This is a genomic window from Enterococcus sp. AZ035, from assembly GCF_050548325.1.
Lineage (GTDB): Bacteria > Bacillota > Bacilli > Lactobacillales > Enterococcaceae > Enterococcus > Enterococcus faecalis.
Window position 1 is genome coordinate 623156 of record NZ_CP172958.1, and the last position, 191845, is coordinate 815000.

Sequence of the window (191845 nt, forward strand, 5' to 3'; positions counted from 1 at the left end):
TTCAGAAGGCTGACATAGCCAGAAACAAGAAAAAGTGTTAGAATAACCAAGATAAAAACTAGTAGAAAGAGTGACGGAAATGCTAAGTACAGAAGATTTTGATTTTGATTTACCAGAAGAATTAATTGCTCAAACCCCACTAAAAGATCGCGCTAGTTCACGATTATTAGTTGTAAATAAAGAAACAGGGGACATGGAGGATAAACATTTCCATGATATTCTTGATGAATTACAGCCTGGGGATGCATTAGTCATGAATAACACACGGGTACTACCGGCCCGTTTATATGGAGAAAAACCTGAAACAGGCGGTCATTTGGAAGTTTTACTTTTAACAAATACAGAAGGCGATACATGGGAAACCTTGATTAAACCCGCGAAACGTGCAAAAGTCGGCACGGAAATTCAATTTGGCGATGGTCGCCTAAAAGCGGTGGTTAAAGAAGAGTTGGAACATGGTGGTCGAATCATTGAATTTAAATATGATGGTATTTTCTTAGAAATTTTAGAATCGTTAGGAGAAATGCCATTGCCGCCATATATCAAAGAACGTCTAGATGATCCAGATCGTTATCAAACGGTTTATGCTGAAGAAAATGGTTCAGCTGCAGCACCAACAGCGGGTTTGCATTTTACAAAAGAACTATTAGAAGAGATCAAAGCAAAAGGTGTTCATCTCGTTTATTTAACTTTACATGTCGGTTTAGGAACATTCCGTCCCGTGAGCGTTGATAATATAGAAGAACATCATATGCATAGCGAATTCTATCGTTTAACTGAAGAAGCGGCTAAGCAACTAAATGAAGTACGCCAAGCAGGCGGTCGGATTGTTGCGGTTGGAACAACTTCTATTCGTACGTTGGAAACAATTGGCACAAAATTTAATGGTGAAATCCAGGCTGACAGTGGCTGGACCGATATTTTTATCACACCAGGGTATCAATTTAAAGTCGTAGAGGCTTTTTCAACGAACTTCCATTTACCAAAATCTACGTTAGTGATGCTTGTGAGTGCCTTTGCAGGAAAAGACTTAACATTGGCTGCTTACCAACATGCAATTGAGGAAAAATATCGTTTCTTTAGTTTTGGCGATGCAATGTTTATTAAATAAGCGACACTTTGTGAGCAGAATACTTGGGATTGAAACAAAAATATATTATGATAAACACGTGATTTTTGGAATCACAGTAAAGGTGTGCTTTATTTTTTCTTCCCCTGTAAATAATAAAGTTAGAAACCAAAACGCTACTAGGACGAAAATGCTTAGTAGACAATCTTAGAATAAAAAGAACAGCGCAACCACGGTTGCGCCGTTCTTTTTTTTATGTAAGAAAAGATTAATTATTGAAACAACAATACGAAGAAGTGCTTTCTTCGTATTGCCGGTACTAAGTTGTACCTCGGCAACTCCAAGTACAATCAGAAAAATTGTCTTGTTAAGTACAGCTTATACTGTTTAGGCTTCTTGTTCTACATCGTCATTCAGTGTTTCTTTGAAGGTGAACACATCATCAATGGTTACGCCAAAGACGTTCGCGATGTCATGCGCAAGAAGTAATGAAGGATTGTACTTGTTTCGTTCCAGTTGAATAATTGTTTGTCGAGAGACACCGACTCGATTGGCCAAATCTTGCTGGGTCATACGAGCCATAGCACGATAAACATGAATTGAACTTTCAAACGAAGATTTTTTCTTTTTTCGCATAGCATTCCCTCCTTTAAAAGAAGATAAAATAGAATGTGCACCTTGAATATAACACATATGATTATTTGATACAAATATATTTTATTGCCTAAAAGAAAAAACCGAGCTTAAATTTAAGCTCGGCCTTGTTAACGGGAAGACATCAATTGGTTGAATAAGTGTTTACATTTCGCGATACATGTAAAGCAAAAGGTGAACGTGATGTGGTGAAACTAAAACCTTGTTTTCATACAGTTTCGACGCTTGGATGGTGGATAACTTGCGTTAGGTGATAACAGATAGGGTAAATGCTTTATAGAAACTCCATCCTTCTATAACCTTTCCCTATTTTCCGATACGAGTTATCACTAACAATTACTCTACACGTATTGTTTACAGGTGAATCTTGCAATTCTAACAACTTTGAGTTTACCGATTTTTATCTACTGAGAAAATCTTCAACCAATTGATTAGCATGTCCTCCTTACACTTAAAGAATAGCACTTTTTGAAAGCGTTTGCAAGTTATAGCACTTATTAATAAGATTAAATATAATATTTTTCTGGTTATTTTATAACATGTAAAATAAATAATCGTGCGAACTAAATAACATTGTATTTTTTTGTTGTTTTGTTTTGAATATATAGAAATAAACTATTTTTTTATCAGACAAAATGAAAAAAATGTCCATTGCTTTTTGGCTGAATTCGTTTCTTTTTTCATAAAATTCCCATAATCAAATAGAAACATTGCTGTAGCAACAACGAAAATACCAGTTTTTTCTGGACATATGAGAGAACGCTAAGCCAAAGATGAAAAAAGTTGCGTGTTCAAAAAAAATCATGTTATATTTAATAGAGACACTATTATATAGGAAGAAAAAATTAGAGGGGGAATAGGATGGAAGCTTACAAGCAAACTGTCGATACTGTCACAAAAGAAGTTTCAGTCAATACTGAAACTGGTTTAACACAACAAGAGGCCCAACAACGGCTGAAAGAAAATGGCCGCAATCAATTTGAAGAGGCTAAGAAGGATTCTGTGTTAAAGAAATTTATTCACAGTTTATCTGATTTTACAACGATTATTTTATTAGTTGCTGCGGCAATTTCGTTTTATACAGCAATCGTAACAGAACATGGCGAATATTTTGAAGGAATCTTAATTATTGCAATTGTGATTATCAATGCTGTTTTAGCCATTGTTCAAGAAGGAAATGCTGAAAAATCTCTGGCGGCTTTACAAGACATGAACAAGCAAAGTAGTGCAGTCTTACGAGATGGCAAGGTAATCGAAGTCGATGCTGAAGAACTAGTAGTAGGAGATGTTCTAGTTCTTGAAGCTGGTTCAATGATTACAGCCGACGCACGACTTATTCAAGCTTCTCAAATGCGCGTAGAAGAGTCAGCACTAACAGGTGAAAGTGAACCTGTTGAAAAAGATCCTACATACGTGGGGCATGACGATGATGGCTTAGGAGATCAAATAAATATGATTTTCAAAGGCTGTACCGTTGTGAATGGCCGCGGACGAGCAGTAGTAACTGCAACAGGAATGAATACAGAAATGGGTAAAATTGCTGGGTTACTGAATAACAGCGATCAGCAAAAAACACCATTACAAAAACGCTTGAATCAATTAGGCAAACGTATTAGTTTGTTAGCCTTAGGGGCTGCAGCAATTGTTTTCATTATTGGTGAACTGCAAGGAGAACCGCTTCTTGAAATGTTTATGACAGCCGTTTCCTTAGCGGTGGCAGCTGTACCAGAAACACTAACCGTGATTGTAACGTTAACCTTAGCATATGGTGTTCAAAAAATGGCTAAGAAACATGCGATTATTCGTCGATTGCCAGCAGTAGAAACGCTAGGAACTGCGAATGTTATCTGTTCTGATAAGACAGGAACACTGACACAAAATAAAATGCGCGTCCGCCGAGTATGGCATCGTGGTGATGAAGTAACGGATACGGAAGATGCCATGACCGATGAAGCCATGGAAGTATTGAAAATGGCTGCTTTATGTACAGATGTCATTGTGGAAAAAGAAGGCGATGAACTAACTGTTACAGGGAATCCGACAGAAGCGGCAATTGTTCGTGCTGTCGAAGAAAATTATCATACGAAAGAAGAACTTGAAGAAAAATATCCTCGTATTGGTGAAATTCCCTTTGATTCAGAACGAAAAATGATGACTACGGTCCATCAATGGGGGAAAAAGTACATCTCAATTACTAAAGGAGCCTTTGATGTGTTACTACCTCGTTTTGGTTTCGGAGATGTCGATCAAGCGGCTATTGTTAATGATCGTTTCGGAAAACGAGCGTTACGAGTTATTGCTGTCGGTTATGCCGTATATGATGAACCACCCAAGGAAATTACATCGGAGGCTTTAGAAAAAAATCTTCGCTTGTTAGGCTTAATTGGCATGATTGATCCACCACGTCCAGAAAGTAAGGGCGCCATTGCTCGTGCGAAAAAAGCTGGAATTAAAACAGTGATGATTACTGGTGATCACGTGGTAACAGCCAGTGCAATTGCTAAAGAATTAGGAATTTTAAAAGATAAAAGTGAAGCCTTATCTGGTTCAGAACTGAAAAAAATGAGTGATGAAGAATTAGATAAACGTGTTAAAGATTTATCCGTTTATGCACGTGTAACCCCTGAAGATAAAATTCGAATTGTTCAATCATGGCAACGTTCTGGCGCTGTTGTAGCAATGACCGGAGATGGCGTGAATGATGCGCCAGCCTTGAAAGCTAGTGATGTCGGTTGCGCAATGGGGATTACTGGAACAGATGTGGCCCAAGGCGCTTCAGATATGATTTTGACGGACGATAACTTTGCAACTATTGTTGATGCAGTGGCGCAAGGACGTGCCGTGTACCGAAATATTCGTAAAGCCATTAACTTCTTATTAAGCTGTAATATTTCTGAGATTTTTATTGTTTTAATTGCCATGTTACTTGGTTGGGGTGCGCCATTTACTGCAGTTCAACTGTTGTTTGTTAACGTTGTCGCAGATGGGTTACCTGGTTTTGCATTAGGAAAAGAACCAGCGGAAAAAGGAATTATGGATGAGGCACCAATCCCTAAAAACGAAGGGATTTTTGCACGAGGCTTATGGCAAAAGATTGGGATTAATGCAGCAGTGTTCACAGTCATTACTTTGTTTGGTTTTTACCTAGGTGCCTTTGTACCAGGTGTTTCAGCCTATGTTTCAAACAGCTATGAAGTTGGACAAACAGTGGCATTTTTAATCTTAGCTTATTCCTCTATCTTACATGTCTTTAATGTTCGTAGTGCGAACTCTGTTTTCCGTGTAAAATTATCAAGCAACAAGTCGCTCTTTGAAATGGTCGTTTTAGCATTATTAATTACCACAACCATTGCTTTATTACCATTCACACAAGAACTATTTGGATTAGTGCATATTAGTTTAAATCATTGGATGTTAGCAATTTTCCTATCCTTTGTGCCAATTTTCGTCAATGAAATGATTAAGTTCCATTTCTCTGAAGTCGAAGAGGAAGAAGAAGTAATTTAAATTTAACAGGAATAAAAGGAGCTACTTTTGTTCAGGGAATTATCTTAATAGTTAGCAAGTGGGGCAGCAGTCGTTTCGACTGCTGCCCCACTTATTTTTGATTTTCCTTTTTTCAAAATAGGTGGGTTTCTTATCTAAGATGAACATTCTCTAATAAAAAGACTTGCTAAACGATTTAAAACGTATTATAGTGAGTAGCATCGTTAGTCAAAAAGCGCTTTTTGACTAATGAAAAAGATATATAAAACGTTATATAATAAAGAGTTTTAAAAGTTTTTATGGAGCTGTTGGTTAAACTAAACGAAGTCATTTCTTTTGTAGGAGGAAAGTATTGTGTTACACAAAGCAGAGGGGTTTGATCGTCGGAAATTTACGATGGCAGGGATCTTAGTTGCCATGGGCGTTGTCTATGGAGATATTGGAACGAGCCCTTTATATGTAATGAAAGCCATTGTAGGAGATAATGGTGGCTTGGCACGGGTTTCTGAATCGTTTATTTTAGGTTCGGTCTCATTAATTTTTTGGACATTGACTATCTTAACCACGATTAAATATGTTGTTATTGCTTTAAATGCTGATAACCATGGAGAAGGTGGGATTTTCTCTCTTTATACATTGGTTCGTAAAAAAAGTAAGTATTTGATTATTCCCGCAATGATTGGCGGCGCCGCTTTACTGGCTGATGGCGTTTTGACCCCAGCTGTGACAGTGACGACAGCGATTGAAGGCTTACGGGGGATTCCAGCATTTTTTGAACGTTTTGGCAATGACCAAACGATTATAGTGGTTATTACGTTGACGATTATTTTAATTCTTTTTTCTGTTCAACGATTTGGAACAGAATTGGTCGGGAAAGCTTTTGGGCCGATTATGTTCTTGTGGTTTACTTTTTTAGGCATCATTGGTTTAATGAATTTTAGCCAAGATTGGACGGTTATTCGTGCATTAAATCCATATTATGCTTTGCAATTACTAGTCAGTCCAGAAAATAAATTAGGTCTATTTATTTTAGGGAATATTTTCTTGGCTACAACTGGTGCTGAAGCTTTATATTCTGATTTAGGGCATGTAGGAAAAATGAATATCCGCATTAGCTGGCCGTATATTAAGATTTGTTTGATTCTTAATTATTTAGGGCAAGCTGCGTGGTTGTTAACGGTCAAAGAAAACCCTGAAATGCAGGCATTAGCTGAAATTAACCCATTTTTCCAAATGATTCCACGAGGTATTCTCGTATTTGGCGTTGTTTTTGCAACAATCGCCGCAGTGATTGCTTCGCAAGCGTTAATATCAGGTTCGTATACTTTAGTTTCTGAAGCGATTAAATTGAAGTTATTACCAAGACTTAAAATTATTTATCCTGGGAGCAATATCGGTCAAATGTATATTCCAGCGGTAAATTTAATTTTATGGTTAGCTTGTTCAGCAATCGTGCTGGCTTTTAGAACATCGACACACATGGAAGCTGCGTATGGTCTATCGATTACGATTACGATGTTAATGACAACCATTTTATTGTTGTTTTATCTTTTGGATAAAATTCCAGCTTGGTCTGCGTATCTAATTTCCTTGTTCTTTGCTGCCATTGAAGTTGTCTTTTTCTTTTCAAGTGCTGCGAAGTTTTTCCATGGTGGATATGTTGCTGTGGGAATGGCAGTCTTCTTGTTATGCATCATGATTATTTGGGAACGCGGCAACGAGATTAAGGAAGCGACGGCGGAACAAGTGTCGTTGGAAAAATATGTACCACAACTTAAAGCTTTGAAAGAAGATACATCTGTACCTATGTATCAAACCAACGTGGTCTTTTTAACCTCCGATCGAGTGGATGGCGAAATTAATCGTAATATTATTTATTCGATTTTGGACAAACAGCCAAAACGAGCGAATGTTTATTGGTTTGTTAATGTTCAGGTAACAGATGAACCCTTTACTCAAGAGTATTCTGTTGATATGTTAGGGACTGATTTTATTGTGCAAGTTCAGCTATATTTAGGCTTCCATATTTCTCAAGAAGTGAATGTATATTTAAGACAAATTGTTCATGACTTGATGAAAACAGGCCGCTTGCCAAAACAGCCGCAACGTTATTCATTAACGCCAGGGAGAGAAGTTGGCGATTTCCAATTTGTATTAATTCAAGAAGAATTATCTAACGTTTCTGAACTGAAAAAATGGGATCGACAAATTATGCAGGCAAAATTAGCTATCAAAAACTTAACTACCTCTCCTGAAAGTTGGTTTGGCTTGGAATACAGTGAAGTCAAATATGAATCCGTTCCTTTAATCATTGGCCCACAACGGAAAACGCACTTAGTCGAACGAAAGAATCGTTCATAAATAGAAGAAATTTAACTAAAAGATTGAGCCTAAGTCCTTGAGATACATGGCTCAATCTTTTTTGTAGAATCAGAGTAAATACTGTAATTCCACAAAGAATTCATTTAAAAGCGTTTGGTCTTTAAAGGAATTCATCCGCTTAAAGATGGCCAGTAAGACTTCTTTTTGAGGTTCAGTTAATTGATCTACTTTTAACAAAGGAAGAAAAGCGATAATCAGAGAATAATCCAATTCTGGATTTTGAGAATGTGTAAATAATTCATGGAGTTCTGACAAAATAAACGGATGATAATAAGATTGGTCAGACTGTTCTTCTGCAGTTGTTGGTTCATAAATAGAAATACTCTCTTGGGAATGAGAGGGGGCTTCTACTGTTAAAGGAAAAGCATAAAAGGACTGCTGTAACTTTTGCGCTTGAATCATAATTTTTAAGGAATCGTGATAGGATAGCTGTTCTTCAGATAAACGTCCCATCAACTGAGTAAAAAAAGGTGGTTTTAGCAGTTGTTTATTTTGAAAATTTTCTTTTAATAGCTGGCGCACAAATCGATCGAAATCACCATAAAGTAGCCAATCTACTGTTGTGTCACAGGCTTTAGCGATTTTTTTTAAGTATCGTTTATTGGGTAAATTCAAACCTAGTTCCCAGTTACTAATTGTACTTCCACTAGATAAACCAATTTTATTGGCTAAATAACGTAAAGTGTACTTCTTCTTTTTTCGAGCTTCACGCATGCGTGCCCCGACTTGCTTTGTAGTAATTTTCATTGAAACACTCCTTTTGTAATAAATATGAGGATAAGGTGTTCTTAAAATATACATACGCAAAATTCGGCTCTTTTTTTTCTAAACTAAAAAAAGTAATTATTTCTAACAATTTTCATCTTGTGCTATGCTTAAGATGAAAATACTTAAGAAGAGAAGGGATCATATGTCAACAAAACATAATCATGAACAACACCAGGAAAAACAGCCAACAATGTCCCACGATAAAATGAATCACATGAATCATGATATGGCGCATGAACAAATGGCTATGTCACACCAACATGAAGGAATGAAGGGAATGGATCATTCAATGCATATGGGGAATTTTAAACAAAAATTCTGGCTGTCATTGATTTTAGCTATTCCGATTATTGTTCTTTCACCAATGATGGGTTTTCAATTACCTTTTCAATTTACTTTTCCAGGTTCTGATTGGTTGGTCTTAATTTTAGCAACTGTGCTATTTTTTTATGGTGGGCAACCATTTTTAAGTGGCGCTAGAATGGAATTACAGCAAAAGAGTCCAGCAATGATGACGTTAATTGCGATGGGGATTTCGGTATCATATTTTTACAGCTTATATGCGTTTTACATGAATCATTTTACGAATCAGGCCCACGTGATGGACTTTTTCTGGGAATTAGCCACTCTGATTGTTATTATGCTTTTAGGCCATTGGATTGAAATGAATGCTATTTCTAATGCTGGTGATGCCTTGAAAAAAATGGCTGAACTGTTGCCTGACACAGTCAAGCGAATGACTGAACATGGGGAAGAAGAAATTCCTTTGCAAGATGTCCAAGAAGGCGATCGCTTGATTGTTCGTTCGGGAGATAAAATTCCGACAGATGGTAAAATTTTGAAAGGAAGCACAACAGTCGACGAATCGATGGTTACAGGGGAATCAAAAACAGTAGAAAAAAACATTGGTGACTCCGTGATTGGTGGAGCTGTCAATGGCAACGGAATGATTGAAATTTCGGTAACTGGCACGGGTGAAAATAGTTACCTGTCAAAAGTTATGGAGATGGTTAAACAAGCGCAATCGGAAAAATCAAAACTAGAATCCATTTCAGACCGTGTAGCCAAGTGGTTATTCTATATTGCCTTATTCGTAGGTGTGTTAGCATTTATCGGTTGGTTAATGGCGACGAAAGATTTGTCGCTAGCATTTGAACGAATGGTTACAGTTTTTATTATTGCCTGTCCCCATGCGTTAGGCTTAGCAATTCCTTTAGTGATTGCTAGAAGTACCTCCATTGCTGCTAAAAATGGCTTACTTTTAAAAAATCGGAATGCATTAGAACAAGCCAATAAGGTTGAATATGTGTTGCTGGATAAAACTGGAACTTTAACAGAAGGACAATTTACAGTTACTGGCTTAGAATTAATGAGTAAGCAGTTTACTAGAGAAGAAGCACTTAAATATATTGGGGCATTGGAAAAAAATGCAAATCATCCGTTGGCAATTGGGATCATGAACTATTTAAATAAACAAGCCGTTCAACCTTATGAAGCCCATAATCTGCAAGCTTTATCAGGCGTAGGACTGGTTGCTACTGTTCAAAACCAAGAAGTCAAAATAGTCAATGAAAAAGAAGTTGCACGGTTACAGTTAACCTTCGATGAAACAATTAAAACAAACTATCAAGAGCAAGGAAATACCTTGAGCTATTTAATCATCGCTGGTCAATTAGTCGCACTGCTTGCTTTAGGAGATAAAGTCAAACCAGAAGCTAAAACATTTATTGCAGAGTTACAAGCGCAAGGAATTACGCCAGTCATGTTAACAGGGGATAATCAAACAGCCGCCAGTGCAGTTGCTAATTATTTAGGAATGAAGGAATACTACGCAGAGCTCTTACCAGAAGATAAAGAAAAAATTGTGCAACAATATCTTACTGAGGGACATCAGGTCATGATGGTAGGAGACGGTATTAATGATGCACCAAGTTTAGCCCGTGCTTCAATCGGCATTGCGATAGGCGCTGGTACAGATGTAGCGATTGATTCGGCAGATGTTGTACTGACGGATAGTGATCCTAAAGATATTTTAAGGTTCTTAGATTTAGCCAAACAAACACGACGTAAAATGATCCAAAATCTTTGGTGGGGAGCTGGGTACAATATTGTCGCCATTCCTTTAGCGGCTGGGGTTCTTGCACCAATTGGGATTGTTTTAAATCCAGCTGTAGGTGCTGTCTTGATGTCATTAAGTACAATTATTGTAGCAGCAAATGCTATGACACTGCATATTTCAAAAAAATAATTCGATATAATTGTAGAGAGCGGAAAGTAATCAATACTTTTTGTTCTCTATTTTTTTCTTCTTAAAAAAATTTTTGCCTTATTTGACGTATTCTTATAACAAGGGAGTGAAAGGGGACGATATATGGATTTCAAGGAATTATTGTCTTTTGAACATAAAAATATGTTGGAATTGTTGGATTTACTGCAACAAGAGCAGACATTTTCTGTTTTGATGGCTGCAGAAAAACTAAAGGTGAGCGACAAAACCATCCATTGTTACATTCAACGTTTTGAAAAAAAGCAGGAAACGTTTAAGATAGAAGGGCTTTGTAAGATTTATACAACGACCAAAGGAATTGTAAAATATCGTGAATTATGCGTTTGTGGCTTGGCTCGATTTAGACAAAAATTTTGTTATTTTATTCCCGAATTTTATATTTTACGTTGTCTAATTGAAGAGCGAATCAATTATGCACAATTGACCCAGGTATTGGAATTACAGGAATCAACTCTTCGGAAGAAACTTTCTAATATTCGACGTTGGCTAGTTAATTTTGATATTATTGTACGTCAAAAACATTACGATTTAACTGGTAATGAATGGCAAATTCGACAGTTAATCCTTTGTTTTTATTTGTTTTTCCAAGAAAGCTGTCTGGAAGAAAACAGAGAAATGACTCGGAAAATCATTACCTTTTTTGAGTTGGATTTAAATGTAGCACAACAGAATCATCTTAGTTGGCTAATTTATATTTGGGAGAAACGATATAGAGGCGGGCATGAAATTTCAGTGCCAAATGCTAATTTATTTCAACAAACAAGTGCTTTTTTTTATTTATTTCGTGTGGAAGTGTTGAGCACTTCTTTTATGTCTCTTAAAGAACAAAAAGCGTTATTTGTGATTCTTGAAGCACATTTTGGTGGTTGTTTTGGCAAGAGAGCGCGAAAGTATTTTATTCATGAGCAAATGAAAATAGAAAGTTTATGCTTAAAAACAGCTATTTTTATTATGAAAGAAATTAGGAGAAATTTTACACAACATCATTTTAATTATCAAGAAATTCATTTATGTCGATTTTTAAGTACGCATATGAATAGTTTATTAGACGGACAAGCATGGTTGCCAGCTCATAAACAGGAACAAACACTCGCTGCTCGTTATCAACAAACCTGGCACAGATTACAAAAACTTATTAGGCTTTTAAAACGCCTATATCCAGTCTTTACTTCAGTAAAAGAACGGGAATTGACGAGTTGCTATTTTTATCACATCCTAGATTTATTTAACCCGATTTTATATGAAAAAAAATATATTATTTGCCTATTGACGGACTTTCCTCCAGAAAAGGAACAAGCGTTGGGGCAATCTATAAAAAGCTATTTCAGTGAAAAAAAGAATATTACAATTATTCATGGAAAACCAACGTATCAACTTCACCAAGTACACCTCTTAATTGTCAATCATTTGTTTCAGATGAACGTAGCGCTTTCTTCTAAGACAGTGGTTTATTTGCCAGAGGAATTATCTCCTGCTTTTTTTGAAAAAGTCGAAGCGAATCTATCGTAAGAAGTCCAATTTTGTCTAAATAGTGTTAAAATGAAGAAGTAAGAGGAATGGATGAGGAGGATATTAAAATGAAACAACTGCAATTTGGTACAAGTGACGAAACAGTTTCTTCGGTTATCTTAGGATGTATGCGCTTAAATGGTGCTGAAAATCCTCAACAGGTAATTGAAACTGCTTATGATCATGGCATTACATTTTTTGATCACGCCGACATTTATGGTGGCGGCGACTGCGAAACCATTTTTGGTAAGGCCTTAAAAGAAAGTACCATTCGTCGTGAAGATATTTTTATACAAACGAAATGTGGGATTCGTCAGGGCTTTTTTGACTTTTCAAAAGCACATATTTTAGAAGCGGTCGAAGGGAGTTTACAGCGTTTAGGTGTAGATTCAGTCGATGCATTATTGTTGCATCGTCCAGATACTTTAGTGGAACCAGAAGAAGTAGCTGAAGCTTTTCATTTATTAGAAAAACAAGGGAAAGTTCGCTATTTTGGTGTAAGTAACCAAACGCCAGGACAAATTGAACTTTTAAAAACAGCTGTTAAACAACCGTTATTAGCCAATCAATTACAATTTGGCATCAAGCATACTGGTATGGTAGATCAAGGCTTACAAACAAATATGGAAATATCAGGAAGCATTGATTATGATCATGGTATTTTAGATTATTCACGGTTGAAACAAATGACTATTCAAGCATGGTCACCGTACCAATATGGTTATTTTGAAGGTGTCTTTATTGGAAATGAAAAATTCCCTGAGTTAAATCAAAAATTAAGCGAATTGGCTGAAAAATATCAAACAACGCCAACTGGTTTAGCCAGCAGCTGGATTCTGCGCCACCCTGCTAATATGCAAGTCATCGCAGGAAGTATGAATCTTGGTAGAATTGAAGAAATTGCTAAAGCAGCAGACATTGTGATTAGTCGCGAAGATTGGTACGATATTTATCGTGCAGCGGGAAATGTTTTGCCGTAAAAAGATTCTCATACTTGTGAAGATCCAGCGTGTATTGCTGATTGATTTTGGTATTTGATATAGTTGTCACTAAGGAACTATGTCAAATACCTTTTTCTTTCATTCTGCAATCGCCGTCTACTGCAAATTCTGTAGTTTTTTGTTAAAATAGAAAGGAAACTAGTTTGCTAAAGATGAGGGGAAAAAAATGACCAAAAAAAAATTATTACTCGTTGATGGAAACAGTGTAGCCTTTCGTGCATTTTTTGCGCTACATAACTCATTAGAACGATTCAAAAATAAGAACGGCTTGCATACAAATGCTATTTATGCATTTAACAATATGTTTGAAAATGTAATGCAAAAAGAAATGCCTACTCATGTTTTAGTCGCTTTTGATGCAGGGAAAACCACATTCAGAACAGAATTTTATTCAGAATATAAAGCCGGACGTTCAAAAACACCGGGGGAATTTAAAGAACAAATGCCGTATATTCGTGAACTTTTAGAAGGTTTAGGCGTAAAATATTATGAACTACCTAACTATGAAGCAGATGATATTATTGGTACATTAGCCAACAAAGTTGATAAAGATGAATTTGATGTTGTCGTGTTATCAGGGGACCGAGATTTGACACAATTAGCGACGGACACTGTCAAAGTAGATATCACTGTTAAAGGAGTTAGCGATATTGAATCATATACACCTGAGCATATTGCTGAAAAATATGATGGGTTAACGCCTAAGCAAATTATTGATATGAAAGGGTTGGCTGGCGACACGTCGGATAACATTCCAGGTGTAACGAAAATCGGTGAGAAAACCGCGATTAAGCTGTTAAAACAATATGGCTCAGTTGAAGGGGTTTATGAGAATATCGATGAAATGAAAAAAAGCAAAATGAAAGAAAACTTGATTAATGATAAAGAGCAAGCCTTCCTTTCTAAACGTTTAGCGACAATTGAAGTCAATGCACCAGTCGAAGTCAATGTGGAAGACTTGGCATATGAAGGGAAAAACTTAGAAAAATTGGTTCCTTTTTATAAAGAAATGGATTTTAAACAATTTTTAGCTAAGTTGGACATTACAGAAGAACCTGTTGAAATGGAAGATATTTTATTTGAAGTAGTCGAAGATCAGTTAACCAATGAAATGTTTACAGACGATATGGCTCTTTATGTTGAGATGATGGAAGATAACTATCATACGTCACCGATTGTCGGCCTTGCTTGGGGCAACGACAAGAAGATTTATACCACGAATAATTTAGCTGTTTTTGAAAGTCAGCCATTTATCGATTGGTTGATGGATGAGACACGTAAAAAAAATGTCTACGATGCAAAACGGACGTACGTTGCACTAAATCGCTATGTAGGAAAAATGACAGGGATTGCCTTTGATGTTTTATTGGCTGCTTATTTACTTGATACCAATGACAATAACGCTGATATTGAAGGTGTAGCACAACATTACGGATATGATGCGATTCAATCTGATGAAGCTATTTATGGAAAAGGGGCCAAAAAAGGCTTGCCAGAGGACGAAGAAGTTTTCTTTGGTCATTTAGCACGTAAGATTAAAGCAATTCAATTTTTAACAAGCAAATTAGATAGCGAATTAACAGAAAAGAATCAAGCTGATTTATTCTATAAAATGGAATTACCACTTTCTCGTATTTTAGGCGATATGGAAATAACTGGGATCCGTGTTGATGCCACGCGCTTAAAAGAAATGCAAGTAGAATTTTCAGAACGCTTGAAAGAAATCGAAGAAAAAATCTATGCAGAAGCTGGCGAAGAATTTAATTTGAATTCACCTAAACAATTAGGCGTTATTTTATTTGAAAAAATGGGCTTACCTGTGATCAAAAAGACGAAAACTGGCTATTCAACAGCGGTAGATGTTTTAGAACAACTAAAAGAACAAGCACCAATTGTGGCCGATATTTTAACTTATCGTCAAATTGCCAAAATTCAATCGACCTATGTTGAAGGACTCTTAAAAGTAATTCAGCCAGATAATAAAATTCATACTCGGTATGTACAAACACTGACCCAAACAGGACGGTTAAGCTCAGTAGATCCTAATTTACAAAACATTCCTATCCGTTTAGAAGAAGGCCGAAAAATTAGAGAAGCCTTCGTACCAAGAGAGGATAATTGGTTGATTTTCTCTTCTGATTACTCTCAAATTGAGTTACGTGTGCTCGCGCATATTTCTAATGATGAGCATTTAAAAGAAGCGTTTGTGGAAGGGCAAGATATCCATGCCAGCACTGCAATGCGAGTTTTCGGTGTTGAAAAAGCAGAAGATGTCACACCTAACATGCGTCGTCAAGCTAAAGCAGTGAATTTTGGAATTGTCTATGGTATCAGTGATTATGGCTTGTCCCAAAACTTAGGCATTACTAGGAAGCAAGCACAACAATATATTGACACCTATTTTGAAAAATATCCAGGCGTGAAGCAGTATATGGAAGAGATAGTCCGCGATGCCAAAGACAAAGGCTATGTGGAAACATTGTATCATCGCCGTCGTTATTTAAGTGATATTAATTCAAGAAACTTTAATCTACGTTCGTTCGCTGAACGTACAGCGATTAATACACCGATTCAGGGAAGTGCCGCAGATATTTTAAAAATTGCGATGATTGAAATGGCGCGTCGTTTAAAAGAAGAAAAATTACAAGCGACAATGTTATTACAAGTGCACGATGAATTAGTTTTTGAAGTACCAGAATCAGAATTAGAACAATTAAATCAACTCGTCAAAGAAGTGATGGAGCACGCAGTTTCCTTACATGTGCCACTTATCACCGATAGCAGTTGGGGAAAAACATGGTATGAAGCAAAATAATAGCTTACCCATTAAGAACGATGAATAAAATAAGGATAAGTAGGATCTGGACGTTGATATCTAAGCGTTCAGACCTCTTTATATAAAGGAGCAAAAATAATGCCAGAATTACCAGAAGTAGAAACAGTGCGAAAAGGACTTGAAAAACTTGTTGTAGGAAAAACCATTCAAGAAGTCATTGTTTTTTGGCCAAGAATTATTGAATCACCAGAAGTTGATGTATTTCAAGGTCAATTAGCTGGTCAAACGATTGAAGGGATTGAGCGAAGAGGAAAATTTCTGATTTTTAAATTGTCTGATAATGATATGATTTCTCACTTACGGATGGAAGGAAAATATGAGTTTCATCAGGCTGATGATGAAATTGCCAAACATACCCATGTAATGTTTACTTTTACAGATGGCACGCAATTACGTTATTTAGATGTACGGAAATTTGGGCGTATGACATTGGTTCCTAAGAATCAAGGTCATCAATATAAAGGGATTTTAGCTTTGGGCCCAGAGCCAACACCAGACGTTTTCCAATTAGCTACTTTTCAACAAGGCTTGAAAAAGCATCATAAAGCAATTAAGCCATTGCTGTTAGATCAAAAGCTAGTGACGGGTTTGGGGAATATTTATGTAGATGAAGCACTTTGGCAAGCGCAAATCCATCCAGAACAACCAGCAGATTCCTTAAAACCTGCGGAAGTTGCTACGTTGTATCAAGCAATCATTGACGTCTTGGCACGCGCTGTTGAAGCAGGTGGAACCACCATCCGCACCTATCTAAACGCGTTAGGAGAAGCAGGGACTTTTCAAGTAGCGTTGAATGTCTACGGGCAAACAGGCTTACCTTGCAATCGTTGTGGTACGCCAATTGTTAAAACAAAAGTGGCACAACGTGGTACGCATTATTGTCCACAATGCCAACAATTGAAAGGTCGTCGATTGAAATGACAAAAGTTTTAGGCATTACAGGAGGGATTGCGACAGGTAAAAGTACGGTTGTTGCTCTTTTTAAAAAAGCAGGTTATCCAATTGTTGACGGCGACATTATCGCCCGCGAAATTGTTGCAAAAGGGCAACCAGCCTTAGCCGCAATCGTTGAAACTTTCGGACCAGAAATAGTATTAACAACTGGTGAATTGGATCGGAAAAAATTAGGACAATTAATTTTCGCTAGTCCTCAAAAAAGAGAGTTGTTAAATGAAACGCTGAAACCTTTTTTAAGAAAAGAAATTTTACGTCAAATTGAAGAAGCTAAAAAGAAAGCCGCCCTTGTTATTGTTGATATTCCTCTGCTTTATGAAGCTCATTATGAGGCGATCATGGATCAAGTTGCTGTGGTATATGTACCAGAAAAGATTCAAAAAGAGCGTCTGATGGCCCGAAACCAATTAACAGAAGAAGAAGCGCAACAACGAATTGCTAGCCAATGGCCGATTGAAATGAAAAAAGAACGAGCAGATATCGTTTTTGATAACCAAGGAACTAGAGAAGAAACGGAACAGCAAGTGAAGAAGTGGCTAGAGGAACAAATTGGAAAGAAGTGAATATTTTTTTAATGGCGTAAAATGTTTTGAAAATTTCAGAAAAAACAGTGAAAGTCTTTGTTTTTATTAAAAAATGGCAAAGATTCAACGAAGAACCAGTTCTAAAGACCTAGTAATAGCGCAATTTCATGTTATAATATAGGCAACAAAAATTATACAGAATAGAAGAGGTGAACGTTATGCGTTGTCCAAGATGTCATCATAATAATTCCCGTGTTATTGATAGCCGTCAAGCAGATGATGGACGTGCAATTCGCCGTCGTCGTGAATGTGAAAATTGCAGTTATCGGTTCACTACATTTGAAAGAATTGAAGCGGCGCCATTACTTGTAATCAAGAAAAATGGGGATCGTGAAGAATTTAATCGTGATAAAATTTTGCGTGGGCTCATTCGCTCTGCGGAAAAAAGACCCGTTGCTATGGAACAAATGGTTCAAATTGTCGATAATGTTGAAAATCGAGTGCGTAGTTTAGGGGAAAATGAAGTCTCTACAACGCTTATCGGTGAATATGTGATGGAAGATTTAGTCAATCTAGATGAAATTGCCTACATCCGCTTTGCGAGTGTTTATCGACAATTCAAAGATATGAGCGTGTTTTTGAAAGAGTTACAGGACATTGTCGACAAAGCAAAATCTTCTTCTCCTGACTCAGAAAATTAAAAAGGAGGTCTTTCTTTGAAAGGAAATCGGCAAAGAATCCAACCAAAAAATATTTTTCAAGCGGTTATTGATTCACCGCTTTCTGATCAAGAGAAAGAGGTTTTAACCTTTTTATATCAACCAATTGTCGGCGCCAATGCGTTTAGTTTATATTGGCTTTTGTTATCTGAAACAACAGACTCAGAGGAGAATGGCTCGCTGTTTCATGCAGATTTAATTAGTTTGCTGGACTTGAGTTGCCAACAATTAGAAGAAGCTTGCTACAAATTAGAAGGCATTGGGTTGCTAGAAACGTATAAAAAAACAGATCGGGAATTAGGAGATTGTTATTTATATTATTTAAAAGCACCTGAAACAGCCGCTCGTTTTTTTAAAGATGAAGTGTTAGCTTTAGTGTTATTTAATCGGGTTGGACAACGGAAATTTGATCAATTAGTGCAAAAGTTCCAACCGCATCCTACTAAAACAGAGGGCTATCAAAATGTTTCCGCTAGCTTTCAAGAGGTTTATGCCTTTAAAGAAGAACAAATTGTTTCCGAAGCGAACCGATTGACAACGATTCAAGAAACTTTTTCTCAAAAAGAAAAATCGAAGAAAATTTCTGTATCAACGGATTCTTTTGATTGGCACTATTTTGTGGAAGGTTTGCACCGTTTAGGTTTACAACTGCCTGAAGATGAGGCTAGTTTTCAAGAAGAAGTCTATGTTTTTCATCAATTATATGGCATCAATGAGTTAGATATGGTAGACTTTGCTTCGAAATCATTTGACTATTATACAAGTCGAATTTTGCCTAAGGAATTAGTGCGAACGATTCATCAAGCGTTTGATCCTGATAAAAAACCACAATCAACAAACGTAGTGACAAACAAGCAAGCACAATTGACGGTGGAAGAGCAACAAACGTATCGATATAACGCATTAAAAATGAATGGTTTTTCTGAACTGGATATTCAAATGATTATGGATAGTGAAAAGAATCCGCCTATTCAATATTTAGAAGCTTTAAAAAATAGTCGAGGCGGCTATACGACACCACAAGAACGTTCATTAGTGAAATATTTGGTTGCCAAATCAGGCTTACCGACTAGTGTGATTAATATTTTGATTAACTATGTTTACAATATTCAACAACAACCGACTTTAAAAGCGGAGTATGTGAATCGAATTGCGAATGAATGGGGACAAAGTGGCATTCATTCACCAGAAAAAGCAATTGAACATGTCAGAGAATTGGCAAAACAAAGCCAAACCAAACAAAAACAGCGACAACAAAATTATTCAGGGAAACGCCAAACTGTTCGACAAGAGCGATTGCCAGAATGGGCAGATCAGCCAAACGATGAAACAAAACTTTCCCCAGAAGAACAAGCCGAGTTAGATCGACAAATTCAAGAATTTTTAAACCAAGGAGGTGACCAATGATGGAAGACGTAGGAAAAGAAATGTCAAAAATTATCCAGAAGCGTGACATCAATGAACGATATGAAGAGCTGGTTAACGAAGTATTGAAAGATCAAGATGTTCAAGCCTTTATACAAGCAAACCGAGAGCGTTTAACCGATGAAGATATTCGTAAAAGTTATGCTAAGCTGTATGAATTTGTTCAAGAAAAAAAGAAATTTCAAGTAAACGATCCGGCAATGATTGCCCCCGGCTATGAGCCAAGATTAATGTTGAATTTTCATTACATTGATGTAACGTATGTCCCAACGGCTGATTTAATCGCCCGTCAGAAGGAAGAAGAAATTCGTAATCGAGTAAGGGCAATGGACATGCCAAAAGATGTCCGAGAAGCAAATTTACGAGATTTCGATCCATCTTCTCAAGGTCGAGCCAAAGCGTTAGCAGAAGCAATGCAATTTTTAAGAGAATATCCTGCGACACCAAAAGAATTTCATAAAGGGCTCTATTTACAAGGCCCCTTCGGTGTAGGAAAATCTTTCTTATTAGGTGCGATGGCTAATGCTTTAGCAGAACGTGGATTTACTACGACAATTGTTCATTTTCCAACATTTACAGTAGAAATGAAGCAAGCCATTGGTCGCGATCAAGTTGGTGAAAAGCTCGATGCAGTAAAAAAATCCCCTATATTAATGATTGATGACATTGGTGCGGAATCCATGACTAGTTGGATTCGTGACGACGTTTTAAGCGTAATCTTGCAATACCGAATGCAAGAACAATTAGTTACTTTTTTCTCTTCCAATCTAGATTTAAAAGCTTTAGAAGAGCATTTAACCGTGACGCAACGAGGAGAACAAGAGCCGCTAAAAGCCAGACGAATTATGGAACGTGTGCGTTATCTGTCAAAAGAGATTACGATGACAGGAAATGATCGACGAAACGGTTAAAGCAATCCTTTTATTTTTATGGATTGCTTTTTTTCTTGCGCTTGAAGATGTAGCGTAAGTTTCGCAAAAACAAGTACTTTTGTGTACACTGACAATAAAGAAGTGAGGAAAAGAGGCGTAACAATGAAGAGAAAACTTTGGATTTTTATTGGGGTATTCGTGGTGCTTCTGGGAGGATATTTTCTTTTGTTTAGAGAAAAATCCTATAAAGTAGAGGTGGAAAAAGTGAATCCAAAAATTCAACGCTTAATGTCGACAGACAAACAACATTTTTTAACAAAACATGAATTTCACACAAAAGAAACAGCTGAACGCAAAGATTTGTTGAAGTTTTTTATTGAAACCCGGCTCAAAACAGACGGCGGCTTTTTAACCAATTATTTACCAGATGCTGAACGCAAAGATGTCGCCACAGGACATGAATTGCTAAGTGAGTCTTCGGGTCTATATTTGCGTAATTTAGCTTTTGATACGCAGGGACGTTTTGATAATTTTTACAAGCAGACGAAAGACACCTTTTACGACGGCGTCCAATTTAGTTATCGAATTGACGAACAAGGCAATAAATACAATGTCAATGCCTCGATTGATGATTTACGGATCATTCGTTCATTAATTGAAGCAGGGGGTCATTTTAAAACAGATCAGTATGATCAAGAAATTAAAAAATTAGGCAAGAGTTTTATGAAAACCTCTATGAAAGATAATATTTTAATTGATTTTTACGATAGTAAATCAAAACAACAGTCTTCAGAAACTTCTTTGTTTTATATTGACTTAATTACGCTGGGTTATCTATACAAAGAATTTGGGATTTCAGCAGACTACTTGCAGTATCATTACCAATTAATAGATGATGGCTATATTTCTGATGATTTACCTCTTTATCAAACGAAGTTTAATCATCAAACAAATAAATACGAAAACAACGGAACACTTAATATTATTGAATCTTTATTAACGATTGTCCATTTAAGTGAAGTGGGTATGGCGAAGCAGACTAGTATTGATTTTGTGCGAAAACAAGTTCAGCAAGGAACGCTTTTTAACTCGTATGATTTAAATGGATCGCCCGTGGATAAAAATCAATCTGCAGCTAGTTATGCGATAGCGGCTTTAATTGGTGTTGCCGAAAATGACAAAGAGTTGTATCGTGCGGCAATTACAGTACTTAATAATTTTCAAATTATGGATTCAAGCAGTCCGATTTATGGAGGATTTGGTGATAAAGTTACGAAACAAGTCTATTCCTATAATAACTTAATGGCTCTTTTGGCCTATGATTTCTAGATGAGGTGAAAGCATGGAAAAGATCAAAAAATACATGAACTCGGCTTTTGAATGGTTGAGTCGTTATATTTCTCCAAGTCTTTTGGCCGTTTTAGGGATTGGGTTAGTGACAAGCATTTTGTTATTCGTTTATCCGATTAATGGCTTGGGAGATAATGGCGAGTATTTTCGTGTGTTAAATTCAAATAGTCTTTATCGTGTCAATGGTGATAGCTACGACAATGTGGCCTATTTTGTTAAGGACTTTTCAATTATGCGTTATTTTAATGAAACAACGACGCACTTTGTTTCCACTCAACAATTTTTCATTACCGTTGCCATTTGGCTTAATAAACTTTTTTATAGTCAGACACTTTTCGATATTCGTTTCTTAGGTTTCGTTTATCTTAGTTGTTTTTTAGTGTCAATTTATATTCTGGTGCGAGGCTTAACCGAAGACGTATCTTTGAAAAAAAGTTATCTTATCTCCTTGTTGGTTATTTTCATCTTAGGGGATACCTCCTATACGATTTATTTTAATTCCTTTTATACAGAAGCGACGAGTTTTTTACTTTCTGTGAGTGTCTTAGCATTTTCTGTCTATTTTTATCGGGTGACGAAACCACGAACTTGGCTCAGAAGAATAGTTTTAGTTATCTTGGCACAAGCAGTAGTACTTTTAATAGGAACAACACGCCAAGAATATTTGCTGATTATTGGCGTAATTATTGCTGGATTAGGATTTTTTGTCTACTTGTCACAACGTTATCAACGATTGTCAATGACGGCCTTTTTAATTGCGTTGATTGGTTTTACAACGTTAGCGGCTTTTATCGTTCCTAACGATATCTATGAACGTGATGTCTACCACAGTATGACGCGCGGTGTAATGAAGGATAGTAAGGTTCCAGATAAACGGATGTCAGAGGGCGGAATCAACCCGCAATATGGGTTGCAAAAGGGACGTTCCTACTTTGAAGAATACAGTCCTGTGTCACCAACTTCTGAACAAATGAAAAAAGATTTTTTTGATAAAACGAGTTTTGGATGGGTGTTATTGAATTATTTAAATTATCCATCTGAATTATGGCAAGGACTGAATTCAGCGGTCCCAAATGTTTACTTAGTAAAGCCTAATAATGTGGGGAATTTTGAGAAAACGACGGGGCGTGCACCGCTGGAACAATCTAAATTTTTTATGGTGTATAACCGTATTAAAGCCAGTTTTTTTCCTAAAAACTTTGCTTTCTATCTATTATTAGGCGTGATTCTGTTTGGTTTATATGGCGTTGGTTTATACAGAGGACTCAAGAGAAACGAACCCAGATTAGTTTTTCGCTTCTTTTTAATGACAGGAATTTATCTAAATTTATTAGTTGTTTTCATTTCAACAATTATTATTGATGGGGATAGTGACTTAGTACGTCATTTGTTTTTAGTCTCAGTATTTTTAGATTTTCTCTTGTTACAAATTGTTTCTGATGTTATTGGTAAACGAATGTGGCAAGATACAACACCACAAGTCATTGGGGAGGTAGAGGGAATTGAAAAATAAACAATATCTTATTGGCTGGGTGTGTTTCTTACTCTTTTTCGTTTTTTGTGGCTTTGCCAAACCGGCGCTGGCTGCACCAAGTAAACATGTCTTACTTGTCTATGACAGCTTGAATATTGCTGGGAAAAAAGAAAATGATGTGGATGCTTTACAACGAGTGTTGACGAGTTTTGGAGTAGAAGTTCAGAGTGTGGCGGTATCAGATTATGTACCTGGCGAATTGCTAAATGATGGCTATGACAGTTTGATTTCTATGGTGAATTGGCCTGAACAAGCCGGCGTTATTGCCTCTGATTTTCTAGCAGATCGAGTTCATTTTAAAGGCAAACAATTACACATTGGTCGAAACATGCGTGACGATGAAAAACAATATTTTAGCGGTACGTGGAAAGAATTAAGTCATCGTCAATATCGGTTAGAAGATGAAAAAAACCGTTTTTCTCAAGTATTGCCTTTTCAAGATCAATCAGTTGTGCTGGAAAATACGCAAGGTCAGACGGTTGGCCGATTAAAAACACAAGAATTAGCACCAGAAGAATATCCATTTGGTGTAATTGAGAATGGGCATGCTTTTCTACCAATGTTTGAACGCAAAGGCGCTGTTTTTTTAGAAAGCTTAGACGTAATTAGTCAATGGCTGGAAAGTGAAAAAATGTCACGGCCGTTTTTGACGATTTCTGATTTTAACCCGTTAAGAGATATGTCTGTGGCAACCTATTTGCAAGAAGAATTAGTTAAAACCACGTATCCTTATATTTTATCCAGTACGAGCGTTTCACAAAACAATACGATTTTACCTTATAAACTATTTACGAATGCGTTACGTGCGTTTGCTTCGACGGGGGTCATTTTCTTAGAAACACCGGTCGTTAACAATGTTGATTTAAATGACCAACGTGCCTTGAAACAATTGATGGAGCAGCAGATTAGTTTATTGGTCGACAGACATGTCTATCCAGTAGGCATTTCTGCTCCAGGATACTGGAATCAAGACCTTCAATACCAAGAGGATGGTCTAGCAATTAGTGATACAGTGATTCTAAGAGAAAATCCGCCGATTGAACGCGTTTTTTATCGAAACCAAACGGGAGAATCAATCACTTATAAGAATGCTTTGTTTGATTTACCGTATGATTATTTATCGGGGATTGAATGGACGGATAAAGATAATCCGAATGACTATCGATTTCCAATGCCGACCACCATTAGTTTTTCATTTCCAAATTCTAAAAAAGAAGTGGATCATCTAATTCAAGAAGTCAAGGAAGCACCAATAGTGTTTAGTGTTTCAGAAGCGGATCAACATTTCACTGTTCAAACACAAACGCAGAAAATCGAATTTCGGAATAATCGGTTCTTCTTAAACAATCAAATTGTCAATGGTTTGGCTGATACAGGGGCTTCAACAGTTGAAAAACAACGATTTACAGGGTTATTTTCATTCTTTTTCAGTATTACAAACAATATTTTGATTGGCGTTGTCACGCTGACTTTAATCATCCTGATTATTTTGTTTATGATTGGACGAAAGAATTATCGGTCGAAATATATTAATAAGGAGGAAGACAAATGACCATTGCTGACATTGTAATGTTAACAGCAACTATCATTATTTGGAGTCTACTAATTGTAAATATTCTCTTAGTTATTTTTGGCTATGTTTATTATTTAAAAACAGATCCTGTCGCACCACCACCTGTAGAGGACGAAGACGCGCCGTTTGTTTCAATTATGGTGCCGGCCCATAATGAAGGAATTGTCATTGTGCGAACAGTTGAAGCGTTATTGAATTTTAATTATCCGCAAGATCGCTATGAAATTATTGTGATTAATGACAACTCAAGTGATAATAGTGCTGAGCTTTTAGCTAACGTCCAAAAAAAGGCGGTTAATCGAAATTTGCAGATTATTAATACAGACAATATAACAGGTGGGAAAGGTAAGTCTAATGCCTTAAACATTGGTTTCAAGCAAGCCAAGGGGGACGTGATTGCCATTTATGATGCGGACAATACACCTGAACCGAATGCACTCCGTTATTTAGTTGGAGAGTTAATTGCTAGTGAGGAATACGGCGCGGTTATTGGTAAATTTAGAACGAGAAATCGCAATGCAAGCCTGTTGACACGCTTTATTAATATCGAAACACTTGCCTTTCAATGGATGGCACAAGCCGGTCGTTTTCAATTATTTAAGTTATGCACGATTCCTGGCACAAATTTCATTGTTCGTCGTAGTATTATTGAAGCCATTGGCGGCTGGGATGACAAAGCGTTAGCCGAAGATACAGAAATCAGTTTCCGCATCTATATGATGGGCTATAAAATTAAGTTTCAACCAAAAGCAGTGACGTGGGAGCAAGAGCCACAAACTTTGTCAGTTTGGTTCCGACAACGGACGCGATGGGTCAAAGGCAATATTTATGTCATTGTTAAAAATGCTAAATTATTGTTTAATCCTAAAGCGAGTCGGATCCGTTTTGATATTTTATATTTCTTGTCCATTTATTTTCTCTTAATGACATCGCTCGTTTTGTCAGACATCATGTTAGTTTTATCAATGTCTGGTTACTTAACAACGACCCTGCAAGGATTTAGCAATTCCTTGTGGTTGTTAGCGATTTTGTTATTTATTTTCAGTACTTTTGTCAGTATTACAACCGAAAAAGGCGAAATGACTTTAGAGAATATCTTAATTATTGCCTTGATGTATATTACATACAGTCAGATGTGGCTAGTAGTCGCCGCTTATGGCATGGTGATGTATATTAAAGAAAATGTTTTTCATAAACAAACACAAACAAAATGGTACAAAACTGAACGATTTAAATAAGGAGGAAACGTGCAATGAAACAAAAAACAGTCACTTTAATAGGGTTGTTCTTTCTGGCAATTCTGATTGGTGTCGCAAGTCCGACCGTATATGCCGAAAACAAAGAACAAGACAACCATACCTTTACACAACCTTTTCAAAATAAAACAATCTCTTTAACAGGTACTTCTGTCCGTAGCACCATGTATTTTACAAAAATTGATTATTGGGACGTAAAAAAAGCATCATTCAATATGACCTACCAAATCACACAATTAAAAAATAATCAGACCTCAGATTTAACTGTGGCAGTTAATGGTGTGAAGTTTTATTCTTGGCGTCCTGAAAATACGACTGGTATTCAACAAAAGACGATTGAAATCCCTTTGGAACTGATTAAAGAGACAAATACATTGACTGTTGAAGGCCAAATTATTAATCAGGCAGGAAACGACATGTATAATTTAATTGAAACTCCAGCAAATTGGTTAACGATGTATGAAGGATCTAACGTAAACTTCCAATACGATTTACAATTACCAGAGAATACGATTCATTCTTTTTATAATCATTTTGTGGGAGCAGACACGATTGCGAATAAACACAGTGTTATTTTGACACCAGAAAATGCATCGGAAAAAGAATTAGCTGCAGCGACCCATGCGTTAGCTGGTGCTGCTCGTTTGATTACTACCTCAGAAGAATTGTTGCCAATGGCTTCTTTGAACAAAGAACAGTCAGCACCCTATCAGTTGATTATTGCCAGCTATGATAAATTACCAGATCAGTATAAAAGTCAAATTGATAGCAAACGCGTGGAGGACCAGGCTGTCTTAAAATTTTTCAATCAACCAGATAAGCATGTTTTAGTAGCTACTTCTAAAGATGAGGACTTACTTGTTCGTGCGGGACGTTATTTAGCAAACTATGAATTAATGACCCAAACAGATAAAGAAGAGACAACAGTTGATGAGAATACCGATACGTTTAGTTCAACTTTAGAATTTGATGGAAATTATCCATTAACCTCAACGGGGGACAAACTAGAAGGGGCTTATCACCAAGAACAAACGTACTTTGTCAATTTACCAGTGGATCGAAACAATGCCAATGGAAGTCGCGTGCATTTACATTTTAAATACGCTGAAAACTTAGATTTTGATTCTTCTTTAGTGACGGTCTATGCCAATGACAAACCAATTGGCAGCAAGAAATTAACCGCTGCTCGTGCGAACGGTGATGAATTAAATCTCGAATTTCCAAAGAACTTAGAAATTGCTGATAGTTTTGTTTTAAAAGTTGCTTTTGATTTGAATGTTAAATCACCAGAAGTTTTACGAAATGGTCAGACTCCATGGGCCTTTATTGAAAATAATTCGAATGCGTTTATTCAAACAGAAGAACTGAATGACATATTATTTAACAACTATCCGAACATTTTTATCAGAAGCCGTTCTTTTGCTGATTTAGCGATTTTATTACCAGAAAAAATGGACGATAACTATTTTAAAGTGTTGACCAATCTATTTAACTTAATTGGTAATTATGCCGAAAGTAATGTCGGTGAGATTACGTATTATAAAAAAGCGCCTAAAAATGCGGCATTAGAAAATCATAACTTGATTATTTTTGGTACGCCTAAGGATAATCCGATGATTCGTAAGTTAAACGATCAATTATATTTCCATTATGATAAGGACTTCACACGTTTTGTTTCAAACGAGAAACTGAGCATTGAAAAAGATTATGGTAAACAAATCGGTACGGCGCAGTTAATGTTTTCTCCATATAATGCGAAAGCCGCGGCGTTAATCTTAACAGGAGCTAAATCACAAGGTGTCTTTTTAGCCTCTACACAAGTGAATACAGAGAAGAATACTTCTATGTACAAAGGAGATGCCATTGTGGTCGATCCGAACTATCGTCGCTATGATTATCGTTTCAAAAAACGTGTAAGCAACGTTAGCAACGAATCATTAGGTAAACGAATTGTCAATAATCATAAATTAATGATTTATCTATTTGTCTTCTTAATTGGTATGACCATTATTGGATTAAGTGCGTTCTTCATCGTGAAGAAGAATTTGAAAGGTGGGGAATAGAGTGAATCAAAAACGAGTGACCTTACTTTTGGATTTAACTTTGTTGGTAGGAATTGTTTTGGTTGTCGGCACAACCATCTTTATGGCCTTAGGAACGAATGATTTCTTTGTGGACTTAAGTTGTCTATTAATTTCAGTTATCTTAATTATCGTTACCTATTTTGTAGGAATTACAGCGGGGTTAACATTTTCGCTTATATTTATTTTTCTACAATTGACCTATGTTGTATATCAGTATGTCTATCATGATTTGTTTAGCTATGGCTCATTATTTTGGCTAATCATGCCGCCGCTCTACTGTTTAACAATCTATGCAGTGACTTATCAAATTCGTACGATTGAAGAAGAAAATATTCGCTTACGTAAAGAAACTTCACGGTTAAATGCGTTAGATGCAGTAACTAATTTAAGAACAGCAAAAATGTACGAGGAAGGATTCGATTTATTTTCTGATATTTCTACACGTTATGAAGCGCCGTTATATTTAGTCGTGATCCGAGTGGCCTATTGGGAAAGTATTCGTAACTTATTAAGTCCTGAACAAAAAAATGAATTGCTACAAATCGTGACAGCGGCGATTAAAGAGACAACGGATGATCGCTTCTTACCATACTTTATCGACGGCACACCGCCGACTTGGGCGTTATTAATTTTCCGCGATGGGGATGACGGATACACTACTAGAAAAGAATTCAAACAACAAGCTCAAGAGAAATTTACCCATTCTGAAACCTTAAGAAATATTACTTTGACATTACAAGTTTCCTATACCAAATATGATCCTGCCGAATTTAACAACGCTTCAGAATTTTTAGGGGATGGAATTAATTCTCTTCAATATGATGTTTAAAAAGGAGGCAAACAAATGACTGAAAAACTTGCTGTTTTTACAGGGAAATTAGCAGAGGCTGGTGTGTTAAATGAGACGCAGCCATTGTCAATGCGATTACATTTAGAAAATATCCAAGCAGAAAGTGATCCAGAATCCATTGTTCCCTTATTTTCTCATGGGGTAATTTTAAACATACTTGTTGAACAGTTAGAGGAAAGTATCCCACTGTCTCACTTGAAAAAAGGGACCAAAGTCCGTTTCACAGTCGTGGGCTTGCCGCCGATGACTATGTCAATTCCACCGCATGTTGGCGGGCAAGCGATTGAATTGATAGAAGAAATCTAAAAAGCTTCTGCATTAGCTATGATTATTAGCTAATGCAGAAGCTTTTTTTATTCAAAGGTCATTCTTTCAATTCGATCGAACGCTTCCTTTAATAAATCTAAATTTTGTGTTGCGGCTAAACGAATGTACTCATCGCCTGTTGTTTCACCAAATGCTTTTCCAGGAATCACTAATACTTGTGTCTCTTTTAAAAGCTTTTCCACAAAAGGAACGGAAGTTAGTCCGGTTTTTTGAATGTTAATGAAGGCGTATATACTTCCTTTGACTGGATGAAGCGAAAGGAAAGGAATCTTTGCTACTCGTTGTGCCACATACTCTAAACGTGTTTGGAACACTTCAACGATTGGGTCTACAAATTCGTCAAAATGTTGTAACGCATAGATTCCTGCTTGCTGTGACAACGTAGGCGCAGAATACGTAACGCCTTCATTAATTAATTTGGCTACTTCGTTAATATAGTCTGGGGCAATCATATAACCAATACGCCAACCAGTCATTGCAAAGGCTTTTGAAAAGCTGCCAAAAGTGATAGTATTTTCTGGAGCAAACGTAGCCATGGGAGTAAACGTTTCTTGGAAACAAAAGGCTTCATAAACTTCATCTGAAAGAATGTATAAGTTGTGTTCAATCGCTACCTGTGCAATTTCTCTGAAAGTTTCTTCAGAGAAAACAGCGCCTGTCGGGTTATTCGGTGAATTAAGAATAATCGCTTTGGTTTTAGGCGTGATTTTTTCTTTCAAAAGAGCTACATCAATTTGGAAACCATCTTCTTCATAGGTTGGTAAAAAGACCGGAACGCCATCTGCTAAAAGGACTTGGTCTTTATAAGGAGAGAAATAAGGTTCATGAATAATCACTTCATCTCCAGGATTTAGAATCACTTGTAAGGCAAGGTACATCCCGTGTAGAGCGCCAACTGTGGCCCGGACTTGATTCGGTTGAAAAGATAATTGATAATGTGACTGATAAAACTGAATGACCGCCTCAATGAATGCCTCGCTACCATCAGAAGCGGTATATTTTGTATGCCCATTTTTGGCATCGTTAGCTGCTTGTTCGATAATCCGCTCATCGGTAATTAAGTCAGGGTCACCAATCGATAAATCGATTAAATTTGGGGTCTTTTTCGCCAATGTTGCAATATCCATGAGTAAATTTTCAGTAGGTTGTTGGTAACGTGTTGCGATATTCTTGCGATCCATACTAGGTGCTCCTTTTTATAAAACTTTTCTTAGAAAATCTTGTGTTCTTGGGTTTTGTGGCGCATCAAAAATTTCTTCAGGTGTGCCTTCTTCTTGAATGATTCCTGCATCCATAAAAATGACACGGTCCGCGACTTCTTTTGCGAAGCCCATTTCGTGGGTAACCACTACCATTGTCATCCCTTCAATAGCTAAATTTTTCATAACGGATAGCACTTCGCCCACCATTTCAGGGTCTAAGGCAGAAGTTGGTTCATCGAACAGCATCACGTCAGGGCGCATGGCTAAAGCACGAGCAATCGCTACCCGTTGTTGTTGCCCACCAGAAAGTTGAGAGGGATAATTTTCTTTTTTATCTGATAAACCAACTTGTTCCAGTAAAGAAAGAGCATGTTCTGTGGCTTCAGAAGCGGCTTCTTTTTTTACTTTAACAGGACTAATCGTTAAGTTTTCCAAGACATTTTTATGCGGGAAAAGATTGAAATTTTGGAATACCATTCCCATTTTTTGACGAAGTTGATCAATGTTGGTATTTTTATCTAATAAATTTTTTCCTTCAAATTCAACGCTGCCACCAGTTGGTGTTTCTAATAAGTTCAAGCAACGTAAAAAAGTACTTTTACCACTACCAGAAGGGCCAATAATTACGACAACTTCACCAGCTTCAATTTCTAAGTCAATTCCTTTAAGTACTTCATTTTTTCCGAATGTTTTCTGTAAGTTTTTAATGTTAATCACTAGTACTCATTCTCCTTTCAGCAACACCTAATAGACGTGAGATAGTAAAGGTTAGGACGAAATAAATTAACGATACAATTAAATAAGGTAAGAAGGGTTTAAAACTTGCTCCTTGAACGTTGCCAGCTTGGAAAATTAGTTCTGAAACACCAATGACTGAAACAACGGAAGATTCTTTAATTACTGTAACAAATTCATTGCCTAACGCTGGTAAAATATTTTTAATAGCTTGTGGGAAAATGATGTATCGCATTGCTTGGTTTTGATTCATTCCCAAAGAACGAGCAGCTTCCAATTGTCCTTTATTAACTGCCTGAATACCAGCACGAATAATTTCTGCTACATATGCACCACTGTTTAAAGAAAGGGCAATACAACCAGCTGCTACTTTTGATAAGTCTAAGCCAAGAACGCCTGTCCCGAAATAGACAATAAAAATTTGAACAAGCAAAGGAGTGCCACGAACATATTCAATATAAGCAATGGCAATGCCACGTAAAATTTTGGAATTGGCTAACTTCATTAAGGCAAGTAATGCCCCTAAAATGGCACCAAACAAAACACCAATGAAAGCTAGGAAAATGGTATAGCCTGCACCGTTAAGGTAGAACTTTCCATACTTTTGTAAAAAGCTTTGATCTTTTTGGAACATTAATTGATTGGCTTCTTTTTTATAACCGTCCATTAATTTTTGATCATTAATTTGTTTAATAGAGGCATTTACTTTCTCCGTCAAAACGGGCGCATCTTTAGGAAAAGCAACGGCAGTATCTTTTGAGCCTTTTTCAAAGGTAACATCAGCAAAAGCTAAATCCTCATTTTGAGAAACATAGGCTTCGCCAACCGGTTCTTCCATAACGACTGCATCTAATTTATTATTTTTTAGATTCATAATTAAATCTGGAATTTTTTGAAGAGAAGTAGGGACAGCACCGGTTAATTCGGTTTTAATTAATTCTTCTTGTGTCGTTTGCTTTTGGGCACCTGCACGAACGCCTTCGAAATCTTTAGTGGAATGAAATTTATCTTTGTCTTCTTTCCGAACAATGACTCTTTGTTGAACGTTCATATATGGTTGAGAAAAAGCTACTTCTTTTAATCGTTCAGGCGTTGGCGACATGCCAGAGATGACCATGTCAATCTTGCCAGTTTTTAAGGCCCCTAACAGAGCATCAAAGCCTAGTTCTTCGATTTTTAATTTAACGCCTAAATCGTCGGCAATTTTTTGAGCAATAGAAATATCAAAACCGACAATTTTATCTTCACCATCTACTTTTGCATGAAATTCATAAGGGGCATAGTCTGCGGATAAGCCGACAACTAGTTCTCCCTTTTGGATGATTTTGTCATAGACTGGATCGGTTTCGGCTGCAAAAGTTTCTTTAATAGGTAATAATGAGAGCAACAAGAATAAAATTGGTAAAATCGTCTGTAGCCATTTTTTACATTTGGTCATTTGCGTAAACTCCTTTTTGTATTATTTTTATAAATATTCAAAAAAAGCGAATAAATGTATAAAAATTTATTGTGTTATGATGTGGTTTATCATATCATAGAATATGTAAAAGGAAAAGTAGTAGAGTTGAAAAAATACAACTTTTTCAAAAAAATTTTCAAAAGTCAAAAATGAAGGGGATTTTCAAGATGGAACAATCATTAATTGTGAGAGGGACACCACAAGAGTATCTTTGCGAAATTGGTTCGTGGGAATTATTAGAAGGACAACTATTATGCAGAAATATTCATCGTGTATTCATTTTACACGGGACTGAGTCATGGCAAGCGGCAAAACCGTATTTTCCGACGTTTCAAAAAGTAACAGCTGTTTTTGAAAACTATGGAGGTGTTTGTACAGATCAACGTGTGCAAGAGTTAGAAGCGCAAGTGCTGGACAATCATTTAGAGGCCATCGTCGCTGTTGGTGGAGGAAAAGTGGCCGACTTGGGCAAAGCCTTAGCACACAAAATGGCGTTACCGGTAATTATTTTGCCCACTTTAGCAGCTACTTGTGCACCGTGCACGCCATTGAGTGTAATGTATCGAGAAGATGGAGCAATGGAACGATATGACGTTTTTCCGCAAGCAAACGCTTTGGTGTTGGTAGAACCAAGAGTGTTATTACATTCGCCTCGGTCCTTAATGGTGGCAGGTATTGGGGATACATTAGCTAAATGGTACGAAGCAGATGCGATTATTTCGCAGTTAGATGTCCAAGTGTTACCTATTCAAGTTTCTCATTTTGCCGCGGAAAAATGCCGCGATATTTTGTTAAATGAAAGTATCAATGCTTTAAAAGCGATGGAAGAGCAACAATTAAATCAATCGTTTATTGATGTCATCGAAACAAATTTAATTATTGGTGGAATGGTGGGTGGCTTTGGCGATGATTATGGTCGGACAGCAGGTGCCCATTCCATTCATGATGCACTAACTTTGCTGCCAGCTAGCCATCGACAATTGCATGGAAACAAAGTGGCGTATGGTGTGTTTGTTCAATTAGCCATTGAAGAAAAATGGCAAGAAATCGCTGAATTGATTCCTTTCTATCACCAACTAGGTTTGCCTATTTCTTTAAAAGAAATGGACATGGACTTAACTGAAGCCGAGTATCAAGAAGTAGCAGAACGTGCTTGTATAGAAGGCGAAACGATTCATTATATGAAACAAAAAATTACCCCTGAAATTGTGAAAACAGCGATGCAAGATTTAGAAAAATATACAGCGACAAAATAAGTGCCAAACAGCAACTAGTTCATTTGAATTATTTGAATTAGTTTCTGTTTTTTAAGGATCCTTTTTTGAAAAAAGAAACCTTGAGAAATCCTTGCAAATTCAATAAAAAAAAAGTATGATGATGGGAGGACAAATTATAGTAGAAAGTAGGGAAATGAATGACGGAACCAGCCATTCGTTATCGTTTAATCAAAAAAGATAAACACACAGGTGCGCGTTTAGGTGAATTAATTACTCCTCACGGCACATTTCCAACACCAATGTTTATGCCGGTAGGTACACTTGCGACAGTTAAAACAATGTCACCAGAAGAATTAAAAGAAATGGGTGCCGGTGTTATTTTAAGTAATACTTACCATTTATGGTTACGCCCAGGTGAAGATTTAGTCGAAGAAGCAGGCGGTTTACACAAATTTATGAACTGGGATCAACCTATTTTAACTGATTCAGGTGGCTTCCAAGTCTTCTCATTAAGTGATATGCGGAAAATCGAAGAAGAAGGTGTGCATTTTAGAAATCATTTAAATGGTTCAAAAATGTTCCTTTCTCCAGAAAAAGCGATCAATATTCAAAATAAATTAGGATCAGATATTATGATGAGCTTTGATGAATGTCCACCATTTGATGAAAGCTATGAGTATGTCAAACGTTCGATTGAACGGACTTCTCGTTGGGCTGAGCGTGGCTTAAAAGCCCATGCGAATCCTGATAGACAGGGATTATTCGGTATTGTTCAAGGTGCGGGATTTGAAGATTTACGTCGTCAAAGTGCTAAAGATTTAGTGAGTATGGATTTTCCTGGCTATTCGATTGGTGGCTTATCTGTTGGTGAGTCTAAGGAAGAAATGAACCGAGTCTTAGACTTTACGACACCGTTAATTCCTGAAAATAAACCACGTTACTTAATGGGTGTGGGTGCCCCTGATTCATTAATTGATGGAGTGATTCGTGGGATTGACATGTTTGATTGTGTGCTACCAACACGTATTGCGCGCAATGGTACTTGTATGACTTCACAAGGTCGCTTGGTTGTTAAAAATGCCCAATATGCAAGAGATTTTCGTCCGCTTGATGAAAAATGTGATTGTTATGTTTGTCGTAATTATACGCGGGCCTATATTCGTCATTTGATTAAATGTGATGAAACATTCGGAATCCGTTTAACATCGTATCATAATTTATACTTCTTGTTAGACTTAATGAAAAATGTCCGTCAAGCAATTATGGACGACAATTTATTAGAATTCCGACAAGCGTTTTTTGAAGAATATGGCTTTAATAAAGCGAATGCAAAAAGTTTCTAAAAATTAGAGGAAAAAACTAGTTCTTCAAGCATTTTTTTGATACAGTTAGTAGTGTGAATAATGCAGAGTGAGGTGAAACAAATGGGTGGCGGATTTACAATGATTTTTACATTAGTCCTTTTAGGAGGAATGATGTTTTTCATGACACGTTCTCAAAAGAAACAACAGCAAGAACGTCAAAAACAACTAAACGCAATGAAAACTGGCGATAGTGTTGTCACAATTGGTGGTTTACATGGTGTTTTAAGTGAAATCAATGAAAAAACAGTTTTAATCGATTGCGAAGGTATTGTCTTAGAATTTGACCGTGCAGCAATTCGAACTGTAACACCTGGAACTGCCGTTACAAATGATTCAGCAGTAACTAGTGTACCAGTCACAGAAGTTGAAGAGACAGTCACAGAAGAAGTAACTGAAGTTCCTGAAACATCAGATCCTTCAAAAGAAAAGAAAGACTAAACGAATCAACTAATTCATTTAATGGTTAGAGAGAGCGGAACAGGCTTTTCAAAGGCGAAACTGTGACCAGTAGTCACACGAGAAAGCCAATAAGAAGAGATAATTCCTATTCCGCTCGTGTCGTTTATCTTAAAATGTAGGACTAGGAAGGAGCCTGGGACAAAAATCACTTTGGATTTTTGTCCCAGGCTTAAAAATTGATAAACGGCGGGAACAGAAGCAACTCCTTCGGAAATAAGCCAAAATTCTCCCAAAATTAAAGAACAATTTTCGGAAATTTCTTCTTATTTCTCGGAGTTAAACACTTCTGTCCCGACCTTGTTCTAAGTCCTTTTTAACTATTAAGTTTACAAAAAAGGTTCCTTTTTATAGTGTTGGAAGATAGTTAAAAAGTGAGCAATCTTTCGCTTGGTTGGAAGGAGAAGAGCCCATGACAAAGGAAAAATTAAGTTGGTTACAACAAAAAATGCTCAATAAAAGTATTAAAAAGAAGTGCCAAAATTTTCGTGAACTAGGTTATTCTTCCATCAACGAAGAAGATTTATTGACTTATTTACTCACCTATCGTTGGAAAAAACAAACCCATTTATCTGTCAAAGACTGTCGCAAAGACATTCATAAGGTTAAGCCGAATGAATTTTTTGACTATCAACAATTATTGGCACAGACATCAAAAAATCCTTTAAGGGACTGGCATGATATTGAAGACTTATTCTAGAAAAAAGAATAGGTCTTTTTTTTGAGATAAAAAAAATTATAAATAGTTGTGAAAAATATCACAAAAACTATTTACAAGATTCGTTTTATGTTGTATGATGTGAATGTGAAATAGTTAACAAAGTTTTTTTAAAATGAAACTCTTAGGAGGATGAACATGGTTAAAACAGTAAAAAAAGAAAAGACAGAAACAGTTGATGTTTCATCAATGATTGATGAATTAGCAACAAAAGCGAATGTCGCTTTAAAAGCAATGGAAGATTTTACACAAGAACAAGTAGATCACATTGTCCATCAAATGGCGATGGCGGCGTTAGACCAACATATGCCTTTAGCAAAAATGGCTGTCGAAGAAACTGGCCGTGGAATCTATGAAGATAAAGCAATCAAAAATATGTATGCATCTGAATACATTTGGAATAATATTAAACATGATAAAACAGTGGGTGTAATTAACAAAGACGAACAAACCGGCTTAATGGAAATTGCTGAGCCAGTTGGCGTGGTATGTGGGGTCACACCAACAACGAACCCAACGTCAACAACTATTTTTAAATCACTAATTGCCTTAAAAACAAGAAATCCAATTGTTTTTGCTTTCCATCCTAGCGCACAAAAATGTTCGGCAGAAGCGGCACGTATTGTACGGGATGCGGCGATTGCAGCAGGTGCACCAGAAAATTGTATTCAATGGATTGAACAACCATCGATTGATGCAACATCTGCTTTGATGAATCATCCAGGGATTGCCATTGTTTTAGCAACTGGTGGCGCAGGCATGGTAAAATCTGCGTACTCAACAGGTAAACCAGCACTAGGCGTTGGTCCTGGGAACGTACCAGCTTATATTGAAAAAACAGCTAAAGTAAAACGTGCGGTTAATGATTTAATTGTTTCAAAATCATTTGATAATGGAATGATTTGTGCTTCTGAGCAAGCGGTCATTGTGGATAAAGAAATTTATGCTTCTGTCAAAGCTGAGTTTGAAGCACACAATGTTTACTTCGTGAAACCGAATGAATTACAAAAACTAGAAGATGCAGTGATGAATGAAGGCAAATACGCAGTAAATCCAGCGATTGTCGGTAACTCTGCAGAAAAAATTGCTGAATTAGCAGGAATTAGTGTACCAAAAGGCACAAAAATTTTAGTCGCTGAATTAGAAGGTGCAGGTCCAGAATATCCATTATCAAGAGAAAAATTATCGCCAGTTTTAGCAATGATGAAATCAAACAATGCAGAGCATGCTTTTGAACTATGTGAAGCGATGTTAAACTTAGGTGGTTTAGGACATACAGCAGTAATTCATACAGAAGATGAAGAGTTACAAGTTGCTTTTGGTTTACGTATGAAAGCTTGTCGTATTTTAGTGAATACTCCATCAGCAGAAGGCGGTATCGGTAACATTTATAACGAAATGATTCCATCCTTAACACTTGGTTGTGGTTCATACGGGAAAAACTCTGTTTCTAAAAACGTATCAGCCATTAACTTAATTAATATTAAAACGGTAGCGAAACGGAGAAATAATATGCAATGGTTTAAATTACCTCCAAAAATTTTCTTTGAAAAAAATTCTTTACAATATCTACAAAAAATGGAAAATGTTGAACGTGTCATGTTAGTTTGTGACCCTGGTATGGTTCAATTTGGCTATGCAGATATCGTACGTAAAGAGCTACAAAAACGTAAAAATGATGTGAAAATCGAAGTATTTTCTGATGTTGAACCAAACCCATCAACAAATACTGTTTATGCAGGTACCAAAATGATGGTTGATTTCCAACCAGATACAGTGATTGCCTTGGGTGGCGGTTCTGCAATGGATGCGGCGAAAGGAATGTGGATGTTCTATGAACACCCAGATACAGAGTTCTTTGGTGCAAAACAAAAATTCTTAGATATCCGCAAACGGACATATAAAATTGCCAAACCAGAAAAAACACAATTTGTTTGTATCCCAACTACTTCAGGAACTGGTTCAGAAGTTACACCATTTGCCGTTATTACTGATAGTGAAACACACGTGAAATATCCGTTAGCAGACTATGCGTTAACACCAGATGTAGCGATTGTTGATCCACAGTTCGTAATGTCTGTGCCAGCTTCAGTCACTGCAGATACAGGTATGGATGTTTTAACACATGCTATTGAATCTTATGTTTCCGTGATGGCTTCAGATTACACACGTGGTTTAAGTTTACAAGCAATCAAGTTAGTTTTCGATCATTTAGAAAATTCAGTGAAACGTCCAGATATGGAATCTCGCGAAAAAATGCATAATGCATCAACCATGGCAGGGATGGCATTTGCCAATGCATTCTTAGGTATTTGTCACTCTATTGCTCATAAAATTGGTGGGGAATATGGCATTCCACATGGTCGTACAAATGCGATTTTATTACCACATATTATTCGTTACAATGCGAAAGATCCATCAAAACACGCAATGTTCCCTAAATATGATTACTTCCGCGCCGATACTGATTATGCAGACATTGCAAAATTCTTAGGCTTAAAAGGAAATACTACCGCAGAATTAGTAGAAGCTTTAGCAACAGCAGTAGCAGATTTAGGTAAATCAGTCGGAATTGACATGAACTTGAAAGCCCAAGGTGTCTCACAAGAAACATTAGACACAACGGTTGATCGTATGGCAGAACTTGCATATGAAGACCAATGTACAACTGCAAATCCGAAAGAACCATTAATTAGTGAACTAAAACAAATTATCTTAGATGCTTATGTAGGATAAAAGAACTCAAATAAAGAGACCAGAACATTAATGTTCTGGTCTCTTTAACGTTTTGCGAAAACAGTGCTGTCGATACCACGGTTATGACACCAATTAACTAAAACTGGATCGAGGACAAGTGCGGTACTCGTCAATTCTTCTGTCGTCTTTTTTCCTAAAAGAGTATAAAGCATTTTCACTTCTTCTTGCCATTGCTGTACAAGGGCTAAGGTATTTTCTAAACCATTTTTACTCATAAGGGAAGCTAAGATAGTCCCAGCAACTCCCATGCTTTTGGCACCTAAAGCGAGTCCTTTGACAATATCAAGAGAGTTACGCACACCGCCAGAGCCGAGAATAGTTAGTTTCTTTTGCCAATTTTGTGATTCCAGAAGAGAGATGACCGTTGATTGCCCCCAATCATCTAAGAAAGAAAGTTCTCGTTTCTTCCGCCGGGCATTTTCAATTTGTGTAAAACTCGTTCCGCCTTGGCCGCTCACATCCGCTGCTTGAACGCCGATAGAGGTAAGTTTTTCTAAGGTTTCTTGGCTCATGCCAAAGCCAACCTCTTTGACAATGACAGGCACTTCTACGGCCTGTACGATAGCTTCAATCTTGGTTAGCCAATTAGTGAAATCACGATCTCCTTCAGGCATGACCAATTCTTGGGGCACATTTACATGGATTTGTAAGGCATTCGCTTGAAATAAATCAAGCGCTCGCTTTGCTTCTTCCACACCCAAGCCTGCACCAATATTGGCAAAAATGAGTCCATCTGGGTTTTCTTTTCGCATAATTTGATACGTATCCGCTAAACTAGCATCTTTTAACGCTGCCGAGACAGATCCTGTCGCAACTAAAAGGCCAGTTTCTTTGGCAATAATGCCTAATTGCTGATTAATTTCTTTTGCACGCTGGCTACCACCTGTCATTGCATTGACATAAAAAGGTTGGGGAAGTTGAAAAGAAAGAAACGAAGTGGAAATATCTACTTCGTTAACAGCGGATTCAGCAAACGATTGGTGAACAAAACGCACACGATCAAAGTCATTACTTTTTTCTTTGTGGAACGCTTTAGCTAATGATAGATGTTCATCTTTTCGATTCATGCTTCTCCTTACACTCCTTTTGACCATAGGTATAGACGTGAAGTGGCAGTGGGGTAATTCCGTCTTTTTCCCAAGCAGTCATTAATGGTAAAATCCCAGATTTTTGGCGGAAAATTACAATCCCACAATCGCCCCCGCCAGCGCCAGAAGATTTCGCAGCTCCTGTATAAGATTCAGCCAAATCACAAAGATTTTTCAAGGCTTCTGTTTCGATTACCACACCAGTCAGTGAAGATAATTCGGCGAGCAATTGGCGATTTTTAGTAATTTGTTTTTGAATAACAGAAATTTTTCCTGTGTTAAAGCCATTAATCATTGTTTCGACACAAAGCCGACTTTTCATTAAGAATTGCTCATAAGCCGCTTGTTTTTCTTCTTTTGATTGATGGACTCGATCAACTAAGTCTGAAGTGGACGCAGGGCTACCTGTCCAACCAATTAGTAAACGTAGTTGTTTCGGTACTTTTAACGGAAAAATCATTAATTCAGGCCAGTCCATTGCTAACAAATCAGTTAATGTTTCAGTGGCTACTTTTTGATTGACCCAATCATGATCGAAGGTTGAAAAGGCAATCCAGCCCCCGTAACAGCTGGCGGCGATATCTCCGCAAGAACCATTTCCTTGAACGGCTAAGTGAGCTAATGCTGATAATTTGAAAATTTCCTCATTTTCCAAACCTAAGTCATAAAAAATATTCAAGGCTTTGACAGTTCCAACGGTTACTGCACCGCTTGAACCAAGACCATATTTTCGTCCATTTGAACTATCTAATTCACTCGTCACTTTTAAATGATAAAATGACAATTCTTTGTTTTGCTCTTGCGCATATTTTTCAGTTAGATGAATCGCCGCTAAAACATAATGAAAAGGATTTTCGCGAATATCTAATACGAGCTCACCATTTCGGCGTGTCCAACGAATAGGTAAAGAGCTGTATTGTGCAGATTGAATACTGCCTTCATCTGTTGTTTCTTCGACAGTTACAGTTACGAATTGATCCACAGCAACGATAATGGCAGGGTGGCCAGGTTCAACAACGGCATATTCTCCTGCAATAAATAACTTTCCTGGCGTAGTAACTTCAATCATGCTTATTTATCCATTCCTTTCGTTTCAAACAATTCAATTCCGGGACCAGCAAAAGCTGGGACTAACTGCTCTTTTGAAAAATGTTCACTTAAAAATGTTTTTAATGCTTCTAAGTTTTTCTTTTCGACTAAGACCTTGACATTCGGACCTGCATCCATTGTAAAGTAACAAGGAATTCCTTTGGCCCGTGCTTGGCGAACTAAAGCCATCGCTTGTAAACTGCCTGGGGACCAGTAAGTAAATGGAGGGACAGCACCTAAGGTTGTTCCATGCATCCTTAACCCATTGGCTTCAATGATTTCTCCTAAACGAGGGAAGTCTTTTGTTTTAATTGCTTCATGAACTTGGGATAAATCTTTTTCCACATTGTCCAACCAACCTTGATAAAAGCTAGAAGTTTCTACTGTTCGTTTCATTCCATCACGGCTGGAAACATCTTTTTCGCCATCGTTAATTAAGATAAAGAGCATGGCCAATTCGTTTTCCCAATTATTGGCTGGAATATTTTCAGCAAACGAAGTTTCATCAGAGTGGCCTTTATTCCATTGAGCAAAACCACCAAAAATGCTGCGACAAGCAGAACCTGAACCACGTCGCGCTAAACGTGATAAGTCTTTTGCTGAAAGATTTAATCCTAAGGCTACGTTACAGGCCCCTGCTAAAGCAGCTAGACCACTCGCTGAAGAAGCCAAACCAGCTGCAGTAGGCACAAAATTTTGACTTTCCACTTTTGCAAACCAAGTACAATCGGCTTGTTGACGAACAAGATTCAAAAATTCTTTGACTTTTTTTGTTTGTTTTTCGTTTTGCAAGATACCATCTAAAATAAATACATCTTCTGAATAATGGGCATCAAATGTCACAGTTGTTTCTGTGTAAAAGGCATCTAATGTTAATGATAAACTACTATTCATTGGTAAAATGTATTCTTCATTGGCTTTTCCCCAATATTTAATCAGAGCAATATTTGTATGCGCTCGTGCTTTTCCTGAAAGCATTACTTTTTCACCTCTAATGATTGAATCCATGTAGCAACAGCTCCATTTTCTTCTAAAGTCTGTGCAATGGTTTGTGCGGTCTTTTTATTATCTGTTAAGGCAATCATACAGCCACCGCGACCGCCGCCGGTTAATTTTGCTCCTAGAGCGCCATGTTCTAGAGAGAGAGCCACTAGTCGATCCAGTATATCGTTGCTGACGGTTAATTGCTGGAGTTGCTCTTGCGCTAACGTCATTAGCTGACCTAATTTTTGTTTATCATCTTGTAAAATTGCCTGCTTCGCTTCTTTAGTAAAAGAACCTAATTGTTTCATTGTTTCAGCGATTGCTGTGGGATTATTTTGAGCTAGCTGCGCAATGTCTTTCACTGCTTCACGTGTTTGACCTTTAATTCCCGTATCAGCTACTACTAAGTAGGCATTAGATAAATTCATCGAGAAATGTGTGGGCGGAAATCCTCTAGTAAAAAATAAGGGATCAGCGCCGCTTGTTGCTGCGGCATCGATACCACTAGGATTGCCATGAGCAATTTTCTCACTTAAGGAAACAAGCTCAAACAATTCTTGATATGTATAAGCGTAATCAAAATAATCAAAAAGGCTTCGAACGATGGCCACAGCGGTTGCTGCGCTTGAGCCCATTCCTCGTTCAGCGGGAATCGTACTTGTTAAGGTCAAAGTGCCTTTAAATGTATCTTCCTTTAAAAAATGTAAAGTTTGCTGAACAACTTCCTTGATATTTGCTAGCTCTTGGGGCACGTCTTCAAGCAATCCTGTAAAATATGCACAATCAATCTGCATAGTTTTTGCCGGGGTAAAGACGGCTGTGATTTCTGTCGCTTGAAAAGGAAAGGCGATTGCTGGTTCGCCGTAAACAACGGCGTGTTCCCCCATTAAAATGATTTTTCCCGTCGCTTGACCGAGGCCTTGTTTTTTTATATTCATTCACTGACATTCCTTTTGAGTAGAATCGAGTATAGGACAAAAGACGTTCTTGGATTAGAAGAACGTTTGTCATAATCTCTTCATGATTTATAGGAAATGATTCCAAAAGTTTCTCTTGTTCCAAAAAAAGAGATTGCTTAACCTAAGATAGTTTACCTAAAAATAAGGCACAAGTAAAATGGTTCTGTTGGTTTTTCCAAAAAATTAATAACAATTTAATAAGAAAGAACCGACAGAACCAGTTATTCGGCTATTTTTTTAAAATTTTCTTAGGTAATCACCAAACCAAGGGCACTTGCCAAATAAATGGCTTGTTCAGGGGTGACTTTAAGACCTGATAAATAGTTTGGTGAGAAAGTCAAGCGTTCAAAGGTGTTTTGGGAAAAATCCAATCCTTTTAAAGAAGTATTTAACCAATTACTTTCGGTTAAATCGCAAGCTTCTAGAAGGAGTTTCTTCCAAGTGACCTCGAAAAATTCACTTTCGACTAAACGAGTCTGATTAAAGTGAACAAGATTAAAATTTGCAAAACGAAAAGAAGCATAATCGGCTTTGCAATCCTCAAATAGACAATCTTTTAAATAGCTATCTGCAAAATTCGTTCCTGTCAAATTGCAACGAAGGAAAGTCACTCGATGAAAACTGCCAGACAGCCATTCGACGTTAGAAAAATCGCAAGCTTCAAAACGCACATTACTACAATCAAAAGAAGCAAACTGGCCATTTGCTAATGAAAGATGATCGAAAACAGCATCCCGAAAGACTAAGTTACGAACTTCTTGATTCGGTAAATCAATCTGCTGATACAAATGATTTTCTAAGATTGCCTCATCTTCTAATTGACAGTTCGTTAATAGAGGAAGTTGTTCTGGTAGATTTGGTGGCAAGGGATAAGTTATTTTCATAAAACGCCTCTTTCTTCTTGTTGATTTTCAAAGGTTTCATCAATTGAGTAGGCCCGATTATAGAAACGTAGCGCAGTTGTGAAAACATAAGCGCCGGCAAAACCAAGTAAACTACCTAACACAATCCCGACTAATCGATAGTTTAAAAGATTACTAATGACTTGCTGTCGTGCAAGATTTGATAATAATAAGGACATCGGGGTAATAAAAAAGCTGGCAATCGCATAGTTTCTGTTAATGAATCCTTCAAAAGCTGCATATAGAATACTAATGATACCGATTGTTTGTAAAGGTGTAAAGGGAATCATTAATAAAATTGCAGAAAGCAACAAACCAAGACTCGTACCTAGAATCCGTTGCACATTTCGCTGCATCACAGAATGTAAATTTTCCCCTTGTAAAATGGCTGCGCAAGTAAACGTCATCCAATAGGCGTTGACTAAATGAAGCGATTGGCTTAAATAAGCCGCTAAAAATAAAATGGCCGCATAATGCAAAGCATCTAATAAAGAAGCGGGATCGATATAAAGTCGTTCTTGAAGAGACATCCGTTTTTGAAAAACGTAGGGGCGCTTGTCGATGAAATGAAGCACAATGCCCATGATAATGCCGGTCACTACTCCTAAAAGAACAAAACTGGCCATGATGGGAATCTTATGTAAAGGAAAATTGTTGCTTGTTCCCATTGCGGTTGACATGATAACTAACAAAGCACCAGGCTTCTCAATGCCATACAATCTAAAAAGTAAGCGTGCAAGAAAAGCGACGATGGCAATTGTAATGGGAATCAACCAAGGTACATGGTGACTTAGCATTCCTAAGCTGTTGCCCAGAACAATAAAAAAGCCAACAATATTCAGTCTGCGCAATAATTGAGGCAAAGGAAGCGGCTGATAATAAATAAACGTATAAATGCCCATCGAGCCAAAGGTCCCAATGAGTAAATTATTGGAAAAATAACCAATTAATAATGGAATTGCCATACAAATTGCGACACCAACTAACCGAAATAATTCGTCATTTGCTTTATCAATAGCAAACAAATCCTTTAAAAACGTAGAATTTTTCATATTTTGTCACTCCTTTACTTCCTAATTTACCATAATGTTTAGAAAACTGACAAAAGAATTGCAATAAAAGACAGGAAGAAAAAGAGTGGTTTCTGATAGGAAGAGAAGAAAAATTAAAAAAAGTTAACATTTTGACTTGCAATTTTAATATGAAAAATGTAAGATATATTCCATAGCAATAAATAATTATTAAATTCTGATTTTTCAGAAAATACAGATTGCATTATTTTAGGAGGCAACACTATGAAATTGAAAAAGTCATTAACATTCGGTGTGATTACATTATTTAGCGTAACAACTTTAGCGGCTTGTGGAGGCGGCGGAACGTCAGATAGCTCAAGCGCGTCTGGTGGCGGTAAGGCAAGTGGCGAACAAGTTTTACGTGTCACAGAACAACAAGAAATGCCAACAGCTGATTTATCACTAGCAACAGACAGAATTAGTTTTATTGCATTAAATAATGTATATGAAGGAATTTATCGTTTAGACAAAGATAACAAAGTCCAACCTGCAGGTGCAGCGGAAAAAGCAGAAGTTTCTGAAGATGGACTAACATACAAAATTAAATTAAATAAAGATGCAAAATGGTCAGACGGTAAACCAGTGACTGCTAATGACTATGTTTACGGATGGCAACGAACAGTTGATCCAGCGACAGCTTCTGAATATGCTTATCTGTATGCCTCTGTAAAAAATGGTGATGCCATTGCTAAAGGGGAAAAAGATAAATCAGAATTAGGAATTAAAGCAGTCAGTGATACAGAATTAGAAATCACTTTAGAAAAAGCAACACCATACTTTGATTACTTATTAGCTTTCCCATCATTCTTCCCGCAACGTCAAGACATTGTGGAAAAATATGGTAAAAATTATGCATCAAACAGCGAAAGTGCTGTCTACAATGGTCCATTCGTCTTAGACGGCTTTGATGGTCCTGGTACAGATACAAAATGGTCATTCAAGAAAAACGATCAATATTGGGATAAAGATACTGTGAAACTGGACTCAGTAGATGTGAATGTCGTGAAAGAATCACCAACCGCGTTGAACTTGTTCCAAGATGGACAAACAGACGATGTCGTTCTTTCTGGTGAATTAGCCCAACAAATGGCCAATGACCCAGCTTTTGTTAGTCAAAAAGAAGCATCAACACAATATATGGAACTAAATCAACGTGATGAAAAATCACCATTTAGAAATGCGAACTTACGTAAAGCAATTTCTTACTCAATCGACCGTAAAGCGTTAGTTGAATCAATCTTAGGGGATGGTTCTATCGAGCCAAACGGTTTAGTACCAGCAGATATGGCAAAAGACCCAAGTGGCGGCAAAGACTTTGCTAAAGAAGCAGGTAGTCAAATTGAATATGATACGAAAAAAGCTAAAGAATACTGGGAAAAAGCGAAAAAAGAATTGGGGATTTCAACCTTAACAATGGATATTCTTTCTTCAGATGCAGATTCTTCTAAGAAAACAGTTGAATTTGTTCAAGGGTCAATTCAAGATGCTTTAGATGGTGTGAAGGTAACGGTTAGTCCGGTTCCATTCTCTGTTCGTTTAGATCGTTCAAACAAAGGCGACTTTGATGCAGTAATCGGTGGTTGGAGTGCTGACTATGCTGATCCAAGTAGTTTCTTAGACTTATTTGCTTCAGATAACTCATATAACCGTGGACGTTATAACAATGCAGAGTTTGACAAGTTCGTGAAAGCAGCAAGTAGTGCAGATGCGACAGATCCTGAAAAACGTTGGGATGATATGTTAAATGCAGAGAAAACGATTATGGGAGACATGGGTGTGGTACCATTATTCCAAAAATCAGAAGCGCATTTACGTGCTGAAAAAGTCAAAGATGTCGCAGTTCATCCTGCTGGCGCAACGTATGACTACAAATGGGCATACATTTCAGAATAACCTGACAAAAGATCGATAGCAAACAAAAAAGGACCTTTGCCATGGAATAAAAGGCAACGGTCCTCTTGCTATCTTGTCTTAGACCAAGTAAAATAGTAGAAAGCCTAAAGACAGAATCAGTAAGATGCCCCCAGTTTTTAGCCAGAAAGAGCGATGTGCATCGCCAATGACTGAAAGCGGGATAAACTCTTTCGGTTCATTTTTCTTTTTAAAACGAAACGCGTTTTTCATTGAGCGCTGAAAGTTATCGAAAAAGCCAGAGGATATAATCCATAAAGCAATGCCGATAATTAAAAAGAAAAGCGAAACGATAAAGAAGGTATCTGATAATGAGGAGGTAGTGATAGGTTCTTTACTTATTAATAAGTAAAGAAAAATGCCGATACTGGAAATAACGGCTGTAATAATTGGCCATTTAAAAGTTTTCATGTGTTCACCCTATCTATTATTGTGGTCTATCTAGTCATTACTTTAACGAAAATAACTGAGGAAGTCAAAAAAATCTCGGAGGTGTCATTATTGAATAGTTTTGGAAAATATTTTCTTAAACGGATCTTTTTCATGATTATCACTTTGTGGTTAATCGCAACGATTACGTTTTTCTTAATGCAATTATTACCAGGTACGCCTTATACCAACCAAGAAAAACTTAGTCCAGAAACAATCGCTATGTTGAATAAACAATCTGGCTTAGATAAACCAGTGATTGTTCAATACGGAATTTACTTAAAGAACCTGGTAACAGGAGACTTTGGTATTTCATTCCAATTTAAAAACCAACCTGTTGCTAAGTTATTAGCTGGTCGAATTGGGCCATCCCTTCAACTGGGAGGACAAGCGATTATCTTTGGTACGTTAGTCGGTATTTTATTGGGGATTATCGCAGCGATGCGTCAAAATACTTGGGTAGATACGTTGGCAACATTGTTAGCCATTTTAGGTCGTTCTATTCCAAACTTTGTTTTCGCGGTATTATTACAATACATTTTTGCAATGAAATTAAGAATCTTACCAATTGCTATGTGGAATGGTTTTGCCTACACAATCTTGCCAACTATTGCCTTGGCAATGAGTCCCATGGCCGATTCGGCTAGGTTTATTCGAACCGAGATGGTAGAGGTCTTGCATAGTGATTATGTCGAATTAGCCAAAGCAAAAGGCTTGAGTCGCTGGCAAGTTGCATTCCGCCACGGATTAAGAAACAGTTTAATTCCATTGATTACCTTATTAGGACCTTTAGCCGTTGGTTTAATGACAGGTTCTTTAGTAGTAGAAAATATTTTTGCCATCCCTGGGATTGGGGAACAGTTTGTAAAATCAATTATGACAAACGACTATCCAACAATTATGGCAGTAACTATTTTGTATTCAACAATGTTAGTTGTTGTAATTCTGATTGTTGACTTACTTTATGGTTTAATTGATCCAAGAATTCGCGTATCAGGAGGTGCAAAAGGCTAATGGAAACAGTCAATAAAAATAATCTACCACAAGCGATTAAAGATATTCCGGCAGATGAGTTTCAGCCTCTAAACACTTCAACTCTAAAAGAAAGAGAGCGTATTGCCACACCGTCTTTAAGTTTCTTACAAGACTCATGGCGTCGTTTGAAAAAGAATAAAGCTGCAGTTATCTCAATGAGTTTCTTAGCAGTTATTATCTTTATCTCTATTATTACCATTTGGGTTTCACCACATAACCCAACGAAACAAAATGTTTCTTACATTAACTTACCACCACGAATTCCTGGCTTGGAAAGCGTGAATGGTTTAAATGGTAAAACAACAGTTGCTGGTCAATTAGTTGATAAATATGCACAAGCAAACGTTCCAGATAACGTAAACTTTTATCTAGGAACAGATGGTTTAGGTCGTGATGTCCTAAGTCGTTTATTTATGGGAACACGTATTTCATTATTAATTGCGTTTATCGCGGCAATTCTAGATATTACGATTGGGGTAACGTATGGACTGATTTCCGGGTTAGTCGGCGGTCGTGTCGATACAGTAATGCAACGTATTTTAGAAGTTCTTTCTGGTATTCCTAACTTAGTTGTTATGATCTTGATGCTAACAGTCTTTGATCCAGGGATTGTTTCGATTGTTTTAGCCATGGTTATTACAAACTGGATATCAATGGCCAGGATTGTGCGAGCCCAGACCATGAAACTAAAAGACCAAGAGTTTGTCATGGCAGCAGAAACATTGGGCGAATCTCGTTGGAAAATTGCTATTAAACATATTTTACCGAATATCTCAAGTGTCATTATTGTCCAAATGATGTTCAGTATCCCATCGGCAATTTTCTTTGAAGCGTTCCTAAGTTTTATTGGGTTAGGCTTACGTCCACCAACCGCATCTTTAGGAACCTTGTTAAACGAAGGATACAAAACTTTCCGTTTCCTTCCATATTTAATGTGGATTCCAGCGGCAACACTTTCAGTTATCATGATTTGTTTCAACTTGTTAGCTGATGGTTTACGTGACGCATTTGATCCTAAGATGAAAGAGTAAGAGTGGTGAATGACTATGGAAAAAGTATTAGAAGTTAAAGACTTAAGAATCTCCTTTGATACATTTGCAGGTAAAGTCAACGCCATTCGTGGTGTGAGTTTTGATCTTTATAAAGGTGAAACGTTAGCCATCGTAGGTGAATCAGGGAGTGGTAAATCTGTTACAACCCGCAGTATTATGCGTTTGTTGAGCAGTAATGCCAATATTGATAACGGGGAAATTTTGTTTAAAGGACAAGATATTGTTCATAAAACAGAAAAACAAATGCAAGCCATTCGTGGTAAAGAAATCGCAATGATTTTCCAAGATCCGATGACTTCATTAGACCCAACGATGCCAATTGGCAAACAAGTGGCGGAATCATTAATCAAACATAATAAAGTCTCAAAAAAAGAAGGCTTAGCGCAAGCATTAGAATTACTAAAATTAGTCGGCATTCCTAATGCTGAAAAACGTTTGAAAAACTATCCACACCAATTTTCTGGTGGGCAACGTCAACGGATTGTCATTGCAATTGCTCTAATTTGTTATCCCGAAGTTCTAATTGCAGATGAACCAACTACAGCGTTGGATGTAACCATCCAAGCACAAATTTTAGAGTTATTAAAAGATTTACAAGAAAAAATTAGCACTTCGATTATTTTCATTACCCATGATTTAGGGGTAGTAGCAAACGTGGCTGACCGTGTCGCTGTCATGTACGGTGGACGTCTGGTTGAAGTGGGAACAGCAGAAGAAATTTTCTATAATCCACAACATCCATATACTTGGGGACTTTTAGGGTCAATGCCAACGATGGAAGGAACAGAAGACAAACTTTATGCGATTCCAGGTTCACCTCCAGATTTATTAGATCCACCAACTGGAGATGCCTTCTATCCACGGAATGAGTTTGCTTTAAAAATTGATACAGAAAAAGAACCACCTTATTTTGAAGTATCACCAACCCACAAAGCAGCAACGTGGTTATTAGCACCACAAGCACCAAAAGTTACGCCTCCAGCAGAGATTGTTCGTCGTTGGGCAATTTATGCAGAGCGTCAAAAAAATCCAGGAGGTAGTAATTAATGGCAGAAGAGAAAAAAGTCCTATTAGAAGTCACTGGTTTGAAACAGTATTTCAATGTTGGTCGTAAAGACGAAGTAAAAGCCATTGATGACATTAGTTTTCATATTTATGAAGGCGAAACCTTTGGATTAGTTGGCGAATCAGGAAGTGGAAAATCAACAACTGGTCGCAGTGTCATTCGTTTATATGATCCAACTGCTGGTGAAATTCTTTTCGATGGAAAAGACATTAGCAAAATTAAATCAAAAGCGGACATGCAAGCATTCCGTCGCGATGTTCAAATGATCTTCCAAGATCCATATGCTTCATTGAATCCAAGAATGAAAGTCAATGATATTATTGCTGAAGGAATCGATGTCAATGGATTAGCTAAAACACCAAAAGAGCGGGAAGAAAAAGTCAATGAACTTTTAAAAACGGTGGGATTAAATCCAAGTCACAGTACGCGTTATCCTCATGAGTTTTCTGGTGGGCAACGTCAACGGATCGGGATTGCTCGTGCTTTAGCGGTTAATCCACGTTTCATTATCTGTGATGAGCCAATTTCGGCTTTGGATGTGTCGATTCAAGCCCAAGTAGTAAACTTATTACAAGATTTACAAAAAGAACAAGGCTTAACTTACTTGTTTATCGCACATGACTTATCGATGGTAAAACATATCAGTGACCGAATTGGCGTAATGCACAGTGGGAAATTATTGGAAATGGGCACAAGTGATGATGTCTATAATTTCGGCGTTCATCCTTATACAGAAAGTTTGCTTTCTGCGATTCCATTACCAGATCCAGACTATGAACGCACACGTAAACGGATCGTTTACCAGCCTGCAGCGGCAGATGGGAAAGATCGTGAGCTCCGTGAAATTCTCAATGGACACTATGTTTATTGTGCTGAAGACGAAGTTGCAATGTACCGTGAAAAAATTGAAGAGAAGAAAAGAAAAGCTGGTTTATAACCAGCTTCTTTTCTAACTATCTTGGTAGGGTGGTTATGAGATGAAGGCTCTGAAAGCTTATAAATACAGACTTTATCCAACCTCAAAACAAGAAGAGTTTATTCAAAAAACATTTTCTTGTGTTCGCTTGGTGTATAATTTAATGTTACAAGACCGGATTGATATCTACAAAGAGATGCGAAAAAATCCTCAACAAACGTTTAAAATGCCAACGCCAGCTAAATATAAGAAACAATACCCTGTCCTCAGAGAAGTTGATAGTTTAGCCTTGGCAAATGCACAAGTTTATTTGGATCGAGCCTTTAAAAATTTTTATCGGGAAAAAGGGATGGGCTTTCCAAAAAAGAAAAAGAAAGAAACGGTGCATTCCTACACTACGAACAATCAACATGGCACGGTCAAAATTTTGGATAATCGTTATTTGAAAGTACCTAAATTGAAATCTTTAATTAAAATGAAGGTACACCGCCAACCGCTGGGGGAGATAAAATCTGTAACTATTTCTATGAGTGCGAGTCACAATTATTATGTTTCCATTTTGTGTGAAGCGCCGATTGAAACGAAAACAAAGCAACAAAAAATGGTGGGAATTTGTAGCAGTAGGGAAAAATTTGCGCTGCTTTCGAATGGTGAAAGCTTCGAAAAAAGCTATTGTTCAAAGCATTTAAAGCAAAAACTACGTCAAGAAGAACGAAAATTAAACAAGCGTAAAATGATTGCTTTGGAAAAAGGTGTCGATCTTTCGCAAGCAAAAAATTATCAAAAACAAAAAATAAAAGTCGCAAAAATTCGCGAAAAAATAGCCAACCAACGAACGGATATTTTAAACAAAATTACAACGGAATTGGTTTCAAGTTACGATGTTATTTGTATTGAAAAAGCCCATCACAGTAATGAGCGGCCGCCAAAACATGATCGTTCTGAACTGGCTTGGTCTTTATTTTTAGCTAAATTGTTGTATAAAGCACAATGGTATGGCAAAGAACTCATTTGTATTGAGTCAGAGGAGATCGAAACAGAGTTGTCTTTTTCTGAAAGTACAGAAAATTCAGAGTATCTTAGAAGCCAAAAAATCTTAGAACGTGGCTTGTCTAAACGAGAAACCTTATAAATAGAAGAACTGTAGGGACTACAGGGATCGCCTAGGGGATAGAAAATGTACACCATGTGTTGAACCATTTATTTCTAGGAAGTCACATTGGGACAGTCCACTAATTATTAATGATCAAAATACGAGTTCAAACGAATCTAGTGCTAGATTCGTTTTTTTTTGAGGAAATATATTGACAACTAGGATAAACTAAGGTAAACTAGTGAAGTTGAGAAATGAAAGCAGAAGCACCCGCTTCTCGCCTTAGTTGAGTATATCGCTGGGCTAGATAAAGTATTCCTTATTTTTTTAAGTAAGGCAGACTGTTGGCGGGTTCTGGATAGGAACCTGTTTTTTTATTGCATTTAGCAAACAAAGCAGACTTCCGTTAGGATTTTCTCTTAAAAATTTTGGAGGTGAATGACCATAGCAAAGGATATGATGGTTAACGACGGCATTCGTGCACGCGAGTTACGTTTGATCGGACAAGATGGTGAACAATTAGGTGTAAAAACCAAAGCAGAAGCATTACAAATCGCTGAATCTGCAAACTTGGATTTAGTACTTGTAGCGCCAGGAGCGAAACCACCAGTTGCGCGAATTATGGATTATGGAAAATTCCGTTTCGAACAACAAAAGAAAGAGCGTGAAGCTCGCAAGAAACAAAAAGTGATCAACGTCAAAGAAGTTCGTTTAAGTCCAACAATTGACGTAAATGACTTCAATACAAAACTTCGTAATGCGCGTAAGTTCTTAGAAAAAGGAGACAAAGTGAAAGCTTCTATCCGTTTCAAAGGCCGTGCCATTACCCATAAAGAGATTGGTCAGAAAGTTCTTGATCGCTTAGCTGAAGAAACTGCGGACATCGCCACAGTGGAACAAAAAGCGAAAATGGACGGACGCAGCATGTTTCTAACGCTGGCACCGAAAAACGACAAGTAAACGAAGAGACCGAGCATTCGGACTTTTGGTAATTTCTACAAGAAGGATATTCGACAGTTGTGACTGTTAGAGTCTTTCACTTGAAGCAAAGATTTTGAGGAGGAAAATTAGTCATGCCAAAACAAAAAACACACCGCGGATTAGCAAAACGTGTAAAACGTACTGGTGGAGGCGGCTTAAAACGTGGCCGTGCCTTTACATCTCACCGTTTCCACGGTAAAACTAAAAAACAACGCCGTCAATTGCGTAAAGCAAGCATGGTTGCAAAAGGCGATTACAAACGTATCCGCCAACAATTAGCAAGAATGAAATAAAACAACTCGGTGACTTTTAGATTACCGTCAAGAGAAACAAGATATTAGGAGGAATTCAACATGGCACGTGTTAAAGGTGGAACAGTAACCCGTAAACGTCGTAAAAAAGTCCTTAAGTTAGCGAAAGGCTACTACGGATCAAAACATACTTTATTTAAATCAGCAAAAGAACAAGTAATGAACTCTTATTACTATGCATTCAGAGACCGTCGTCAAAAGAAACGTGACTTCCGTAAATTATGGATTGCACGTATCAACGCGGCAGCTCGCATGAATGGCTTAAGCTATTCTAAATTAATGCACGGTTTGAAATTGGCAGAGATTGATATCAACCGCAAAATGTTAGCTGACTTAGCCGTTAACGATGCAGCAGCATTTACAGCGTTAGCTGAACAAGCAAAAGACGCTTTAAGCAAATAAGCTTAAATAATCTTTCACACCCTACTCATTGAGTAGGGTGTTTTTTTAATAACTCCGTTGGTAACTTTCATCTATAAATGAAAAAATTTGTGAGAGCGGAATTTCTTCAGAAAGACTTAACCAATGCTCTTTATTCATATGATAGGCAGGAAAATAGCCAGGTTGGTTCTTTAATAAGGCAATCAATTCAGGCGCAAGTTTAACGGTTAAAATAGTGAGCTGCTTATTCTCGGTAGCGCCGAGCAGTTGTGCATCCAGTGGCATAATTAAAGCAAACCATTTCGCATTTCTAGGATGACGAAAGACGAGATAGTCTGGGTGTTTTTTAAAAGGAAAATCGGGCGTTATCTGATAACGTTCTTGGATATAGGCGCTAATAGTTTCTTGAAAAGTCATAGGTTTCTTCCTTTCGTTAAGGCTAGGCATATCTATTTACATCATAGCAAAAATTACATAAAATTACTTCGTTCAAAGGAATGGGAGGAGGGAGCAGATGACATTAATTTCAACAATTTTAGTAACCTTGGTGGCTGTAGAATTTTTCTACATTATGTATTTAGAAACGATTGTACCAACATCTGAGACAACAAGCCGTGTTTTTAAAATGGATAAGCAAGAGTTACAAAGAAAATCAGTCACTACATTGTTTAAAAATCAAGGAATCTATAATGGACTAATCGGTGCAGGACTTATTTATAGTGTCTATTTTGCGCAAGCAACGATGGAGATGACAAAATTTTTATTGATTTATATTATTTTAGTGGCGGCGTACGGTAGCTTAACTAGTGATAAAAAAATCATTTTAACACAAGGCGGTTTAGCTATCGTGGCTTTGATTAGTTTACTTGTTTAGCCATCAGAGTTAATAGAGAGAGACAGTCAAATCGACAGAAAAAACACGGTTGATTTGACTATTTTTTATGGAATTGAGAGAGACAAAATGTGGTATACTTTGTTTATTAGATAGGGAGGAATTAAAAATGCTGAACCAAAAAGAAGTAAAAAAAACTGATTATCCTCAATTAATTTCTCTATGGCGTTCTTCAGTAGAAGCTACCCATTTGTTTTTGAGTCAGGCAGATATTGATAAAATCGAAGTGGTTTTACCTGATTATTTTCAACAAGTTCAATTAAGTATGTGGTTAAATGAAGAACAGAAATGTGTGGGCTTTAGTGGAACAAATCAACAAACGTTGGAAATGTTATTTATTGACCCGGTCTATTTTCGTAAAGGCTATGGTGGAGAAATTATCCAAAAGTTAATAGAGCAAGAATCAATTGTCTTTGTTGATGCCAATAAACAAAATGAAGGGGCTGTGAAGTTCTATCAATCTCAAGGGTTTCAAGTAATTGGTGAATCAAAGGAAGATCCTCAAGGAAATCCGTTTCCTATTTTACATATGAAACGGATATAGAAAAGAGGGAAGAAATCATGCGGGTAATCGTTACTGAATACCAACCAGCCTGGGTGGAACAGTTTGAAGAAGAAGCCCAAGCGTTGAAACAGATTCTAAAGGAAAATTGTCTTAAAGTTGAACATATCGGTAGCACATCTGTGCCTAATTTAGCAGCCAAACCAATTATTGATTTTTTGGTCATTGTTGAAGAAATTGAAAAAGTAGACCTGTTACAATGGGAATTTGAAAGAATCGGTTATGAATATATGGGGGAATTTGGGCTATCAGGACGTCGTTATTTACGAAAAGGCCCGATAAAAAGAACACATCATGTGCATATTTATCAGTTTGACAATACGCAAGAAATTTTGCGCCATCTTGCTTTTCGAAATTATTTACGAGAAAATCCGGCAATTGCTACAACCTATGGTACATTAAAAAAGCAATTGGCCCAAGCACACCCCGATAGCATTGATAAATATATGGATGGCAAAGATGCGTTCATTAAGAAAATAGAAAAAGAAGCGTTGAAGAAATATTGGGAAAAATAAAAAAAGTTGCTAAAGCTAGCAACTTTTTTTTGGTTCTTTTTTGAAAAAATGATAAAGAAGACCACTTAAAAGAACACCTAGAATAATTCCAATCGCTAAATTATGCGTATAGACGATCACACCCACTGTCACGAGTAAAATAACAATTTCAGTAATTTCAAAAGTTCGGAAAAGCTGCAAACTTTCCCAATCAAAGGTGTCGACTGCCACTGTCATCATGATCCCAATCAATGCAGCTGTAGGAATGGCTACCATCACGGATTTAAAAACAAAAATGAATAGAAGGAGGGTAATACCTGAAATCAAAGTAGAAAGCCGTTTTCGTCCTCCAGATTTAACATTAATGACCGCTTGGCCAATCATCGCACAGCCAGCTTGGCCACCAAAAAAGCCGGTAATTATATTAGCGAATCCTTGTGCTTTAACTTCTCGTTGGCTATCACTTTGGCTCGCTGTCATTTTGTCCACAATGGGGATCGTCAATAAAGATTCAATTAACCCGACCATTGCTAAGGCAACAGAGCTAGGTAAAATAATCCACAACGTTTCTAAGTTGACGGGTACATTAGGCCAACGGATCGCTGGATGAAACTGACTCATTTCACCAAGATCACCTACCGTTTGCAAATGACCTTTTAAAAAATAGGACAGGATAGTCATGAATAAAATAACAATTAAAGCAGGAGGCACAATTGTAATAAACTTAGGTAATAGATAAATAAGTAAGATACTACAGATAATCATACCGTAGGACCACAGTGTTTGATGGGGCAATTGTTGTACTTGCGCCATGAAAATTAAAATGGCTAACGCATTGACGAATCCGTACATCACTGTCTTGGGAATAAAGCGCATCAATTTGTGGATACCTAAATAACCTAAAATAAATTGTAGAAAGCCTGTTAAAATAGTCGCAGCAAGCATGTATGACAAACCATGTGCTTGAATTAAGCCTGCAAGGACTAAGGCCATTGAGCCAGCAGACGCCGAAACCATTGCCGGACGGCCGCCCGTAAAAGTAATCACAAGTAAAGTAACAGCTGAAGCAAACACTGCAGAAAGCGGGTGAACACCAGCAATAATCGCAAACCCGATTACTTCTGGTAAAATGGCGACAGAAGAAACGAGACCGGCAAAGAGATCATTTCGTTCATTGCCTAACCATTCGCTTTTTTTAATACTAAATAACATCGAAAAACTCCTTTAAGTTAATAAAACCTTATTCATAATAGCATGAATAAGCTGAAATGAGCGTGGGACAAAAATCACTTTGGATTTTTGCTCCACGCTCAAAAACTGATAAACGGCGGGAACAAAAGCAACTCCTTCGGAAATAAGCCGGAATTCTCCAAAAATTACAGAACAATTTTCGGAAATTCCTTCTTATTTCTCGGAGTTAAACGCTTCTGTCCCGACCTCATTAGAACTGTAGCAGTGCCAACAACAAAATGGCTAGGACGACTTGAACAGTTCCTACTGATAAACCATAGATTAAGAAACGTTTGCCTTCTTGGAAAAACTTTTTAAAATCGAGTCGTAACCCGATTGCTGCCAAGGCAGTAATTTCAAACCAAGAACTAAAGAAATGAGCAGTCTCACTGATCACGACGGGGAAATGAATCAAACTATTAAAGACACAGGCAATGAAAAAGCCAACTACATACCAAGGTAGGGCGCTGCTTTTTTTGGTGACTTCTACCAACTCAGCCTCTGATTCTGCCGTCTTACTTTGCTTGAAACGTCCAAATAAATAGACAACTGCTACGAGTAGGACAATCCGCATAATTTTAAAGAGCATCGCAAGTTGAACTGCGTTCTCATTGACCATATTGGCACTGGCGACAACCTGACCAACTGATTGTAAAGTCCCTCCGATTAGTGCGCTACGAGCCAACAAATTGGTACCATAGAGAATCCCACTTAAAATGGGTAAGGTCAACATTAAAACGGTTCCTAATAAGTTTACTAAAGTAATGATTTGGCCTTTTTCTTCCTCATCTGCTTGAATTGCTGGAGCAATCGAAGCAATAGCAGAAGACCCACAAACGGCATTACCACCAGCCATCAATAAAGACATATTATCAGAAAAAGCCAGTTTTTTACCGATCAAATAGGCAAAAATAATGGTCAGCGACATTTGAATGAGAATAAATGCGACACCTTGTAAGCCAATTTGGGCAATCGTTTGAAAGGTCACGGTGGTTCCCAATAAAACAACAGAAAATTCTAGTAATTTACTTTCGGCTACTTTGGTTCCGCGATTTAAATTGGCACCGCGAACAAAGGTATTTCCCAAAAAGATTCCTAGTAAAATAGCTATCGTTGCGGCGCCTAAGCTAGGTAACCAGATGGCAAGAAACTTGCTAAGGCAGGCGACAAGGAAAGCTGTTAGCAAGCCGGGAAGAATTTGGAATAAAGATTGGATATAATCATTTTCTGAATTTTTCATTGAAAAAATCTCTCTTTCTTGTTCATTACTTCCAGTATAACGAAATTTTTTACATTTGAGAAATAAATAGTTAAAATAATATTTATAATAGAAAGTTATCGAAAGGATACTTATGTTTAAATTATTAAAGACTTTTCAAATTGTGTATGAGCAAATGAACTTTTCCAAAGCAGCTACCTGCCTATATATCTCACAACCAGCCGTTTCTAATCAAATCAAACAATTAGAAGAAGAATTAGGCTGTTCATTGTTTTTAAGAAATGGTCGACAAGATGTAGTCCCTACTAGGCAAGCAGAAGTCTTGTATAATCGTTTGCTAAATTTAGCTGATGATTGGCAAGAAACATTAACAGCTCTTCATCAGGCGAGATTACCTAAAGAAACTTGCCGAATTGCTGCGTCTAATACTTTTGCAGTTTATTATTTGCCGCAACTGATGCAGCATTTACAGACACAGTATGCAACAATCAATTTTGTTTTAGAAATGAACAATTCAGAAGAAGTAGTGGAAAAAGTTGAAAAACATCAAGTTGATTTTGGCTTTATCGAAAAACCATTAATTACGAAAGGCGCCTCTCGTGAAGAAATTATTCAGGATCAATTGGTTTTAGCTGGGGACCCTGCCAATCAGAATTGGTTGGTACGTGAAAAGGATTCTGGGGTCTTTCATTATACCCAACAGTATTTAGAAGAAAGTAATCAAAGCCCAACACTCATGACGGTTAAAAATAATGAAATGATTGTTAAAATGTTGGAATTGGGCATGGGGCAATCGTTGCTTTCAAGAAAGGCGATTACTGAAAAAATTCCTTTCCAAACGTTAGGTGAAAAGTATTGGCGTTCCTTTTATTTTTTGACACGGGGACATTTAAAATCCTCCTTGCTTCAAGAAGTAAAACAAGCAATTTATCGATTCTATCAGACGGAAATGAATAAATACTAAAACGTTCTCTTTGTTTATTTATCAATCTTTGACTACACTAAAGAAAACGAAGGAGGGAACCACAATGCCTAAATTTTCACCTTGTTTATGGTTTGACACACAAGCGGAAGAAGCTGCTAACTTCTATACAACAATCTTTGAAAAAGGTGCGATTCTAAGTAAAACGAACTACGTTAATGAGGAGCATCAACCTCATGGAACATCATTAATGACCATTGAATTTACCTTGGCGAACCAAACAATCATTGGTTTAAATGGCGGACCAGAATTTTCCTTTACGCCAGCTAGTTCATTTTTTGTTGAATGTAAAACATTATCACAAACAGAAACGTTGTGGAAAAATTTAACAGCAGACGGACAGATATTGATGCCTTTTGGGGAATATCCTTTTAGTCCTTTATATGGTTGGGTAGTGGACAAATTTGGTGTCTCTTGGCAAGTGTCTTTTTCAGGAAAAGAACAAACAATTGTACCAACCTTTATGTTTGCTAATGAAAGATATGGCGAAGCAGCCAAAGCTCTATCAGAATGGTTGGCGATTTTCGGTCCAGGCGAAATAATTGAAAAAGTTGAATATGAAGATGGGAACATTGCGCAAGCACTTTTCACATTACAGGAGCAACCGTTTCGAGTAATGGATGCACGAGATAAACGTGATTTTGATTTTACCATGGCCTTCTCCATTTATATTGATTGTGAAAATCAGGAGGAAATAGATCGGCTATGGCAACAAGTGACTGCTAAAGGGAAAGAATGGCCGTGTGGCTGGATGGAAGATCAATTTGGGGTCAGTTGGCAAACAGGCAATCCTGAACTGAAACGTTATTTATCTGACTCAAATCCAGCTAGAGCAAATGAAGTGACCAAAAAATTGTACCAAATGAAAAAAATAGATTTAAACCAGTTAAAAGAAGTGTATGACAAATATAATCATTAGAAAAACTGAGGTTGTCTGATCGACTACACTTCGTTACGTTGGTATCAATTCCAATACATGGAACATATTAGAGTTGAAGGACTTGTCTTTTAAGGATCAAGACTTTCAACTCTTAAAAAAGGCTCGATTCTTGCGAGTTCCAAAGAGGCTACTTCTATTTTGTTGTTTACTTAATGGTTAGGACTCTGCCGATTTTTTTATAAGATTATGCTATAATTAAGAGTAGTAAATTATTGAAGGAAAAATGAAAAGTCCAAAATAGGAAGTGGTAAAATGATTGAGTTAATTGTGTTGTTAACAGTTTTTACTTATGGAACGAACTTTGTTTTATATCTTATTTTGAAAAATAAAAAGTCCATGCCAATTGTCGAAAAAGCTTCTATTGTATTAGGAATTAATATGTCTGTGTTATTATTAGATGGTATTTTTGCTTTCGTTGGTAAATTCATCATGTTATCAGAATGGGAATTATTAGCGCCTATTTTTGAAATAGTGTAAAAATCATCATAAAGTCCTATATCCAAAAAGAATGAAGTTTGTTAGGATAAGAAAGATGAAAATTTAGAAATAAAAGAGGTGGGATTGCATGGCTAAAATCATGATTGTCGAAGATGAAACAACCATTCGAGAATTAATTAGCGAGGAATTACAAAAATGGCAATTTGAAACGATTGGAACAACCGATTTTAATGATGTATTGGATGATTTTCAAGAGGAGAATCCTCAATTAGTCTTGATGGATATTAATTTACCTGTTTACGATGGGTACTATTGGTGTCAAAAAATTCGTGAAGTTTCTAAAGTACCAATTATTTTTATTTCGAGTCGTAGTACCAATATGGATATGATTATGGCGATGAACATGGGCGCGGATGATTTTGTCACAAAACCGTTCCAGATAGATGTTTTAATTGCTAAAATCAATGCTTTGTTGCGCCGCTCTTATAACTATTCCGATACGGATAGTGAAGTGCTTTCACATAATGGCATTACTTTAAATGTGGACAATGGACGAATGGAAATCAGAGGTGAAATGATCGATTTAAGTAAAAATGAATACCGATTACTGTATCTTTTAATGAAAAAGCACGGAAAAATTTTAACACGTGAAAAACTATTGCGCGCTTTATGGGACGATGAACGTTTTGTGGATGACAATACGCTGACGGTAAATATCAATCGTTTACGAAAAAAAATTGAGCAAGCAGGGATTGCTGGCTATATTGAAACCAAAGTGGGCGTCGGTTATATGGTGCCCTAGATAGGAGTAGACAATGACCATTCTAAAGTATTTAAAAGATCGCTGGTTATTACTAATTGGTTGGTTATTTTTTCTGTTCTTAACTTGTTTTATTTTATGGTTGGCTCCTAATGTCCGCTTAGATTGGACAGTGGTTGGCTATATCTTTTTACTGCAAAGTGTTTTTTTATCGCTATTTTTAACAATTGATTATTATTTAAAACGTAAGTGGTGGCTTTCGTTGGCAACGGAAAAAGAGCCGCCTTCTTTACAAGAATATTTGAATACAGCAGAAAAAGAAGAAGAACTACTTGTCCAAACGTATATTAACGGTTTATTGCAAGAGCACCAACAAACCATGCAGCAAGCAATTAACAACCAACAGGACCAAAAAGATTACATTGACTCTTGGGTTCATGAAATCAAAGTCCCCCTAGCGGCTATCACGTTACTGGTACAATCTGTCGAAGATGATATTCCAGAGAAAAAATATTATCTATTGGAAAATGAGTTAGGTAAAATTGATGAATATGTCGAGCAAGTCCTATATTATGCTAGACTGGACAGCTTTTCTCGAGATTATTTACTCCAAGAATATTCTTTAAAAGAAATTGTGCAATCTGTTGTTCGTACGCAAGCAAATTATTTTATCCAAAAAAGATTGCAATTCTCAATTGAAGGGGAAGATGAAGCGGTTTTAACCGACCGAAAATGGGTCATTTTTATTTTCCGCCAATTATTAAGTAATGCAGTCAAGTATACGCCAGAAGGCGGCACGATTACGGTCCTAATTTCCAAAAATAAACAAGGTATTTATTTATCTTTAAAAGATTCTGGGATTGGCATTCCGACACAAGATCAACGACGCATTTTCGATAAAGGATTTACTGGTGAAAACGGGCGAAAAAGCGAACAGCATTCGACTGGTATTGGTCTGTATTTGGCTCATAGCTTAGCGAAAAAGTTAGGTCATGATTTAACAGTCGAATCGACAGAAGGGCAAGGTACGACGATGACATTGTTTTTCCCTTCCCTCAGTTATTATAATGAAGTGAAATAAAAAGTAGGTCTATCAGCAAACTAAAGAGGTGATAGGCCTTTTTTTATTTATTAAAACTTTCTTGCTAACTTCTCTTACTCTTCTTAGTTGTTTAGAAAACGTTTTTATTGTTAGAATGAAATGAAATAAATTTGTTAGGAGAATATTATGAGTTTACTTATCGCTTTAGTGCCCATGATTGCGTGGGGCAGTATTGGTTTAGTCAGCGGTAAAATTGGTGGAAGCGCCAATCAACAAACGTTAGGTATGACAATCGGCGCATTACTATTTTCAATTGTTGTCTTTTTTGTCATCCAGCCTACGTTGACGACAGCCACATTAATTGTTGGATTTATATCTGGTTTATTCTGGAGTTTGGGACAGAATCAACAATTTCATAGCATGAAATATATGGGCGTTTCAGTTGGCTTACCAATTTCAACTGGGATGCAGTTAGTTGTTAATACCGTTGCAGGGGCTGTTTTTTTCCATGAATGGACAAAAACAAAAGACTTTGTTGTGGGCTTTATCGCTTTGGCCTTTTTAGTTTTTGGGGTGTATTTAACAGCTCGACAAGATGATGATAGTCAACCGAAAACCTCAAACAGTATGTTAGATTTTAATAAAGGGATTCGGGCGTTGATTTTCTCAACAGTTGGGTATGGCGTCTATACCATCATTATTAATGCCACTGGTTTAGATCCGTGGGGAATTATTTTGCCACAAAGTATTGGTATGTTAGTGGGGGCTAGTTTCTTTGCCTTCAAAAAAGTCAAAGTTGATCGTTTTGTTTGGATGAATATGACGACGGGTCTGCTTTGGGGCTTAGGAAATATTTGTATGTTATTAACAATGCGTGAAATTGGCTTAGCTATTAGCTTCTCTTTATCACAAATGGGGATTATTATTTCGACTCTTGGGGGCATCTTCCTTTTAGGCGAAAGAAAATCAAAAAAAGAAATGTTTTATGTTATTTTTGGTTGCATTTTTGTTATTCTAGGTGGTATTCTTTTAGGGTATATGAAAGCGTAAATAGTTTATTTACGCTTATTTTTTTTACGGGGGTAAACACATGTCTATTTTCAGAAAAAAAGAAATCACTGTGCCTGTCAATGACAGTGGTGGGATGAAAAAAAATCTTAAGACGATGGACTTAATTTTTCTAGGAATTGGGGCTGTAGTAGGAACAGGGATTTTTGTTGTGACAGGTGTCGCAGCGGAACGCTATGCAGGTCCAGGGCTCGTCTTATCATTTCTGGTAGCAGCAGCCGCGATTATTTTATCTGGTTTATGCTATGCAGAATTTGCATCACGTATTCCGGTCATTGGTGGGCCGTATGCCTACATGTATGTGGTCTTTGGAGAAATTGTGGCTTGGATGACTGGTTGGATGATTATTTGTGAGTTTTTCTTGGCGGTTTCATCCGTTGCTTCAGGTTGGTCAGGCTATGTCCATGGCTTTTTGGATAGCTTAGGTTTTTCTTTGCCGCAAGCGTTAAGTGGCGCTTATAATCCAACAAATGGTACATATATTGATTTGATTGCCATGTTGGTCGTTGTAGCCGTAACTTTTTGGGTATCTTTAGAAGCGAAAACAGCGTTACGTTTAAATAACTTAATGGTTTTCGTGAAGTTTGGGATTATTTTATTATTTGTTCTCGTGGGAATCTTTTATGTGAAACCAACGAACTGGCAACCATTTATTCCTTATGGTTTTTCAGGCGTTTTCAGTGGTGCTGCTTTAGTTTTCTTTGCCTTTCTAGGGTTTGATGCGGTCAGCATGGCCGCGGAGGAAGTGAAGAATCCGAAAAAAGATATTCCAAAAGGGATTATTGGTTCCATTATTATTTCAACATTGTTATATATTGTTGTTACGTTAGTTTTAACTGGGATTGTTCCATTTACGGATTTAGGGGTCAAGGATCCGGTGGCTTTTGCGATGCGCTTCATTAATCATGGCGCAATTGCGACAATCATTTCAGTTGGTGCTATTTTAACCTTATTAACAGTGACGATTGCGATGATGTACAGTTTAGCCCGTGTGATTTATGCGATTAGTAAAGATGGATTATTGCCGCAGTTTATGAGCAAAATCGATGAGAAGCGGCACACACCTAAGAATGCAACCTATGTAGCTGGATTTTTAGCAATGGTTTTTGCTGGGATTGTTCCAATGGAGATGTTGGCTGAACTTACAAATATCGTGACACTCTTTTATCTGATGTTTCTCGCTTTAGGAATTATCAAATTACGGACAATGAAAGGAGAACCGCAAGCAGGTGAATTTAAAGTACCACTTGTGCCGGTTCTACCATTAATTTCAATCGTGGTTTGCGCCGCTCTGATGTTCCAATTGTCTTTAGCTACTTGGCAAGTATTTGGCGTAGCCGTAGTGATTGGTTTGGCTATTTATTTCTTTTATGGACGTCACCATAGTATCGTTCGTTTCGAGACAAAAGAATAAAAATGAACGAAAAAAGAGAGGAATACTTGTCAAATAGACAGGTGTTTCTCTCTTTTCTTTCTGGCATTTTCTTCATTTTCAAGAGAAAACCGACAAGAAATATAGTTTAATAATGTCTAATTATGGTATACTGTTTAGGAGTAAATCCTGAGGGTTTAGGAAAATGACTAAAGGAGGTTTTTTCTGTATGTCACAGAAAGAAACATTTTATATTACCACCCCAATTTATTACCCAAGTGGGAAGTTACATATTGGGAATTCATATACAACAATCGCCTGCGATGCAATGGCCCGTTACAAGCGTTTAATGGGTTTTGATGTATTTTATTTAACAGGTGTGGATGAACACGGCCAAAAAATTGAAAAAAAAGCTGCTGAGTTGAATGTGACACCAAAAGAGTACGTTGATAAAATGGCAGCAGATGTTCAAAAATTATGGAAAACATTAGATATCAGCTATGATAAATTTATTCGGACAACGGATGATTATCACATGGCAGCCGTGCAACAAATTTTCGATCGTTTAGTAGAACAAGGAGATATCTACCTTGGAGAATATGAAGGTTGGTATTCAGTTTCTGATGAAGAATTTTTCACTGAAACACAATTAGCTGAAGTATATCGTGACGATGAAGGCAATGTCATTGGTGGGAAAGCACCAAGTGGTCACGAAGTCGAATTAGTTAAAGAAGAATCCTATTTCTTCCGCATGAGTAAATATGCGGATCGCTTGGTACAATATTACGAAGAACATCCAGAATTTATTCAACCAGAATCTCGTAAAAATGAGATGCTAAATAACTTCATCAAACCAGGATTGGAAGATTTAGCCGTTTCAAGAACGACTTTCTCTTGGGGAATTCCATTAAAAAATGATCCAAAACATGTGGTTTACGTATGGATTGATGCGTTATCAAACTATATTACAGCACTAGGTTATGGCTCAGAAGATGATTCATTATTCCAAAAATATTGGCCTGCGAACGTGCAAATGGTTGGGAAAGAAATCGTGCGTTTCCATACGATTTATTGGCCAATTATGTTAATGGCCTTGGATTTACCATTACCGAAAAAAGTCTTTGGACATGGTTGGTTATTGATGAAAGACGGAAAAATGTCTAAATCTAAAGGAAATGTTGTTTACCCTGAAATGTTAGTAGAACGCTACGGTCTAGATGCGTTACGTTATTATTTATTACGAGCAATTCCATTTGGTAGTGATGGCGTCTTTACACCAGAAGATTTCGTTTCTCGCTTAAATTATGATTTAGCTAATGACTTAGGAAACTTGTTGAATCGAACAATTGCGATGATTAATAAATATTGTGATGGCAAAGTACCAGCCTATGCTTCAAAAGTTACCCCATTTGATAGTGAACTATCGACAACTGCGGCGAATGTTATTGGAAAATATCATGAAGCAATGGAAAAAATGGAATTTAACACGGCCATTGCAGAAATCTGGACGCTAGTTTCTCGTGCCAATAAATATATTGATGAAACAGCGCCTTGGGTATTGGCTAAAGAAGAAGAGAAACGCAACGAATTAGAAAGTGTCATGATCCATTTAGCGGAAAGCTTACGAATTGTGGCAATCTTATTGCAACCAGTCATGACAGAAACACCAGGGAAAATTTTCGAACAATTAGGCTTAGATCCAGAAACAATGAACATGGAAAATATTCATTTTGGTGAGTTCCCAACAGACGTAACAGTAACAAGTAAAGGAACACCTATTTTCCCACGTTTAGAAATTGAAACAGAAGTAACGTATATTCAAAAGAAAATGTCCCAAAGCGAAAGTGCTACAGAAGAGGATATTAAATGGAATCCAGAAGAAACAACGTTGGTTTCAACGAAAGAAAAACAAATTAAGTACGATGATTTCGATAAAGTGGAATTAAAAGTTGCCGAAGTTATTGACTGTAAAAAAGTCAAAGGAGCAGATAAATTATTGCAATTCCGTTTAGATGCTGGAGATGAAAACCATCGTCAAATTCTTTCAGGTATTGCTGAATTTTATCCAGATCCAGCTGCGCTAATTGGCAAAAAAGTAGTCATTGTGGCTAACTTAAAAACAAGAAAAATGCGTGGTCAAATTAGCCAAGGAATGATTCTTTCAGCTGAATCACCAGAAGGGAAACTTCAAATTGTTGAAGCACCAAAAGAAATGCCAAATGGTGCAGGAATCGCATAAAAGCATAAGTAGTAAAGATAAAAGGTGAATTGTAACCTTTTATCTTTACTACTTTTTTTGTATACTAGAAGAAAAGTGATTTGATGTGGGGGAAGTTTGATGGCTTATCATAAATTTAAATTTTATGAGCAACGAAAAAATGATCCTAAATGGCGTCCGTATTATTTAGAAGCTATGAGAGTAAGGGAACAAGCACGGCTAACAGTTCAACGTAGAAAAAGAAGGGCAAGAATTAGAACCTTTTTAGTGGTTGCGATACTGGTTATTTTAGTTTTTCTGTTATTGGCTCATTGGACTTATTCACAAACAAATGAACTCTCTTTCTCCAGTTTTATCGACGTCCTAAAATCGAAAATCAACGAATTTTTAAATTAAAAGAATCGAAGAAAAGCCTAGAAAAAATCATTTGCGATTTTTCCTAGGCTTTTCTATTTTAGAGTTTCACTTTTTTAGGTATTCGTTTTTTACCAAAACGGCCTTTCGTTAGGCGACTTGGTAAAATGATCAGTAAGAGTGAAAAAGGGACACTAATAATTTGCCACGTGAGTAAACGGCCTAAGCTATTATTTTTATAGAGCCACTCTAATATAAAATGCAGCCCTAAAATACTTAACAAAGCCAAGCCTGTCAGGAAATAAGGCGTTGATACCCAGTCGGTCGTTTTCAAGAGACTAAAACCTAAAGGAATTAGATAAAAGTAAGCACTTGTTAAAGTAATACGCCAACTTTTCATAACAGTGCCTAAATTAATTATAAAAAAAAGTAAAGATAGGACTAAAGCAAAAGGTGGAAACAAAGCCACTAACGCCGAATAGATGGTTCCCCAGACGAGCATTAAGGGACCTTTAACAATAGCGGCAATAAGTGTAAACAAGCCAATTAGGAGTAACTGCTGTGTCAGTGAGCCAAAGGTTAGCAAGCCAAATAAAATAAGCAGTAGCCAGTGCCAAATGGTTTGGTTTTGTTGTTTTCGCTCAATAGTTACATTTTTTTGGATAGAGGTTTTTAAAAAATTTTCTAAATCAGGTGATTGTTTCACCTTCTCACGCTCCTCTCAACTTAAGAGACAACAAACGAGTAGGTCTGCTAATTAAAAAGCAGTACCTACTCGTCTATTATAAGTGGTTTTTCTAAAAATAAAATCCGCCTTAAGTCTCAGTTACCGGGCTGCCAAGTAAGGTGTAAACCATTCAGAAAGTGTGCCGGTATAAGGTAAAACGACCCGTTTCATTCCACGAGAAATAGCAGTATACAGGATTTTTTTATCTCGTTTATTGTCGGAATAACGATTAACATTTGGGTTATGAAGAATTACATTATCAAATTCTAGACCTTTTGCCATATCAATTGATAAAACTTGCAGTGACGGATGTTCTTCCAATGAAAGAGAAGCACTAAGTTCTTTTGTTAATTGTTCTTTTTCTGCAAATGTTTTAGTAATAATGGCGGTGCTTTCTTTCGGATCAAAAGTTGCAATGGAAGTGACGATTGCTTTAAGATAGTCAGACGCAGAGTCACAAGGAATAAATGTCGGCTTTTCTCCATCATGCCGGATGGGCACAATGGTTAATTGCTCTGGTTGAGTGCCTAATGTTTGGAAGAGTCGTGTAATTTCTTTACTTGAACGGTAACTGTTTAATAATTGATACGTTCCAACAGAACGGCTAGTTTCGTTAACCAATAAATCATGAGCTTCAGAAAATTCAATGGCTGTATTAAAAATGGCTTGATTTTCATCACCAGCTAAAGTAAAACTAGCTTTAGGGAAAAGTGTCAGCAGTAATAATAATTGGGCTTCTGTATAATCTTGGACTTCATCGACTAGGATAAAAGCCATTTGCTGGTTGGCGAGGTTTTCAATAAATGCATGTTTCACCAAAATAAGGGCCACAATTTCATCGGCTGTGAAAACAGCTGTCTCTTTTTGATACGATTTTTCAGTGAATAAAGAATAAAACGTTTCAAAAAAGGCCCATTGATCTAGCCAAGCATCATTTTTGATAGCGGCAGTGATAGAGCGATATTTTTTCTTCAAACGTTTTAAAGCAAAATCAGCCAGATGTTTTTCATTATCTTCGGTAATCACTGTGCCAAAATAACGAACTTGTTCAGCTTCTGTTAAATCTTGGAATTGATCCAACATTTTTTTAGAATGGGCTTGTTTTAATAGATAACGTGTCCAAAGACTGGTTAATTTTTCTTTTGTGGCTGAAATTCGTTGGCGAATACTCAAGTCAGCTGGTGTTTCTTGATAAAGTTTAAAAATTGTTTCTGAAGTAAATAAGGTCTGCTTTTTAAAAGTTAAAGGACGGAAAAAATGTGGCTGCACAACCGCTTTTTCAGGATTGCTTAAAAGAAACGTTGCAAATTCTTTTGAACGAATAACGTGCTCTTGCTCCGTTGCCTCAGAGCGAGTAATGCGTTCGAAATAGTCCGTTTCTTCTTCCATTGGCCATGCTTCTTTGGTAGTGAAGCGCAAAAATTGTAAAAGAGTCAAATTCAAGGGATTTCGTTCGCCTAAATTCGGTAAAACTTGAGAAATATAATCAATAAATGTTGAATTTGGTGAAAGTAATAAAATATTATCCGCTGTAATTTCTGCTCGATGTTGATAAAGTAAATAAGCAATCCGTTGCATAATCGCAGACGTTTTCCCACTACCAGCAATCCCGTTGACTAGTAGGAGTGGCTGCGTTTCGTCACGAATTATTTGATTTTGTTCTTGTTGAATGGTTGTCGTAATGTCCTTCATATAAGGAGAAGCATCTTCTTCTAAAGAATGCAATAACACATCATCTTGAATCGCAATGGTTGTGTCAAAATAGTTGATTAATTGATCTTTTTCAATAATTAACTGTCTTTTCAAATCAAGTTGTACAGGAATGGTTTGTTGATGTGCCATGTAGGCTGTTTTTCCTAAAACATTGTCATAAAATAACGAAGCAATCGGTGAGCGCCAATCGTGAATGCGCGTTTCTTCTTCTAAAGAAGTAAAATCGTTTACGCCAATATAAAAGTTTTCTGGCTCTTCAGGGCTGTCTTCAAAAGTCACGCCAATTTTGCCAAAATAAGGAACTTGTAATAGGCGTTTCACTTTGTCTAAATTTTTAGCCGTTGCTTCATTTTTTAAGTTCCACTGATCAATTTCACGGTTCTTCATTTCCAACATGGCAAACGTTTCTAGATTATCGGCATAACTATCAAAATTCAGCTTAGAATCGCGACCAAATTCCTCTAGCATATGTTTGCCATCTTTCATTGTGTTCGCCAATTGCTCTTCGTAAACTTTTTTAGCCGCTTGCAGCTCATGATAAACCGTTGTTAAATGCTGTTGTTCATAAATTTTTTCATCGGTCATGGAGATTCCTCCTTTTAATAACATGACTGAATAGTATACGTTACTTTTAGCATAAATGCAAGCGCTGTTTATGAGGAAATGGCGAATCTTGTCGCCTAGTCATTCAGATTTTTCAAGAAATATGATAAAGTAGAGAGGAGATAAAGGAGGCAATCATAATGATTTTTGATACACATACACATTTGAATGCAGAACAATTTAATGATGATATTCCAGAAACGATTGCACATGCCCAAGAATTGGATGTTACAGAGATGGCCGTGGTCGGTTTTGATGAACCAACGATTGAAAAATCTCTTTTACTTAGTCAGGAATATGCCAATATTTATAGTATCATTGGTTGGCATCCAACAGAAGCGGGTAGCTATACGCCAGAGGTTGAACGACGATTACAAGAACAATTAACGTTGCCAAAAATTGTAGCATTAGGTGAAATCGGTCTTGATTATTACTGGATGGAGGATCCTAAAGAGGTGCAAGAAAAAGTCTTTCGCCGTCAAATTGCGATTGCTCGGGAAATGAATTTACCGTTTAGTGTGCATACGAGAGAGGCATTAGAAGATACCTATCGAATTTTAAAAGATGAAAAAATTTCAGATATTGGTGGAATCATGCATAGTTTCAGTGGCGATGCTGAGTGGATGAAGAAATTTTTAGATTTAGGTTTGCATATTTCTTTTAGTGGCGTCGTAACGTTTAAAAAGGCGTTGGATGTTCAAGAAGCGGCGATGGCGGTACCACTTGAACGAATGTTGGTGGAAACAGATGCACCCTATTTAGCCCCTGTTCCTTATCGTGGTAAACGGAATGAACCAGGCTATACGCGATACGTAGTGGAAAAAATTGCTGAATTACGACAACTAACCTTTGAAGAAGTGGCAGAACAAACGAGAGTCAACGCTCATCGCTTGTTTCGGATAGATAAATGAAAGAAAAAATGAAAGTTGCAGAAATCATTGTCGTTGAAGGAAAAGACGACACACGCCGCATTCAAGAGGTAGTTGCAGCGGATACGATTGAAACGATTGGCTCTGCTATCAATGATGAAATTTTGACACAAATTGAACACGCACAAGAAACGAGAGGCGTGATTATTTTTACAGATCCAGATTATTCGGGCGAAAAAATTCGTAAAACAATAATGGAAGTCGTTCCTGATGCAAAGCATGCTTTTCTATCAAGAAAAGTTGCAGTGCCTAAAAAAAATGGCGGTAGCCTAGGGGTTGAACATGCTAGTGATGAAGCAATTATTGAAGCCTTAAAAAAAGTCGTAACACCTGTTCAAGCTGGTGAGGACTATCAAGAAATTCCTAGACAAACACTAGTTGAATATGGTTTAATAGCGGGAGCAAATGCAAAAAAATACCGTGAATTATTAGGAGATGACCTAAGAATTGGCTATACAAATAGCAAACAGTTAGTCAAACGGTTAAGCATGTTTCGGATTACAGAAGCAGAATTGAAAGAAAGCATGACACGTATTTTAAAAGAACTTGCAAACGAAGAATAACTACATGGAGGAACAAGCGTGACGGACTATAAAGAAATTGCCACACCATCCAGAACCAAAGAAATACTAAAAAAGCATGGATTTTCATTTAAAAAGAGTTTAGGTCAAAATTTTTTGACAGAGCCTAATATTTTAAGAAAAATTGTAGAAACAGCGGGAATTAATCAGCAGACAAATGTTGTCGAAGTCGGGCCTGGAATTGGTGCATTAACAGAGCAATTAGCGATGAACGCGGCACAAGTTGTGGCTTTTGAGATTGATGATCGCTTGATTCCTGTCTTAGCAGATACCTTAAGTCGCTATGATAATGTAACAGTGGTGCATCAAGATGTTTTAAAAGCTGATTTGGTCGAGACAACCAACCAAGTTTTTCAAGAGAAGTATCCGATTAAAGTGGTGGCTAACCTACCTTACTATATTACTACGCCAATTATGATGCATTTTTTAGAATCTTCTTTAGATGTAGCTGAAATGGTTGTGATGATGCAAAAAGAGGTCGCTGATCGAATTGCTGCTAAACCAGGAACGAAAGCTTATGGCTCATTATCAATTGCTGTCCAATATTTTATGGAAGCAAGTGTCGCCTTTATTGTGCCAAAAACAGTTTTTGTGCCGCAGCCCAATGTTGACTCGGCGATTATTAAATTGACGCGCCGTGCTACACCAGCAGTGACAGTGACCAATGAAAAAGAATTTTTCAAATTAACCAAAGCCAGTTTCCAATTAAGACGTAAAACATTGTGGAATAACTTAACGCATTTTTATGGGAAAGATGAACAAACGGTGGCTTGGCTAAAAGAGAGCCTAGCTGAAGCAGAAATTGATCCTTCTAGACGTGGTGAAACATTGTCTTTAGAAGAATTCGCTCGTTTAAGTAATGCTTTAGAAAAAAATAAACCAGTATAAAAAAGAACTTTCTGTTATTTATGAGAAATAACAGAAAGTTCTTTTATGTGTCTTGACACATTGCGGCTGTTCAGCTACACTTGAGAAAAACAAAAGGTGTCATGACACCTTTAGGAGGCAGTTTTAATGAAAACAAACTCAGTAAAACGTTTAACAATTTCAGCACTTTTAATTGCAATGGGGATTATCATTCCAATGGTTATGCCAAGAATTACCATTGGTCCAGCCAGTTTTACGTTAGCAAGTCACGTCCCAGTTTTTATTGCCATGTTTATTTCTCCAGTGGTGGCAATTGCGGTTAGTCTAGGAACAGGTTTTGGTTTTTTCTTATCCGCAACACCGATTATTGCTTTGCGGGCCTTATCTCATTTGATTTTTGCAGTCATTGGCGCAGTGATTTTACAAAAGCATCCAGAAATTTTAATCAATAAAGAGGGGAAATTCACTTTATTAAATGGGAAATTACAGTTGTTTAACGTGGGAATTGGAGTGATTCATTCCGCTGCCGAGCTAGTGGTTGTTTCTGTATTTTACACAATGGGCAACTTGCCAGGAACCTATTATACAGCTGGCTTCATGTATTCTATTTTTCTTTTGATGGGCGTTGGTGGATTAATTCATAGTTTGGTGGATTTCAGTATTGCCTACTTTTTAGCAAGTACCTTAAGTAAACATGTAGATATTCCAACTTTTACAGAAGCGAAACAACCCAAAGTGATAAAGAAGAAGGTTAAATTAGCATAAAGAGAAACAATCGAGGCATCCGTCATTGTGACGGATGCCTCGAGATTTTTTATTTAATGACTTCTTCTGTTTGAGGGTCGAAGAAATGTCCTTTGTTAATATCAAAAGCTAAGTCAATCATTTCACCAGGATGGTGGAAGTCACGAGCATCTACTTTTGAGATAAACTCTGTATCACCAATTTTTGTATAAAGCATGGATTCAGCCCCTAATAATTCAGAAACAACGACTTCAGATTTAATCACCGCATCTTTCATTGCTGTTAAAGCCACTTGTTCGCTATGAATATCTTCTGGACGAATACCGAAAATTAATTCTTTGCCTTCATAACCATGTTCAACAAGCTCTTTGTTTCTTCCTTCAGGAATTGCTAGTTTTAAGCCATGTTGGTTAGAAATAACCCCATTGTTTAAGGTAACTTTGAAGAAATTCATGGCAGGTGAGCCGATGAACCCAGCTACGAACATATTTTTAGGTGTATTGTAAACTTCTTTTGGTGAACCAATTTGTTGAATAAAGCCATCTTTCATAATTACGATTCGGTCAGCCATGGTCATCGCTTCGGTTTGGTCATGTGTCACATAAATTGTCGTAGTTTCTAAACGTTGGTGTAGTTTAGCGATTTCAGCACGCATGGCTACACGTAATTTTGCATCCAAGTTTGATAAAGGTTCATCCATTAAAAAGACTTTGGCATCACGGACAATTGCCCGGCCAAGTGCAACACGTTGGCGTTGTCCACCAGAAAGCGCCGCAGGTTTACGTTGTAAGTACTCTGTTAAGCCCAGAATATCCGCAGCATTTTCCACCCGTTTTTTAATTTCAGCTTTATCATATTTTCTTAGTTTTAAACCAAAGGCCATGTTATCAAAAACAGTCATATGCGGGTAAAGCGCATAGTTTTGGAAAACCATGGCAATATCACGATCTTTCGGTGCAACGTCATTCATGACTTTGTCCCCAATTGATAATTCACCTTCAGTAATATCTTCTAAGCCAGCAATCATGCGCAATGTTGTTGATTTACCGCAACCAGAAGGTCCGACAAAGACGATAAATTCACGGTCTGTAATTTCTAAGTTAAAATCTGTAACAGAATAATGTTCTGCATTGTCATATTTTTTATACACATTTCTAAGCGCCATTTCCACCATTTGATACGTCACTCTTTTCTTTTTGATTTGTTACTCATAGTTTAAATGAAAACGCTATCTTTCGGCAAGGGAGAGTTGCACAAGAAAAAGAAGACTTTTTCGTCAAGGTGACAAAGGGCAAACACTCTCAGCGGATTTATCGATAAACTTTTGTTATAATATAACAAAGACAGGAGTTGGATAACATGAAAATCGCTTTAATCGCTCATGATCGTAAAAAAACATTAATGATCAAACTAGCAACCGCTTATAAACATATTTTAGAAAAACATGAATTGTATGCAACGGGAACGACAGGCATGAAAGTGATGGAAGCAACTGGCTTACCCGTGCATTGCTTTAAATCGGGGCCATTAGGTGGGGATCAACAGATTGGCGCAATGATATCAGAAGACAACATTGATTTAGTTATTTTTTTAAGAGATCCTCTTTCCGCGCAACCGCATGAACCAGACGTGACGGCTTTGATTCGTCTAAGTGATGTCTATGAAATTCCTTTAGCGACCAATATTGGCAGTGCTGAAATTCTTTTGAGAGGTGTCGAGGCGGGGTTTGCGGACTTCCGTGAGGTTATCCATGAAGGGGATCGTCGACCGTTAGCTTTTTAGAGAACCTTAATGGTTATTTTGACTATTTTGTGGTATATTTTATGAGGACTTTTGTCCAAATAAAATAACAGAGTAGGAGACAAAGCGTTAAGTGCTAAAAGGATGGGATGTTGCCTTTTGGACGAAGAACATAAACAGTGTGTTGCTAGAAAGCAAAGGTTCTTACTTTGCTTATCATCAGAACAACACGTTCAGCTTTTTAATGTTCGCGGTTTTGTTTTCGCATTCGCTGCATGGTTCGTCATGTAGCAGCTCTTAGAGGAGATGCTAAAAATGACAAAGAAAAAATTTGGCACAAAATCCATTGCGTTAATGGGCGTACTCATTGCGGTGGTCGTTGTCTTTTCACGCTTTTTTGCGTATGAAACAACGTTTTTAAAAATCAGTTTCACGTTTATCCCAGAATCATTGATTGGGATGATTTTCGGACCTTTTTGGGCTGGAATCGGCACGGCGGTGGCTGATGTGGTAGGAATGTTGCTTTTTCCAAAGGCAGGCTATTTTCCTGGGTTTACTTTAAATGCCTTTTTGGCTGGTGCTATTTATGGTTATTTCTATTATAAGAAAGAAATGACATGGCAACGAGTGATTTTGGCGACATTGTTGGTCACCGTTTTAATTAATATCATTTTAACTCCTTTGTGGTTAAGTTTAATGTATGGCGTCAATCTAGCAAATTTTGCTTGGTGGGTACCACGCTTAATTAAAACAGTTATTTTCTTTCCTATTCAAGTAATTGCCACTTATTATTTAGGCAATAAAATTCCCTTTAAACGTTTATTTGGAAAGCCATTATCTGAATTAGATCAATAAATTTAAAATTAAAAGAGTCACTTTTCATCATCCCAGAAAAGTGACTCTTTTTTATTGTGCTTTTTGATTAAACTGTGCTTCGTAAAGGTCACGATAATAACCCTGTTCTTTTTGCAATAATTCGTCATGGGTGCCAATTTCAACCACTTGACCATTATCCATAACTAGAATTTTTTCAGCACTTTTGATTGTTGCTAAGCGATGGGCAATAACAAAACTGGTCCGGCCAGTCATCATTTGTAAAAAAGCATCCTGAATTTTTTGCTCGGTCAATGTATCAACTGAACTGGTCGCTTCATCTAAAATAAGCATCGGCGGATTACTAATCATCGTGCGTGCAATAGTCATTAATTGTCGTTGTCCTTCAGAAATTTTAACGCCTTGGGAACCAATCTCGGTATCTAGTCCTTGAGGTAAACGCATGACGAAATCAAAAATATGGGCTTTTTTCATGGCTTCTATAATTTCTTCGTCAGAGGCTTCAGGATTTCCGTACGTTAAATTTTCCCGAATGGAGCTATCGAATAGCCAAGTATCTTGGAGAACCATACCAAAACTTTTTCGCAAGCTGTCCCGAGTAATTTGAGTAATGTCGTGAGTATCAACCGTAATTTGGCCACGGTCGACCTCGTAAAAGCGCATTAACAAATTCACTAATGTTGATTTACCCGCACCAGTTCGCCCAACAATGGCAATTGTTTCTCCTGGTTCAGCAATTAAATTAAAGTTTTCGATTAAAGGTCGCGTCGGCGTGTAAGAAAAATCAACGTCTTTAAATTCAACACGGCCTCGCGCTTCTTTCAAAACAATTGCGTTCGAGGCATCAGGACGTTCAACTGGTTGATCCATCATATCAAAGGTACGTTCCAATCCAGCTAAGGCGGCTTGGATTTGGTTGGTGATTCCTGAGAGTTCAATAAAAGGTTTAGAAAATTGACTAGAGTAAATGGTGAAACTGGAAATAACACCAACTGTGACTAAAGGATTGCCACTTAAAACTAACAAGCCACCGACTAATCCAATCGATAAATAAGATAAATGGTCGATAAATCGAGAAAGTGGGTTGGTTAAGGAGGAAGAAAACTGAGCCTTCTGTCCTTTTTCATACAACGTTTGATTCAATGCTTCAAATGTTTCTTGCGTAGCTTGTTCTTGTTGAAAGGCTTTAACAATTTTTTGGTTGCCAACCATTTCTGAAACGAAACCGGAAATTTCACCAACAATCGTTTGTTGTGCAGCAAAGTTTTTTTGTGAAGCTTTTGCAACAAGCCAGTTTACAATAAAAATAATCGGCGTACTGATAAGAACCACTAATGTGAGCAGGGGACTTAGCCGAATCATAAAGAGCAAAGCAACAACGACGGTGGCCATGCCAGAAAATAATTGGTTGAAGACAGCCGAGCAAGCCATTGAAATATTGTCAATATCGTTGGTAAAGCGACTGACGATATTTCCGTGTGACGTTTGGTCATAATAACTTAACGGTAATTGATTTAAATGGGCAAAGGCATCTTTTCTCAGCTGTGTGGTCGATAAATAAGACACGCGATTACCGAGACGTTGAATCAGCCATTGACTTAGAACGGTTACGAGTAAAATCCCTGCTAATAAACCTAAAATTTTGATGAGTTGCGCAGCATTGACTTGTCCTTTACCCACCATTGTATCAACGGATTTACCTATATAATAAGTCATGAGGACAGTCGAAAAACCACTGAGAATTCCTAGGATTAAGGCGCCAATAATTTCTTTTGGATAGCGTAGTAAATACGGCTTAAAACGTGAGAAGGCACCAAAATGAATTTTTTTAGTTTGCATGGGTATCCTCCTCCTGTGACGCAACGATTTCTTGATACTCTTTAGAAGAAGTAAGTAATTCTTCGTGGGTGCCAAGGCCAGCGACTTTTCCACTATCTAGGACTAAAATTTGATTCGCCGTTGCAATCGAACTCACGCGTTGTGAAATTAAAATAACGGTTGTCTCTGCTCGTTCTTTTTGTAAAGCACGACGCAGATTCAAATCTGTTTGATAGTCGAGGGCACTCAAGGAATCATCTAAAATAAGTAAATGCGGTTTCCTAATCAAGGCACGGGCAATGGTCAACCGTTGTCTTTGTCCACCAGAAAAGTTTTTTCCGCCTTCGTTAACAGGCGTGTCTAACCCTTGGTCTAATTGTTCAACAAATTCTTTACATTGGGCGATAGCTAATGCTTCCCAACAGTCTTCATCAGTTGCATTTGGTTTGCCCCATTGTAAGTTTTCTCGAATAGTCCCTGTAAATAAGACGGCAGTTTGTGGAACACTTGCAACTTGTTGGCGTAAAGTAAAGAGCGGCCAATCGCGCACATTTACACCATTAATAAAAAGGTTTCCTGCACTCACATCATAAAATCTGGGAATGAGTTGGGTTAAGGTACTTTTCCCGCTGCCGGTAGGTCCTGTGATGCCGAGAATTGAGCCTTTAGGAATCGTAAAATTGATATTTTCCAAAGCCAAACCGGCCTCTGGTTCATAGCGAAAATCTACATGGTCAAAGGTAATATCACCAAATTGTGGAGATGTTTTTGCTGATTCTGGTGTATCTGTTAACTGGCTTTCTACAGTTAAAACCTCATTGACACGGTTTGCGGAAGCGGCAGCTCGCGTAAAAATTACCACGAGATTAGAAGCAACAATTAAAGCGAGCATCATTTGATTCATATAATTGATCAATGCTAAAACTTCCCCTTGTTGTAAGGAACCAAAAGAAACTTTTAAGCCACTAAAATAAAGTAAAAATAAAATTCCAACATTCATAATCAAAGTGGTTAAAGGCGTTAATAAAGCAGAGACATTCGATACACGAATGTAAATATCGCCTAAATCATCTGAAGCTTTATCAACATGTCGTTGCTCTGTTTCCTTTCTAGCAAACGCACGGATCACACGGACACCGCTTAAGTTTTGACTGATTTGACGGTTTAACCGATCCAAATATTCTTGGACTTTTTGATATAAAGGCACAGTCACTTTAATGATAATAAAGAGAATAAGGCTAAAAATTGGTAAAAGTAATAGGAAAAGAAAGCCCATCTGCACGTCAATGTAAAAAGCCATCACCACAGAACCGATACTTAAAAAAGGTGTCCGAATGACCAACCGAATAAACATCGCTAAAGCTAATTGAAGCTGGTTGATATCGTTTGTGATCCGGGTGATGAGGGTATCTGTACCAAAACTATTCAATTCTTTGTGTGAAAGCTGATTAATTTTCTTCATTAATTGATTTCTTAGCTCCGTCCCAAAACCTTGCGAAGCGACTGAAGCATAGTATTGACAAATCATGACAAAAAATAAACCAACTAACGACATAACAAGCATCCAGAGGGCCATTTCTATGACAGTCTGTCGGTCGTTTTGACGAATACCGACATCGACTAAGTGAGCCATGAATAAGGGCAAGACTAACTCGAAACAAGCTTCTAAAAATTTGAAGACTGGACCGAGGATAATTTGTTTTCGATAATTTTTTGCGTATTTCAATAAACCAAACATAAGATTCCTCCCTTTGCTGCTCTCATTGTAGCCTAATCTTTCAATGAAAGAAAGTTGTTCGCTACATTTTCTCAACTTCTGTTAAAATAGAAGAAAAGAGCAAAGAAGTGGAGTGTGACAGAAACGTGGAAAAAATGAGTCAGGTTATTTTGTTATTTTTTATTTATTCCTTTATCGGCTGGTTATGGGAAACGGTGTATTGTTCATTAAAAGCCAAAAAATTTGTTTATCGAGGATTTTTGGTAGGGCCTTATTGTCCTATTTATGGATTTGGGGTCTTAAGCGTTCTCTATTTTGTGGAACCCTTTGAGAACAATCTCTTGGTATTGTATGTCGGATCGGCTGTTTTAGTGACGATTTTAGAATATGTCACTAGTTATGGCTTGGAAAAATTGTTCCATGCCTCTTGGTGGGATTATCATGATGTACCTTTTAATTTAAACGGTCGCGTGGCTTTACCGGTTTCTCTTTTTTGGGGATTGGGGTGTGTCTTGATTGTCAAAGTTATTCAACCAGAAATCGCCAAAGTTGTCAGCTTTTTACAAGCAACCTTTGGCAACTACTTAGCACTTTGCATAGTGATTGTAATGGGGCTTGACTTAATTTATACGTTGCTGAACATGCAAGGTTTCAAAAAACTTATTACCGAGATGGGCCAAACGTTGGAAACGAACCAACAAGAATTTAAGCAACGGTTGAACACAAAAATGGAAATCGCTACAGCTGATTGGCAGAAGTTAAAAGAACGAACCAAAAAAGAGCATTTCCAAAATCGGTTAAATTTCCAACAACGTCGTTTTATTAACAATTACCCAAAACTAACTTTAAAAAACATTAAAAATTCCAAAGAAGTTCGGCATCTCTTAGAAGATTTGAAGAAAAAGGGCCAATAATTAACAAAAAATATTACAAAATATTTCAATCAATGGTCTAATGGGATAAAAAAAAGAAAAATCGTCAAAAGCTAGTTTTTAAGGCGTCTTAAGAAATTCTTAAAGAATTGAGATAGAAATGGACTAATGAATAAACGCAGGATAAAAAAAGAGTTGCATTTAAATTGTAACAAATTGTAACATGATTGAAATAAAACAAGCCCTCCTGACTAGTATAATGAGTAGGTGTTTTAGATAAGTTAGGAAAGGTGTTGGATTTAGTGAAGGTTAAAAAGTTGATACCATTTTTAACAACAATGATGCTTATCAATTTTGGACTTCCAGTCGCTGCGGCAGCAGAATCACTTGATTCGTTGCAAGAAAAAGAAGCGCAAGCGAAACAATCTGGGGAGTTAATTAGTAAAGAAATCAATTCAGCCTTAGACGATGTAAATGCTAAATATGCGGAAATCGAACGTTTAAAAACGCAAATTTCGAAAGCGGAAGATACGTTGAAAACTTCGAAAGAGGAAATAGAAAAAACAGAAAAAAATATTTCTCGTCGTAAAGAAGCTGTTGGCGATCGTATGAAGGATATTCAATTAAATGGCGACCAACGTACTTGGCAAGCCTTATTAGATGCAGAAAATTTATCAGATTTCTTTAATCGGGCCTACGCCATGACCGTTTTACAAAACTTTGAACGGGAAAAGATTGAAAGCTTAACTAGCGAAAAAGAAAAGTTAGCTGCATTACAAGAAAAAGTTGAAAATACGCAAACAACTTTAAAACAAAATGAAGAGAAATTACAAGTTGAAGCTTCTTCAATGAATAATAAAGTCTCTGAGTTAAAAGAAAAAATGGCGAATAATGAAGAATTATTGGCTCAAATTTCGACAGACAAACAGAAAGAGCAACAACGCTTAGTCAGCGAAAAAGCAGCAGCTGAGGCACAGAAAAAACGTGCGGCAGAAACTGCCAAAGCAGAAGCAGCGAAGAAACAAGCAGCTGCCGACAAACAAGCGCAAGCAGATGCGGCGGCTAAACTAGAAGCCGAAGCTGCTGAAGAGTCAAGCAGTCAAGCATCAAGCTCTTCAACAAGTACGGAAAGCAGTAGCACTGAATCTTCAAGTTCAGCTAGTTCATCCGAATCGTCATCAACGACAGAATCATCGACAGGCGAATCATCAACACCAGGAACTGGCTCTGGTCGTGTGCTTCAGATGGAATCAACTGCTTATTCTTGGCGCGAAGCTGGTGCAAGTAATCTAAGTGCTACTGGTATTGACTTAAGTAAAGAAAGCAATGTAGTTGCAGTCGATCCAAGTGTAATTCCTCTAGGTTCATTAGTGAAAGTCTCTGGTTATGGCTTTGCTATTGCTGGGGATACAGGTGGCGCTATTCAAGGAAATATTATTGATGTTCATTTTGATTCAGTAGACCAATGCCGTCTTTGGGGACGACGTCAGGTTACAGTAGAAATTCAATAATAAATTTGTTATACTAAAGACAAGATAAAAGGAATTGGCTAAGTCAGTAATGATAGTAGCCAGTTCTTTTTTAGTTAAATGTAAAGGAGAATTACAATGATTCGCTCGGCAACAAAAGAAGACGGTAAAGCGATTGCTCGGCTGGTCTTAGTTATTTTAAAAGATATGGAGTTACCAATTTTAGAAGAAGTCTCAGAAGAACAAATGATTGACCTATTAGCAGAGGCAACGGCGTATCCAACCTATCGCTATGGCTATCAACGAATTTTAGTTTATGAACATGCAGGTGAAGTTGCAGGGATTGCTGTCGGCTATCCTGCAGAAGATGAAAAGATTATTGATGAACCTTTAAGAGAAGTCTTTAAAAAACATGGCTTAGCAGAAGATGTTCGGCTATTTATTGAAGAAGAAACCTTGCCTAATGAATGGTATTTAGACACGATCTCTGTGGATGAACGTTTCCGTGGAATGGGAATTGGTTCTAAGTTATTAGATGCTTTACCTGAAGTAGCCAAAGCTAGCGGGAAGCAAGCCTTGGGTCTAAATGTTGATTTTGACAATCCAGGGGCGAGAAAGTTATACGCAAGCAAAGGCTTTAAAGATGTCACAACAATGACTATTAGTGGTCACTTGTACAATCATATGCAAAAAGAAGTGTAAAAATAACGAAGCTAAAGTCAATCACTTTAGCTTCGTTATTTTTCATTAATCCGTTAAAGGATCAAAATCTAATCCAAAATCATCGGAAGTTTTTTGTTTTTTCTTATTATATAACCAGTAGTCAAGGACAGCTGCTATACAGATGCACAACGGTGCGTCCTCATCATTGGCAACAGTTAAAACAAAATAGTCGCCTGTACAAAGCATGGTTTTATCCATTGACATAATTTTTTTATGGACTTGATAAATTGAATATTGATGCGCTTTGATATCACCAACAACTGCCCAGTGAAGGCCTTGAACATAATAGAAATCAGCATTCAAATTGAACAGTTTTCGTAGAGTACCCACTTTTTCAAAACGCTGATATAACTCAAATCGTGTACCAAAAGTCCAAGAAACTTGTTTAATACTGGCTAAAATTTCTCCGTTCATTGCATATAAAGAAAGCGCATCTCCTCGTGTGCCCCAGCGCCCCACCAATAGAAAAAGTGAACGGCCTGCTTGGTCTTTCACGATGGTTCGCGTAACTTTTCCTAACTGTTGTTCTTGAATAAAAAATTCAGACACGACACGATCTCCTTTCTATATATAAATGAGTGCTGTAACTGGTAGTGCTTATTACAAATCTTCTCTTATTGCACGCAGGATGGCTTCGCCAACACCATTTTCTAAATTAGTGGCTGTTTCATATTTAGCATATTCTTTTAATTCCAGTTCGGCATTGCCCATTGCAAAACTTACTCCGGCCCATTGAATCATGCTGACGTCATTTAAATTATCACCAATAGTCATGACTTGTTCAGCGGGAATCCCACGTTCTTTAGCGACGCGCGCAACCGCAATCCCTTTTTGTGCTAGGCGGTGGTTAATTTCAATATTATTAAGCGCAGAAGAGGTAACAACCAAGTCATCTAGTTCTTCTACTTCCATCCCAGCAGGACCTAATACTTTCGGCCCATTCATACTGAAGCCAATAATTTTAAGGACTTCAATCGAGTCATCTTTTAAAATGTCGTCTAAACGATCAACATAGGTAATATGCAATAAAGATAGGTGTGCTGAAGCCATGGCAATCGCCACTTTATAAGTTAAATGGGGCATGGATTCTGCAATATGAGCGGCAAAGTTTTCAATTCTTTTTTCTTGATGTTCAGAAAAAATACCTTTATTTGTAGAGATTTCATAGTAAACATTGTGTTGACTCAAAATAGTTAGTACTTCTGTTACTGTTTCTTTTTCGATCCCAGCCGTGAAAAGTGAGTGTCCATCTTTGTCGAACACTTGGGCGCCGTTTAAAGTAATCATGGCGCAGTCAATTCCAGCTTCTTCTAACGCGGGCTTCGCTTCGGTATATGCGCGGCCAGTAGCAACCATAAATTCGATTCCTAAACGTTCCGCTTCGCGAATTGCTGAAGCGTTATCATTTGTGATGCTCATTTTTGCATCTAAAAGTGTTCCATCCATATCTGAAGCAATTAATTTAATCATCGATTCTCTACACCTCATTATCTATTTAAAGCTTACCTATAGTTTACCACGTTTTTCCAAGAGAAAGTACCCAGAAATTTCTTGTCAGGTTTGGAGAAATTCGTTATGCTTAGAGAGCGAAGGAGTGAGCATTATGAAAGAAATTATTCACAATAGTTGGCAAACTGTTTTATCTGCTGAATTTGAAAAACCGTATTATCAAGAATTGCGGGAATTTTTGAAAAAAGAATATCAGACACAAACGATTTATCCAGATATGTATCATTTATTTTCAGCGTTAGAACTAACCCCTTTTGAAGAAGTAAAAGTAGTAATTTTGGGACAAGACCCATATCATGGACCCAATCAAGCACACGGACTAAGTTTCTCTGTCCAGCCAGGTGTGAAAGTGCCGCCATCTCTTGCGAATATTTACAAAGAATTACAAGCTGATTTAGGGTACCAACCCGTCAACCATGGCTTTTTAGAAAGCTGGGCCAAACAAGGCGTGTTATTATTAAATACTGTGTTGACCGTTCGGGCAGGTCAAGCCTATTCCCATCGAGGCAAAGGGTGGGAGCAACTGACAGATGTCATTATCGAAAAGTTGAATGAGCGTGAAAAACCCGTTGTTTTCATTTTATGGGGACGTCCAGCTCAAGAAAAAATTAAAATGATTGATACGACTCGGCATGTGATTATCAAATCGCCACATCCAAGTCCATTGTCAGCGCATCGTGGTTTTTTTGGCTCACGTCCGTTTTCTCAAGCGAATGCCGCTCTAGAACGTTTAGGGGAAACGCCGATTGATTGGCAACTTCCTGAAACAGTGTAATGTAACAGTGCAAGCTGTTATAGTGTAGAAGAGTTAGTTTGTGAAAAGTTTATCGGATTATTGGTTTTTTTGACTAATACAGCTAGAAAAAACTGTTATTTTCTTTGAGAATAGTGTATGATGGATTTTGTAAATATAAAACTGGAGGGTTTATCGTGGAATTATTCGATAGCTTAAAATTTAAAGTCGTACGCCGTAATATCAAAATTGTTTTCCCTGAAGCAACAGATCCTAGAATCTTAGGTGCTGCTGCCCGCTTAAAATCTGATGAATTAGTAGAACCAATCTTAATTGGTGATCCAACAGATATCGCAAATGCTGCTATGGCTCGTGGAATCAACACATCAAACTTTATTATTATCAATCCAAATGATTATGAAAAATGGGATGAAATGGTCGAAGCATTTGTTGAACGCCGTAATGGAAAAGCTACTAAAGAAGATGCTGAAAAAATCTTAAAAGATGTCAACTATTTCGGTACTATGTTAACTTACATGGGTATTGCTGATGGTATGGTTAGTGGTGCTATCCACTCAACAGGTGATACAGTTCGTCCTGCGTTACAAATTATTAAAACAAAACCAGGCGTGAGCCGTACAAGTGGTGCTTTCTTAATGATTCGTGGTCGTGACCAAGAAAGATATTTATTCTCAGACTGCGCGATTAACGTGAACCCAACTGCACAAGAATTAGCTGAAATTGCTGTTGATAGTGCCAAAACAGCTGAATTATTTGACATTGAACCAAAAGTTTCATTGTTAAGTTTTTCAACAAAAGGTTCTGCAAAAGCACCAGAAGTAACAAAAGTTGCTGAAGCTACAAAAATTGCGCAAGAATTAGCACCTGAATATGCGATTGATGGTGAATTACAATTTGATGCTTCTTACGTATCTTCTGTCGCACAATTAAAAGCGCCTAACTCAAAAGTTGCTGGAGAAGCAACAGTCTTTGTATTCCCAGATTTACAATCAGGAAATATTGGCTACAAAATTGCTCAACGTTTAGGTAACTTTGAAGCAATTGGCCCAATCTTACAAGGATTGAACAAACCAGTTTCTGACTTATCACGTGGTGCAAACGAAGAAGATGTTTATAAATTATCAATCATTACAGCTGCTCAAACATTAATGAACGACTAATTAACTATGTCGAAGCATGATAAATAAGCAAAGTAGAAGTTGAGGTTCCCAGGACACTTGGGCCTCAACTTTATTTTTTTGAAGCTGCTACTAGTCAACTTATTGAATTTTCGGTATACTTTCATACATAGATTCTTGCAGATGGGAGGCAAAAAAATGAACATTGTCCTGAACAATCTATTGGAAACAGAAGCAATTGCTAAAATCATTGGACAAAAGGCACAAGCTGGTGATGTAATTGTCCTGACTGGTGATTTAGGGGCCGGTAAGACGACAATGACGAAAGGGATTGCTTTAGGATTAGGCATTTCCCAAATGATTAAAAGTCCCACCTATACGATTATCCGCGAATATCCACAAGGACGACTTCCGTTATACCATATGGATGTCTATCGTGTTGAAGAGGGTGCGGATGAATTAGGGTTAGATGAGTATTTTGAAGGAGATGGGCTATCCGTTGTAGAATGGGGCAGCTTGATTGAAGAAGAATTGCCAGAAGATTATTTAGAAATTATTTTAAATAAAGATTCTCAAGAAGCTGACAAGAGAGTTCTTGAATTCCGTGGAACTGGTCCATTGGCAGAAGAAAGAATAGCAGAGATTTTACAAGCGTGGGAGGCTCGCGAATATGACTGAACAAACATTTTCTATTCGAGAAGCAGTGCCTACTGATGCGGATCAATTACTATCTGTGATGTCAAAAATTGGGAGTGAAACGCCCTATTTGGTAATGGATGAGCGAGGAATGGCCATGTCGACAACAGAATTGGCTGAAAATCTAGCAACACTCTATGAATCGCCAAATAATGTTTTATTGGTGGCATTAGCGGGAGAAGCGATCATTGGGACCGCATCTGTGTCTGCTTCTTCTAAAAAGCGGATGGAGCATATTGGTGAAATCGGCATTAGTATTTTAAAAGAATACTGGGGCTATGGACTAGGCAGTATCCTAATGGAAGAACTTATTCGCTGGGCGCATGAAAGTCATGTTATTCGTCGCTTGGAATTAACGGTACAGGATCGCAATCAACGAGCGATTCATGTCTATAAAAAATTAGGGTTTGAAACAGAGGCAATTATGCCTCGGGGTGCCAAAACAGACCAAGGTGAATTTTTAGATGTTCATTTAATGCGTTTGCTGATTGATTAATTATTGGTTAATAATTTTAATTTCTTAAATAATCGAACGATAATTGCATGAAAAAACAAAATTTTCGCAATTATCGTTTGTTTCATATTTATTTTTCTGATATTTTTGTTATAATTATAGAAGAATTTAACGAAAAAATGAAAATTTATTTTGGGAAGGAATGTAAGAAATGGCGAAGGCAACGAAAATGAATGTTAACTATCGAGAGTCGATCTTGGATCGTGCGTATCGTTTAGAGCTAATAAAAAAAGATGAGTATGCAAAACATCAAGAAAAATTATCATTATTAAATGAAAAATTGTCTGACGGGGAACCAGCTCAATTTGATGCAAAAGAAGAAACGTTTTGGAAAAAAATTTCGCAAAAAGTTATTTTATAAAAGTAATACATACGAATAAGAGCGTACACATAGAAAGAAGCATAAGCAGTGTCAAACTGCTTATGCTTCTTTTTTAATGAATAGGAATAACTGTTTCACGCTTAATTAATTTGTGAGGAATAACGAGACGGACACCATTCGTCAATTCTTCGTGGATTAATTCATATAATTTTTTCATCGCCATTCGACCTAATTCTGACGTGTCGATGTCAATACTTGTTAGATAAGGATGTGTCAATGTTGAAAAGATTGAGTTGTTAAAACTAATAATGGATAACGTTTCAGGAACTTGATAACCATAGATTTGCGCAAGTTGCATCGTCCGCAAAGCAAAGATATCATCAATCACCACCAACGCCGTGGCATTATTTTGATGAAGAATGTCATCAAAAGCCATGTAATCTTCAGGTTTTTCTAACGCAACGCTTGGTAAAACAGTTAATCCTTGCATCATCATTGCTTTTTGATAACCAAAGTAACGTTCAAAGTACAAACTTTCATGCGTTGTATTGGTCACAAATAAAATATTTTTATGGCCGTTTTCAATTAAAAATTCCGTCGCTTGTTTCCCTAATAATTGATTATCATTATCCACGTAAACTATTTCCGTTTCATGTTGGTAAGGTTGACCAATTAAAGTAAAGGGAATGTTGTTTTCATATAAGTAATCAATGACGGGGTCCTTACTATCTGAATACACAAGAATAAAACCGTCCACTTGTTTTTGAAGATGCATTCTTTTAACGTTTTCCAATAGTACATCAAAACTTTTGGCAGTTGCAATAGCAGTAGTCATATCATAAAGACGGGCTTCCTCGTTGATGGCTTCCATAATTTCTAAATAAAATGGATTCCCTAACCGTTCTTTCGAATCTAAAGGAGGTAAAATTACGCCAATGGCACTTGAAATTCGTTTACCCAAATTCCGTGCCGTCATATTTGGCACATAGCCTAAGTCATCCATGACTTTTCGCACTTTCTTTTTTGTCGATTCAGAAATACTTGGATGATCGTTAATGACACGCGAAACGGTTGAAGTTGCAACCCCCGCTTTCTTAGCGACATCTTTTACTGTAATTGCCATTTTTGCCACGCCTTTCTTAGTGATTATAGAAGGTTAAATTGATAAACCGTTTGGTAGGTTTGCTTTTTATTAGCTGGTAATAAAATAGAGCCCCACTGAAGATGATGAACAATGTCTGGATACTCTTGTGGTTCAATTGCTAAGCCATAGTTTGAATGCATCGTTTGTCCATTAATAGAAAATGGAGCCTCAAAACCAGTCGTAGAAAATAATACCATACTTTGGTTCGTTGTTGCTATCGTCATTTTTCTTCCAGAAGTAGGCTCTTGTAAGCATAATTGTGGCTGTCTTAAGTCAGAGCCAACTAAGGGGAAAACATCATCTAACCCAGTTGGATAGCGTTGGAGGATTGTTTCGATAGGTGTCAGTTCATTAAAACGTATGGATAGTTCAGAAGCTGGTAAAATCCGTCCAGTAGGCAGCTTATTATCGTCTAATTCTAACATACCTTGACAGTTCAAAGATAGCAAATGTGACAGAATGTCTAACTTTCCATCGCCAGATAAATTAAAGTAGGCGTGGTTTGTAGGATTAAAAAGTGTTTCCTGTTTACTCCGTCCAGTACTGATCATTCGTAAATGATTATCCTCTAGCTGGTAGGTGATGGTGGCCTCAATTGGTCCAGGATAGCCAGAAATGGTGTCGGTTAAATGAAAGGAAACGCCAATGATATCCTTTTTTTCAAAGGGCTCGACTGTCCAATATTGAAAAGACCACCCCTTTGAGCCACCATGGATATGATGACCGTCGCTATTTTGTTCTAATATTCCATTTTGCCAATGGCCATTACGAATGCGTCCAGCAACTGGTCCAACAGTGGCGCCAAAAAAGCTTTGATCCTTTAATACATCTTGATACGAATCATACGATAAAAGGATATTTTCCCAATGATTATTTTTGTTTGGCATCAAAAGTTGATGGAGGCGCGCGCCATAATTGAGAAGAACGACTTCTAAAAAGTCGTTCTTCAAAGTAATTTTTTTTAAGTTTGTGTTTGGAATATCGGTTACGGTGATACGATTATCCTTCATGATCAAGCCACACTTTTTTTAAGTAATCAAACGTTAAAGCGCTCGTCTCTGGCACGATAGGCAACCCTTCGCCTAACTCTTCTTTGCGGCCAACGCCAACAGGTTGCGCTCCACTAGCAAGAATCGCTTGAATCCCAGCTTTGGCATCTTCAATGCCAAGACATTCTGCTGGTGTCAAATCAATTTCTTTCGCAGCTAAAATGAAAATATCTGGAGCGGGTTTACCTGCCTGGACGTCTGCCGGATTAGCAATGGCATCAAAAAGGGGCGTCAATTGCATTTTTTCTAAAAGAAAAGGCCCATTTTTACTTGCAGAAGCCAAGGCGATTTTAATATTGGCTTCACGTAATTCCGTTAATAAAGAAAGAATTCCTGGGTAGACATCTTCAGGCGTAATCGCTTGGATCATTTCCAAGTAATAATCGTTTTTCCGTTGCGCTAACTGGGCAAATTCTTCAGAAGAAAACGTGCCTTCTTTTTTTCCGTATTTTAACAGTAACTGCAGAGAATCTTCACGGCTTACACCTTTCAGTTGTTCGTTGAAAACACGGTCAATGGAAATTCCAATTTCGTTCCCTAATTTTTTCCAAGCGTGGTAATGAAATTCTGCTGTATCAGTAATAACGCCATCTAAATCAAACAAAACGCCTTTAAACATGAACTTCTTCCTTTCTGATCGGTAAAACTAATCGATCTTTTAACGTGTATTTTTGATCGTAAACAGTTAATGGAATTGCAGGACCGTCGAGTAAAGTGAAGGCCACTTGGTCTGCTGCAACTTCAACAAATAGTAAACGATTCCGATAATTAATGTGGAATGAGTAGGCTGTCCATGTCGCTGGTAAAAAGGGTGCAAATTTTAGTTGTTGATGGTCCGTTTTCATTTGGGCAAAACCTTGAACAATCGCTAGCCAACTACCAGTCATTGAGGTAATGTGTAAGCCATCTTCTGTATCATTATTGTAATTATCTAAGTCAAGGCGCGCTGTTCGTTGATACATTTCCACTGCTTTTTCTTCCATGCCTAATTCAGCAGCTAACACAGCATGAATGCTTGGTGAAAGAGAAGATTCATGGACAGTCATTGGTTCGTAAAAGTTAAAGTTCCGGCGTTTTTCTTCTAAAGAAAAGGCATCATTGAAGAAATAAATTCCTTGAAGAACATCGGCTTGTTTAATGAAACAAGACCGTAAAATTTTATCCCATGACCAATGTTGATTTAAAGGCAGCTCACTAAGTGGTAAATCAGAAACAGGCATTAAATCTTTATCTAAGAAAGTGTCATGTTGTACAAAAATGCCTAATTCGTTATCCACTGGGAAGTACATATTTTCTACAATGTCTGCCCATTTAGCTAATTCGTCGTCTGCAATTTTGAGCGTTGTTTCTTCTTGGAATTTTAAATAAGACTCACGGGTGTAACGTAGAACCCACGCAGCGATGGTATTGGTATACCAGTTATTATTGATATTATTTTCATATTCATTTGGCCCCGTTACGCCATGAATCATATATTGTTTGTGACGTTGGGAAAAGTGGACCCGATCTGCCCAAAAACGAGCGATTGCTACAAGTACTTCTAGACCAGCATCTTTTAGATAATCTTCGTCTCCTGTATAGTTGACATAATTATAAATCGCATAAGCAATCGCACCATTTCTGTGAATCTCTTCAAAAGTGATTTCCCACTCATTATGACATTCGACACCAGTAAAAGTAACCATTGGGTAAAGCGCACCCTTTAACCCTTGTTGTTGGGCATTATGAATGGCTTGAGGCAATTGATTGTGGCGATATTTCAGTAGATTTTTAGTAACTTCGGGCTTAGCCAACGCCAAGTAAAGTGGGACAGCATATGCTTCTGTATCCCAATATGTGGCACCTCCATATTTTTCGCCCGTAAAGCCTTTTGGTCCGATGTTTAAACGATCGTCTTCTCCATAGTAGGTTGAGAAAAGTTGGAACAGATTAAAACGAATGCCTTGTTGGGCTTCGTCATCTCCTTCAATAACAACATCAGCTAATTGCCAACGTTTTGCCCAAGCGGCAGCTTGCCCAGCTTTTGCTTCAGGGTACAAGGTAGTCATTTCTGCAAATAATTCGTTTACTCGTGTGATTTGTTGCGTTTCTGGCACATCACGACTGGTAACGACAAGCACTTCTTTTGTGATGGCGGTCGTTTCGCCTTCGTTTAAAGACACTGTCAATTCTGCGGTTAAAGCCAAGGGCTGTTGTGTATATGTAGGCACAACAGAGGCTCCATCGATGAAATGGCGCATGCCTGCAGTCACTGTAAAACGCTCTATTTCAAAGTTGTTAGGAATGGTCTTAGTCGTAACAAAGCCAAGTGTTTCTTGTGTTTCAATAGCTCTTTCTTCCCAAAAATGTTCTTCATAATTGCTGTCTTCATTTTGAACATCGCCATCCAATTTTGAGTGAAGAGTGATTGTGCCTGTACCTTCCAGCATTTCAATTGTTAAGTGGATGTAAGCTGCCTCTTTTTTTTCTAAGCTTAAAAAACGTTCAAAAGAGAAGCGCACTTTATTCTTCGGTGTTTGGATGGTGAATTGCCGAGAAAGAACCCCGTTTTGCATGTCTAATTCTAAAGAAAAATCTTCGTAAGGTGTAGTGGCTAAATCAATTGTTTGTCCATCAATTTGTAAGTCCATTGCGATGAAATTAATTGCGTTAATCACTTTACCAAAATATTCAGGATAACCATTTTTCCACCAACCAACACGTGTTTTGTCTGGATACCAAACACCTGCTAAATAGGTTCCTTGATGGTGGTCGCCAGAATAGTGTTCTTCAAAATTTCCCCGCATCCCCATATAGCCGTTGCCAATGCTTGTTAATGATTCTTGTAAACGTAAATTTTCTTTATCTAAGTGTGTAGTACGGATTTTCCAAGGATCAATTTGGAATAAACGTTTGATTTGTTTCATGAGAATCCCCCTCAGTGATTTTATTGATAGGTCTATCATAAACGCAACCGATTGCATTAGTCAATAGTCAATGCTTAAAAAGTGTAATCTTATGAATAAAAGCTGAAACAAAGGTAGGTTAGAAGGAGCTTTATTTGCTTTATTAAAAGACAAAATAAAAAAGGATTAAGTAGTAGGGAGTTGTTTTCCACAATATTTTTGAAATTAAAGCATTTACAAAAAGGAAACAGGAGTATATAATAGCAACATAACGAAACCGATTGCGTAAGGAGTGGCAGGAATGAAAAAAATGTTTAGTTTTGAGTTTTGGCAAAAATTCGGGAAAGCTTTAATGGTCGTTGTGGCAGTAATGCCCGCAGCGGGTTTAATGATTAGTATTGGGAAATCGCTTCCTTTAATCGATCCTAATTTAGGCTTGTTAGTAACAACAGGCGGAGTTCTGGAGAGTATCGGTTGGGCAATTATTGGCAACTTACATTTACTATTTGCGTTAGCAATAGGTGGCAGTTGGGCCAAAGATCGTGCAGGTGGCGCATTTGCAGCGGGGATTTCTTTTGTTTTAATCAACCGTATTACTGGAGCCATTTTTGGTGTAACAAATGAAATGTTGGCTGATGAACAAGCTTTCACGCATACCTTATTTGGCACCAAGATTATGGTGAAGGGATTCTTTACAAGTGTCTTAGAAGCTCCGGCATTAAATATGGGTGTTTTTGTAGGGATTATTGCTGGTTTTGTCGGTGCGATGGCTTACAACAAGTATTACAATTATCGGAAATTACCAGATGCGCTATCATTTTTTAATGGTAAACGGTTTGTCCCATTTGTCGTTATTTTGTGGTCAACAATTGTCTCAATTGCATTAGCACTTATTTGGCCAAATATTCAAGCGGGAATTAATAATTTTGGGTTATGGATTGCGCAATCTCAAGATAGTGCACCTATTTTAGCGCCATTCTTATATGGAACGTTGGAACGTTTGTTATTACCTTTTGGGTTACATCATATGTTGACGATTCCAATCAACTATACACAATTAGGTGGAACGTATGAAATTTTATCTGGCGCACAAGCTGGAACCCAAGTCTTTGGTCAAGATCCTTTATGGTTGGCTTGGGCAACAGACTTAGTGAATCTTAAAGGCGCTGGTGATATGAGCAAGTATCAGTTTGTCTTAGAAAATTGGACACCAGCTCGATTCAAAGTAGGCCAAATGATTGGTTCTTCAGGGATTTTAATGGGGATGGCTTTGGCGATGTATCGTAATGTCGATGCAGATAAAAAAGCTAAATATAAATCAATGTATTTTTCTGCTGCTTTAGCTGTTTTCTTAACTGGTGTGACAGAGCCGCTAGAATTCATGTTTATGTTTGCTGCAGTGCCGCTTTATGTAATTTATGCGGTGATCCAAGGTGCTGCTTTTGCAATGGCTGATATTTTACCATTGCGTGTGCATTCGTTTGGAAATATTGAATTGTTAACAAGAACACCGCTAGCAATAAAAGCTGGTTTAGGTGGCGATTTAATCAATTTTGTTTTAATGGTCATCATTTTTGGTGTTGTCACTTATTTCTTAGCGAATTTCTTAATTAAAAAATTTAATTACGCAACACCTGGAAGAAATGGAAACTATGACAATGATAACAGCGAAGAAATCGCATCTGGCGCGGCTGGTTCAGGCGTCGTCGATCAGCAAATCGCGCAAATTGTCTACTTACTTGGTGGTAAACAAAATATCAAAGAAGTTGATGCGTGTATGACACGCTTACGTGTCAGTGTAAAGGATCGAGAAAAAGTCGGTTCGGAAGAGGCGTGGAAACGGGCAGGCGCAATGGGCTTGATTGTGAAAGATAATGGCGTTCAAGCCGTTTATGGACCAAAAGCCGATGTTTTAAAATCCGATATTGAAGATTTACTAGCTTCCGGCGTTGACATTCCAGAACCAGTTATAGCAGAAAGTACAGCAGGAGTGCCAACAACGAATTTCTTAGGTAAGAAAAAAGATTTCGTGGCTGTAGCGACAGGGGAAGTTATTCCAATGGCGCAAGTCAATGATCCTGTCTTTTCACAAAAAATGATGGGGGATGGATTTGCAGTTAAGCCTCTAGAAGGAGAGGTGGTGGCACCAATTTCGGGGAAAGTTCTAAGTGTTTTCCCAAGCAAACATGCGATTGGGCTACAAACAGAAGAAGGTATTGAAGTACTTGTCCATATGGGAATTGATACAGTTGAAATGGCAACACCTGCTTTTGAATCTTTTGTTAAAGAAGGACAATCATTGAAAGCTGGGACGAAACTAGCTAAAATGAATTTGGATGTGATTGAACAAGCTGGCAAAGAAACAACGATTATTGTCGCCTTTACAAACAGCGACAAAGTGGAACAAGTAGTTATTAATCAACTAGGAACCACCACTGCGGGAACTGTGATCGGACAGATTGAAATTTAAATGATTAGGTATGAGGTCGGGACAGAACCGTTTAACTCCGAGAAATAAGAAGGAATTTCCGGAAATTGCTTTTTAATTTTTGGATAATTTCGGCTTATTTCCGAAGGAGTTGGTTCTGTTCCCGCCGTTTATCAGGTTTTGCGCGTGAAGCAAAAATCCAAAGTGATTTTTGTCCCACTCACAGACCTAATAACATGTAAGAGAAGGGGAAAAGATGAATCTTTTAACAATCAATACTCATAGCTGGTTAGAAGAAGAACCATTAAAAAAATTAGAGGAGATTGCCAAGGTGATTTTATCTTCTGAAAGTGAAATAATTGCCTTACAAGAAGTGAATCAGAAAGTCGCTTCCAAGAAAGTGCCGTTAGAACAGTTAACTACTTTTTGTCCCATAGCGACCCAAACGCCGATCCATGAAGATAATTTTGCATATCTAATCGTTCAATATCTAGCTGAAAAAGGCCAACACTATTATTGGAGTTGGGAAATGAGCCACATTGGTTATGCTATTTATGAAGAAGGGAACGCACTACTTTCGAAATGTCCGTTGACTAGTGAAGCTCTCCTTATTTCAGAAAGCCAAGAACCAACGAATTATCGAACAAGAAAAATCTTAGTAGCGGAGACAGAGAGTTCAAAAGGTACGCTTACTGTTGTCTCTGGTCACTTTTCTTGGTGGGAAACACCCTGTACAGGTTTTGCCTATGAATGGCTACAATTAGAGAAATACTTAGCGACGGGGCAACAACCGTTAGTCATTTTAGGCGATTTAAACAACCCAGCTGGTACAACTGGCTATCAATTAGTGGAAAATAGTTACTTGCCGATTCAAGATGCATTTGTTGTAGCGGAAGAGACAAGCGGTGAAGCGACAGTAGAGAAAAAAATAGATGGCTGGGAAGAAAATGAAGCAGCCTTGCGGATTGACTACGCATTTGTTCCAAAACAGTGGCACGTACGAAAATATGAAGTAATTTTTGATGGTAGGAAAACACCGATAGTCAGTGATCATTTTGGCTTACTCATTCAACTAAAATAAGAAAAAGCGCTGAATTTTCAGCGCTTTTTCTTATTTATTCGCTCATGTAATTATTCTTATCAGTCTTGTTTGGCTAATTCTTGATCCCGAAGGATGGTGGCCTCAATCCCTTTGATGACTGTTGAAATAAACGCATTGTTTTCTAATTCGACAATCCCAGCAACCGTGGTTCCACCAGGAGAACTGACTTGGTCGATTAAAGTCCAAGGATTCTCTGTGCTATTTGCCAAAGTTTGAGCGCTGCCTAGTACAGCTTGTGTGGCAATTTCTAAGGCCAACTCTTTGTTCATACCATTTTTAACGGCTGCTCGGGCAATCGAATCAATAAATAAGAAAGCATACGCAGGAGTGCTACCTGCAATAGCAGTAAAAATCGAAAAATACTGTTCCTCTAATTCCCAGGCTTGGCCAACTGCTCGAAACAACGATAAAACAGTCTGGATGTCTTCAGGGGATGCAAAAGCGTTACCACAGACAGCTGCTGCACCCGCGCCAATCAACGCATTCATATTGGGCATCACACGAACGAGACGAAGCGGTTGGGTAGTCTCAAACAGTTGATACAATTCTGCAATAGTCGTACCTGCCGCAATGGAAACAATTAACGGTTGCTTGTCTAAAATTGCTTCTTTTGCTTCAAGTAAAGCCGCTTGAACGAATTGCGGTTTCACTGCTAAAATAACTAAGTCAGCTACTGTAATAGCTTCTTGAGGCGAAGCAACCGCGTGTGCACCAATTTCTTGTGCAAAAGCGGCGGTTTTTTCGACTTGAATATCATAAAAATAAAGGTTTTCTGCGGCAATAAATTGCTTTTTTAGCGCACCTTTGGCAATAGCGGATGCCATATTTCCAGCACCAATAAAACTAATTTTCATAAAAAATTCCTCCTAAAAACTGTTGAATCTCTTTTTTCGTGTTACCATGTATCTAGTATAGAAGGAAACGCCAAAGAAAAAAATAGAGGGAGTAAAGTAAAAAGTGTTGGATTATGAGGTGATTAATTGGCAAGCAAAGAAGAACAATATGCAGCATTTTATCAGTTTTTAGAGACCTTAGATTGTTATTTAACCACTACCAATGCTCTTGAGAATGAAGTAGCGCAATTTAAGGAAAATCCACATCGAGAAATTGCGGGCTTTATGCTGGCATCTTCGGAAACCATTGACGTTCCGAAAGGATTTATTCGGATGCTCTATTGTTTAGAGCAAGACGGCTATGCTTATTTGGATCAACAAAGGTGTTCGTTTTCGGCTGGCCAAGTCATGATTGTCAATGAGGCCACCTCGGTTAGCTATCAGGGGCAAGGAATGTCTATGATTATATTTTATTTTAAAAAGCACTATTTTCTTGATACGCTCTTAAATCAGCTGGCGGAAGAACCAGTCATGTATCGTTTTTTTACAGAAATTGCTAGCAGTGAATTTGAAAACATTCCTCGATATTTCGTTTTTGCCAGCCAGCCAAATTCGGATGTTCACGTCTATTCGCTATTATTACTAAAACAAATTGTGAAAATGGCCTATTTTAATAATAAAGTGACCAAAGCGGCCTTTGTTTTGCTAGTGGTGGAACTAGGTCAACTGCCTAGAGAAGCTTTAAAGATGCAAGATAATTATTTGTCGAATCATCAACGTGTCGAGGTGATTTTAGCGTATATTGAGCAACAGATTGCGCATGTCACTTTAGCAGAAGTCGCCGCTAAATTTCATTTTCATCCGAATTACTTATCGAATTTTTTAAAAGAAAAAACAAACAAAACGTTTACGGAAATTGTCTTAGCCTACCGAATCCAATTGGCGAAAAACTACTTGAAGCAAACAGATTTATCGATTCAAACGATTGTTGAACGAATCGGCTATCAAGACAAAGCCTTTTTTTATAAACGTTTTAAAGAAGAAATGGGCATGACCCCAAAACAATATCGACAGAAAGAGGGAATGGCAGATGTACGAAGAAGTCTTTGAAGAATTTCAGTTAACTGTAGTAGAATTACCAATCGAATTCGTTGATGATTTGCCTGTCTATCGCGGACACTTAAAAGAATTAACGTTTCTTTCAGCGGAAGCCTCTTCACGAAAAAAACTTTACCAACAGCTTTTACAGGCTTATTTGTTGTATAGAGAAGAGAATCAAGCAGTTGTTGAAGAGGAAGAAATAACCTCCTCATTATTGTCTACAGAACAGTTATTAAAATACTATGATGGTGAAACGTTCGATGGGTTTCAGTTGCCATCAAATGAATAAGAAAGCAGGGGAACAAATGGATACAATGGCAAAAATTAATCAATTTCGTGATGAAAGAAATTGGCGCCCCCACCATAATGAAAAAGATTTGGCGCTCTCAATTTGTTTAGAAGCAGCAGAATTGTTAGAACTTTTTCAATGGAAAACAGCAGAAGAAGGCATCAAACAAGAAGAACGAATCAAAGAAGAATTGGCTGATGTTCTCATTTACTCCTACATGATGGCTGATAATTTAGGGTTTGATTTGGACGAAATTATCGAAGAAAAGTTGAAGAAAAATGCGTTGAAATATCCAGTGCCACACTAAGAAGCTCGTATTTTGATTACACGCCCCAAAGTTTAGAAAAATATCAGTTTGGGGCGTATCAAAATTGATGCTTTTTTAGTTTCAACTAGTTGTATTTTATTTGATTTAATCTATTGTCTCGAATAAGTAGATGAATCCTATCTGCGAAGTGGGTGTCGTTTATACTCCTAGTCTTAGCCAACGTTTATTATTTACCCTTGCAATAGTCAGCGCGATGACTGTTAGAACTATAATATACAAGATAATCAATAAATTGTGGTCAAAACTAATTGAGTTTTCTGAGCCTTCTAAAAAATTCTGGACGTTTAGATATAATTCGTTTGAAGCATCAAATATTGTAAAAAAACGTAAAAATCCACCAATTGCAACAAAAAGTACTGTTGTAATCCAATAGAGTATGCTAAAACCGATAGATAAAAGAACGTTAGCAGATAAAAAACTGATCAACGCAACAATTAAAATATACTGAATTGAAATCATCGATAATAAAAAAAACATTTGCAGAATTACAGAAAAATCCATAAAAATAAAGGAAACGATAAATAACAGAACTAGAATACTGCCTAGGGTCTCTACCGTAAGTGTCAAAACTTTTTTTATATAAAAAGTAAGGCTATTGGTATTCATCATACGATAAAATAAAATTGTTTTTCCTGAGTACTCTTTATTAATAAAGAAAGAGACTAGAAACGAAAACATTAGAAAGCCAAATTGTGTAAATACAGTATATGTACTAAATAAGTATTCTCGGTAACTTAACCTAGTTACTTTATCGATGCCAATAGGTAGAATCCATCCCATTGCAAAGATTGCAACGATAATTGCAATTAAAATAATCATTATTTTGTTGGAAATCGTTTTTTTTAATTCCAAAATTTCATCCCTCAATATACTTCTGAATAACTAGAGAAAGATCACGGGAATATTCAAATAAAATAGAAATGTATGAATAGAAACTTTTTCATTGACTTTCACATGGTGTCAAGGTTTATGATAAGAATATCAATTGAATGAAAAGGAGACTCTATGTATCAAATTGGGCAATTTGCCAAGTTAATGGATATTTCCCCACGGATGCTGCGTCATTATGAAAAAGCAGGAATTTTTGTTCCAAATGAAATTGATAAAAAAACAGGATATCGCTATTATAGCGCACATCAAATTCCTTTATTGAAACAAATTTTACTGTTAAGAGATTCAGGGTTTAAAGTTGAAGAGATGGCGGAAACTTTGAGAAAACTTAAGGATGCTTCTTTTTTGGAAACTATTTTGTTAAGAAAACGAGATCAATCGCGACATTTAATTCAAATGGAGGAGCAAAAGATTAAAAAAATTAATCAACAGTTAGTAGCTTTGAAGGAGGAAAAACAAATGATTAAAGGGACAGAAATCGATTTTATTGTTAGTGATAGCCTTAAGGCGCTTGCCTTATATAAAAAGGTGTTTGAAATAGAGGTAGTGGAAGCAACCGAATACCCTATCGGAATGAATGAAGCGGTTTTTCAACTTTATGGCACGAGGTTTCACATGTTAGATGCCAATGAAGAATATGGTTTAAAATCACCAACCCAAGAACATCCCAATACTATCTGGTTTAATATAACAGTAGAAAATATTGAAGAGACACATCAACTGGCAATGGAAAACGGTTGTCAAGAAGTACAGCCTATTACTGAAATGATGGAAGGAGCGCTCAAAAATTCATTGTTTATTGATCCGTATGGGTACATGTGGATGCTCCACCAAATCTATCAAGAGTTGAGTTTTGATGAGCGGATTGAGATTTTAGAAAACGAGCTGTAAAAATCAATATTCTTGTGTGTGTTTAACTAGTTATCTGAAAAGAACGTAACGTTTGTCAACTAAGCGTTACGTTCTTTTTTATGCGTGTTAACAGAAATTAGTTAAAAAGATAGAGATTTGAACGTCTATATTCGGTATACTAACTATTAAGAAAATAAATTTTTAATACAAAAAAATTTATTTAGCTCTGTGGAAAATCAGAGCTAGAATATTCGGTAGGAGTGGAAGGGAGAAAAAATCAGTGTATGGGAAAAATAAAGTAGGGATAAAATTACAAATGAGCGTGGGGGAGTATCGAAAAACAAAAGTAAAAAGTATTATAATGAAGAATTTAGTTTATCTAGCTGTTCTTTTAATAGGAATCTATTTGGGAATGAGTTTCTTAAAACGATTTGAAAGGACTTATTCAGCTCCAACAGACGATGTCGTAGTAAAAATTAATCAAAATCATCTTTTTGTTTCAGATAATGCACAAATTTTGAACGAAGAAGTCATTAATAATGTACAAAAAATTAATCAAGAACTTAGTAAGACGGAAACGAAACCACAACTAATGGTTATCACAGTTGAGCAAGTTCCTGAAAATGAAACGATTGAAAGTTTTACTAATCAAATAGGTAATAAATTAGGTATCGGAAATAAACTTTATAATAATGGAGTGATTTACTTAGTAGCTGTCAAAGACAGGCAAGCAAGACTTGAAGTAGGCTATGGGCTTGAAGAGATAATCCCAGATAGTTTAACCGATGAAATAACAGATAGTACCGTGAAAGATTTTTATAAATTAAAGGATTTTAATGCAGGAATACATATTGTCACCACTCGGATTAAGGAACTACTTACTACTGATACTATGTCCAAAACGACCTCGCTACCTAAGGTTAGTTTTTTGCAGAAAATTTGGTTATATTTATTAGGAATAGGAAGGTCGTTAAAGCCTTGGCTAATTATAGTTTTTATTATTGTTATGTTGTATTTTTTATGGGAATTACGTAATGCGGGAAAAGAACTTAGTGCCCGCTTGGCTCTAGTTGACATGGCAAATCGCTACAAGGAAGATGTAGCTATGTTTTATAATGGCGGTATTTCCTCTAAGGCAATTGTTTTAGGAGAACAATCAGTTGAATTTAAAGCTGCCAAGGCGCGTTTGGAGAAAAATATTTTATATCCTGAAAATTCGAAAAAAGAGATAATAATTCCCGCATACTATGATATGGATTTTGCCTTTGGCGAGGTGACACCAAAGAAATTTATTTATAATTATGTTGCACAGTGGAAAGATTTAAGAAGCTCTTCTATGTGTGCTTGTTTTTGGATAGGTGAAGTATATTGGGAAAAAGTTCCAGAAACGAAACTGCCTGCGTGTCGGATTAGTGGAATTAATGATAACTTAATACCTGCTTACCTAAAAATTATTTTGTTTCCTCTTTCGATTTTATTAAAACATCCTTTTTTGGTATCCGTGACTCTGATTATTTATGTTCAAGTTAGTTTATCAGAGCAGTCGTTTCCTTCGACAGTTTTCACACTAATCACAGAGATTCTGACATTTTTAGAAGACGAAGACTCTTTAGTACCCATGGTTAGTCTGGTCTATTTTTTGATTCCGGTCTTTTTCTTATTTGGTTATATAAAATCAATAGGTGTTGGCTTACAAAATAGATTGCACCTGGATTCTATGATCCGTAGGTTTTTAAAAGATATCCAGCAAGTAAGTTCAGAAAAATCAAAATCATTAAAACAATTAGCAAACGATTTAGACAACCAGCAATATAAAATTGAAAAAAAATTATTGCGGAAAAAAATTAGAGAAAAAAAGATTACCAACAAAAAAGCTTCAAAATCCTTCTATCCGATAAGATTTATTAAGACTACGTATCCTGAATACTATGATATGCGTTTTGCTTATGGAAATGTGTCTATTGCTAAATTTCTAGCAAGTTCACGTTCTGACAGGCAACTAAAAAAGACCAGTATGTATGCGAATCGTCATGATTGGTGGGTTACAAGCAACGAGGGTTCTTCTGATGATGGCTCCGGTGACGGTTTCGGAGGTGGGAGTTTTGGCGGAGGTGGAGGTACTTCAAGTTGGTAGAAAGTTAAACTAGGTTAGGATGAACTTGGGATAACAAAAGCGCCTCTTAGAAACCCTGGTTTCTAAGAGGCGCTTTTGTTATCTTTACGTCACAGGAGGGATTCGAACCCCCGACCGTCCGCTTAGAAGGCGGATGCTCTATCCTGCTGAGCTACTATGACAATAGTTGTAATACAACAAAGCTAATTATAATGGAAGTAGTGTTAGAAAGTCAATCGGAAATTTAAATAACAGAAGAAGTTTTTTTGGAGAGAGAAAGTGAAGAAAATAGAGAGTTTATATTGACGAGGTTTTCTGGTTCTGTTATTATAGTTAGTGTTGTAATTGTGGTCTCCACAGCTACAACCGCACAGAACAAGTTTTTAAGCATGAGTAATCATCACTTGGGATGGCGAGTCTAAGTCTAGAAGAAGGAGGTGCTGTATAGCATGTACGCAATTATCAAAACTGGTGGTAAACAAGTGAAAGTTGAAGTAGGTCAAGCAATCTACGTTGAAAAATTAAACGTTGAGGCTGGCGAGAAAGTTGTTTTTGACGAAGTTATCTTAGTAGGTGGCGAATCTACAAAAGTTGGTGCGCCAACTGTTGCAGGCGCAACTGTTGAAGGAACTGTTGAAAAACACGGCAAACAAAAGAAAGTCGTGACTTTCCAATACAAACCTAAAAAACACTCTCACCGTAAACAAGGTCACCGTCAACCGTATACAAAAGTTATGATCGAAGCAATCAACGCTTAATCTCTCTTGTTGACAGGAAAGAAGGCCTATCAATGATTAAAGGTTCTTTTAAACGAACAGGCTCCGGCCGAATCGTTTCATTCGAATTAACCGGGCATGCTGAAGCAGGTCCTTATGGCAGCGATGTGGTTTGCGCGGCAGTTTCTGCCTTAGCAATTAGCACAGTCAATGGGATTGATGCCTTAGCAGGTTTTGAACCGATTGTGGAAGTTGACGATGTAGAAGGTGGCTACCTTTATGTCGAGATGTTAACAACTGTCAATCAGGAACAAAAAAATATTGCCCAAATTCTATTAGAAAATCTTTTATTAGGTTTACAATCAATAGAGAACGAAAATACTGAATTTATTCAAATAAAAACAATCACTGAGAAATAGGAGGTGCAGACTATGTTATTGACTATGAATTTACAATTATTTGCCCATAAAAAAGGTGGCGGTTCTACATCAAACGGCCGTGACTCTGAATCTAAACGATTAGGCGCTAAAAGTGCTGATGGCCAAACAGTTACAGGTGGTTCAATTTTATACCGTCAACGCGGAACTAAAATTTATCCAGGTGTGAACGTTGGAATCGGTGGCGACGATACGTTATTTGCAAAAGTTGACGGTGTGGTACGTTTCGAACGTAAAGGCCGCGACAAAAAACAAGTATCAGTTTATCCAGTAGCTAACTAATACGATTAAAAAGCTGAATCTGCGGATTCAGCTTTTTTTGTCTTGCATAAAGGGTTAGCCGGAAAATAAAGAAACATCTCAAAATAAAAAAAATCTCACATTGGGTTTAACTGCTTGTCTGACAAGGTTAATTGATGATATATTTAATGTAATAACAAGCATGTTATAAAATAATTGAGTCAAAAGAAAGAAGGGTATTATGCAGAAGAATTTTAGTGTAGTAAAGAAGTACGTGAATTTGATTTTGGATATTGTGTTAGGGATTTTAGGAGTTTTCTTATTAGTATTTATGGCTAGTTATTTAGTTGACCTCGCTACATATCTCATGAAGCCAATGACGCCGGATAATTTTTCAGTTATCATGCAAGAAATTATTTCATTCTTTATGTTATTTGAGTTTATTATGATGATTCTTCGCTATATTCAAGAAGGACACCATATTCCGATTCGTTATTTGATTTTAATTTGTTTAACCGCAATTTTACGTCAATTAATGGTTGCACATGGCGATGGCTTGCAGACTTTATTGTTATCTTTATCAATTCTTTTACTAGTGGTTGTGCTATTTATTCTCGGGTTAAATGGCAGCAAATTTTATACGCTAGGAAAAGCGAAAGTAGAAGAAGATCACGAGCAAGATTTTCATCATTAATCGAACATAATCAAAGACCGTCCAACGTGAGAATTTTTCTCTAACGTGGGGCGGTCTTTTTAATGCATAGTTAAATAGTTAACTCAATCAGTTCAATTGTTGGTAAGACACCAAAGCGTGCGCTGATTTTAGTGGTTCCGATTCCTGGGTGAACAATTAGCGGCGTTTCATCTTCTAAATGATAAAGCCCATGTGTATATTTTTTAGCAAGCTGATTTTTGTAAGTGAAAAAAGGCAAGCGAATCTGTCCGCCGTGACTATGTCCTGCTAAAATGAGGTCAATGTTTTTGTTGACTGCTGAGTCTGCGACATCTGGCTCATGGGTTAGTAGCAGAGTGGGCGTTCCAGTAGGGCGGTTGACTAAAGCTGCAGCTAAGTCGGTTTGTCCATATAACGAATCTTCTAAACCAGCGACGTACAAGGAGATGCGGTGTGAGACAGGCAGTAATTTGCCCGTGTTTTTTAGTACGGTAAAGTCGGCAGCTTCTAAGATTGTTTCGTAAAAATTGGTATCTAACCCGCTATACTCGTGGTTGCCATAAATAGCGAATTTGCCATATGGGGCGTTAATTTTACGGAAAAGTTGACTCACTTCATCCTGAATTTCGATACCGAAACGGGCATAATCATCAAATAAGTCTCCTGTAAAAACGACTATGTCTGGTTGTAATGTATTTGTTTTTTCAACAATCTGTTTTAAGGCCTTCACAGAATAATTCTTTTTTAAATGAATATCAGAGAGTTGAACAATCCGTAAGGTTTTCCCTGATTCTGTTACTTTAATTTGATTTTTGTGTATGACTAAGCATTTAGGTTCAATAAAAAAACTATAGCTTAAAATGCCGATAATAATGAAAAATAGTGCCAGAAATAAATAAACGTTCATAATTTCCTCCTTGAAGTCGCTAAAGTAGTTTACTACAAAAGTGTTAAGCAAAAAATAAGGAAAGGTAAAATTTTCAGTAAACTTTCTCGATGAAGTTTTTTGGTGATTCATGCTTTTCTGAAGTAAATTTGCTATAATGAAAAATGAGAAAAAAGAAAGAAGGTCGAACCAATGATGGCAAGAGTCGAAAAGCTACGGGAGTTAATGAAAGAAAATAATTTACAAGGATTTTTAGTGACAAGTCCGTATAATTTACGTTATTTAACCAATTTTACTGGGACAACAGGCTTGGCAATGATTACATTAGATAAAGCTTTTTTTGTAACGGATTTTCGTTATACGGAACAAGCTGCGGAACAAGCAACTGGTTTTACTATCGTTAAAAACACAGGACATATTTTTGACGAAGTAGCAGATTTAGCTGAACGTTTGCAATTAGATAATTTAGCTTTTGAAGAAACGCAAGTTAGTTTCGCTGATTATAGCTTATTGGAAGAAATTTTACCATGTGAATTAGTTCCTGTAATGGGTTTGATTGAAGAATTAAGAGAAGTGAAAGATGAAGAAGAAGTAGCTATTATTGAAAAAGCGTGTGCCATCGCGGATCAAGGATTTGCCTTTGTCTTAGAGATGATTAAACCTGGAATGACAGAGATTGAAGTGGCTAATCAATTAGATTTCTTCATGCGTTCAAAAGGAGCCAGTGGTGTTTCTTTTGAGACAATTGTGGCCAGCGGTCTACGTTCAGCGATGCCACATGGCGTTGCTAGCCATAAAGTCATCGAAAAAGGTGAGTTAATCACTTTAGATTTCGGTTGTTATTATGAAGGCTATGTTTCTGATATGACACGGACATTCGCTATTGGTAGTATTCAGCCAAAACTAAAAGAAATTTATGACATTGTTTTAGAAGCACAATTAAAAGTGTTAGCAGAAGCTAAACCTGGGTTGACGGGCATTCAATTAGATGCGATTGCACGGGATCATATTGCTTCCTATGGCTATGGCGATGCGTTTGGTCACAGCACTGGTCATGGCATTGGGTTAGAAATTCATGAAGGACCAAATGTTTCATTCCGAGCAGATAAACAGTTTGTACCAGGGAATGTGATTACGGACGAACCTGGAATTTATTTGCCAGGAATTGGTGGCGTGCGTATTGAGGACGATTTATTAATTACTGCTGAAGGTAATCGTGTATTAACACATGCGCCAAAAGAATTAATCATTTTATAAAGGTTGGGAGAACATGGATATCCAAGAGTATCAGCGGTTTATTAGTGCGTTTTATAAAAAACGTAACTGGTATCAATATGATCCGTTTATTCGTTCCAACTTTTTAACAGAAGAAGTCGGCGAAGTTTGTCGGGCCATTCGGACAATTGAAATTGGCCGTGATCGACCGGATGAAACAGTTTTGGCGGATGAAGAGAATCTGGAAAATTTAACGGAAGAGTTAGGCGATGTGTTGGATAATTTATTTATTTTAGCCGATAAATATGACATCTCTTTAGAAATGATTATGCAAAAGCATCGGACGAAACTAATGGAACGTTATCCTGAAGAATAAAGATGTAAAAATAAGAAAGCCAAAATTACTTGGTCTTTCTTATTTTTACGTCTAAAGGCTTGAATTAGAAATTTATGACAAGAAATTATCTGTTCTTTTAGTCAGAACTTAGCTTTTCTGGTAGCGAAATAGGCTAATTAATGATAAACTAAGAACGAGTATTGATAAGCAAAATTTGGACGTTCTTTCACAACTAACTGAAGAAACCAGTGTTGTTTTAATTTTTAAGAATCATCCGTTGCTTAAAAGAGAATCCTTAAGAGACTTAGTGATTCATCAAATAAATCGTTTATTTAACGATTTTGTGCGTAATAGATAAGGAGGACAACCAAATGTCAGAAGAAAAAAATCTTGTAATCAATGCAAACGATTCTTTAGGAGAAATCGTGATCGCTCCTGAAGTCATTGAAGTAATTATCGGAATCGCTGCTTCAAAAGTAGAGGGCGTTTATGGGATGCGCGGCACGTTTGCCAATAATGTGAATGAATTATTAGGCCGTGCAGCACACGGCAAAGGTGTATATTTACGAACAGAAGAAGAAGGCTTAAAAGTCGATATCTATTGTTACTTGAACTACGGTGTTTCTGTACCAAAAGTTGCGTTAGAAATGCAAGACCGTGTGAAACAACAAGTCTTATTTATGACAGATATTGATTTAGTTGAAGTGAATATTCATGTTGTAGCGGTAGTACCTGAAAAAATCCCTCAACCAGACTTAAATGAATTATTCCCAGAAGATGAAGATGGAGAAGAGAATGAGTAAAACAGAATTAACCCGTCACGAGATTCGTGAAAAAGCGCTCCAAGCCCTTTTTCCTTTAGATTTTAATGCTGATTTAACCAAACAAGATGCCATTGATTATGCATTGGCTTATGATAATCGGGAAATCGTCAGTGAAGATGGCGAAGACCTAGTCCCTACGTATTTAGATTTACTTGTCGGCGGTGTGTGTAGCCGCAAAGCAGAACTAGACGAAGTGATTACGAACCATTTAGGTAATAACTGGTCTATGCAACGCTTAGCAAAAATAGATATTGTTATTTTACGTTTAGCTATTTTTGAAATGCTATACGTTTCAGATGTGCCAAACATTGTGGCATTAAATGAAGCCGTTGAGTTAAGTAAAAAATACAGCGACGACCGTTCACGTAAATTTGTTAATGGTGTGTTATCAAATGTAATGAAAGAAATTGATTCAGAGGCGTAAGCTCTGAATCTTTTTTTACTATCTAACTGGTGTTAAGATACTGGGTTATATGCTAAAATAAATACTATTAAAGAAGTAAAGAAACAATAGAGGGAGCGAAGGAATGAGTACAGTAATTAACGGTCGTGAATTAGCAGATCAAATGCAAGCAGAGATTCAAAAAGATGTAGAAAAGATGACACAACAAGGCATCCAACCAGGATTAGTTGTTTTATTAGTTGGGGAAAATCCTGCCAGCCAAACGTATGTGAGAAATAAAGAACGTGCAGCAGCCAAAATTGGCATTCTGTCAAAGGTCGAAAAACTGCCAGAAACTATTTCAGAAGAAGAATTATTGGCTGAGATTGACAAATATAATCAAGATTCACGCTTTCATGGCATTCTTGTACAACTACCTTTGCCAAAACATATTGATGAAGAAAAGATTTTATTAGCGATTGATCCCAAAAAAGATGTAGATGGGTTCCATCCAATGAATTTAGGCCGTTTGTTTGTAGGCAAACCTGAAATGATTCCTTGCACGCCGTATGGAATTATGAAGATGTTTGAAGCTTATGATATTGATTTAACAGGTAAACGTGCGGTGGTTATTGGTCGAAGCAATATTGTTGGCAAGCCAATGGCACAATTATTGTTAATGAAAAATGCGACCGTGACGATTGCCCATTCTAAAACTGAACATTTAGCAGAAGTTGCAAAAGAAGCGGATATTTTAGTTGTAGCAATTGGACGCGGGCATTTTGTCACCAAAGAGTTCGTGAAACCAGGTGCGGTAGTGATTGATGTGGGCATGAATCGCAATCAAGAAGGAAAACTGATTGGTGATGTAGCATTCGATGAAGTTTCTGAAATTGCAAGCTATATCACGCCGGTTCCCAAAGGTGTTGGCCCAATGACGATTACCATGTTAATGTATCAAACAGTCGAGGCAGCAAAAAAACAAAAGTAAGGTGAAAAAATGACGCAACAGTATTTAACAGTAACAGCCTTAACGAAGTATTTAAAACGTAAATTTGATGCAGACCCTTACTTAGGACGTGTCTATTTAACAGGTGAAATTTCGAACTTTCGCTTCCGAGCGAACGCGCATCAGTACTTCAGTTTAAAAGATGATCATGCGAAGATTTCTGCAATTATGTTTAAATCAGCCTTTCAAAAATTGAAGTTTCAACCAAAAGAAGGCATGAAAGTCATGGTGGTGGGGCGTATTTCGCTTTATGAAAACAGCGGCTCCTATCAAATTTATATTGAACATATGGAACCAGATGGTGTAGGTGCACTTTATCAAGCATTGGCAGAATTAAGAGAAAAACTAGGAAAAGAAGGACTTTTTGAAGGGCCTAAACAACAGTTGCCTCGTTATCCCAAACGAATCGCTGTGGTTACAAGTCCTAGTGGTGCTGTTATTCGGGATATCATTACGACAGTCAAAAGACGGTATCCGATTGCACAACTGGTCCTTTTTCCAACCTTGGTCCAAGGCGAGCAGGCGGCGGATGACATTGTGCGGAACATTCAGCGAGCCGATGCGCAAGGCGATTTTGATACGATGATCATCGGCCGTGGCGGTGGTTCAATCGAGGATTTATGGCCATTTAATGAAGAAAAAGTGGCTCGAGCCATTCATGCTGCCACCACACCGATTATTTCATCGGTTGGTCACGAAACAGATGTGACAATTGCCGATATGGTAGCAGATGTTCGTGCAGCAACGCCAACGGCAGCAGCGGAACTAGCGGTACCAGTTTTAAATGAAGAACTATTAAGAATTAGTGAACGGCGTAGTCGTTTAGAACAAAGCTTTTTATATCTCTTACAACAACGAACAGAACGTTTCCAACGACTACAAAATTCTTATGTGTTTAAGCAACCTGAGCGACTTTATGAAGGTCAAACGATTAAATTAGATCGAATGACGCAACGTCTTTTCCAAGCAATGACAACAATTCATCACCAAAAACAACGTCAAGCCCAAGGAATTATCGCTCAATTGCAACAACAGACACCAAAGGGACAATTAAGAGAAAGTCAGCAACAATTGGCATTTTTACAACGAAACTTGCAAACACAAATGACACAATTGTTCCTAAACAAACAAAAGCAATTCACGTCTGCTGTTCAACAACTAGACTTACTCAGCCCACTCAAAATTATGGGTCGAGGATATAGTTATACTACAAAAGAGGACCGTGTCGTTAAAACTGTTACCGAGTTACAGCCAGCAGATCAATTAACGATTCATTATGCTGACGGTACAGTTCAAGCAAACGTCGAAACAATAACAGCGAAAAAAGAGGAGTTTTAACATGCCAGCAAAAGAAAAAACGTTTGAAGAATCATTAAATGCCTTAGAAGAAATCGTTCAGCGCTTAGAACGAGGAGATGTTCCTTTGGAAGAAGCCTTAGCTGCCTTTCAAGAGGGCATGGCATTAAGTAAACAATGTCAAGATACATTGGAAAAAGCGGAAAAAACTTTAACGAAAATGATGACAGAAAACAATGAAGAAATTGTTTTTGAAGAGAGCGAGGAAGCGTAATGACGAATTTTAGTCAACAGCATTTACCGTTGGTTGAAAAAGTCATGGTCGATTTTATCGCAGAATATACTGAAAATGAGCGTTTGAAAGAAGCAATGCTCTACTCAATACACGCAGGTGGCAAACGATTACGCCCGCTATTAGTGTTAACAACAGTGGCCGCTTTTCAAAAAGAGATGGAAACACAAGACTATCAAGTGGCTGCCTCTTTAGAGATGATTCATACGTATTCATTAATTCATGATGATTTACCAGCAATGGACGATGATGATTTACGTCGTGGCAAACCAACCAATCATAAAGTGTTTGGTGAAGCGACTGCCATTTTAGCAGGGGACGGCTTATTAACAGGTGCATTTCAGTTGCTTTCTTTGAGTCAATTAGGCTTAAGTGAAAAAGTTTTACTGATGCAACAACTGGCAAAGGCAGCGGGGAATCAAGGCATGGTTTCCGGCCAAATGGGTGATATTGAAGGAGAAAAAGTCAGCTTGACTTTAGAAGAGTTAGCGGCTGTTCATGAAAAGAAAACCGGAGCGCTAATTGAATTCGCCTTAATTGCTGGGGGCGTATTAGCCAATCAAACAGAAGAAGTCATTGGTTTACTGACACAGTTTGCGCATCACTATGGCTTGGCTTTTCAAATTCGTGATGACTTATTAGATGCCACAAGTACAGAAGCAGATTTAGGTAAAAAAGTAGGCCGAGATGAAGCGTTGAATAAAAGTACGTATCCAGCTCTTCTAGGGATTGCTGGCGCGAAAGATGCGCTAACACATCAATTAGCAGAAGGTAGCGCTGTTTTAGAAAAAATCAAAGCAAATGTTCCCAACTTTTCAGAAGAACATTTAGCAAACTTGTTAACTCAGTTACAATTGAGATAGAAAGAAGGCACTTATGAAAAAAGAACGCGTCGATGTCTTGGCGTTTAATCAAGGACTATTTGAAACACGAGAAAAAGCCAAACGTAGTGTGATGGCTGGTTTGGTTTACAATGATAAAAATGAACGTTTAGATAAACCAGGGGAAAAAATTTCTGTGGAGACACCCTTACATACTAAGGGCCAAGTAATGCCTTATGTTTCTCGTGGGGGCTTAAAACTAGAGAAGGCACTAAATGTTTTTGCAATCAACGTTCAAGGCAAAACAATGTTAGATATTGGTTCCTCCACAGGTGGTTTTACCGATGTTGCTTTACAAAATGGGGCTCGTTTGAGTTACGCTTTAGATGTTGGCTATAACCAACTAGCATGGAAAATTCGGCAAGATGAACGCGTGGTGGTAATGGAACGTACCAATTTTCGCTATAGTAAACCTGAAGATTTCACTGAAGGGGTGCCGGATATTGCAACGATTGATGTTTCCTTTATTTCATTACGCTTAATTTTGCCACCTCTTCATGATATTTTGAAAAAAGGCGGTAGTGTGGTGGCGTTAATTAAGCCACAATTCGAAGCTGGCAAAGAGTTTGTTGGGAAAAAAGGAATCGTGCGTGATCCAGAAACCCATCAAATGGTTGTGGAGGAAATTACACGCTTTGCCATGAATAACGGTTATGATGTGAAAAACTTAGATTTTTCACCAATCACTGGTGGCGAAGGAAACATTGAATTTTTGGCACATTTAGTTTCTGTTGAAGGGGAAGGATCCTATCAAGCGCCAGAATCCATTGAAGAAGTTGTCGCGCATGCGCATCAAAAATTAGCGGAATGATGAGAAAAGTTAGAAGAAAGAAGTGGACGCCTATAGGTGAAAGCTTCTTTTTTGTATAAATCTAGTAATTCATCTTTTAAAATGCATAAAAATAAGCTATGATGAGGGCAAGAGTAAACTGAAAAGGAGAGCGGCGCCATGAGAAAGCAAGATAGACACCGTTTAATTACACGTTTATTGACTGAAAAAAATATTCAAAAGCAAGAAGATTTTGTCAACTACTTACAAGAAAAGGGCGTAGCTGTAACACAAGCAACAATTTCTCGCGACATTAAAGATATGAAACTGATCAAAGTTCCATCTGCAGAAGGGGGTTATCGATATAGCCTTCCATTAGAAACACAAGCTAATACGAGTGCTAAACTTGCAAAGCTTTTAAAAGATGCCTTTGTAGCTGCAGAACAAATGGAAAAATATGTCGTATTACGAACCATTCCTGGCAATGCGGCGGCGTGTGGTAGTTTAATCGAAAAGAATTACCAAGAGAAACTTTTTGCCGTCATCAACGATGATGATAGTGTCCTCATGATTGCACGAACTGAGGAAGCAGCAGAAAAACTTCATAAAGAGCTGTTAAGCTATCTATAAAGAATGAGGTGAACAAGATGTTACAAGAACTTTCCGTGAAAAATTTTGCGATTATCTCTTCGTTACAATTAGAGTTTCAAATGGGTATGACCGTTTTAACGGGAGAAACGGGTGCGGGGAAATCCATCATTATTGATGCAATGGGATTACTCACAGGCGGACGCGGCTCCAGTGACTATATTCGTCAAGGAGCAAATAAATGCACCTTAGAAGGACTTTTTTCAATGCCGAAAAGTCAAGAATTAAAGAAATTATTAGAAGAATTAGGTATTGAAACAGAAGAAGATTCTTTAGTGATTCAACGAGATATTTCCGCTTCTGGTAAAAATGTTTGCCGTGTCAACGGACGGATTGTCAACATTACTAATTTAAAAAGAATTGGGGAATATTTAGTAGATATTCATGGCCAAAACGAACATCAAGAATTGATGCAAAGTGAACGCCATATTGATATGTTAGATGAATTTGGTGGGAAAAAACTTTTAGCAGTCAAAGAAAAATATACACAGGCGTATCAAGAGTATCGCGCACTCGAAGCCAAAGTCAGAAAGCGACAAAAAAATGAAAAAGAATTTGCCCAAAGAATGGACATGCTTCATTTTCAAAGTGATGAAATTGCTAGTGCACAGTTAGTCGCTGGCGAAGAAGAACAATTGTTAGAAGAACGCAATAAACTGAACAATTTTCAAAAGATTGCTGATGCACTGACGATTAGTTATGCCGCGCTAAATGGTGAAGACGATAGTAGTTTGGATAAAATCGGAACAAGTATGAATGAACTCGCTTCGATTGAATCCCTTGATTCAGAATATAAAACATTGTCAGATACTGTTCAAAATGCTTACTACTTACTACAAGAAGCCAGTGGAGATCTTTCTAGGTTGATTGATGGCTTAGAACTAGACGAAGGCCGCTTGAATGAAGTAGAAAATCGTTTGGAATTAATCCGTCAAATGAAACGTAAATATGGCGATTCAATCGAAACGATTTTATCTTACTATGAAGAAATCACCAAAGAGTTAGCAGAGGCTGATTTTTTGGAAGGCGGTACAGGTGACTTAGAAGCGTTGCTTGCAGAGAAACAACAAGCGGCTCATCAACAAGCGTTAGCTTTACGAAAAGAACGAAAGCGCCTAGCCAAAGAGCTCGAACAACAAATTTTAACCGAATTAAAAGAACTATATTTGGAGCGAACTGAATTTGAAGTCCGCTTTACAGAACTTGAGCATTTACAAGAAAATGGCTTAGACGGAGTAGAATTTTATATTACTACTAACCCAGGGGAACCATTAAAACCGTTAGTTCGGGTGGCTTCTGGCGGAGAACTTTCGCGAGTGATGTTGGCTATGAAAACAATCTTTTCTCAAACGCAAGGGATCACTAGTATTGTTTTTGATGAAGTGGATACAGGAGTTAGTGGCCGAGTAGCACAGGCGATTGCCGATAAAATTTATCAAATTTCAGAAAATTCGCAGGTGTTGTGTATCACGCACTTGCCACAAGTGGCGGCCGTTGCCGATGAACATTATTTTATTGAAAAAGAAATTGTGGCGGGGCGGACAGAAACAAGCGTCCGAATTTTATCTGAAAAAGAGCGAGTAAACGAAATTGCGCGTATGCTCGCAGGAAGTGAAATTACGAAATTAACCATTGAACATGCACAAGAGCTGTTGGCGATGGCGAAAAAATAGCCGCTCTATTTGAGCAAGTAAAAAAACAGCCCTTTCAATTGATAGAAGGGGCTGTTTTTTTACTTTTAATGTGTGAAAAAGTTCTCCAGTTTAAAGACTAAGAATCGCTGTTAAAACAGTTGAACCTACAATTGCGATCAGCATTAGCCAAACCACGACTTTCGTGATTTTTGAAAAGCGACTTTGTTCTTTGTCGTTCATAAATGACACGTCCTTTTTAATTTCTGCTAATAGTGTACAACCTTTTCCTGAAAACAGCAACCTAAAGTTATAAGAGATTCTTTTTCTTTAAAATTCGAATACTAATTACGCAGATTAAGGTAGTGATGGCAAAAATAATCCAAAAAGAATATTCATGCTCTGCAAAAGGGAGTTTCACATTCATGCCGTAAATTCCTCCGATGATGGTCGGAATGGTCAGGACAATTGTTAAGGATGTTAAAATTTTCATGACATTATTTAAGTTATTTGAAACGATTGCTGAAAAAGTATTACTAATGTTATCAACTAATTTTAGTTGTATTTTAGTCGTATTCAGTCCTTGTTCTAGTTCAATCAGAATATCCCTTAAAAATGGCAAATGTTTTTCTGGATGATTAAAAATTTCAGCGCTATATAAACGTTTTAATACTTTTAAATTATCCGTTAAAGCTGCTTCGAAATAAACTAGACTTTTTTGAATGTCCATAATCTGATACAATTGACTATTTTCTGTGGCTACTTGGAGCTCTCCTTCAAGTTTGTTGGTTTGTTGGATAAGTGCTTGTAAGTTTTTATTGAAGGAAAGGGCCATCTTCCATGAAAGGGCTAAAATTAAGGCCTTCTCAATAGAAAGATCTTGATGGGTGAACGCCTCTTTTTGAATCCCATGAACGATGTCGTTAGGCCCGTTGCTAACAGTAATTAGTTTGTTATCGATGGTTGCGATTAAAGCAATCGGCACCGTTTCTACTTGCAGATAGCCACTAGGACTGATACTAGCTTTGGGATAACGAAATAAAAGTAACGTAGGCGTTTGTAATTTTTCGTGGCGGAAGCCTTCCACTCGAGCATTTTCTTCATCATCTAAAACGCCGGTAAGATAATCTGTTGGTAAGTGGTATTGATTGACGAGACGCTCGATTTCTTCTTCTGTAGGAGATTCTACCGAAATCCAACTTAGGGCTTCATCGTCTGGTGAACAAGGTTCAAAATAGTCATTTTTCAATAATAAATAATTAATCAAAAGATTCACCCCGAATCAACATTTTTTGTTCTAAATCCATTATAATAGAAGTATGACACAATACGAGAAGAAAAGCTTATAAAAAACATTCAAAAATAAGTGGCCGCGATAGGTGAGGCCTCGTTTTGAAAATGGTTTGATAAGTAATCCGTTTTTTATATGAAAAAGCAAGCAAAAAGGGCTTTTAGCACATATATTTAAACGAAATGAAACATCTGTGTAACGTTGATGAAGTATAGTTATAGCAGGTGGAATGAAAGGATTTGTTGAGAGAATGGTGTCGTTTTCGGCAATAATGTTATTTTGGTATATTTTTCCGGTAATTGTGCTCTTTGCGTGCAATTTTCTCGTGTCCACTTTTTCCCTAACGGAACGTTGGAAAATAAAAGCACCGGATTTGGCCATTCCGTTTTTATTCATAGGGATCCATGAGTTATCCAAAGATAGTTATGATGAATCGATTATGCCGTATTTTGTGATTTCTATTTTGTTATTAGGAGTCGCTGTTGCCCTGTTTCAAGCTTATTATTATGGAGAGATTTTATATAGACGATATTTCAAGATGTTTTGGCGGTTGACGTTTTTACTAACGTTTGTGTTGTATGTGTTGCTTATCTTGCTAAATATCAGTCATTATCTACTGTAATAAAGCGTGGAGACAATAGGGGAAATACGCTGTGGGAAAATGTCCCCCACAACTCCCCACTCCGTGGGGTTTTTTTGTTATTTGTGGGGTTATTTTATAAAAAATATAGTAAAAACCTTGTTATAATAACATTTTTTGTTGGGTGATGCTTGTTACATAAAACCCTGTAAATATTACAGAAATTTTAAATAACAGTTAAAAAATAGAAGTTTTTAGATTTATAGTGGTAGAAAGTGGTGGGATGTGGTAGACTTGTTCTATCAAGTGGAAAAGCGGGTGTATTGGCTATGCTTATGGGTGAATACCAACATAATATCGATGCCAAAGGCCGCCTAATCGTTCCATCAAAGTTTCGTGAGGAACTTGGTGAAAAATTTGTGGTAACGAGAGGGATGGATGGCTGTTTATTTGGTTATCCTTTAAATGAATGGTCACAACTTGAAGCAAAACTTCAAGAAATGCCCTTAGCTAAGAAAGATGCACGTACCTTTGTACGATTCTTTTATTCCGCTGCAACAGAATGTGAGATTGATAAGCAAGGTCGTATCAATATTCCGGCGAATTTACGAACACATGCCAGTTTAGAAAAAGGCTGTGTTGTTATTGGCGTCTCTAACCGAATTGAAATTTGGAGTGACGAACGTTGGCATGCATTCTCTGATGAAGCTGAAGAAAACTTTGATGAATTAGCAGAAACAATGATTGATTTTGGATTTTAGGAATGAGGCAAATGATGACTGAAGAATTTCGCCATTACACCGTTCTTTTAAAAGAAACAGTGGATGGATTACAAGTGAAGCCGGATGGCGTATACGTAGATTGCACACTCGGTGGTGCCGGACATAGTGAATACTTACTGACACAATTGAATGAGCACGGTCATTTATATGCCTTTGATCAAGACCAAAAAGCGTTGGCACATGCTAAGACTCGTTTGCAGAAATATGTAGACAAAGGTCAAGTGACCTTCATCAAATCAAATTTTAGAAATATTAAAGAAGAATTGGCAGAACACGGGGTGTTCCATGTTGATGGGATTCTATACGATTTAGGTGTTTCTTCACCACAATTAGATGAAGCAGAACGTGGTTTTAGCTATCATCAAGACGCGCCCTTAGATATGCGCATGGATCAAGACGCACCCTTGACGGCTCGCGAAGTGGTGAATACGTATAGCTATAGTGAGTTAGTAAAAATTTTCTTTCGTTATGGGGAAGAGAAATTTTCGAAACAGATTGCTCGAGAAATTGAACGTGTTCGTGAAAAGCAACCAATTGAAACAACAGGTGAACTCGTTGAGATTATTAAGACGGCGATTCCAGCTCCAGCAAGACGCAAAGGTGGACATCCTGCAAAACGAATTTTCCAAGCAATTCGCATTGCCGTTAATGATGAATTAGGGGCAGTTGAAGAGTCGCTAGAACAAGCAATTGATTTGCTAGCGAAAAATGGCAGAATCAGTGTGATTACGTTCCATTCGTTAGAAGATCGTATTGTTAAAACAATGTTTAAAGAATACAGTACGGTACAAGATTTGCCACCAGGCATTCCAGTGGTACCAGAAGAATTTCAACCAGAATTAAAAGTAATTACCAGAAAACCAATTTTACCAAGTGACAGTGAGTTATCTGAGAATAATCGTTCACGAAGTGCGAAGTTACGCATTGCCGAAAAAATAAAATCTAGATAGAGAGAGGGGTAGACACATGGCTGAATTGAAGAAAGTAAATGATTTCCATTATGAAGCACCAGAAATGGATCAGCCAACTGTGGCAACAGAGCAAGACAGAAAAATGCAAGAGGAAACACTACCTGTCCCCACTCTATTACCCAAAAAGAAACTAAAAAATGTCTCTTTACTAGAAAAATTAATCGGTGTTGTATTAGTTTGTGCAACGATTGGTATTGCAATTGCGACAATTCAAGTAAGAACGACAATTGTCCAAACCATGAACGATATTACAGAAACACAAGCAGTCATTAAAGAAAAGGAAGATAACGCTTTGAAATTGGAACAAGAAAGAAGCGAACTTTCTAAATCAGATCGAATCAAAGATGTCGCTAAAAAGCAAGGACTAGAAAATAACGGCGACAATGTTAGGACTGTTAAATAATGAGTAAAAGACATAAATTTAAACAATTCATGAAAAAGAAAAACTTAAATCCGATGAACAATCGTAAAAAAGTAGGCATCATTTTATTCGCTACGAGTATTGGATTGTTCTTTTTATTTGCCTTTAGAACGACATACATTGTGGCAACAGGCAAAGTAGCCGGTGTATCACTAAAGGAAAAAACAGCTTCTCTATATGAAGGAAGCCAAGTGGTAAAAGCTAAGCGAGGATCAATTTTAGATCGATATGGTAATCCAATTGCAGAAGATGCTACTTCCTATTCGTTATATGTCGTATTATCAAAAAAATATACGGGACAAAATAATGAAAAGCTATATGCGGAGAAAAAAGACTTCGATGATATTGCTGAAATTTTAGCGAAATATACCAAACTAGACAAAAAAACAGCATTGAAATACTTGAATAATGGGATCCATGAAGATGGGTCAACACAATATCAAGTGGAATTTGGTACGGGTGGTCAAAACATCACCTTGGAAACACGCCAAAAAATTGAAGCAGATTTGAAAAAGAAAAAAATTTCAGGTGTTTATTTCAATGAACATCCAGCCAGATTATATCCCAATGGTCAGTTTGCTTCTCACTTTATTGGCTATACAAAAGCAGCCAATCCAGATGATGATAAAGAAGGCTTAGTAGGCGCAATGGGACTAGAACAGACCTATAATGATATTTTAAGTGGAACCGATGGCCGTGTGTATTTTGAAAAAGATATTTATGGCAATGCCTTACCAGGAACTGTGGCGGAAGAGAAAAAAGCAGTGGATGGTCAAGATATTTACACGACGCTAGATAGTCGCTTGCAAAATACCTTAGAAGATTTAATGACGCAAGTTAATGAAAAATATGAACCAGTTTCTATGACTGCCATGTTAATGGAAGCAAAAACAGGCGAAATTGTTGCCATGTCTCAACGGCCAACATTTAATCCTGAAACGAAACAAGGGTTAGACGATAATGGCACGTGGCAGAACCTATTAGTTGAAAGTCCTTATGAACCAGGCTCAACAATCAAATTATTTACAACAGCTGCTTCTATGGAACAAGGACAGTTTAATCCTAATGAATTATTCAATCGTGTTGGTGGAATTCAGGTTGGGGATGTAACTGTGAATGACCATGACTATACTCGGTTGAACGGCAAAGAATATTTGAATTATCGTCAAGCCATTTCTTGGTCTAGTAATATTGGTATGGTAAAACTAGAACAAAAAATGGGTGATGAAAAATGGATGGAATATTTGAAAAAATTTGGTTTTGGTACGAGCACGCATTCAGGTTTAAGTGGTGAATCTGCTGGTAAATTGCCAGGAACAAACTTTGTAGATAGAGCAATGTCGGCATTTGGTCAAGCAATTACGGTTACTAATTTCCAAATGATGAAAGGTTTCTCAGCTATTGCAAATGACGGTTCAATGTTGCAACCTCATTACATCAGCAAAATTGTTGACAAAAATACAGGAAAAGAAACGATTACGGAACCACAAATCGTAGGAACCCCAATCAAAGCGCAAACAGCTCAACAGATTCGTACGTACATGATTGATACCGTTGAAGACCCAACTTATGGGATTGCGTATGATATTTATAAAGTACCAGGCTATCATGTTGCTGCCAAAACAGGAACTGCCCAGATTTCAGATGGTAAAGGGTACGTTGATGGAGCAAGTCAAGTCTTGTCTTCTGTAGTGGAAATGGTCCCAGCGGATAATCCTGAATATGTTTTGTATATTACACTTAGACAAGCAAAATCAGGTTCGCCTTCAGAAGCAATGGCGGCAATTGCAAATCCATTAATGAAATTAGCGTTAGACATTAAAGAGACAGATCCGGAAACAACGAAAGTAGCTTCTGATAAAGTCACAGTTGCTGATTATAAAAATATGACACCAGCGGAAGCGTTGGCCAATGCCAAAGTGAACGGGGTGGATCCTGTGATTATCGGTGATGGTGAAAAAATCAAGAAACAATCAACGCCGTCTGGTCAAACATTAATGCCTAATCAAAAATTGATTTTGATCACAAATGGAACGAACTATATGCCTGATTTAACCGGCTGGTCGAAGAGCGATGTTACCAAGTTTGGTGATCTATTAGGTTTGACTGTCGAGTTTAAAGGTGAAGGCTATGTGACGAAACAAAGTATCGCTGCTGAAACTGAAATTACGGAGAAAAAATTAACCGTGACTTTAGAAGGCACAGAATAATAACGTAGAATATTAGGAGAGATAACATGGAGTGGACACAGATTTTTATTCCCATAGTGGTGAGTTTTGCCATTACAGTGAGCGTAATGCCACTATTCATTGGCTATTTTCAAATGAAAAAACAAGGGCAGGTTACTCGTGAAGATGGCCCGACTTGGCATAGCGTGAAAACAGGTACCCCTACAATGGGGGGAGTCGTTTTCCTTGTAGCCAGCTTGATTACTTCATTAGCAATGGGGTTGTTCTTCCACCAATTTACGCCGTCTCTACTAATTATTCTATTTATTTTAGTATTATACGGTTTGTTAGGTTATTTAGATGATTTCATTAAAGTCTTTAAAAAACGGAACATGGGCTTGAATTCTCGTCAAAAATTAATTGGTCAAATTTTTGGTGGGTTGGTTTTCTACTTTGTTTATCGAAGTGAAGGCTTTTCAGACACCTTAGATTTGTTTGGAGTAGCAGAAGTTCCGTTAGGTATTTTTTATGGTGTGTTTATTATTTTTTGGTTAGTCGGTTTTTCTAATGCCGTGAATTTGACAGATGGGATTGATGGCTTAGTTGCTGGTTTAGGAACAATTTCATTTGGTACTTATGCAATTATTGCCTGGAAACAACAACAATTTGATGTTGTGATTATCTGCCTAAGTGTGATTGGTGGGCTGATTGGCTTTTTCCCTTATAACAGAAAACCAGCAAAAATTTTCATGGGTGATGTTGGTTCATTAGCATTAGGTGGATTGTTAGCAGCAATTTCAATTATTTTGCATCAAGAATGGACGCTACTTTTAATTGGACTTGTCTACGTTTGTGAAACAGCAAGTGTTATTTTACAAGTTGCTTCATTTAAATTATTTGGTCGACGGATTTTTAAAATGTCACCAATTCATCACCATTTTGAAATGTGTGGTTGGTCTGAATGGAAAATTGATTTTGTCTTTTGGTCTGTCGGTTTAATCTGTTCAGGAATCACATTATGGATTCTTTTCTAATCTATCAAAGGGGAAATTGACAATGAAAAAAATAACAACCTATCAAAACAAAAAAGTGTTGGTTTTAGGACTAGCTAAAAGTGGTGTCAGCGCAGCGAAACTCTTACATGAGTTAGGTGCGCTCGTTACCGTTAATGACGCAAAACAATTTGATCAAAACCCTGACGCCCAAGATTTATTAACCTTGGGTATTCGTGTTGTTACAGGGGGGCATCCAATTGAATTGTTGGATGAAGAATTTGAACTAATCGTTAAAAATCCTGGTATTCCTTATACAAATCCACTTGTGGCAGAAGCACTAACTCGGAAAATTCCTATCATAACTGAGGTGGAATTAGCAGGTCAAATTGCCGAATGTCCAATTGTCGGCATTACGGGCACCAATGGTAAAACAACCACGACCACGATGATTGGTTTACTGCTAAACGCTGACAGAACGGCTGGTGAGGCACGTTTGGCGGGAAATATTGGTTTTCCAGCGAGTACGGTGGCTCAAGAAGCAACGGCCAAGGATAATCTTGTGATGGAACTTTCTAGTTTTCAGTTAATGGGAATTGAGACGTTTCACCCACAAATTGCAGTAATTACAAATATTTTTGAGGCACACTTGGATTATCATGGTTCGCGGAAAGAATATGTTGCTGCAAAATGGGCCATTCAAAAAAACATGACCGCAGAGGACACCTTGATTTTAAATTGGAATCAAGTAGAGCTTCAAACGTTAGCCAAAACCACAGCTGCCAACGTATTGCCTTTTTCAACGAAAGAAGCAGTAGAAGGGGCTTATCTTTTAGAGGGGAAATTATATTTCAATGAAGAATATATTATGCCCGCCGATGAGCTAGGGATTCCTGGCAGTCACAATATTGAAAATGCACTCGCAGCGATTTGTGTAGCTAAATTAAAAAATGTATCGAATGCTCAGATTAGACAAACTTTGACAAACTTTTCAGGCGTTCCTCATCGAACGCAATTTGTTGGCGAAGTTCAGCAAAGACGTTTTTATAACGATTCAAAAGCAACCAATATTTTAGCTACAGAGATGGCGTTAAGTGGGTTTGACAACCAAAAGCTACTTTTACTTGCGGGTGGCTTGGATCGCGGTAACTCATTTGATGAATTGGTTCCTGCCCTGTTGGGACTCAAAGCAATTGTTTTGTTTGGAGAAACCAAAGAAAAATTGGCGGAAGCTGCTAAAAAAGCGAACATTGAAACAATTTTATTTGCTGAAAATGTTCAAACGGCGGTTACCATTGCCTTTGATTATTCGGAAAAAGATGATACTATTTTACTATCACCTGCTTGCGCAAGTTGGGACCAATACCCGAATTTTGAAGTACGCGGGGAAGCCTTTATGCAAGCTGTTCAACAATTAAAAGAAAGTGAAATGTGAGAAAATGAAGATACTAGTAACTGGTGGTGGCACAGGTGGGCATATCTATCCTGCGTTATCCTTCGTCGAACACGTCAAAAAAGAAGCACCTGCAACAGAATTCTTGTATGTGGGAACAGAAAATGGTCTAGAAAGTCAAATTGTGCCAAAGGCGAAAATTCCATTTAAAACGATTAAAATTCAAGGATTCAAGCGTTCGCTAAGTCCTCAAAATTTTAAAACAATTTATTTATTTTTAACAAGCATTAATAAAGCAAAAAAAATTATTCGTGAATTTCAACCAGATGTGGTCATTGGTACAGGCGGTTATGTTTCTGGTGCAGTGGTTTATGCGGCCCACCAATTAAAAATACCGACAATTATTCATGAACAAAATAGTATCCCCGGAATGACAAATAAATTTTTAAGTCGTTATGTGGATAAAATTGCGATTTGTTTTCCGGATGTCGCTAGTTTTTTCCCGAAAGAAAAAACAATTTTAACAGGGAACCCGCGGGGACAAGAAGTCGTAACGGTGGAAAAGTCAGCTATTTTATCAGAGTTTGGCTTGGATCCAGCAAAGAAAACGGTGGTTTTATTTGGCGGAAGTCGTGGCGCCTTGAAAATCAATCAAGCGTTTGAACAGGCCTTTCCTTTGTTTGAAGAGAGAGAGTATCAAGTTTTATACGCTTCAGGAGAAAGATATTATCAGGAACTTCAAGAAAGTCTAAAGTTTTCTGAAAAGAAATTGACAAACATAAGTGTGCAACCGTATATTGATAAAATGGTTGAAGTGATGGCTAATACCGATTTAATGGTGGGACGTGCAGGAGCAACCTCAATTGCGGAGTTCACCGCATTAGGATTACCAGCAATTTTAATTCCGAGTCCTTACGTCACGAATGATCATCAAACGAAAAACGCGCAAAGCTTAGTAAAAGTTGGTGCTGTTGAAATGATTCCAGATGCAGAATTGACCGGCGCTCGTTTAGTTGCGGCAATAGATGATATTTTATTAAACAATGAAAAAAGACAACAGATGGCAACGGCGTCCAAAGGGGAAGGCATCCCAGATGCAAGTGATCGTTTGTATCAAGTTGTGAAAACGTTAGTCTGAGATAGGAGGTGTGGAAGATTAGTAACGAGAACGATATATTCAAAAAAAGAAAACCATTACCTCCAAAAAAATCGGAAGAGTCTCAACCTGAACTGACACCTTGGCAAAAACAAAACCAAGAATATTTGAAGAAGCAAGCGGAAGAAGCTGCTTCAAAAGGTGAAAACGAACAAGCAGAAGTCACCATCACTTTACAAGAACAAAGTCAAGAAGAGCCTCAACAACATCTTCCACAAGAAACAGTGGAAGAAGAGGAGCATTTTGCAGATCGTTTACCGAACGTTAAGAAAACACGGAACAAGCGCTTATATAGGCGTTTAGCCTTTATTTTAACTTGTTTAGGGACAGCCATTTTAGTGGCATTGTATTTTGTTTCGCCTCTTAGTCGATTGAGTGAAGTAACAGTTTCAGGTAACAAAAGTGTGGAGAGCCAAGCGATTATTCAGCAGTCAAAACTTGAAACGGGCAGTGGCTTATGGGAGCAGTATTCAAATAGAAATTATTTTTCTGCAAATATTCAGAAAAAGTTTCCAATTATAAAAAAGGCGAACATTAAGTTAAATGGTATTAATTCATTTAAAATTGATATTCAAGAGTATCAAATTGTCGCTCTTGCTGCGACTAAAGGCGGCTATCATCCGATTTTAGAGAATGGTAAAACTTTGGCGGAAACCACCAAAGCTGCTGAAAGTGGCAAACCAATTTTTGAGAATTTCAAAGAGGATAAATTAATCCCTGAATTAATGGCCTCTTACAACAAATTACCTCAAGAAATTAAACAAGGAATTTCAGAAATTAAATATGCACCATCCAAAACCAATAAAGACTTGATTAATGTCTATATGAATGATGGAAATCGAGTGATTGTTAATATTTCTGATTTAAGTGAAAAAATGGCTTATTATTCACAAGTAGCCGAGCAAATGGACAAACCTGGAATCGTTGATATGGAAGTCGGCATTTTTTCTTATCCGTATGAAAAAGAAAGTGAAGAAACGGGTAGTGAAGTTTCCGAAGATTCAGCGGTTGAAAATCAAGAAGTTGTGGACCCAAATGCAGGCGTAGCAACGGATGAAGCGAATAACGGTACGCCGACAAATGGAGAAAATCAAGAAGTGCAACAAGCAGAATAAGTTTTTTACAAAAATGTTTCAAAAATTAACGAACAAATTCGTATAATCTGCTTTCTAAAACCCCCATTTTTATGGTAAAATTGGAAGAAGTGAATAATACTAAAAAAGAGATAGTTAAACGGACGCCTTTGTCCGCTTAGATATTGGAATTAATAGGAGGAGGAATTCCGTTCATGGCAAAAACAGGAATGTATGTAGGCCTCGATATTGGTACAACTTCTGTCAAAGTAGTTGTCGCTGAATATATTGAAGGTCAAATGAACATCATCGGCGTTGGAAATGCAAAATCAGACGGTTTGAATCGAGGGATTGTCGTCGATATTGATCAAACAGTTCAAGCAATCCAACGGGCCGTTCGACAAGCCGAAGAAAAAGCCGGCATTCAAATTAAAAGCGTAAATGTTGGATTACCAGCGAATTTATTAGAAGTAGAAAGCTGTCAAGGAATGATAGCTGTTAGCAGTGAATCAAAAGAAATTACAGATGAGGATGTGCGCAACGTCGCATCTGCAGCTTTGGTTCGTTCAACTCCTCCTGAACGTCAAATTGTTGCAATCTTACCGCAAGACTTTACCGTCGACGGCTTTGAAGGCATCAAAGACCCACGTGGAATGCTTGGCGTTCGCATGGAGATGTTTGGCGTTGTCTATACTGGACCAAAAACAATCATCCATAACATCCGTAAATGTGTTGAAAAAGCTGGCTTAGGAATTAACGAATTAGTGATTACACCGCTTGCTTTAACGGAAACAATTTTAACAGATGGCGAAAAAGACTTTGGAACAATTGTCATTGATATGGGTGGCGGTCAAACAACGACATCTGTTATCCACGACAAACAATTGAAATTTACTCATGTTAACCAAGAAGGCGGCGAGTTCATCACGAAAGATATCTCAATCGTATTGAATACTTCTTTTAACAACGCCGAAGCCTTAAAAATTAATTATGGGGATGCTTATCCAGAAAGAACTTCAGCAAACGAAGAGTTTCCTGTTGATGTTATCGGTAAGTCAGAGCCTGTAAGAGTGGACGAACGTTACCTTTCAGAAATTATTGAAGCGCGTGTGGAACAAATTTTGAGAAAATCAAAAGAAGTTCTGGATGAAATTGATGCGTTTGAATTACCTGGAGGCGTTGTGTTAACTGGTGGCGCCGCTAGTATGCCAGGTATTGTCGATTTGGCGCAAGAGATTTTTGAAGCCAACGTAAAACTATACGTACCAAATCACATGGGCTTACGTAACCCAGTCTTTGCTAATGTCATTAGCATTGTGGAATATTCAGCGCAACTAAACGATATTTATCACATTGCCAAATATGCAATCCCTGGTGAAAAATCGAAACCAGCACAATCAGTCGCTGTCCAACAAGAAGTTCGCTATGACACATATGCTGAACAGCCTCAAGAAGAATACGAAGAATTCAACGAACGTGAGTCTGGTGAAAAAGTGACAGGCAAAATCAAAGACTTCTTCTCGAACATTTTCGACTAATCACACAAACAGGAGGATACGATATCATGGAATTTTCATTAGACAATAACATTAACAACGGTGCAGTCATTAAAGTTATCGGTGTAGGTGGCGGCGGCGGAAACGCTGTAAACCGTATGATCGAAGAAAACGTTAAAGGCGTGGAATTTATCACAGCCAATACAGACGTTCAAGCATTAAAACATTCAAAAGCAGAAACAGTGATTCAATTAGGCCCTAAATACACTCGTGGTTTAGGTGCCGGTTCACAACCTGAAGTTGGCCAAAAAGCTGCAGAAGAAAGTGAACAAGTGATTTCAGAATCATTACAAGGCGCGGATATGATTTTCATTACTGCTGGTATGGGTGGCGGAACTGGTACAGGTGCTGCGCCAGTAGTTGCAAAAATCGCTAAAGAATTAGGCGCTTTAACAGTTGGTGTAGTAACTCGTCCATTTAGTTTTGAAGGTCCAAAACGTGGTCGTTTTGCTGCTGAAGGAATTGCCTTATTAAAAGAAAACGTTGATACACTATTAATTATCTCAAATAACCGCTTATTAGAAGTCGTTGACAAGAAAACGCCAATGCTTGAAGCATTTAGAGAAGCTGATAATGTATTACGTCAAGGTGTTCAAGGGATTTCAGATTTAATCACTGCACCAGGTTACGTAAACTTGGACTTTGCTGACGTGAAAACAGTGATGGAAAACCAAGGAACAGCTTTAATGGGAATTGGTGTAGCGAGCGGCGAAGAACGTGTAATTGAAGCAACGAAAAAAGCTATTTCTTCACCATTGTTAGAAACATCAATCGATGGTGCGGAACAAGTCTTATTAAACATTACTGGTGGCTTAGATATGACCTTGTTTGAAGCGCAAGATGCTTCAGATATCGTTACAAATGCTGCTTCAGGTGATGTGAACATCATCCTAGGTACATCAATTAACGAAGATTTAGGCGACGAAATTCGTGTAACAGTAATCGCTACAGGTATTGATGAATCAAAAAAGGATAGAAAACCGCACCGTCAAACAAGACAAGCGGTTCAACCAATGCAACAAACAACTCAATCTGTGGAAATGGATCAACCAAAATCACAAGAAGAAGCAAGTGCTTTTGGCGATTGGGATATTCGCAGAGAACAAAATACACGTCCAAAAGTTGATGAATCTTCATTAGAACAAGTAGACAAAAAAGAATTTGACACATTCCACCGTGAAGAACCAAATCACAATGATGACGAATTAAGTACGCCACCATTTTTCCGCAGAAAACGATAAGGAGCATCGATTAGAAATGATAGCTGAAAACTTAACAAATATTAATAATCAACTTCAGCTAGCATGCAAAAGCTCACAGCGCTCTGTTGCTGATGTGACAATGATTGGCGTCACTAAATCAGTAGGAATTGAGGAAGCAGCAGAGCTTGTTCAGCTTGGTGTCCAGAATTTAGCTGAAAACCGAGTAGATAAGTTACTAGAAAAGAAAGCTGGATTGGAAAAATTTAATGATATTCAGTGGCATTTAATTGGTAATTTACAACGTAGGAAGGTAAAATTAATTATTAATGAGATAGATTATTTTCATGCATTAGATAGTCTGAGTCTAGCCAAAGAAATTCAAAAAAGAGCAACGAAAGTTATTCGTTGTTTTGTTGAAGTGAATATAACTGGGGAAGAAAGCAAGCACGGCTTTCGTAAAGAAGACGTCTTACCTTTCATTCAAGAACTTGCTGATTTGGACAAAATTCAAATCGTCGGTCTAATGACTATGGCACCTTTTGGGGCAAGTGAAGAAGTATTACATGCAACATTTAGAGAATTAAAAGAGCTGCAAATGACCGTAAATGAGAAACATTTATCTTTTGCTCCTTGTACAGAACTTAGCATGGGAATGAGTAACGATTTCCCAATCGCAGTTGAAGAAGGTGCAACTTTTATACGAATCGGAACAGCGTTATTCAGAGATGCGTAAAGGAGAGGAATTTATGTCAATTTTTAACAAGGATGCGTTATCGAGCTTTTTTGGCTTATCTGGCGAAGAAGATGATTATTATGATAACTACGAAGAATATGAAGAGCGCAAAGCAGTTAATGAACCACCGCGTCGTGCAGCTCGGCCTAAACCACAACGCCCTGTTCAACAACAGGAAAGTTACAGTCAGCCAGCTTATACACAACAAAGTGAGCCTGTAGTTGAAAAACCTTCTGCACGCTATCGTTCTGCTGAAGCGCATCAAGAAAGAGACACACAACAAGCTGCTTACACAGAGAAAAAAGTGGTTTCTATGCGTAGTTCTAATCAATCAGCGACTACGAATACAAGACGAGCACAAGAAAGCACCGCCAATGCAAAAACACATAAAATTACTATTATTGAACCACGTGTGTATTCAGAAGCAATGAGCATTGCGAAACATTTATTTGCTGAAGAAGCTGTGCTAGTTAATTTTACATTAGTAGAAGAAGACCAAGCACGACGCATCGTTGATTTCTTAACTGGTACTGTGTATGCTTTAGACGGAGATATTCAGCGCGTTGGCAATGAAATCTTCTTATGCACACCAGCGAATATGGAAATTGATAGTGCGACAGCACAATCTTTAGCCAACAAACAATTCTTTGATTTCTAAGCCTTAGGGAGGTGTTATTATCGCAACACTGATTACTCTATTATACAAAGGCGTTCAAATCTATTCAGGATTACTAGTGATTTACGCGCTACTTTCATGGTTTCCAGGAGCATATGATTCTGCTTTCGGGCGTTTGCTCTCTAGAATTTGTGAACCATACTTAAGTTTGTTTGACCGTTTGAATTTAAGGATTGGAATGGTTGGATTTAACGTAATGGTAGGGATTATTGTCCTTAACCTAGCAGCGGGTGGCTTAGCAGTCATTTTACGAGCTATTGTTTATTAATAACTTTTAGAAAGGATGATTTATCTATGAACGCAAATGTGTATCAACATTTCCGCAAAGATGAACATCCTTTTATTGACACTGTCGGGGATTGGCTAGAGCAAGTGGAGATGCAATACGCGCCTTATTTGACAGACTTTCTTGATCCTAGACAGGCGTATATTTTGGAAACGTTGATTCGACAAAACAGTGATTTATCGTTTACTTTTTATGGTGGTTATGAGCAAGCAGAACGAAAACGCTGCTTGATTTATCCAGCGTATTACATACCAGAAGAGACAGATTTTGGTGTTGTATTATTTGAAATTATTTATCCATCTAAATTTGCGACATTATCTCATGGGAAAATTTTAGGCACCTTGATGAATGTTGGGGTTCGTAGGGAAGCCTTTGGAGATATTATTTCCGATGGTGATAAGTGGCAGGTTTTTATAGCACAAGAAGTAGCTGGCTTCGTTGTTAACCAAGTCGACAAAATTGGTAAAATTACTGTTCGCTTAGAAGAACGGGATTATACACAAATTTTGATACCGAAGGATGGTTGGCAGGAAGAGCGAACGACTATGAGCTCTTTGCGGCTGGATAGTGTGATTTCCGCCGTATTTAATATTTCAAGGCAGCGATCAAAACAATTGATCGAATCTGGTAAAGTAAAAGTCAATTGGACAGAAACGACACGACCAGATTTTGCTTTAGACTTATTAGATATTGTTTCGATACGGGGATTTGGGCGCCTTCAAATTCAAGAATTAGAAGGAAAAACCAAGAAAGAAAAATTTCGTGTCCTCTTAGGGGTATTGAGAAAATAATCTCGAACTTTTGTTTAAGAAAACCATTTTGGCTGTTCATTCAGACGAAGTTGTGTATAATAAAAAAAGTAAGATATTTGCTATTTCAGGATTAGTATGAGAATGTGTTCATAAGGGGTTTTACAAAAATAATCCAAAGAGGTGAAGGAATATGGCATTAACTCCATTAGATATTCAAAACAAAGACTTCTCAACAAAAATGAGAGGCTATAACCAAGACGATGTAGATGACTTTTTAGATCAAGTCACACGTGATTATGAAGATGCATTACAAAAAAATCGTGAACTTGAGAAATCATTAAAACACGCAGAAGAAAAATTACAATACTTCAATGAATTGAAAGATGCATTGAATCAATCAATTATTGTTGCACAAGATACCGCTGATAAAGTGAAATCAAGTGCCAATAAAGAATCAGAAATGATTATCACTTCGGCAGATAACCAAGCCAAAGAAACCTTGGTAGAAGCTGAACGTAAATCAAATGCAATGATTGCAGATGCTGAAGCGAAATCAACACAAATCTTAGCAGAAGCAATTGAACGTGCCCGTCAATTAGCTGGGGAAACAGAAGACTTGAAGAAGAAAACACGTGTCTTCCATCAACGCTTAAGCTTAATGCTTGAAACTCAATTAGAGCAAGTAAAGAGTGAAGAGTGGGAAGAGATTTTAAAGCCTTTTTCTAGTTATGTCGGAGACAAACATACAGCAGTTAAGGAAATTCTTGATGAACAAGACCTTGACAACGAAAATGAAACTGTTGTAAACTCTGAAGAGAACACAGATGCTGTAGTAGAAAAAAAGCCTGTAATTGAAGTCACTGAAGAAACAATTGAAGAAGAATCAAAATAGATAGAACAGAACGTTTAATGTTTATTCTTAGCAGCGAGTCAATGATAGTGAAAGTTTGACAGACACTGGCATTAAACAGATCCTCTATCCTAGATGCAGTTCTGAACACTTGAGTAGGAACTGCCGGATAATTACCGTTATCAATTTCAGAGAAAGTAGGGGCAACTCTACTTTGAATTTGGGTGGTAACACGAGTACTTCGTCCCTTGGGATGGAGTACTCTTTTTTTATCTACTTTTATCAGCTATCGTTCATCTTTAGTATGAACTAACACAATTAAATCGATAAAATGAAAGCGAGGCAAATGCATATGAAAATGAAAGAAACATTGCAATTAGGAAAAACAGCTTTTCCAATGCGTGGGAACTTGCCAAACCGTGAAGCAGAATGGCAAAAAGACTGGGAAGAAAAAGGCTTATATGAACAACGTCAAAAATTAAACGAAGGAAAACCAACCTTTGTTTTACATGATGGCCCTCCGTATGCAAACGGAAATATTCATTTAGGACATTCTTTGAATAAAATCAGTAAAGATATTATTATTCGTTCAAAATCAATGTCTGGTTTCCGTTCTCCTTATGTGCCTGGTTGGGATACTCATGGTTTACCAATTGAGCAAGTGTTAACCAATAAAGGGGTTAAACGTAAAGAAATGACTGTCGCTGAGTATCGCGAAAAATGTAAAGAGTATGCCTTATCACAAGTCGATAAACAACGTAACGATTTTAAACGTTTAGGTGTGTCAGGCGATTGGGAACATCCATACATTACGTTAGATCCAGAGTATGAAGCAGCAGAAATTCGTGTTTTTGGTAAGATGGCAGAAAAAGGCTATATTTATAAAGGTTTAAAACCAATTTATTGGTCTCCTTCAAGTGAATCTTCTTTAGCAGAAGCAGAAATTGAATACAAAGATGTAAAATCACCTTCTATTTACGTAGCTTTTAATGTGGCCGATGGTAAAGGTCTTTTAGATAACGAGACAGCCTTCGTCATCTGGACGACAACCCCTTGGACATTACCAGCCAACTTAGGTATTTCAGTTAATCCTGATTTTACGTATGTTGAAGTGAAGGCAGACGGTCGTAAATTTGTAATTGCTAAAGATTTATTAACAACAGTTAAAGAAGCGATTGGTTGGGAAGAAGTAGAAGTCTTGCGAGAATTTTCTGGTGAAAAATTAGATCGTATGACAGCTCAACATCCATTCTATGATCGAACATCACTTGTTATGCTAGGCGACCACGTGACGCTAGATGCCGGGACTGGCTTAGTTCATACCGCACCAGGACATGGTGAAGATGACTATATCGTTAGCCGTAAATATGATTTACCTGTTATTTCTCCTGTTGACAGCCGTGGGGTCTTTACAGATGAAGCACCTGGTTTTGAAGGAATTTTCTATGACAAAGCGAATCCAATGATTACTGAGTTATTAGAAGAAAAAGGCGCGTTATTAAAATTAGATTTCTTTACGCATAGTTATCCACATGATTGGCGTACCAAAAAACCAGTTATCTACCGTGCAACGCCACAATGGTTTGCTTCAATCTCTAAATTCCGTCAAGATATTTTAGATGAAGTTGAGAAAGTTGACTGGCTAATTCCTTGGGGAAAAACACGTTTATATAATATGATTCGTGACCGTGGTGATTGGGTAATCTCTCGCCAAAGAGCGTGGGGTGTACCATTACCGATCTTCTATGCTGAAAATGGGGAAGCCATCATTACGCCAGAAACAATTGAACATGTAGCGAATTTATTTGCAGAACATGGATCAAATATCTGGTTTATGCGTGAAGCAAAAGAGTTACTACCAGCAGGCTTTACACATCCAGGTTCACCAAATGGCGAGTTTACCAAAGAAACAGATATCATGGACGTTTGGTTTGACTCAGGTTCTTCACATGAAGGAGTTTTACGAGAAAGAGAAGAGTTAACTTTCCCAGCAGATATGTATTTAGAAGGTTCTGACCAATATCGTGGTTGGTTTAACTCAAGTATTACAACAAGTGTCGCTATCAATGGAGTAGCGCCTTATAAATCAATTATTTCTCAAGGGATGGTTCTCGATGGCGAAGGCCGTAAGATGAGTAAATCGTTAGGCAATACTATCTTACCTGAAAAAGTTATCAATCAAATGGGGGCAGATATCTTACGCTTGTGGGTAAGTAGTGTTGACGCGGAAGCCGATGTGCGTGTCTCAATGGATATCTTAAACCAAGTATCTGAAGTGTACCGGAAAATCCGTAATACTATGCGTTTCTTGTTAGCGAATACGAGTGATTTTAATCCAGCTGAGCATACTGTAGCTTATGCCGATTTACGTTCTGTAGATAAATACATGACGGTTCGTTTAAATCAAGTCATTCAAGAAATCCGTGAAAATGGTTATGAAAAATATAATTTCATGCATATTTATCGGACAGTTATGAACTTCTTAACTGTAGATTTATCTTCTTTCTATTTAGACTTTGCGAAAGATGTCGTTTATATTGAAGCTGAAAACGATTATCAACGTCGTTGTATGCAGACTGTTTTCTATCAAACATTGGTTTCGTTAACAAAATTATTGACACCAATTATTCCACATACAGCGGAAGAAATTTGGAGTTTCTTACAAGAAGAAGAAGAGTATGTGCAATTAGCTGAATTCCCAGGTTACGAAACGTTTACTAATGAAGAAGAATTGATGGATACATGGGCAGCCTTTATGGATTTCCGTGACAATGTCTTAAAAGCGTTGGAAGAAGCTCGTCATTCTAAATTAATCGGTAAATCGTTAGAAGCCAAAGTGACCGTTTATCCAAATGAACAAATTCGTCAATTAATGACAGCTGTTGATGCAGATATTGCTCAATTACTAATTGTTTCCGACTTTGAAGTATCAAAAGAAGTAGCACCTAGTGAAGCTGTTCAATTTGAAGACATGGCTATTTTAGTTGAAAAAGCAGAAGGCGAAACGTGTGACCGTTGTCGTTCCGTTCGTCAAGATGTCGGCTCAGATGAAAAATTACCAACACTTTGTGGCCGTTGTGCACACATTGTTGAAGAAAATTATCCAGAAGCGGTTGCTGAAGGATTCGAATAAACAAGAAAAAAGATCCGCTAGTCGTTAACTAGCGGATCTTTTTTGGCTTATTTATTGATCAAGTTGACCGCGGTCACGGTACCAGTTATCTGGTTGCCATTCCCAAGTAAAGCCATCTTTTTCTAATAAGTCGAAGGCAGCTTGCGGGCCCATTGTGCCAGCGGCATAATTAGGGAAAGAAACGTCTGTTTTATCCCAAGCATGTCGAATAATGTCAACAATGCGCCAAGATTGGGCAACTTCGTCCCAATGAGAGAAGTTTGTACTATCGCCATTTAGGCAGTCTAATAGAAGTTTTTCGTATGCTTCTGGACTATTTTCAGTCATTTCAGCACTTTGACGGAAATCAAGTTTCACTGGAGTTGTATTGAACCCTTGACCGATTTCTTTTCCATTTAAGGTTAATGAAAATCCTTCAGTTGGTTGGATATAGATAGTTAAAACATTCGGTGGTAAATCGGTTTTATCGCATTCTTCACACGTATCATCTTTGAAGACATTAATAGGTACTTGTTTAAAGACGATGTTAATGCGTGTGCCTTTTTCAGTTAATCGTTTACCTGTGCGAACATAGAAAGGGACGCCAGACCAACGGAAATTATCAATTAAAAATTTACCAGCAACAAAAGTTTCAGTGGATGAAGTTTCTGCCACATTTGGTTCATCACGATAGGCTGCAAATGTTTGATCAGCTAGCTGACCTTCGCCGTATTGTCCACGCACGAAATTTTGAAGGGCTTCTTCTTCAGAATAAAGGCGGATGGCACGTAAAGCTTTTACTTTTTCAGTCCGAATTTCTTTTTCAGAAAAGGCAACAGGAGGCTCCATAGAAAGCAATGCAACGACTTGTAAAATATGATTTTGAACCATATCTTTTAGAGCGCCACTGTGGTCATAATAGCCGCCACGATCCTCGACACCTAAGCTTTCAGCGAAGGTGATTTGGACATTATCAATGTAACGATTGTTCCATTGTGATTCAAAAATATTATTGGCAAAACGAATGGCTGAAATATTTTGGATCATTTCTTTGCCTAAGTAATGGTCAATTCGGAAAATATCTTGTTCAGGAAATGCAGCACGAATTTCTTCATTTAATTCGTAGGCAGATTCATAATCAGAACCAAATGGCTTTTCGATAATTAGACGATCAAAGCCTTCTTCCGAAATAATATGTTGTGATTTCAAGTGATTAACAATGGTTCCAAAGAATTGAGGGGCCATAGCTAAATAGTAAACATGATTGCCTTCTAAGTGGTATTGTTCATTTAGGCGATCAGATAATTCTTTTAAGGTATTATAATGTTCCGTATCATTCACATTATGTGATTGGTAATAGAAATGACTAGAAAATTCAGTTGCCTCTTCGGCCGTGGGATTTAAGTCTTGAATGGTTTCACGGACGATTTCACGATAGTATTCGTCTGTCCATTCCCGACGTGCGGTACCAATCACCGCAAAACGCTCAGCTAATAATCCTTTTTTATATAAGCGGAACAGGGAAGGATACAATTTACGTTTGGCAAGATCACCTGTCCCCCCGAAAATAGTAAATAATGCTACTTTTTCATTCATTAGTTTTCCTCACTTTCTCTAATCAACGGCTCAACAAAAATTGTGTTTGCTGCTTTAAAGCTGACGGATAATTCTTTGTTTTCATTATAAATGGTGATCGGTCCTTCATATGCAGCAATTTCTTTAATCGTATATTCTTCTTGAATATTTAAATCAATGGAAACTAAATAATCCAGTAATTCTTTTTCGTCTAAGACACGTGCAATCCGAATTTTTGTGCCAACAGGGTAGTCTGTTAACGTTTGGCGTTTCTCCTCATGAATGGGTTGATTATCTTCGGGAATAACACCACCGTGTGGACAAAATTCTGGATGATTTAAATAATCCGCTAAACGGTTCACAAGCGTCTGTGAAGTAACATGTTCTAAAACTTCTGCCTCTTCGTGCACATCATTCCAAGTGTAATTTAAGTGCTCTACTAAAAAGACTTCCCAGATTCGGTGTTTGCGAATTAACGTACTCGCTTTTTTTAAGCCTTTTTCAGTTAATTGTACCCCTTGATAAGGAGAATGCTCAACCAAATCTTCTTTTACTAACTTTGAAATCATCTCACTAACCGAAGCTGCCGAAACATCGAGTCCAGAAACAATTTGTTTATTATTCACTTTAACTTCGTCGCCACCTAATTCAAAAATTAATTTTAAATAGTCTTCGCGATTTGGTGTCATAGGGGCTCATCCTTTCAAAAAAACATCATCCTAAGTTTATCAGAAAAAGGCGCATTTGACTATTTAATAATATTCAAGTTGTAAGAAAACTTTCTGAATGCTTTTGCAAGGGATGTAAAAAAATAAATCACCCACCGCACATACTTCATTTTATGTGTCGTGGGTGATTTATTAATTGTAAATGGCCCGTTCTAGTGTGTAGGTTTCGTCGTCGGCTTCATCGTAAAGCGTCGCAGGGACACCATTTTCACATTGAATGATTAAATGGTAACCTAACTTGTCTAAGATAACTAAGCGTTTAGGGGTTAATTCAACAAGCAAGGCATGCGTTTGTTTGCCATCAATGAAAACATTGAAAGATGAGGTGATTTCTAAGGTGTGTTGCGTGGCTTTCTTCACGTCCACAAACCACCAATGCCCAGTATAGTTGTGTTGAAGCTCCTGTGGGGAAGGGAGCTGTTTATTTTTTTTCCAGAGGATAGAGCCTGCTAATCCAGTAAGTAAAGATGCACCAACCAAGAAAGTCCAATGTTTTTTCAAAGAAATTCCTCCTAACCTTCATTTTCATTTATTCGTCTTCGTTACCTTTATTATATAGAACTTGTCTAAAATATTCGACTAAATCGCTGAGAATTGACAAATATTTAATGATTGACACAAGATAGTAAAATTGTTGGTTTTGGTCTATACTTTTCCTTGTTTTTTTATGGTATAGTGTGTAAGAAAGGAAGTCTGTGTATGAAGTACCCGAATGTCCAACTTGCTTATTTTATCGAACGACCCAATCGGTTTATTGCACACTGTCGTTTAATGGAAACGAATGAAGAAGTAATCACACATGTCAAAAATACTGGCAGAGGGAAAGAAGTTTTTTTACCAGGTGCTGTTGTGGCGCTTAGTTATCAACCATCGCCTAAAAGAAAAACAGATTACGATTTGATTGCAGTAAAAAAAGGTTCTTTTTGGATTAATATTGATAGCCAAGTACCGAATACATTAGTCAATGAAGCGTTAAAAAATGGTCAAATTGTGCTTCCTGGTTTAGTTGGTACGATCCAAACTGTTAAACGTGAGCAACGATTTGCACATTCAAAATTTGATTTTCTAGTGGAAACGGATGCGGACGAACAAGCTTTTGTCGAAGTGAAAGGCATGACTTTAGAAAATAAAGGCATCGGTGCTTTTCCTGACGCGCCAACACTTCGTGGCTTGAAGCATGTCACTGAACTAATGGCTGCAACTAAAGCGGGTTACCGCTGTTACATTTTGTTTGTGGTCCAATTTGAAGAAATTAAGCAAGCAACGCTTCACCAAGAGATGCAACCCGCCTTTGCTGAAAATGTGGGTGCTGCAATTGATCAAGGTGTGCAAGTCCTTGCTTACAATTGCCACGTAACACCAGCAACGATTGAACTTAAGTCACAGGTAACCTTTGATTTATTACAGGCATTTGATGATCCTAATAAATAACTTGAAGAACTCCTAGCGCTTTAAGGCAGGGTAATTACGTGACTTTTGTACGAGAGATTACTATTATAAAGAGAGTAAATAAACAAAAAATGGAGGTTTTTGATTATGATACATTTAGGCGTAATTGGTACCAATTGGATTAGTCATCAATTTGTTGCAGCAGCTTTAGAAACGGGTGCGTATGATTTAACGGCTGTTTATTCTCGGAAACTAGCAACGGCACAAGAATTTGGTTCTCGCTATGGGGATGTGGAATATGCAATTGATTTAGAGACGTTTTTTGGTATTGCACATATGGATACGGTTTATATTGCCTCACCAAATTCATTACATTTTGAACAAGCGAAACAAGCAATTTTAGCGAAAAAAAATGTAATTGTTGAAAAACCAGCTTTTTCAACGCCTGATGAGATGGCAGAAATTATTGAATTAGCGAATAAAAATCGTGTGTATTTCTTTGAAGCGGCCCGTAATATTCATGAGCAAAGTTTCCAAAAAATTGCTGAATTATTGCCATTAAAAAACCAAATTTTAGGTGCGAATTTTACGTATATGAAATATTCTTCTCGCTATGATCAAGTATTAGAAGGCAAAGAGCCAAATATTTTTTCTCCTCATTTTTCTGGGGGAGCCTTAGCGGATTTAGGCGTTTATTTAGTTTATGCAGCCTTAGGCTGGTTTGGCGTACCAAACGAAAGCCATTATTTTGCTAGTAAAATTGCGACAGGTGTCGATGGCTTAGGAACAATTATTTTACGATATGATCAGTTTGACGTGACGTTAAACACTGGGAAAATTAGTGATTCTTTTGCGCCATCCGAAATTTACTTTGAAAACGGGACCTTGATTTTAGATAGTGTCAATGCTATTTCTTCGGCTGAGTACCATGATCGCGCACATGAAGAACGTGATGTCTTAGATATTCAAGTAGCCGATAATCCAATGATTGAAGAAGCCCGTGATTTTGCAGCAGTTTTAAATAACCCAACAGATAAGTATTGGGGCACCAAGTATGAAGAATGGGTTGAGCTTGCTCGAAATGTCAATAAAGTAGTCACTGATTTACGTCATAGTGCCGGCATTATTTTTGATGCTGATAAATAAGAATTAAGCGATAGGAAAGGAACAATATGAGATTTTTAGAACAACTTCCAGAGGCTTGGCAAGAACAGTGGCAAGCTTCTGGCTTTAACGAACCATCAACAATTCAAGAAAAAAGTTTTACGCCCCTTCGCGAAGGAGAAAATGTTTTAGGAATTTCGCCGACAGGAACTGGAAAAACACTTGCTTACATGCTGCCTTTACTCTTAACTGTTGAAAAAGGACAGGGAAATCAATTGTTGATTATTGCTCCGTCTCAAGAATTAGCTATGCAAATTGCTGAAGTTGCTCGGACTTGGGCTAAGCCACTTCAATTAAAGGTTCAAACGTTAATCGGCGGGGCAAATGTTTCACGCCAGATTGACAAGTTAAAAAAACGTCCCGAAGTGTTAATCGGAACACCAGGTCGAATTTTAGAGTTAATGAAGAATAAAAAAGTCAAAGCTCAGTTGTTAAAAACAATCGTAATGGATGAAGTTGATCAACTTTTCCAAGAGGAAGAGCTAAGTTTAACCAAGCGAATTTTGACACACACACCAACCGAATACCAACTTGTTTTTTATTCAGCGACTGCTGATCGTGTCGTGAATCAAGCGCAATCTTTAAGCCAAAAATTACAGGTGATTGATGTGACGGAAGAAGATACTTCAGCAGGCCAAGTCGCCCACTACTTTATTCGGTTAGCACCAAGAAAAAAAGCTGATTACTTACGTCGTTTGGCCCATACAGAAGCATTCAGAAGCATGGTCTTTTTCAATCAAGTTGCTGATTTAGGTGCAGCAGAAGAAAAATTAGTTTATGAGAATGTTCCGGCTATTGGTCTGGCTTCAGATCAAAGTAAACAGTTGCGTAAATTGGCGATCGATCAATTTAAAGCAGAACGAGTGAAGTTGTTATTAACCACGGATATTGCGGCACGGGGCTTAGATTTCACTGGGGTCCCTTACGTCGTAAACGTAGATGTTCCTTTAACCGAAGAGAGCTATATTCATCGTTCTGGTCGCGTTGGCCGGATGGGTGCACAAGGGGCAGTGATTACGTTTATCAACGATGGCACCAAAAGGGATTATCAACGTTTGATGAAACAATTGGCCATTCCTTATCAGGAAATCTTTTTATATGATGGTGCACTTCATGAACAGCCAAAAGCCAAAGATGAACTAGAAAAAAAGAACGTAGTCAAAGATACGTATTCAGAAAAAAAGAGTACGAAAGAAAGAAAACCAGAAACAGTAAATTCTGTTGTCAAAGAACCACAAGAAACACGCAAAAAGAAGAAAAACAAAAAGAAAAACACGAAAAACAAAGGAGCTCGTAAAGCGAAGAAATAACGCTTTACGAGCTTCAAGCAGAACGTTGTATCGAGGAGGATTCCATGAAATCTCGGAAGGAAGAAATCTTAGCGTTACTTCAAAAAAATGAAACTGGCTTAACGGCAGGAGCGGTAGCAGAACAGTTAATGATTGATCGCAGTAATGCCAGCCGTTATTTAAATGAATTATTCAAAGAAAAGAAAATTACTAGAAGTACTGGACGTCCTGTTATCTATTCAGTGCCAACAATCAATGAAGGAGAACAAGTCCATGTAGATGAGTCCACCTCTGTTAGTTTTGACACATTAGTAGGTGCCAATGATTCTTTAAAAGTGAGTATTCAGCAGGCTAAGGCGGCTATTTTATATCCACCAAGAGGTTTGCATACGATTATTTTTGGGAAAACAGGAACAGGGAAATCTCTTTTTGCTGAATGTATGTACCGTTTTGCCATTGATTCAAAAACCTTAGATGAAGATGCCCCTTTTGTCTCTTTTAATTGTGCTGATTATGCACAAAACCCACAATTATTATTTGGTCATATCTTTGGCGTAAAAAAAGGTGCCTATACTGGTGCGAATGAAGATAGTCCAGGCTTAATGGCAAAAGCAGATGGCGGGATTCTCTTTTTAGATGAAATTCATCGCTTACCGCCAGAAGGTCAAGAAATGCTCTTTACGTTTATTGATAAAGGCGTGTACCGTCCATTAGGAGAAAGTGGTCAAACCTATGAAGCCTCTGTTCAAATTATTGGTGCGACAACGGAATCCTCAGAAAACTTTTTAACCACTTTTAATCGGCGGATTCCGATGTCGATTACATTACCATCTTTAGATGCACGGACGCTAGATGAGCGTTATGCCATCATTTCGTTATTTATTCAGCAAGAGGCAACACGTTTGGGCCAACAAATTGATATCGAACGTGAAGCAGTTTTGGCTTTTATGTTATACGATGCAGAAGGAAATATTGGTCAGGTGAAGCGGGACTTAAAATTAGTTTGTGCTAAGTCATTCCTTTATTATCGGACGCACAATTTAGAACATTTGGTTATCCGTAAACGGGATTTGTCGTTACCTGTCCAAAAAGGATTATTAAAAATTAAAGAAGTACCTGAGCGCTTGGATCAATTTGTCGATAGTAAAAGTAATTATTTATCTTTCCAGCCAGGCACCAACAAAATTGTTTGGTCACAAGATCCAGCTAGAGACATGCAAGTTTACAATGAAATCGAAGAAAAAGTCGCTGACTTGTCCGAAGCTGACTTAGAAAATGTTGATTTAGAAGAATTGATTTCCAAAGATATGAATGCGTATTTTAAAAATTATGTCGAAGAATTAACCCAACATTCTTTACATAAGGAGTTATTACCAGAAGCTATTTGGGACTTAACGAATCGTCTTTATGATATCGCAGAAGAGCGTTTGGAACACACGTACAACGAAACTGCGCGCTTTGCCTTTGCGCTTCATTTACAAAGTACGATTGAACGTGTCAAAGAAGGTCACGTGATTGTCCATCCTGATTTAAATAATGTCCGTAAAAATATGAAAAAAGAATTTCAAGTAGCCTTAGATTTATCTTCTATTATTGAAGAAGAGAACAACATAGAGATTCCTTTCGATGAAATTGGCTTTATTAGTATGTTTTTATCTATTAATGTCGGTAAAGAAGAAAGAACTCCAGAAAATAATGTTGGTGTGTTCGTCTTAATGCATGGGGATTCTACTGCCTCAAGTATGTTGAAAACCGCCCAAGAACTTTTAGGAACGTCAATCGGAACAGCGATGAATATGCCGTTAACGATGGAAGTTCAAACAATGTATGAACAATTACGAAACCAAGTAATTACGCAAAAAGAATCGTTAAATAATGGGATTTTATTACTGACGGATATGGGTTCATTAAATTCGTTTGGAAATATGTTGTTTGAAGAAACAGGTATCCGAACAAAGGCGATTACAATGACGAGCACAATGATTGTCTTAGAAGCTATTCGAATGGCAAGCGTGGGACGAAGTTTAGAGGACATTTACCAAAATATTCAACTTTCTTTTGAAAGCGTTGTGAGAGAACAATTTCGTTCTAGTCTGCAAAAACGTCAAAACGTAAAAAAAGCAGTAATCGTGACGTGCTTTACTGGAGAAGGGGTTGCCGCAAAACTATACCAACGAATCTTACCAGTTATTGATGAAACAAAAGTGGAACTGATTCAAATGCAATTTATTGAACGAGAAACATTTAAAAAACATATCGACAACTTGATGGAAGAATATGAAATTAAGGCCATTGCGGGAACTGTGGATGTTGAATATCAAAATATTCCCTTCTTTTCCGTCTATGATATTTTTGATGATGAAAAATTAAATGTACTGAAACGGATTGCTAGTGATGAAGTGGCGATTGATACAATTGTTCATTCACTAAGTGGCGTCATTACTTCTGTGGACTCCTTACAAAAATTAATTCTCATGTTACAAAAAACAGTTCATCAAATACAAACAGACATGCATATTATTGTTGAACCAGGGGTGGATGCCGGAATCATGATTCATTTGGCTTTTCTGGTAGATGCTTTAATTAAAGGAGAAGAAACAAGAAATTTTCTAAACTTAGCGGAATATGTTAAAACACATCGTTTAGAAATCGATGTCGTACGCACGAATTTTATGTTAATTGAACGGGCGTATCGTGTGACGATTCCAGAAGCGGAAGTTGCGCATGTTACCCAAATGTTTTTAGAAAATGAAATTAAAAGTAAACAATAATAAATAAAAAAAACATCAAGAAATGAGAAAACGCTCTCTTTTTTCTTGATGTTTTCTTTTTGTAAGTTACACACAATTTCATGTGTGTAAGCGTTTTCTTTTAGTGTGTGCACGCTTTTTTCGATGACAAAAGCTGTTATATCAGTATTTTAGTGAGGAAAAAACTTGGCACAATTATTGCTATAAATAAAGTGTATAACGTCATAACTTTTAAGGAGATGAAGAAAAAATGGCAAAAAAAACAATTATGTTAGTTTGTTCCGCAGGAATGAGCACGAGTTTATTAGTAACAAAAATGCAAAAAGCAGCAGAAGATCGTGGCATGGAAGCAGACATCTTTGCAGTATCGGCTTCTGAAGCAGATACAAACTTGGAAAATAAAGAGGTGAATGTTTTACTTTTAGGTCCACAAGTTCGTTTCATGAAAGGGCAATTTGAACAAAAATTACAACCAAAAGGGATTCCTTTAGATGTAATTAACATGGCAGATTATGGCATGATGAATGGCGAAAAAGTTTTAGATCAAGCAATCTCATTAATGGGATAAGGAATTAAAACGTTTAGGAAAAGTGAATAGCAAATAAGGATAGTGCATGTTACCAAAGGTTTTGTTTTGTACGCTCGATTCATTCGTTTAATGAGGCTACTGCCTTTTTAATAAATATAAATGGATACAGGAGGAATAAAAATGAACGGATTAATGGCATGGATGGAAAAATATATCTTACCAACTGCCGCAAAAATTGGTGCACAGAAACATCTGGTGGCACTAAGGGATGCTTTTATTGGTACATTACCTGCGACAATGGCTGGATCAGTCGCCGTAATGATTAACGCAATTATTCGAGATCTTCCCCAAGAGTTTGTCTCAACTTATGCGGCAAGTTTGGAAGCAGACAAAGGTATTTTTGCAGTATTGAATGTCATCATTGGGATTAATGGTTTTGTTTGGAATGGTACATTGGCTATCGCTGGTTTGATTTTCGCTTTTTCTTGGGGCTATAACTTAGCGAAAGCATACAATGTGAATGAGCTAGCTGGTGGGATTGTCAGTTTAGCTACCTTAATTTCAGGTGTTGCTTTTGCACCAAATAACACAGCTGAATTAGCTGTAAAAGTGCCAGAAAAGATTGCCAACGCAATTAATGGGGCAGAAATTGGTGCGTCAATTGCTAATAATCAATTGACTGTCAATCCATGGGGTTGGTTAAATCTCAACCATCTAAATGGTAACGCTTTCTTTACGGTGATGATTATGGGCGCTTTATCAACCATTATTTTTTGTAAATTAATGCAAGCGGATTTAACAATAAAAATGCCTGATTCTGTACCACCAGCAGTTTCAAAAGCGTTTGCGGCAATTTTACCAGCAACAATCGCATTGTATGTCGTAGCAATTATTAACTTTACGGTGTCAAAACTTTCAGGCGGTCAATTATTAATTGACTTAATTCAAAAATATATCGCGGAACCGTTCCTTGGGTTATCACAAGGACTAGGCGCTGTGTTAATCGTAACGGTTTTTGTTCAAATTTTCTGGTTCTTTGGTATTCATGGGCCAAACGTTTTGGCACCAGTTCTTGAAGGAATTTGGGGACAAGCACAATTAATCAATATTGATATTTTCCAAAAAGGTTATGAAGGAAAAACAGGAACAGCTGCGGTTTTAGCCGCTATTGACGACGGTAAAGCCTACATGTGGGTCCGTGGTTCGTTTGATGCTTTTGCTTGGTTTGGTGGTTCAGGCGGTACAATCGTCCTAATTATTGCAATCTTGTTATTCTCCAAACGAGCAGATTATTTAACAGTTGGTAAATTATCATTAGGGCCTGGGATCTTTAATATCAATGAACCGATTATGTTTGGTTTACCAGTTGTTCTGAATCCAATTATGTTTATTCCATTTGTAATTGCGCCATTAGTTGCTACTACAATTGGCTGGGTTGCAACGTATCTTGGGCTAGTCGCCCCAGTTTCTCAACAAGTCGCATGGGTGACACCGCCGTTGCTATTATCTTTCTTAGCGACAGGTGCCGACTGGCGCGCACCAATCGTAGCGTTGGTATGTATGGTAGTCACTTTCTTGATTTGGACACCGTTTGTTATCGCTGCTAACAAAATGGATCCTGCATTAGGCGAAAGAGAGCAATAAGCAATAAAAACAGCAATTACTTGTATAGAAAGGAGCGAGCGGCATGATTTCGATTGCAAGTGCAATGAAGCAAGAGGAAATTATTACTTTATTAGAGGCATATCAAGGGGAAAATGAAACATTTACTTTTAAAGAAAAAAATGGTATTAAGTTATTTTTTGAAGTTGAAGGAGACCCTGAAACTGCTGCACAAGTTGCAAAACAGCTGATTAAGGAACAACCTTGGGGTGGCGTTTTATACTTCCAAGCAACGGTAGTCTAAAAAGATAGGATGGATGAAAATGATTAGAAATGGATTATTTTTATGTAGTATTGGCTTCTTGATTGTTTTGTATTCGTTGAATCCCAGCTCCTTAAACTATGATTTATTAAGTCTGACAACGGGGATTTTTCTCATTGGACTTGGTGGTTACCTGTTTTTTAAAGGAAAAAAAGTTGCTGAAGAAGAGGCGACAAAGGATGAGGTGAAACGGTAATGGAAATTACGAAAACATTAACTATTTCAGCAGATGAATTTTACACGCAATTAATGAATTCTGTTATTTTTGATATCCGTAAGCAAACAGGCAAAACTCTTACAAGAAAGCAGTTACGTAAGTTTGAATATATCAAAGAATATAGTAAAAATAGTCGCGCGAAAATAGTTATTGAAGAAGCTGTAGAAAATAAGACCTATCAATTTCGAACATCCACAACTAAAAATGATTTCTCGGTGCGGTATGAGCTACAGCCAATTGATGAAAAAAGCTGTGAACTGCGTTATACAGAAACAATGGTTTCTTATGGGGCGTTACAAAAACTGAATGATGCAGTATTAGGTATCTTTTTAAGTTATTTTAAAAAGAAACAGTTTTATAAAATGCTTAAAATGATGGAAACTGCTTAAAGGGAAAAAGCGGCTTTTGTCCAGTTGATTCTCTTCAGCTTTAGAAAGTGAGCGATGAGTCGTTTCGGGTTATCGCTCACTTTCTTTTGTTGCCCTATTATTTTGGAAACGCACACAAAAAAGCTGTGTGTAATCGTTTTATTTTTAGTGTGTACACGCTTTCTATATCAAGAAACGTTGTCATATCAAGGTTTTTAATGTGTTAAAACTTGGCACGCTTCTTGCTTATATAAAGGTGTAAAGCAAAACAAAGAGAATTTAGGAGATGAAGGAAAATGGCAAAAAAAACAATTATGTTAGTTTGTTCCGCAGGAATGAGCACAAGTTTATTAGTAACAAAAATGCAAAAAGCAGCAGAAGATCGTGGTATGGAAGCAGACATCTTTGCAGTATCGGCTTCTGAAGCAGATACAAACTTGGAAAATAAAGAGGTGAATGTTTTATTATTAGGCCCACAAGTTCGTTTCATGAAAGGGCAATTTGAACAAAAATTACAACCAAAAGGGATTCCTTTAGATGTAATTAACATGGCGGACTATGGCATGATGAATGGCGAAAAAGTTTTAGATCAAGCAATTTCATTAATGGGATCATCAAACTAGAGCAGAAAATGGGGTAGAGGTAATGGACGGACAACAGAACTTAGAAGCAATCATGGGTTTAATCATGTATGGCGGAAATGCTAAAAGCGATGCAATGGAAGCGATTGCCGCAGCAAAATCGGGGGATTTTGAATTAGCAGACAAAAAAATTGCAGATGCAGAAGAATCACTTGTACATGCACATCATTCGCAAACAGGAATGTTAACAGAAGAAGCAAAAGGCAATAACATGCAAGTAACATTGTTAACAGTGCACAGTCAAGATCATTTAATGACTGCGATTGCATTTACAGATTTAGCAAAAGAAATTATCGATCTTTATCGCCGTATTGATAACGAGTAATCTCGTTGTCAATGCGTCTTATAAGAAAAACGCGCTTGAGAAAGCGTTAATTAGGAGGAATAACAATGGACGGATTTGTTCAATGGATGGAGAAACACTTTATGCCGAAAGCGTCAGTTATCGCAGCGCAACGGCACTTGGTAGCAATTCGTGACGCGTTTGTCGTAACGATGCCATTAATGATTTTAGGGGCTTTGGCGGTATTAATTAATAATATTCCAATTCCAGGATATGAGGACTTTTTAAACAAAATTTTCCCAATGATGTATAACGATGCACCAATTTGGAAAAGCTTTGGTGGTAACATTTGGAACGGTACATTCGCAATCTTTGCCGTTTTAGTAGCCTTTTTAGTAGCACACAATTTAGTTAAATCTTATGGAAAAGACGGCATTGCAGCCGGTACAGTTTCTGTAGCTTCATTCTTCGCAGTTGGCGGCTTAGAAGGCATGGGCGCAACTGGATTATTTATTGCTTTGATTATTGCACTTATTTCAGGAGAACTATTCCAACGTTTATCTGGCAATCCTAAATTAGTTATCAAAATGCCTGATGGTGTACCACCAGCAGTAGCAAAATCATTTGCGGCATTATTACCAGCAATGATTACAATCAGTTTATTTAGTTTAATTACATCAATTCTATTTGCTTTAGGAATTGACAATATCGTTATTTCATTCTATGAAGCAGTTCAACAACCATTTATGGGACTTGCAAACAGCTACCCATCAGCATTATTGTTAGCTTTCATTACACCATTCTTATGGTTCTTTGGTTTACATGGTGCCAACATGGTTGACCCATTAATGCAAACAATCAACGTACCAGCGATTGATGCGAACATTAAAGCTTTAGAAGCAGGTAAAGCAATTCCTTATATTGTAAACAAACCTTTCTTTGATTCATTTGTAAACTTAGGTGGAACAGGGGCAACATTAGGTCTGTTAATTGCTATCTTTATCGTAGGTCGTCGTAACAAACCATACAAAGTCATTACAAACTTAAGTTTAGCACCAGGACTATTTAATATTAATGAACCAGTCATGTTCGGTTTACCAATTGTTTTAAACCCAATTATGTTTATCCCATTCATTTTAGTCCCAATGGTTCTTGTAACTGTTGCGTATGTGGCGACAGCAACTGGTTTAGTACCAGCTGCAACCTTTATGCCACCTTGGGTAACACCACCAATTATTGGCGGATTTTTAGCAACGAAGAGTATCGCCGGCGGAGTTTTAGCAGCTGTTAACTTATTGATTTCTATTTTGATCTACATGCCTTTCGTAAAAGTAGCAACAGATCAATACTTGAAACAAGAAGCAGCCGCAGAAGCAGCCGAGTAAAAAATCGAAGGATTGAATCGTCCGGACTCTTACGGAGGGTTCAATCCTTTTTTTAATGATTAAATCGTAAAGGAGCAAATAACATGAAATATCAATTTCCAGAAAATTTTTGGTGGGGTTCTGCAGCCAGCGGTCCTCAAACAGAAGGCGTTTTTGAAGGTGATGGTAAAGGTCAAAATATTTGGGATTTTTGGTATCAAGAAGCGCCAGAAAAATTTTTTCAACAAGTCGGTCCAGATAAGACCTCACAATTTTATAAAAAATACCAAGAAGATATTCAGTTAATGAAAGAAACGGGACATAACTCTTTTCGAACATCCATTCAATGGAGCCGTTTAATTCCAGATCCTACAACAGGGAAAGTCAATCAAACAGCAGTTGATTTTTATAATCAAGTCATTGATGATTTATTAGAACACGGGATTGAGCCCTTTATGAACTTGTATCATTTTGATATGCCGATGGTACTTCAAGAAAAAGGCGGTTGGGAAAGCCGTGAAGTAGTTGATTTGTATGTTGACTTTGCCAAAACCTGTTTTGAATTGTTTGGCGATCGCGTGAAAAAATGGTTTACGCACAATGAACCAATTGTACCAGTTGAAGGTGGTTATCTCTATGGCTGGCATTATCCTGATAAAGTGAATCTAAAAGAAGGGATTCAAGTACTCTATCATGAAGCTTTAGCTAGTGCCAAAGCGATTGCCGTCTATCACTCTATGAACTTATCAGGTGAAATTGGCATTATTTTAAACTTAACGCCGACTTATCCTCGTGATGAGCACAACGAAGCCGATGTAAATGCGGCTAAATTTGTCGATGGTTTCTTTAACCGTTCGTTTTTAGACCCGGCTGTTAAAGGTCATTTTCCAGAAGATATGGTTGCTTGGGCGAAAGCAAATGACTTATTGCCAGAAACAACGCCAGAAGATTTAGCAATAATTGCTGAAAATACTGTGGACTTATTAGGAGTAAACTACTATCAACCACGTCGTGCCAAAGCAAAAGAAACACCTGTTGAAACACGACCAGAAGGCTTACTTCCAGAAGATTTTTATGATGTCTACGATATGCCTGGCAAAAAAATGAATCCTTACCGTGGCTGGGAAATCTACGAAAAAGGTATTTATGATACATTAATGAATTTAAAAGAAAATTATGGCAACATTCGCTGCTACATTTCAGAAAATGGCATGGGCGTAGAAGGAGAAGAACGCTTTGTCAATGAACAAGGAGTCATTGAAGATGATTATCGGATTGAATTCGTGCAAGATCACTTGAAATGGGTGCACCAAGCGATTCAAGAAGGTAGTAATGTTCAAGGATATCATATGTGGACGTGTATGGATAACTGGTCTTGGCTCAATGCCTATAAAAATCGTTATGGCTTCATCGCTGTGGATTTAGATGATGATGCGAAACGGACCATTAAGAAAAGCGGTCGTTGGTTCAAAGAAATGACAGCAAATAACGGCTTTTAGAAAGAGAACCGTTTCTGTGATAAAATGAATTGATACAATGTGCGAGGAGGAAAGAAAATGACAACTAAAAGAGTCAAAAAAATGGGCAAAGAAGAAATGAAAGAGATGTTTGATCTTGTCATCTATGCTTTTAATCAGGAACCCACGGCGGAACGCCAAGAACGTTTTGAAAAATTGTTGTCACATACGCAAAGCTATGGCTTCCTAATTGATGAGCAATTAACAAGTCAAGTGATGGCGACACCTTTTCAAGTGAATTTCCATGGTGTCCGCTATCCCATGGCTGGAATTGGCTATGTGGCTTCTTATCCAGAATATCGTGGTGAAGGCGGCATCTCTGCTATTATGAAAGAAATGTTGGCTGATTTAGCGAAACAAAAGGTTGCCCTTTCTTACTTAGCACCGTTTTCATATCCATTTTATCGTCAATATGGCTATGAACAAACATTTGAACAAGCAGAGTATACAATTAAAACGGAAGATTGGCCACGTGTTAAACGAGTTCCGGGTACCATTAAACGAGTTTCTTGGGCTGACGGTAAAGAGGTCATTAAAGACGTATACCTTGAAAATCAAAGAGCGCACTCTGGTGGTGTGATCCGTGAAACTTGGTGGCTGGATTATACGCTGAATCGTGCAAGTAAACCAAATAATCAAGCGATTTATTATTCGTCAGAAGGAAAAGCGGAAGGCTATGTGATTTATCGGATAGCTGCTGGCACCTTTGAAATCGTAGAATGGAACTATTTAACTAATACAGCTTTTAAAGCTTTAGCTGGGTTTATTGGCTCACATAGTGGTTCCGTTCAATCGTTCCATTGGATTAATGGTTTTGCTGGAAAAGATTTAAATGATTTAATGCCAACGCCAGCAGCTTCTGTAAAAATTTTACCTTACATGATGGCACGAATCGTTGAGTTACAAACATTTCTGGAAAAATATCCATTTCAATCAGGAGAAAAAGAAACGTATTCTTTAGAGATGGAAGATTCCTATGGGCCATGGAATGAAGGCATTTGGACAATCACAATTGACGAACAAGGAAAAGCAACAGTGACTAAAGGTGCTGCGGAAAAAGAAGGGACTGCTGCTTTGAAAGCAGATATCCAAACGTGGACGCAACTATTCTTGGGCTATCGTTCAGCAGAGACGTTATCTTTTTATGAACGCTTGCAAGGAGACGCAACGACAGCTCAACGTTTAGGCCAACGTTTAGTCAAAGGCATGCCAATTTTAGAAGATTATTTTTAAAAGTGTGTTTATTCGCAAAAAATGACAGAACCTACTATAATAAAAATGTAAAAAGAATTATTTTAGAAAGGTGATGGGGACAATGGCGAAAACGAAACAAGAAAAAGTTGCACGCAATAATAAAATTGGGCAATATATAGCTATTGCGACAGGACTTTATTATTTAGGAAAAATGATTCTTGATCGGCGGCAAAAAAAATAATAGATAAACGAACGACGTGTTTCACTGAAAGAAAGTATCTCGCATAATTGTTTATGCGGGATACTTTCTTTTTGTCTATTGACAGATGTAGTGAAGACTTCTAAAATTAAAACAGATTGTTCTCGTAGCTCAGTAGGATAGAGCAACCGCCTCCTAAGCGGTAGGTCGCTGGTTCAATTCCAGTCGGGAACGTAAAAAGGCAAGTAAATTTAGGGGGGAAGACAGATGGCGATTACTATAAATATTTATTATAGTGGGACAAATGGAGGTGCAAGAGAATTTGCCAAAGAAATGATTGCCAGCGGAATTGTAGAGGCGATTCGTGCAGAAAAAGGGAATAGTCGCTATGAATACTTTTTTCCAATGGACGATGAAGAAACAGTTCTGCTGATTGATAGTTGGACAGATCAGGAAGCATTAGACAAACACCACGCTTCTCCAATGATGACCCGTATTACGGAACTTAGAGAAAAATATGATTTGCATATGAAAGTAGAAAGATATGTATCAGATGTAACAGACCCCTTGACAAAAGATGCCGCGTTTATAAGAAAATAACCAGAGTACAATCATTGATCTTAAAATTTAGTGCTAGGAACATCAAGCGTTTCGACTGATGTTCCTAGCACTTTTTATCTTGTAAGGATGAATCATTTGTTACACACGTTAAATTAAAGAAGGACCATTTGTTCTTCAGTCACAGCCGGTTCGGTTAAAATTTTGGCTTGGGCAGCTGCGAGTTTCGCAATAGGTACTCGATAAGGTGAGCAAGAGATGTAGTTTAGGCCAAGTGTTTGGAAAAATGTGATGGATTGCGGATCACCACCGACTTCTCCACATACGCCAATACTCATGTTTGGTTTAGTGCGACGCGCTTTCTCTACAGCTAATTGAATCAATTGACCAACACCTGTTTGATCTAATGATTGAAACGGATCTTGGGTAATGATTTTCTTTTCCCGATACGTATTAATGAATTTACCGATATCATCACGAGAAAAACCATAGGTCATTTGTGTTAAATCATTTGTCCCAAAGCTGAAAAAGTCTGCTTCTTCTGCTAACTGATCCGCAATCAGACAAGCTCTCGGTAGTTCAATCATTGTCCCGATTTCGTAAGGGAAAGGAGTCATCTTATGTTCTTCAAAGAGACCGTCAATCGTTTCTTTTAAAATGCGTTTGAGATAGAGAAGTTCTTCTTTTTCGGCGATTAGAGGAATCATCACTTCTGGATAAACAGTAATTCCTTCTTTGACTAATCGAATGGCACTAGTAAATAAGGCTGTAACTTGCATTTTGTATATTTGTGGTTGGGTCACACCTAAACGACAACCACGATGGCCCAACATTGGATTGGTTTCTTGTAACCGTTCAATTTGTTTGGCGATGGTCACCGGGAACCGTTGTAGTTGCTTCGCCAATAATTGAATATCATTCTTTTCATGAGGTAAAAACTCATGCATCGGCGGATCTAACAAGCGGACCACCATGGGCTTGTCTTGAACTACTTTCAGCATTTGATAAAAGTCTTCCTGTTGAAAATGAAGAAGTTGCTCCAACGCATAGGTTGCTTCCTTTTCAGACTCTGCTAAAATCAGGCGACGCATTTCCAAGACACGCTCTTCACCGAAAAACATATGCTCTGTTCGCGCTAAACCAATCCCCGCTGCGCCAAAACGGATAGCAGTCTCTAAATCTTGTGTAGTTTCTGCATTGGCACGAACAGTTAAATCAGCATATGCATCTGCCCAAGACAAGAGCTCTTGAAGGTCATCGTTATTATCAGCAGAAATTGTAGGAATTTCGCCAAGATAAATTTCCCCCGTTGAGCCATCGACGGAAATGATTGTTCCTTCTAAGATGACCTGTGGCCCGCAGTGTAGTTGTTTGGATTCTTCATTGACGGTTAAACTTTCACAACCAGTCACACAGCAAGTTCCCATTCCTCGTGCGACCACAGCGGCATGAGAAGTCATTCCGCCACGACTGGTCACGATTGCTTCGCTTACAACCATGCCTTCAATATCTTCTGGTGAAGTTTCTTGACGAACAAGAATGACTTTCTTTCCTAGATTGGTCAGTTCTTTGGCTTTTTCTGCTGTAAAAACAATTTGGCCACTTGCTGCACCAGGACTAGCAGGAAGTCCCATAGCTAAACGTTCCATGTGTTGTCGTTTCTCTTGATCAAACACGGGATGAATTAATTGATCAATCGTATCAGGTGTCACACGCAACAGTGCTTCTTGTTTAGTAATGCGATTTTCTTTGGCTAAGTCTAAAGCAATTTTAACCGTAGCTGCGGCGGTTCGTTTCCCGTTTCTTGTTTGTAAAATATATAATTTTTCATTTTCAATGGTAAATTCAATATCTTGCATGTCACGATAATGATATTCTAAAAGTTCTGCGTAATGGCGAAAATCTTGATAAACTTTTGGCATAGTCAAACGTAAACGACGAATGGGTTCTGGCGTCCGAATACCAGCCACTACATCTTCTCCTTGCGCGTTCAAAAGAAACTCTCCAAACAGTTGATTTTCCCCTGTGACCGGATTTCTAGTGAAAACAACGCCAGTGCCACTGTCTAGTCCACGATTGCCGAAAACCATTTCTTGAATGTTGACAGCTGTACCTAAATCATGTGCAATATGATGTAAGTTTCGATAAACCACCGCACGTTGATTATTCCATGAATCAAAAACAGCTTTGATTGCTTCAAAAAGTTGTGCGACAGGGTCTTGCGGGAAGACCACCTGATGTTGTTCAAAAACTTCTTGGTAGCGGACAATCAAGGCAAAATGATCTTCTTCTTGAAAAGCGGTAATTTTTTTGTTGAGCTCTTGTTCCAAGCGCTCTTTTTGTTGGTCAAATAATTCTTTGGGAATGTGATAGACGACGTCTCCAAACATTTGAATAAGTCGGCGATAACAGTCAAAAGCAAAACCAGGAGAGGTTAAGGTCGCAAATTTTTTCACACGTTGATCATTTAAACCTAAATTTAAAATAGTATCCATCATACCAGGCATCGAGAAGGCAGCACCGCTGCGAACGGAAACTAAGAGAATCTCATTGTCCGCGGTAAAAGATTTGCCTGTTTCAGTTTCTAGATTTTTAACCGCTTTCAAAATTTCTGATTGTAAGTGTTCTTCAAAGAAAGTAGCATCTGCCAAATAGTCCATACAGCAACGGGTTGTAATCGTGAATCCTTGTGGAATCGGCAAACCTAAGCGTGTCATTTCTGCCAAGTTTGCCCCTTTACCACCAAGAGTCTCTTTACCTTCATTGTGTGTTTCGTTAAAAGAATAAATAAACTTTTTCATGCGTGACCTCCGTTTAATATGTGTCTTATATGTTCAATAAACATCATAATGGACGGAAATAAGTTTGTCAATAGAAAAAGTTTCTTGTCAATATGTTGAAAAAACAATAAATATGTGTATAATTGTAAGCGAATGCACAATTTGTTTAAGAGGAATTGAGGAGGAAATGATGAAATTAAGTAAACGACAAGAGCAAATTATCGCTGTTGTAAAAGAGCATCAGCCAGTTAGTGGTGAACGCATTTCGGACATACTAGCCGTTTCACGTGCGACATTGCGTTCTGATTTGTCTTTTTTAACACTTTCAGGAATTTTAAAAGCAAGTCCGAAAGTTGGTTATACTTACGAAAGTGATAATATGGAGGCTTTTTTCTTTTTTGATGTTTTTCAAACAAAAGTTCAGGAGATCATGAGTCCACCATTGATGGTTGCCCAAGACACCTCAATTCGAGATGCGATTACCAACTTGTTTATGTATGATGTCGGTTCTCTTTATGTCATGGATGAAGCAAAAGAATTATTAGGGGTTTTGTCACGAAAAGATTTATTACGGGCCTCTTTAAATACAAATATTGATGGCACACCTGTTGCTGTTTGTATGACAAGAGTGCCACATGTGAAAACCTGCACACCAGAATTTACTATTCTTGAAGCTGCTGACACTTTGCAAAAATACGAAGTGGATTCTTTGCCAGTCGTTGAAAAAGAAAATCCTAAAAAAGTTATTGGAAAAATTACGAAAACGAAAATTTTAACCTATATTACGCAACAAGCGAAAGAAGCCGCACAAAACAGATAAGGGAGCTTAATTATGAAAAAAGAGATCATTGTTTATACTATTTCCGATTCACTTGGAGAAACATCACAAAAATTGTTAGCTGCAGCAAGCGCACAATATCCAGATATTTCTTTTCTTAATCGATACAATTTTTCTTTTGTCACAACAGAAGAAGAATTATTAGAGATTTTAAAAGATGCCTTAAAAGATAAAGCCTTAGTTGTCAGTACATTAGTCAGTAAACAACTAATCACAGCGGCGAAAGAATTTAGTGAACGAACAGGGTTGTTATATTTAGATTTAATGGCGCCATTTTTTGAATTAATTCAAGCGAAAGCCGGAGTAGATCCTATTGAAGAGCCTGGACGACGCCACCAACTAGATCGTGCCTATTTTGATAAAATCTCAGCGATTGAATTTGCTGTAAAATATGATGATGGCAAAAATCCTCAAGGGTTTCTTGATTCTGATATATTGTTGTTAGGCGTTTCGCGGACCTCAAAGACGCCAGTCAGTATGTATTTAGCGAATCAAGGCTACCGCGTTTCTAACTTACCATTAATTCCAGAAGTTCCATTGCCGCCAATTTTGGAAGAAATGGATCCACAAAAAATGATTGGTTTAGTTTGTTCGCCAGAAACATTAGGACAGATTCGTAGCAGTCGGTTGGCTTCCTTAGGTTTAGGTAATGAGACCAGTTATACCAATGTTGAACGGATTGAACAAGAATTAGCTTATGCCGAAGAGATTTTTGCGAAGTATGGCATCCCAGTGATTGATGTAACCGCAAAATCTGTCGAAGAAACAGCCTTTTTAATTAAAGAAAAACTAGATGAAAGAAATTAAAAAGCTTGGCAACCTCACTAAATTTCAGTGAAGTTGCCAAGCTTTTTATACTTAATTGAGCTTCTTTTTGTTAGTCAATATTTTTTTGATCGACAATGAGTAAAGCGATCATCACGTAGACAATCCAACTACTTTTAGAATAAAGTGTATAGCGGGGTTGCCATTTGCTAGCAAATTTTTCCTTGTATTCGCGTAATCCTTGGAAGGAGTAAATTTCTGAACCAAATTCATAAATTAACGCAGCAATCCGTTCTTGAATAAAACTTTTTCTTGATTGACCAACGTTGGCTAACGGAGCCATCCCTAAATTGAAATAATGAATATTTTCTGTTTTCATATATTCAAATAAATGAATAAATAAGAAATCCATACTTCCAGAAGGGGCTTTTTCTTTATGGTGACGCATCAAGTCGATGGTACCAACTTCATTTGTGTAACTAGGAATGATATTAGCGAAAGAGACCATTTCTCCTTCAGCATTTCGGACAACAGCAATTGGGTTTCTTTGAAGATACGCTTCATCGAAAAATCCTAGTGAAAAGCCTTTTTCTTTTCGATTGTCTAACCAACTATCCGAAATAGCTTTTAATTCGTGCATTTGTTCGGCACTAAAAGGAGGTTGGAGTACGTCAAATGAATAGCCGGCTTTAGTAATTTTATTAAACACTGCGCGGGTACCTTTGAATTTTTTCCCAGACATCGTAAATGTTTCTAGATTAACTAAGGCTTCTTCGCCCATTTTGATAAATTCGTAGCCATATTCGTGTAGTAACATCACGCTGTCCTCATTGGTTTCGTAAAAGACGGGTACATAGCCGAAACGATCTGTTTCTTTAAGGAATGCATCAATCGCCGCAGGAAAATCTTCTTTGTTCCCAGAAGGGTTGCCCATCACAACGCATTTATTATTAATGGTGTTGAATTGTAAAAAGACAGTCGGTTCTTCTTTGGGATATAAGAAAACCTGTTTATCATGAAGAAAGACAAGTTCACTGTCAATATTCCCGCCATAAGTTGTTAAGATATTATGCAAGATACTATCTTCTGGAAACTCACCAACTTGGTGTTTTTTCCCTTGGAGGTAGCGAACAAATAGAAAGTTAAAACTCATAACTAAGAGGATAGCGATAAATCCTGACAACCAGATCCGTTCGGAAGGGAACAAGAAAAATTCCACAAAATGATGACGATGGTGTGGGAAGTTCGGTAAATTATAAACACCAATTACCAGGTATAACAAAGTCAACAAGCCAAAGATAAAGCCATCAATCGTCATCCACTCCCAAGAGTAAACCAGTTGTTCACGGTACAATTCTGATTTTGAAAAAATAACGATAAATAATAAAATAGCTAAATAGAAAATGGAAAACATACTAAAGTCAACAACAAATGAATACAAGATAGCACCAATTAATAAAATAATCGTTGGATAATAGGCTCTTTTAACACGATCAGCAATCCCACGTCCCATAATTAATAATGCAAAGCCTAAAACAATACTCGGAATTTGAATAATAATATGTGAACGAAAGGGGTTAATATCTCTTAACCAATGCACTTGAGTGAAGGCTTCTGGAATAGTGGCTAGGAGCACCATCATAATTCCTGAAAAATAAAGTAAAACCACTTCTAGCTTGTGGGCAATTTCCAAAGTAATTTGTTTTAGCAGTTGACGATAATGAGTATCCAACTTTTGGCTTAAGTGTTTTGTAAAGAACAAACAGCCAATTAAGAACGGAATAATATAATAGAATAAACGATAGAGCAATAACCACAAAACAATAATTTCACGATCGACACCTAAGTTGCTCAGTCCTAAAATCATCATGACATCAAAACTACCTAAAGCCCCTGGAATCATCGAAGCAATCCCAATAATCGAAGCTGCTACATATAAAGGAACAATATCAATTAAAGGAATCGGTACATCTAATAAGTAACCAATACTGATAAAGGTAATTAAAACACCTGTCCATTCTAAAAACGAAGAAACAACTAGAGATAAGCGATTTTTTGCATCGAGGTTACCAAAGGAACTATTTTTTTGGAAATGTAAAATAAGATAAAGTAACGGGAAATAAAGACCGCCACCTAATAACCAAATCCAATATTGCTGTAAATAAGCCATCTTTGGATCAAACTGAACAAGGAAAAAGCAAAAAATACTATAAATAGATAGACCGGATAACACAAAAAGTAAAATATGGGTTAACGCAGGTAAAATTTTCTTTTCCTCTGTTTTATTTCCATAAAATTCAGAACGAAGTCCCATGCTGACCAAACCACCGAATCCACCAATATTATTGATTGTATTGACAATCCAGCTAGATTCAAGGAGTTCCCGTTTTGAGACTTTCAAGTTTAAAATGCGATTTAATGTTAAGTCATAATTTAGCATCGGAGTAACGGAAACTAAACCGATAACCATCATCAATAACAATTTCCATAGCGGAATCTCATCAAAAATCTGTTTTAACTGTTCAAATGAGATCGTTTTACCAATTGATAAAAGTTGGGCAACAACAATAATTGAGACCGCAATAACAAACAGTGTTTTTAGTAATCCTGTATGCGTTTTGATCCAATGAATAATTTGTTTCATTTAGACACCTTCATTTCCTTTAAGAATTTTTCGATTGTTTTATTAAAAATATCTGGTGAGTTTTTGGCAAATAAATGACCCTGTTTATTTACCAAGACCAATTTGCCGGCAGGAATGGCATCAGCAATCGCCCGTGAATGGGAAAGCGCAATTAAATCTCGACTGCCAGTAATAACAAGAGTAGGACAGGGGATGTGTTCTAAATCTTGTTTTGTCAGTCCAGTATCTTCAAATAACAGAGCCACGATAGGGAGCCGTGCGCGCAATTTTTTTGAAAAAAAGGCGCCAATACGACAAAACCAATATTGAAAATAAGTGGCAATCGTTACATATTTTTTCAGACCAGACATGGTGACATTTCCAGAATTTAAGACGAGTTTGTTGACGAAATCAGGATATAAATGGGTAAAAACCATGGCAATATTTGCTCCGTCACTAAAGCCCAATAAATTAATTTTTGTTAAGTGTTCTTGTTGAATAATACCAGCTAAATCTTCTGCCAAAAGCGGAAAAGTTAATTGACTTTGTGTATTGGTGGAACGTCCATGTCCGCGGGTATCCACCGCAATAACTTGATACTCCTTGGAGAAATAAGAAATTTGATAATTAAAAAAAGTATGATCATTGCCATTACCATGAAGTAACACAAGGGGGTAATTTGTTTCTTTGCCAAAAATTTGATAAAAAATTTGACTGCCATCTATTGTTTGAAAATATTTTTCTATTGCCATTCTCCGTCACCTATCTCATCTATAATCAATCGAGTCCTCTCTCATTATAGAGTCTTTTGTCTTTTTTTTGTAATAAAAAACAGAAAATTTTCCGAACAGTTTTGTAAGGTGTTGTAATATAGTGTGATATAGTAGAAGATAGCCACCTAAAAATTAGACTAGAGGAGGGAAAGTTGATGTCTTTAATCGTTTTAATTGGTGCCCAAGCTGTCGGGAAAATGACCGTTGGCAAGGCTTTAGAAAAGCAGTTAGATGCTAAATTACTATTTAATCATCAAACCATTGACTTATTTGCAAACTATCTTGGGTATACGGAACGTGCATTTCAATTGTCTGATTCCGTTAGAAAGGAACTTTTTCATGCCTTTGTCGAAAATCCAGCCACAAATACAACAAAAAACATTATTTTTACAGTGGTGATTGCTTTTGATCAAGAACAGGATTTTCAATTTTTAGAAGAAATATCAGAAATTTTTCTTAGCAAACATGAGTCCGTTTATTTCGTCGAACTCGTCTCTTCAACATCAATCCGCCTAGAACGAAATGTTCATCCAGAACGGCTAGAGGCAAAACCTTCAAAACGCGATGTCGACTTTTCTCGAAAAGAATTACTCAATACCTTTAAAGAACATCGATTAGTAAGCCACGAAGGTGAACTAGAAAGTACATTTCCAAATGTAAAAATAGCGAAAATAAATAATTCAAACATGACACCAGAAGAAGTAGCCACGAAGATAATTGCTACTTTTGGTTTGACATAATGTGAAAGGAACATCGGAATCAATGAAAAAGTTTTTTAAATATCTCGGTAGCTTGATGGTCCTTCTTTTAAGCATAGCTTTAATTTTGATAGGATATTTAACCTTCCGAGAGTTTCGACCACGAGCGGTTGAACCAGTTGCTATAAATAAACAATTTTCAGAGCAAACCATCGAAAAAAAGCAATCCATTTCTTTAGTCACGTATAACATAGGCTATGCCGGCCTAGGACAAACAGAAGATTTTTTTATGGACGGTGGCAAAACTGTCCAACCAGTTAATAAGGCAATGGTCCAACAGAATTTAACAGGCATTGAAGAAACCTTAAAAGAATTACCAGCGATGATTTACTTATTCCAAGAAGTCGATCGTCGCTCGCGACGTTCTTATGAAGTCAATCAAGAGGAAGAATTACAAAAACAGCTACAGCTGAACAGCGCATTTGCTTATAATTTTAAGGTAGATTATGTGCCCATTCCTTGGCCGCCGATTGGACGAGTAGAAAGTGGTTTATTAACATTATCAAATGAAAAAATAACAGAGGCCAAACGCATTGCTTTACCCAATCCCTTTCGTTGGCCCGTTAGCATTAGTAACTTAAAACGAGCACTTCTAGAAACGCGCTTTCCAATTAAAGGCACAGACAAAGAATTAGTGGTTTTTAACTTACATTTGGAAGCCTATGACAATGGGGAAGGGAAGATTGCTCAAAGCAAAAAGTTAGCTGACGTATTATCCCAAGAATACGCTAAAGGAAACTATGTAATTGCTGGAGGTGACTTTAATCAAGTTTTCAAAGGCAGTCATCGATATCCTGACTTAGGGGAAGCTGGTTGGGTACCAGGAGAAATTGATCCAGCAGACTTACCTAAACATTTTTCACTTGCTTATGATGATCAACAACCGACTGTGCGGGTGCTTAATAAGCCTTACACTGGCTCTTATGAAACATCCCAAGTGTATGTAATTGATGGTTTTATTGTTTCTGATAATGTGGCTGTTCATAGCGTGAAAACAAAGGACGAACAATTTAAATATACAGATCACCAACCTGTGAAGATGGAAGTTGGGTTGAAATAGAAAAAGGAGGAGATAGATGAAATTAGGGGTTATTGCCGCAATGGATTTAGAGCTTCAAAAATTATTGGAATATTTTCCACCACAACGAAAGATACAGCTAGCAAAAAATACATTTTATATTTATGAACAAAAAACATCGCAAGTCATTATGGTTTGTGCAGGACAAGGAAAAACGAATGCTACGCTATATAGTCAAATACTTATTGATTCATTTCAAATAGAACAACTAATTAATATCGGTATTTGTGGCTGTTTAAATGAAAAACTGCAACTCTTTGAGATGGTGCTAGGTGAGGAATACTGCCATTACGATATTCGTGAAAGACAGTCAATCAATAAATTTCCTTATCAGCTGTACTATAAAGGAGATAAAGGAATGCTGGCCGAACTTCAACATCTAGATGAAAAGATAAAGTGTGTTCGTTTTGGAACTGGAGAAGGCTTCGTTTGTGACACAACTGAAAAAAGAAACTTAATTGAACAATTCTCTATTGACTGTGTGGATATGGAATCCGCAGCTATTGCACAATGCTGCTTTTTAAATGATTGCGCTTTTGTTTCTATAAGAATTATTTGCGATAGAGCGGATGCTAACGCAGTCAAAGTAACAGAAGATACACAAACACAGGCAATGGAAAAAGTATTTGAATTGGTCTGTGCATATATAAATTAAAAAAGAAAGAGCTTGGAACAAAAATCCAGAAAGATTTTTGTTCCAAGCTTAAAAAGTAATATAGGTTGGGGATAAAAGTAACATTGTTATTGTTCCAATTATTTTACAGATAGCCTTTAGTAATAGAATGAGTGGAATTTAGCATATTTGCTGGGGTTCCTGTAAAAAGAAGCTGTCCGCCATTTTTTCCACCTTCGGGACCTAGTTCAATCAACCAGTCGGCACTTTTAATCACATCAATGTGATGTTCTAATAAAATCAAGCTGTTTCCTTCTTCTACCATTCGATTGAAAAGTTGAAGACTTTGTTGGATATCAATTAAGTGTAAACCATCTGTAGGTTCATCCATTAAATAGATAGCTTTTTTTTGGTGAAGTGTGTCTGCTAATTTTACCCTTTGCAATTCGCCACCAGATAATGTTGAGAGCGATTGATTGAGTTTAAGATAGCTTAAGCCAACTTCCAGTAAATTTTTTAATGAAAGAGCAAAAGGCTGGTCTTTGAAAAAATCATAGCCATCTTTAACGCTTAAAGCTAGTACTTCAACGATATTTTTTCCGTTATACAGATAATGAAGCACCTCTTCTTTGTAACGCGTTCCGTGACAGGTTTCGCAAATACTAGTAACATCCTCCATAAAAGACATATCGGAGACAATTATGCCTTTCCCCTTGCAAGTAGGACAGGCGCCTTTGGAATTATAGCTAAATAAAGCTGGACTAACATGATTTTCTTCCGCAAACAGTTTGCGGACCTTATCAAAAATATTAAGATAGGTCATAGGTGTGGATCGTAAATTTGCGGTAATGCTTTTTTGTGAAAGATGAATAATTTCTTGGTTATCAGCCTGGGCTTTTTGATAAATTTCTTCCGCTAATGATGATTTACCTGAACCAGCGACCCCACAAATAACAGTCAAAACTCCTAACGGAACTTCGACAGATAGATTGTTTAAATTATGCAGTGTCGCATGTTCGATTGATAAAGACTTCCTTGCTTTTCTTGGTTGGTCGTTTAAAGGGAGCGGCTCTTGAAGCGCTTGACTAGTCAAGGTTTTGGAGACTAAAAATGCGTCATACGTTCCTGAAAACTGGACATGGCCACCATTTTCGCCTGCGAAAGGTCCGATATCGATGATAAAATCAGCTTCTCTAATTAATTGTGGATTATGTTCCACGAGAACCACGGTGTTTCCTTTATTTTTTAAATTGAGCAATGCACGACTGATCCGTTCGATGTCCTTTGGATGTAAGCCAGCACTTGGTTCATCTAAAATATACATAATATCATTTAAGGCGCTGTTTACATACTTAGCAATTTTAATCCGCTGTGCTTCACCACCAGAAAGTGTTTCAGTTGCTCGTCCTAATGTGAGGTAGGAGAGACCGATATTAATTAATGCTTCTAGACGTACAAGTAGCTCTTCTTGAATAGTTTTTATTAAGGATAGGTCCATTGAACGAATAAAAGAATGTAATTCAGTGAGTGGCATGTCAACAGCATCAGCAATACTTTTCTGATTAATTTTGCAGCTACGAACACGTTCATTGACTCTACTTCCTAAACAATCAGGACATCTTTTTACGGTAACAAAGTGATTAAGGTATTTTTGATGACGTTTGCCTTCGTCTGTATGCAATATGCTACGTTGCATACGCGGGACGATTCCTTCATACAAAGCTGTATGAGGCCACTCTTTGGGTGGATTAGCTAGTTTTTGTTGTGGAGCATATAAAAATAATGCTAACTCTTCAGGAGAATAGTCCTTGATTTTTTTATCCAAATCAAATAGACCACTATGGGCATAACGCTTCCACCGCCAGTTGCCAACTGTAAATGTGGGGAAATCGATAGGCCCTTCGTTTAATGATTTGTCATAATCAACTAGCTGATGAAGATTGATTTCGGTAATCTTTCCTAAGCCATCGCATGTTGGACATTTTCCATCCGGATGATTAAACGAAAAAGTATCTGAATAACCAACAAATGGAGAACCTGCTCGTGAAAACAGCAAACGTAAAAACGTATAAATATCTGTGTACGTTCCCACTGTCGAACGAGAATTACCTGCTACTTTTTTCTGGTCAATGACAATTGCAACAGGAAGATTCTCGATTTTTTCAACTTCTGGACGACCATATTTGGGTAAGTAATTTTGAACAAACGAACTAAATGTATCATTTAGTTCACGACGTGATTCAGCGGCTAATGTGTCAAATACTAAGGAGGACTTTCCTGAACCCGAAAGTCCAGTAACAACAGTTAGTTGCTTTTTAGGGATATTGACAGAGATATTCTTCAAATTATTTTGTGTTGCGTGCTTAATTTCAATCCATTCCATTAAAAAACCTCCGTTTCTATTCTATTTTAGCATATAAAAAGAACCTAGCCTAAAAGTTGAACATGGGAATTTTCAAGAGAACTTTACTTTTTAATCGCTTTCATTTATGCTATAAGTAATACAGATTTTTTAACTGTATTAATAGATAAAGGATGTGACTTATGAAGAAGTCGATTTTGTTCAAAAAGTTAGGGATTATTTTATTAATTAGCCAAACACTGGTAGGGGTACCAATGTTGGCACAAGAAAGTATACTAGAAACAACCGTTCAAACAGAGACGGAATCAGTAACAACAGAAACCAGTCAGACTGTAGCTAACTTGGAATCTGAAACTACTAGCCAAACGGTGATGCAGGAAAAAGAATCCTCTTCGGCAATCGCCGAAAGCAGTAGCGGAAATGCGGTTGCAGTAACTACTGAAACCACAAATGAGATACAAAATAGTGATACAGATGGAAAAGCTGTTTCTGCAGAGAGTGTTTTTTCAGAAGCAGATTATAAACAAGCAACTGCACTGGAGTTAGCAACTTTAGTAAGAGAAAAAAAGGTGACGAGCGAAGAATTAGTAAAAATTGCGTTGGCCATCACTAAACGTGAAAATCCTACATTAAATGCGGTCATTACTTTACGAGAAGAAGCGGCTTTGACAGAAGCAAAAGCTTTACAAGATACAGGTCAACCATTTCTAGGTGTGCCGCTCTTACTAAAAGGGTTAGGACAATCCTTGAAAGGTGAAAGCAACACGAACGGTTTTGGTTTTCTCCAAGATCAAGTAGCTGGTGGGACATCGACCTTTGTCAAAGCACTACAAAATGCCGGATTCATAATCATTGGTCAAACGAATTATCCAGAATTAGGTTGGAAGAATATTTCAGATTCAAAGTTATATGGCGTTTCCGTCAATCCATGGAATCCTAACCATTATTCAGGTGGTTCTTCAGGCGGAGCGGGTGCTAGTGTCGCCGCGGCATTTGTTCCCATTGCTTCTGGAAGTGATGCTGGTGGCTCTATCCGCATCCCTGCTTCTTGGACAGGCACCGTAGGCTTGAAACCTTCTAGAGGAGTAATCATTGGTAATTCTAATAGTGCAAAAGGTCAAACTGTTCACTTTGGTTTAAGTCGAACCGTGGCGGATACAAATGCATTATTTGAAACCTTATTAACCAAAAAAGATCTTCCTGCGGGACATTTAAGTCAAGCGCAACCCATTGCTTATACAACAGAATCCCCTGCCGGAACGCCTATAAGTGCCGAAGCAAAAGAGGCGGTCGCTGAAGCTGTTGCTTTTTTAAAAGACCAAGGGTACACATTGGTTGAAGTGAAGCACCCTGTTGATGGGGAACGTCTAATGAAAAATTATTATACTGTAGCTGCTGGCTCAGCAGGAATTGCCGATTTTATGGCGCGGCAGAAATTGAAAAGACCGCTTGAACGAAATGATGTAGAACTGTTAACATGGGCGCTTTTTCAAACAGGAAAAAATATAACGAGTGAAGAGACAACTGCGGCTTGGACAGATATTGCTTTACAAGCACAAGCGATGGACGAATTTTATCAACAGTATCCTATCTTATTAACACCAACGACGGCTGCCACGGCACCTAGTATTGATAATCCGTTACTAAAACCAGAACATGCAGCACAGATGGAAAAAATTGATCAATTGTCACCAGCAGAACAAAAACAATTGATTTATGACCAATGGCTGACGGCGTTCACATATACACCGTTTACACAACAAGCAAATTTATTTGGACATCCAGCATTAAGTGTACCAACTTACGTTTCAAAAGAAGGACTGCCTTTGGGGATTCAATTTAATAGTGCATTAAATGAAGACCGAACATTGCTACAATTAGGTGCTTTATTTGAAAATAACCACAAGATAAATCAACCACATGTAGAAGAACCAGACAAAGACAAAGAACCAGATACAAGTGGCGAACCAGACAAAGACAAAGAACCAAATGCAAGTGGCGAACTGGATAAAGATAAAGACCCAGATGCAAGTGGCGAACCAGACAAAGATAAAGACCCAGATGCAAGTGGCGAACCAGATAAAGATAAAGAACTAGATACAAGTGGCGAACCAGATAAAGACAAAGAAACAAAAACAAGTGAAGGACCAATCGAAGGAAAAGACCAAAACCAAAACCAAAACCAAAACCAAAACCAAAACCAAAACCAAAACCAAAACCAAAACCAAAACCCAGACAAATCTGGAAAAACTACTAGTGAGTCATCCTTAGATAATTCGCTGAATTCATCAGCAAATCAGGGAACCGAATCAACAGAAAGTACTCATGCTTTTTCTGATAAAAATATGATTGGGAAAAAAGAACAGCTTCCCAAAAAAGTATTACCAAAAGCAGGTGCAGAAGTACCTAGTACTTTCTGGGTTGTTTTAGGAGGAGCTTTCTTAGTAACGAGTGGAACGATTTATATAAGGAAAACTAGAAAATGATAACCAGTGAAGGCTAGAGACAATTTATCCCCAATTGTCTCCAGCCTTTTTTCTTTGGTATACTAAAACCAATAGGGAAATGGAGGCGAAAGTAATGAGGGCGTTTGAGAAGATTCCAGCGTTTCAGCAATGGCAAAAAGTTGAAGCTATTCACCGTGGTTGGTCAACTGATTTAAAGTTTAAAGTTACCAAAAATCAAGAAACCTTTTTATTGCGAATTTTTCAACAAGAAGAGTTATTAGCCAAACAACAAGAATATCAATTTATCAAAAAAGTAGCGGCGTTAGGATTTCCCAGTTCTAAACCTTTTTTATGTGCACCTATTCCTGAAAGTGAACAAGGATACATGTTATTAACGTATCTAGAAGGTGAAGACTTAAGCGATGTTTTACCCGCTCTTTCTCCCAAAAGACAACTGAACTTAGGCGTAGAGGCAGGCCGCTATTTAAACAAAATCCATAAGCTTTTGTTGCCTGAAAGGATTAGTCAAAGAGAGATTGCGCAAAATTTATACGAAAAAAAGCAGAGCCAACTAAATAAGTATAAGGAATCTCAATTTTGTATGCCGTACCAGCAGCCAATAATTTCATATTTAGAAAAACAATTACCGTTATTGCAACAACGGCCTGTGGTTTATCAGCATGGAGATTTCCATGTGGGAAATTTTATTTACTTGCCAACTAGGCAGGTCGGTGTGATTGATTTTAATCGATGGGATTTTGGGGATCCTTATGAAGAATTTTACAAGTTACAATTTTTTTCAAGAAATGTTTCGCCATTGTTTGCTTATGGTCAATTACAAGGTTATTTTGCTGGGAAAGTTCCTACCTTATTTTGGCAGTTTCAAAAGCTTTATACTTTTCACGCAGGACTCTATTCTTTAGTTTGGGCACTGAGCTTTGGTGAAAAAGAAATCAGGACTATGGAACAGCAATACCAACAATTACTAGAGGACTATAATTGTGGAGAATTACTAGTTCCCAAATGGTTTTCAACTATTCAAAGAAAGGGATTGAGATTTTAGGTTTATTTCGATAGAATAAAAATAAAAACAGGAGTTTAAGGAATGAAACTAAACGGGATTATTATGATAGCGGTTGTTGGAAGCGTTTTATCTAGCTGTGGTTGGCAAAAATCGAAAGAGGAATCACAGAAAGTACAAACCGTACAAACAAACAATGTAAATACTGAAGAAACAAGAGCAATTTCAGCAACCGAAGTTAGTCAAACCACGGCGTTGGAATTAGAGCAAACAACGCAAACACAAGAATTAACTGAATTAGTTACAGAAGAAGGGACGATTTGGAATCAGCAAAAAGCAAAACAGTTAGGACAATACATGGAAACCTGGGGTCAAGAACGCAATCAGAACTATCAAGCGTACCAACCAGGTCACTCTGTAGCTTTTTACACGATTCAAGTGCCTGATGATTTATTGAGTTATGAACCTAAAATACAACCAGCTATTGGGAACAATCCCATTTGGTTAAATTGGTCAGAAACAGGCAGCGAAGGGGGTTATTGTCTGGTGGCAGTATACTCTGACAGTGCGACACAAGTTGCCCAGAAGCATGTCTATTTATTTACTTTAGTGAATGGTGAAGCTAAAGTTTATGTGAGTAAAGAACAGCCAGTAGAGGAGCAACCTTATTTGTTTTTAAAAGAAACAAGCAATACAGAACTGAAAGAACAATTCACAAATCTTGTGAATAATCTTTAATTTTTTATTTAATCAAAAGGAAAAGAAAATTTATCATTGACAAAGTATCCGCTTTCATTTTATTCTGTAGCTACCCCTTGGGAAAGGGCAAAAGGAAGTTTTGAAAGGGATGGAAAAAATGAAGGAAACAAGTTTAGTAATTATTAAGCCAGATGGCGTTGAACGAAAGTTAGTTGGCAAAATCATTCAACGTTTTGAAGATAAAGGTATTGACTTATTGCACCTTAAATTCGAACGACTAACAGTAGAAACAGTGAAGGAACATTATGAGCATTTAAAAGATGAACTATTTTTCCCTGAATTATTAGCCTATATGACAAGTGGCCCAGTGGTTGTGATGGTCGTTGTAGGGGACAATGTGGTTAAAAAAGTGCGTAAATTAGTTGGAGCAACGAATCCGTTAGATGCTGAAAGTGGCACCTTACGAGCGGATTATGGGTTGTCTGTCACCAAAAATTTAATCCATGCTTCTGATTCTGTTCAATCAGCAAAAATTGAGATGCAACGGTTCTTTGGTTAATCAGCAAAAAAGAAACAATCCTTTATTTTTTATAAAGGATTGTTTCTTTTTTATTAATTGTCAGAATATTCCGCTTAAATGGTTGACATCTGGAGGTAGAAGAGTAGTATAGACTACATACTAAATACTAAATGACTGTGTGTGCTTCAGGAGGATAAAATGATAACAAGTGATGAATTGACAGAAAACCTTAGTCCGTTTGAATTAAGTCTATTTTTAGAGAAGAAATTACATGAAGAAAATCATAATTTAGAAACATTGTTAAATGCAGGGCGAGGCAATCCTAATTGGACGGCGCCAACACCAAGGGAAGCCTTTTTTTTATTAGGTCAATTTGCTACAAAAGAAACGTTAAGAGAGGGGAGCGAACAAACGGCTGGTATGATTCAGCCAAGTTTTGGTAGAACGCAACGCTTCTTAAACTTTTTAGCAGAAAATCCAAGCAAAGGGGCAACCTTCTTACAAGAAATTTGGACAGCAGAGCATAACTATTTTGGGATGGATAAGGAAATGTGGTTAGATGCCATGTTAGACTATGTGATTGGGGATAATTATCCGAATCCTGTTCGTTGCTTGAAGGCGTGTGAACAACCGATTAAAGTATATTTAAATCAAGAATTATTTTCCAGCGAAGCACAACCGTTTGATATTTTTGCCGTTGAGGGTGGTACAGCAGGGATTTGTTACTTGTTTGATACGTTGGCAAATAATTATTTACTAGAAAAAGGTGATCGTATTGCGTTGTTATTACCAACGTTTGCTCCTTATTTAGAAATTCCAGAACTACCACGTTATGACTTTGACGTGGTTAAAATCAAAGCAGAGCAAATGATCATTGATGGAAAAACGACGTATCAATACTCAAACAAGGAAATTGATAAACTAAAAGACCCGTCCATCAAAGCGGTTTTTGTCGTAAATCCCAGCAATCCAACTGCTAATGCTATGGGAAAACCTACCATTGAACAAATCAAACAAATCGTTGCAGTGGATAACCCTAAGTTAATGATTTTAACAGATGACGTTTACGGAACCTTTGTGCCAGCTTTCCGTTCACTATTTACGGAGTTACCTTACAATACAGCCTGTATCTATTCTTATTCTAAATACTTTGGCGCTACCGGTTGGCGTGTGGGGACTATTGCGGTCAGTCAAGAGAACATCTTTGATCAATTATTAAAAGAATTGCCAGTGGCTCGAAAAATGGAATTACAGGCACGTTATGCTACATTGAATGCAGACACAAGCCAAATTAACTTTATCAGCCGCTTAGTCGCAGACAGCCGCGATATTGCGTTGAACCATGCAGCGGGACTTTCTTCTATTCAGCAAGCAATGATGGCTTTATTTAGTTTGTATGCTTTGTTAAAAGACGGTCAAGCATATAAAGACGAAGTGATGGATATTTGTCATACGCGTGAAAAGCTCTTGTTCCGCACCTTAGGCATTGAAGAGCCTTTAGCAAGTTTAAATACAGCATACTATTGTGAAATTAACTTTAGAGATTGGACAGAAAAACGTTATGGCCCAGAATTTTCAAGTTATTTAACGAAATCGTGGACGATCACAAAAGTATTAACTTCGTTAGCAGAAAAAGAAAAATTAATGCTTTTAAAAGCGGATGCTTTCGGGAGTGACAAATGGTCAGTTCGAATTTCTTTAGCCAATTTAGCTACTAACCAATATAGTGAAGTTGGTAAACGAATGATTCGCCTATCTGAACACATTAAAGAAGAGTGGTTGCGCCAAAAGCGCCAAGCAATTAAATAAAAAAACGCTAAGTCTCTTAAGCTGCAGGAGACTTAGCGTTTTTGTTTATTATTTATTCATTTTTCCGTCAGTTTTGGTTTATAAATGTTTGCTACACTGGAGATAAGAGGAAATTAAGCGTTTATAAAAAGGAGAGAAGTGAATGAAACATATTAAAGGAATGTTGGTTTTTATCGGATTATTTATTTTGGTTGGTTGTGCGCCAGATCAAGAGCCAACGAAACAAACAACAAGTGGTCCGCAAGAGACAAAGCAAGTGAAGCAAGTTACCGTCACCAATCAAACGACTTCTGCGGTGGAAAAACAAGCGCCGACTAAAAATGACGAACTGATTGCTAATCAATTGACTTTTGATTCTCATGAATACACGTACGAAGTGGTTACAGGGGCCACACAAACGACATTTGGAACAACCCCACCAGCAAAATATACACCGGAAGAAAAAAAGAAAAAAATGTTTTGGTCCAATCAACCGCCTTTGGGATTAATGACGGGTAACTATTATAAAAATGAAGGTGTATTTACTGGCGGAAATTACGGCATTGTAGAGATTATTACGGAACCTGAAACGCAAAGGATTCTGAATGTTGAGTTTACAGAGTTTGCTAGTGATCCTTATTATGATACACGCTATTCGGGTGTCAACAAACGCCTGTCGGATTATCCTGAATTTCAAGCAAGCAACACGCGTACAGACGATACGTTAGTCACCGTTGTTAATGGTATTACTTATGTAGAAAAACAAATGCGTGACGAAAATCGTGTTACAGGTAATTTTTATACGGTACGCGGTTCATCAACTTCTGCGCGTGAAGGATTAATGCCTTTAGCAGCAGAGATGGACACTTGGCTAAAAGAGCCATCGAAAGAAACGTATATCGGTTACGCAGAAGATTTAGGCAATGGCCTAATCGCTCGACTTCAAGTGATAACAGAAGAGCAGAAAATAAAACATGTCAGCTATGATGAATACTTTTCAGATGAACAGGAAAAAATCACAGAAACAGCCCTGCGGCCTTTTTATCGTCAATCGAAATATTATTCACCAGGATACAATAAACAAACCAACAATTCTTTTATTCATTTTGTAGATGCACTAACAAAGGCCATTACGACACAACAAACTTTATCCGTTAACGAAGAACAAGAGCTACAGCATCCGTCTTTTACGACTTATCAAAGATTGGCTGAAAAAATCAGCACGTTTCAAAATTCATTGAAGGAATAAAAAAAACGGAAGTGGGGCATAAGTCGTTTCGACTTATGCCCCACTTTCGTAATCTTAAGATTATCAGCTAAATCAAAGTGAGTTCTTTTTAAAGAAATACTTTTATTTTAGCCTTTTATAGATCTAAATAATTTTCTAAGTAATCTGCTAAACCATCTTGATCATTTGTTTTTTCAGTGACATCGTTGGCTACGGATTTAATTTTATCCGTGGCATTGTTCATAGCAACACCCCAACCAGCATAACTTAACATTTCTTCGTCATTATGTTCATCGCCAAAAGCAATGATATCAGCTGGTTTGACAGATAAAAAGTTCGCCACTTGATCAACGCCATGGGCCTTTTGAATTCCTTTTGCGACCATTTCTAAAATAGGCATTGGACCGCCCCAAGTGCGGACATCAATATAATCACCATATTGTTTTGTCAATGTATCAGCAACTTTTTCAGCTTGGTTTGGTGTGGTCCGAACCATCATTGAGGTAGGATTTGTTCGTAAATTTTTAGCAGTAAGTAAATTATCTAAGGTTGCTTTGGAAGCAAAAAATTTCGGATCGAACCCATCTAACGTATCGATATAAAATGTTTCTTTGTTTTCAGCAGCAACAAAATCTAATTGTAATTCTTTTTTCTGTGCCAAAATGTCAAAGACTAGGTCACGCTCAATATTGGCTTCGCTTTCCAAGTCCCATTTTTTCTCTGGAATGTGGACTAAAGCACCGTTAAAGTTAACCATAGGGGTCGTTAGGCCAAGTTGTTGGTAAAATTGATGACTCATTCTATAGGGACGTCCAGTGGCAATACTGACGTAATGACCGTTGTCAATCGCTTTTTTTAGTGTTTGTTCGGTTTTTGGACTGATTAAAGACTGTGCATTTAATGTTGTGCCGTCTAAATCAATAGCAATTAATTTTTTCAAGTAAAAATTCCTCCTAAATGCCTTTTACTCAGTCTAGCATAAAACCGAAGATTATCAAGGGGAGAAGCATGTTCATTTATAAGGTTTAAAAAAAAGCTTAAGAAGTATGCTACACTAAAATAAACCGTTTGAAAAAGGAGCGCAGAGCATCTTGAAAAATTCTAGAAATTATTTACGAGTGATCACCTTAATCTATTGTATCTATATGTGGTTATTTGCTACGCATTTTCATTTTATGGCGTTGAACGTGTTGTTAGCCTATATTCCAATTGAACTTAGTTATCTTTTAAACGCAGAAAAACGTAAAAGGGATTGGTTGATAGGTTTTGCTTGGTTAATTTTTTATCCTAATGCGCCGTACCTATTTACGGATTTTTTTCATTTGGAAACGCTATCTATTTATCGAGGCTTTAATACGATTTTTGCAAACCAAATTGGTGATTGGTGGGCGTTTGTTTGCTTAACTAGCGGGATTGTTATATATGGGCTTTTAGGGATGAAAACAGTAACAACTGTTAGCCAGAAATTGCAAAGTTATTGCGGCTATAGAACAATTGTAGTCTTTCAAGCCAGCCTTCATTTCTTGTCTGCTTTGGCGATTTATGTTGGACGTTTTGATCGATTACACAGTGTCTATCTTTTTATGAGTCCAATTGAAACAGTGAAAATTATCTTTTTTGACTGGTCCCTTCAAAAATTAATGTTTATTTTATTAATGATGTTTCTACAGATGCTGTTGTTTGGGCTAATCCAATTATTAGGAAAAGAAGAAGCAATGTAAAGCTTTTTCTTTTTTTTATATCTATGAAACACGAACATTATATAGAAAAATATATATAATAGTTAATATTTTGTTGTAAAAAGATAGCGATTCTCTTATAATCAAAGAGTAATTATTCGAAAACATGGATTTTAAGGGAGAGAAGTGCAATTATGAATACGTTTTTCAAATTAAAGGAAAACAAGACAACGGTATCAACTGAAATAATGGCGGGGGTCACGACCTTTTTTGCAATGAGTTATATTTTATTTGTTAATCCGTCCATTCTTTCAGAAACAGGGATGCCTTTTCAGGCTGTTTTTTTAGCGACCATTATTGCTTCAATCATCGGTACATTAATCATGGGGCTGTTTGCTAATGTACCTTACGCTCAAGCACCAGGGATGGGACTCAATGCTTTCTTCACGTTTACGGTCGTTTTTGGGATGGGGTATACATGGCAACAAGCATTAGCAATGGTTTTTATTTGTGGTTTGATTAATATTTTGATTACAGTGACAAAAATTCGCAAAATGATTATTAAAGCAATTCCAGAGAGTTTACAACATGCTATTGGTGGTGGGATTGGAATTTTTGTCGCTTATGTAGGGTTGAAAAATGCTGGCTTACTAAGTTTCACAGTACAAGCAGAACCTCAAAATGGTGTTGTGAATGGTTCGAGTATCGTGCCCGCTTTAGGAAATTTTGATAATCCAGCTATTATTTTGGCGGTAATTGGGCTAGTTTTAACAACGATTTTAGTTGTCACGAATGTTCGTGGGGCTATTTTAATTGGCATTGTGGTTACTACGTTAGTCGCAATTCCAATGGGGGTGGTAGACACTGCTTCGGTTGATTGGCATGCTAATTCGTTGGGCAATTCATTTAAAGAATTAGGTACAACTTTTGGCGCTGCTTTTGGTGCTGAGGGCTTACAGTCATTGTTTAGCGATTCTTCAAAAATTCCTCAAGTTTTAATGACCATTATTGCCTTCAGTTTATCAGATACGTTTGATACAATTGGAACATTTATCGGTACGGGACGTCGAACAGGGATTTTCTCTAAAGAAGATGAATTAGCTTTAGAAGATAGTAAGGGTTTCAGCACTAAAATGGACAAAGCTCTATTTGCAGATGCTATTGCAACATCTATCGGTGCGATTTTTGGTACATCGAATACGACAACTTATGTAGAAAGTGCAGCAGGAATCGGTGCGGGTGGTCGAACAGGTTTGACATCGGTAGTGGTAGCAATTCTATTTGCCCTAAGTAGTCTTTTTTCACCACTTATTGCTATTGTGCCAGCACAAGCTACGGCTCCAGCGTTAATTTTAGTGGGAATTATGATGTTAGCTTCTTTCAAAGACATCAATTGGACGGATTTAGAAGATGCGATTCCAGCATTTTTTGCTTCAATTTTCATGGGATTATGTTATAGCATCTCTTATGGGATTGCTGCTGGGTTCATCTTTTATGCAGTGGTGAAAGTAGTCAAAGGAAAAGCCAAAGAAGTTTCACCAATTATTTGGGTCATTGATGCGTTGTTTATCTTAAACTTTGTAATCTTAGCTATTTTATAGTAAACAGAAGTGAGGCTGAGATAACAGCGGTTAGCTTCGAAGGTGTTGCATTTGTTCAGATATTTATCTTAAGCTCAAGTGTTAAGAAGTCTGGCAGATTGGTCGTTTTGGCCGGTCTGCCAGACTTTTTTTAAAAGAATTTTCTTTTGAGAGATTCACTCTTTTAGAGTATAGTGGTAGGTGAAGAGGTGATAAGGTGGATAAAAGTATGAAAATAAAATGGAAGCAGAATTTGTTAGTCGCATGGATTGGTTGCTTTTTTACAGGGGCGAGTATTAGCTTAGTTATGCCGTTTATTCCAGTATATGTTGAACAATTAGGGACGCCTAAGAGTCAAGTAGAGTTGTTTTCTGGATTGGCAATTTCTGTCACGGCGTTTGCTGCTGCGATTGTTGCACCGATTTGGGGAAATTTAGCTGATCGAAAAGGTCGGAAAATTATGATGATTCGGGCTGCAGCAGGAATGACGATCACAATGGGGGCGTTAGCATTTGTCCCTAATGTATACTGGCTGTTGATTATGCGTTTTATGAACGGGATTTTATCCGGCTATATTCCTAACGCAACAGCGATGATTGCGTCGCAGGCGCCAAAAGAGAAAAATGGCTGGGCTCTAGGGACATTATCAACAGGTGCAATTGCTGGGACGTTAATTGCGCCATCGATTGGCGGTGCGTTGGCACAGTGGTTTGGAATGGAAAATGTCTTTATTATTACCGGCGTTATTTTATTCATTACAACGTTGTTGACTATCTTTTTAGTTAAAGAAGATTTTCAACCAGTTGAGAAAAAGGATTTATTAACGACGAAAGAAATTTTTAGTAAGATGGATCATGTTTCAGTATTGATTGGTTTGTTTGTGACTACGTTAATTTTACAATTAGGAATTACAAGTATCAGCCCAATCTTAACGCTATATATTCGATCTTTAAGTGGCGATACAGAGAATGTATTATTTGTTAGTGGTTTGATTGTTTCGATTGCCGGCGTTTCAGCAATTATTTCTTCTCCAACTTTGGGAAAAATTGGGGACCGCATTGGGAACCAAAAAGTTTTATTAGGCGGATTAATTCTTTCTTTTATTTGTTACATTCCCATGGCGTTTGTGCAAACACCTTTTCAGTTAGGTGTTTTACGATTCCTTCTAGGTTTTTCAACAGGTGCTTTAATGCCATCAATTAATACGTTAATTAGTAAAATAACGCCAACAGAGGGCGTAAGTAGAGTTTATAGTTACAATCAGATGTGTAGTAATTTCGGTCAAGTTTTAGGGCCGATGGTAGGGTCGACAGTTGCCCATGGTTTTGGCTATTCTTCTGTTTTTCTGGTAACCGCTTGTTTCGTTTTAGGAAACATTGGGCTGTCCTTCTTTAATTTCCGAAAAGTTTTAAATAAAAAGCTCTAAACAGTTGAAAAGATAAAAAAACCAGTTACAATAACTTTAGTAACTGGTTTTTTCTTATTTAACAGGTTTGGTTTCTTTCGGTACTGCAAAGTGTGCAATTAATAAAATAATAACGGCTGTTGCCAACGATAGAATCGTTGTCATTTTAAAGTCGTATGAACCGCCAGATAATGCACCGCCGATATATCCAACGACTTGGCCTAATGCGAAGGTCCAGAAAAATACAACAAGATAACGCATATGAGCACCTCTTTTCTAGCTCTTAGTTTAGCATATTTTCTTTAAAAGTAAAGAATCCGCGATAGGAAAATAAGAGAAGAGGCAAAAAATAGCAAGGATTCAAAAAGGAGCTGTCCAATGTCATTTCCACAATTACATACCGTTACTTCCTATTCGCTTTTATCTAGTACGGTTAGGATTCGTTCCTATGTAAAACAAGCGAAAGCGTTAGGTTATCAAACATTAGCGATTACCGATATCAATGTCTTGCATGGGGCGGTTGAATTTTATGAAGCATGCCAAGAAGCGGGAATTCAACCAATTATCGGTTTAAGATTAGAATATACCCCAGCAGAAAAAGAAGGGCATTCCGAGTTGCTTTTATTCGCTAAAAATTTAAAAGGTTATCAGCAATTAATGCAACTATCTAGCAGCAAAATGACAACAGAGGGTCCCTTTTACTTAGCGGAACATCAATCCTTATTAAGTGATTTATTTGCCGTGACTTTGTCAGCTAAAGGAGAAGTCGCCCAAACATTTTTTGAAGATGAACAACAAGCGGTTCACGCTTTCCAACAACTTGCTTCATATTTTGATCCCCAGTCGTTATTTGTTGAACATTCTTTTTCAAAGAATCAACAACGCAATCCAGCGCTCTTTTCTTTTTACCAAAGAGAACAATTACCTGGCGTGGCTTTGCAAGAGGTACGTCATTTAACAAGGGAAGAAGGCTTTGCCGTAACTGTTCTTGAGAGCATCAAAGAAAATAATCAATTGAATATTACAAGCCAAACACCGGAAATAGAAGGTCTGAATTACTTGCGTGAAGCAGAGACGACGATGGAACAAATGCTTCAAATAGCTGGTGCAGAAGTGGTCCAGAATACGATTCAGCTAGCTGAAAATTGCCGAGTTGACATTCCTTTACATCAAAAATTATTACCGCATTTTCCTGTGCCTGATAATCAAACGGCAGGTTCTTATTTACGCACATTGTGTTTAGAAAAATTACCAGAAAGAGTGCCTCATCTAAATGAAGTTTACCAAAAACGATTAGAAAAAGAGTTAACCATCATTCACAATATGGGCTTTGATGATTACTTTTTAATCGTTTGGGATGTGATGGACTTCTGTCATAACAATCAAATTGTTACAGGCGCTGGCCGAGGTTCAGCTGCAGGCTCTTTAGTGTCCTATGTGTTATCAATTACAGATGTAGATCCAATCAAATATGATTTGCTTTTTGAACGTTTTTTGAATCCAGAACGCTACACGATGCCCGATATTGATTTAGATATTCCTGATAATCGGCGGGAGGAAGTTTTAGCTTATGTCAGTCAAAAATATGGTCATTATCACATGGCGCAAATTGCCACGTTTGGTACGATGGCTGCGAAAATGGTTTTACGGGACGTTGCACGTGTTTTCGGGTTGTCCCAGAGTGAAGCGAATCGTTGGTCGGCAGCTGTCCCCAACAAGCTGAAAATTACGTTAGAAGAAGCGTACCAAGAGTCGAAACGGATGCAAGAATTGGTCAATTTTTCACCAAATAATCAATTGCTCTATAAAACAGCTGTTCAGCTAGAAGGATTGCCTCGCCATGTTTCTACGCACGCAGCAGGTGTGGTAATTAGTGATGAAAATCTTTTGAATTTGGTTCCGTTACAACCAGGATCGAATGAAATTTTATTGACCCAATTTACTATGAATGATGTTGAAAAAATTGGTCTTCTGAAAATGGATTTCTTGGGCTTAAGAAATTTATCCATCATTGATGATACCCTCACAGCTGTTAAACGCGTCTATAATCGAACCATTCGTTTAAATCAGATTCCATTAGATGACGAAACAACGCTGGCTTTATTTAGAAAAGGGGAAACAAGTGGTGTTTTCCAGTTTGAATCTGCTGGAATTCGGAATGTATTAAGAAAATTAGGGCCAACTAGCATTGAAGATATTGCTGCTGTCAATGCCTTGTATCGTCCTGGTCCGATGCAAAATATTGATGTTTTCATCCGCCGGAAAAAAGGCTTGGAACAAATTAGTTATCCAGAGCCTAGTCTCGCCCCCATTTTGGAAAATACGTACGGAATTATTGTTTACCAAGAGCAGATTATGCAAGTTGCTGCGAAAATGGCAGGCTTCTCTTTAGGGCAAGCTGACATTTTACGTCGGGCCATTAGTAAAAAGAAAAAAGATGTGCTAGATGAAGAACGAAATCATTTTGTTAATGGTGCGTTACAACAAGGCTATCCCCAAGAAACAGCTAACCAAGTGTACGATTATATAGAGCGCTTTGCTAATTATGGCTTTAACCGCTCGCATGCATTTGCCTATTCCTTTATTGGTTTTCAAATGGCTTACTTGAAGGTTCATTATCCGAGTGCTTTTTATGTCGCATTGTTGCATTCTGTTCGTCATAATCCAACAAAAATTAAAGAATATATTGGCGAAGCTAGAAAAAACAAGCAGACGATTTTGCAGCCGTCAATTAACCAAAGTCACTACAGCTTTTACCTAAATCAGCAACAGCAAATTTTATTTGGTTTTAGTTCTTTAAAAGGAATCCGCCGAGACTTCATTCAAAATATTTTAAATGAACGCCGAGAAAATGGACCGTACAAAACGTTCGATGAGTTTCTTTTGCGAATTGACCGTAAGTGGTTGAAAGTTGAAAATATCGAACCATTGATTGCCATCGGTGCATTTGACGAAATTGCGCCTAATCGCCGTCAATTAGCGGTAGGTTTAGAGAGTAATATCCAAAGTATTCTTCTCAGCGGTGGTAGTATGGATTTGTTAGAAACGTTGAAGCCCAAGGAAGAAGAAATTGCCGATTATCCGCTAGAAGAGCGACTAGAACAAGAAGAACAATATTTAGGGGTCTATTTATCAGGACATCCGACAGAAGAGTTCAAAAAAACACGCTTAGCCAAGCAAACGCAACTTGTTCATGAACTTGTTGAAAATCAGCCCACGAAATTATTGATTTATGTCAAAAACATTCGGACGATTCGGACCAAAAAGGGAGAACAAATGGCCTTTGTTGATGGGGATGATACAACAGGAAGTATTTCACTAACGTTGTTCCCAACCGTTTTTCGCCAGTTAAGACAGAGTGTCGAGAAAGGGCAAGTTTATTATGTGGAAGGAAAAGTGGAACGCAGTACGTACAATCAAGAATTGCAAATATTGGTTCAACGAATAGAAAAAGCGCAACAAGTAGAAACATCAATTAGTGACGAAACGTGTTTTATCAGAATTACAAAAGATGTCGAACAAACGGACGTTTTTCAGAAAATGAAAGAGGTACTCAGTCGTCACGCTGGACACATTCCAGTGATTGTCTATTTTGAAAAAACAGGTAAGAAAATAGTATTAAATGAAGAAAATTGGGTCGCTCATACAAGCGCTAGTCAGCAACAATTAGCTTACGTTTTAGGCGAGCAAAACGTCATTTTCAAATGATTTACGGTAAAAAATACTAGTTGTTTTCAACTTTTTTCATTTTTTTCTTCTTAACTCAAGACATTTTGGTTCTTTAATGGTAAAATGAATGACGTAATATTTTTGTATATCAATTTTTGCGAAAAGGTTTCTTTTGGCAGTTGAAAGTATATTATATGAGGTGAAATAGCGAATGAAACGCATTGGTATTTTAACCAGCGGGGGAGATGCCCCTGGAATGAACGCTGCAATTCGTGCAGTCGTACGCAAAAGTATTTTTGATGGAATCGAAGTTTACGGTATTAACTATGGATTTGCCGGTTTAGTCGCAGGCGACATCCGTCGTTTAGATGTTGCTGACGTTGGCGATAAGATTCAACGTGGTGGAACATTCTTGTATTCTGCTCGTTATCCTGAATTTGCTACTGAAGAAGGGCAATTAAAAGGAATCGAACAATTGAAAAAATTCGGTATTGAAGGCTTAGTTGTTATTGGTGGAGACGGTTCTTATCATGGCGCAATGGCTTTGACAAAACGTGGTTTCCCCGCTGTTGGAATTCCTGGAACGATTGATAATGATATTCCTGGAACAGATTTCACAATCGGTTTTGATACAGCGATTAACACTGTTTTGGAATCAATTGACCGAATTCGTGATACAGCGACTTCTCATGTTCGTACATTCGTTATCGAAGTAATGGGACGTAACGCTGGTGATATCGCATTGTGGTCAGGCGTGGCAGGCGGAGCAGATGAAATCATTATTCCTGAACATGATTTTGATATGAAAAACGTTGCCAAACGTATTCAAGAAGGCCGCGACCGCGGGAAAAAACATTGCTTAATCATTTTAGCAGAAGGCGTAATGGGCGGAAATGAATTTGCTGATAAACTTTCTGAATACGGTGATTTCCATACGCGTGTATCAATTTTAGGACACGTGGTTCGTGGGGGCTCGCCAAGTGCTCGTGACCGTGTATTAGCAAGTAAATTTGGGTCATATGCTGTTGAACTTCTAAAAGAAGGCAAAGGCGGTTTATGTATCGGTATGTTAGATAACCAAGTAGTTGCAGCTGATATTATTGACACGTTAGAAAACAATAAACATAAACCAGATTTATCTCTTTATGAGTTAAATCATGAAATTTCTTTTTAATCTTGTATATTAGCTAATCTTATTAGCTTTGTATAAACAAATTTGGAATAGGAGCGTTTTAGTAATGAAAAAAACGAAAATCGTATGTACGATTGGACCAGCTAGTGAATCCGTTGATATGCTAGTAAACTTAATTAATGCAGGTATGAATGTTTGCCGTTTGAACTTTTCACATGGTGACTACGAAGAGCATGGTGCTCGTATTAAAAACATTCGTGAAGCTGTAAAAATTACAGGGAAACGCGTAGCGATCTTACTAGATACAAAAGGTCCTGAAATCCGCACAAATGACATGGAAAATGGCGCAATCACAATGAAAATTGGTGACTCAGTACGTATTTCTATGACAGAAGTTTTAGGAACAAATGAAAAATTCTCAATCACTTATCCAGAATTAATCAATGATGTAAACGTAGGTTCACACATTCTTTTAGATGATGGTTTAATCGATTTAGAAGTAACTGATATCGACCGTGATGCAAACGAAATCGTAACAGTTGTTAAAAACGAAGGCGTCTTGAAAAACAAAAAAGGCGTTAACGTACCAGGCGTTTCTGTAAACTTACCAGGGATCACTGAAAAAGATGCTAACGATATCCGTTTCGGAATTGGTCAAGGAATTGACTTTATCGCAGCTAGCTTCGTTCGTCGTGCTTCTGACGTTTTAGAAATCACTAAAATTTTAGAAGAAGAAAACGCAACACACATCCAAATCATTCCTAAAATCGAAAACCAAGAAGGTATCGATAATATCGATGAAATCTTAAAAGTTTCTGATGGTTTAATGGTTGCTCGTGGTGACATGGGTGTTGAAATTCCAACAGAAGATGTTCCAGTTGTCCAAAAAGCTTTAATTAAAAAATGTAATGCTTTAGGTAAACCAGTTATCACTGCAACACAAATGTTAGATTCAATGCAACGTAACCCACGTCCAACACGTGCGGAAGCAAATGACGTAGCAAACGCAATCTACGATGGAACAGATGCAGTAATGTTATCAGGCGAAACTGCAGCAGGGGATTACCCATTAGAAGCTGTTCAAACAATGGCTCGTATTGCAGTTCGTACAGAAGAAACATTAGTTAACCAAGATTCATTCGCATTGAAATTATATAGCAAAACAGATATGACTGAAGCAATCGGACAATCTGTTGGCCATACAGCACGTAACTTGGGTATCCAAACAATCGTTGCGGCAACAGAATCAGGCCATACAGCACGTATGATCTCTAAATACCGTCCAAAAGCACATATCGTTGCAATTACGTTCTCAGAACAAAAAGCACGTAGCTTGTCATTATCATGGGGTGTTTACGCAACAGTTGCTGACAAACCATCAAGCACAGATGAAATGTTTAATTTAGCTTCAAAAGTATCACAAGAAGAAGGTTATGCTTCAGAAGGTGATTTAATCATTATCACTGCTGGTGTTCCAGTTGGCGAAAAAGGGACAACAAACTTAATGAAAATTCAAATGATCGGTTCTAAATTAGTTCAAGGTCAAGGTGTCGGCGAAGAAGCAATTATTGCAAAAGCCGTTGTGGCAGGAACTGCTGAAGAAGCAGTTGCTAAAGCGACTGAAGGAGCTATTTTAGTTACAAAAACAACAGATAAAGAATACATGCCAGCAATTGAAAAAGCATCAGCATTAGTTGTTGAAGAAGGTGGTTTAACTTCTCATGCAGCTGTTGTAGCGATTGCGCAAAATATTCCAGTTATCGTAGGTGCTGCAGATGCAACATCATTAATTAATAATGACGAAGTGATTACTGTTGATCCTCGTCGTGGTATTGTTTACCGCGGAGCAACAACAGCTATCTAAGTCTAATTAATTCAATCATTTGATTTTAAGCAATATGTACTCGGACGCAAAGCTGGGACAAACCGATTCGTCAGTTTGTCTCAGCTTTTTTTACAAGGAAGACAGTAGTACGAAATGTTCAGAAAACACGTATTCAGTAAATAAAGAGTTGGGCGCAAATAGTAAAATTATGTCTTAGTTTTAAATTATCTATGTTATTTCACACAAAAATTTTGTTATTTAATTAAATAAGCGCTAAGCTATCTTCAACAGAAAAACAATTATAAAAAAAACGAAAGAAAAACAGGAAATAAGAAAGGGCTGTCAAGAAAATTTCATTGACAAAGCTTTCATACCCCTGTATAATAGCTTTTGTTGCTTAGGAGTGATAATTATGAAGTGGTCTTTGTTAGAATTAAATAAATACAAAGAAGAGCCGCTAGTGTTTTCAGAAACATTGCATCTTAAAGAAGAGCTTCTTCAACGAGATGATACCTTGTTGGATGTAAGTCCAATCAAAGTAGAAGGCTTATTAGCAGTCAATAAATCAGAATATTTACTTCATTACACTATTCAGGTAACTGTAACCGTTCCTTCATCCCGTTCTTTAGAACCTGTAGCTTTGCCAATGCAAATCACGGTCGATGAAGTCTTTATGACAAAAGAACAAATGGATACAAGAGATGAACGATTTGCAGCTGAAGAGATTATTTTATTGGACAAGCCAACAATTGATTTAGATGAATCTGTCGAAGACAACATTCTATTGTCCATTCCAATTCAAGTGCTTACAGAAGAAGAACAAAACAGTCAAGAAATGCCAAGTGGCAATGACTGGGAAGTGATTTCAGAAGAAGCATATTTGGAAAGTAAGCAGAAAGCAGCAGAACAAACAGTGGATCCTCGTCTGGCTAAACTATCAGAATTACTCAGCGATAATGCTGAAGAGGAAGATAACAGCTAGGTTGGAATATATTGTGTATGTAAATACACGCATCTTTACAAGGAGGTGGAACAACAATGGCAGTACCAGCTAGAAGAACTTCTAAAGCGAAAAAAGCAAAACGTCGCACACACTACAAATTAACAATCAAAGGCTTAAATGCATGCTCAAACTGTGGTGAAATGAAAAAAAGCCATCACGTATGTCCAGCATGTGGTCACTACGATGGAAAAGACGTAATGTCTAAAGAAGCATAAGCATAAAAACATTTTTTGAAATGTTGAATCCCCTAGGCTAACCATGGAGCCTAGGGGATTTGTATTTTTTTAAGAAAATATGAAGAAATTGGAAATTTATTGGCACTATATTGTTTTCATATGAAAGATAGTGCGTTATAATAGTGAGGATTATAAGAGAATGCTCATAGAATTTTCGTTGATTATAATATAGGAGGTCATAAAATGACAAAACAACAATTTGGCGTAGTCGGCATGGCTGTCATGGGAAAAAATCTTGCTTTAAACATTGAAAGCAGAGGCTATACAGTTGCGCTGTATAACCGTACAGGATCAAAAACAACAGAAGTGGTTGAAGAACATCCTGACAAAAACTTTCAAGCAACATACTCAATTGAGGAATTTGTGAATGCAATTGAAAAACCTCGTCGAATTATGTTGATGGTTAAAGCTGGACCTGCAACAGATGCGACAATCCAAGAATTGTTACCACACCTTGATAAAGGCGACATCTTAATTGATGGCGGTAATACGTTCTTCAAAGACACAATGCGACGTAATGAAGAACTAGCAAACTCAGGAATTAACTTTATTGGTACTGGCGTTTCTGGCGGAGAAGAAGGAGCCTTGAAAGGACCATCTATCATGCCTGGCGGACAAAAAGAAGCGTATGAGTTAGTTGCGCCAATTCTTGAAAAAATTTCAGCTAAAGCAGAAGACGGTGAACCATGTGTGACTTACATTGGCCCAAATGGTGCTGGACATTATGTAAAAATGGTTCATAATGGGATTGAATATGGGGACATGCAATTAATTGCTGAATCCTACGATTTAATGAAACAAATCTTAGGCTTATCTGTTGATGAAATGGCAGAGATTTTCAAAGAATGGAACGAAGGCGAATTAGACAGTTACCTTATCGAGATCACGGCTGACATTTTGACACGTAAAGATGATGAAGGAACCGACCAACCAATCGTTGATGTTATTCTTGATGCAGCAGGCAACAAAGGAACAGGTAAATGGACAAGCCAAAGTGCGTTAGATCTTGGCGTACCATTACCATTAATTACAGAATCAGTATTTGCACGTTTTATTTCGGCTTACAAAGAAGAACGCGTAAAAGCAAGTGGCATTTTATCAAAACCTGCAGCCTTTAACTTTGCAGGCGATAAAAAAGAATTGATTGAAAAAATTCGCGAAGCATTATACTTTAGTAAATTAATGAGTTATGCGCAAGGTTTTGCACAACTCCGTGCAGCTTCTGAAGAATACGGATGGGATTTACCATTTGGTGAAATTGCAAAAATCTGGCGAGCAGGTTGTATTATCCGTGCACAATTCTTACAAAAAATTACCGATGCATATGAAAAAAATCCAGCACTTGAAAACTTGTTGTTAGATGAATACTTCGTAGAAATTACGAAAAAATATCAACAAGCCGTTCGTGAAGTTGTTGCGATTGCTGTTCAAGCAGGTGTTCCTGTACCAACATTCTCATCTGCAATTGCTTATTACGATTCTTATCGTTCAGATCGCTTACCAGCGAATTTAATTCAAGCACAACGTGATTACTTCGGTGCTCATACGTACGAACGCACAGACAAAGAAGGAATCTACCATTACAGCTGGTACAACGAAGAATAAACACGCTGGAGACCATGAGTGTGGCTCACCATGCTCATGGTTTTACTGTGGCTTAAAAAAGAACCAGATAGATTGAGTAGTAATTCTCTAATAAGTAGTAAGGAATAAAAAGGTTGAGCTTGAGTATAGCTTTTAAAGAGAAAGGACAATTAATCAAATGAGCAACATTTTAATTATTGAAGATGAAAAGAACTTAGCGAGATTCGTTGAGCTTGAATTAAAACATGAGGGGTATACGACAGAAGTACACTACAATGGTCGTACAGGATTGGAAGCCGCTCTTAACAACGAATGGGATGCTATCCTTCTTGATTTGATGTTACCAGAATTAAATGGATTAGAAGTATGTCGCCGTGTTCGCCAAGTGAAAAATACACCAATTATTATGATGACTGCGCGTGATTCAGTAATTGACCGTGTTTCTGGCTTAGACCATGGAGCGGATGATTATATTGTTAAACCATTTGCAATTGAAGAATTGTTAGCTCGTTTACGTGCGTTACTTCGTCGTATTGATATTGAGGGCGATAAAAACGTTGCAAAACAAACAACGATTACATATCGTGACTTAACAATTGAAAAAGAAAATCGTGTCGTTCGTCGTAATTCTGAAATGATTGAATTAACAAAACGCGAATACGAATTACTATTAACGCTAATGGAAAACGTGAACGTTGTCTTGGCACGTGATGTGTTACTAAATAAAGTTTGGGGCTATGAAACAGAAGTAGAAACAAACGTTGTGGATGTGTATATCCGCTACTTACGAAATAAAATTGACGTACCTGGAGAAGAAAGCTACATCCAAACTGTCCGTGGAACTGGCTACGTTATGCGTTCGTGAGAACTAATTAATGAAAAGAACGATTAAAAAAGAACTGGAAGGCCCATCTTTAACTATAAAGTGGGCTTTCGCAAGTTCTTTCTTTATATTTGTAGTTTTTACCATTTTTGCGGTGATTACCTATAAGTCTTCTGTCAGTCTTATTGTTGCCAAAGAAAAGGAAAATGTCGAAGCAACGATTGCAGAAGTAACAAATCGATTAGCTAATGCCAATGAAAATTTAACGGTAACAGACGTTTTTGACTATTTAAAAACGCCGAGTGAAAGAGATGAAAACTACTATAATAAGCATACAGCAGTAGAAGGTTCGTTTATGGAAATGGACAGTTTCATATCTGAACTAGGACAACCAGAACTTTATTTATCTGTGTATGACACAAACCAAAAGCTAGTTTTTAAAACACAAAATGAATATGATAAGTTATTACAATTGGATCGACAATTACCTGTTGTTCGAACCGTTTTTGATAAAACCGGTTTTTATTCCGTGGAACCTATTTTTTCAAAAGAAACACGAGAAAAGATTGGCTATATTCAAGCGTTTTATGAACTTTCTTCTTTTTATGAAATTCGTAATCATTTATTATTAACACTTGTAGTTTTAGAAGTGATTTCTCTGATTGTAAGTAGTGTCTTAGGCTTTATCCTCTCTTCTTATTTCTTAAAACCATTAAAAGTATTGAGAGACACGATGGATACAATCCGCAAAGACCCGCAATCAGATGTCCACATGCCGGAGATTAATACGAGAGATGAGTTAGCAGATATCTCGGAAATCTTTAATGAAATGTTAGATCGTATGAGACGCTATATCGAACAACAAGAGCAGTTTGTTGAAGATGTTTCCCATGAATTAAGAACGCCCGTTGCGATTATGGAAGGCCATTTAAACCTTTTAAATCGTTGGGGGAAAGACGATCCTGAAATTTTAGATGAATCATTAAAGGCCAGTTTACAAGAAATTAGTCGTATGAAGAGTTTGGTCCAAGAAATGCTTGACCTTTCACGCGCTGAACAAGTGGACACCCAATATGCAAATGAACGAACAGATGCTAAACAAGTAGTCTACCAAGTATTTAATAACTTCCAATTGGTTTATCCTGAGTTTCATATCACATTAGATGACGATTTACCAACCGAAGTTGAGCTGAAAATCTATCGTAATCACTTTGAACAATTGCTAATTATTCTATTAGATAATGCGATTAAATATTCAACCGATCGAAAAGAAGTGCATATTTCCATTTCTCGAACGATGAATGAATTTGAAATAGCTGTGCAAGATTTTGGTGAAGGAATCACTGAAGAAGACTTGGAGAAAATATTTGATCGATTCTATCGAGTAGATAAAGCCCGTGCAAGAAATAAAGGTGGTAATGGCTTAGGTCTATCGATTGCAAAACAATTAGTCGAAAACTATAAAGGACGTATTGATGCAGAAAGCGTATTGCATCAAGGAACGATCTTTAGAATTTTTATTCCAATCGCTGGAATAAAAGAAGAGAGCAACGTACAATAAAGTACGTTGCTTTTTTTACGAATGATTAACGAACATTTAAGTAAGAGAAAAGGGATTATAAGATAAAGAAACGAATGTTTTCTTTGCAGAAAATATTCATCGTTCGAAATTGAAAAAAATGTTATTTTTCTGCAAAATAATAGTTGCGTTTTAGAAAAATCCTTGGTATATTAATATCTGTTCTGACAAACAGTTCGTTAAGAAAAAAGTTTTAAAAAGTTAAAAATTTTTCTTGACGAAAAGATAAATAACATGTTAGAATAACAAAGTCGTTAAAGAGATTGCTTTTAAATCAATCGTTTGATCAAAAAAACTTGTTATAAAATAACAAAAAAGTTTTAAAAAGTTGTTGACAAACAACTGAGATAATGATAAGATATAGAAGTTGTCACAACAGACGACAACGACCGAGCGGAACAACTTAAAAAAACTTTTTCAAAAAAGTTCTTGACATTCAAATGAAAGTTTGTTATGATATAAAAGTTGCTGCGAGGTAACGTAGACCTTTGAAAACTGAACAAAGAATAGACGAACCAAATGTGTAGGGCGTCTTGATTCAATTCAAGACAACAAACATTTTTAACAAGCAAGCAATATGCTAGCAAACAAATTGAGCTTAACAATCGAAAGATTGTTCTAACTTTTATTATGAGAGTTTGATCCTGGCTCAGGACGAACGCTGGCGGCGTGCCTAATACATGCAAGTCGAACGCTTCTTTCCTCCCGAGTGCTTGCACTCAATTGGAAAGAGGAGTGGCGGACGGGTGAGTAACACGTGGGTAACCTACCCATCAGAGGGGGATAACACTTGGAAACAGGTGCTAATACCGCATAACAGTTTATGCCGCATGGCATAAGAGTGAAAGGCGCTTTCGGGTGTCGCTGATGGATGGACCCGCGGTGCATTAGCTAGTTGGTGAGGTAACGGCTCACCAAGGCCACGATGCATAGCCGACCTGAGAGGGTGATCGGCCACACTGGGACTGAGACACGGCCCAGACTCCTACGGGAGGCAGCAGTAGGGAATCTTCGGCAATGGACGAAAGTCTGACCGAGCAACGCCGCGTGAGTGAAGAAGGTTTTCGGATCGTAAAACTCTGTTGTTAGAGAAGAACAAGGACGTTAGTAACTGAACGTCCCCTGACGGTATCTAACCAGAAAGCCACGGCTAACTACGTGCCAGCAGCCGCGGTAATACGTAGGTGGCAAGCGTTGTCCGGATTTATTGGGCGTAAAGCGAGCGCAGGCGGTTTCTTAAGTCTGATGTGAAAGCCCCCGGCTCAACCGGGGAGGGTCATTGGAAACTGGGAGACTTGAGTGCAGAAGAGGAGAGTGGAATTCCATGTGTAGCGGTGAAATGCGTAGATATATGGAGGAACACCAGTGGCGAAGGCGGCTCTCTGGTCTGTAACTGACGCTGAGGCTCGAAAGCGTGGGGAGCAAACAGGATTAGATACCCTGGTAGTCCACGCCGTAAACGATGAGTGCTAAGTGTTGGAGGGTTTCCGCCCTTCAGTGCTGCAGCAAACGCATTAAGCACTCCGCCTGGGGAGTACGACCGCAAGGTTGAAACTCAAAGGAATTGACGGGGGCCCGCACAAGCGGTGGAGCATGTGGTTTAATTCGAAGCAACGCGAAGAACCTTACCAGGTCTTGACATCC

The 191845-nt window shown here is 37.5% G+C and carries 175 protein-coding genes, 2 tRNA genes, 1 rRNA gene, 1 pseudogene, 1 riboswitch and 2 other annotated features (1 of these 182 only partly in view); of the genes and pseudogenes, 138 read left to right on the forward strand and 41 right to left on the reverse strand.

What is annotated here, in order from left to right; all coding sequences use genetic code 11:
* The first annotated feature begins 79 nt into the window (after nt 1-79).
* A complete protein-coding gene (queA, locus tag IGL32_RS03030) occupies nt 80-1111 on the forward strand; it encodes a tRNA preQ1(34) S-adenosylmethionine ribosyltransferase-isomerase QueA (RefSeq protein ID WP_002355747.1) in 1032 nt (343 codons plus the stop codon).
* A 345-nt stretch (nt 1112-1456) separates the two neighbouring features.
* Here the strand turns inward: queA and IGL32_RS03035 are convergent, their stop codons facing one another.
* Entirely contained in the window at nt 1457-1762 is a 306-nt protein-coding gene (locus tag IGL32_RS03035) for a helix-turn-helix transcriptional regulator (RefSeq protein WP_002355748.1), read from the reverse strand.
* 822 nt (nt 1763-2584) lie between these two features.
* Here IGL32_RS03035 and IGL32_RS03040 point away from each other — a divergent pair.
* Nucleotides 2585-5230, forward strand: a complete 2646-nt coding sequence (locus tag IGL32_RS03040) for a calcium-translocating P-type ATPase, PMCA-type (protein WP_002358801.1) — start codon at nt 2585-2587, stop codon at nt 5228-5230.
* Between the two features lie 333 nt (nt 5231-5563).
* Nucleotides 5564-7570 (forward strand): KUP/HAK/KT family potassium transporter, encoded by a 2007-nt coding sequence (locus IGL32_RS03045; protein WP_002381294.1) that lies wholly within the window; start codon nt 5564-5566, stop codon nt 7568-7570.
* 69 nt (nt 7571-7639) lie between these two features.
* Here the strand turns inward: IGL32_RS03045 and IGL32_RS03050 are convergent, their stop codons facing one another.
* On the reverse strand, nt 7640-8338 hold the full coding sequence (locus IGL32_RS03050) for a helix-turn-helix domain-containing protein (RefSeq protein ID WP_002381295.1): 699 nt from the start codon (nt 8336-8338) through the stop codon (nt 7640-7642).
* Between the two features lie 124 nt (nt 8339-8462).
* Between IGL32_RS03050 and IGL32_RS03055 the strand changes: the two genes are divergently transcribed.
* The 16 genes from IGL32_RS03055 (at nt 8463) to IGL32_RS03130 (ending at nt 29439) form a co-directional block, all read left to right on the forward strand.
* Nucleotides 8463-10607, forward strand: a complete 2145-nt coding sequence (locus IGL32_RS03055; RefSeq protein WP_430600084.1) for a heavy metal translocating P-type ATPase — start codon at nt 8463-8465, stop codon at nt 10605-10607.
* A 123-nt stretch (nt 10608-10730) separates the two neighbouring features.
* Nucleotides 10731-12155, forward strand: a complete 1425-nt coding sequence (locus IGL32_RS03060) for a helix-turn-helix domain-containing protein (RefSeq protein WP_002410436.1) — start codon at nt 10731-10733, stop codon at nt 12153-12155.
* Nucleotides 12156-12223: 68 nt separating this feature from the next.
* Entirely contained in the window at nt 12224-13135 is a 912-nt protein-coding gene (locus IGL32_RS03065) for an aldo/keto reductase (protein ID WP_002355754.1), read from the forward strand.
* A gap of 187 nt (nt 13136-13322) precedes the next feature.
* The gene (polA, locus tag IGL32_RS03070; RefSeq protein ID WP_002361339.1) at nt 13323-15971 is read left to right on the forward strand and encodes a DNA polymerase I; all 2649 of its coding nucleotides are present in this window, start codon (nt 13323-13325) and stop codon (nt 15969-15971) included.
* Between the two features lie 99 nt (nt 15972-16070).
* Nucleotides 16071-16913: a DNA-formamidopyrimidine glycosylase gene (gene mutM, locus IGL32_RS03075; protein ID WP_002355756.1), complete on the forward strand. Its 843-nt coding sequence runs from the start codon at nt 16071-16073 to the stop codon at nt 16911-16913.
* On the forward strand, nt 16910-17509 hold the full coding sequence (gene coaE, locus IGL32_RS03080) for a dephospho-CoA kinase (RefSeq protein WP_002387006.1): 600 nt from the start codon (nt 16910-16912) through the stop codon (nt 17507-17509). The genes mutM and coaE overlap by 4 nt, the downstream gene beginning before the upstream one ends.
* A 179-nt stretch (nt 17510-17688) precedes the next feature.
* Nucleotides 17689-18171: a transcriptional regulator NrdR gene (gene nrdR, locus IGL32_RS03085; protein WP_002381296.1), complete on the forward strand. Its 483-nt coding sequence runs from the start codon at nt 17689-17691 to the stop codon at nt 18169-18171.
* Between the two features lie 15 nt (nt 18172-18186).
* Nucleotides 18187-19596 carry a replication initiation and membrane attachment family protein gene (locus tag IGL32_RS03090; protein WP_002379174.1) on the forward strand — a complete coding sequence of 470 codons (1410 nt, stop codon included), beginning with the start codon at nt 18187-18189 and terminating at the stop codon, nt 19594-19596.
* Nucleotides 19596-20525 (forward strand): primosomal protein DnaI, encoded by a 930-nt coding sequence (dnaI, locus tag IGL32_RS03095; RefSeq protein ID WP_002370731.1) that lies wholly within the window; start codon nt 19596-19598, stop codon nt 20523-20525. The genes IGL32_RS03090 and dnaI overlap by 1 nt, the downstream gene beginning before the upstream one ends.
* An 81-nt stretch (nt 20526-20606) precedes the next feature.
* Nucleotides 20607-21815, forward strand: coding sequence for a hypothetical protein (locus IGL32_RS03100; protein ID WP_002385036.1), 1209 nt, complete (start codon nt 20607-20609; stop codon nt 21813-21815).
* A gap of 13 nt (nt 21816-21828) precedes the next feature.
* Entirely contained in the window at nt 21829-23349 is a 1521-nt protein-coding gene (locus IGL32_RS03105; protein WP_002407685.1) for a hypothetical protein, read from the forward strand.
* Nucleotides 23339-24922 (forward strand): hypothetical protein, encoded by a 1584-nt coding sequence (locus IGL32_RS03110; protein WP_002355763.1) that lies wholly within the window; start codon nt 23339-23341, stop codon nt 24920-24922. The genes IGL32_RS03105 and IGL32_RS03110 overlap by 11 nt, the downstream gene beginning before the upstream one ends.
* Nucleotides 24919-26181, forward strand: coding sequence for a glycosyltransferase (locus IGL32_RS03115; RefSeq protein WP_002355764.1), 1263 nt, complete (start codon nt 24919-24921; stop codon nt 26179-26181). The genes IGL32_RS03110 and IGL32_RS03115 overlap by 4 nt, the downstream gene beginning before the upstream one ends.
* A gap of 14 nt (nt 26182-26195) precedes the next feature.
* The gene (locus IGL32_RS03120) at nt 26196-28262 is read left to right on the forward strand and encodes a cellulose biosynthesis cyclic di-GMP-binding regulatory protein BcsB (RefSeq protein WP_002373524.1); all 2067 of its coding nucleotides are present in this window, start codon (nt 26196-26198) and stop codon (nt 28260-28262) included.
* Nucleotides 28252-29112 carry a hypothetical protein gene (locus IGL32_RS03125; RefSeq protein WP_002386179.1) on the forward strand — a complete coding sequence of 287 codons (861 nt, stop codon included), beginning with the start codon at nt 28252-28254 and terminating at the stop codon, nt 29110-29112. Before IGL32_RS03120 ends, IGL32_RS03125 begins: the two co-directional genes overlap by 11 nt.
* Before the next feature lie 15 nt (nt 29113-29127).
* Nucleotides 29128-29439: a hypothetical protein gene (locus IGL32_RS03130; RefSeq protein ID WP_002355767.1), complete on the forward strand. Its 312-nt coding sequence runs from the start codon at nt 29128-29130 to the stop codon at nt 29437-29439.
* Between the two features lie 47 nt (nt 29440-29486).
* Here the strand turns inward: IGL32_RS03130 and IGL32_RS03135 are convergent, their stop codons facing one another.
* From IGL32_RS03135 to IGL32_RS03145, 3 genes are read right to left on the reverse strand one after another with little or no spacing between them, the layout of a single operon-like run.
* Complete coding sequence (locus tag IGL32_RS03135; RefSeq protein ID WP_002355768.1) at nt 29487-30641, reverse strand: pyridoxal phosphate-dependent aminotransferase; 1155 nt, start codon at nt 30639-30641, stop codon at nt 29487-29489.
* A gap of 15 nt (nt 30642-30656) precedes the next feature.
* Complete coding sequence (locus IGL32_RS03140) at nt 30657-31379, reverse strand: amino acid ABC transporter ATP-binding protein (RefSeq protein ID WP_002361352.1); 723 nt, start codon at nt 31377-31379, stop codon at nt 30657-30659.
* A complete protein-coding gene (locus IGL32_RS03145; protein WP_002358820.1) occupies nt 31372-32835 on the reverse strand; it encodes an ABC transporter permease subunit in 1464 nt (487 codons plus the stop codon). The genes IGL32_RS03140 and IGL32_RS03145 overlap by 8 nt, the downstream gene beginning before the upstream one ends.
* A 170-nt stretch (nt 32836-33005) precedes the next feature.
* Between IGL32_RS03145 and IGL32_RS03150 the strand changes: the two genes are divergently transcribed.
* The 5 genes from IGL32_RS03150 (at nt 33006) to adhE (ending at nt 39347) form a co-directional block, all read left to right on the forward strand.
* A complete protein-coding gene (locus IGL32_RS03150) occupies nt 33006-34112 on the forward strand; it encodes an iron-containing alcohol dehydrogenase family protein (RefSeq protein ID WP_002379176.1) in 1107 nt (368 codons plus the stop codon).
* A 158-nt stretch (nt 34113-34270) separates the two neighbouring features.
* On the forward strand, nt 34271-35416 hold the full coding sequence (gene tgt, locus IGL32_RS03155; protein WP_002355772.1) for a tRNA guanosine(34) transglycosylase Tgt: 1146 nt from the start codon (nt 34271-34273) through the stop codon (nt 35414-35416).
* 60 nt (nt 35417-35476) lie between these two features.
* A complete protein-coding gene (gene yajC, locus IGL32_RS03160) occupies nt 35477-35875 on the forward strand; it encodes a preprotein translocase subunit YajC (protein ID WP_002383336.1) in 399 nt (132 codons plus the stop codon).
* Between the two features lie 412 nt (nt 35876-36287).
* A complete protein-coding gene (locus tag IGL32_RS03165; protein ID WP_002387014.1) occupies nt 36288-36593 on the forward strand; it encodes a post-transcriptional regulator in 306 nt (101 codons plus the stop codon).
* A gap of 156 nt (nt 36594-36749) precedes the next feature.
* Complete coding sequence (gene adhE, locus IGL32_RS03170; protein WP_002388933.1) at nt 36750-39347, forward strand: bifunctional acetaldehyde-CoA/alcohol dehydrogenase; 2598 nt, start codon at nt 36750-36752, stop codon at nt 39345-39347.
* Nucleotides 39348-39391: 44 nt separating this feature from the next.
* Here adhE and fni read toward each other — a convergent pair whose 3' ends face one another.
* From fni to IGL32_RS03200, 6 genes are all read right to left on the reverse strand, one after another.
* Nucleotides 39392-40435 (reverse strand): type 2 isopentenyl-diphosphate Delta-isomerase, encoded by a 1044-nt coding sequence (gene fni / locus IGL32_RS03175; RefSeq protein ID WP_002399734.1) that lies wholly within the window; start codon nt 40433-40435, stop codon nt 39392-39394.
* Nucleotides 40419-41525, reverse strand: a complete 1107-nt coding sequence (locus IGL32_RS03180) for a phosphomevalonate kinase (RefSeq protein WP_002355777.1) — start codon at nt 41523-41525, stop codon at nt 40419-40421. Before IGL32_RS03180 ends, fni begins: the two co-directional genes overlap by 17 nt.
* A 2-nt stretch (nt 41526-41527) precedes the next feature.
* On the reverse strand, nt 41528-42523 hold the full coding sequence (mvaD, locus tag IGL32_RS03185) for a diphosphomevalonate decarboxylase (protein WP_002355778.1): 996 nt from the start codon (nt 42521-42523) through the stop codon (nt 41528-41530).
* Nucleotides 42523-43467: a mevalonate kinase gene (gene mvk / locus IGL32_RS03190; protein WP_010713828.1), complete on the reverse strand. Its 945-nt coding sequence runs from the start codon at nt 43465-43467 to the stop codon at nt 42523-42525. Before mvk ends, mvaD begins: the two co-directional genes overlap by 1 nt.
* Nucleotides 43468-43736: 269 nt before the next feature.
* Complete coding sequence (locus IGL32_RS03195; RefSeq protein ID WP_002355781.1) at nt 43737-44372, reverse strand: pentapeptide repeat-containing protein; 636 nt, start codon at nt 44370-44372, stop codon at nt 43737-43739.
* Nucleotides 44369-45442: an FUSC family protein gene (locus IGL32_RS03200; RefSeq protein WP_002355782.1), complete on the reverse strand. Its 1074-nt coding sequence runs from the start codon at nt 45440-45442 to the stop codon at nt 44369-44371. The genes IGL32_RS03195 and IGL32_RS03200 overlap by 4 nt, the downstream gene beginning before the upstream one ends.
* Nucleotides 45443-45685: 243 nt before the next feature.
* Between IGL32_RS03200 and opp1A the strand changes: the two genes are divergently transcribed.
* The gene (gene opp1A / locus IGL32_RS03205) at nt 45686-47356 is read left to right on the forward strand and encodes an oligopeptide ABC transporter substrate-binding protein Opp1A (RefSeq protein ID WP_002399736.1); all 1671 of its coding nucleotides are present in this window, start codon (nt 45686-45688) and stop codon (nt 47354-47356) included.
* Between the two features lie 78 nt (nt 47357-47434).
* Here opp1A and IGL32_RS03210 read toward each other — a convergent pair whose 3' ends face one another.
* Nucleotides 47435-47785, reverse strand: coding sequence for a DUF3899 domain-containing protein (locus IGL32_RS03210; RefSeq protein WP_002379183.1), 351 nt, complete (start codon nt 47783-47785; stop codon nt 47435-47437).
* A gap of 90 nt (nt 47786-47875) precedes the next feature.
* Between IGL32_RS03210 and opp1B the strand changes: the two genes are divergently transcribed.
* The 8 genes from opp1B (at nt 47876) to rplT (ending at nt 54659) form a co-directional block, all read left to right on the forward strand.
* A complete protein-coding gene (opp1B, locus tag IGL32_RS03215) occupies nt 47876-48817 on the forward strand; it encodes an oligopeptide ABC transporter permease Opp1B (protein ID WP_002381304.1) in 942 nt (313 codons plus the stop codon).
* Nucleotides 48817-49869, forward strand: coding sequence for an oligopeptide ABC transporter permease Opp1C (opp1C, locus tag IGL32_RS03220; RefSeq protein ID WP_002355787.1), 1053 nt, complete (start codon nt 48817-48819; stop codon nt 49867-49869). Before opp1B ends, opp1C begins: the two co-directional genes overlap by 1 nt.
* Nucleotides 49870-49878: 9 nt before the next feature.
* Nucleotides 49879-50937, forward strand: coding sequence for an oligopeptide ABC transporter ATP-binding protein Opp1D (gene opp1D / locus IGL32_RS03225; RefSeq protein ID WP_002355794.1), 1059 nt, complete (start codon nt 49879-49881; stop codon nt 50935-50937).
* Nucleotides 50937-51893, forward strand: a complete 957-nt coding sequence (opp1F, locus tag IGL32_RS03230; RefSeq protein ID WP_002355795.1) for an oligopeptide ABC transporter ATP-binding protein Opp1F — start codon at nt 50937-50939, stop codon at nt 51891-51893. Before opp1D ends, opp1F begins: the two co-directional genes overlap by 1 nt.
* A 40-nt stretch (nt 51894-51933) precedes the next feature.
* Nucleotides 51934-53004, forward strand: coding sequence for an RNA-guided endonuclease TnpB family protein (locus IGL32_RS03235; RefSeq protein ID WP_002355796.1), 1071 nt, complete (start codon nt 51934-51936; stop codon nt 53002-53004).
* Nucleotides 53005-53217: 213 nt separating this feature from the next.
* Nucleotides 53218-53349, forward strand: a sequence feature (ribosomal protein L20 leader region).
* A 54-nt stretch (nt 53350-53403) separates the two neighbouring features.
* Nucleotides 53404-53925, forward strand: coding sequence for a translation initiation factor IF-3 (gene infC / locus IGL32_RS03240; protein WP_002355797.1), 522 nt, complete (start codon nt 53404-53406; stop codon nt 53923-53925).
* Between the two features lie 113 nt (nt 53926-54038).
* Complete coding sequence (rpmI, locus tag IGL32_RS03245) at nt 54039-54239, forward strand: 50S ribosomal protein L35 (RefSeq protein ID WP_002355798.1); 201 nt, start codon at nt 54039-54041, stop codon at nt 54237-54239.
* A 60-nt stretch (nt 54240-54299) separates the two neighbouring features.
* Entirely contained in the window at nt 54300-54659 is a 360-nt protein-coding gene (rplT, locus tag IGL32_RS03250; protein ID WP_002355799.1) for a 50S ribosomal protein L20, read from the forward strand.
* A 45-nt stretch (nt 54660-54704) separates the two neighbouring features.
* Here the strand turns inward: rplT and IGL32_RS03255 are convergent, their stop codons facing one another.
* Nucleotides 54705-55085: an MmcQ/YjbR family DNA-binding protein gene (locus IGL32_RS03255; protein WP_002409311.1), complete on the reverse strand. Its 381-nt coding sequence runs from the start codon at nt 55083-55085 to the stop codon at nt 54705-54707.
* Between the two features lie 67 nt (nt 55086-55152).
* On the opposite strand from IGL32_RS03255, the gene IGL32_RS03260 reads away from it, so the two are divergent.
* From IGL32_RS03260 to IGL32_RS03270, 3 genes are all read left to right on the forward strand, one after another.
* Complete coding sequence (locus tag IGL32_RS03260; RefSeq protein ID WP_002358829.1) at nt 55153-55512, forward strand: DUF1304 domain-containing protein; 360 nt, start codon at nt 55153-55155, stop codon at nt 55510-55512.
* A 67-nt stretch (nt 55513-55579) separates the two neighbouring features.
* Nucleotides 55580-56074 (forward strand): GNAT family N-acetyltransferase, encoded by a 495-nt coding sequence (locus IGL32_RS03265; RefSeq protein WP_002394917.1) that lies wholly within the window; start codon nt 55580-55582, stop codon nt 56072-56074.
* 17 nt (nt 56075-56091) lie between these two features.
* The gene (locus IGL32_RS03270; protein ID WP_002379186.1) at nt 56092-56607 is read left to right on the forward strand and encodes a GrpB family protein; all 516 of its coding nucleotides are present in this window, start codon (nt 56092-56094) and stop codon (nt 56605-56607) included.
* 15 nt (nt 56608-56622) lie between these two features.
* Here IGL32_RS03270 and IGL32_RS03275 read toward each other — a convergent pair whose 3' ends face one another.
* Complete coding sequence (locus tag IGL32_RS03275; RefSeq protein WP_002380126.1) at nt 56623-57798, reverse strand: SulP family inorganic anion transporter; 1176 nt, start codon at nt 57796-57798, stop codon at nt 56623-56625.
* Between the two features lie 229 nt (nt 57799-58027).
* On the reverse strand, nt 58028-59056 hold the full coding sequence (locus tag IGL32_RS03280) for a YeiH family protein (RefSeq protein WP_002355805.1): 1029 nt from the start codon (nt 59054-59056) through the stop codon (nt 58028-58030).
* A 112-nt stretch (nt 59057-59168) separates the two neighbouring features.
* Here IGL32_RS03280 and IGL32_RS03285 point away from each other — a divergent pair, with 112 nt between their 5' ends.
* The 9 genes from IGL32_RS03285 to IGL32_RS03325 all read left to right on the forward strand — a co-directional run bounded on the left by IGL32_RS03285 (nt 59169) and on the right by IGL32_RS03325 (nt 68251).
* Entirely contained in the window at nt 59169-59999 is an 831-nt protein-coding gene (locus tag IGL32_RS03285; RefSeq protein ID WP_002358839.1) for a LysR family transcriptional regulator, read from the forward strand.
* A 64-nt stretch (nt 60000-60063) separates the two neighbouring features.
* Nucleotides 60064-60936 carry a VOC family protein gene (locus tag IGL32_RS03290; protein WP_010826431.1) on the forward strand — a complete coding sequence of 291 codons (873 nt, stop codon included), beginning with the start codon at nt 60064-60066 and terminating at the stop codon, nt 60934-60936.
* A 273-nt stretch (nt 60937-61209) separates the two neighbouring features.
* Nucleotides 61210-61434: a hypothetical protein gene (locus tag IGL32_RS03295; protein ID WP_002355808.1), complete on the forward strand. Its 225-nt coding sequence runs from the start codon at nt 61210-61212 to the stop codon at nt 61432-61434.
* 88 nt (nt 61435-61522) lie between these two features.
* Nucleotides 61523-62197 carry a two-component system response regulator SapR gene (gene sapR / locus IGL32_RS03300; protein WP_002358841.1) on the forward strand — a complete coding sequence of 225 codons (675 nt, stop codon included), beginning with the start codon at nt 61523-61525 and terminating at the stop codon, nt 62195-62197.
* 13 nt (nt 62198-62210) lie between these two features.
* Nucleotides 62211-63236 (forward strand): two-component system sensor histidine kinase SapS, encoded by a 1026-nt coding sequence (gene sapS / locus IGL32_RS03305; protein ID WP_002379189.1) that lies wholly within the window; start codon nt 62211-62213, stop codon nt 63234-63236.
* A 147-nt stretch (nt 63237-63383) separates the two neighbouring features.
* Nucleotides 63384-64247 carry a GRP family sugar transporter gene (locus IGL32_RS03310; RefSeq protein WP_002355811.1) on the forward strand — a complete coding sequence of 288 codons (864 nt, stop codon included), beginning with the start codon at nt 63384-63386 and terminating at the stop codon, nt 64245-64247.
* Nucleotides 64248-64287: 40 nt separating this feature from the next.
* Nucleotides 64288-65679 carry an amino acid permease gene (locus IGL32_RS03315; protein WP_002379190.1) on the forward strand — a complete coding sequence of 464 codons (1392 nt, stop codon included), beginning with the start codon at nt 64288-64290 and terminating at the stop codon, nt 65677-65679.
* Between the two features lie 187 nt (nt 65680-65866).
* A complete protein-coding gene (gene metG / locus IGL32_RS03320) occupies nt 65867-67876 on the forward strand; it encodes a methionine--tRNA ligase (RefSeq protein ID WP_430600085.1) in 2010 nt (669 codons plus the stop codon).
* Nucleotides 67877-67975: 99 nt separating this feature from the next.
* Nucleotides 67976-68251 (forward strand): hypothetical protein, encoded by a 276-nt coding sequence (locus IGL32_RS03325; protein WP_002361374.1) that lies wholly within the window; start codon nt 67976-67978, stop codon nt 68249-68251.
* A 58-nt stretch (nt 68252-68309) separates the two neighbouring features.
* On the opposite strand, the gene IGL32_RS03330 is transcribed toward IGL32_RS03325, so the two are convergent.
* Together IGL32_RS03330 and IGL32_RS03335 are read right to left on the reverse strand one after the other, a co-directional pair.
* Entirely contained in the window at nt 68310-68915 is a 606-nt protein-coding gene (locus IGL32_RS03330) for a hypothetical protein (protein ID WP_002383359.1), read from the reverse strand.
* Nucleotides 68916-69035: 120 nt separating this feature from the next.
* Nucleotides 69036-71258 (reverse strand): HelD family protein, encoded by a 2223-nt coding sequence (locus IGL32_RS03335; protein WP_002379191.1) that lies wholly within the window; start codon nt 71256-71258, stop codon nt 69036-69038.
* Between the two features lie 134 nt (nt 71259-71392).
* On the opposite strand from IGL32_RS03335, the gene IGL32_RS03340 reads away from it, so the two are divergent.
* From IGL32_RS03340 to IGL32_RS03355, 4 genes are all read left to right on the forward strand, one after another.
* On the forward strand, nt 71393-72163 hold the full coding sequence (locus IGL32_RS03340; RefSeq protein ID WP_430600086.1) for a TatD family hydrolase: 771 nt from the start codon (nt 71393-71395) through the stop codon (nt 72161-72163).
* Complete coding sequence (gene rnmV, locus IGL32_RS03345) at nt 72160-72744, forward strand: ribonuclease M5 (protein ID WP_002368172.1); 585 nt, start codon at nt 72160-72162, stop codon at nt 72742-72744. Before IGL32_RS03340 ends, rnmV begins: the two co-directional genes overlap by 4 nt.
* An 18-nt stretch (nt 72745-72762) precedes the next feature.
* A complete protein-coding gene (gene rsmA, locus IGL32_RS03350; RefSeq protein ID WP_002358849.1) occupies nt 72763-73650 on the forward strand; it encodes a 16S rRNA (adenine(1518)-N(6)/adenine(1519)-N(6))-dimethyltransferase RsmA in 888 nt (295 codons plus the stop codon).
* 126 nt (nt 73651-73776) lie between these two features.
* Entirely contained in the window at nt 73777-74394 is a 618-nt protein-coding gene (locus tag IGL32_RS03355; protein ID WP_002355821.1) for a hypothetical protein, read from the forward strand.
* A 49-nt stretch (nt 74395-74443) separates the two neighbouring features.
* Here the strand turns inward: IGL32_RS03355 and IGL32_RS03360 are convergent, their stop codons facing one another.
* Nucleotides 74444-75547: an ABC transporter ATP-binding protein gene (locus IGL32_RS03360; protein ID WP_002355822.1), complete on the reverse strand. Its 1104-nt coding sequence runs from the start codon at nt 75545-75547 to the stop codon at nt 74444-74446.
* Between the two features lie 185 nt (nt 75548-75732).
* Between IGL32_RS03360 and mgsA the strand changes: the two genes are divergently transcribed.
* Nucleotides 75733-76155 (forward strand): methylglyoxal synthase, encoded by a 423-nt coding sequence (gene mgsA / locus IGL32_RS03365; protein WP_002355823.1) that lies wholly within the window; start codon nt 75733-75735, stop codon nt 76153-76155.
* Nucleotides 76156-76221: 66 nt separating this feature from the next.
* Nucleotides 76222-76389: riboswitch (THF riboswitch) on the forward strand.
* A gap of 30 nt (nt 76390-76419) precedes the next feature.
* Nucleotides 76420-76968, forward strand: coding sequence for a folate family ECF transporter S component (locus IGL32_RS03370; protein ID WP_002385065.1), 549 nt, complete (start codon nt 76420-76422; stop codon nt 76966-76968).
* A gap of 51 nt (nt 76969-77019) precedes the next feature.
* On the opposite strand, the gene IGL32_RS03375 is transcribed toward IGL32_RS03370, so the two are convergent.
* A complete protein-coding gene (locus IGL32_RS03375) occupies nt 77020-78786 on the reverse strand; it encodes an ABC transporter ATP-binding protein (RefSeq protein WP_002376122.1) in 1767 nt (588 codons plus the stop codon).
* A complete protein-coding gene (locus tag IGL32_RS03380; RefSeq protein ID WP_002364705.1) occupies nt 78776-80503 on the reverse strand; it encodes an ABC transporter ATP-binding protein in 1728 nt (575 codons plus the stop codon). The genes IGL32_RS03375 and IGL32_RS03380 overlap by 11 nt, the downstream gene beginning before the upstream one ends.
* 125 nt (nt 80504-80628) lie before the next feature.
* Between IGL32_RS03380 and IGL32_RS03385 the strand changes: the two genes are divergently transcribed.
* The 3 genes from IGL32_RS03385 to IGL32_RS03395 all read left to right on the forward strand — a co-directional run bounded on the left by IGL32_RS03385 (nt 80629) and on the right by IGL32_RS03395 (nt 83525).
* Nucleotides 80629-81396, forward strand: a complete 768-nt coding sequence (locus IGL32_RS03385) for a putative ABC transporter permease (protein ID WP_002387023.1) — start codon at nt 80629-80631, stop codon at nt 81394-81396.
* A 248-nt stretch (nt 81397-81644) separates the two neighbouring features.
* Nucleotides 81645-82865, forward strand: a complete 1221-nt coding sequence (locus IGL32_RS03390) for a 3D domain-containing protein (RefSeq protein WP_002386187.1) — start codon at nt 81645-81647, stop codon at nt 82863-82865.
* 96 nt (nt 82866-82961) lie between these two features.
* Nucleotides 82962-83525: a GNAT family N-acetyltransferase gene (locus IGL32_RS03395; RefSeq protein WP_002388935.1), complete on the forward strand. Its 564-nt coding sequence runs from the start codon at nt 82962-82964 to the stop codon at nt 83523-83525.
* 45 nt (nt 83526-83570) lie between these two features.
* Here the strand turns inward: IGL32_RS03395 and IGL32_RS03400 are convergent, their stop codons facing one another.
* Nucleotides 83571-84095, reverse strand: a complete 525-nt coding sequence (locus tag IGL32_RS03400) for an LURP-one-related/scramblase family protein (protein ID WP_002355833.1) — start codon at nt 84093-84095, stop codon at nt 83571-83573.
* Between the two features lie 51 nt (nt 84096-84146).
* Complete coding sequence (locus tag IGL32_RS03405) at nt 84147-85016, reverse strand: Cof-type HAD-IIB family hydrolase (protein WP_010826433.1); 870 nt, start codon at nt 85014-85016, stop codon at nt 84147-84149.
* Nucleotides 85017-85149: 133 nt separating this feature from the next.
* On the opposite strand from IGL32_RS03405, the gene IGL32_RS03410 reads away from it, so the two are divergent.
* The 5 genes from IGL32_RS03410 (at nt 85150) to IGL32_RS03430 (ending at nt 88498) form a co-directional block, all read left to right on the forward strand.
* Entirely contained in the window at nt 85150-85830 is a 681-nt protein-coding gene (locus IGL32_RS03410) for a uracil-DNA glycosylase (protein WP_002363309.1), read from the forward strand.
* Nucleotides 85831-85985: 155 nt separating this feature from the next.
* Entirely contained in the window at nt 85986-86969 is a 984-nt protein-coding gene (pta, locus tag IGL32_RS03415) for a phosphate acetyltransferase (RefSeq protein ID WP_002355836.1), read from the forward strand.
* Nucleotides 86970-87110: 141 nt separating this feature from the next.
* Nucleotides 87111-87605 carry a tRNA (adenosine(37)-N6)-threonylcarbamoyltransferase complex ATPase subunit type 1 TsaE gene (tsaE, locus tag IGL32_RS03420; RefSeq protein ID WP_016617971.1) on the forward strand — a complete coding sequence of 165 codons (495 nt, stop codon included), beginning with the start codon at nt 87111-87113 and terminating at the stop codon, nt 87603-87605.
* Complete coding sequence (locus tag IGL32_RS03425) at nt 87598-88119, forward strand: GNAT family N-acetyltransferase (RefSeq protein ID WP_002366315.1); 522 nt, start codon at nt 87598-87600, stop codon at nt 88117-88119. Before tsaE ends, IGL32_RS03425 begins: the two co-directional genes overlap by 8 nt.
* A 169-nt stretch (nt 88120-88288) precedes the next feature.
* On the forward strand, nt 88289-88498 hold the full coding sequence (locus tag IGL32_RS03430; protein WP_002355840.1) for a hypothetical protein: 210 nt from the start codon (nt 88289-88291) through the stop codon (nt 88496-88498).
* 73 nt (nt 88499-88571) lie between these two features.
* Here IGL32_RS03430 and bopD read toward each other — a convergent pair whose 3' ends face one another.
* From bopD to IGL32_RS03450, 4 genes are read right to left on the reverse strand one after another with little or no spacing between them, the layout of a single operon-like run.
* Nucleotides 88572-89582 (reverse strand): LacI family transcriptional regulator BopD, encoded by a 1011-nt coding sequence (gene bopD / locus IGL32_RS03435; protein ID WP_002358859.1) that lies wholly within the window; start codon nt 89580-89582, stop codon nt 88572-88574.
* Nucleotides 89583-89605: 23 nt separating this feature from the next.
* The gene (locus IGL32_RS03440; protein WP_010826435.1) at nt 89606-90613 is read right to left on the reverse strand and encodes an aldose epimerase family protein; all 1008 of its coding nucleotides are present in this window, start codon (nt 90611-90613) and stop codon (nt 89606-89608) included.
* Nucleotides 90603-91271: a beta-phosphoglucomutase gene (gene pgmB, locus IGL32_RS03445; protein ID WP_002355844.1), complete on the reverse strand. Its 669-nt coding sequence runs from the start codon at nt 91269-91271 to the stop codon at nt 90603-90605. Before pgmB ends, IGL32_RS03440 begins: the two co-directional genes overlap by 11 nt.
* Nucleotides 91264-93558, reverse strand: a complete 2295-nt coding sequence (locus IGL32_RS03450; RefSeq protein ID WP_010706686.1) for a glycoside hydrolase family 65 protein — start codon at nt 93556-93558, stop codon at nt 91264-91266. Before IGL32_RS03450 ends, pgmB begins: the two co-directional genes overlap by 8 nt.
* A gap of 280 nt (nt 93559-93838) precedes the next feature.
* On the opposite strand from IGL32_RS03450, the gene IGL32_RS03455 reads away from it, so the two are divergent.
* Nucleotides 93839-96007 carry a PTS transporter subunit IIBC gene (locus tag IGL32_RS03455; protein ID WP_002379197.1) on the forward strand — a complete coding sequence of 723 codons (2169 nt, stop codon included), beginning with the start codon at nt 93839-93841 and terminating at the stop codon, nt 96005-96007.
* A 214-nt stretch (nt 96008-96221) separates the two neighbouring features.
* Nucleotides 96222-97046, forward strand: a complete 825-nt coding sequence (gene mapP / locus IGL32_RS03460) for a maltose 6'-phosphate phosphatase (protein ID WP_002370688.1) — start codon at nt 96222-96224, stop codon at nt 97044-97046.
* Between the two features lie 59 nt (nt 97047-97105).
* On the opposite strand, the gene proC is transcribed toward mapP, so the two are convergent.
* The gene (gene proC / locus IGL32_RS03465; protein WP_002363318.1) at nt 97106-97921 is read right to left on the reverse strand and encodes a pyrroline-5-carboxylate reductase; all 816 of its coding nucleotides are present in this window, start codon (nt 97919-97921) and stop codon (nt 97106-97108) included.
* 126 nt (nt 97922-98047) lie between these two features.
* On the opposite strand from proC, the gene IGL32_RS03470 reads away from it, so the two are divergent.
* From IGL32_RS03470 to IGL32_RS03480, 3 genes are read left to right on the forward strand one after another with little or no spacing between them, the layout of a single operon-like run.
* Nucleotides 98048-99010, forward strand: a complete 963-nt coding sequence (locus tag IGL32_RS03470; RefSeq protein ID WP_002376144.1) for a helix-turn-helix domain-containing protein — start codon at nt 98048-98050, stop codon at nt 99008-99010.
* Complete coding sequence (locus tag IGL32_RS03475) at nt 98991-99290, forward strand: hypothetical protein (protein ID WP_002358867.1); 300 nt, start codon at nt 98991-98993, stop codon at nt 99288-99290. The genes IGL32_RS03470 and IGL32_RS03475 overlap by 20 nt, the downstream gene beginning before the upstream one ends.
* The gene (locus IGL32_RS03480; RefSeq protein ID WP_002370682.1) at nt 99283-99597 is read left to right on the forward strand and encodes a nucleotide pyrophosphohydrolase; all 315 of its coding nucleotides are present in this window, start codon (nt 99283-99285) and stop codon (nt 99595-99597) included. Before IGL32_RS03475 ends, IGL32_RS03480 begins: the two co-directional genes overlap by 8 nt.
* Nucleotides 99598-99756: 159 nt before the next feature.
* Here IGL32_RS03480 and IGL32_RS03485 read toward each other — a convergent pair whose 3' ends face one another.
* Nucleotides 99757-100437, reverse strand: coding sequence for a peptide ABC transporter permease (locus tag IGL32_RS03485; RefSeq protein WP_002399740.1), 681 nt, complete (start codon nt 100435-100437; stop codon nt 99757-99759).
* A gap of 186 nt (nt 100438-100623) precedes the next feature.
* Between IGL32_RS03485 and IGL32_RS03490 the strand changes: the two are divergent.
* From IGL32_RS03490 to IGL32_RS03500, 3 genes and pseudogenes are all read left to right on the forward strand, one after another.
* Nucleotides 100624-100824, forward strand: a pseudogene (locus tag IGL32_RS03490) (MerR family transcriptional regulator); the annotation flags it as partial.
* Between the two features lie 144 nt (nt 100825-100968).
* The gene (locus IGL32_RS03495) at nt 100969-101400 is read left to right on the forward strand and encodes a VOC family protein (protein ID WP_002370677.1); all 432 of its coding nucleotides are present in this window, start codon (nt 100969-100971) and stop codon (nt 101398-101400) included.
* A gap of 241 nt (nt 101401-101641) precedes the next feature.
* Complete coding sequence (locus IGL32_RS03500) at nt 101642-103495, forward strand: TPM domain-containing protein (protein WP_167591387.1); 1854 nt, start codon at nt 101642-101644, stop codon at nt 103493-103495.
* Nucleotides 103496-103582: 87 nt separating this feature from the next.
* Here the strand turns inward: IGL32_RS03500 and IGL32_RS03505 are convergent.
* Nucleotides 103583-103656, reverse strand: a tRNA-Arg gene (locus IGL32_RS03505).
* Nucleotides 103657-103828: 172 nt separating this feature from the next.
* Nucleotides 103829-103904 (forward strand) — a sequence feature (ribosomal protein L21 leader region).
* Between the two features lie 19 nt (nt 103905-103923).
* On the opposite strand from IGL32_RS03505, the gene rplU reads away from it, so the two are divergent.
* From rplU to psiE, 4 genes are all read left to right on the forward strand, one after another.
* Nucleotides 103924-104232: a 50S ribosomal protein L21 gene (gene rplU, locus IGL32_RS03510; protein ID WP_002355866.1), complete on the forward strand. Its 309-nt coding sequence runs from the start codon at nt 103924-103926 to the stop codon at nt 104230-104232.
* A gap of 32 nt (nt 104233-104264) precedes the next feature.
* A complete protein-coding gene (locus tag IGL32_RS03515) occupies nt 104265-104609 on the forward strand; it encodes a ribosomal-processing cysteine protease Prp (protein ID WP_002355867.1) in 345 nt (114 codons plus the stop codon).
* Nucleotides 104610-104621: 12 nt separating this feature from the next.
* Nucleotides 104622-104909: a 50S ribosomal protein L27 gene (gene rpmA / locus IGL32_RS03520; RefSeq protein ID WP_002355868.1), complete on the forward strand. Its 288-nt coding sequence runs from the start codon at nt 104622-104624 to the stop codon at nt 104907-104909.
* A 199-nt stretch (nt 104910-105108) separates the two neighbouring features.
* Nucleotides 105109-105561: a phosphate-starvation-inducible protein PsiE gene (gene psiE / locus IGL32_RS03525; RefSeq protein ID WP_002355869.1), complete on the forward strand. Its 453-nt coding sequence runs from the start codon at nt 105109-105111 to the stop codon at nt 105559-105561.
* Nucleotides 105562-105631: 70 nt separating this feature from the next.
* On the opposite strand, the gene IGL32_RS03530 is transcribed toward psiE, so the two are convergent.
* Nucleotides 105632-106447: a metallophosphoesterase gene (locus IGL32_RS03530; protein WP_002363393.1), complete on the reverse strand. Its 816-nt coding sequence runs from the start codon at nt 106445-106447 to the stop codon at nt 105632-105634.
* A gap of 171 nt (nt 106448-106618) precedes the next feature.
* On the opposite strand from IGL32_RS03530, the gene IGL32_RS03535 reads away from it, so the two are divergent.
* From IGL32_RS03535 to recN, 11 genes are all read left to right on the forward strand, one after another.
* The gene (locus IGL32_RS03535; protein ID WP_002391500.1) at nt 106619-107683 is read left to right on the forward strand and encodes a M24 family metallopeptidase; all 1065 of its coding nucleotides are present in this window, start codon (nt 106619-106621) and stop codon (nt 107681-107683) included.
* Between the two features lie 13 nt (nt 107684-107696).
* Nucleotides 107697-108017, forward strand: coding sequence for a MazG nucleotide pyrophosphohydrolase domain-containing protein (locus tag IGL32_RS03540; RefSeq protein WP_002355872.1), 321 nt, complete (start codon nt 107697-107699; stop codon nt 108015-108017).
* Nucleotides 108018-108349: 332 nt separating this feature from the next.
* Entirely contained in the window at nt 108350-108781 is a 432-nt protein-coding gene (locus IGL32_RS03545) for an Asp23/Gls24 family envelope stress response protein (protein WP_002355874.1), read from the forward strand.
* Nucleotides 108774-109226 carry a transcription antitermination factor NusB gene (gene nusB / locus IGL32_RS03550; protein ID WP_002355875.1) on the forward strand — a complete coding sequence of 151 codons (453 nt, stop codon included), beginning with the start codon at nt 108774-108776 and terminating at the stop codon, nt 109224-109226. Before IGL32_RS03545 ends, nusB begins: the two co-directional genes overlap by 8 nt.
* Before the next feature lie 103 nt (nt 109227-109329).
* Complete coding sequence (locus tag IGL32_RS03555; RefSeq protein ID WP_002355876.1) at nt 109330-110175, forward strand: bifunctional methylenetetrahydrofolate dehydrogenase/methenyltetrahydrofolate cyclohydrolase; 846 nt, start codon at nt 109330-109332, stop codon at nt 110173-110175.
* Nucleotides 110176-110184: 9 nt separating this feature from the next.
* Complete coding sequence (gene xseA / locus IGL32_RS03560) at nt 110185-111531, forward strand: exodeoxyribonuclease VII large subunit (protein ID WP_002355877.1); 1347 nt, start codon at nt 110185-110187, stop codon at nt 111529-111531.
* Nucleotide 111532: 1 nt separating this feature from the next.
* Nucleotides 111533-111763 (forward strand): exodeoxyribonuclease VII small subunit, encoded by a 231-nt coding sequence (locus IGL32_RS03565; RefSeq protein WP_002355878.1) that lies wholly within the window; start codon nt 111533-111535, stop codon nt 111761-111763.
* Nucleotides 111763-112644, forward strand: a complete 882-nt coding sequence (locus IGL32_RS03570) for a polyprenyl synthetase family protein (RefSeq protein ID WP_002379200.1) — start codon at nt 111763-111765, stop codon at nt 112642-112644. The genes IGL32_RS03565 and IGL32_RS03570 overlap by 1 nt, the downstream gene beginning before the upstream one ends.
* Before the next feature lie 13 nt (nt 112645-112657).
* Complete coding sequence (locus IGL32_RS03575; protein ID WP_002364633.1) at nt 112658-113473, forward strand: TlyA family rRNA (cytidine-2'-O)-methyltransferase; 816 nt, start codon at nt 112658-112660, stop codon at nt 113471-113473.
* A 138-nt stretch (nt 113474-113611) separates the two neighbouring features.
* Nucleotides 113612-114061, forward strand: a complete 450-nt coding sequence (locus tag IGL32_RS03580) for an arginine repressor (RefSeq protein ID WP_002358881.1) — start codon at nt 113612-113614, stop codon at nt 114059-114061.
* 17 nt (nt 114062-114078) lie between these two features.
* The gene (gene recN / locus IGL32_RS03585) at nt 114079-115752 is read left to right on the forward strand and encodes a DNA repair protein RecN (RefSeq protein ID WP_002387037.1); all 1674 of its coding nucleotides are present in this window, start codon (nt 114079-114081) and stop codon (nt 115750-115752) included.
* A gap of 90 nt (nt 115753-115842) precedes the next feature.
* Here the strand turns inward: recN and IGL32_RS03590 are convergent, their stop codons facing one another.
* Nucleotides 115843-115953 carry a DUF4044 domain-containing protein gene (locus tag IGL32_RS03590; RefSeq protein WP_002383399.1) on the reverse strand — a complete coding sequence of 37 codons (111 nt, stop codon included), beginning with the start codon at nt 115951-115953 and terminating at the stop codon, nt 115843-115845.
* Between the two features lie 67 nt (nt 115954-116020).
* Complete coding sequence (locus tag IGL32_RS03595; RefSeq protein WP_002387038.1) at nt 116021-116986, reverse strand: magnesium transporter CorA family protein; 966 nt, start codon at nt 116984-116986, stop codon at nt 116021-116023.
* Between the two features lie 244 nt (nt 116987-117230).
* On the opposite strand from IGL32_RS03595, the gene IGL32_RS03600 reads away from it, so the two are divergent.
* The 17 genes from IGL32_RS03600 (at nt 117231) to ileS (ending at nt 135725) form a co-directional block, all read left to right on the forward strand.
* Nucleotides 117231-117623: a DUF3397 domain-containing protein gene (locus IGL32_RS03600; RefSeq protein ID WP_002383401.1), complete on the forward strand. Its 393-nt coding sequence runs from the start codon at nt 117231-117233 to the stop codon at nt 117621-117623.
* A 233-nt stretch (nt 117624-117856) separates the two neighbouring features.
* Complete coding sequence (gene mraZ, locus IGL32_RS03605; protein WP_002383402.1) at nt 117857-118342, forward strand: division/cell wall cluster transcriptional repressor MraZ; 486 nt, start codon at nt 117857-117859, stop codon at nt 118340-118342.
* Between the two features lie 14 nt (nt 118343-118356).
* Nucleotides 118357-119313 (forward strand): 16S rRNA (cytosine(1402)-N(4))-methyltransferase RsmH, encoded by a 957-nt coding sequence (gene rsmH / locus IGL32_RS03610; protein ID WP_002355891.1) that lies wholly within the window; start codon nt 118357-118359, stop codon nt 119311-119313.
* Nucleotides 119314-119329: 16 nt separating this feature from the next.
* Nucleotides 119330-119737 (forward strand): cell division protein FtsL, encoded by a 408-nt coding sequence (gene ftsL / locus IGL32_RS03615; RefSeq protein WP_002358883.1) that lies wholly within the window; start codon nt 119330-119332, stop codon nt 119735-119737.
* Nucleotides 119737-121965, forward strand: coding sequence for a penicillin-binding protein (locus IGL32_RS03620; RefSeq protein WP_002381310.1), 2229 nt, complete (start codon nt 119737-119739; stop codon nt 121963-121965). The genes ftsL and IGL32_RS03620 overlap by 1 nt, the downstream gene beginning before the upstream one ends.
* Before the next feature lie 26 nt (nt 121966-121991).
* Nucleotides 121992-122957: a phospho-N-acetylmuramoyl-pentapeptide-transferase gene (gene mraY, locus IGL32_RS03625; protein ID WP_002355894.1), complete on the forward strand. Its 966-nt coding sequence runs from the start codon at nt 121992-121994 to the stop codon at nt 122955-122957.
* 22 nt (nt 122958-122979) lie between these two features.
* The gene (murD, locus tag IGL32_RS03630; RefSeq protein WP_085443791.1) at nt 122980-124350 is read left to right on the forward strand and encodes a UDP-N-acetylmuramoyl-L-alanine--D-glutamate ligase; all 1371 of its coding nucleotides are present in this window, start codon (nt 122980-122982) and stop codon (nt 124348-124350) included.
* Nucleotides 124351-124354: 4 nt separating this feature from the next.
* Nucleotides 124355-125446 carry an undecaprenyldiphospho-muramoylpentapeptide beta-N-acetylglucosaminyltransferase gene (gene murG, locus IGL32_RS03635; protein ID WP_002379204.1) on the forward strand — a complete coding sequence of 364 codons (1092 nt, stop codon included), beginning with the start codon at nt 124355-124357 and terminating at the stop codon, nt 125444-125446.
* Between the two features lie 8 nt (nt 125447-125454).
* Nucleotides 125455-126579: a cell division protein FtsQ/DivIB gene (locus IGL32_RS03640; RefSeq protein ID WP_002368241.1), complete on the forward strand. Its 1125-nt coding sequence runs from the start codon at nt 125455-125457 to the stop codon at nt 126577-126579.
* A 173-nt stretch (nt 126580-126752) separates the two neighbouring features.
* Nucleotides 126753-128075: a cell division protein FtsA gene (gene ftsA / locus IGL32_RS03645; RefSeq protein ID WP_002355898.1), complete on the forward strand. Its 1323-nt coding sequence runs from the start codon at nt 126753-126755 to the stop codon at nt 128073-128075.
* 26 nt (nt 128076-128101) lie between these two features.
* Complete coding sequence (gene ftsZ, locus IGL32_RS03650) at nt 128102-129334, forward strand: cell division protein FtsZ (RefSeq protein WP_002355899.1); 1233 nt, start codon at nt 128102-128104, stop codon at nt 129332-129334.
* Nucleotides 129335-129350: 16 nt separating this feature from the next.
* Nucleotides 129351-130028, forward strand: a complete 678-nt coding sequence (locus tag IGL32_RS03655) for a YggS family pyridoxal phosphate-dependent enzyme (protein ID WP_002358890.1) — start codon at nt 129351-129353, stop codon at nt 130026-130028.
* Nucleotides 130029-130041: 13 nt separating this feature from the next.
* The gene (locus IGL32_RS03660; protein WP_002355901.1) at nt 130042-130686 is read left to right on the forward strand and encodes a cell division protein SepF; all 645 of its coding nucleotides are present in this window, start codon (nt 130042-130044) and stop codon (nt 130684-130686) included.
* Between the two features lie 28 nt (nt 130687-130714).
* Nucleotides 130715-130972 carry a YggT family protein gene (locus tag IGL32_RS03665; protein WP_002355902.1) on the forward strand — a complete coding sequence of 86 codons (258 nt, stop codon included), beginning with the start codon at nt 130715-130717 and terminating at the stop codon, nt 130970-130972.
* A 26-nt stretch (nt 130973-130998) separates the two neighbouring features.
* Nucleotides 130999-131781: an RNA-binding protein gene (locus tag IGL32_RS03670; protein ID WP_002355903.1), complete on the forward strand. Its 783-nt coding sequence runs from the start codon at nt 130999-131001 to the stop codon at nt 131779-131781.
* A 151-nt stretch (nt 131782-131932) separates the two neighbouring features.
* Complete coding sequence (gene divIVA, locus IGL32_RS03675; RefSeq protein WP_002355904.1) at nt 131933-132634, forward strand: cell division protein DivIVA; 702 nt, start codon at nt 131933-131935, stop codon at nt 132632-132634.
* Between the two features lie 310 nt (nt 132635-132944).
* Nucleotides 132945-135725: an isoleucine--tRNA ligase gene (gene ileS / locus IGL32_RS03680; protein WP_002381313.1), complete on the forward strand. Its 2781-nt coding sequence runs from the start codon at nt 132945-132947 to the stop codon at nt 135723-135725.
* A 51-nt stretch (nt 135726-135776) separates the two neighbouring features.
* On the opposite strand, the gene zwf is transcribed toward ileS, so the two are convergent.
* From zwf to IGL32_RS03695, 3 genes are all read right to left on the reverse strand, one after another.
* The gene (zwf, locus tag IGL32_RS03685) at nt 135777-137300 is read right to left on the reverse strand and encodes a glucose-6-phosphate dehydrogenase (protein ID WP_002355906.1); all 1524 of its coding nucleotides are present in this window, start codon (nt 137298-137300) and stop codon (nt 135777-135779) included.
* A complete protein-coding gene (locus tag IGL32_RS03690) occupies nt 137300-137968 on the reverse strand; it encodes a metal-dependent transcriptional regulator (protein WP_002358896.1) in 669 nt (222 codons plus the stop codon). The genes zwf and IGL32_RS03690 overlap by 1 nt, the downstream gene beginning before the upstream one ends.
* Nucleotides 137969-138139: 171 nt before the next feature.
* Complete coding sequence (locus IGL32_RS03695) at nt 138140-138508, reverse strand: DUF4828 domain-containing protein (protein WP_002355908.1); 369 nt, start codon at nt 138506-138508, stop codon at nt 138140-138142.
* Between the two features lie 198 nt (nt 138509-138706).
* Between IGL32_RS03695 and sfsA the strand changes: the two genes are divergently transcribed.
* The 16 genes from sfsA (at nt 138707) to IGL32_RS03775 (ending at nt 153435) form a co-directional block, all read left to right on the forward strand.
* The gene (sfsA, locus tag IGL32_RS03700) at nt 138707-139438 is read left to right on the forward strand and encodes a DNA/RNA nuclease SfsA (protein WP_002379206.1); all 732 of its coding nucleotides are present in this window, start codon (nt 138707-138709) and stop codon (nt 139436-139438) included.
* A gap of 105 nt (nt 139439-139543) precedes the next feature.
* Nucleotides 139544-140542: a Gfo/Idh/MocA family protein gene (locus tag IGL32_RS03705; RefSeq protein WP_002355910.1), complete on the forward strand. Its 999-nt coding sequence runs from the start codon at nt 139544-139546 to the stop codon at nt 140540-140542.
* A 26-nt stretch (nt 140543-140568) separates the two neighbouring features.
* Complete coding sequence (locus tag IGL32_RS03710; protein WP_430600089.1) at nt 140569-141870, forward strand: DEAD/DEAH box helicase; 1302 nt, start codon at nt 140569-140571, stop codon at nt 141868-141870.
* Between the two features lie 44 nt (nt 141871-141914).
* Complete coding sequence (locus IGL32_RS03715) at nt 141915-144620, forward strand: sigma 54-interacting transcriptional regulator (RefSeq protein ID WP_156210233.1); 2706 nt, start codon at nt 141915-141917, stop codon at nt 144618-144620.
* A 229-nt stretch (nt 144621-144849) separates the two neighbouring features.
* Complete coding sequence (locus IGL32_RS03720; RefSeq protein WP_002355913.1) at nt 144850-145167, forward strand: PTS sugar transporter subunit IIB; 318 nt, start codon at nt 144850-144852, stop codon at nt 145165-145167.
* A gap of 141 nt (nt 145168-145308) precedes the next feature.
* Entirely contained in the window at nt 145309-146772 is a 1464-nt protein-coding gene (locus IGL32_RS03725) for a PTS sugar transporter subunit IIC (RefSeq protein WP_002369870.1), read from the forward strand.
* Nucleotides 146773-146815: 43 nt separating this feature from the next.
* Entirely contained in the window at nt 146816-147034 is a 219-nt protein-coding gene (locus tag IGL32_RS03730) for a hypothetical protein (protein WP_002355915.1), read from the forward strand.
* A gap of 13 nt (nt 147035-147047) precedes the next feature.
* Nucleotides 147048-147248 (forward strand): DUF3188 domain-containing protein, encoded by a 201-nt coding sequence (locus IGL32_RS03735; protein WP_002361416.1) that lies wholly within the window; start codon nt 147048-147050, stop codon nt 147246-147248.
* On the forward strand, nt 147248-147658 hold the full coding sequence (locus tag IGL32_RS03740; protein WP_002355917.1) for a DUF3284 domain-containing protein: 411 nt from the start codon (nt 147248-147250) through the stop codon (nt 147656-147658). Before IGL32_RS03735 ends, IGL32_RS03740 begins: the two co-directional genes overlap by 1 nt.
* A gap of 275 nt (nt 147659-147933) precedes the next feature.
* The gene (locus IGL32_RS03745; protein WP_002355918.1) at nt 147934-148260 is read left to right on the forward strand and encodes a PTS sugar transporter subunit IIB; all 327 of its coding nucleotides are present in this window, start codon (nt 147934-147936) and stop codon (nt 148258-148260) included.
* A 22-nt stretch (nt 148261-148282) separates the two neighbouring features.
* Nucleotides 148283-148603, forward strand: coding sequence for a PTS lactose/cellobiose transporter subunit IIA (locus tag IGL32_RS03750; RefSeq protein WP_002355919.1), 321 nt, complete (start codon nt 148283-148285; stop codon nt 148601-148603).
* 65 nt (nt 148604-148668) lie between these two features.
* Nucleotides 148669-149946 carry a PTS sugar transporter subunit IIC gene (locus IGL32_RS03755; RefSeq protein ID WP_002355920.1) on the forward strand — a complete coding sequence of 426 codons (1278 nt, stop codon included), beginning with the start codon at nt 148669-148671 and terminating at the stop codon, nt 149944-149946.
* A gap of 83 nt (nt 149947-150029) precedes the next feature.
* Nucleotides 150030-151424, forward strand: a complete 1395-nt coding sequence (locus tag IGL32_RS03760) for a glycoside hydrolase family 1 protein (RefSeq protein ID WP_002355921.1) — start codon at nt 150030-150032, stop codon at nt 151422-151424.
* A gap of 57 nt (nt 151425-151481) precedes the next feature.
* Nucleotides 151482-152675 (forward strand): GNAT family N-acetyltransferase, encoded by a 1194-nt coding sequence (locus IGL32_RS03765; RefSeq protein WP_010826454.1) that lies wholly within the window; start codon nt 151482-151484, stop codon nt 152673-152675.
* Nucleotides 152676-152995: 320 nt separating this feature from the next.
* Nucleotides 152996-153069, forward strand: a tRNA-Arg gene (locus tag IGL32_RS03770).
* Between the two features lie 33 nt (nt 153070-153102).
* The gene (locus IGL32_RS03775; RefSeq protein ID WP_002355924.1) at nt 153103-153435 is read left to right on the forward strand and encodes a putative quinol monooxygenase; all 333 of its coding nucleotides are present in this window, start codon (nt 153103-153105) and stop codon (nt 153433-153435) included.
* 113 nt (nt 153436-153548) lie between these two features.
* On the opposite strand, the gene ppdK is transcribed toward IGL32_RS03775, so the two are convergent.
* Nucleotides 153549-156194, reverse strand: a complete 2646-nt coding sequence (gene ppdK, locus IGL32_RS03780; RefSeq protein ID WP_156210234.1) for a pyruvate, phosphate dikinase — start codon at nt 156192-156194, stop codon at nt 153549-153551.
* Between the two features lie 169 nt (nt 156195-156363).
* Between ppdK and IGL32_RS03785 the strand changes: the two genes are divergently transcribed.
* Both IGL32_RS03785 and IGL32_RS03790 read left to right on the forward strand, forming a co-directional pair.
* The gene (locus IGL32_RS03785) at nt 156364-156993 is read left to right on the forward strand and encodes a helix-turn-helix transcriptional regulator (protein ID WP_002355926.1); all 630 of its coding nucleotides are present in this window, start codon (nt 156364-156366) and stop codon (nt 156991-156993) included.
* A 12-nt stretch (nt 156994-157005) separates the two neighbouring features.
* The gene (locus IGL32_RS03790; RefSeq protein WP_002355927.1) at nt 157006-157818 is read left to right on the forward strand and encodes a pyruvate, water dikinase regulatory protein; all 813 of its coding nucleotides are present in this window, start codon (nt 157006-157008) and stop codon (nt 157816-157818) included.
* Between the two features lie 70 nt (nt 157819-157888).
* Here the strand turns inward: IGL32_RS03790 and mprF are convergent, their stop codons facing one another.
* Together mprF and IGL32_RS03800 are read right to left on the reverse strand one after the other, a co-directional pair.
* Complete coding sequence (gene mprF, locus IGL32_RS03795) at nt 157889-160420, reverse strand: bifunctional lysylphosphatidylglycerol flippase/synthetase MprF (RefSeq protein ID WP_156210235.1); 2532 nt, start codon at nt 160418-160420, stop codon at nt 157889-157891.
* On the reverse strand, nt 160417-161151 hold the full coding sequence (locus IGL32_RS03800; RefSeq protein WP_002358908.1) for an alpha/beta fold hydrolase: 735 nt from the start codon (nt 161149-161151) through the stop codon (nt 160417-160419). Before IGL32_RS03800 ends, mprF begins: the two co-directional genes overlap by 4 nt.
* 176 nt (nt 161152-161327) lie before the next feature.
* Here IGL32_RS03800 and IGL32_RS03805 point away from each other — a divergent pair, with 176 nt between their 5' ends.
* The 3 genes from IGL32_RS03805 to IGL32_RS03815 are packed head-to-tail and all read left to right on the forward strand — an operon-like array spanning nt 161328 to nt 163663.
* Nucleotides 161328-161912, forward strand: a complete 585-nt coding sequence (locus tag IGL32_RS03805; RefSeq protein WP_002379208.1) for a hypothetical protein — start codon at nt 161328-161330, stop codon at nt 161910-161912.
* A 22-nt stretch (nt 161913-161934) separates the two neighbouring features.
* A complete protein-coding gene (locus tag IGL32_RS03810) occupies nt 161935-162990 on the forward strand; it encodes an endonuclease/exonuclease/phosphatase family protein (protein WP_156210236.1) in 1056 nt (351 codons plus the stop codon).
* A 16-nt stretch (nt 162991-163006) separates the two neighbouring features.
* The gene (locus IGL32_RS03815) at nt 163007-163663 is read left to right on the forward strand and encodes a 5'-methylthioadenosine/S-adenosylhomocysteine nucleosidase (protein WP_002379209.1); all 657 of its coding nucleotides are present in this window, start codon (nt 163007-163009) and stop codon (nt 163661-163663) included.
* Between the two features lie 103 nt (nt 163664-163766).
* Here the strand turns inward: IGL32_RS03815 and IGL32_RS03820 are convergent, their stop codons facing one another.
* On the reverse strand, nt 163767-166004 hold the full coding sequence (locus tag IGL32_RS03820) for an ATP-binding cassette domain-containing protein (protein WP_002379210.1): 2238 nt from the start codon (nt 166002-166004) through the stop codon (nt 163767-163769).
* 161 nt (nt 166005-166165) lie between these two features.
* Here IGL32_RS03820 and IGL32_RS03825 point away from each other — a divergent pair, with 161 nt between their 5' ends.
* The 6 genes from IGL32_RS03825 (at nt 166166) to IGL32_RS03850 (ending at nt 173707) form a co-directional block, all read left to right on the forward strand.
* Nucleotides 166166-168469: an amidase family protein gene (locus tag IGL32_RS03825; protein WP_202569261.1), complete on the forward strand. Its 2304-nt coding sequence runs from the start codon at nt 166166-166168 to the stop codon at nt 168467-168469.
* Between the two features lie 79 nt (nt 168470-168548).
* A complete protein-coding gene (locus tag IGL32_RS03830; RefSeq protein WP_002387052.1) occupies nt 168549-169493 on the forward strand; it encodes an aminoglycoside phosphotransferase family protein in 945 nt (314 codons plus the stop codon).
* 42 nt (nt 169494-169535) lie between these two features.
* Nucleotides 169536-170189, forward strand: a complete 654-nt coding sequence (locus tag IGL32_RS03835) for a DUF4767 domain-containing protein (protein WP_002376227.1) — start codon at nt 169536-169538, stop codon at nt 170187-170189.
* Between the two features lie 109 nt (nt 170190-170298).
* On the forward strand, nt 170299-170709 hold the full coding sequence (gene ndk / locus IGL32_RS03840) for a nucleoside-diphosphate kinase (RefSeq protein ID WP_002381321.1): 411 nt from the start codon (nt 170299-170301) through the stop codon (nt 170707-170709).
* A 159-nt stretch (nt 170710-170868) separates the two neighbouring features.
* Nucleotides 170869-172479 (forward strand): aspartate 4-decarboxylase, encoded by a 1611-nt coding sequence (aspD, locus tag IGL32_RS03845; protein WP_156210237.1) that lies wholly within the window; start codon nt 170869-170871, stop codon nt 172477-172479.
* Nucleotides 172480-172621: 142 nt separating this feature from the next.
* Entirely contained in the window at nt 172622-173707 is a 1086-nt protein-coding gene (locus IGL32_RS03850) for a lipoprotein (RefSeq protein ID WP_002386205.1), read from the forward strand.
* Between the two features lie 115 nt (nt 173708-173822).
* On the opposite strand, the gene IGL32_RS03855 is transcribed toward IGL32_RS03850, so the two are convergent.
* Nucleotides 173823-174626, reverse strand: coding sequence for a Cof-type HAD-IIB family hydrolase (locus tag IGL32_RS03855; RefSeq protein ID WP_002355941.1), 804 nt, complete (start codon nt 174624-174626; stop codon nt 173823-173825).
* Nucleotides 174627-174831: 205 nt separating this feature from the next.
* Between IGL32_RS03855 and IGL32_RS03860 the strand changes: the two genes are divergently transcribed.
* The 3 genes from IGL32_RS03860 (at nt 174832) to IGL32_RS03870 (ending at nt 178371) form a co-directional block, all read left to right on the forward strand.
* Nucleotides 174832-175407, forward strand: a complete 576-nt coding sequence (locus IGL32_RS03860; protein WP_002385113.1) for a DUF1361 domain-containing protein — start codon at nt 174832-174834, stop codon at nt 175405-175407.
* A gap of 152 nt (nt 175408-175559) precedes the next feature.
* Nucleotides 175560-176966, forward strand: a complete 1407-nt coding sequence (locus IGL32_RS03865) for an NCS2 family permease (RefSeq protein ID WP_002355943.1) — start codon at nt 175560-175562, stop codon at nt 176964-176966.
* A 208-nt stretch (nt 176967-177174) separates the two neighbouring features.
* Nucleotides 177175-178371, forward strand: a complete 1197-nt coding sequence (locus tag IGL32_RS03870) for a multidrug efflux MFS transporter (RefSeq protein ID WP_002381323.1) — start codon at nt 177175-177177, stop codon at nt 178369-178371.
* 54 nt (nt 178372-178425) lie between these two features.
* Here IGL32_RS03870 and IGL32_RS03875 read toward each other — a convergent pair whose 3' ends face one another.
* Complete coding sequence (locus IGL32_RS03875; protein WP_002355945.1) at nt 178426-178611, reverse strand: YjzD family protein; 186 nt, start codon at nt 178609-178611, stop codon at nt 178426-178428.
* A 117-nt stretch (nt 178612-178728) separates the two neighbouring features.
* On the opposite strand from IGL32_RS03875, the gene dnaE reads away from it, so the two are divergent.
* From dnaE to IGL32_RS03920, 9 genes are all read left to right on the forward strand, one after another.
* Nucleotides 178729-182058: a DNA polymerase III subunit alpha gene (gene dnaE, locus IGL32_RS03880; RefSeq protein ID WP_430600091.1), complete on the forward strand. Its 3330-nt coding sequence runs from the start codon at nt 178729-178731 to the stop codon at nt 182056-182058.
* 172 nt (nt 182059-182230) lie between these two features.
* Complete coding sequence (pfkA, locus tag IGL32_RS03885; RefSeq protein WP_002355947.1) at nt 182231-183193, forward strand: 6-phosphofructokinase; 963 nt, start codon at nt 182231-182233, stop codon at nt 183191-183193.
* A gap of 64 nt (nt 183194-183257) precedes the next feature.
* Nucleotides 183258-185015, forward strand: coding sequence for a pyruvate kinase (gene pyk, locus IGL32_RS03890; protein ID WP_002355949.1), 1758 nt, complete (start codon nt 183258-183260; stop codon nt 185013-185015).
* A gap of 373 nt (nt 185016-185388) precedes the next feature.
* Nucleotides 185389-185958, forward strand: a complete 570-nt coding sequence (locus IGL32_RS03895) for a YceD family protein (RefSeq protein ID WP_002363429.1) — start codon at nt 185389-185391, stop codon at nt 185956-185958.
* A gap of 56 nt (nt 185959-186014) precedes the next feature.
* On the forward strand, nt 186015-186194 hold the full coding sequence (gene rpmF / locus IGL32_RS03900) for a 50S ribosomal protein L32 (protein WP_002355952.1): 180 nt from the start codon (nt 186015-186017) through the stop codon (nt 186192-186194).
* A gap of 204 nt (nt 186195-186398) precedes the next feature.
* Entirely contained in the window at nt 186399-187820 is a 1422-nt protein-coding gene (gndA, locus tag IGL32_RS03905; RefSeq protein WP_002355953.1) for an NADP-dependent phosphogluconate dehydrogenase, read from the forward strand.
* A gap of 157 nt (nt 187821-187977) precedes the next feature.
* Complete coding sequence (locus IGL32_RS03910) at nt 187978-188664, forward strand: response regulator transcription factor (RefSeq protein ID WP_002355954.1); 687 nt, start codon at nt 187978-187980, stop codon at nt 188662-188664.
* A 10-nt stretch (nt 188665-188674) separates the two neighbouring features.
* Nucleotides 188675-190183, forward strand: coding sequence for a HAMP domain-containing sensor histidine kinase (locus IGL32_RS03915; protein ID WP_002363430.1), 1509 nt, complete (start codon nt 188675-188677; stop codon nt 190181-190183).
* Between the two features lie 644 nt (nt 190184-190827).
* Nucleotides 190828-191845 (forward strand): 16S ribosomal RNA (locus tag IGL32_RS03920); it runs 543 nt beyond the window's last position.

Coding starts and splice junctions, on each gene's coding strand:
- queA (WP_002355747.1), top strand. CDS start 80: ATGCTAAGTACAGAAGATTTTGATTTTGATTTACCAGAAGAATTAATT.
- IGL32_RS03035 (WP_002355748.1), bottom strand. CDS start 1,762: ATGTGTTATATTCAAGGTGCACATTCTATTTTATCTTCTTTTAAAGGA.
- IGL32_RS03040 (WP_002358801.1), top strand. CDS start 2,585: ATGGAAGCTTACAAGCAAACTGTCGATACTGTCACAAAAGAAGTTTCA.
- IGL32_RS03050 (WP_002381295.1), bottom strand. CDS start 8,338: ATGAAAATTACTACAAAGCAAGTCGGGGCACGCATGCGTGAAGCTCGA.
- IGL32_RS03055 (WP_430600084.1), top strand. CDS start 8,463: ATGCTTAAGATGAAAATACTTAAGAAGAGAAGGGATCATATGTCAACA.
- IGL32_RS03060 (WP_002410436.1), top strand. CDS start 10,731: ATGGATTTCAAGGAATTATTGTCTTTTGAACATAAAAATATGTTGGAA.
- IGL32_RS03065 (WP_002355754.1), top strand. CDS start 12,224: ATGAAACAACTGCAATTTGGTACAAGTGACGAAACAGTTTCTTCGGTT.
- polA (WP_002361339.1), top strand. CDS start 13,323: ATGACCAAAAAAAAATTATTACTCGTTGATGGAAACAGTGTAGCCTTT.
- mutM (WP_002355756.1), top strand. CDS start 16,071: ATGCCAGAATTACCAGAAGTAGAAACAGTGCGAAAAGGACTTGAAAAA.
- coaE (WP_002387006.1), top strand. CDS start 16,910: ATGACAAAAGTTTTAGGCATTACAGGAGGGATTGCGACAGGTAAAAGT.
- nrdR (WP_002381296.1), top strand. CDS start 17,689: ATGCGTTGTCCAAGATGTCATCATAATAATTCCCGTGTTATTGATAGC.
- dnaI (WP_002370731.1), top strand. CDS start 19,596: ATGGAAGACGTAGGAAAAGAAATGTCAAAAATTATCCAGAAGCGTGAC.
- IGL32_RS03105 (WP_002407685.1), top strand. CDS start 21,829: ATGGAAAAGATCAAAAAATACATGAACTCGGCTTTTGAATGGTTGAGT.
- IGL32_RS03115 (WP_002355764.1), top strand. CDS start 24,919: ATGACCATTGCTGACATTGTAATGTTAACAGCAACTATCATTATTTGG.
- IGL32_RS03120 (WP_002373524.1), top strand. CDS start 26,196: ATGAAACAAAAAACAGTCACTTTAATAGGGTTGTTCTTTCTGGCAATT.
- IGL32_RS03130 (WP_002355767.1), top strand. CDS start 29,128: ATGACTGAAAAACTTGCTGTTTTTACAGGGAAATTAGCAGAGGCTGGT.
- IGL32_RS03135 (WP_002355768.1), bottom strand. CDS start 30,641: ATGGATCGCAAGAATATCGCAACACGTTACCAACAACCTACTGAAAAT.
- IGL32_RS03145 (WP_002358820.1), bottom strand. CDS start 32,835: ATGACCAAATGTAAAAAATGGCTACAGACGATTTTACCAATTTTATTC.
- IGL32_RS03150 (WP_002379176.1), top strand. CDS start 33,006: ATGAAGGGGATTTTCAAGATGGAACAATCATTAATTGTGAGAGGGACA.
- tgt (WP_002355772.1), top strand. CDS start 34,271: ATGACGGAACCAGCCATTCGTTATCGTTTAATCAAAAAAGATAAACAC.
- yajC (WP_002383336.1), top strand. CDS start 35,477: ATGCAGAGTGAGGTGAAACAAATGGGTGGCGGATTTACAATGATTTTT.
- adhE (WP_002388933.1), top strand. CDS start 36,750: ATGGTTAAAACAGTAAAAAAAGAAAAGACAGAAACAGTTGATGTTTCA.
- fni (WP_002399734.1), bottom strand. CDS start 40,435: ATGAATCGAAAAGATGAACATCTATCATTAGCTAAAGCGTTCCACAAA.
- IGL32_RS03180 (WP_002355777.1), bottom strand. CDS start 41,525: ATGATTGAAGTTACTACGCCAGGAAAGTTATTTATTGCAGGAGAATAT.
- mvaD (WP_002355778.1), bottom strand. CDS start 42,523: ATGCTTTCAGGAAAAGCACGAGCGCATACAAATATTGCTCTGATTAAA.
- mvk (WP_010713828.1), bottom strand. CDS start 43,467: ATGAATATAAAAAAACAAGGCCTCGGTCAAGCGACGGGAAAAATCATT.
- IGL32_RS03195 (WP_002355781.1), bottom strand. CDS start 44,372: ATGAAAATAACTTATCCCTTGCCACCAAATCTACCAGAACAACTTCCT.
- IGL32_RS03200 (WP_002355782.1), bottom strand. CDS start 45,442: ATGAAAAATTCTACGTTTTTAAAGGATTTGTTTGCTATTGATAAAGCA.
- opp1A (WP_002399736.1), top strand. CDS start 45,686: ATGAAATTGAAAAAGTCATTAACATTCGGTGTGATTACATTATTTAGC.
- IGL32_RS03210 (WP_002379183.1), bottom strand. CDS start 47,785: ATGAAAACTTTTAAATGGCCAATTATTACAGCCGTTATTTCCAGTATC.
- opp1C (WP_002355787.1), top strand. CDS start 48,817: ATGGAAACAGTCAATAAAAATAATCTACCACAAGCGATTAAAGATATT.
- opp1D (WP_002355794.1), top strand. CDS start 49,879: ATGACTATGGAAAAAGTATTAGAAGTTAAAGACTTAAGAATCTCCTTT.
- opp1F (WP_002355795.1), top strand. CDS start 50,937: ATGGCAGAAGAGAAAAAAGTCCTATTAGAAGTCACTGGTTTGAAACAG.
- IGL32_RS03235 (WP_002355796.1), top strand. CDS start 51,934: ATGAAGGCTCTGAAAGCTTATAAATACAGACTTTATCCAACCTCAAAA.
- infC (WP_002355797.1), top strand. CDS start 53,404: ATGACCATAGCAAAGGATATGATGGTTAACGACGGCATTCGTGCACGC.
- rpmI (WP_002355798.1), top strand. CDS start 54,039: ATGCCAAAACAAAAAACACACCGCGGATTAGCAAAACGTGTAAAACGT.
- rplT (WP_002355799.1), top strand. CDS start 54,300: ATGGCACGTGTTAAAGGTGGAACAGTAACCCGTAAACGTCGTAAAAAA.
- IGL32_RS03255 (WP_002409311.1), bottom strand. CDS start 55,085: ATGCCTAGCCTTAACGAAAGGAAGAAACCTATGACTTTTCAAGAAACT.
- IGL32_RS03260 (WP_002358829.1), top strand. CDS start 55,153: ATGACATTAATTTCAACAATTTTAGTAACCTTGGTGGCTGTAGAATTT.
- IGL32_RS03265 (WP_002394917.1), top strand. CDS start 55,580: ATGGAATTGAGAGAGACAAAATGTGGTATACTTTGTTTATTAGATAGG.
- IGL32_RS03270 (WP_002379186.1), top strand. CDS start 56,092: ATGCGGGTAATCGTTACTGAATACCAACCAGCCTGGGTGGAACAGTTT.
- IGL32_RS03275 (WP_002380126.1), bottom strand. CDS start 57,798: ATGTTATTTAGTATTAAAAAAAGCGAATGGTTAGGCAATGAACGAAAT.
- IGL32_RS03280 (WP_002355805.1), bottom strand. CDS start 59,056: ATGAAAAATTCAGAAAATGATTATATCCAATCTTTATTCCAAATTCTT.
- IGL32_RS03285 (WP_002358839.1), top strand. CDS start 59,169: ATGTTTAAATTATTAAAGACTTTTCAAATTGTGTATGAGCAAATGAAC.
- IGL32_RS03290 (WP_010826431.1), top strand. CDS start 60,064: ATGCCTAAATTTTCACCTTGTTTATGGTTTGACACACAAGCGGAAGAA.
- IGL32_RS03295 (WP_002355808.1), top strand. CDS start 61,210: ATGATTGAGTTAATTGTGTTGTTAACAGTTTTTACTTATGGAACGAAC.
- sapR (WP_002358841.1), top strand. CDS start 61,523: ATGGCTAAAATCATGATTGTCGAAGATGAAACAACCATTCGAGAATTA.
- sapS (WP_002379189.1), top strand. CDS start 62,211: ATGACCATTCTAAAGTATTTAAAAGATCGCTGGTTATTACTAATTGGT.
- IGL32_RS03310 (WP_002355811.1), top strand. CDS start 63,384: ATGAGTTTACTTATCGCTTTAGTGCCCATGATTGCGTGGGGCAGTATT.
- IGL32_RS03315 (WP_002379190.1), top strand. CDS start 64,288: ATGTCTATTTTCAGAAAAAAAGAAATCACTGTGCCTGTCAATGACAGT.
- metG (WP_430600085.1), top strand. CDS start 65,867: ATGTCACAGAAAGAAACATTTTATATTACCACCCCAATTTATTACCCA.
- IGL32_RS03325 (WP_002361374.1), top strand. CDS start 67,976: ATGGCTTATCATAAATTTAAATTTTATGAGCAACGAAAAAATGATCCT.
- IGL32_RS03335 (WP_002379191.1), bottom strand. CDS start 71,258: ATGTTATTAAAAGGAGGAATCTCCATGACCGATGAAAAAATTTATGAA.
- IGL32_RS03340 (WP_430600086.1), top strand. CDS start 71,393: ATGATTTTTGATACACATACACATTTGAATGCAGAACAATTTAATGAT.
- rnmV (WP_002368172.1), top strand. CDS start 72,160: ATGAAAGAAAAAATGAAAGTTGCAGAAATCATTGTCGTTGAAGGAAAA.
- IGL32_RS03355 (WP_002355821.1), top strand. CDS start 73,777: ATGAAAACAAACTCAGTAAAACGTTTAACAATTTCAGCACTTTTAATT.
- IGL32_RS03360 (WP_002355822.1), bottom strand. CDS start 75,547: ATGGTGGAAATGGCGCTTAGAAATGTGTATAAAAAATATGACAATGCA.
- mgsA (WP_002355823.1), top strand. CDS start 75,733: ATGAAAATCGCTTTAATCGCTCATGATCGTAAAAAAACATTAATGATC.
- IGL32_RS03370 (WP_002385065.1), top strand. CDS start 76,420: ATGCTAAAAATGACAAAGAAAAAATTTGGCACAAAATCCATTGCGTTA.
- IGL32_RS03375 (WP_002376122.1), bottom strand. CDS start 78,786: ATGCAAACTAAAAAAATTCATTTTGGTGCCTTCTCACGTTTTAAGCCG.
- IGL32_RS03380 (WP_002364705.1), bottom strand. CDS start 80,503: ATGTTTGGTTTATTGAAATACGCAAAAAATTATCGAAAACAAATTATC.
- IGL32_RS03395 (WP_002388935.1), top strand. CDS start 82,962: ATGATTCGCTCGGCAACAAAAGAAGACGGTAAAGCGATTGCTCGGCTG.
- IGL32_RS03405 (WP_010826433.1), bottom strand. CDS start 85,016: ATGATTAAATTAATTGCTTCAGATATGGATGGAACACTTTTAGATGCA.
- IGL32_RS03410 (WP_002363309.1), top strand. CDS start 85,150: ATGAAAGAAATTATTCACAATAGTTGGCAAACTGTTTTATCTGCTGAA.
- tsaE (WP_016617971.1), top strand. CDS start 87,111: ATGGGAGGCAAAAAAATGAACATTGTCCTGAACAATCTATTGGAAACA.
- IGL32_RS03425 (WP_002366315.1), top strand. CDS start 87,598: ATGACTGAACAAACATTTTCTATTCGAGAAGCAGTGCCTACTGATGCG.
- IGL32_RS03430 (WP_002355840.1), top strand. CDS start 88,289: ATGGCGAAGGCAACGAAAATGAATGTTAACTATCGAGAGTCGATCTTG.
- bopD (WP_002358859.1), bottom strand. CDS start 89,582: ATGGCAATTACAGTAAAAGATGTCGCTAAGAAAGCGGGGGTTGCAACT.
- IGL32_RS03440 (WP_010826435.1), bottom strand. CDS start 90,613: ATGAAGGATAATCGTATCACCGTAACCGATATTCCAAACACAAACTTA.
- pgmB (WP_002355844.1), bottom strand. CDS start 91,271: ATGTTTAAAGGCGTTTTGTTTGATTTAGATGGCGTTATTACTGATACA.
- IGL32_RS03450 (WP_010706686.1), bottom strand. CDS start 93,558: ATGAAACAAATCAAACGTTTATTCCAAATTGATCCTTGGAAAATCCGT.
- IGL32_RS03455 (WP_002379197.1), top strand. CDS start 93,839: ATGAAAAAAATGTTTAGTTTTGAGTTTTGGCAAAAATTCGGGAAAGCT.
- mapP (WP_002370688.1), top strand. CDS start 96,222: ATGAATCTTTTAACAATCAATACTCATAGCTGGTTAGAAGAAGAACCA.
- proC (WP_002363318.1), bottom strand. CDS start 97,921: ATGAAAATTAGTTTTATTGGTGCTGGAAATATGGCATCCGCTATTGCC.
- IGL32_RS03475 (WP_002358867.1), top strand. CDS start 98,991: ATGTACGAAGAAGTCTTTGAAGAATTTCAGTTAACTGTAGTAGAATTA.
- IGL32_RS03480 (WP_002370682.1), top strand. CDS start 99,283: ATGAATAAGAAAGCAGGGGAACAAATGGATACAATGGCAAAAATTAAT.
- IGL32_RS03485 (WP_002399740.1), bottom strand. CDS start 100,437: ATGATTATTTTAATTGCAATTATCGTTGCAATCTTTGCAATGGGATGG.
- IGL32_RS03495 (WP_002370677.1), top strand. CDS start 100,969: ATGATTAAAGGGACAGAAATCGATTTTATTGTTAGTGATAGCCTTAAG.
- rplU (WP_002355866.1), top strand. CDS start 103,924: ATGTACGCAATTATCAAAACTGGTGGTAAACAAGTGAAAGTTGAAGTA.
- IGL32_RS03515 (WP_002355867.1), top strand. CDS start 104,265: ATGATTAAAGGTTCTTTTAAACGAACAGGCTCCGGCCGAATCGTTTCA.
- rpmA (WP_002355868.1), top strand. CDS start 104,622: ATGTTATTGACTATGAATTTACAATTATTTGCCCATAAAAAAGGTGGC.
- psiE (WP_002355869.1), top strand. CDS start 105,109: ATGCAGAAGAATTTTAGTGTAGTAAAGAAGTACGTGAATTTGATTTTG.
- IGL32_RS03530 (WP_002363393.1), bottom strand. CDS start 106,447: ATGAACGTTTATTTATTTCTGGCACTATTTTTCATTATTATCGGCATT.
- IGL32_RS03535 (WP_002391500.1), top strand. CDS start 106,619: ATGATGGCAAGAGTCGAAAAGCTACGGGAGTTAATGAAAGAAAATAAT.
- IGL32_RS03540 (WP_002355872.1), top strand. CDS start 107,697: ATGGATATCCAAGAGTATCAGCGGTTTATTAGTGCGTTTTATAAAAAA.
- IGL32_RS03545 (WP_002355874.1), top strand. CDS start 108,350: ATGTCAGAAGAAAAAAATCTTGTAATCAATGCAAACGATTCTTTAGGA.
- nusB (WP_002355875.1), top strand. CDS start 108,774: ATGAGTAAAACAGAATTAACCCGTCACGAGATTCGTGAAAAAGCGCTC.
- IGL32_RS03555 (WP_002355876.1), top strand. CDS start 109,330: ATGAGTACAGTAATTAACGGTCGTGAATTAGCAGATCAAATGCAAGCA.
- xseA (WP_002355877.1), top strand. CDS start 110,185: ATGACGCAACAGTATTTAACAGTAACAGCCTTAACGAAGTATTTAAAA.
- IGL32_RS03565 (WP_002355878.1), top strand. CDS start 111,533: ATGCCAGCAAAAGAAAAAACGTTTGAAGAATCATTAAATGCCTTAGAA.
- IGL32_RS03570 (WP_002379200.1), top strand. CDS start 111,763: ATGACGAATTTTAGTCAACAGCATTTACCGTTGGTTGAAAAAGTCATG.
- IGL32_RS03575 (WP_002364633.1), top strand. CDS start 112,658: ATGAAAAAAGAACGCGTCGATGTCTTGGCGTTTAATCAAGGACTATTT.
- IGL32_RS03580 (WP_002358881.1), top strand. CDS start 113,612: ATGAGAAAGCAAGATAGACACCGTTTAATTACACGTTTATTGACTGAA.
- recN (WP_002387037.1), top strand. CDS start 114,079: ATGTTACAAGAACTTTCCGTGAAAAATTTTGCGATTATCTCTTCGTTA.
- IGL32_RS03590 (WP_002383399.1), bottom strand. CDS start 115,953: ATGAACGACAAAGAACAAAGTCGCTTTTCAAAAATCACGAAAGTCGTG.
- IGL32_RS03600 (WP_002383401.1), top strand. CDS start 117,231: ATGAAAGGATTTGTTGAGAGAATGGTGTCGTTTTCGGCAATAATGTTA.
- rsmH (WP_002355891.1), top strand. CDS start 118,357: ATGACTGAAGAATTTCGCCATTACACCGTTCTTTTAAAAGAAACAGTG.
- ftsL (WP_002358883.1), top strand. CDS start 119,330: ATGGCTGAATTGAAGAAAGTAAATGATTTCCATTATGAAGCACCAGAA.
- IGL32_RS03620 (WP_002381310.1), top strand. CDS start 119,737: ATGAGTAAAAGACATAAATTTAAACAATTCATGAAAAAGAAAAACTTA.
- mraY (WP_002355894.1), top strand. CDS start 121,992: ATGGAGTGGACACAGATTTTTATTCCCATAGTGGTGAGTTTTGCCATT.
- murD (WP_085443791.1), top strand. CDS start 122,980: ATGAAAAAAATAACAACCTATCAAAACAAAAAAGTGTTGGTTTTAGGA.
- murG (WP_002379204.1), top strand. CDS start 124,355: ATGAAGATACTAGTAACTGGTGGTGGCACAGGTGGGCATATCTATCCT.
- ftsA (WP_002355898.1), top strand. CDS start 126,753: ATGGCAAAAACAGGAATGTATGTAGGCCTCGATATTGGTACAACTTCT.
- ftsZ (WP_002355899.1), top strand. CDS start 128,102: ATGGAATTTTCATTAGACAATAACATTAACAACGGTGCAGTCATTAAA.
- IGL32_RS03655 (WP_002358890.1), top strand. CDS start 129,351: ATGATAGCTGAAAACTTAACAAATATTAATAATCAACTTCAGCTAGCA.
- IGL32_RS03660 (WP_002355901.1), top strand. CDS start 130,042: ATGTCAATTTTTAACAAGGATGCGTTATCGAGCTTTTTTGGCTTATCT.
- IGL32_RS03670 (WP_002355903.1), top strand. CDS start 130,999: ATGAACGCAAATGTGTATCAACATTTCCGCAAAGATGAACATCCTTTT.
- divIVA (WP_002355904.1), top strand. CDS start 131,933: ATGGCATTAACTCCATTAGATATTCAAAACAAAGACTTCTCAACAAAA.
- ileS (WP_002381313.1), top strand. CDS start 132,945: ATGAAAATGAAAGAAACATTGCAATTAGGAAAAACAGCTTTTCCAATG.
- zwf (WP_002355906.1), bottom strand. CDS start 137,300: ATGAATGAAAAAGTAGCATTATTTACTATTTTCGGGGGGACAGGTGAT.
- IGL32_RS03690 (WP_002358896.1), bottom strand. CDS start 137,968: ATGACACCAAATCGCGAAGACTATTTAAAATTAATTTTTGAATTAGGT.
- sfsA (WP_002379206.1), top strand. CDS start 138,707: ATGAAGTACCCGAATGTCCAACTTGCTTATTTTATCGAACGACCCAAT.
- IGL32_RS03705 (WP_002355910.1), top strand. CDS start 139,544: ATGATACATTTAGGCGTAATTGGTACCAATTGGATTAGTCATCAATTT.
- IGL32_RS03710 (WP_430600089.1), top strand. CDS start 140,569: ATGAGATTTTTAGAACAACTTCCAGAGGCTTGGCAAGAACAGTGGCAA.
- IGL32_RS03715 (WP_156210233.1), top strand. CDS start 141,915: ATGAAATCTCGGAAGGAAGAAATCTTAGCGTTACTTCAAAAAAATGAA.
- IGL32_RS03720 (WP_002355913.1), top strand. CDS start 144,850: ATGGCAAAAAAAACAATTATGTTAGTTTGTTCCGCAGGAATGAGCACG.
- IGL32_RS03725 (WP_002369870.1), top strand. CDS start 145,309: ATGAACGGATTAATGGCATGGATGGAAAAATATATCTTACCAACTGCC.
- IGL32_RS03730 (WP_002355915.1), top strand. CDS start 146,816: ATGATTTCGATTGCAAGTGCAATGAAGCAAGAGGAAATTATTACTTTA.
- IGL32_RS03735 (WP_002361416.1), top strand. CDS start 147,048: ATGAAAATGATTAGAAATGGATTATTTTTATGTAGTATTGGCTTCTTG.
- IGL32_RS03740 (WP_002355917.1), top strand. CDS start 147,248: ATGGAAATTACGAAAACATTAACTATTTCAGCAGATGAATTTTACACG.
- IGL32_RS03745 (WP_002355918.1), top strand. CDS start 147,934: ATGGCAAAAAAAACAATTATGTTAGTTTGTTCCGCAGGAATGAGCACA.
- IGL32_RS03750 (WP_002355919.1), top strand. CDS start 148,283: ATGGACGGACAACAGAACTTAGAAGCAATCATGGGTTTAATCATGTAT.
- IGL32_RS03755 (WP_002355920.1), top strand. CDS start 148,669: ATGGACGGATTTGTTCAATGGATGGAGAAACACTTTATGCCGAAAGCG.
- IGL32_RS03760 (WP_002355921.1), top strand. CDS start 150,030: ATGAAATATCAATTTCCAGAAAATTTTTGGTGGGGTTCTGCAGCCAGC.
- IGL32_RS03765 (WP_010826454.1), top strand. CDS start 151,482: ATGACAACTAAAAGAGTCAAAAAAATGGGCAAAGAAGAAATGAAAGAG.
- IGL32_RS03775 (WP_002355924.1), top strand. CDS start 153,103: ATGGCGATTACTATAAATATTTATTATAGTGGGACAAATGGAGGTGCA.
- ppdK (WP_156210234.1), bottom strand. CDS start 156,194: ATGAAAAAGTTTATTTATTCTTTTAACGAAACACACAATGAAGGTAAA.
- IGL32_RS03785 (WP_002355926.1), top strand. CDS start 156,364: ATGAAATTAAGTAAACGACAAGAGCAAATTATCGCTGTTGTAAAAGAG.
- IGL32_RS03790 (WP_002355927.1), top strand. CDS start 157,006: ATGAAAAAAGAGATCATTGTTTATACTATTTCCGATTCACTTGGAGAA.
- mprF (WP_156210235.1), bottom strand. CDS start 160,420: ATGAAACAAATTATTCATTGGATCAAAACGCATACAGGATTACTAAAA.
- IGL32_RS03800 (WP_002358908.1), bottom strand. CDS start 161,151: ATGGCAATAGAAAAATATTTTCAAACAATAGATGGCAGTCAAATTTTT.
- IGL32_RS03805 (WP_002379208.1), top strand. CDS start 161,328: ATGTCTTTAATCGTTTTAATTGGTGCCCAAGCTGTCGGGAAAATGACC.
- IGL32_RS03810 (WP_156210236.1), top strand. CDS start 161,935: ATGAAAAAGTTTTTTAAATATCTCGGTAGCTTGATGGTCCTTCTTTTA.
- IGL32_RS03815 (WP_002379209.1), top strand. CDS start 163,007: ATGAAATTAGGGGTTATTGCCGCAATGGATTTAGAGCTTCAAAAATTA.
- IGL32_RS03820 (WP_002379210.1), bottom strand. CDS start 166,004: ATGGAATGGATTGAAATTAAGCACGCAACACAAAATAATTTGAAGAAT.
- IGL32_RS03825 (WP_202569261.1), top strand. CDS start 166,166: ATGAAGAAGTCGATTTTGTTCAAAAAGTTAGGGATTATTTTATTAATT.
- IGL32_RS03830 (WP_002387052.1), top strand. CDS start 168,549: ATGGAGGCGAAAGTAATGAGGGCGTTTGAGAAGATTCCAGCGTTTCAG.
- IGL32_RS03835 (WP_002376227.1), top strand. CDS start 169,536: ATGAAACTAAACGGGATTATTATGATAGCGGTTGTTGGAAGCGTTTTA.
- ndk (WP_002381321.1), top strand. CDS start 170,299: ATGGAAAAAATGAAGGAAACAAGTTTAGTAATTATTAAGCCAGATGGC.
- aspD (WP_156210237.1), top strand. CDS start 170,869: ATGATAACAAGTGATGAATTGACAGAAAACCTTAGTCCGTTTGAATTA.
- IGL32_RS03850 (WP_002386205.1), top strand. CDS start 172,622: ATGAAACATATTAAAGGAATGTTGGTTTTTATCGGATTATTTATTTTG.
- IGL32_RS03860 (WP_002385113.1), top strand. CDS start 174,832: ATGTGGTTATTTGCTACGCATTTTCATTTTATGGCGTTGAACGTGTTG.
- IGL32_RS03865 (WP_002355943.1), top strand. CDS start 175,560: ATGAATACGTTTTTCAAATTAAAGGAAAACAAGACAACGGTATCAACT.
- IGL32_RS03870 (WP_002381323.1), top strand. CDS start 177,175: ATGAAAATAAAATGGAAGCAGAATTTGTTAGTCGCATGGATTGGTTGC.
- IGL32_RS03875 (WP_002355945.1), bottom strand. CDS start 178,611: ATGCGTTATCTTGTTGTATTTTTCTGGACCTTCGCATTAGGCCAAGTC.
- dnaE (WP_430600091.1), top strand. CDS start 178,729: ATGTCATTTCCACAATTACATACCGTTACTTCCTATTCGCTTTTATCT.
- pfkA (WP_002355947.1), top strand. CDS start 182,231: ATGAAACGCATTGGTATTTTAACCAGCGGGGGAGATGCCCCTGGAATG.
- pyk (WP_002355949.1), top strand. CDS start 183,258: ATGAAAAAAACGAAAATCGTATGTACGATTGGACCAGCTAGTGAATCC.
- IGL32_RS03895 (WP_002363429.1), top strand. CDS start 185,389: ATGAAGTGGTCTTTGTTAGAATTAAATAAATACAAAGAAGAGCCGCTA.
- rpmF (WP_002355952.1), top strand. CDS start 186,015: ATGGCAGTACCAGCTAGAAGAACTTCTAAAGCGAAAAAAGCAAAACGT.
- gndA (WP_002355953.1), top strand. CDS start 186,399: ATGACAAAACAACAATTTGGCGTAGTCGGCATGGCTGTCATGGGAAAA.
- IGL32_RS03910 (WP_002355954.1), top strand. CDS start 187,978: ATGAGCAACATTTTAATTATTGAAGATGAAAAGAACTTAGCGAGATTC.
- IGL32_RS03915 (WP_002363430.1), top strand. CDS start 188,675: ATGAAAAGAACGATTAAAAAAGAACTGGAAGGCCCATCTTTAACTATA.